The organism is Serratia sp. 22264, from assembly GCF_052045345.1.
In the GTDB taxonomy this organism is placed as follows: domain Bacteria; phylum Pseudomonadota; class Gammaproteobacteria; order Enterobacterales; family Enterobacteriaceae; genus Serratia; species Serratia plymuthica.
In genome coordinates, this window is sequence record NZ_JBQEOY010000002.1 from 281,975 (window position 1) to 512,660 (window position 230,686).

198 protein-coding genes, 3 tRNA genes, 2 pseudogenes, 1 riboswitch and 1 other annotated feature (1 of these 205 only partly in view) are annotated in these 230,686 nt (G+C 57.0%); of the genes and pseudogenes, 134 read left to right on the forward strand and 69 right to left on the reverse strand.

Annotated features, from left to right (window positions below; all coding sequences use genetic code 11):
* A protein-coding gene (locus tag ACTJJ1_RS12270) for a TetR/AcrR family transcriptional regulator (RefSeq protein ID WP_440833869.1) crosses the window boundary here: on the forward strand, nucleotides 1-258 show its final stretch. 354 nt of this gene lie to the left of the window's left edge; the window shows 258 of its 612 coding nt (coding positions 355-612); its start codon lies beyond the left edge, outside the window; its stop codon occupies nucleotides 256-258.
* 50 nt (nucleotides 259-308) lie between these two features.
* Here the strand turns inward: ACTJJ1_RS12270 and ACTJJ1_RS12275 are convergent, their stop codons facing one another.
* Nucleotides 309-1,385: a GGDEF domain-containing protein gene (locus ACTJJ1_RS12275; RefSeq protein WP_004949899.1), complete on the reverse strand. Its 1,077-nt coding sequence runs from the start codon at nucleotides 1,383-1,385 to the stop codon at nucleotides 309-311.
* 262 nt (nucleotides 1,386-1,647) lie between these two features.
* Between ACTJJ1_RS12275 and ACTJJ1_RS12280 the strand changes: the two genes are divergently transcribed.
* Nucleotides 1,648-1,932 (forward strand): DUF1435 domain-containing protein, encoded by a 285-nt coding sequence (locus ACTJJ1_RS12280; RefSeq protein WP_004949902.1) that lies wholly within the window; start codon nucleotides 1,648-1,650, stop codon nucleotides 1,930-1,932.
* An 86-nt stretch (nucleotides 1,933-2,018) separates the two neighbouring features.
* Here ACTJJ1_RS12280 and ACTJJ1_RS12285 read toward each other — a convergent pair.
* From ACTJJ1_RS12285 to ACTJJ1_RS12300, 4 genes are all read right to left on the reverse strand, one after another.
* A tRNA-Leu gene (locus ACTJJ1_RS12285) sits at nucleotides 2,019-2,105 on the reverse strand.
* A 44-nt stretch (nucleotides 2,106-2,149) separates the two neighbouring features.
* Nucleotides 2,150-2,236 (reverse strand) — tRNA-Leu (locus ACTJJ1_RS12290).
* Nucleotides 2,237-2,272: 36 nt separating this feature from the next.
* A tRNA-Leu gene (locus tag ACTJJ1_RS12295) sits at nucleotides 2,273-2,359 on the reverse strand.
* A 72-nt stretch (nucleotides 2,360-2,431) separates the two neighbouring features.
* Nucleotides 2,432-3,376, reverse strand: a complete 945-nt coding sequence (locus tag ACTJJ1_RS12300) for a LysR family transcriptional regulator (protein WP_006323485.1) — start codon at nucleotides 3,374-3,376, stop codon at nucleotides 2,432-2,434.
* 131 nt (nucleotides 3,377-3,507) lie between these two features.
* Here ACTJJ1_RS12300 and ACTJJ1_RS12305 point away from each other — a divergent pair, with 131 nt between their 5' ends.
* Entirely contained in the window at nucleotides 3,508-4,500 is a 993-nt protein-coding gene (locus tag ACTJJ1_RS12305) for an aldo/keto reductase (protein WP_202291179.1), read from the forward strand.
* 57 nt (nucleotides 4,501-4,557) lie between these two features.
* On the opposite strand, the gene rsmC is transcribed toward ACTJJ1_RS12305, so the two are convergent.
* Nucleotides 4,558-5,601, reverse strand: a complete 1,044-nt coding sequence (gene rsmC, locus ACTJJ1_RS12310; RefSeq protein ID WP_004949908.1) for a 16S rRNA (guanine(1207)-N(2))-methyltransferase RsmC — start codon at nucleotides 5,599-5,601, stop codon at nucleotides 4,558-4,560.
* A gap of 156 nt (nucleotides 5,602-5,757) precedes the next feature.
* Here rsmC and ACTJJ1_RS12315 point away from each other — a divergent pair, with 156 nt between their 5' ends.
* The 13 genes from ACTJJ1_RS12315 (at nucleotide 5,758) to deoD (ending at nucleotide 18,039) form a co-directional block, all read left to right on the forward strand.
* Nucleotides 5,758-6,195: a DNA polymerase III subunit psi gene (locus ACTJJ1_RS12315; RefSeq protein ID WP_006323488.1), complete on the forward strand. Its 438-nt coding sequence runs from the start codon at nucleotides 5,758-5,760 to the stop codon at nucleotides 6,193-6,195.
* The gene (gene rimI, locus ACTJJ1_RS12320) at nucleotides 6,140-6,583 is read left to right on the forward strand and encodes a ribosomal protein S18-alanine N-acetyltransferase (RefSeq protein WP_020438415.1); all 444 of its coding nucleotides are present in this window, start codon (nucleotides 6,140-6,142) and stop codon (nucleotides 6,581-6,583) included. Before ACTJJ1_RS12315 ends, rimI begins: the two co-directional genes overlap by 56 nt.
* A 168-nt stretch (nucleotides 6,584-6,751) precedes the next feature.
* The gene (gene prfC / locus ACTJJ1_RS12325; RefSeq protein WP_004949912.1) at nucleotides 6,752-8,341 is read left to right on the forward strand and encodes a peptide chain release factor 3; all 1,590 of its coding nucleotides are present in this window, start codon (nucleotides 6,752-6,754) and stop codon (nucleotides 8,339-8,341) included.
* A 532-nt stretch (nucleotides 8,342-8,873) separates the two neighbouring features.
* Nucleotides 8,874-9,488: a molecular chaperone OsmY gene (osmY, locus tag ACTJJ1_RS12330; protein ID WP_004949915.1), complete on the forward strand. Its 615-nt coding sequence runs from the start codon at nucleotides 8,874-8,876 to the stop codon at nucleotides 9,486-9,488.
* Between the two features lie 113 nt (nucleotides 9,489-9,601).
* Nucleotides 9,602-9,763: a DUF1328 domain-containing protein gene (locus ACTJJ1_RS12335; RefSeq protein ID WP_004949916.1), complete on the forward strand. Its 162-nt coding sequence runs from the start codon at nucleotides 9,602-9,604 to the stop codon at nucleotides 9,761-9,763.
* A gap of 56 nt (nucleotides 9,764-9,819) precedes the next feature.
* Nucleotides 9,820-10,005 (forward strand): CsbD family protein, encoded by a 186-nt coding sequence (locus tag ACTJJ1_RS12340; RefSeq protein WP_020438417.1) that lies wholly within the window; start codon nucleotides 9,820-9,822, stop codon nucleotides 10,003-10,005.
* A gap of 10 nt (nucleotides 10,006-10,015) precedes the next feature.
* On the forward strand, nucleotides 10,016-11,137 hold the full coding sequence (locus ACTJJ1_RS12345) for a patatin-like phospholipase family protein (RefSeq protein ID WP_041416727.1): 1,122 nt from the start codon (nucleotides 10,016-10,018) through the stop codon (nucleotides 11,135-11,137).
* Nucleotides 11,134-11,910 (forward strand): TatD family hydrolase, encoded by a 777-nt coding sequence (locus ACTJJ1_RS12350; RefSeq protein WP_440833876.1) that lies wholly within the window; start codon nucleotides 11,134-11,136, stop codon nucleotides 11,908-11,910. The genes ACTJJ1_RS12345 and ACTJJ1_RS12350 overlap by 4 nt, the downstream gene beginning before the upstream one ends.
* Nucleotides 11,911-12,119: 209 nt before the next feature.
* Entirely contained in the window at nucleotides 12,120-13,385 is a 1,266-nt protein-coding gene (locus tag ACTJJ1_RS12355) for a NupC/NupG family nucleoside CNT transporter (RefSeq protein ID WP_170865754.1), read from the forward strand.
* Between the two features lie 358 nt (nucleotides 13,386-13,743).
* Nucleotides 13,744-14,523 (forward strand): deoxyribose-phosphate aldolase, encoded by a 780-nt coding sequence (gene deoC, locus ACTJJ1_RS12360; RefSeq protein ID WP_004949923.1) that lies wholly within the window; start codon nucleotides 13,744-13,746, stop codon nucleotides 14,521-14,523.
* Between the two features lie 69 nt (nucleotides 14,524-14,592).
* Nucleotides 14,593-15,915: a thymidine phosphorylase gene (deoA, locus tag ACTJJ1_RS12365; protein WP_440833878.1), complete on the forward strand. Its 1,323-nt coding sequence runs from the start codon at nucleotides 14,593-14,595 to the stop codon at nucleotides 15,913-15,915.
* 70 nt (nucleotides 15,916-15,985) lie between these two features.
* Nucleotides 15,986-17,209, forward strand: coding sequence for a phosphopentomutase (gene deoB / locus ACTJJ1_RS12370; protein ID WP_440833880.1), 1,224 nt, complete (start codon nucleotides 15,986-15,988; stop codon nucleotides 17,207-17,209).
* Between the two features lie 98 nt (nucleotides 17,210-17,307).
* Nucleotides 17,308-18,039: a purine-nucleoside phosphorylase gene (gene deoD, locus ACTJJ1_RS12375; protein ID WP_004949927.1), complete on the forward strand. Its 732-nt coding sequence runs from the start codon at nucleotides 17,308-17,310 to the stop codon at nucleotides 18,037-18,039.
* Nucleotides 18,040-18,200: 161 nt separating this feature from the next.
* Here the strand turns inward: deoD and ACTJJ1_RS12380 are convergent, their stop codons facing one another.
* Nucleotides 18,201-18,887 carry a YtjB family periplasmic protein gene (locus ACTJJ1_RS12380; protein ID WP_004949928.1) on the reverse strand — a complete coding sequence of 229 codons (687 nt, stop codon included), beginning with the start codon at nucleotides 18,885-18,887 and terminating at the stop codon, nucleotides 18,201-18,203.
* Between the two features lie 104 nt (nucleotides 18,888-18,991).
* Between ACTJJ1_RS12380 and serB the strand changes: the two genes are divergently transcribed.
* From serB to nadR, 3 genes are read left to right on the forward strand one after another with little or no spacing between them, the layout of a single operon-like run.
* On the forward strand, nucleotides 18,992-19,969 hold the full coding sequence (gene serB / locus ACTJJ1_RS12385) for a phosphoserine phosphatase (protein WP_004949936.1): 978 nt from the start codon (nucleotides 18,992-18,994) through the stop codon (nucleotides 19,967-19,969).
* 23 nt (nucleotides 19,970-19,992) lie between these two features.
* Complete coding sequence (gene radA, locus ACTJJ1_RS12390; protein WP_004949941.1) at nucleotides 19,993-21,378, forward strand: DNA repair protein RadA; 1,386 nt, start codon at nucleotides 19,993-19,995, stop codon at nucleotides 21,376-21,378.
* A gap of 56 nt (nucleotides 21,379-21,434) precedes the next feature.
* A complete protein-coding gene (nadR, locus tag ACTJJ1_RS12395; RefSeq protein ID WP_004949943.1) occupies nucleotides 21,435-22,694 on the forward strand; it encodes a multifunctional transcriptional regulator/nicotinamide-nucleotide adenylyltransferase/ribosylnicotinamide kinase NadR in 1,260 nt (419 codons plus the stop codon).
* 33 nt (nucleotides 22,695-22,727) lie between these two features.
* Here nadR and ACTJJ1_RS12400 read toward each other — a convergent pair whose 3' ends face one another.
* A complete protein-coding gene (locus tag ACTJJ1_RS12400; protein WP_440833883.1) occupies nucleotides 22,728-23,729 on the reverse strand; it encodes a zinc-binding alcohol dehydrogenase family protein in 1,002 nt (333 codons plus the stop codon).
* Between the two features lie 98 nt (nucleotides 23,730-23,827).
* Here ACTJJ1_RS12400 and ACTJJ1_RS12405 point away from each other — a divergent pair, with 98 nt between their 5' ends.
* Entirely contained in the window at nucleotides 23,828-24,739 is a 912-nt protein-coding gene (locus ACTJJ1_RS12405; RefSeq protein WP_409443558.1) for a LysR family transcriptional regulator, read from the forward strand.
* A gap of 50 nt (nucleotides 24,740-24,789) precedes the next feature.
* Here ACTJJ1_RS12405 and ettA read toward each other — a convergent pair whose 3' ends face one another.
* From ettA to ACTJJ1_RS12425, 4 genes are all read right to left on the reverse strand, one after another.
* Nucleotides 24,790-26,457: an energy-dependent translational throttle protein EttA gene (gene ettA / locus ACTJJ1_RS12410; RefSeq protein WP_006323518.1), complete on the reverse strand. Its 1,668-nt coding sequence runs from the start codon at nucleotides 26,455-26,457 to the stop codon at nucleotides 24,790-24,792.
* A gap of 139 nt (nucleotides 26,458-26,596) precedes the next feature.
* Entirely contained in the window at nucleotides 26,597-27,094 is a 498-nt protein-coding gene (locus ACTJJ1_RS12415; RefSeq protein ID WP_004949970.1) for an OmpA family protein, read from the reverse strand.
* Nucleotides 27,095-27,130: 36 nt separating this feature from the next.
* Nucleotides 27,131-28,378: a diguanylate cyclase domain-containing protein gene (locus ACTJJ1_RS12420; protein ID WP_004949971.1), complete on the reverse strand. Its 1,248-nt coding sequence runs from the start codon at nucleotides 28,376-28,378 to the stop codon at nucleotides 27,131-27,133.
* Complete coding sequence (locus ACTJJ1_RS12425; protein WP_004949975.1) at nucleotides 28,375-28,989, reverse strand: YfiR family protein; 615 nt, start codon at nucleotides 28,987-28,989, stop codon at nucleotides 28,375-28,377. Before ACTJJ1_RS12425 ends, ACTJJ1_RS12420 begins: the two co-directional genes overlap by 4 nt.
* A 560-nt stretch (nucleotides 28,990-29,549) precedes the next feature.
* Between ACTJJ1_RS12425 and sltY the strand changes: the two genes are divergently transcribed.
* Together sltY and trpR are read left to right on the forward strand one after the other, a co-directional pair.
* Nucleotides 29,550-31,478: a murein transglycosylase gene (sltY, locus tag ACTJJ1_RS12430; protein WP_440833887.1), complete on the forward strand. Its 1,929-nt coding sequence runs from the start codon at nucleotides 29,550-29,552 to the stop codon at nucleotides 31,476-31,478.
* A gap of 55 nt (nucleotides 31,479-31,533) precedes the next feature.
* Entirely contained in the window at nucleotides 31,534-31,863 is a 330-nt protein-coding gene (gene trpR, locus ACTJJ1_RS12435; RefSeq protein WP_004949979.1) for a trp operon repressor, read from the forward strand.
* Between the two features lie 18 nt (nucleotides 31,864-31,881).
* Here trpR and yjjX read toward each other — a convergent pair whose 3' ends face one another.
* Nucleotides 31,882-32,421, reverse strand: a complete 540-nt coding sequence (yjjX, locus tag ACTJJ1_RS12440) for an inosine/xanthosine triphosphatase (protein ID WP_440833889.1) — start codon at nucleotides 32,419-32,421, stop codon at nucleotides 31,882-31,884.
* Nucleotides 32,422-32,532: 111 nt separating this feature from the next.
* On the opposite strand from yjjX, the gene gpmB reads away from it, so the two are divergent.
* Entirely contained in the window at nucleotides 32,533-33,180 is a 648-nt protein-coding gene (gene gpmB / locus ACTJJ1_RS12445) for a 2,3-diphosphoglycerate-dependent phosphoglycerate mutase GpmB (protein ID WP_004949982.1), read from the forward strand.
* Here the strand turns inward: gpmB and robA are convergent.
* Nucleotides 33,177-34,046 carry an MDR efflux pump AcrAB transcriptional activator RobA gene (gene robA / locus ACTJJ1_RS12450; RefSeq protein WP_004949984.1) on the reverse strand — a complete coding sequence of 290 codons (870 nt, stop codon included), beginning with the start codon at nucleotides 34,044-34,046 and terminating at the stop codon, nucleotides 33,177-33,179. The two genes, gpmB and robA, sit on opposite strands and share 4 nt — an antisense overlap.
* A 344-nt stretch (nucleotides 34,047-34,390) precedes the next feature.
* On the opposite strand from robA, the gene creA reads away from it, so the two are divergent.
* Entirely contained in the window at nucleotides 34,391-34,870 is a 480-nt protein-coding gene (gene creA / locus ACTJJ1_RS12455; RefSeq protein ID WP_004949986.1) for a protein CreA, read from the forward strand.
* 46 nt (nucleotides 34,871-34,916) lie between these two features.
* On the opposite strand, the gene arcA is transcribed toward creA, so the two are convergent.
* Nucleotides 34,917-35,633, reverse strand: a complete 717-nt coding sequence (gene arcA, locus ACTJJ1_RS12460; protein WP_004949989.1) for a two-component system response regulator ArcA — start codon at nucleotides 35,631-35,633, stop codon at nucleotides 34,917-34,919.
* A 631-nt stretch (nucleotides 35,634-36,264) separates the two neighbouring features.
* On the opposite strand from arcA, the gene ACTJJ1_RS12465 reads away from it, so the two are divergent.
* The 5 genes from ACTJJ1_RS12465 (at nucleotide 36,265) to thrC (ending at nucleotide 41,998) form a co-directional block, all read left to right on the forward strand.
* Nucleotides 36,265-36,951 carry a tRNA/rRNA methyltransferase gene (locus tag ACTJJ1_RS12465; protein WP_004949991.1) on the forward strand — a complete coding sequence of 229 codons (687 nt, stop codon included), beginning with the start codon at nucleotides 36,265-36,267 and terminating at the stop codon, nucleotides 36,949-36,951.
* 212 nt (nucleotides 36,952-37,163) lie between these two features.
* Nucleotides 37,164-37,232 carry a thr operon leader peptide gene (gene thrL / locus ACTJJ1_RS12470; RefSeq protein ID WP_100220745.1) on the forward strand — a complete coding sequence of 23 codons (69 nt, stop codon included), beginning with the start codon at nucleotides 37,164-37,166 and terminating at the stop codon, nucleotides 37,230-37,232.
* Nucleotides 37,171-37,289 (forward strand) — a sequence feature (Thr leader region). Its footprint overlaps the gene before it by 62 nt.
* 25 nt (nucleotides 37,290-37,314) lie before the next feature.
* Nucleotides 37,315-39,774 (forward strand): bifunctional aspartate kinase/homoserine dehydrogenase I, encoded by a 2,460-nt coding sequence (gene thrA, locus ACTJJ1_RS12475; protein ID WP_004949994.1) that lies wholly within the window; start codon nucleotides 37,315-37,317, stop codon nucleotides 39,772-39,774.
* Between the two features lies 1 nt (nucleotide 39,775).
* A complete protein-coding gene (thrB, locus tag ACTJJ1_RS12480) occupies nucleotides 39,776-40,705 on the forward strand; it encodes a homoserine kinase (protein WP_004949998.1) in 930 nt (309 codons plus the stop codon).
* A gap of 3 nt (nucleotides 40,706-40,708) precedes the next feature.
* On the forward strand, nucleotides 40,709-41,998 hold the full coding sequence (gene thrC / locus ACTJJ1_RS12485; protein WP_004949999.1) for a threonine synthase: 1,290 nt from the start codon (nucleotides 40,709-40,711) through the stop codon (nucleotides 41,996-41,998).
* Between the two features lie 57 nt (nucleotides 41,999-42,055).
* On the opposite strand, the gene yaaA is transcribed toward thrC, so the two are convergent.
* Both yaaA and ACTJJ1_RS12495 read right to left on the reverse strand, forming a co-directional pair.
* On the reverse strand, nucleotides 42,056-42,829 hold the full coding sequence (gene yaaA / locus ACTJJ1_RS12490) for a peroxide stress protein YaaA (RefSeq protein ID WP_004950002.1): 774 nt from the start codon (nucleotides 42,827-42,829) through the stop codon (nucleotides 42,056-42,058).
* Between the two features lie 93 nt (nucleotides 42,830-42,922).
* Nucleotides 42,923-44,347, reverse strand: coding sequence for an alanine/glycine:cation symporter family protein (locus ACTJJ1_RS12495; protein ID WP_440833895.1), 1,425 nt, complete (start codon nucleotides 44,345-44,347; stop codon nucleotides 42,923-42,925).
* Nucleotides 44,348-44,728: 381 nt separating this feature from the next.
* Between ACTJJ1_RS12495 and tal the strand changes: the two genes are divergently transcribed.
* The 3 genes from tal (at nucleotide 44,729) to ACTJJ1_RS12510 (ending at nucleotide 47,841) form a co-directional block, all read left to right on the forward strand.
* Complete coding sequence (gene tal, locus ACTJJ1_RS12500) at nucleotides 44,729-45,682, forward strand: transaldolase (protein WP_004950006.1); 954 nt, start codon at nucleotides 44,729-44,731, stop codon at nucleotides 45,680-45,682.
* Nucleotides 45,683-45,821: 139 nt separating this feature from the next.
* A complete protein-coding gene (gene mog / locus ACTJJ1_RS12505; protein ID WP_004950007.1) occupies nucleotides 45,822-46,409 on the forward strand; it encodes a molybdopterin adenylyltransferase in 588 nt (195 codons plus the stop codon).
* A 124-nt stretch (nucleotides 46,410-46,533) separates the two neighbouring features.
* Nucleotides 46,534-47,841: an MFS transporter gene (locus tag ACTJJ1_RS12510; protein ID WP_440833898.1), complete on the forward strand. Its 1,308-nt coding sequence runs from the start codon at nucleotides 46,534-46,536 to the stop codon at nucleotides 47,839-47,841.
* Between the two features lie 46 nt (nucleotides 47,842-47,887).
* Here ACTJJ1_RS12510 and satP read toward each other — a convergent pair whose 3' ends face one another.
* Nucleotides 47,888-48,487, reverse strand: coding sequence for an acetate uptake transporter (gene satP, locus ACTJJ1_RS12515; RefSeq protein ID WP_440833900.1), 600 nt, complete (start codon nucleotides 48,485-48,487; stop codon nucleotides 47,888-47,890).
* Between the two features lie 324 nt (nucleotides 48,488-48,811).
* Between satP and dnaK the strand changes: the two genes are divergently transcribed.
* From dnaK to nhaR, 4 genes are all read left to right on the forward strand, one after another.
* Nucleotides 48,812-50,725: a molecular chaperone DnaK gene (gene dnaK / locus ACTJJ1_RS12520; protein ID WP_004950026.1), complete on the forward strand. Its 1,914-nt coding sequence runs from the start codon at nucleotides 48,812-48,814 to the stop codon at nucleotides 50,723-50,725.
* A 106-nt stretch (nucleotides 50,726-50,831) separates the two neighbouring features.
* Entirely contained in the window at nucleotides 50,832-51,962 is a 1,131-nt protein-coding gene (gene dnaJ / locus ACTJJ1_RS12525; protein ID WP_004950028.1) for a molecular chaperone DnaJ, read from the forward strand.
* Between the two features lie 241 nt (nucleotides 51,963-52,203).
* The gene (nhaA, locus tag ACTJJ1_RS12530) at nucleotides 52,204-53,370 is read left to right on the forward strand and encodes a Na+/H+ antiporter NhaA (protein WP_440833903.1); all 1,167 of its coding nucleotides are present in this window, start codon (nucleotides 52,204-52,206) and stop codon (nucleotides 53,368-53,370) included.
* Between the two features lie 194 nt (nucleotides 53,371-53,564).
* Nucleotides 53,565-54,464, forward strand: coding sequence for a transcriptional activator NhaR (gene nhaR, locus ACTJJ1_RS12535; RefSeq protein ID WP_004950031.1), 900 nt, complete (start codon nucleotides 53,565-53,567; stop codon nucleotides 54,462-54,464).
* A gap of 68 nt (nucleotides 54,465-54,532) precedes the next feature.
* Here nhaR and rpsT read toward each other — a convergent pair whose 3' ends face one another.
* On the reverse strand, nucleotides 54,533-54,796 hold the full coding sequence (rpsT, locus tag ACTJJ1_RS12540) for a 30S ribosomal protein S20 (RefSeq protein ID WP_006317535.1): 264 nt from the start codon (nucleotides 54,794-54,796) through the stop codon (nucleotides 54,533-54,535).
* A 390-nt stretch (nucleotides 54,797-55,186) separates the two neighbouring features.
* Between rpsT and ribF the strand changes: the two genes are divergently transcribed.
* The 5 genes from ribF to ispH are packed head-to-tail and all read left to right on the forward strand — an operon-like array spanning nucleotide 55,187 to nucleotide 60,903.
* A complete protein-coding gene (ribF, locus tag ACTJJ1_RS12545; RefSeq protein ID WP_004950032.1) occupies nucleotides 55,187-56,125 on the forward strand; it encodes a bifunctional riboflavin kinase/FAD synthetase in 939 nt (312 codons plus the stop codon).
* Between the two features lie 32 nt (nucleotides 56,126-56,157).
* Nucleotides 56,158-58,974: an isoleucine--tRNA ligase gene (gene ileS, locus ACTJJ1_RS12550; protein WP_006323548.1), complete on the forward strand. Its 2,817-nt coding sequence runs from the start codon at nucleotides 56,158-56,160 to the stop codon at nucleotides 58,972-58,974.
* Nucleotides 58,975-58,987: 13 nt separating this feature from the next.
* A complete protein-coding gene (gene lspA, locus ACTJJ1_RS12555) occupies nucleotides 58,988-59,497 on the forward strand; it encodes a signal peptidase II (RefSeq protein WP_004950035.1) in 510 nt (169 codons plus the stop codon).
* Between the two features lies 1 nt (nucleotide 59,498).
* Entirely contained in the window at nucleotides 59,499-59,969 is a 471-nt protein-coding gene (gene fkpB, locus ACTJJ1_RS12560; protein WP_004950036.1) for an FKBP-type peptidyl-prolyl cis-trans isomerase, read from the forward strand.
* The gene (gene ispH, locus ACTJJ1_RS12565; RefSeq protein WP_006323551.1) at nucleotides 59,950-60,903 is read left to right on the forward strand and encodes a 4-hydroxy-3-methylbut-2-enyl diphosphate reductase; all 954 of its coding nucleotides are present in this window, start codon (nucleotides 59,950-59,952) and stop codon (nucleotides 60,901-60,903) included. Before fkpB ends, ispH begins: the two co-directional genes overlap by 20 nt.
* Before the next feature lie 299 nt (nucleotides 60,904-61,202).
* Here the strand turns inward: ispH and ACTJJ1_RS12570 are convergent, their stop codons facing one another.
* Complete coding sequence (locus ACTJJ1_RS12570) at nucleotides 61,203-62,126, reverse strand: LysR family transcriptional regulator (protein WP_006323552.1); 924 nt, start codon at nucleotides 62,124-62,126, stop codon at nucleotides 61,203-61,205.
* A gap of 190 nt (nucleotides 62,127-62,316) precedes the next feature.
* Between ACTJJ1_RS12570 and pvcA the strand changes: the two genes are divergently transcribed.
* The 8 genes from pvcA (at nucleotide 62,317) to kefC (ending at nucleotide 74,050) form a co-directional block, all read left to right on the forward strand.
* Nucleotides 62,317-63,282: an L-tyrosine isonitrile synthase gene (gene pvcA / locus ACTJJ1_RS12575; protein WP_440833905.1), complete on the forward strand. Its 966-nt coding sequence runs from the start codon at nucleotides 62,317-62,319 to the stop codon at nucleotides 63,280-63,282.
* Nucleotides 63,283-63,372: 90 nt separating this feature from the next.
* The gene (locus ACTJJ1_RS12580; protein WP_440833907.1) at nucleotides 63,373-64,236 is read left to right on the forward strand and encodes a TauD/TfdA dioxygenase family protein; all 864 of its coding nucleotides are present in this window, start codon (nucleotides 63,373-63,375) and stop codon (nucleotides 64,234-64,236) included.
* A 24-nt stretch (nucleotides 64,237-64,260) separates the two neighbouring features.
* Entirely contained in the window at nucleotides 64,261-65,520 is a 1,260-nt protein-coding gene (locus ACTJJ1_RS12585; RefSeq protein ID WP_440833909.1) for a glycosyltransferase, read from the forward strand.
* Between the two features lie 262 nt (nucleotides 65,521-65,782).
* Complete coding sequence (dapB, locus tag ACTJJ1_RS12590) at nucleotides 65,783-66,604, forward strand: 4-hydroxy-tetrahydrodipicolinate reductase (RefSeq protein WP_004950048.1); 822 nt, start codon at nucleotides 65,783-65,785, stop codon at nucleotides 66,602-66,604.
* A 470-nt stretch (nucleotides 66,605-67,074) separates the two neighbouring features.
* The gene (gene carA / locus ACTJJ1_RS12595) at nucleotides 67,075-68,223 is read left to right on the forward strand and encodes a glutamine-hydrolyzing carbamoyl-phosphate synthase small subunit (protein WP_004950050.1); all 1,149 of its coding nucleotides are present in this window, start codon (nucleotides 67,075-67,077) and stop codon (nucleotides 68,221-68,223) included.
* A 17-nt stretch (nucleotides 68,224-68,240) separates the two neighbouring features.
* Nucleotides 68,241-71,465: a carbamoyl-phosphate synthase large subunit gene (carB, locus tag ACTJJ1_RS12600; protein ID WP_004950052.1), complete on the forward strand. Its 3,225-nt coding sequence runs from the start codon at nucleotides 68,241-68,243 to the stop codon at nucleotides 71,463-71,465.
* 181 nt (nucleotides 71,466-71,646) lie between these two features.
* On the forward strand, nucleotides 71,647-72,204 hold the full coding sequence (gene kefF / locus ACTJJ1_RS12605; RefSeq protein ID WP_041416736.1) for a glutathione-regulated potassium-efflux system oxidoreductase KefF: 558 nt from the start codon (nucleotides 71,647-71,649) through the stop codon (nucleotides 72,202-72,204).
* Nucleotides 72,197-74,050 carry a glutathione-regulated potassium-efflux system protein KefC gene (gene kefC, locus ACTJJ1_RS12610; protein WP_440833913.1) on the forward strand — a complete coding sequence of 618 codons (1,854 nt, stop codon included), beginning with the start codon at nucleotides 72,197-72,199 and terminating at the stop codon, nucleotides 74,048-74,050. The genes kefF and kefC overlap by 8 nt, the downstream gene beginning before the upstream one ends.
* A gap of 39 nt (nucleotides 74,051-74,089) precedes the next feature.
* On the opposite strand, the gene ACTJJ1_RS12615 is transcribed toward kefC, so the two are convergent.
* Entirely contained in the window at nucleotides 74,090-74,704 is a 615-nt protein-coding gene (locus ACTJJ1_RS12615) for a LysE family translocator (RefSeq protein WP_006323560.1), read from the reverse strand.
* Between the two features lie 130 nt (nucleotides 74,705-74,834).
* On the opposite strand from ACTJJ1_RS12615, the gene ACTJJ1_RS12620 reads away from it, so the two are divergent.
* The 4 genes from ACTJJ1_RS12620 to ACTJJ1_RS12635 all read left to right on the forward strand — a co-directional run bounded on the left by ACTJJ1_RS12620 (nucleotide 74,835) and on the right by ACTJJ1_RS12635 (nucleotide 78,790).
* Nucleotides 74,835-75,635 carry a threonine/serine ThrE exporter family protein gene (locus ACTJJ1_RS12620; RefSeq protein WP_004950061.1) on the forward strand — a complete coding sequence of 267 codons (801 nt, stop codon included), beginning with the start codon at nucleotides 74,835-74,837 and terminating at the stop codon, nucleotides 75,633-75,635.
* A complete protein-coding gene (locus tag ACTJJ1_RS12625) occupies nucleotides 75,632-76,096 on the forward strand; it encodes a threonine/serine exporter (RefSeq protein ID WP_004950063.1) in 465 nt (154 codons plus the stop codon). The genes ACTJJ1_RS12620 and ACTJJ1_RS12625 overlap by 4 nt, the downstream gene beginning before the upstream one ends.
* Before the next feature lie 142 nt (nucleotides 76,097-76,238).
* Nucleotides 76,239-76,721, forward strand: a complete 483-nt coding sequence (folA, locus tag ACTJJ1_RS12630) for a type 3 dihydrofolate reductase (protein WP_004950065.1) — start codon at nucleotides 76,239-76,241, stop codon at nucleotides 76,719-76,721.
* Nucleotides 76,722-76,900: 179 nt separating this feature from the next.
* Nucleotides 76,901-78,790, forward strand: coding sequence for a PhoX family protein (locus tag ACTJJ1_RS12635; RefSeq protein WP_440833916.1), 1,890 nt, complete (start codon nucleotides 76,901-76,903; stop codon nucleotides 78,788-78,790).
* Between the two features lie 46 nt (nucleotides 78,791-78,836).
* On the opposite strand, the gene apaH is transcribed toward ACTJJ1_RS12635, so the two are convergent.
* The 6 genes from apaH to lptD form a co-directional block, all read right to left on the reverse strand.
* Entirely contained in the window at nucleotides 78,837-79,688 is an 852-nt protein-coding gene (gene apaH / locus ACTJJ1_RS12640; RefSeq protein WP_004950070.1) for a bis(5'-nucleosyl)-tetraphosphatase (symmetrical) ApaH, read from the reverse strand.
* A gap of 2 nt (nucleotides 79,689-79,690) precedes the next feature.
* Complete coding sequence (apaG, locus tag ACTJJ1_RS12645; protein WP_004950071.1) at nucleotides 79,691-80,068, reverse strand: Co2+/Mg2+ efflux protein ApaG; 378 nt, start codon at nucleotides 80,066-80,068, stop codon at nucleotides 79,691-79,693.
* Between the two features lie 12 nt (nucleotides 80,069-80,080).
* Nucleotides 80,081-80,899 carry a 16S rRNA (adenine(1518)-N(6)/adenine(1519)-N(6))-dimethyltransferase RsmA gene (gene rsmA / locus ACTJJ1_RS12650; protein ID WP_004950073.1) on the reverse strand — a complete coding sequence of 273 codons (819 nt, stop codon included), beginning with the start codon at nucleotides 80,897-80,899 and terminating at the stop codon, nucleotides 80,081-80,083.
* Complete coding sequence (gene pdxA, locus ACTJJ1_RS12655; protein ID WP_004950076.1) at nucleotides 80,892-81,884, reverse strand: 4-hydroxythreonine-4-phosphate dehydrogenase PdxA; 993 nt, start codon at nucleotides 81,882-81,884, stop codon at nucleotides 80,892-80,894. The genes rsmA and pdxA overlap by 8 nt, the downstream gene beginning before the upstream one ends.
* Complete coding sequence (surA, locus tag ACTJJ1_RS12660; protein ID WP_004950078.1) at nucleotides 81,871-83,169, reverse strand: peptidylprolyl isomerase SurA; 1,299 nt, start codon at nucleotides 83,167-83,169, stop codon at nucleotides 81,871-81,873. The genes pdxA and surA overlap by 14 nt, the downstream gene beginning before the upstream one ends.
* A gap of 65 nt (nucleotides 83,170-83,234) precedes the next feature.
* Nucleotides 83,235-85,598 carry an LPS assembly protein LptD gene (lptD, locus tag ACTJJ1_RS12665; protein ID WP_004950080.1) on the reverse strand — a complete coding sequence of 788 codons (2,364 nt, stop codon included), beginning with the start codon at nucleotides 85,596-85,598 and terminating at the stop codon, nucleotides 83,235-83,237.
* 228 nt (nucleotides 85,599-85,826) lie between these two features.
* Here lptD and djlA point away from each other — a divergent pair, with 228 nt between their 5' ends.
* The gene (gene djlA / locus ACTJJ1_RS12670) at nucleotides 85,827-86,633 is read left to right on the forward strand and encodes a co-chaperone DjlA (RefSeq protein ID WP_004950081.1); all 807 of its coding nucleotides are present in this window, start codon (nucleotides 85,827-85,829) and stop codon (nucleotides 86,631-86,633) included.
* A gap of 40 nt (nucleotides 86,634-86,673) precedes the next feature.
* Here the strand turns inward: djlA and rluA are convergent, their stop codons facing one another.
* The 3 genes from rluA to ACTJJ1_RS12685 all read right to left on the reverse strand — a co-directional run bounded on the left by rluA (nucleotide 86,674) and on the right by ACTJJ1_RS12685 (nucleotide 92,918).
* Entirely contained in the window at nucleotides 86,674-87,324 is a 651-nt protein-coding gene (gene rluA / locus ACTJJ1_RS12675; protein WP_004950082.1) for a bifunctional tRNA pseudouridine(32) synthase/23S rRNA pseudouridine(746) synthase RluA, read from the reverse strand.
* 54 nt (nucleotides 87,325-87,378) lie between these two features.
* Complete coding sequence (gene rapA, locus ACTJJ1_RS12680; RefSeq protein ID WP_004950083.1) at nucleotides 87,379-90,285, reverse strand: RNA polymerase-associated protein RapA; 2,907 nt, start codon at nucleotides 90,283-90,285, stop codon at nucleotides 87,379-87,381.
* A gap of 269 nt (nucleotides 90,286-90,554) precedes the next feature.
* On the reverse strand, nucleotides 90,555-92,918 hold the full coding sequence (locus tag ACTJJ1_RS12685) for a DNA polymerase II (RefSeq protein ID WP_440833921.1): 2,364 nt from the start codon (nucleotides 92,916-92,918) through the stop codon (nucleotides 90,555-90,557).
* A 183-nt stretch (nucleotides 92,919-93,101) separates the two neighbouring features.
* Here ACTJJ1_RS12685 and ACTJJ1_RS12690 point away from each other — a divergent pair, with 183 nt between their 5' ends.
* Nucleotides 93,102-93,869 (forward strand): DedA family protein, encoded by a 768-nt coding sequence (locus tag ACTJJ1_RS12690; RefSeq protein WP_004950086.1) that lies wholly within the window; start codon nucleotides 93,102-93,104, stop codon nucleotides 93,867-93,869.
* An 82-nt stretch (nucleotides 93,870-93,951) separates the two neighbouring features.
* Here the strand turns inward: ACTJJ1_RS12690 and ilvN (ACTJJ1_RS12695) are convergent, their stop codons facing one another.
* The 7 genes from ilvN (ACTJJ1_RS12695) to sgrR all read right to left on the reverse strand — a co-directional run bounded on the left by ilvN (ACTJJ1_RS12695) (nucleotide 93,952) and on the right by sgrR (nucleotide 101,400).
* Nucleotides 93,952-94,245: an acetolactate synthase small subunit gene (gene ilvN, locus ACTJJ1_RS12695; protein WP_004950087.1), complete on the reverse strand. Its 294-nt coding sequence runs from the start codon at nucleotides 94,243-94,245 to the stop codon at nucleotides 93,952-93,954.
* Between the two features lie 3 nt (nucleotides 94,246-94,248).
* Complete coding sequence (gene ilvB / locus ACTJJ1_RS12700; RefSeq protein WP_440833924.1) at nucleotides 94,249-95,943, reverse strand: acetolactate synthase large subunit; 1,695 nt, start codon at nucleotides 95,941-95,943, stop codon at nucleotides 94,249-94,251.
* 111 nt (nucleotides 95,944-96,054) lie between these two features.
* Complete coding sequence (gene ivbL, locus ACTJJ1_RS12705; RefSeq protein ID WP_208295193.1) at nucleotides 96,055-96,171, reverse strand: ilvB operon leader peptide IvbL; 117 nt, start codon at nucleotides 96,169-96,171, stop codon at nucleotides 96,055-96,057.
* A gap of 88 nt (nucleotides 96,172-96,259) precedes the next feature.
* Nucleotides 96,260-96,964, reverse strand: a complete 705-nt coding sequence (thiQ, locus tag ACTJJ1_RS12710; RefSeq protein WP_440833926.1) for a thiamine ABC transporter ATP-binding protein ThiQ — start codon at nucleotides 96,962-96,964, stop codon at nucleotides 96,260-96,262.
* Nucleotides 96,951-98,558 (reverse strand): thiamine/thiamine pyrophosphate ABC transporter permease ThiP, encoded by a 1,608-nt coding sequence (thiP, locus tag ACTJJ1_RS12715; RefSeq protein WP_440833928.1) that lies wholly within the window; start codon nucleotides 98,556-98,558, stop codon nucleotides 96,951-96,953. The genes thiQ and thiP overlap by 14 nt, the downstream gene beginning before the upstream one ends.
* Nucleotides 98,534-99,520, reverse strand: a complete 987-nt coding sequence (gene thiB / locus ACTJJ1_RS12720) for a thiamine ABC transporter substrate binding subunit (protein WP_440833930.1) — start codon at nucleotides 99,518-99,520, stop codon at nucleotides 98,534-98,536. Before thiB ends, thiP begins: the two co-directional genes overlap by 25 nt.
* A 55-nt stretch (nucleotides 99,521-99,575) precedes the next feature.
* Nucleotides 99,576-99,701: riboswitch (TPP riboswitch) on the reverse strand.
* Between the two features lie 37 nt (nucleotides 99,702-99,738).
* Nucleotides 99,739-101,400, reverse strand: a complete 1,662-nt coding sequence (gene sgrR, locus ACTJJ1_RS12725; protein WP_004950098.1) for an HTH-type transcriptional regulator SgrR — start codon at nucleotides 101,398-101,400, stop codon at nucleotides 99,739-99,741.
* 87 nt (nucleotides 101,401-101,487) lie between these two features.
* Here sgrR and sgrT point away from each other — a divergent pair, with 87 nt between their 5' ends.
* The 3 genes from sgrT (at nucleotide 101,488) to ACTJJ1_RS12740 (ending at nucleotide 104,643) form a co-directional block, all read left to right on the forward strand.
* Nucleotides 101,488-101,664, forward strand: coding sequence for a glucose uptake inhibitor SgrT (gene sgrT / locus ACTJJ1_RS12730; RefSeq protein WP_004950100.1), 177 nt, complete (start codon nucleotides 101,488-101,490; stop codon nucleotides 101,662-101,664).
* A 158-nt stretch (nucleotides 101,665-101,822) separates the two neighbouring features.
* Nucleotides 101,823-103,028, forward strand: a complete 1,206-nt coding sequence (locus ACTJJ1_RS12735; RefSeq protein WP_440833933.1) for an MFS transporter — start codon at nucleotides 101,823-101,825, stop codon at nucleotides 103,026-103,028.
* A gap of 142 nt (nucleotides 103,029-103,170) precedes the next feature.
* Nucleotides 103,171-104,643, forward strand: a complete 1,473-nt coding sequence (locus ACTJJ1_RS12740) for a DASS family sodium-coupled anion symporter (protein ID WP_006323576.1) — start codon at nucleotides 103,171-103,173, stop codon at nucleotides 104,641-104,643.
* A 133-nt stretch (nucleotides 104,644-104,776) separates the two neighbouring features.
* On the opposite strand, the gene leuD is transcribed toward ACTJJ1_RS12740, so the two are convergent.
* From leuD to leuA, 4 genes are read right to left on the reverse strand one after another with little or no spacing between them, the layout of a single operon-like run.
* A complete protein-coding gene (leuD, locus tag ACTJJ1_RS12745) occupies nucleotides 104,777-105,379 on the reverse strand; it encodes a 3-isopropylmalate dehydratase small subunit (protein ID WP_004950106.1) in 603 nt (200 codons plus the stop codon).
* Between the two features lie 11 nt (nucleotides 105,380-105,390).
* Nucleotides 105,391-106,791 (reverse strand): 3-isopropylmalate dehydratase large subunit, encoded by a 1,401-nt coding sequence (gene leuC, locus ACTJJ1_RS12750; RefSeq protein ID WP_004950109.1) that lies wholly within the window; start codon nucleotides 106,789-106,791, stop codon nucleotides 105,391-105,393.
* A gap of 1 nt (nucleotide 106,792) precedes the next feature.
* The gene (gene leuB, locus ACTJJ1_RS12755) at nucleotides 106,793-107,884 is read right to left on the reverse strand and encodes a 3-isopropylmalate dehydrogenase (protein ID WP_440833936.1); all 1,092 of its coding nucleotides are present in this window, start codon (nucleotides 107,882-107,884) and stop codon (nucleotides 106,793-106,795) included.
* Nucleotides 107,885-107,886: 2 nt separating this feature from the next.
* Complete coding sequence (gene leuA, locus ACTJJ1_RS12760) at nucleotides 107,887-109,461, reverse strand: 2-isopropylmalate synthase (protein WP_440833938.1); 1,575 nt, start codon at nucleotides 109,459-109,461, stop codon at nucleotides 107,887-107,889.
* 877 nt (nucleotides 109,462-110,338) lie between these two features.
* Here leuA and leuO point away from each other — a divergent pair.
* The 5 genes from leuO (at nucleotide 110,339) to cra (ending at nucleotide 117,310) form a co-directional block, all read left to right on the forward strand.
* Complete coding sequence (gene leuO / locus ACTJJ1_RS12765; protein ID WP_122289192.1) at nucleotides 110,339-111,286, forward strand: transcriptional regulator LeuO; 948 nt, start codon at nucleotides 110,339-110,341, stop codon at nucleotides 111,284-111,286.
* Between the two features lie 465 nt (nucleotides 111,287-111,751).
* On the forward strand, nucleotides 111,752-113,560 hold the full coding sequence (locus ACTJJ1_RS12770; RefSeq protein ID WP_235196045.1) for an AMP-dependent synthetase/ligase: 1,809 nt from the start codon (nucleotides 111,752-111,754) through the stop codon (nucleotides 113,558-113,560).
* 316 nt (nucleotides 113,561-113,876) lie between these two features.
* Entirely contained in the window at nucleotides 113,877-115,595 is a 1,719-nt protein-coding gene (gene ilvI / locus ACTJJ1_RS12775; RefSeq protein WP_004950120.1) for an acetolactate synthase 3 large subunit, read from the forward strand.
* Nucleotides 115,596-115,597: 2 nt separating this feature from the next.
* Complete coding sequence (ilvN, locus tag ACTJJ1_RS12780; RefSeq protein ID WP_004950121.1) at nucleotides 115,598-116,089, forward strand: acetolactate synthase small subunit; 492 nt, start codon at nucleotides 115,598-115,600, stop codon at nucleotides 116,087-116,089.
* A gap of 216 nt (nucleotides 116,090-116,305) precedes the next feature.
* Nucleotides 116,306-117,310, forward strand: a complete 1,005-nt coding sequence (cra, locus tag ACTJJ1_RS12785; RefSeq protein ID WP_004950124.1) for a catabolite repressor/activator — start codon at nucleotides 116,306-116,308, stop codon at nucleotides 117,308-117,310.
* A 47-nt stretch (nucleotides 117,311-117,357) separates the two neighbouring features.
* Here the strand turns inward: cra and ACTJJ1_RS12790 are convergent, their stop codons facing one another.
* Nucleotides 117,358-117,798 carry an L-alanine exporter AlaE gene (locus tag ACTJJ1_RS12790; RefSeq protein ID WP_122289659.1) on the reverse strand — a complete coding sequence of 147 codons (441 nt, stop codon included), beginning with the start codon at nucleotides 117,796-117,798 and terminating at the stop codon, nucleotides 117,358-117,360.
* Nucleotides 117,799-118,669: 871 nt separating this feature from the next.
* On the opposite strand from ACTJJ1_RS12790, the gene mraZ reads away from it, so the two are divergent.
* The 16 genes from mraZ (at nucleotide 118,670) to lpxC (ending at nucleotide 136,523) form a co-directional block, all read left to right on the forward strand.
* On the forward strand, nucleotides 118,670-119,128 hold the full coding sequence (gene mraZ, locus ACTJJ1_RS12795; protein WP_004950128.1) for a division/cell wall cluster transcriptional repressor MraZ: 459 nt from the start codon (nucleotides 118,670-118,672) through the stop codon (nucleotides 119,126-119,128).
* A gap of 2 nt (nucleotides 119,129-119,130) precedes the next feature.
* Nucleotides 119,131-120,072: a 16S rRNA (cytosine(1402)-N(4))-methyltransferase RsmH gene (gene rsmH / locus ACTJJ1_RS12800; protein WP_004950130.1), complete on the forward strand. Its 942-nt coding sequence runs from the start codon at nucleotides 119,131-119,133 to the stop codon at nucleotides 120,070-120,072.
* Nucleotides 120,069-120,389 (forward strand): cell division protein FtsL, encoded by a 321-nt coding sequence (gene ftsL, locus ACTJJ1_RS12805; RefSeq protein WP_004950132.1) that lies wholly within the window; start codon nucleotides 120,069-120,071, stop codon nucleotides 120,387-120,389. The genes rsmH and ftsL overlap by 4 nt, the downstream gene beginning before the upstream one ends.
* Before the next feature lie 42 nt (nucleotides 120,390-120,431).
* On the forward strand, nucleotides 120,432-122,195 hold the full coding sequence (locus ACTJJ1_RS12810) for a peptidoglycan glycosyltransferase FtsI (RefSeq protein ID WP_004950134.1): 1,764 nt from the start codon (nucleotides 120,432-120,434) through the stop codon (nucleotides 122,193-122,195).
* Complete coding sequence (gene murE, locus ACTJJ1_RS12815; RefSeq protein WP_006323584.1) at nucleotides 122,182-123,669, forward strand: UDP-N-acetylmuramoyl-L-alanyl-D-glutamate--2,6-diaminopimelate ligase; 1,488 nt, start codon at nucleotides 122,182-122,184, stop codon at nucleotides 123,667-123,669. Before ACTJJ1_RS12810 ends, murE begins: the two co-directional genes overlap by 14 nt.
* Nucleotides 123,666-125,027: a UDP-N-acetylmuramoyl-tripeptide--D-alanyl-D-alanine ligase gene (murF, locus tag ACTJJ1_RS12820; protein ID WP_004950136.1), complete on the forward strand. Its 1,362-nt coding sequence runs from the start codon at nucleotides 123,666-123,668 to the stop codon at nucleotides 125,025-125,027. The genes murE and murF overlap by 4 nt, the downstream gene beginning before the upstream one ends.
* A complete protein-coding gene (gene mraY / locus ACTJJ1_RS12825; protein ID WP_004950137.1) occupies nucleotides 125,021-126,103 on the forward strand; it encodes a phospho-N-acetylmuramoyl-pentapeptide-transferase in 1,083 nt (360 codons plus the stop codon). The genes murF and mraY overlap by 7 nt, the downstream gene beginning before the upstream one ends.
* Nucleotides 126,104-126,105: 2 nt before the next feature.
* On the forward strand, nucleotides 126,106-127,425 hold the full coding sequence (gene murD / locus ACTJJ1_RS12830; protein ID WP_440833944.1) for a UDP-N-acetylmuramoyl-L-alanine--D-glutamate ligase: 1,320 nt from the start codon (nucleotides 126,106-126,108) through the stop codon (nucleotides 127,423-127,425).
* Entirely contained in the window at nucleotides 127,422-128,624 is a 1,203-nt protein-coding gene (gene ftsW / locus ACTJJ1_RS12835; RefSeq protein ID WP_004950139.1) for a cell division protein FtsW, read from the forward strand. The genes murD and ftsW overlap by 4 nt, the downstream gene beginning before the upstream one ends.
* A 3-nt stretch (nucleotides 128,625-128,627) precedes the next feature.
* Nucleotides 128,628-129,692 (forward strand): undecaprenyldiphospho-muramoylpentapeptide beta-N-acetylglucosaminyltransferase, encoded by a 1,065-nt coding sequence (gene murG, locus ACTJJ1_RS12840; protein WP_004950140.1) that lies wholly within the window; start codon nucleotides 128,628-128,630, stop codon nucleotides 129,690-129,692.
* Between the two features lie 86 nt (nucleotides 129,693-129,778).
* The gene (murC, locus tag ACTJJ1_RS12845) at nucleotides 129,779-131,254 is read left to right on the forward strand and encodes a UDP-N-acetylmuramate--L-alanine ligase (RefSeq protein ID WP_004950142.1); all 1,476 of its coding nucleotides are present in this window, start codon (nucleotides 129,779-129,781) and stop codon (nucleotides 131,252-131,254) included.
* On the forward strand, nucleotides 131,247-132,167 hold the full coding sequence (locus ACTJJ1_RS12850; RefSeq protein WP_440833947.1) for a D-alanine--D-alanine ligase: 921 nt from the start codon (nucleotides 131,247-131,249) through the stop codon (nucleotides 132,165-132,167). The genes murC and ACTJJ1_RS12850 overlap by 8 nt, the downstream gene beginning before the upstream one ends.
* Before the next feature lies 1 nt (nucleotide 132,168).
* On the forward strand, nucleotides 132,169-133,020 hold the full coding sequence (ftsQ, locus tag ACTJJ1_RS12855) for a cell division protein FtsQ (protein WP_440833949.1): 852 nt from the start codon (nucleotides 132,169-132,171) through the stop codon (nucleotides 133,018-133,020).
* Nucleotides 133,017-134,273 (forward strand): cell division protein FtsA, encoded by a 1,257-nt coding sequence (gene ftsA / locus ACTJJ1_RS12860; protein ID WP_004950148.1) that lies wholly within the window; start codon nucleotides 133,017-133,019, stop codon nucleotides 134,271-134,273. The genes ftsQ and ftsA overlap by 4 nt, the downstream gene beginning before the upstream one ends.
* Before the next feature lie 74 nt (nucleotides 134,274-134,347).
* A complete protein-coding gene (gene ftsZ / locus ACTJJ1_RS12865; RefSeq protein WP_004950150.1) occupies nucleotides 134,348-135,502 on the forward strand; it encodes a cell division protein FtsZ in 1,155 nt (384 codons plus the stop codon).
* 103 nt (nucleotides 135,503-135,605) lie between these two features.
* Nucleotides 135,606-136,523, forward strand: a complete 918-nt coding sequence (gene lpxC, locus ACTJJ1_RS12870; protein ID WP_006317618.1) for a UDP-3-O-acyl-N-acetylglucosamine deacetylase — start codon at nucleotides 135,606-135,608, stop codon at nucleotides 136,521-136,523.
* Nucleotides 136,524-136,537: 14 nt separating this feature from the next.
* Here the strand turns inward: lpxC and ACTJJ1_RS12875 are convergent, their stop codons facing one another.
* Entirely contained in the window at nucleotides 136,538-137,062 is a 525-nt protein-coding gene (locus ACTJJ1_RS12875) for a DUF721 domain-containing protein (RefSeq protein WP_004950153.1), read from the reverse strand.
* Between the two features lie 26 nt (nucleotides 137,063-137,088).
* Here ACTJJ1_RS12875 and secM point away from each other — a divergent pair, with 26 nt between their 5' ends.
* From secM to mutT, 3 genes are all read left to right on the forward strand, one after another.
* On the forward strand, nucleotides 137,089-137,622 hold the full coding sequence (secM, locus tag ACTJJ1_RS12880; protein WP_004950154.1) for a secA translation cis-regulator SecM: 534 nt from the start codon (nucleotides 137,089-137,091) through the stop codon (nucleotides 137,620-137,622).
* 86 nt (nucleotides 137,623-137,708) lie between these two features.
* On the forward strand, nucleotides 137,709-140,420 hold the full coding sequence (gene secA, locus ACTJJ1_RS12885; RefSeq protein ID WP_073439854.1) for a preprotein translocase subunit SecA: 2,712 nt from the start codon (nucleotides 137,709-137,711) through the stop codon (nucleotides 140,418-140,420).
* A 106-nt stretch (nucleotides 140,421-140,526) separates the two neighbouring features.
* Nucleotides 140,527-140,931, forward strand: coding sequence for an 8-oxo-dGTP diphosphatase MutT (gene mutT / locus ACTJJ1_RS12890; protein ID WP_440833953.1), 405 nt, complete (start codon nucleotides 140,527-140,529; stop codon nucleotides 140,929-140,931).
* A 39-nt stretch (nucleotides 140,932-140,970) separates the two neighbouring features.
* Here mutT and yacG read toward each other — a convergent pair whose 3' ends face one another.
* From yacG to coaE, 3 genes are read right to left on the reverse strand one after another with little or no spacing between them, the layout of a single operon-like run.
* Complete coding sequence (gene yacG / locus ACTJJ1_RS12895; protein ID WP_004950159.1) at nucleotides 140,971-141,162, reverse strand: DNA gyrase inhibitor YacG; 192 nt, start codon at nucleotides 141,160-141,162, stop codon at nucleotides 140,971-140,973.
* Nucleotides 141,163-141,212: 50 nt separating this feature from the next.
* The gene (zapD, locus tag ACTJJ1_RS12900) at nucleotides 141,213-141,965 is read right to left on the reverse strand and encodes a cell division protein ZapD (RefSeq protein WP_004950161.1); all 753 of its coding nucleotides are present in this window, start codon (nucleotides 141,963-141,965) and stop codon (nucleotides 141,213-141,215) included.
* 5 nt (nucleotides 141,966-141,970) lie between these two features.
* Nucleotides 141,971-142,585, reverse strand: coding sequence for a dephospho-CoA kinase (gene coaE / locus ACTJJ1_RS12905; protein ID WP_004950163.1), 615 nt, complete (start codon nucleotides 142,583-142,585; stop codon nucleotides 141,971-141,973).
* A 444-nt stretch (nucleotides 142,586-143,029) separates the two neighbouring features.
* Here coaE and ACTJJ1_RS12910 point away from each other — a divergent pair, with 444 nt between their 5' ends.
* Nucleotides 143,030-144,073, forward strand: coding sequence for a GMP reductase (locus tag ACTJJ1_RS12910; protein ID WP_004950166.1), 1,044 nt, complete (start codon nucleotides 143,030-143,032; stop codon nucleotides 144,071-144,073).
* Nucleotides 144,074-144,416: 343 nt separating this feature from the next.
* On the opposite strand, the gene ACTJJ1_RS12915 is transcribed toward ACTJJ1_RS12910, so the two are convergent.
* The 6 genes from ACTJJ1_RS12915 to nadC form a co-directional block, all read right to left on the reverse strand.
* Nucleotides 144,417-144,608 (reverse strand): hypothetical protein, encoded by a 192-nt coding sequence (locus tag ACTJJ1_RS12915; protein ID WP_440833956.1) that lies wholly within the window; start codon nucleotides 144,606-144,608, stop codon nucleotides 144,417-144,419.
* Nucleotides 144,609-145,295: 687 nt separating this feature from the next.
* Complete coding sequence (locus ACTJJ1_RS12920) at nucleotides 145,296-145,535, reverse strand: hypothetical protein (protein ID WP_440833958.1); 240 nt, start codon at nucleotides 145,533-145,535, stop codon at nucleotides 145,296-145,298.
* Nucleotides 145,536-145,784: 249 nt separating this feature from the next.
* Nucleotides 145,785-146,984, reverse strand: coding sequence for a protein transport protein HofC (hofC, locus tag ACTJJ1_RS12925; RefSeq protein ID WP_004950169.1), 1,200 nt, complete (start codon nucleotides 146,982-146,984; stop codon nucleotides 145,785-145,787).
* Entirely contained in the window at nucleotides 146,981-148,429 is a 1,449-nt protein-coding gene (gene gspE / locus ACTJJ1_RS12930; protein WP_004950171.1) for a type II secretion system protein GspE, read from the reverse strand. Before gspE ends, hofC begins: the two co-directional genes overlap by 4 nt.
* A complete protein-coding gene (gene ppdD, locus ACTJJ1_RS12935; protein ID WP_062791305.1) occupies nucleotides 148,426-148,875 on the reverse strand; it encodes a prepilin peptidase-dependent pilin in 450 nt (149 codons plus the stop codon). The genes gspE and ppdD overlap by 4 nt, the downstream gene beginning before the upstream one ends.
* Before the next feature lie 199 nt (nucleotides 148,876-149,074).
* Nucleotides 149,075-149,965, reverse strand: coding sequence for a carboxylating nicotinate-nucleotide diphosphorylase (gene nadC / locus ACTJJ1_RS12940; protein ID WP_440833961.1), 891 nt, complete (start codon nucleotides 149,963-149,965; stop codon nucleotides 149,075-149,077).
* An 85-nt stretch (nucleotides 149,966-150,050) separates the two neighbouring features.
* Between nadC and ampD the strand changes: the two genes are divergently transcribed.
* Entirely contained in the window at nucleotides 150,051-150,647 is a 597-nt protein-coding gene (gene ampD / locus ACTJJ1_RS12945) for a 1,6-anhydro-N-acetylmuramyl-L-alanine amidase AmpD (protein WP_004950176.1), read from the forward strand.
* Complete coding sequence (gene ampE, locus ACTJJ1_RS12950) at nucleotides 150,647-151,501, forward strand: beta-lactamase regulator AmpE (protein ID WP_004950178.1); 855 nt, start codon at nucleotides 150,647-150,649, stop codon at nucleotides 151,499-151,501. Before ampD ends, ampE begins: the two co-directional genes overlap by 1 nt.
* A gap of 59 nt (nucleotides 151,502-151,560) precedes the next feature.
* On the opposite strand, the gene hemL is transcribed toward ampE, so the two are convergent.
* Nucleotides 151,561-152,850: a glutamate-1-semialdehyde 2,1-aminomutase gene (gene hemL, locus ACTJJ1_RS12955; RefSeq protein WP_004950179.1), complete on the reverse strand. Its 1,290-nt coding sequence runs from the start codon at nucleotides 152,848-152,850 to the stop codon at nucleotides 151,561-151,563.
* A 179-nt stretch (nucleotides 152,851-153,029) separates the two neighbouring features.
* Between hemL and clcA the strand changes: the two genes are divergently transcribed.
* The gene (gene clcA / locus ACTJJ1_RS12960; RefSeq protein WP_041416744.1) at nucleotides 153,030-154,469 is read left to right on the forward strand and encodes a H(+)/Cl(-) exchange transporter ClcA; all 1,440 of its coding nucleotides are present in this window, start codon (nucleotides 153,030-153,032) and stop codon (nucleotides 154,467-154,469) included.
* 89 nt (nucleotides 154,470-154,558) lie between these two features.
* A complete protein-coding gene (gene erpA, locus ACTJJ1_RS12965) occupies nucleotides 154,559-154,903 on the forward strand; it encodes an iron-sulfur cluster insertion protein ErpA (RefSeq protein ID WP_004950184.1) in 345 nt (114 codons plus the stop codon).
* A gap of 106 nt (nucleotides 154,904-155,009) precedes the next feature.
* Here the strand turns inward: erpA and ACTJJ1_RS12970 are convergent, their stop codons facing one another.
* The 3 genes from ACTJJ1_RS12970 to mtnN are packed head-to-tail and all read right to left on the reverse strand — an operon-like array spanning nucleotide 155,010 to nucleotide 157,133.
* Nucleotides 155,010-155,624 (reverse strand): TRIC cation channel family protein, encoded by a 615-nt coding sequence (locus ACTJJ1_RS12970; protein WP_004950186.1) that lies wholly within the window; start codon nucleotides 155,622-155,624, stop codon nucleotides 155,010-155,012.
* Entirely contained in the window at nucleotides 155,624-156,430 is an 807-nt protein-coding gene (gene btuF / locus ACTJJ1_RS12975; RefSeq protein ID WP_004950187.1) for a vitamin B12 ABC transporter substrate-binding protein BtuF, read from the reverse strand. Before btuF ends, ACTJJ1_RS12970 begins: the two co-directional genes overlap by 1 nt.
* 1 nt (nucleotide 156,431) lies before the next feature.
* Nucleotides 156,432-157,133, reverse strand: a complete 702-nt coding sequence (gene mtnN / locus ACTJJ1_RS12980; protein WP_006323608.1) for a 5'-methylthioadenosine/S-adenosylhomocysteine nucleosidase — start codon at nucleotides 157,131-157,133, stop codon at nucleotides 156,432-156,434.
* Nucleotides 157,134-157,262: 129 nt separating this feature from the next.
* Here mtnN and dgt point away from each other — a divergent pair, with 129 nt between their 5' ends.
* The 3 genes from dgt (at nucleotide 157,263) to ACTJJ1_RS12995 (ending at nucleotide 161,750) form a co-directional block, all read left to right on the forward strand.
* Entirely contained in the window at nucleotides 157,263-158,780 is a 1,518-nt protein-coding gene (gene dgt / locus ACTJJ1_RS12985; protein WP_006323609.1) for a dGTPase, read from the forward strand.
* Nucleotides 158,781-158,971: 191 nt separating this feature from the next.
* On the forward strand, nucleotides 158,972-160,411 hold the full coding sequence (degP, locus tag ACTJJ1_RS12990) for a serine endoprotease DegP (protein WP_004950196.1): 1,440 nt from the start codon (nucleotides 158,972-158,974) through the stop codon (nucleotides 160,409-160,411).
* Between the two features lie 181 nt (nucleotides 160,412-160,592).
* Complete coding sequence (locus ACTJJ1_RS12995; protein ID WP_006323618.1) at nucleotides 160,593-161,750, forward strand: CdaR family transcriptional regulator; 1,158 nt, start codon at nucleotides 160,593-160,595, stop codon at nucleotides 161,748-161,750.
* A gap of 1 nt (nucleotide 161,751) precedes the next feature.
* On the opposite strand, the gene garD is transcribed toward ACTJJ1_RS12995, so the two are convergent.
* On the reverse strand, nucleotides 161,752-163,308 hold the full coding sequence (garD, locus tag ACTJJ1_RS13000; protein ID WP_440833968.1) for a galactarate dehydratase: 1,557 nt from the start codon (nucleotides 163,306-163,308) through the stop codon (nucleotides 161,752-161,754).
* 596 nt (nucleotides 163,309-163,904) lie between these two features.
* On the opposite strand from garD, the gene ACTJJ1_RS13005 reads away from it, so the two are divergent.
* The 6 genes and pseudogenes from ACTJJ1_RS13005 (at nucleotide 163,905) to ACTJJ1_RS13030 (ending at nucleotide 170,936) form a co-directional block, all read left to right on the forward strand.
* Entirely contained in the window at nucleotides 163,905-165,251 is a 1,347-nt protein-coding gene (locus ACTJJ1_RS13005) for an MFS transporter (RefSeq protein ID WP_006323621.1), read from the forward strand.
* Between the two features lie 10 nt (nucleotides 165,252-165,261).
* The gene (locus tag ACTJJ1_RS13010; protein ID WP_202291662.1) at nucleotides 165,262-166,599 is read left to right on the forward strand and encodes an enolase C-terminal domain-like protein; all 1,338 of its coding nucleotides are present in this window, start codon (nucleotides 165,262-165,264) and stop codon (nucleotides 166,597-166,599) included.
* Nucleotides 166,600-166,620: 21 nt separating this feature from the next.
* Nucleotides 166,621-167,961: a glucarate dehydratase gene (gene gudD / locus ACTJJ1_RS13015; RefSeq protein ID WP_440833970.1), complete on the forward strand. Its 1,341-nt coding sequence runs from the start codon at nucleotides 166,621-166,623 to the stop codon at nucleotides 167,959-167,961.
* A 42-nt stretch (nucleotides 167,962-168,003) separates the two neighbouring features.
* On the forward strand, nucleotides 168,004-168,774 hold the full coding sequence (gene garL / locus ACTJJ1_RS13020; RefSeq protein ID WP_004950204.1) for a 2-dehydro-3-deoxyglucarate aldolase: 771 nt from the start codon (nucleotides 168,004-168,006) through the stop codon (nucleotides 168,772-168,774).
* A 27-nt stretch (nucleotides 168,775-168,801) separates the two neighbouring features.
* Nucleotides 168,802-169,695, forward strand: a pseudogene (gene garR, locus ACTJJ1_RS13025) (2-hydroxy-3-oxopropionate reductase); the annotation flags it as partial.
* A gap of 101 nt (nucleotides 169,696-169,796) precedes the next feature.
* Complete coding sequence (locus ACTJJ1_RS13030; protein WP_004950206.1) at nucleotides 169,797-170,936, forward strand: glycerate kinase; 1,140 nt, start codon at nucleotides 169,797-169,799, stop codon at nucleotides 170,934-170,936.
* A 30-nt stretch (nucleotides 170,937-170,966) separates the two neighbouring features.
* On the opposite strand, the gene barA is transcribed toward ACTJJ1_RS13030, so the two are convergent.
* The gene (gene barA / locus ACTJJ1_RS13035) at nucleotides 170,967-173,693 is read right to left on the reverse strand and encodes a two-component sensor histidine kinase BarA (RefSeq protein ID WP_409443546.1); all 2,727 of its coding nucleotides are present in this window, start codon (nucleotides 173,691-173,693) and stop codon (nucleotides 170,967-170,969) included.
* A gap of 256 nt (nucleotides 173,694-173,949) precedes the next feature.
* Here barA and rumA point away from each other — a divergent pair.
* The 8 genes and pseudogenes from rumA to ACTJJ1_RS13075 form a co-directional block, all read left to right on the forward strand.
* Nucleotides 173,950-174,617: pseudogene (rumA, locus tag ACTJJ1_RS13040) on the forward strand (23S rRNA (uracil(1939)-C(5))-methyltransferase RlmD); the annotation flags it as partial.
* Nucleotides 174,618-174,626: 9 nt separating this feature from the next.
* Nucleotides 174,627-176,858 carry a GTP diphosphokinase gene (relA, locus tag ACTJJ1_RS13045; RefSeq protein WP_004950212.1) on the forward strand — a complete coding sequence of 744 codons (2,232 nt, stop codon included), beginning with the start codon at nucleotides 174,627-174,629 and terminating at the stop codon, nucleotides 176,856-176,858.
* 126 nt (nucleotides 176,859-176,984) lie between these two features.
* Nucleotides 176,985-177,779, forward strand: coding sequence for a nucleoside triphosphate pyrophosphohydrolase (gene mazG / locus ACTJJ1_RS13050; RefSeq protein ID WP_004950214.1), 795 nt, complete (start codon nucleotides 176,985-176,987; stop codon nucleotides 177,777-177,779).
* Nucleotides 177,780-178,171: 392 nt separating this feature from the next.
* On the forward strand, nucleotides 178,172-179,809 hold the full coding sequence (pyrG, locus tag ACTJJ1_RS13055; RefSeq protein WP_004950216.1) for a glutamine hydrolyzing CTP synthase: 1,638 nt from the start codon (nucleotides 178,172-178,174) through the stop codon (nucleotides 179,807-179,809).
* A gap of 81 nt (nucleotides 179,810-179,890) precedes the next feature.
* On the forward strand, nucleotides 179,891-181,186 hold the full coding sequence (gene eno, locus ACTJJ1_RS13060; RefSeq protein WP_004950218.1) for a phosphopyruvate hydratase: 1,296 nt from the start codon (nucleotides 179,891-179,893) through the stop codon (nucleotides 181,184-181,186).
* 307 nt (nucleotides 181,187-181,493) lie between these two features.
* On the forward strand, nucleotides 181,494-182,684 hold the full coding sequence (locus tag ACTJJ1_RS13065; protein WP_440833975.1) for an NAD(P)/FAD-dependent oxidoreductase: 1,191 nt from the start codon (nucleotides 181,494-181,496) through the stop codon (nucleotides 182,682-182,684).
* Between the two features lie 12 nt (nucleotides 182,685-182,696).
* Nucleotides 182,697-183,077 carry a hypothetical protein gene (locus tag ACTJJ1_RS13070; protein WP_004950222.1) on the forward strand — a complete coding sequence of 127 codons (381 nt, stop codon included), beginning with the start codon at nucleotides 182,697-182,699 and terminating at the stop codon, nucleotides 183,075-183,077.
* A gap of 36 nt (nucleotides 183,078-183,113) precedes the next feature.
* Complete coding sequence (locus ACTJJ1_RS13075; RefSeq protein ID WP_004950224.1) at nucleotides 183,114-184,304, forward strand: methionine gamma-lyase; 1,191 nt, start codon at nucleotides 183,114-183,116, stop codon at nucleotides 184,302-184,304.
* A 30-nt stretch (nucleotides 184,305-184,334) separates the two neighbouring features.
* On the opposite strand, the gene ACTJJ1_RS13080 is transcribed toward ACTJJ1_RS13075, so the two are convergent.
* The 4 genes from ACTJJ1_RS13080 to ACTJJ1_RS13095 form a co-directional block, all read right to left on the reverse strand.
* On the reverse strand, nucleotides 184,335-185,726 hold the full coding sequence (locus ACTJJ1_RS13080; RefSeq protein ID WP_004950226.1) for an amino acid permease: 1,392 nt from the start codon (nucleotides 185,724-185,726) through the stop codon (nucleotides 184,335-184,337).
* 161 nt (nucleotides 185,727-185,887) lie between these two features.
* A complete protein-coding gene (gene hutH / locus ACTJJ1_RS13085) occupies nucleotides 185,888-187,423 on the reverse strand; it encodes a histidine ammonia-lyase (RefSeq protein WP_004950229.1) in 1,536 nt (511 codons plus the stop codon).
* Nucleotides 187,420-189,111: a urocanate hydratase gene (gene hutU, locus ACTJJ1_RS13090; RefSeq protein WP_440833978.1), complete on the reverse strand. Its 1,692-nt coding sequence runs from the start codon at nucleotides 189,109-189,111 to the stop codon at nucleotides 187,420-187,422. Before hutU ends, hutH begins: the two co-directional genes overlap by 4 nt.
* Before the next feature lie 445 nt (nucleotides 189,112-189,556).
* Nucleotides 189,557-190,894: an MFS transporter gene (locus tag ACTJJ1_RS13095; protein WP_004950234.1), complete on the reverse strand. Its 1,338-nt coding sequence runs from the start codon at nucleotides 190,892-190,894 to the stop codon at nucleotides 189,557-189,559.
* A gap of 323 nt (nucleotides 190,895-191,217) precedes the next feature.
* Here ACTJJ1_RS13095 and queE point away from each other — a divergent pair, with 323 nt between their 5' ends.
* Genes queE through ACTJJ1_RS13110 form a run of 3 tightly spaced genes read left to right on the forward strand, consistent with a single transcriptional unit; the run spans nucleotide 191,218 to nucleotide 192,606 of the window.
* Nucleotides 191,218-191,889 (forward strand): 7-carboxy-7-deazaguanine synthase QueE, encoded by a 672-nt coding sequence (gene queE / locus ACTJJ1_RS13100; RefSeq protein ID WP_004950237.1) that lies wholly within the window; start codon nucleotides 191,218-191,220, stop codon nucleotides 191,887-191,889.
* A gap of 23 nt (nucleotides 191,890-191,912) precedes the next feature.
* Nucleotides 191,913-192,440: a hypothetical protein gene (locus tag ACTJJ1_RS13105; protein ID WP_171407132.1), complete on the forward strand. Its 528-nt coding sequence runs from the start codon at nucleotides 191,913-191,915 to the stop codon at nucleotides 192,438-192,440.
* Entirely contained in the window at nucleotides 192,415-192,606 is a 192-nt protein-coding gene (locus tag ACTJJ1_RS13110) for a hypothetical protein (RefSeq protein ID WP_440833981.1), read from the forward strand. The genes ACTJJ1_RS13105 and ACTJJ1_RS13110 overlap by 26 nt, the downstream gene beginning before the upstream one ends.
* Nucleotides 192,607-192,648: 42 nt before the next feature.
* On the opposite strand, the gene queD is transcribed toward ACTJJ1_RS13110, so the two are convergent.
* Nucleotides 192,649-193,008, reverse strand: coding sequence for a 6-carboxytetrahydropterin synthase QueD (gene queD / locus ACTJJ1_RS13115; protein WP_004950240.1), 360 nt, complete (start codon nucleotides 193,006-193,008; stop codon nucleotides 192,649-192,651).
* Nucleotides 193,009-193,567: 559 nt separating this feature from the next.
* Here queD and cysJ point away from each other — a divergent pair.
* The 3 genes from cysJ (at nucleotide 193,568) to ACTJJ1_RS13130 (ending at nucleotide 197,886) form a co-directional block, all read left to right on the forward strand.
* Nucleotides 193,568-195,367 carry an NADPH-dependent assimilatory sulfite reductase flavoprotein subunit gene (cysJ, locus tag ACTJJ1_RS13120; protein ID WP_020453694.1) on the forward strand — a complete coding sequence of 600 codons (1,800 nt, stop codon included), beginning with the start codon at nucleotides 193,568-193,570 and terminating at the stop codon, nucleotides 195,365-195,367.
* Complete coding sequence (gene cysI / locus ACTJJ1_RS13125) at nucleotides 195,367-197,082, forward strand: assimilatory sulfite reductase (NADPH) hemoprotein subunit (RefSeq protein ID WP_004950249.1); 1,716 nt, start codon at nucleotides 195,367-195,369, stop codon at nucleotides 197,080-197,082. The genes cysJ and cysI overlap by 1 nt, the downstream gene beginning before the upstream one ends.
* Before the next feature lie 69 nt (nucleotides 197,083-197,151).
* Complete coding sequence (locus ACTJJ1_RS13130; protein ID WP_006323641.1) at nucleotides 197,152-197,886, forward strand: phosphoadenylyl-sulfate reductase; 735 nt, start codon at nucleotides 197,152-197,154, stop codon at nucleotides 197,884-197,886.
* Between the two features lie 63 nt (nucleotides 197,887-197,949).
* Here the strand turns inward: ACTJJ1_RS13130 and ACTJJ1_RS13135 are convergent, their stop codons facing one another.
* Entirely contained in the window at nucleotides 197,950-199,020 is a 1,071-nt protein-coding gene (locus tag ACTJJ1_RS13135) for an aminopeptidase (protein WP_041417299.1), read from the reverse strand.
* Between the two features lie 260 nt (nucleotides 199,021-199,280).
* Between ACTJJ1_RS13135 and cysG the strand changes: the two genes are divergently transcribed.
* From cysG to rpoS, 13 genes are all read left to right on the forward strand, one after another.
* Nucleotides 199,281-200,711: a siroheme synthase CysG gene (gene cysG, locus ACTJJ1_RS13140; RefSeq protein ID WP_041416748.1), complete on the forward strand. Its 1,431-nt coding sequence runs from the start codon at nucleotides 199,281-199,283 to the stop codon at nucleotides 200,709-200,711.
* Between the two features lie 9 nt (nucleotides 200,712-200,720).
* A complete protein-coding gene (gene cysD, locus ACTJJ1_RS13145) occupies nucleotides 200,721-201,629 on the forward strand; it encodes a sulfate adenylyltransferase subunit CysD (protein ID WP_004950261.1) in 909 nt (302 codons plus the stop codon).
* Between the two features lie 11 nt (nucleotides 201,630-201,640).
* On the forward strand, nucleotides 201,641-203,086 hold the full coding sequence (cysN, locus tag ACTJJ1_RS13150; RefSeq protein ID WP_004950264.1) for a sulfate adenylyltransferase subunit CysN: 1,446 nt from the start codon (nucleotides 201,641-201,643) through the stop codon (nucleotides 203,084-203,086).
* Between the two features lies 1 nt (nucleotide 203,087).
* Entirely contained in the window at nucleotides 203,088-203,717 is a 630-nt protein-coding gene (gene cysC, locus ACTJJ1_RS13155) for an adenylyl-sulfate kinase (RefSeq protein WP_004950265.1), read from the forward strand.
* Nucleotides 203,718-203,802: 85 nt separating this feature from the next.
* Entirely contained in the window at nucleotides 203,803-204,120 is a 318-nt protein-coding gene (locus ACTJJ1_RS13160) for a DUF3561 family protein (protein WP_004950268.1), read from the forward strand.
* A 452-nt stretch (nucleotides 204,121-204,572) separates the two neighbouring features.
* On the forward strand, nucleotides 204,573-204,893 hold the full coding sequence (gene ftsB, locus ACTJJ1_RS13165) for a cell division protein FtsB (protein WP_004950270.1): 321 nt from the start codon (nucleotides 204,573-204,575) through the stop codon (nucleotides 204,891-204,893).
* 3 nt (nucleotides 204,894-204,896) lie between these two features.
* The gene (gene ispD / locus ACTJJ1_RS13170) at nucleotides 204,897-205,604 is read left to right on the forward strand and encodes a 2-C-methyl-D-erythritol 4-phosphate cytidylyltransferase (RefSeq protein ID WP_004950273.1); all 708 of its coding nucleotides are present in this window, start codon (nucleotides 204,897-204,899) and stop codon (nucleotides 205,602-205,604) included.
* Between the two features lie 10 nt (nucleotides 205,605-205,614).
* Nucleotides 205,615-206,088, forward strand: coding sequence for a 2-C-methyl-D-erythritol 2,4-cyclodiphosphate synthase (gene ispF, locus ACTJJ1_RS13175; RefSeq protein WP_004950274.1), 474 nt, complete (start codon nucleotides 205,615-205,617; stop codon nucleotides 206,086-206,088).
* A 3-nt stretch (nucleotides 206,089-206,091) separates the two neighbouring features.
* A complete protein-coding gene (gene truD / locus ACTJJ1_RS13180) occupies nucleotides 206,092-207,138 on the forward strand; it encodes a tRNA pseudouridine(13) synthase TruD (RefSeq protein WP_440833987.1) in 1,047 nt (348 codons plus the stop codon).
* 251 nt (nucleotides 207,139-207,389) lie between these two features.
* Nucleotides 207,390-208,151 carry a 5'/3'-nucleotidase SurE gene (gene surE, locus ACTJJ1_RS13185; protein ID WP_006323649.1) on the forward strand — a complete coding sequence of 254 codons (762 nt, stop codon included), beginning with the start codon at nucleotides 207,390-207,392 and terminating at the stop codon, nucleotides 208,149-208,151.
* Nucleotides 208,145-208,771, forward strand: a complete 627-nt coding sequence (locus tag ACTJJ1_RS13190) for a protein-L-isoaspartate(D-aspartate) O-methyltransferase (protein WP_006323650.1) — start codon at nucleotides 208,145-208,147, stop codon at nucleotides 208,769-208,771. The genes surE and ACTJJ1_RS13190 overlap by 7 nt, the downstream gene beginning before the upstream one ends.
* A gap of 325 nt (nucleotides 208,772-209,096) precedes the next feature.
* Nucleotides 209,097-210,083 (forward strand): murein hydrolase activator NlpD, encoded by a 987-nt coding sequence (gene nlpD, locus ACTJJ1_RS13195; RefSeq protein WP_062791335.1) that lies wholly within the window; start codon nucleotides 209,097-209,099, stop codon nucleotides 210,081-210,083.
* A gap of 54 nt (nucleotides 210,084-210,137) precedes the next feature.
* Nucleotides 210,138-211,136 (forward strand): RNA polymerase sigma factor RpoS, encoded by a 999-nt coding sequence (gene rpoS / locus ACTJJ1_RS13200; RefSeq protein WP_004950287.1) that lies wholly within the window; start codon nucleotides 210,138-210,140, stop codon nucleotides 211,134-211,136.
* 80 nt (nucleotides 211,137-211,216) lie between these two features.
* On the opposite strand, the gene mutS is transcribed toward rpoS, so the two are convergent.
* The 4 genes from mutS to ACTJJ1_RS13220 all read right to left on the reverse strand — a co-directional run bounded on the left by mutS (nucleotide 211,217) and on the right by ACTJJ1_RS13220 (nucleotide 216,874).
* Nucleotides 211,217-213,772, reverse strand: a complete 2,556-nt coding sequence (gene mutS / locus ACTJJ1_RS13205; protein WP_409443539.1) for a DNA mismatch repair protein MutS — start codon at nucleotides 213,770-213,772, stop codon at nucleotides 211,217-211,219.
* Nucleotides 213,773-214,076: 304 nt separating this feature from the next.
* Nucleotides 214,077-215,078, reverse strand: a complete 1,002-nt coding sequence (locus ACTJJ1_RS13210; RefSeq protein WP_440833991.1) for a hypothetical protein — start codon at nucleotides 215,076-215,078, stop codon at nucleotides 214,077-214,079.
* A gap of 54 nt (nucleotides 215,079-215,132) precedes the next feature.
* Nucleotides 215,133-216,104 carry an aldo/keto reductase gene (locus ACTJJ1_RS13215; protein WP_004950296.1) on the reverse strand — a complete coding sequence of 324 codons (972 nt, stop codon included), beginning with the start codon at nucleotides 216,102-216,104 and terminating at the stop codon, nucleotides 215,133-215,135.
* A gap of 11 nt (nucleotides 216,105-216,115) precedes the next feature.
* Entirely contained in the window at nucleotides 216,116-216,874 is a 759-nt protein-coding gene (locus ACTJJ1_RS13220) for an SDR family NAD(P)-dependent oxidoreductase (RefSeq protein WP_440833993.1), read from the reverse strand.
* 148 nt (nucleotides 216,875-217,022) lie between these two features.
* Between ACTJJ1_RS13220 and ACTJJ1_RS13225 the strand changes: the two genes are divergently transcribed.
* From ACTJJ1_RS13225 to chbG, 6 genes are all read left to right on the forward strand, one after another.
* Complete coding sequence (locus tag ACTJJ1_RS13225) at nucleotides 217,023-217,916, forward strand: LysR family transcriptional regulator (protein ID WP_004950299.1); 894 nt, start codon at nucleotides 217,023-217,025, stop codon at nucleotides 217,914-217,916.
* Between the two features lie 470 nt (nucleotides 217,917-218,386).
* Nucleotides 218,387-218,704 (forward strand): PTS sugar transporter subunit IIB, encoded by a 318-nt coding sequence (locus tag ACTJJ1_RS13230; RefSeq protein WP_006317708.1) that lies wholly within the window; start codon nucleotides 218,387-218,389, stop codon nucleotides 218,702-218,704.
* Between the two features lie 11 nt (nucleotides 218,705-218,715).
* Nucleotides 218,716-220,077 (forward strand): PTS N,N'-diacetylchitobiose transporter subunit IIC, encoded by a 1,362-nt coding sequence (chbC, locus tag ACTJJ1_RS13235; RefSeq protein WP_004950304.1) that lies wholly within the window; start codon nucleotides 218,716-218,718, stop codon nucleotides 220,075-220,077.
* A gap of 48 nt (nucleotides 220,078-220,125) precedes the next feature.
* Complete coding sequence (locus tag ACTJJ1_RS13240) at nucleotides 220,126-221,511, forward strand: glycoside hydrolase family 1 protein (protein WP_440833996.1); 1,386 nt, start codon at nucleotides 220,126-220,128, stop codon at nucleotides 221,509-221,511.
* The gene (chbR, locus tag ACTJJ1_RS13245) at nucleotides 221,511-222,374 is read left to right on the forward strand and encodes a transcriptional regulator ChbR (protein ID WP_013811543.1); all 864 of its coding nucleotides are present in this window, start codon (nucleotides 221,511-221,513) and stop codon (nucleotides 222,372-222,374) included. Before ACTJJ1_RS13240 ends, chbR begins: the two co-directional genes overlap by 1 nt.
* A gap of 153 nt (nucleotides 222,375-222,527) precedes the next feature.
* On the forward strand, nucleotides 222,528-223,289 hold the full coding sequence (chbG, locus tag ACTJJ1_RS13250) for a chitin disaccharide deacetylase (protein ID WP_440833999.1): 762 nt from the start codon (nucleotides 222,528-222,530) through the stop codon (nucleotides 223,287-223,289).
* 34 nt (nucleotides 223,290-223,323) lie between these two features.
* Here chbG and ACTJJ1_RS13255 read toward each other — a convergent pair whose 3' ends face one another.
* Nucleotides 223,324-224,709, reverse strand: coding sequence for an MFS transporter (locus tag ACTJJ1_RS13255; protein WP_110605910.1), 1,386 nt, complete (start codon nucleotides 224,707-224,709; stop codon nucleotides 223,324-223,326).
* A gap of 250 nt (nucleotides 224,710-224,959) precedes the next feature.
* Here ACTJJ1_RS13255 and pncC point away from each other — a divergent pair, with 250 nt between their 5' ends.
* The 5 genes from pncC to csrA all read left to right on the forward strand — a co-directional run bounded on the left by pncC (nucleotide 224,960) and on the right by csrA (nucleotide 230,394).
* A complete protein-coding gene (gene pncC / locus ACTJJ1_RS13260; RefSeq protein ID WP_004950317.1) occupies nucleotides 224,960-225,448 on the forward strand; it encodes a nicotinamide-nucleotide amidase in 489 nt (162 codons plus the stop codon).
* Between the two features lie 112 nt (nucleotides 225,449-225,560).
* Nucleotides 225,561-226,625, forward strand: coding sequence for a recombinase RecA (gene recA / locus ACTJJ1_RS13265; RefSeq protein WP_004950320.1), 1,065 nt, complete (start codon nucleotides 225,561-225,563; stop codon nucleotides 226,623-226,625).
* Nucleotides 226,626-226,689: 64 nt separating this feature from the next.
* On the forward strand, nucleotides 226,690-227,196 hold the full coding sequence (gene recX / locus ACTJJ1_RS13270; protein WP_440834002.1) for a recombination regulator RecX: 507 nt from the start codon (nucleotides 226,690-226,692) through the stop codon (nucleotides 227,194-227,196).
* A 132-nt stretch (nucleotides 227,197-227,328) separates the two neighbouring features.
* Nucleotides 227,329-229,956, forward strand: a complete 2,628-nt coding sequence (alaS, locus tag ACTJJ1_RS13275; RefSeq protein WP_020438477.1) for an alanine--tRNA ligase — start codon at nucleotides 227,329-227,331, stop codon at nucleotides 229,954-229,956.
* A 252-nt stretch (nucleotides 229,957-230,208) separates the two neighbouring features.
* Entirely contained in the window at nucleotides 230,209-230,394 is a 186-nt protein-coding gene (gene csrA / locus ACTJJ1_RS13280) for a carbon storage regulator CsrA (protein WP_004950328.1), read from the forward strand.
* Nucleotides 230,395-230,686 lie beyond the last annotated feature (292 nt).

The following is a 230,686-nucleotide window of genomic DNA, read 5'->3' on the forward strand; positions in this document are numbered from 1 at the left end:
GCGGAGTATTTGCAGGCCGGCAAGTTGCAATGCGTTGCTTCGATGACACGCATGCTGAAGACGTTGATGGAAGAAAAACATATTGCGCCGACTTTGCCCGAAGTGCTGGCGCATCTGATTAATGGCGGCTTGATGGACGCGGCTTTTTGGATCGCCAATCGCCCTGAGGACAAGCAAGCGCTGGCGCAGGCACTGGATGGGGTGGAACTGCTGCTGAACGGGTTGAAACCTTTGCGCACTCCGACGACGAGCGCATGAGGTTTCTCGCTTCCCCCCGCAAGTGATTACGGGGGGCTGCGGTCAGCTTGTCATGGGGTCACCGCGGTCTGTACGTTTTCCGCCAGTTGGATATTGTTGCGGCCGTTGTTTTTAGCCAGATACAGCGCCGCATCGGCCGCGCGGATCGCCGAGGCCACGTCAAGCTTGTCCAGCATGGCGATACCGGCGCTGAGCGTGACGTTGGTCATCTCTAACTGGTTAAAGCGGTGGGGGATTTTCAATTCCTGCACGCGCCGGCGCACTCTTTCAGCCAGTTGCGCGGCATAATCTTCTCTGACGTTGGTCAGCAGCACCAGAAACTCTTCCCCGCCGTAGCGCACCACAATATCGCGTGAACGCACCGAGTCGCGGATGGCGATAGCCACTTGCACCAGTGCCTGATCGCCCATGGTGTGGCCATAGTTATCGTTATAGGCTTTGAAGTGGTCAATATCGAGCAACAGAACAAAATGGCGACCCGATTGGGACTCCGGCAACATATTGATCTTGTTCTCCAGGCCACGCCGATTATAAAGGCCGGTTAACGGATCTATCATGCTTAAATTACTGAACCTGTCTCGTTCGTTATACAGGTTAGCCACCAGCGTTTGGGTAAAGGCTTCGCTGCGCTTGAGCATAAGGTGATGAATTGAGAAAGCGATAATGGGCAGTACCGTGGTAAAAACTATCCGCACGGTATTGTGCATGCCATCCAGAAATAGAATGACCAGCGCGGACGGGACGGCATGCAGACAAAAAGCGATAAAGTTATCGGTTAAGGCAATGGCGCTGATAAAGAACATACTGAACAGGCTAAGTAATAAGAAGCCTTGGTTATTCGGTGCATAATACTGACTTTTAATGTAAATATGCGCCGCCCACAGCAGGCCAATAACACAGGAAAACAGATTAAGCTTTTTGACGAATTGCTGCATGGATTGCAGGGTAAATAATAATGCAACCAGACAAAATAGCGGTATGGCTAATAAAGGCAGGGTAAATGCGGGTTTACCCTGAAACGGAACCAATATTGTAAATATAGAAGAGGCCGCGTTCATCAACAAAAACAAAAACAATGATAAGCGGTGCTTGCTAGTCAGCAGTTCCTGATAAGAACGCGCGTTCATACGGAGTTCACTCTTTACAATATCGATCTGTCGAAAAATTAAGGTTAGAAATATTCTTTCAGCGTGAATTAAACACCTGTATTACATGGTTTTTAATTGTAATTATTAGCACGCTACGGCGACTAAGAATTTTCTTATCGCAAACTATCATTTTTTCGCCGTTCTGTCATCCGCGTTTGGCCGCAGCGGTGAAAATGATGCGCGTTGAAAAAAAGTGTTATATGATATTGGTTATCATTATCACTTAAAGGGTAGGGTTATCATGATTGCAGCCATGATTACCGCATGTGGTTTGTGGGGCGTTAGCTGGTGCCTGGGCAACCGCCTGGCCAGCGCCTGGGGCGTTCTGCTTCCCTGCGCCTTGATGCCGTTACTGGCGTTGATAGACCTGGATATGATGCAACTGCGCACGCTAATCGTGATCGCCATGTTAGCGACGTTGGTTATGCTGTTTAACAGCCGCTGGCGTCATTATTTGCTGCTGCCTTCCTGCATGGCGCTGGCCGGTGGATTGGCGGCGGTCAGCCTGAATTTCAGCTTCGGTTAGAAGCGCAAAAAGCCGCTTGAGCGGAGAGTCTTTGGTGCTATTTTTTGGGGGACTTCAGAGGAACAGCGGGAGGGGAACTCATCAATTGGTGCGAAGAGAGGGACTTGAACCCTCACGTCCGTAAGGACACTAACACCTGAAGCTAGCGCGTCTACCAATTCCGCCACCTTCGCACAGTCGATGTTGTTACTTTCAGATTTATATTACGTCGCCAGCTTGGTGCGAAGAGAGGGACTTGAACCCTCACGTCCGTAAGAACACTAACACCTGAAGCTAGCGCGTCTACCAATTCCGCCACCTTCGCATTGATGCTGCGTGCAATATAAATCATGTGGTTATTTGGTGCGAAGAGAGGGACTTGAACCCTCACGTCCGTAAGGACACTAACACCTGAAGCTAGCGCGTCTACCAATTCCGCCACCTTCGCATACCAGAAACATTACCGGAGTAACGTTACCACGGAGGCGAATTCTAGAGATTTTGGCGGGTACGTCAATAGTTATTTCCCCTGTTTGCGGGCGTTTGCTGGAAAAACAGCCATATCGCTGCTTTTAGGGTTTTCAAACAGCCCAATCAGCCAGTCAATCAATACTCTGACCCGTGGCGCAAGGAATCGGCCGGGCGGATACATGATGTAAATCGGCATCGGCGGCGGTGGCGTTTCCGCGAGCACTTCCACCAACTCCCCGTTTTCCAGCCACGGCGCCAGCGAATAGTGCGCCGCCTGTATCAACCCCATGCCGGCCCGGCAGCCACTGGTGTAAGCATCGGCACCGCTGACGCTCAGCCTGGCGGGCAGCTCGCGCCGTTCCACTTTCCCGTTGCGGCAAAATTCCAGCGGATAATCACGGTTATTGGCGAGGGAAAAATACCCCACCGCGCGGTGTTGCCGCAGGTCGTCGATGGACTGCGGAACGCCGAACGCCGCCAGGTAACCGGGAGAGGCGCAGGTTAACTGCGGCAGCATGGCGATGCGCCGCGCCACCAGGCTGTCGTCTTCGGTTTCCCAGGCGCGCAGCACGCAGTCCACGCCTTCGCGCAGCAGATCCACGTGAGTGTCATTGGCGCCTAACGCCAGCGTAATGTCCGGATAGCGCCGATAAAAATCGTCCAGCGCCGGGATAACGATTTCACGCGCCAGCGAATGCGGCATATCGATGCGCACCTTGCCGGAAGGTTGCAGCTTATGGCGGCTGAACAGCGTATCCGCTTCTTCCAGCGCGCCCAGCAGCTGTACGCAACGCTGATAATAGAGCGTGCCTTCGCTGGTCACCTGCACCTGACGGGTGGTGCGGATCAGCAGCCGTACGCCGAGACGCTGCTCCAGCCGTTTCAGCACGTTGCTGACCGTGGCGCGCGGTAGTTGCAAACGCTCGGCCGCCCGGCTGAAACTGCCCAGCTCGACGATACGGGTGAAAATACGCATGGCCTGAACCTGATCCATTTTACCGTCCGTGATTGTTGGCGATTTTTGAACAGTGATGAGTGATCTGCATTATTTATCTTTGCAGGGTAAACAACCAGACTTTGTTGCGACACCACTCCGGTTTAAAAAAACAGCAAGAGGGCAGCACAATGCAACAGCGCACATTAGGGTTTAACGGGCCGACCGTTTCCGCTCTGGGTTTGGGATGCATGGGAATGAGTGACTTTTATTCGACTGATTCCGATGAAAAAGAAGCCATTGCCACTTTGCATCGGGCACTGGAGCTGGGGGTCACCCTGCTGGATACCGCCGATATGTACGGGCCGCATACCAATGAGCAACTGATTGGCAAAGCGATCAAGGGCAAACGGGATCAGGTCTTTTTGGCCACCAAGTTCGGCATTCTGCGCGATCCGACCGATCCCAGCGCCCGGGGCGTCAGCAGCCGGCCGGAATATATTCGCCGTTCGGTGGAGGGCAGCCTGCAGCGGCTTGGGGTGGACGTGATCGATCTTTACTACCAGCACCGCGTGGATCCTGAGGTGCCGATTGAAGAAGTGGTGGGCACCATGGCGGACCTGATTAGCGAAGGTAAAATTCGTTATATCGGGATGAGCGAGGCTTCGGTCGCCACGCTGGAGCGTGCGCACAAGGTGCACCCGATTACCGCGTTGCAAACCGAATATTCGCTGTGGACGCGCGATGCCGAGCAGGGAACGTTGGCGGCCTGCTCGCGGCTGGGCATCGGCTTTGTGCCTTATAGCCCGCTGGGACGCGGTTTCCTGACCGGGGCGATCCAGCGGCCGGAGGATCTGGACGCCGACGATTTCCGCCGCAGTAATCCGCGCTTCCAGGGCGAGAACTTTGCCCGCAATCTGGCGCTGGTGGAAAAGGTCGCTGAGCTGGCGAACCGTAAAGGCGTCGCACCGTCACAGCTGGCGCTGGCCTGGGTATTGGCGCAGGGCGAACACATTGTGCCGATCCCGGGCACCAAGCGTCGCCGTTATCTGGAGGAGAATATCGCGGCGGCTGAGCTGACGCTGAGCGAGGCTGAACTGGCGGCGATTGAGGCGGTGTTCCCGTTCCAGGCGGCGGCGGGCCCGCGCTATGGCGCCGAGTCGATGACCTACATCAACGGCTAAAAAAAAGCGCAGCGTGAAAACGCTGCGCTCTTGGTCATGATATTCGGCGGGTAACCGTTACTTCTTTTTCTTCGCATCGCGCGGCGCGCGGGCGACGGTGGCTTGATACACCTTGAAGCGGCCGTTTTGCGCCAGCACTTCGTGGCTGCCGAAGGTGGCGTCCAGAATGTCCGGGTACGGCAGGAAGGCGTTGGCCACGATGCGCAGACGACCGCCTATCGGCAGGTGTTTCAACGCACCGCGGATCAGGGTTTCGGCTGCGGTCAGGCTGGTTTGCAGGCCATCGTGGAACGGCGGGTTGGAGATGATCATGTCGAAACGGCCGGTAATGTCGGAATAGACGTTACTGACGATCACTTCGCCCTCGATACCGTTGGCGGCCAGCGTAGCGCGGCTGGACTCCACCGCGGCGGCGTTGACGTCGCTGAGCGTCAGCTTCACCTTAGGCGACAGCTTAGACAGCACCGAGGCCATGACGCCGGCGCCACAGCCCAGATCCAACACTTTGCCCTTCATGTGTTTTTCCAGCGTCGACAGCAGCAGTGAGCTGCCTACGTCCAACCCATCGCGGCTGAACACGCCCGGCAGGGTTTTCACTTCCAGATCGTGCAGCGGGTAGCTTTCCCACCAGTCGTCCAAATCAAATTCGGTTTGGGTATCCAGGCGACCGTGATACAGGCCACAGCGACGGGCGCTGTCGATTTTTACCAAGGTGGCGTAGTCTTCCATTATCTGTTCCGCACTGCGCACGCCGCTGCGGTTCTCGCCGACCACGAACACTTCTGCGCCTACCGGCAGCAACGCCAGAATGTTGCACAGCTGGAACTGCGCTTCCTGTTTGCTCTTCGGCCAGTAGTAGATCAGCGTATCGCATTCGGCGACAAACTCGGCATCTACGGTCAGACCGAACTGCACGTTGTCACCCATCGCCCGGTTCAGTAACTGCCAGTGATGGTATTGCTGGGTATGGACACGTACATCCGCGGCTTCGAATTGGGCCGGCAGGCTATCCTGCAGGTCACCGGCGAACAGAACGCGGCGTTCAATAAACTCATCACTGTGGCGCAGCATGACTTCACTGGCGGGGGTTAATGCAGACATCGGTTTTTTGCTCCTGGAAATTAAGCTGGGGATTATAGAGCTTTGTGGCGATATGTTCGACGGGTTTGTTGGCGCAGGCCGCGCGGGTTTGTTAGCATAGCGCGGCGCATGGCAGGCATGGCGCACCACAACGGGTAGCTCCTGACAGGAATCGGCATGGCATCAAAACGCGACTGGCTGTTACAACAACTGGGTATTACGCAGTGGACATTGCGCCGCCCGGGCGTGTTGCAGGGCGAAGTAGCGGTCAGCCTGCCGCCCGATGTGCGTTTGCTGGTGGTGGCGCAGCCGCTGCCTGAGCATAACGATCCGCTGTTTTGCGACGTGTTGCGCAGCCTGGGGCTGACCCCGGCGCAAACCTATGGCCTGACGCCGGACCAGGTAGCGATGCTGCCTGAGGATACCGAATGCAACAGTTGGCGGCTGGGCGTCGCGGAGCCGCTCGCGGTGGCCGGCGCACAACTACACAGCCCGGCACTGGCCGAGCTTTCCCTCGACGCGAGTGCCAAGCGCGCACTCTGGCAGCAGATTTGTCATCATGAACAGTATTTCTACCCTGACGGCGGCCGATCTGGCCACGGCATTCAAGATTGAGCAGGCCAGCCACGCCTTTCCCTGGACGCAAGCCACTTTTGCCGGCAATCAGGGCGATCGTTACCTTAACCTGAAACTGAGTGCCGAAGGGCAGATGGCGGGCTTCGCCATTACCCAGATCGTGCTCGACGAAGCGACGTTGTTCAATATTGCGATTCATCCCGACTGGCAGCGTCGCGGTTTCGGCCGTTCACTGCTGGAAGCGCTGATTGCGCAGTTGGAAGCCCGCGGCGTAGTCACGCTGTGGCTTGAAGTGCGCGCCTCTAACCGTGCGGCCATTGCGCTGTACGAAGACCTCGGTTTTAACGAAGTGACTCTCCGCCGTAATTACTACCCGAGCGCCAACGGGCGTGAAGATGCGATAGTGATGGCGTTGCCGCTGGCATAGCGGGTGTACCTAGCCTATCTTTCCCGCCGGGAAAAGCATTGATTGTCACCGGTTGACAAATCAGCGAAAATGCCCGGCTATTATCTTTTATTTACCGCTTTGCCTGGCGCCGTGCGCGGCGCGTTCTGATGATGTCGCAGGGCGGACTAACCGTAGAATCTGAAAAACATGTCTCCTAGTGAATTTGCCCGCGAAGTCTCGAAAAGAAGAACTTTCGCCATCATCTCGCACCCCGATGCCGGTAAAACCACCATTACCGAAAAGGTATTGCTGTTCGGACAGGCTATCCAGACCGCCGGTACGGTAAAAGGCCGCGGCTCGAACCAGCATGCCAAATCCGACTGGATGGAGATGGAAAAGCAGCGCGGTATCTCGATCACCACCTCGGTGATGCAGTTCCCGTACCGCGAATGTCTGGTTAACCTGCTGGACACCCCGGGGCACGAAGACTTCTCCGAAGATACTTACCGTACCCTGACCGCCGTGGACTGCTGTCTGATGGTGATTGACGCCGCGAAAGGCGTTGAGGATCGTACCCGCAAGCTGATGGAAGTTACCCGTCTGCGCGACACGCCGATCCTGACCTTTATGAACAAATTGGACCGTGATATCCGCGATCCGATGGAAGTGATGGATGAGGTTGAGCGTGAGCTGAAAATCGCTTGCTCGCCAATCACCTGGCCTATCGGCTGCGGCAAGCTGTTTAAAGGGGTTTATCATCTGTACAAGGATGAAACCTACCTGTACCAGAGCGGCAAAGGCCACACCATTCAGGAAGTGCGCATCGTCAAAGGGTTGGACAACCCGGAACTGGACGCTGCGGTAGGCGAAGATCTGGCCGCGCAGTTGCGTGAAGAGCTGGAGCTGGTGAAGGGGGCCTCCCACGAGTTCGATCACGAAGCTTTCATGAGCGGTGATTTGACGCCGGTATTCTTCGGTACCGCTTTGGGCAACTTCGGTGTGGACCACATGCTCGACGGCCTGGTGGCCTGGGCTCCTGCGCCGATGTCGCGTAAAAGCAGCACCCGTGAAGTGGTGGCGGCGGAAGATAAATTCACCGGCTTCGTGTTCAAGATCCAGGCCAACATGGACCCTAAACACCGTGACCGCGTGGCCTTTATGCGTGTGGTTTCCGGCCGCTACGAGAAAGGCATGAAGCTGCGTCAGGTGCGCACCGGTAAAGACGTGGTGATCTCCGACGCCCTGACCTTTATGGCGGGTGACCGTTCGCACGTGGAAGAAGCCTATCCGGGCGATATCATTGGTTTGCACAACCACGGCACCATTCAGATCGGCGATACCTTCACTCAGGGTGAAGACATGAAGTTCACCGGTATTCCGAACTTCGCGCCGGAGCTGTTCCGCCGCATTCGTCTGCGCGATCCGCTGAAGCAAAAGCAGCTGTTGAAAGGCCTGGTGCAACTGTCCGAAGAAGGGGCGGTGCAGGTGTTCCGACCGATAGCCAACAACGATCTGATCGTTGGCGCGGTCGGTGTGCTGCAGTTCGAGGTGGTCGTCGCGCGCTTGAAAAGCGAATACAACGTGGAAGCCTTGTACGAGTCGGTCAACGTCTCGACTGCCCGTTGGGTTGAATGCAGTGACGTGAAAAAATTCGAAGAGTTCAAGCGCAAGTGTGAGCTTAACCTGGCGTTGGACGGCGGCGACAATCTGTCGTACATCGCGCCAACCATGGTTAACCTGAATATCACGCAGGAACGCTACCCGGAAGTGGTGTTCCGCAAAACGCGCGAACATTGATAGAACGACAGGGCGCCTTAGGGCGCCCTGTGTTATGTTGCCCGACCCTACTTCTGCTAATTAATAAATCCCCCTAATAATTTCTCTTTCCCCCGCTGCCGCCAGGATTTCATCGGTATTCCCTACGTTTTTCGCCCTATAGTCTATATTTAACAGGGGAGGGCGTATCCAATAAGCGTAATTCACTGCTTTTTACTTTTTAGGTAGAGAGTTATTCGGTGTTGTTGCCAATTGGAGACAGCTCGATCTGTTAAAGATCAGTGAGATAGCTAAAGTGTTGTTTTTACAGGTTGTCATTGTCGCTGATTGGCGACAGATTTTAGGTTAAACAATGAGCTATTTTTTGTTTATAATTGATTTTTAACGATATTTTAAGGTTGGCACAGGTGTTGCAATAATCCTTGTGTAACAGCAATCGTTTTAGCGTGAACGTTTGATCGTATAGAAGTCGTGAAGTATTTACTGAGTGGGCCGCATCATGGCGGCTGAAGGATCCGCAATCATTTGGATCCGCAACCAAAGGAAGAGATCGATGAAAAATACCAAATTTGCACAATCACTGATGGCTGTTGTTTTGGGTTCCGTACTGGTTAGTGGCAGCGCGCTGGCTGAAGATACGCTGCTCAATAAAGCGTCAAGTGCCGCCGACAGCGCGGGTGCCAAAATCGATAGCTCCATGAAAAAAGTCGACGGCTACATGGATGACAGCGCAACAACGGCTAAAGTTAAAAGTGCGCTGGTCGACGATAAAACGATCAAAAGCACTGACATCTCCGTGAAAACGGAAAAAGGCACCGTGACCCTTAGCGGTTTTGTCGGCAGCCAGGCGCAGGCCGAGCACGCGGTTGAAGTGGCCGGCAAAGTAGAAGGCGTCAAATCCGTCAGCGACAAGCTGCACGTGAAAGATGAAGCCAAACAGTCGGTGAAGGCTTACGCCGGTGACACCGCAACTACCAGCGAACTGAAAGCCAAACTGCTGGCTGATGACATCGTGCCTTCGCGCAACGTGAAAGTAGAGACCACCGACGGTGTGGTGCAGCTTTCCGGCGAAGTGAAAACCCAGGCGCAGGCTGAACGCGCAGAAAGTATCGCCAAGGCTATCGACGGCGTGAAAAGCGTCAAGAACGACCTGGTCGTGAAGCCTTAATTGAAGCAACGGTAGAACCAAGCTCTACAGGTAGGGGTTCAGCATGCTGAACCCATTGATTCTTTGGGTCATCACGGGCGCAACCTATTGCGCCCCTACGTAAGGAGAGGCTTATGTTTCGTTGGGGCATTATCTTTTTAGTCATTGCATTGATTGCTGCGGCGTTAGGTTTCGGCACGCTGGCGGGCACCGCCGCGTGGGCTGCAAAAATCGTCTTCGTCGTGGGGATTATCCTGTTCCTGGTCAGCCTGTTTACCGGCCGCCGGCGTCTTTAGTTTTTCTCAAAGTGTAACAAAGCTTCATTCCTTTTCTTGCAGTAGGGAGGTGCGTCATGAACAGCGACATCATCCTCGGACGCTGGAAACAGCTGAAGGGTCAGGTATGTCAGACCGTGGCGGAATGGTCCGGTAGTGACTGCATTTGGCTGATGGGAAGCAATGACTGCCTCTCTGGCGTACTGCAAGAGGATTACGGAAGAGAGCAAGACGAGGTATCCTCGGAAAAAACGTCTCACTGAGGATACAGGGTTGGGATACAGAATACCCATCACGCTCGGCAATATAGAACCGCTGGCGTATAAACCGTACCGGCCAGGTAAAATGGCGTTGGTATGTGAAGGGGGCGGGCAGCGCGGCATCTTTACCGCCGGCGTGCTGGACGAGTTTCAGCGTGCCCGCTTTAACCCTTTTGAGCTGATGATCGGCACTTCTGCCGGCGCGCAGAATCTCTCGGCCTTTATTTGCGGCCAGATGGGTTATGCACGGCGGGTCATCACCCGCTACACCACCACCGCTGACTTCTTTAATCCGCTGCGCTTTGTGCGCGGCGGGCACCTGATTGACCTCGACTGGCTGATCGACACGACTTCGCAGCAATTGCCGCTGGCGATGGACGTGGCGGAAAAGCACCTGGTCGATGGCCGCGAATTCCTGATGTGCGCCTGCCGCAGCGATGACTTCGAACCGACTTACCTGCCGGCGCTGCGCGCCAGTTGGCTGCCGGCGATCAAAGCCTCCAGCGCCATCCCCGGCTTTTACCGCATGGGCGTAGAGTTGGACGGCGTCAGCTATCAGGACGGCGGCATCAGCGACGCTATCCCGGTCGAAGAGGCCTACCGCCGCGGTGCCGATACCATTGTGGTGATCCGCACCGTGCCTTCTCAGATGTATTACACGCCGCAGTGGATGAAGCGCATGGAGCACTGGCTGAGCGAAAGCAGCCTGCAGCAGATGGTGCGCATCCTGCAACACCATGAGCAAAGCTATCACCGCATCCAGCAGTTTATTGAGAAACCGCCGGGCAAGCTGCGCATCTTTGAGATTTTCCCGCCCAAACCGCTGGCCAGCAATGCGTTGGGCAGTCGCTTGACGTCGCTGAATCAGGATTATCATCTGGGCCGCCGCTGCGGGCGCTATTTTCTGGCGACCGTCGGCCATTGGCTGATGCAACAAGAAGAACGGGACGGCGTCAAAGTGAAAAAGGCGCTGTCGCGGCGTCTGCTCCAGCCGGAAAATGTCAGAATGCCATCGCCGATCATTACCGATGTCAATCATCCGCATGACCTTGCCGCGCAACCGGAGGCCAACCTGGCCGCACCGAAAATTATCCTGCCGGGCGACGTGCCGCCAGGTGAAGGAGGCGCGCTGTGAGTCACGATTTTACCGACACCCACTGCCATTTCGATTTTCCGCCCTTCAGCGGCCATGAGAGCGAGAGCCTGGCGCTGGCGGAACAGGCGGGGGTGCAGCGAATTATCGTGCCGACGGTGACCGCCGATCGTTTTGCGCGGGTGTTGAAGCTGGCGCGCGAGCATCAGCCGCTGTATGCCGCGCTGGGGTTGCACCCGCTGTATATTGCCCAGCATCAGGAGCCGCAGCTTGAGCAGTTGGCCGGGTTCCTGGCCAGTCGGCCGCCGAAGCTGGTGGCGGTCGGGGAGATAGGCCTCGATCTGTACATGGAAAATCCGCAGTTTGAGCGGCAGCAGCGGCTGTTGATTGCCCAGTTGAAGCTGGCGAAACAGCATGATCTGCCGGTGATCCTGCATTCCCGCCGGACGCACGATCAACTGGCCGCCGCGCTGCGCCGCGTGCCGTTGCCGCGCTGTGGCGTGGTCCACGGTTTTGCCGGCAGCCTGTCTCAGGCGCAGGCGTTTATTCGTTTGGGCTATTACATTGGCGTCGGTGGCACCATCAGCTATGAGCGAGCGCAGAAAACCCGCAGCGTGATGGCCCAGTTGCCGCTGACCTCCCTGTTGCTGGAAACCGATGCGCCGGATATGCCGCTTTCCGGTTATCAGGGGCAACCTAACCGCCCTGAACGTGCCGCAGAGGTGTTCCGGATATTGTGCCAACTGCGCCCGGAATCCCCCGATGACATTGCTGCCCACCTGCAACACAACACCCGCTCCCTGTTTCGCCTCTGAACGATAAATGAGTTAAAAAACGTGATGCATATCTCGTTATAAGATTTTCATTTGCTTCCTGTTGTATATATTTGTGACATAAATCGGTGCGGGTGCTGCCCCGCTCCGTATAATCGCACCCCGAAATCACTCTTCGGCGGCCCTCTCGTTTCTACCGGGTAGGGATGCATTTCTTTTTCGCAACAGGGATACTTTGCATGCAACTCATCATGAGCCTGGTAGGAATGGCGGCACTGATCGCCATAGCCGTGCTGCTCTCCAGCAACCGTCGCGCCATCAAATTGCGCACCGTTGTCTGGGCATTCATCATTCAGGTGGCCATTGGCGCGTTAGTGCTGTATGTGCCGGTGGGCCGCAGCATTCTCGGCGGCATGTCGGCCGGCGTGGCTAACGTGATCGCCTACGGCAACCAGGGGATATCGTTTATCTTCGGCGGGCTGGTGTCCGACAAGATGTTCGAGGTGTTCGGTGGCGGCGGTTTCGTCTTCGCTCTGCGCGTGCTGCCGGTGATCGTGTTCTTCTCCTCGTTGATTGCCGTACTGTATTACCTGGGCATCATGCAATTGGTGATCCGTATATTGGGCGGCGGTTTGCACAAACTGCTGGGCACCTCACGCACCGAATCGCTGTCGGCGACCGCCAATATTTTCGTCGGCCAGACCGAAGCCCCGCTGGTGGTGCGTCCGTATATCGCCACCATGACCCAATCAGAACTTTTCGCCGTCATGTGCGGTGGCCTGGCCTCGGTGGCCGGTTCGGTGCTGGCCGGCTATGCCCAGATGGGCGTACCGCTGGAATACCTGATTGCCGCGTCCTTTATGGCTGCGCCGGGCGGGTTGCTGTTCGCCAAGCTGATGGTGCCGGAAACCGAACAAACCCACGATAAAGACGATGCGACGAAACTGATCGCCGAAGATGACCGCCCGGCCAACGTGATCGATGCGGCGGCGTCCGGCGCGGCATCCGGCATGCAGTTGGCGTTGAACGTCGGCGCCATGTTGCTGGCGTTTATCGCGCTGATCGCCTTGTTGAACGGCATTCTCGGCGGTATCGGCGGCTGGTTCGACTACCCGCAACTGTCGCTGGAGCTGATGCTCGGTTGGGTCTTCTCGCCGATTGCCTTCCTGATTGGCGTCCCCTGGCATGAGGCGATGACCGCCGGTTCGTTTATCGGCCAGAAGATTATCGTCAACGAATTTGTCGCTTACATGAACTTCGGCGCCTATTTGCGCCCGGACGACGTGGTGGCGGCGGAAGGGTTGCAGGTGCTGTCGACGCATACCAAGGCGATCATCTCCTTTGCGCTGTGCGGCTTTGCCAACCTGTCATCGGTGGCGATCCTGCTCGGCGGGTTGGGCAGCATGGCGCCGAACCGTCGTCACGATATCGCGCGCTTCGGCCTGAAGGCGGTCGCGGCCGGCACGCTTTCCAATCTGATGAGCGCCACCATCGCCGGGTTCTTTTTGGCGCTGTAAGCCAGGCAAGGTTCCGCAATGGTGCGGGACACCGCCTATACTCTAAGACGGGCACGCGATGTCGTGCTCGTCGTCTGCATCCGTTTCTTTAGCGAATTTGTGAACGATATCGCGTTATTTTGTGACGTTCTTCACATATAATTCCGTCCTGTTACAGTGTTATTTCATATAGTGTGACTCTGAGCGCGAATTGCCCCGGGCGATCGTGTTCAAATAGCTATTACTGACCCTGCACGATATGCAGGGCCAAGTGCGGTGAGAAGGATCTCAGTTGCCGCCGTGGGAACCCGTTCCCCAGCGCTATCTTCAAGGAACCAAGTCCGCTCGCCAACATCCAGGTTCGCAGTTGGAGAGTTTTATGACCGAATTAACCGCAGCAGCGCAACGTGCGCTGGCCCTGATGGATTTAACCACGCTGAACGATGACGACACCGATGAGAAAGTGATCGCGCTGTGTCGTCAGGCCAACAGCCCGGCCGGCCATACGGCGGCCATCTGCATTTATCCGCGCTTTATTCCGGTGGCGCGCAAGACTCTGCGTGAGCAAGGGACGCCGGACATCCGCATCGCAACCGTCACCAACTTTCCGCATGGCAACGACGATATCGACATCGCGCTGGCGGAAACCCGTGCGGCTATCGCCTATGGCGCCGATGAAGTTGACGTGGTGTTCCCTTACCGCGCGTTGATCGCCGGTAACGAGCAGGTCGGTTTTGACCTGGTGAAGCAGTGCAAACAAGCCTGCCAGGCGGCCAATGTGCTGCTGAAAGTGATCATTGAAACCGGCGAGTTGAAGCAGGCCCATCTGATCCGCAAGGCATCGGAAATTGCCATCGCCGCCGGTGCCGATTTTATCAAAACCTCTACCGGTAAAGTGCCGGTCAACGCCACGCTGGAAAGCGCAGAGCTGATGATGTCGGCGATCCGCGATCTGGGCGTCGCCAAAACGGTGGGGTTCAAACCGGCCGGCGGCGTGCGCACGGCAGAAGATGCGCTGCATTATCTGCAACTTGCCGATCGTATTCTGGGTGAGGGCTGGGCCGATGCGCGTCATTTCCGTTTCGGCGCTTCCAGCCTGTTAGCCAGCCTGCTGACGACGCTGGGCCACAGCGCCGCAGCGCCTGGCAGCGGTTACTGATCGATAACGTCGGCAAGGCGCGATGCAGCGCCTGCCTGCACCCTACATTCGCTCAATCAGGGGGATGCTTTGTTCCTGGCACAAGAAATTATTCGTAAAAAACGTGACGGTCAGCCGTTGAACGAGGCGGAAATCCGCTTTTTCATCAATGGGATCCGTGACAATGTGGTTTCCGAAGGTCAGATCGCCGCGCTGGCGATGACCATTTATTTCCACGATATGACCATGCCGGAGCGCGTGGCGCTCACCATGGCGATGCGTGATTCCGGCACCGTGCTGGATTGGAAAAGCCTGTCGTTGAACGGGCCCCTGGTCGACAAGCACTCCACCGGCGGCGTGGGCGATGTCACTTCGCTGATGCTCGGCCCGATGGTGGCCGCCTGCGGCGGCTACGTGCCGATGATTTCCGGCCGCGGTCTGGGCCATACCGGCGGAACGCTGGACAAGCTGGAGGCGATCCCGGGTTTTAACATTTTCCCGGACGACAACGCCTTCCGCAAAATTATTCAGGACGTTGGCGTGGCGATTATCGGCCAGACCAGCTCGTTGGCACCGGCGGACAAGCGTTTCTATGCCACCCGCGACATCACCGCCACCGTGGATTCGATCCCGCTGATCACCGCTTCTATTCTGGCGAAGAAGCTGGCGGAAGGGCTGGACGCGCTGGTGATGGACGTTAAAGTCGGCTCCGGCGCCTTTATGCCGACCTATGCGCTGTCGGCCGATCTGGCGCAGGCGATCGTCGGCGTGGCCAACGGTGCAGGATGCAAAACGACTGCGCTGCTGACCGACATGAATCAGGTGCTGGCCTCCAGTGCCGGCAATGCGGTGGAAGTACGCGAAGCGGTGCGTTTCCTGACCGGCGAATACCGCAATCCGCGCCTGCTGGAAGTGACGATGGCGCTGTGCGTGGAAATGCTGCTTTCCGGCGGTCTGGCGAAAGATGACGCCGACGCGCGCACCAAGCTGCAGGCGGTGTTGGACAATGGCAAAGCGGCAGAAGTGTTTGGCCGCATGGTAGCGGCGCAGCAGGGCCCGACCGATTTCGTCGAGCGCTACGACAGCTATCTGCCGGCCGCGACCCTGAGCAAGCCGGTTTACGCCGAAAAACAGGGCATTATCAGCGCGATGGACACCCGTGCGCTGGGCATGGCGGTGGTATCGCTGGGCGGCGGTCGTCGCCGTGCGACCGACAGTATCGATTACAGCGTCGGCCTGACCGGCATGGCGCGCCTGGGGGATAAAGTGGATACCCAGCAGCCGCTGGCGGTGATCCACGCCAACGACGAAGAGAGTTGGCAGCAGGCGGCCGAAGCGGTACGCAGCGCTATGGTGCTGAGCGACAAAGCGCCGGAAGAAACGCCAGTGGTGTATAAGCGCATCACGGAATAATTAACGAATCAGGAGCGGCAGCGGCCTTTTCGCTGTCGCCCACAGCGTGAGAACACGCAGGAGAGCACAGATGAAACGCACATTTATTATGGTTCTAGACTCATTCGGCATTGGCGCAAGCGAAGACGCCGAGCGTTTTGGCGACAAGGGTTCCGATACTCTGGGCCACATTGCCGAGGTTTGCGCGCGCGGTGAAGCCAACGTTGGCCGTCAGGGCCCGCTGACGCTGCCTAACCTGAGCCGTCTGGGGCTGGGGAAAGCGGCGGAAGAATCCACCGGCACCTTCCCGCAGGGGCTGGACGGCAATGCGGATATCATCGGTGCCTACGCGCATGCGAGCGAACTGTCTTCCGGTAAAGATACGCCGTCAGGCCACTGGGAAATCGCCGGCGTGCCGGTTTTGTTCGATTGGGGTTATTTCAGCGACGAACACAACAGCTTCCCGCAGGAACTGCTGGACAAGCTGGTCGAGCGCGCCAATCTGCCAGGTTACCTCGGTAACTGTCACTCCTCCGGCACCGTGATCCTCGATCAACTCGGCGAAGAGCACATGAAAACCGGCAAGCCGATTTTCTATACCTCTGCCGACTCAGTGTTCCAGATTGCCTGTCACGAAGAGACCTTCGGTCTGGACCGTCTGTATGAGCTGTGTGAAATCGCCCGTGAAGAATTGACCGAAGGCGGTTACAACATCGGCCGCGTGATCGCGCGCCCGTTCCTCGGCAACAAGCCGGGTGAGTTCCAGCGTACCGGCAACCGTCACGATTTGGCGGTAGAGCCGCCGGCCCCTACCGTGCTGAAAAAACTGGTGGACGAGAAGGGCGGCGAAGTGGTGTCGATCGGTAAAATCGCCGATATCTACGCTAACGTCGGCATCACCAAAAAGGTGAAAGCCACCGGCATCGACGCGCTGTTTGACGCGACCCTGATCGAAATGGAAAAAGCCGGTGACAACACCATCGTGTTCACCAACTTTGTTGATTTTGACTCCTCTTACGGCCACCGCCGCGACGTAGCGGGTTATGCCGCCGCGCTGGAGCTGTTCGACCGCCGCCTGCCGGAGCTGCTGAAATTGGTGAAAGACGAAGACATCATTATCTTCACCGCCGACCACGGCTGCGACCCGACCTGGCCGGGCACCGACCACACCCGTGAGCACATTCCGGTATTGGTTTACGGCCCGAAAGTGAAACCGGGCTCGCTGGGCCACCGTGAAACCTTTGCCGACATCGGCCAGACCGTTGCCAGCTACTTTGGCCTGTCGCCGATGGATTACGGTAAATCCATGTTCTAAGCCCCGTTTTCAAGCCGCAGCCTTGTTGGCTGCGACTCGACATCCAAAGGCTTATACGTTTAACGTTTTTATTTAATACGATTTGAAGGAAGACAATTATGGCTACGCCGCATATTAATGCTGAAATGGGTGATTTCGCTGACGTAGTACTGATGCCGGGCGATCCGCTGCGTGCAAAATATATCGCGGAAACCTTCCTGGAAGACGCGGTGGAAGTGAACAACGTGCGTGGCATGCTGGGCTTCACCGGGACCTACAAAGGCCGCAAAATCTCCGTAATGGGCCACGGTATGGGTATCCCGTCCTGTTCCATTTACGCGCGTGAACTGATTGCCGAGTTCGGCGTGAAGAAAATCATCCGCGTGGGTTCTTGCGGCGCAGTGCGCGACGATATCAAACTGCGCGACGTAGTGATCGGCATGGGCGCCTGCACCGATTCCAAAGTGAACCGCATGCGTTTTAAAGATCATGACTATGCGGCGATTGCCGACTTTGACATGGTGCGCAACGCGGTAGACGCTGCGGCGGCGCAAGGTATCCCGGCGCGCGTGGGCAACATCTTCTCCGCTGATCTGTTCTATACGCCGGATCCGGACATGTTCCAGGTGATGAAGAAGTACGGCATCCTGGGCGTAGAAATGGAAGCGGCCGGCATCTACGGCGTGGCGGCTGAGCTGTATGAAGAGTTCGGCTGTAAGGCGCTGACCATCTGTACCGTTTCCGACCACATTCTGCGTCACGAAGCCACCACCGCCGCAGAGCGCCAAACCACCTTTAACGAGATGATCGTTATCGCGCTGGAATCCGTGCTGTTGGGCGACAAAGAGTAACAATACTGCGGGCGCAGCATCCTGTTGCGCCCCCTGTGCCAATCTATTCATCCTCCGCAAGGATTCTCTTCGAATGCTTTACCGTACAGGTGGTTGGCACCAGTAATCTCTTCACCGATCTATTCACACATGAATAATGGCGAGCAAGTTATGCGCCTGGCTTAAGGGCGTTTCGTTTCTTCTTTATCCTGTGGCTTGTCGTCATCGTCGTCTTCCACCGTATTGCCTTCTTCCAGCGGCGTATTGGCGGTCAGCAGATACGGCGATTGCTGCCAGCGGCTGCGGCGATGCTGCAGCAGGGTACGCGCCAGAATAATGCCGATGGCCAGCGCCAGCAGGATCATCAGACGCAGCAGGTTGGTGGTGTTATCCACCTGTTTGGATTCGGTCGCCAGCACGTGGGTGTCCAGCGTAATGCGGATAAAACCGATCGGGCCGTCTTTGCCCTGAATGGATTCCACCAACTGGTGATTGAAATAGCTGCCGGCACGTTTGCCGTCAAGCGACAGGCGATCGCGTATACTGATCTGTTCACCGGCGTGGGAAACCAGCGTGCCGTCCAACTGATAGACGCTGGCGTCCAGAATGCGGCTGTGGTCGGTAAGCTGTTTGAGGATGGCGTCTACGCGCTGGTTGTCGACGTCGCTGTCGTCATCGAGCAGCGGCGCCAGGCTGGAGGCCACCTGTTTGGTCAGCGTTTGCGCCAGTTCTTCCACCTGTTCGGATCGCGCCATCTGGTGACTCAGGCTAAAATAGGACGCGCCCTGCATCAATAGCACCAGCAAAGCCAGGCAAATCAGGATAATAGCGGTGCGGTGCAGGCGGAATTTCAGTTTAGCGCGAGCCATTCAGGTTCCTTGGGCATCTTGGACACTTTATGTTGCCAGAACCAATGACGATAGGATAGCTTGATGCGTCGTTTTATCATGCAGCGTTTTTTCAGGAGTTAATGATGTCGAATAGTCTGACCTATTGCGATCTCCCGGCAGAGATCTCTCAATGGCCGGGTTTGCCCCTTTCGCTGAGCGGCGACGAAGTGATGCCGCTGGACTATAGGGCGGGCCATACCGGTTGGCTATTATATGGCAGAGAACTGGATAAAACGCGCATTACCCATTTCCAGCGCAAGCTGGGCGCGGCGATGGTGATCGTCACCGCCTGGTGCGTAGAGGATTATCAGGTCGTGCGTCTGGCGGGCACCCTCACGGCGCGCGCCAAAATACTGGCGGCGGAGAACGGGCTGGACGTAGCGCCACTCGGCAAGATCCCCCATTTGCGCACCCCTGGGCTGCTGGTGATGGACATGGACTCCACCGCGATCGAGATTGAATGCATCGACGAAATCGCCAAGCTGGCGGGCGTGGGTGATGAGGTGGCGGAAGTGACCGAACGCGCAATGCGCGGCGAGCTGGATTTTACCGCCAGCCTGCGTCAGCGCGTCGGAAAGCTGAAAGGCGCCGATGCCAATATCCTCAAACAGGTACGCGATGAACTGCCGCTGATGCCGGGGTTGATCAACCTGGTGCGCAAGCTGCAGGCGATGGACTGGCATGTGGCGATCGCTTCCGGCGGCTTCACTTACTATGCCGAGTACCTGCGCGACAAACTGAAGCTGGTGGCGGTGGCGGCCAACGAGCTGGGGATCCGCGACGGCAAACTGACCGGCGAAGTGCTGGGACCGGTGGTTGACGCACAGTTCAAGGCCGATACGCTGGTCGCGCTGGCGGAAAAGCTGGGCATTCCGCCGCAGCAGACTGTGGCTATCGGCGACGGTGCCAACGATTTGAAAATGATACAGGTGGCCGGGCTGGGCATTGCCTACCACGCCAAACCGAAAGTGTATGACAAGGCGCAGGTGTCCATTCGCCATGCGGACCTGATGGGCGTGCTGTGCGTACTGACCGGCAGCCTGAAACACGAAGTTCGCTAAATATATCGAGTAAGAGGTAATACGTGGCAAAAGCAGCAAAACGGGCGTTTGTATGTAATGAGTGCGGCGCAGATTATCCGCGCTGGCAGGGACAGTGCAGCGCTTGTCACGCCTGGAACAGCATTACAGAAGTTCGTCTGGCTGCGGTGTCCTCTTCTTCTCGCTCCGAGCGTTTAAGCGGCTATGCCGGCGATGCCGGCATCAGCAAAGTGCAAAAACTGTCGGACATCAGCCTGGACGAGTTGCCGCGTTTTTCTACCGGCTTTCTTGAGTTTGACCGCGTACTGGGCGGCGGCGTGGTGCCGGGCAGCGCGATCCTGATCGGCGGCAACCCCGGCGCCGGTAAAAGTACTCTGCTATTGCAGGTGTTGTGCAAGCTGTCCGAACAGATGAAAACCCTGTACGTCACCGGCGAGGAATCGCTGCAACAGGTGGCGATGCGCGCTCACCGCCTCGGGTTGCCGACCGGCAACCTGAACATGCTGTCGGAAACCAGTATCGAGCAGATTTGCCTGATCGCCGAACAAGAGCAGCCGAAGCTGATGGTGATCGACTCGATCCAGGTGATGCACATGGCGGATATCCAGTCTTCGCCGGGCAGCGTGGCGCAGGTGCGGGAAACCGCCGCCTACCTCACGCGCTTCGCCAAAACGCGCGGCGTGGCGATTGTCATGGTCGGCCACGTCACCAAAGACGGCTCGCTGGCCGGGCCGAAGGTGCTGGAACACTGTATCGACTGTTCGGTGCTGCTGGACGGCGATGCCGATTCGCGTTTTCGTACGCTGCGCAGCCACAAAAACCGCTTCGGTGCGGTGAACGAGCTGGGCGTGTTCGCCATGACCGAGCAGGGCCTGAGAGAAGTCAGCAACCCGTCCGCCATCTTTCTCAGCCGTGGCGATGAAGTCACCTCCGGCAGTTCGGTGATGGTGGTTTGGGAAGGAACCCGGCCGCTGCTGGTTGAGATCCAGGCGCTGGTGGATCATTCGATGATGTCTAACCCGCGTCGGGTCGCGGTCGGCCTGGAGCAGAACCGGCTGGCGATCCTGTTGGCGGTGCTGCACCGCCACGGCGGGTTGCAGATGTCGGATCAGGATGTGTTTGTGAACGTAGTCGGCGGGGTGAAAGTCAGCGAAACCAGCGCCGATCTGGCTTTGCTGATGTCGCTGGTGTCGAGCCTGCGCGATCGCCCGCTGCCGAACGATCTTGTGGTGTTCGGTGAAGTGGGGTTGGCGGGGGAGATCCGTCCGGTGCCGAGTGGGCAGGAGCGCATTTCCGAGGCGGCGAAGCACGGCTTCAAGCGCGCTATCGTGCCGCACGCCAACGTACCGAAAAAGCCGCCGGCAAACATGCAGGTGTTCGGCGTGAAGAAGCTGGCGGACGCCCTGGACGTGCTGGAACAATTCTATTAATTGCCATGTGATGCGCAGAATATGCTATTTTGTTTAGCATATTAAACGGAGGGGTTATGCGGCAATTTGATTACCTGAAAGCATCTATCAAGCAGAAGAACTGTACCCTGCAGCAGGTGGCGGATGCCAGCGGCATGACCAAAGGCTACCTTAGCCAGCTGTTGAACGACAAAATCAAAAGCCCGAGCGCCCAAAAACTCGAGGCGTTACACCGTTTTCTTGGCCTGGAGTTCCCGCGCCGCGAGAAAAAAGTCGGTGTGGTGTTTGGTAAATTTTACCCCCTGCACACCGGCCACATTTACCTGATCCAGCGCGCCTGTAGCCAGGTGGATGAGCTGCACGTGATTTTGTGTCACGACGAACCGCGTGACCGGGAACTGTTCGAGAACAGTTCTATGTCGCAACAGCCCACGGTCAGCGACCGTCTACGCTGGCTTCTGCAAACCTTCAAATACCAGAAAAACATTCATATTCATTCGTTCGACGAGCAGGGTATCGAACCCTATCCGCACGGCTGGAACGTTTGGAGCGACGGGATGAAAGCCTTCATGGAACAGAAGGGCATCGTGCCGAGTTTTATCTATTCCAGCGAAACGCAGGACGCCCCGCGTTATCGCGAGCACCTGGCGACGGAAACCATTCTGATCGATCCCGAACGTTCATTCATGAACATCAGCGGCCGCCAAATCCGTCAGGATCCTTTCCGCTATTGGGATTACATTCCGACCGAAGTGAAGCCGTTCTTTGTGCGCACCGTGGCGATCCTCGGCGGCGAGTCGAGCGGTAAATCGACGCTGGTGAACAAGTTGGCGAACATTTTTAACACCACCAGCGCCTGGGAATACGGCCGCGACTATGTGTTCTCGCACCTGGGCGGCGATGAGATGGCGTTGCAGTATTCCGACTACGACAAGATTGCGCTGGGGCAGGCGCAGTACGTTGACTTTGCAGTGAAATATGCCAACAAGGTGGCGTTTATCGATACCGATTTCGTCACTACCCAGGCGTTCTGCAAAAAGTACGAAGGGCGCGAGCACCCCTTCGTGCAGGCGCTGATCGACGAATACCGGTTTGATCTGGTGATCCTGCTGGAAAATAACACCCCGTGGGTGGCGGATGGCCTGCGCAGCCTCGGTGCGCCGACCGATCGCAAGGCATTCCAGCACCTGCTGGAAGAGATGCTGCGCGCCAACAATATCGAGTATGCGCACGTGGAGTCCAGCGACTATGAGGAGCGCTTCCTGCGCTGCGTCGAACTGGTAAAACAGTTGTTGGCGGCCGATGCCAGCCGACTGGTGGGCGCCACGACGGAATAAGCCGGAGGCGCAGCGTGCTGCGCCTCTCTTGCCTCAGTAAACAATCACCAGTTTGCCCTGCATATGCCCGTCGAGCAGCTTTTTATGCGCGGCGGTCAGGGTTTCGACCGTCAGCCCCTGCAGCGTTTCGCTCAGCGTGGTGCTCAACTTTCCTTCGTCCAGCAACTGCGCCACCTGCCTGAGGATTTCACCCTGCTGAGCGATGTCCGGCGTGGTGAACATGCTGCGGGTAAACATCAATTCCCAATGCAGTGCGGCGCTTTTCAGCTTCAACGCGTTCTGATCGAGCGGCTGTTGATTTTCCACGATGGTGCAGATGTGGCCCAGCGGCGCGATCAGATCCGAGATCGCTTTCCAGTGGCCGTCGGTATCGTTCAGGCAAAGAATATAATCGACGTTTTCAATGCCCTGCTGCGCCAGATTCCCTTTAAGGTCACGGTAATCCACCACCAGATCGGTGCCGCGTTCCCGGCACCAGGCCGCCGACTCGGGGCGTGAGGCGGTGGCAATCACCTTCACCTTGCTCAACTGGGCAGCGAACGGGATCGCCAGCGAACCCACGCCACCGGCGCCACCGATAATCAGCAGGGTTTTCCCTTCCGCCGCATCCTGGATTTTCAGGTGTTCGAACAGCGCTTCCCAGGCCGTCAGCGCGGTCAGCGGCATGGCGGCGGATTCCGCCCAGTTCAGGCTGCGCGGTTTATGTGACACGATGCGCGAATCAATCAACTGCTGAGTGCTGTTGCTGCCCGGTCGAGTGATATCACCGGCGTACCAGACTTCATCGCCGGCTTTGAAACCTTTGACGCCGCTGCCTACCTCAAGCACCACGCCGCTGGCGTCCCAGCCGAGGATGCGTGGCTGTTGCAGGCCGCTTTTTTGCAGACCGGCGTGGACTTTGGTATCCACCGGATTGACCGATACCGCTTTGACCTCCACCAGCAAATCGTATTGGCCTGGGGCCGGTTTTTCCGGGCTGATCTCAATGAAACCTGCGGGGTTTTTCGGGTCTACGGCTATGGCTTTAATCGACATGACTGTGCTCCTTTAGAATGAATACCCTCAGTGTAGACCTCTTAGAGGAGAGTGATAAGATGGACAATAGCTAACTAAGTGTTCGTTTGAGGTGAACAATGATGTTTAAACAGCTGCAGGATATGGCGTTGTTCGCGCTGGTGGCCGAGTGCGGCAGCTTTACCGCCGCCGCCAACCGCGCCGGTTTGCCGAAGTCCAGCGTCAGCCAGCGCATCAGCCAACTGGAGCAGACGCTGGGTTTGCGGCTGCTCAACCGCACCACCCGCCAGCTCAATCTGACCTTCGCCGGCGAACGCTATCTGGTGCACTGTCAGGAGATGTTGTCCGCCGCCGAACGGGCCGATCTGGCGCTACAGCGGCTGCGTGACAACCCCAGCGGCCGGTTGCGCATCTCGACGCCCGCCGGGCTGGGGGCGACGCTGGTGGCGCGGCTGGCGGCGGATTTTCAGCGCCAGTACCCGGACGTCACGCTGGAGGTTTCGGTGTCTGATGCGATGGTGGATCTGGTGCAAGAGGGATATGACGCCGCGTTGCGCACCGGTAAACCGCAGGACTCCTCGCTGATTGGCCGCCGCCTGGGGCATGCTCCGCGTTATCTGCTGGCGGCGCCGGCCTATCTGGCGCAGTTTCCGCCGCTCCTGCATCCCCAGCAGTTGCAGCAGCACCGCTGCATTGCGCACCGCGCCTGGCCGGCCTGGAGTCTGCGCCGCGGCGACGAGTATTACCGCTGGCAACTGCCGATGCTGCATATCACTGACAATCTGTTGTACGCGCGTGAATGCGCGATTTCCGGTGCCGGTATCACTCTGCTGCCGGCCTTTCTCAGCCGCGAGGTGGTGGCGCAGAAACAGCTGGTGGAGGTACTGCCGGAATGGCGGGCGGAAGGGAATGAACTGTATTTGGTTTACCCCAGCCGCAAGCTTAACTCACCGGCGCTGGCCTGTTTTATCGATGTGGCGTTGCAGCACCCGGTATTTGTGGACTATGCACAGGCACTGGATTGGGGATAATAAAAAGCCCGCAAGATGCGGGCTTGAGAGCATAGATAGCCAACCTGATGTTACTTGGTGACTTTCTTGTACTTGATACGACGAGGTTCCAGCGCATCGGCACCCAGAGTACGCTTTTTGTACTCTTCGTATTCGGTAAAGTTACCTTCGAAGAACTCCACCTTGCCTTCATCCTGATAGTCCAGAATGTGGGTAGCAATACGGTCAAGGAACCAGCGGTCATGCGAGATCACCATGGCACAGCCAGGGAATTCCAGCAGGGCGTTTTCCAGCGCGCGCAGGGTTTCGATATCCAGGTCGTTGGTCGGTTCATCGAGCAGCAGCACGTTGCCGCCAACCTGCAGCAGCTTGGCCAGATGCAGACGGCCACGCTCACCGCCGGACAGTTCGCCCACGCGTTTGCCCTGATCGACGCCCTTGAAGTTGAAGCGGCCGACATAAGCGCGGCTTGGCATTTCGGTGTTGCCCACGCGCATGATGTCCTGACCGCCGGACACTTCTTCCCACACGGTTTTGGCGTTGTCCATGCTGTCGCGGAACTGATCGACAGAAGCCAGTTTGACGGTATCGCCCAGCGCGATGCTGCCGGAATCAGGCTGTTCCTGACCGGACATCATGCGGAACAGCGTGGATTTACCCGCGCCGTTCGGGCCGATAATGCCGACAATCGCGCCCTTAGGTACGGCGAATGACAGATCGTCAATCAGCAGGCGGTCGCCGTAGGATTTACGCAGGTTGCTGACTTCAACCACTTTATCGCCCAGGCGTGCGCCAGGTGGAATAAACAGTTCGTTGGTTTCGTTACGTTTCTGGTATTCGGTGCTGTTGAGTTCTTCAAAGCGGGCCAGACGGGCCTTGCCTTTAGACTGACGGCCCTTGGCACCCTGGCGTACCCACTCCAGCTCTTTCTCGATCGACTTGCGGCGAGCGGCTTCGGTTGAGGCTTCCTGCGCCAGACGCGCGTCTTTCTGTTCCAGCCAGGAAGAGTAGTTGCCTTCCCACGGAATGCCTTCGCCACGGTCCAGCTCGAGGATCCAGCCGGCCACGTTATCAAGGAAGTAACGGTCGTGGGTGATCGCCACCACGGTGCCTTCGAAGTCGTGCAGGAAGCGTTCCAGCCAGGCCACGGACTCGGCGTCCAGGTGGTTGGTCGGCTCGTCCAGCAACAGCATGTCCGGTTTTTCCAGCAGCAGGCGGCACAGCGCTACGCGGCGGCGCTCACCACCGGAAAGATTGGCGATTTTGGCGTCCCATTCCGGCAGGCGCAGCGCATCGGCGGCGCGCTCCAATTGGGCGTTCAGGTTGTGGCCATCATGGGCCTGAATGATCTCTTCCAGGCGGCCCTGTTCAGCGGCCAGCTTGTCGAAGTCGGCGCCTTCTTCAGCGTACAGCGCGTACACTTCGTCAAGACGTTTCAGAGCCCCGACGACTTCAGCCATCGCTTCTTCAACCGATTCGCGAACGGTGTGTTCCAGGTTGAGTTGCGGTTCCTGCGGCAGGTAGCCGATTTTAATCCCCGGTTGCGGGCGCGCTTCGCCTTCGATATCGGTATCGATACCGGCCATAATGCGCAGCAGGGTGGATTTACCGGAACCGTTCAGGCCCAGTACGCCGATTTTGGCGCCAGGGAAGAAGCTCAGGGAGATATTTTTCAGGATGTGACGCTTCGGCGGAACCACTTTGCCGACGCGATGCATGGTATAGACGTATTGAGCCACGTTGCTCTAGCCTCTCTATATCAGTTTTATAGGATGTCTGGCTGCGGAGTGTAGCCCGTTTCGAACATGGATCCCAGACATCATCAGCAATCGCTAAGTATAACCGTTTATGCGCCTTTAACAGGCGCATCTCGACAGATTAAGGGGTGACGACGATTGCGACGCGGCGGTTTTCCGCACGGCCGCTGGAGGTGCGATTATCGGCGACCGGATCGCGCTTGCCCATGCCGCGAGTTTCGATATTGGCGCGCGGGATGCCTACGCTGGCCAGCAAATCGGCCACTGCGTTGGCGCGGCGCAGCGAAAGCTGGTCGTTATAGCTGTCTTCACCGTAGTTGTCCGTATGACCATCCAGACGGAACTTGGTGATGCCTACGCTCATCAGCGCGCGGCCCATTTTTTGGACGGTTTCGGTGCTTTCCGGATTCAGTTTGCCGATGTTGTTGCCAAACAACACCTTGTCGGAGAGGCCGAATTCCCAGCCGTTATCCGTCAGTTTGAACCCTTGAGACTGCAACAACGCGACCTGCTCGGGCGTCAGCCCCTGCGGTTTGCTCTGGCACCCGGCAAGGGCGAGCAGGGCGACAAACATCATCGCCAGCAGTGAAAAACGGTTTTTTAGTGTTTGCTGTATCATAATCAAATCCCTGGTTTTAATTTTATAGCTGGGGCTTTATTTCTGTATTGCCAGCCGCCAGCCTCCGTTATAACGATGCTTTGCCTGATACATCGCATCGTCAGCTTCGTGCAAAAGACCCTGAGGCGTTACTGCATGTTCAGGGTAAAGTGCAATACCGATACTCAGAGAGGTCGTCACCGCCTCGTCGTTCGGTAAAATTATCGGTTGGGTCATGCAGTCGATAATGTTGTCGGCAATTTGCAGCACATCTTCCGTACTGTGAACCGGCGCCAACAGCACGGCGAACTCATCGCCGCCTAAACGCGCGACCAGGTCACTTTCACGCAGTTGCGCGCGAATGCGCCCGGCAATGGTGGTCAGCACCGCATCACCGGCCGCGTGACCGTAACTGTCATTCACTTCCTTGAAGCGATCGCCGTCGATAAACAACACCGCAAGTTTTTCCGTCGGCTGAATATCGCCCAGCGCGCGGCTCAGCCGGCCTTCAAAAAAGGCGCGGTTCGGTAACCCGGTCAGGCTGTCGTGGGTCGCCCGGTGGGTCAGCGAATCATTTTCCTGCTTCAGGTGCGCCTGCCAGTCTTCCAGCTCATCGAGCAGGCCGTTGAAGTCGTTGCTCAGTTCGTGCAGTTCGGCGATCGGTGCCGACGGCACACGCAGCCCAAAGGTGCGATCGCGGCGCACCGCGTGCGCCACCTTGGCGATGTCGTCCAGCGAACTGACAATGCCGACCAGCATGCGGCGAGAGAGCACCAGCGCACACAGGGTACTGAGTACCAGGCAGGCGATCATGCCCACTATGCCGCGCAGCAGAAAACGCAACAGGCTGCCGCCGTTGCCGCTGAGCCAGACCTTGCCGACCTGCTTGCCCTCATGGGTGATCGGCAAAACCACCGGCTCCGGCAGCGCCCAGCGAGCGACAATCTGTTCCAGACCATGCAGCGGACCGTCTTTGGGATGATGCCAACTGACCAGCACGTTGCCGCCGTTGTCCAGAATTTTGGCTTCCGACACCTCTTCTTTGGAGGCGATCAGCACCATCGCCTCTCGAATGTAGGGGCGATCCCCAAACACCACGGCGGCCTCGACGGTATAGCTGATGGAGCGCGCAATCAGATGCAGGTTGTGGTTGGCGTAGGCGCGCAGCGCAAACAGCGCTACCAACGTCAGGAAAATCCCGGCGGTGCCGACGGCAATCAGCGCCAGCCCAAGATTTGCCCGTTGCAGCACCCTGCCCAACGTGGGCCGCGAATGCCCGGAGCGGTTCTTGCGCAGCCATATCATAGCGGCGGCGCCTGTTTGCGCGCCAACTGCAGCACGTTAGGATGAACGCGTACGCCGCTGCGTGCCAGAGCGTCCAGATTTACTTTGAAACTGGCCTGGTCACCGTCAATCTGCAGGCAAAACGCGCTGCCGGCAGAGCATTCGCCGTCGTTCTCGCTGATACTGAGAATGGAATGCCCCTGGATGCGCTGTATAAAGTTTTGTTTCTGTCCGGCGTTGATATTACCCAAATAAATCACGTCACATCCGGTGTTCAGCAAAGGGCTGTCAAAGGGCACTCGCTCGGTTTTGATCGGCCGGGGAGCGCTCAGCAAAATAGGGTCGAACAGGCCTTCGGCATATTGGGTCGGTGCCGTTACGCACAGACGGATGGGCTTGGGTTCTCTGGGCCAGCGGGCATAGCTGATAATGCCGACCACGACGGTGGTGACGGCATGTGTACGGTTCTGATAGGGACTGCGCGTCTCGGGACGAGCCAGCCCGGGAAACGCCAACAGCAGGACCAGAATGAAGGGTAGCAGGCGGCTGTCGTCAAGACGTGCGCAAATGAAGCTCGTGAATGAGCTTTTTGCGCTGGCTGCTAACATCACGGCATTTTTTGCCATCTTCATCTGCCATTCCTGCCAACGTCCGCAGTACGGTAGCGGTGATCTAACAATGAAAAACCTGACCCGACGGAGGGGATAATCGTAATGCTAAGAACTGTTAATCGCACTGTCTGATGAACACTATCTAACCCATAATTGGCGCGGATTGTATTATAAGATATCTCTGTTGCGCGCTTTATGTGCCGTTTTCTCGGATTTATCCTATCTTTTTTTAACAGTATAAAACGCCTCGGGGAGTTGGCCAGGCGTTTTCGGCAAAGAAAACGGCAGTACGGCGATTTGCGCAGTGCCTGTAGTTAATTTGTCAGCCAGGGTAAACGTTTTTTACCTGACGCCCCTCATGACGATAAACTTCTTCTTCTACAGTAGTGAATGGATAGGCGATTGCGCTGTCTATGATAGATGCCTGAGCTTATCGCTCCGCACACCTTTTTGCTCTGGCGTGTATTCCACTTCAGGGCGCGAAATACTCGAAGAACCGGTTTCTCCGGGCCTTGACCGTTGGCGTAGCGCGGCAAGGGGGAGGGGGTTCTGGCAACACAACCAGCGAGGAAAGAGTAAGTATGGTCAAGGTAGACAAATGGCGGCTGTTGGCCGTGGGAGTGTGCCTGACGGCATTCTCGGGCGCGGCACTGGCGGACTCTCTCGACGCACAGCGTCAGCGTTACCTGCAAGTCAAGCAGGCATGGGACAGCAATCAGATGGATGTCGTGGCGCAACTGATGCCGACGCTGCGTGATTACCCGCTTTACCCTTATCTGGAATACCGCGAACTGACGCAGGATCTCAGCCAGGCCGGCTTCTCCGAGGTGAATGACTTTATCAAGCAGCACCCGACGTTGCCGCCCGCCAAGTCGCTGGCGCCTCGTTTTGTCAATGAATTGGCGCGCCGTGAGGACTGGCGCACTCTGCTGGCTTTCAGCCCGCAGGCCCCCAAACCGATAGCCGCACGCTGTAATTATTACTACGCCAAATGGGCTACCGGCGATCAGCAGGCAGCCTGGAGCGGCGCGGACGATCTCTGGATGAGCGGTAAAACGCTGCCGGGCACCTGCGACAAACTGTTCAACGTCTGGCAGGGGGCCGGCAAGCAAACGCCGCTGAATACCCTGGCGCGCATGAAGCTGGCGTTAAAAGAGGGCAACAGCGGCCTGGTTAACAGCCTTTACCGCCAGTTGCCGTCCGAATATCAGACCATGGGTGACGCGCTGGTACGCCTGCAGAACGATCCCGCCACCGTAGAGGCTTTCGCCCGCAGCGTTGGTCCGACTGACTTTACCCGGGCGGCGACCGGCATCGCTTTCGAGCGGCTGGCTCGTCAGGATGCGGAAAACGCCCGTGCGATGATCCCGAGTATCGCCCGCCTGCAGAAAATGAGCGACAGCGAGCGGTTGGGGCTGGAAGAAGCGGTGGCGTGGCGCCTGATGGGCAGCGATGCGACCTTCGAGCAGACCCAGTGGCGCGATAAGGTGATCCTGCGTAGCCAGTCTCCGACGCTGCTGGAACGCCGTGTGCGCATGGCGCTGGGCAGCGGCGATCGTCAGGGCGTGGCGACCTGGCTTGCGCGCCTGCCGGCAGAATCGCGCAATAAAGACGAATGGCGTTACTGGCGTGCGAGCATCTTGCTGGACGAAGGCAAACGCGGCGAGGGTGAAGAGATCCTGCGCAGCCTGATGAACGAACGTGGCTTCTACCCGATGGTGGCGGCGCAGAAACTGAATACGCCTTATCCGGTTATGGTGGCGGTGGCGGCCAAGCCCCGCGCTTCGCTGGTGGACGGGCCGGAAATCGCCCGTGTACGAGAGTTGATGTACTGGAACATGGATAACCTGGCGCGCAGCGAGTGGAGTTCGTTCGTTGCCAGCCGCAGCCGGCCTGAACAGGAAGCGCTGGCGCGTTTCGCATTCGAGCAGAATTGGGCCGATCTCAGCGTGCAGGCAACCATCGTCGGCAAGTTGTGGGATCACCTCGAGGAGCGCTTCCCGGTGGCCTGGTCGCAAGAGTTCCGCAGCGCTACCGATGACAAGGGGATCACGCCGAGCTACGCCATGGCGATTGCCCGTCAGGAAAGCGCCTGGAACCCGAAAGCGCAGTCACCGGTGGGGGCCAGCGGCCTGATGCAGGTGATGCCGCGGACCGCGCAACATACCGTGCAAATGTACAATATTCCCGGCTACTCAAGCCCGAGCCAGCTGCTTGATCCGAAAACCAACATTACTATCGGTACCAGCTACCTGGAGTACGTTTACCAGCAGTTTGGCCGTAACCGCATCCTGTCGTCGGCGGCTTATAACGCCGGCCCATCGCGGGTGAATACCTGGTTGGGGAACAGCGAAGGGCGCGTCGATGCGGTGGCGTTTGTTGAAAGCATCCCGTTCTCGGAGACCCGTTCCTACGTGAAGAACGTGTTGGCTTACGACGCGTTTTACCGCTATTTGATGCACCGCCCGGCCAAAGTGTTGACCGATGCCGAATGGCAGAGACGTTATTGATTTTGACGGCGCTATGGTATGCTGCTGTACTAGTTAAATAGTATGGTGGCTTGCCATGACGCAATTATCGCTTAACGATCCGGCTCTTTCAGAACAAGGCAATGAGGATTGGCTGCGCTTTGTCGCGCTGCTGCAAAATTCGTTCGCTCAGGAGCTGCACCAGCCCTTGATGCAACTGTTGCTGACGCCGGATGAGCGCACGGCCTTAGGCACGCGGGTTCGGATTATTCAGGAACTGATGCGCGGTGAGATGAGCCAACGGGAACTGAAGAACGAACTGGGGGCGGGAATTGCCACCATCACTCGCGGTTCGAACAGCCTGAAAGCGGCGACGCCGGCGTTGAAACAGTGGCTGGAGCAACAGTTGCTGGGCGATGCGCAGTAGCGCCGCGCCCGGCATGGGTTATTTATTCGGCGTGCCGTTGTGGTTTTGGTAGACAGGATTGCGAAATGGCACCAGCGCCAGCAGCAGGGCCTGATGATAAACGCTGGTGCGGCTCAATCGCCCATCGGTAAAGATGCCGATAGCGCCGCCCTGGCGCTTCACGTCGACATTGCCGGTGATGGCCGCCATCTCCGTGCCCAATTCGCGGCCGGCGCGAATTCCCTGTAAAATTATCTCCGGCAGCATCAGGCTGGCTGAGCGCGATTCGCCGCGAGTATGCGGGCTTTCCACCGTCATCCAGGCGAAGGTCATATTCTCTTCGATGCCTGCTTCCACGCCGACCCAAAAGTCGGCCTCCGGGCGAACCTGACGGGCTTCCATTACGCGCTGGCGTGCGCCGGTGCGGGTCTCGTGATTGCCTATCGGTTGCAGTGAGACACCGCTGGCGACGTCGACAGATTCAATGCGACATTGGCCCGCGCCAAAGGTGTCATCAAAGGCCAACTGAATAGCCTTGATCTTTGCCGGGTTGGTAGTTGCAGCGACAACATGATACATAACGGGTTTAGCATCCTTAAGCTAAGAGCCTATTCACTGCGTCAGAGGCTTGCGTAAGCCGCTTCTGACGAAGATAAACTCAGGTTTCACGCAGTATAACGGAAAAGCAAAATGTTACAGGTATACCTCGTTCGCCACGGCGAAACGGAATGGAATGCGGCTCGCCGTATCCAGGGCCAGTCCGACAGCCCGTTAACCGCCAAGGGTGAACATCAGGCGCATCTGGTTGCCCGGCGTGTCAGCAAAGAGGGCATCACGCACGTTATCACCAGCGATCTGGGGCGTACCCGTCGCACCGCGCAAATCATCGCGGAAGCTTGCGGCTGCGAGGTGATTAACGATCCACGTTTGCGTGAACTGCATATGGGGGTGCTGGAAGAGCGCCTGATCGACAGCCTGACGCCGCAGGAAGAACAGTGGCGCAAACAGATGGTCGATGGCACGGCTGAAGGCCGTATCCCTCAAGGTGAATCCATGAACGAGCTGGGCGAACGGATGCGCGCCTCGCTGGAAAGTTGCCTGATGTTGCCTGAAGGCAGTAAACCGCTGATTGTCAGCCACGGCATTGCCCTGGGCTGCCTGATCAGCACCGTGCTCGGGTTGCCGGCCTATGCCGAGCGCCGCCTGCGTTTGCGTAACTGTTCGTTGTCGCGTGTTGATCATCAACAGAGCCCATGGTTGGCTTCCGGCTGGATCGTGGAAACGGCGGGCGATGTCACGCATCTGGACATGCCCGCGCTGGACGAACTGCAGCGTTAACGGCGGATCGGGATCAGGTAGTCGCAGTTGATCTCGGTCGGCGGTTGGGGTGGCCGACGGTCACCCTTGGGATAAAAGCGCTCGATGTCGTGCCCTTTACGGCGCGTCAGTTTGAGCGCCGGCAGGCAGGTGCCATACAGCGTCAGGATAAAGTCCTGCAAACCGGAAGCCGGCCCTTCATAGCTGAACATCGCATATTCACCGCCCTGCAACACCAGCGGCTGGCCTTCCTGAACTTTATCCGGCACGTGGTGCGGCTCCAGCGCCGTGGTGTACAGCACTTCCTGTTCGTCGTCTTTTTCCTGGCTCGGGCGCGAATGGTGCAACCCGTAGAGTACCGGTGGCAGCGTCTCGGCTTCGCCCAGATATTGGCGCCAGAACTGTGAACGCAGCTCGGTACGGAAGTTGGAGATTTGCTCCAGCGTGCAAGAATAGCTTTGCGTCAGGCCAATCAGGTGCTGTTCCGGCAACGTGACGAATTCAGGCTGAGGCAGGGTGAAGGCACCCAGGCGGATTGGCGGACAGATGCCGAACGCGTTCCAGTCTTCGGCACGGCGATACAACGCCGGCGTTTGCGCAAACTGTTTTTTAAACGCGCGAGTGAAGGTCTGCTGCGAGTCGAAGCGATACTGCAAGGCGATATCCAAAATCGGTCGGCTGGTTAAACGCAGCGCCACCGCAGCTTTAGACAGTCTCCTTGCCCGGATATATGCGCCGATGGCGTTACCGGTAATATCTTTGAACATCCGTTGCAGATGCCATTTAGAGTAGCCCGCTTTTGCCGCCACGTTGTCCAGCGACAAGGGTTGGTCCAAATGGCTTTCCAGCCAGCTAAGCAGATCACGAATGATACCGGCTTGATCCATAGATCTTCCTCGTAGAGCTTTAGGGTAGGAACCCGAACTGTTTATTCATTACGCAGGTGCTTGCGCTATCAGACCAATCCATGAGCCATTTTGCGTAGCACTCTTTGCTTCTTGCAGCACGTTGCGCAAGAGTTGGACAGGGGCACACCTTAAACGGGCGCAAAGAAATAACGACGCCGCATAATAGCAATTTTTTTCCTCCGAGACTCTCAAAGATTTTTTTCACGCTCTGTGCTAGAAAGAGGAGTGCGGACCAGAAAAATCCCGATTCTGTGACCTAAGACATAAACAATATTGATCGCTGAGCCTGTTTTTTCCAGGCGGTAGCTCTTGGAGTTAAGTGAATGAAAAAAGGATGGATATTTTTGTTTGGTTTAGTTTGCGCAACGGTAAACAGCGCGCAGGCTGAACAAGTAGGTTCGGTCGATACGGTATTTAAACTCTTTGGTCCGGACCACAAAATTGTGGTGGAAGCGTTCGACGATCCGGATGTTAAAAATGTAACTTGTTATATCAGTCGGGCAAAAACCGGTGGCATCAAAGGCGGCCTGGGATTAGCGGAAGATACGGCGGATGCGGCTATTTCCTGTCAACAGGTGGGGCCGATTACCCTGAACGATAAAATCAAAAACGGCAAGGCGGAAGGGACTGTGGTGTTCCAGAAAAGGACGTCGCTGGTATTCAAAAAGCTGCAGGTGGTGCGTTTCTACGACGCTACCCGCAATGCGCTGATTTATCTGAGCTATTCAGACCGTGTGGTGGATGGTTCACCGAAAAATGCGCTGAGCGCGGTGCCTATCATCCCTTGGGGTGAGACGAAATAAAATCAGGGGTTCAAATGAACCCCTGATGTTTTTAACGCGGGAAAGATTACTCTTCCAGATCGCCGCAGAAACGGTAGCCTTCACCGTGAATGGTGGCGATGATTTCAGGCGTATCCGGCGTTGATTCGAAGTGCTTGCGAATGCGGCGAATGGTTACGTCTACGGTACGGTCGTGCGGTTTCAGCTCGCGGCCGGTCATTTTCTTCAGCAGCTCGCCACGGGATTGGATCTTGCCCGGGTTTTCGCAGAAGTGCAGCATGGCGCGGAATTCGCTGCGCGGCAGCTTGTACTGTTCGCCCGCCGGGCTGATCAGTGAGCGGCTATTGATGTCCAGCTCCCAACCGTTGAATTTATAGCTTTCTACCAGTCGACGTTCTTCGCCGACGCTGCCCAGGTTCATGGTGCGAGACAGCAGATTGCGTGCGCGAATGGTCAATTCACGCGGATTAAACGGCTTGGTGATGTAGTCATCAGCGCCGATTTCCAATCCGAGGATCTTATCCACTTCGTTATCGCGGCCGGTCAGGAACATCAGCGCGACGCTGGCCTGTTCGCGCAGTTCACGCGCCAGCAGCAGGCCGTTTTTGCCTGGCAGATTGATGTCCATGATAACCAGATTGATATCATTTTCAGACAGGATGTTGTGCATCTCTGCACCATCATTGGCTTCATGAACAACGTAGCCTTCCGCCTCGAAAATGCTCTTCAGGGTGTTACGAGTGACTAACTCGTCTTCGACAATCAGAATGTGCGGGGTCTGCATATTTGCTACCTAAAATTGCCAACAAAATAGAAAATAGGAAGTACAGAAGTCTTTGCTTTCTTAGACGAGGGCAGAGATAGCGCTCACGTTCCCTCTTACCAAATGACTAAAGTACGTAAACTCGTTCTTGATGCACTTTCCATCTAATGTCAACAAGATCGCTAGCTTGGTGGGGCGGTTATTCCTTACACCCCAAAGGTGCCAAAACGGCGGATATCCTAACCCTATTAACAGCAATATAACAGTGCGTGCCGAATTCATCACCCAACAAAACTACGCTTTGTTGACATATATCAAATTCAATTGTAGCACGTTAACAGTTTTGTGAAAAACACTTACAGAACTGCCAGCTTAAGTCACAGAACCACAAATTCTGTGTACGATTCAGCATTGTTGCGCTTAATAGGTTACAATTATGAGCTTATTGATAAGAATGCTATTTTAACGTATTGATTAATAAGAATAGTAAAACATAAGTGGCAATAATATCTATTCCACTCTATTTATCCGTTAAAAAACCTATTTATACATCTCTGTAGCAATTTTTGGGATTTTTGTTGCGCAGTTGTAAATATAATCAGACTATCCCGAACAGTCAAAAACTCGCGATTCCTCTTTCTGTGGAGTATTGATGCAGCTTCATATTGTTTTAGTGGCTCCGGCACGGCCGGAAAACGTCGGCGCCGCAGCGCGGGCAATGAAAACCATGGGATTCACCTCGTTGCGCATCGTCGACAGCGAAGCGCACCTGCAGCCGGCAGCGCGCTGGGTCGCTCATGGGGCGGGGGAGATCCTCGATGGCGTGCAGACTTTCGCCACCTTGTCTCAGGCGTTAGCGGACGTGGACTTCACCGTAGCCACTACGGCCCGCAGCCGTGCGCGTTTCCATTATTACTGTACGCCGCAGCAACTATTGGGGCAATTGGGCGAGCGCAGTCAGTGGGTGAATCAGGCTGCCCTGGTATTTGGCCGCGAAGATTCCGGCCTGACCAATGAAGAGCTGGAATTGGCCGATCTGCTGACCGGCGTACCTATGCAGGCGGACTACCCTTCGCTGAATCTCGGCCAGGCGGTCATGGTGTATTGCTATCAACTGTCGGAACTGATGAACGTCAGTGCGCCGCAGGAGACGATGGCCAATGAAGGGCAGTTGCGGGCATTGCGTCAGCGCGCCGAAGGATTATTGGGCGCGTTGGGGGTCAGCGATGACCAAAAATTGCGCGATTGGCTGCACCAGCGGCTGGGCGTTCTGCCACAACGGGATACGGCGATGTTGCACAGGTTGCTGCATGACATCGAAAAAAAGCTCACAAAGTGATACCTGCAAGCTCTGGTCATTATGCAGTGTGATCCACTGCAAAACTGCCTTCAGGTTGTTTTTTTGTTCTGCCATTTGGCTTTTCTGCTATCGCATTGCTCACTCGCCAAGCGGGGCGGAAAATGGGCAAAAACAAGAAATAATTTGACTTGGGAAAGCGATTGCTTTAACCAATAGAGGGGACAGAGTATTTAATGAGACAGACAGAAAAAATGCGAAACATCAGCCTGAATATCACAATTATTACCACCACCGAAACCACAGGTAACGGGGCGGGCTGACGCGTACAGGAAACAAAAGAAAAAAGCCCGCACCTAAACAGTGCGGGCTTTTTTTTCGGCTTAAATTCGGGAGAGATCAGAAATGCGAGTGCTGAAATTTGGCGGAACTTCGGTAGCGAATGCAGAACGTTTTCTGCGCGTTGCCGACATCATGGAAAGTAACGCACGTCAGGGACAGGTAGCCACGGTATTGTCCGCGCCTGCAAAGATCACCAACCACTTGGTGGCGATGATTGAAAAAACGGTGGCCGGGCAAGACATTCTGCCAAATATGAGCGATGCGGAGCGCATCTTCGCCGACCTGCTGAGCGGCCTGGCGCAGGCTCTGCCAGGTTTCGAATACGATCGCCTGAAGACCCTGGTCGATCAGGAGTTCGCCCAACTGAAGCAGGTGCTGCACGGCGTAGCGCTGCTGGGGCAATGCCCGGACAGCGTGAACGCGGCGATTATCTGCCGTGGCGAGAAGCTCTCCATCGCCATCATGGAAGGCGTATTCCGCGCCAAAGGTTTCCCGGTGACGGTGATCAACCCGGTAGAGAAACTGCTGGCGCAGGGGCATTATCTGGAGTCGACTGTAGATATCGCCGAATCCACGTTGCGCATCGCCGCCTCGGCTATCCCGGCGGATCACATCGTGCTGATGGCCGGTTTTACCGCCGGTAATGACAAGGGCGAGCTGGTGGTGTTGGGCCGTAACGGTTCCGATTACTCTGCCGCCGTACTGGCCGCTTGTCTGCGCGCCGACTGTTGCGAGATCTGGACCGACGTAGACGGCGTTTATACCTGCGACCCGCGCACCGTGCCGGACGCCAGGCTGCTGAAGTCGATGTCGTACCAGGAGGCGATGGAGCTTTCTTATTTCGGCGCCAGCGTGCTTCACCCCCGTACCATCACACCGATTGCCCAGTTCCAAATCCCTTGCCTGATCAAAAACACCTCCAATCCGCAGGCTCCCGGCACGCTGATCGGCGGTGAAAACGTGGATAGCGATACCCCGGTGAAGGGCATCACCAACCTGAACAACATGGCAATGATCAACGTCTCCGGCCCGGGGATGAAGGGCATGGTCGGCATGGCCGCTCGGGTGTTCGCCGTGATGTCGCGCGCCGGTATTTCGGTCGTGCTGATTACCCAATCCTCTTCCGAATACAGCATCAGCTTCTGCGTGCCGCAGAGCGAACTGCAGCGTGCGCGCCGTGCGCTGGAAGACGAATTCTATCTTGAGCTGAAAGACGGCTTGCTCGAGCCGCTGGACGTGATGGAGAAGCTGGCGATTATCTCTGTCGTGGGCGACGGCATGCGCACATTGCGCGGCATCTCGGCCCGCTTCTTCTCCGCGCTGGCGCGCGCCAATATCAACATTGTCGCCATCGCCCAGGGCTCGTCGGAGCGTTCCATCTCGGTGGTGGTCAGCAACGATTCCGCCACCACCGGCGTTCGCGTCTGCCACCAGATGCTGTTCAATACCGATCAGGTGATTGAAGTGTTTGTCATCGGCGTCGGCGGCGTCGGCGGCGCCTTGATCGAGCAGATTTATCGCCAGCAGCCGTGGCTGAAACAAAAGCATATCGATCTGCGCATCTGCGGTATCGCCAATTCCCGAGCCATGCTGACCAATGTGCACGGTATTGCTCTGGAGAGTTGGAAAGAGGAACTGGCCGCGGCTAAAGAACCGTTCAATCTGGGCCGCCTCATCCGTCTGGTGAAGGAGTATCACCTGCTGAACCCGGTGATTGTCGACTGTACCTCCAGCCAGGCGGTCGCCGACCAATACGCGGATTTCCTGGCCGATGGTTTCCACGTGGTGACACCGAACAAGAAGGCCAACACCTCGTCGATGAACTACTATCAACAGCTGCGCACCGCCGCTGCCGGCTCACGCCGCAAGTTCCTGTACGACACCAACGTCGGCGCGGGTTTGCCGGTTATCGAGAACCTGCAAAATCTGCTGAATGCCGGCGACGAACTGACGCGTTTCTCCGGTATCCTGTCCGGTTCGCTGTCGTTTATTTTCGGCAAGCTGGACGAAGGCATGTCGCTGTCGGCGGCGACCCTGGAGGCCAAGGCCAAAGGGTTCACCGAGCCGGATCCGCGTGACGATCTTTCCGGCATGGATGTAGCCCGCAAGCTGCTGATCCTGGCCCGCGAGGCGGGTTACAAGCTGGAACTGGGGGACATTGAGGTCGAGTCGGCGCTGCCGCCGTCCTTTGACGCTTCCGGTGATGTGGAAACCTTCCTGGCGCGCTTGCCGGAGTTGGATAAGGAATACGCGCGCAACGTGGCTAACGCCGCCGAGCAGGGCAAGGTGTTGCGCTATGTCGGCGTGATCGAAGATGGCCGCTGTCAGGTGCGCATTGATGCGGTAGACGGCAACGATCCGTTGTATAAAGTGAAGAACGGTGAGAACGCCCTGGCCTTCTACAGCCGTTACTATCAGCCATTACCTTTGGTGTTGCGCGGCTACGGCGCCGGTAATGATGTGACTGCGGCGGGGGTATTTGCCGACCTGTTGCGCACACTGTCATGGAAGTTGGGAGTTTAATATGGTTAAGGTGTATGCACCGGCCTCAATTGGCAACGTCAGCGTCGGCTTCGACGTTCTGGGTGCAGCGGTGTCTCCGATCGACGGCACCCTGTTGGGCGATTGCGTCAGCGTGGAAGCCGCCGAAACGTTCAGCCTGCAAAACGCCGGCCGCTTCGTCAGCAAACTGCCTGACGATCCGAAAGAAAATATCGTCTACCAGTGCTGGGAGCGTTTCTGCCAGGAGATAGGCCGGCAGATCCCGGTGGCGATGCGGCTGGAGAAAAACATGCCGATCGGTTCCGGGCTGGGCTCCAGCGCCTGTTCGGTGGTCGCCGGATTGATGGCGATGAATGAATTCTGCAATCGTCCGCTGGACAAAATGACGCTGCTTGGCCTGATGGGCGAGCTGGAAGGCCGTATCTCCGGCAGTGTGCATTACGACAACGTGGCGCCATGCTACCTGGGCGGCCTGCAACTGATGTTGGAAGAAGAGGGGTTCATCAGCCAGGAAGTGCCCTGCTTTAAAGACTGGTTGTGGGTGATGGCCTACCCGGGCATCAAGGTGTCCACCGCCGAAGCGCGCGCTATCCTGCCCGCGCAGTACCGCCGTCAGGACTGTATCAGCCATGGTCGCTATCTGGCGGGCTTTATCCATGCCTGCCATACCCAGCAGCCGCGTCTGGCAGCCAAATTGATGCAGGACGTGATTGCCGAGCCGTACCGTACCCGCCTGCTGCCGGGCTTTGCCGACGCGCGCAAGGCCGCGCAGGACATCGGCGCTCTGGCTTGCGGCATCTCCGGCTCCGGCCCGACGCTGTTCGCCGTCTGTGACGATGGCGCCACCGCACAACGCATGGCCGACTGGCTGACCAATCACTATCTGCAAAACGACGAAGGTTTTGTTCATATTTGCCGTCTGGATACCGCAGGCGCACGACTACTGGGATAACGCATGAAACTGTACAACCTTAAGGATCACAACGAGCAGGTCAGCTTTGCACAGGCGATCAAACAGGGCCTGGGCAAACAGCAAGGGCTGTTTTTCCCGCTGGATCTGCCGGAGTTCGAACTGACCGAAATCGATCACCTGCTGGAGCAGGACTTTGTCACCCGCAGCACCCGCATCCTGTCGGCGTTTATCGGCGATGAAGTGTCGGAAGAGGCGTTGCATAAGCGCGTGGCGGCGGCGTTTGAATTCCCGGCGCCGGTTGCGCCAGTAGAAGACGACATTGCCTGCCTGGAGTTGTTCCACGGCCCGACGCTGGCGTTCAAAGACTTCGGTGGCCGCTTTATGGCGCAGATGCTGGCGGAAGTGGCGGGCGATCAGCCGGTGACTATCCTGACGGCGACCTCCGGCGATACCGGCGCTGCCGTGGCGCACGCTTTCTACGGTCTGAAGAACGTACGCGTGGTCATCTTGTATCCGCAGGGCAAAATCAGCCCGCTGCAGGAAAAACTGTTCTGCACCCTGGGCGGCAATATCCACACCGTGGCGATCGACGGTGACTTCGATGCTTGCCAGGCGCTGGTGAAACAGGCCTTTGACGATCAGGAGCTGAAAGAAGCGCTGCACCTGAACTCGGCAAACTCCATCAATATCAGCCGCCTGTTGGCGCAGATTTGCTACTACTTCGAAGCGGTGGCGCAATTGCCGCAGGAAGCGCGCAATCAACTGGTGATCTCGGTGCCAAGCGGCAACTTCGGCGATCTGACCGCCGGTCTGCTGGCCAAATCGCTGGGCCTGCCGGTGAAGCGTTTTATTGCTGCCACCAATGCCAACGACACCGTGCCGCGCTTCCTGACCAACGGTCAGTGGCAGCCGCACGCTACGGTCGCGACGCTGTCGAATGCGATGGACGTCAGCCAGCCGAACAACTGGCCGCGGGTGGAAGAGCTGTTCCGCCGTAAAATCTGGCAGTTGAAAGATCTGGGCCACGCTACGGTGAGCGATGAAACCACCAGGGACACCATGCGGGAACTGGCGCAATTGGGGTATCTCTCAGAACCGCATGCCGCGATCGCTTACCGCGCTCTGCGCGATCAACTGCGGGAAGGGGAGTTTGGTTTGTTCCTCGGCACCGCGCATCCGGCCAAGTTCAAAGAGAGCGTAGAAGAGATCCTCGGCCAGGAGCTGCCGCTGCCGAAGGCGCTGGCGCTGCGTGCCGATTTGCCGCTGCTGTCCCACAGCCTGCCGGCCGGTTTCGCCGAGTTGCGTAAATTCCTGATGGCTCTGCCGGCCTGAAACCGCCCAGCCTAAAAACGAAAGCCGTCATTGCGACGGCTTTTTTTTGCGTTCTTTTTACTGTTCGGGGCGTTTGAACACCAGTTCATTGCCCTGGGAACCGGCTTCGTCAAAGACATAGCCTTCCAGGTTGAAATCCACCAATTGCTCGCGCTGCGTCAGGCGATTTTTGATGATAAAGCGGCTCATCAACCCACGCGCTTTTTTGGCGTAGAAACTGATCACCTTATATTTGCCGTTCTTCTCGTCGAGAAATACCGGTTTGATCAGCGTGCCGTGCAGTTTGGCCGGTTTCACCGACTTGAAGTACTCGTCGGAAGCCAGATTGACCACCACGTCGTCACCCTGTTGTTCCAGCGCCTCGTTCAACTTTTTGGTGATCTGCTCGCCCCAGAAACTGTACAAGTCCTTGCCCTTGGGATTCTCCAGCCTGATGCCCATCTCCAGCCGGTAAGGCATCATCAGATCGAGCGGGCGCAGCACGCCATATAAGCCGGACAGCATCCGCAGGTGCTGCTGGGCGAAATCAAAGTCCTCTTCGTTGAAGTCCTGCGCCTGCAGGCCGGTATACACATCGCCTTTAAAAGCCAATAACGCCTGGCGGGCGGTGTTTGGGGTGAATTTAGGCTGCCAGTCGCTGAAGCGAGCGGCATTCAGGCCGGCCAGTTTATCGCTGATGCCCATCAGGCTGGAGATTTGCGCCGGCGTCAGCTCGCGGCAGATTTTGATCAGTTGCTTCGACTTGTCCAGCAATTCGGGCTGCGTGAAGCGTTCTGTCGCCAGCGGGCTTTCGTAATCAAGGGTTTTTGCAGGTGAAATAATAACGAGCATGGCCAGATCCTGTTTATCCAAGAATGAACACTGTAGCAAAAAGCGCGAGAAAAAGGGGCAATGGGTCTGATAGGCGAAACGCACCCGCAAAAGTTAACCTTTATCCCATACGCCCGGTTCAAGCTGGGATTTCAGCTCGGGGAAACGCTTCACGTCGAAAGTGGGCAATTGCCCCAGCTTGCGCTGGCGGTGGTAGTCGTTGGCCAGCCTCAGCGCCACGCGCGACAGCAGCAGGATCGCCGTCAGGTTGGTGATCGCCATCAGCGCCATCGAGGTGTCGGCCATTTTCCATACCACCGGCAGCTCGGCCAGCGCGCCAAACATCACCATGCCCAGTGCCGCGCAGCGGAAAATCGTCAACCCGGCCGGGTGGTTATGCTCAAGGAACACCAGATTGCTCTCGGCGTAGGCATAGTTGGCAATGATCGAGGTGAAAGCGAAAAAGAAAATGGCGATGGCGACAAACGGGGCTCCCCAACTGCCGACGGCGGAGGACAGCGCCCGTTGGGTCATATCGATGCCGCTGACGCTGGCTACCGGCTGATCCAGCACCCCGGACGAGAGAATTATCGCGGCGGTGGCGCTGCAGATAACGACAGTATCGATGAAGACCCCGAACATCTGCACATAGCCCTGCGAGGCGGGGTGCGGCGGGTAAGGTGACGCGGAGGCCGCCGCATTGGGCGCGGAGCCCATACCGGCCTCATTGGAGAACAGACCGCGCTGAACGCCCTGGGCCATCGCTTGCGAAATGCCATAGCCGACGGCACCGGCCGCCGCTTCCTGCAGCCCGAAGGCACTCTTGATCACCAGCGTTAGGATCGTCGACATCTGCTCAATATTGTGGCCAATGACCCAGAAAGCCAGCAGCAGATAAGCGCCGGCCATCAGCGGCACCACCCGTTCGGCCACGCGCGCGACGGAACGGATGCCACCGAAGATCACGATGCCGCTCAGCAACACCAGGCCGATCCCCACGTGCAGCGGCTTCACGTTGAAAGCGACAGCGGAAGCCCGGGCGATGGAGTTGGCCTGGACGGCATTAAACACCAAGCCGAAGGCGATGATCAGGAAAAGGGAGAACAGCACGCCCATCCAGCGCATGCCCAGGCCCTTTTCCATATAGTAGGCCGGGCCGCCGCGGTAGTTGCCCTGATCGTCTTTGGTTTTGTAGAGCTGGGCGAGACTGCTTTCGACGAACGAGGTGGACATGCCGATAAACGCCACCACCCACATCCAGAAGATCGCCCCCGGGCCGCCGGCAGTGAGGGCTATCGCCACGCCGGTCAGGTTACCGGTTCCGACGCGTGCCGCCAGGGTGGTACACAGCGCCTGAAAAGAGGAGACGCCTGCGCTGTCGCTTTTGTTGCTGTGTTTCAGCACCGAGAACATGTGGCTGAAATGGCGGACCTGAATAAAGCGGGTCCGCAGGGTGAAATAAATGCCCGTACCCAGCAGCAAATAAATCAGTACCGAATCCCACAAAACAGTGTTTATAAAATCTATCAGGTCCGTCACGGATCCCTCCTTGATGAAATTTACCGCACACCGCGCAGCATCCACCGCGGGTGAAAATACATTGAGTCAGTTTTTACAATAGCTTAGCTGAAATCAGCCGGGTTCAGATGAATTGAGATTTGTCTCAAGGCTCAGGATCTCTCGCCTCATTGGGCGCGAATTTAACATAATTCATTTCATCGATAGCACGTTATTGCCTTTTCATTAGCTCGGGAATGACGAAAGATATCTGCGTAAACGGTTGCTCGCCCAAGGAAAAAATCAACGCCGTCTGGCCGCGATTTTCCAGCCTTGCACCGGGCCTTGCGCATGTTATTATCAGGGCAGGGCATGGTTGAACGATGCCAAAAGTTCATGCACAAACGATGAGATAATGCCAACATGACCGATAAATTAACTTCCCTGCGCCAGCTCACTACTGTGGTTGCGGACACGGGCGATATCGCGGCAATGAAGCTGTATCAACCGCAAGACGCCACAACCAATCCTTCGCTGATCCTCAATGCAGCTCAAATTCCTGAATACCGTAAACTGATTGACGAAGCCATTGCCTGGGCGCGCGAGCAGAGCAGCGATCGCGAACAGCAGATCGCCGATGCCGCCGACAAGCTGGCCGTCAACATTGGTCTGGAAATCCTTAAACTGGTTCCGGGCCGCATCTCCACGGAAGTGGACGCACGCCTGTCCTACGACACCGTCGCCAGCGTTGCCAAGGCCAAGCGCCTGATCAAACTGTACAACGATGCCGGCATCAGCAACGATCGCATCCTGATCAAACTGGCTTCTACCTGGCAGGGCATCCGCGCAGCGGAGCAACTGGAAAAAGAAGGCATCAACTGTAACCTGACGCTGCTGTTCTCCTTCGCTCAGGCGCGCGCCTGCGCTGAAGCCGGCGTGTTCCTGATTTCTCCGTTCGTTGGCCGTATCCTCGACTGGTACAAAGCCAATGGCGACAAGAAAGAGTTCGCGCCAAACGAAGATCCGGGCGTGGTTTCCGTTACCGAGATCTACCAGTATTACAAAGAGCACGGCTACAACACCGTGGTGATGGGCGCCAGCTTCCGTAACGTGGGTGAAATCATCGAACTGGCTGGCTGTGACCGTCTGACCATTGCCCCTGCGCTGCTGAAAGAACTGGCAGAGAGCGAAGGCGCACTGGAACGTAAACTGGCTTATACCGGCGAAGTAAAAGCGCGCCCTGCTGCGCTGACCGAGCCTGAGTTCTACTGGCAGCACAACCAGGATCCAATGGCGGTTGAGAAACTGACCGACGGTATCCGCAAGTTTGCCGTAGACCAGGGCAAGCTGGAAAAAATGATCGCCGATCTGCTGTAATTACCGCAATCAGCGCGAAAAAGGTGGCTCAGGCCACCTTTTTTTATGCTCGCCGCGCCCGGCGGTGGGCCAGACACTTTATACTCTCAGGATTAATAACAGGATGGGAAGTGAACCCATCAGGCTGTAGAGGTTACGCATGGATATATTACGTATTGGTTTGGTTTCTGTTTCCGACCGCGCTTCCGGCGGTGTTTACCAGGATAAGGGCATTCCGGCATTGGAAGAGTGGCTGACCGCCGCACTCGTCTCGCCCTTTAAACTGGAAACCCGTCTGATCCCCGATGAGCAGACGCTTATCGAACAGACTCTGTGCGAGCTGGTGGATGAAATGGGCTGCCACCTGGTGCTGACCACCGGCGGTACCGGCCCGGCACGGCGCGATGTGACGCCTGACGCCACCCTGGCGATAGCCGATCGCGTGATGCCCGGCTTCGGCGAGCAAATGCGCCAAATCAGCCTACACTATGTGCCAACGGCAATTCTTTCACGCCAGGTCGGGGCGATCCGCAAACAGGCGTTGATCATCAACCTGCCGGGGCAGCCGAAGTCGATCAAGGAAACGCTGGAAGGGGTGAAGGATGAGCAGGGCAAGACGGTGGTGCACGGCATTTTCGCCAGCGTGCCTTATTGCATCCAATTGCTCGAAGGGCCTTATGTGGAAACGCAGGCGGCGGTGGTAGCAGCATTTCGCCCGAAGAACGCACGCCGCGAGATAAACCTCTAAATTTCAGCGATCTGTGAGATTAGCTTCAGTCCGTCTGGTGTGAAAATAATTTGCCGCTATAGTAAGAATTCGTTTACAGAAAGCCTGCGGCTTTTATTTCTACAGCCTTTTCCGACGGTACCCTATGCCTCACGACAATAATCGCCGGTTAAACCGGCAAGACTACAAAACTCTGACGTTGGCTGCCCTCGGCGGTGCGTTGGAGTTTTATGACTTCATCATTTTCGTCTTCTTTGCCGCGGTGATGGGCGAGCTGTTTTTCCCGGCGGACATGCCGGAATGGCTGCGACAGGTGCAGACCTTCGGTATCTTCGCCGCCGGTTATCTGGCCCGGCCGCTGGGCGGCATCGTGATGGCGCATTTCGGCGATCGGATTGGTCGCAAAAAAATGTTCAGCCTGAGCATTCTGTTGATGGCGTTACCGACGCTGGCGATGGGCCTGTTGCCCACTTACGCCAATATCGGCATTGCCGCACCGTTGTTACTGTTGTTGATGCGCGTGTTGCAAGGGGCGGCGATTGGCGGTGAAGTGCCGGGCGCCTGGGTATTTGTCGCCGAGCATGTGCCGCGCCGCCGTATCGGCTTCGCCTGTGGCACATTGACCGCCGGCCTGACCGTCGGCATCCTTCTGGGGTCGCTGGTCGCGACGGTGATCAACACCACCTTGAGCCAACAGACCATTCTCGACGGCGGCTGGCGTATCCCGTTCTTGCTCGGTGGCATCTTCGGGCTGGTGGCGATGTATTTGCGCCGCTGGCTGCAGGAAACGCCCATCTTCATCGAGATGCAAGCGCGCAAAGCGCTGGCCAAGGAGCTGCCGCTAAAATCCGTGGTGCTGAATCATCGCAAGGAAGTGGCGGTGTCTATGCTGCTCACCTGGTTGCTGTCCGCGGGTATCGTGGTGGTCATTCTGATGACGCCAACCTACCTGCAAAAACAGTTTGGCATCGCCCCGGCGCTGTCGCTGCAGGCCAACAGCATCGCCACCATTATGCTGATTGCCGGCTGCATTGCCGCCGGGCTGTCGGCGGATCGCTTTGGCGCCAGTAAAACCTTTATCGTCGGCAGTTTATTGCTGGCCGGTTGCAGCTGGCTGTTCTATCAGACGGTGGGCGTGCACCCGGAAATGCTGTTTGCTTGCTATGCCCTGGTAGGCTTCAGTGTGGGGGTAGTGGGTGCGGTGCCTTACGTGATGGTGCGGGCTTTTCCGGCAGAAGTACGGTTTACCGGGATTTCGTTCTCATACAATGTCGCATACGCTATTTTTGGTGGTTTAACCCCAATATTTGTCACGCTGATCATGAAGTTAACCCCGTTAGCCCCCGCTTACTACGTGCTGGCGTTGTCCGGTATCGGGCTGCTGCTGGGCATCTATCTGCACCGCGATTTAAACAGCGAAACCAAGGTGCAACGCGCCGGTTCCTACAGCTAAAAAAAAAACCTGCGTCGCAGGGTTTTTTGTTTCAGGCCAAAGGCAATTACGCCATCGCCGGAATAGGCTCCGCACCTTTGGCAGTCACTGCGCCAATCGGCAGCACCGTACGGCCAAACTGCTCGTTGAGCACTTCCGCCATGGCCAGGTAAATGGCGCTGGCGCCGCAGATCACCCCTTCATAACCGGCAAAGGTCAGCAGCGCGTGGTTGCCGGTGATGTTGCCAATCGCCAACATGGCGAACAGCAGCGTCAGGCTGGCAAAGATGAATTGCAACGCACGATTGGCGCACAGCGTGCCGAAGAACATGAACAGGGTGAAAACGCCCCACAGCGCCAGGTAAATGCCCAGCACGGTAGCGTCGGTCGGTTCGGCCAGGCCCAGGCGTGGCAGCAGCAGAATGCCGACCAGGCTCAGCCAGAAGCTGCCGTAAGAGATAAAGGCGGTCATGCCGAAGGTGTTGCCCTTCTTGTATTCCAGCAGGCCGGCCATAATCTGGGCCAGGCCACCGAAGAAAATCCCCATGCTGATGATGACGGAAGTCAGTGGGAAAAAGCCCGCGTTGTGCAGGTTCAGCAAGACGGTGGTCATCCCGAAGCCCATCAGGCCGAGAGGGCCGGGATTTGCCAACTTGTTGGTGTGCATATGTCCTCTGCGATAACAGAAAATTAACGGAAATAGCTAAGTAAATTCATAAATGGTCTGAATGGCCGAAAAAACCGTAACTTCCATCAGAGCGCGCGGCATCATAATGATCCCCTGAGTAGGAAACAATGATCTGAGTGACGATAAAAAAGAAATTTTTTTCACCTTGCCCCTTGATGCTGAGTGGGATGGCCCCATCTTATTTGCAACCGCAGTTGCTGACCGCGGGAAAGACTGAGATAGCGGGCAGTTGAAAAGCAAAAAATCGCCCGCATATAGGTTAGCAACCTGACCGATTATGAATTTATTAGTGGAGACGTTTAGATGGGCAAAATTATTGGTATCGACCTGGGGACTACCAACTCCTGCGTAGCAATTATGGATGGTGGTAAGGCGCGCGTGCTGGAAAACGCCGAGGGCGACCGCACAACTCCTTCTATTATCGCCTACACCCAAGACGGTGAGATTCTGGTTGGTCAGCCGGCTAAGCGTCAGGCTGTGACTAACCCACAAAATACCCTGTTTGCGATCAAGCGCCTGATTGGCCGTCGTTTCCAGGACGAAGAAGCACAGCGTGATAAAGACATCATGCCGTACCAAATCGTGGCCGCAGATAACGGCGACGCCTGGATCGAAGTGAAAGGCCAGAAAATCGCGCCTCCGCAGATTTCTGCTGAAGTGCTGAAGAAAATGAAGAAAACGGCGGAAGATTACCTGGGTGAACCGGTAACTGAAGCGGTTATCACCGTACCTGCCTACTTCAACGACGCACAGCGTCAGGCGACCAAAGACGCCGGCCGTATCGCAGGTCTGGAAGTAAAACGCATCATCAACGAACCGACGGCTGCAGCCCTGGCTTACGGCCTGGACAAAGAAGTCGGCAACCGCACCATCGCGGTTTATGACCTGGGCGGCGGTACTTTCGATATTTCCATTATCGAAATCGACGACGTCGACGGCGAAAAAACCTTCGAAGTTCTGGCAACCAACGGTGATACCCACCTGGGTGGCGAAGACTTCGACAGCCGTCTGATCAACTATCTGGTTGAAGAGTTCAAGAAAGAACAGGGCATGGATCTGCGTAAAGATCCGCTGGCAATGCAGCGTCTGAAAGAAGCCGCAGAGAAAGCGAAGATTGAGCTGTCTTCCGCTCAGCAGACCGACGTCAACCTGCCGTACATCACGGCAGACGCGAGCGGCCCGAAACACATGAACATCAAAGTGACCCGCGCCAAACTCGAGTCGCTGGTTGAAGATCTGGTTGCTCGTTCCATCGAGCCACTGAAAGTTGCGCTGAAAGACGCAGGCCTGTCGGTTTCCGACATTCAGGACGTGATCCTGGTGGGCGGCCAGACCCGTATGCCAATGGTTCAGAAGAAAGTCGCTGATTTCTTCGGTAAAGAACCGCGTAAAGACGTTAACCCGGACGAAGCCGTTGCGGTGGGTGCTGCGGTACAGGGCGGCGTGTTGGCCGGTGATGTGAAGGACGTTCTGCTGCTGGACGTTACCCCGCTGTCGCTGGGTATCGAAACCATGGGCAGTGTGATGACTCCGCTGATCACCAAAAACACCACCATCCCGACCAAGCACAGCCAGGTGTTCTCTACCGCTGAAGACAACCAGTCTGCGGTAACCATCCATGTGCTGCAGGGTGAGCGTAAACGCGCTAACGATAACAAGTCGCTGGGCCAGTTCAACCTGGACGGTATCCAGGCTGCTCCACGCGGTATGGCGCAGATCGAAGTGACCTTCGACATCGACGCCGACGGTATTTTGCACGTGTCTGCCAAAGACAAGAATACCGGCCGTGAGCAGAAAATCACCATCAAGGCTTCTTCCGGTCTGAACGAAGAAGAAATCCAGAAAATGGTGCGTGATGCCGAACTGAACGCCGAAGCTGACCGTAAGTTCGAAGAGCTGGTGCAGACCCGTAACCAGGCCGATCACCTGATCCACGGCACCCGTAAGCAGTTGGAAGAAGCAGGCGACAAACTGCCGGCGGAAGACAAAACGGCTATCGAAGCGGCGCTGAAAGATCTGGAAGTGGCGGTTAAAGGCGAAGACAAAGCCGAGATCGAAGCCAAGACCCAGGCGCTGGTGCAGGTTTCCGGCAAGCTGCTGGAAATGGCTCAGGCGCAGCAGGCTCAGCAAGGTGCTGATGCCGGTGCTGACAACGCGGCGCAGAAAGACGACGACGTGGTTGACGCTGAGTTCGAAGAAGTTAAAGACAAGAAATAATCGCCCTTAAGCGGGCACGTAACGGCCGTCAGGCCGTTACTGGAAACCAGCACGGGCGTCGAGGCAACTCTACGCCCGTGCACGCATGTTAAGGGTAAGAGAAATAATGGCGAAGAAAGACTATTACGAGATTCTCGGCGTCTCCAAGACGGCGGAAGAGCGTGAGATAAAAAAGGCGTACAAGCGCCTGGCGATGAAATACCATCCTGACCGCAACCAGGAGAAAGACGCCGAAGCCCAATTTAAAGAGGTCAAGGAAGCCTACGAGGTCCTGACCGACGAGCAAAAGCGTGCGGCCTACGATCAATACGGCCATGCCGCCTTTGAACAGGGTGGCATGGGCGGTGGTGGCGGGTTTGGCGGCGGCGGCGCCGACTTCAGCGATATCTTTGGCGACGTATTCGGCGACATCTTCGGTGGTGGCCGCCGTCAGCGTGCCAGCCGCGGTTCCGATCTGCGCTACAACATGGAGCTCTCCCTCGAGGAAGCGGTTCGTGGCGTTACCAAAGAGATCCGCATCCCGACGCTGGAAGAGTGTGGTGTTTGTCACGGCAGCGGCGCGAAGCCCGGCAGTTCGCCGGTGACCTGTCCGACCTGTCATGGTCAGGGCCAGGTGCAAATGCGCCAGGGCTTCTTTACCGTGCAGCAGGCCTGTCCGCACTGTCATGGCCGCGGTCAGATCATCAAAGACCCTTGCAACAGCTGCCACGGCCACGGCCGGGTAGAGAAAGCCAAAACGCTGTCGGTGAAAATCCCGGCCGGCGTAGATACCGGCGACCGCATCCGCCTGGCGGGTGAGGGTGAAGCGGGTGAGCATGGTGCACCGGCGGGGGATTTGTACGTTCAGGTTCAGGTGAAAGCGCACCCGATCTTCGAGCGTGAAGGCAATAACCTGTACTGTGAAGTGCCGATTAACTTCGCGATGGCAGCATTGGGCGGCGAGATTGAAGTGCCGACGCTGGATGGCCGCGTGAAGCTGAAGGTACCTGCGGAAACCCAGACCGGCAAACTGTTCCGCATGCGCGGCAAGGGCGTCAAATCCGTGCGTGGCGGCAGCCAGGGCGACCTGCTGTGCCGCGTGGTGGTGGAGACCCCGGTTAACCTTAACGACAAGCAGAAGCAGTTGTTGAAAGAGCTGGAAGAGAGCCTTGGTGGCCCATCCGGCGACAAAAACAGCCCACGTTCGAAGACCTTCTTCGACGGCGTGAAAAAGTTTTTTGACGACCTGACTCGTTAACCTACGGTTTACGTTAGCGTAATGTATAAAACCCCGGCGTCGAATCCGGGGTTTTTTATTGATTTTCGGATCTCAACGTCCCCTCATTAGAATGTGACTTACATCGTTAATTGCTCGGTTTTTACGATGTTAATAGCATTTATAAACGTGTTTTTTCGAGCTTAAACGGCGTCTATACTCACTCCATTACTTTGTCCGCGGGACGTTTTTTCTGCCCCGCAATGCTGTGGAGAGACGTATTGTGACCAACATTATTCGTCAGTTTTTACGTCAGGAAGCCGCGGGCGGCATTATCCTGATTATGGCCGCGATTATCGCGTTGATCATGGCCAACACCCCGGCTCAGGGGATTTATCACGCTTTTCTCGATTTACCTGTCATGGTGAAAATCTCCTCGCTGGAGGTTGGCAAACCCTTGTTGCTGTGGATTAACGACGGCCTGATGGCGATCTTTTTCCTGGTGGTCGGGCTGGAAGTTAAGCGTGAGTTGATGGAAGGCTCATTGGCCGGGCGTGACAAGGCGGTATTTCCGGCGATCGCCGCGTTGGGCGGTATGCTGGCGCCGGCGCTGATTTATTTGATGTTCAACGGCGCGGATGAGGTCACTCGTCAGGGCTGGGCAATCCCGGCGGCTACCGACATTGCGTTCGCCCTTGGGGTTATGGCGCTGTTGGGGAACCGCGTTCCCACCAGCCTGAAGGTGTTCCTGTTGGCGCTGGCGATTATCGACGACCTGGGCGTGATCGTGATTATCGCGCTGTTCTATACCCATGAAGTGTCGATGACGGCGCTGGGCGTGGCTGCGGCTTCCATTGCCGTGCTGGCGTTGATGAACTGGCGTGGCGTGGGAAAAACCTCGCTCTATATGTTTGTCGGCCTGGTGTTGTGGGTGGCGATCCTCAAGTCCGGGGTGCATGCGACGCTGGCTGGGGTGATCGTCGGCTTTATGATACCGCTGCATGTGAAAAAGGGGCCGTCGCCGTCAGAGACGCTGGAGCATGGGCTGCACCCCTGGGTGGCGTTCCTGATACTGCCGCTGTTTGCCTTTGCCAACGCCGGTGTTTCATTGCAGGGCGTGTCGCTGAGCGGGCTGACTTCGCTGTTGCCAATGGGGATTACAGCGGGGCTGTTTATCGGTAAACCTTTGGGTATCTTCACTTTTAGCCTGCTCGCCGTGAAGCTGGGGATTGCCCGTCTGCCTGAAGGAATTGGTTTCAAACAGGTGTTTGCTGTTTCTGTGCTCTGTGGTATTGGTTTCACCATGTCGATCTTCATCGCTTCGCTGGCTTTTGGCGATGCGGATGTTGCATTAAGCACCTACTCGCGGCTGGGTATCCTGATGGGTTCCACCACCGCGGCGGTAGTGGGATACGGTCTGTTGCGTCTGTCGTTACCTCGAGTCAGATAACTCCTTTAGGGGATCCCCTGTTGATGGGGACACACTACAATAGCTGGTCGGAGTTGTTCAGTATAAAATATGTTCAACTTCGACCATTCTGTTTAGGACGAATGCAGCAACAGGTTGTCTGAAACATTACAAGGACATTAATCGCTCATCACGGCAGGCCTTTTGCCGATGCGAAACGTTAAGGAGAGCACCTCGTGAGGATGTCGCATATCAACTTTAATCACCTTTACTACTTCTGGCAGGTCTGCAAAGAAGGTTCGGTGGTCGGTGCCGCCGAAGCGTTGTTTCTGACGCCGCAGACCATTACCGGCCAGATCAAGGCGCTGGAAGAACGTTTGGACGGCAAGCTGTTCAAGCGTCAGGGGCGTGGGCTGGTGCCTTCAGAGCTGGGGCAGCTGGTTTTTCGTTATGCTGACAAGATGTTTATGCTCAGCCAGGAAATGCTGGATATCGTCAACTATCGCAAAGAATCGAATCTGCTGTTCGACGTGGGGGTGGCGGATGCGCTTTCAAAACGTCTGGTGAGTCAGGTTCTGGAAACGGCGGTGGTGGTGGACAACGAGCAAATCCACCTGCGTTGCTTTGAATCAACGCATGAGATGTTATTGGAACAGCTCAGCCAGCACAAACTGGATATGATCCTGTCAGACTGCCCGGTGGATTCCAGCCAGCAGGAAGGGTTGTTTTCGCTCAAGCTGGGCGAGTGCGGCATTAGCTTCTTCTGCCGCCAGCCGGCGCCGGACCTGCCGTTCCCTGCTTGTCTGGAGCAGCGCAAGCTGTTGATCCCCGGCCGCCGTTCGATGCTGGGGCGTAAACTGCTCAACTGGTTTAACACCCAGGGTATCCAGGTGGAGATTCTGGGCGAGTTTGATGATGCTGCACTGATGAAGACATTTGGCATGTACCACAACGCGATCTTCGTTGCGCCGACTCTGTATGCGCAGGACACTTATAACGATGATGACGTGGTGGAGATTGGGCGTATAGATAGCGTGCAGGAGGAGTACTACATCATCTTTGCCGAGCGAATGATCCAGCATCCGGCGGTACAAAGGGTGTGCAACAAGGATTTCTCGGCGCTGTTTGCTTACTAGAACGGGTATTGCGGACGTAAAAAAACCGGCCTGAGCCGGTTTTTTTTATCAAGCAGACAACACGATGCTTATTGCATTGCGTTGATGCGCGCCGACAAGTTTGACTTATGACGTGCTGCTTTATTTTTGTGGATCAGACCTTTAGCAGCCTTGCGGTCCACGATTGGTTGCATTACGTTGAATGCGTTTTGTGCTACTTCTTTGTCGCCAGCTACGATTGCCGCTTCTACTTTCTTGATGTAGGTACGCATCATTGAACGACCACTAGCGTTGTGCTTGCGGCGTTTCTCAGACTGTACGGCGCGTTTCTTAGCTGATTTGATATTAGCCAAGGTCCAACTCCCAAATATATTCTATTGAGGACAATTCGAAGGCCGAGGAATATGCCCTTTTGGCCTGCGTTTGTCAATGAATTTGTGCAAATAAGCGCCGTTTGTACGGGCGGCACTTGCTACGTTGTGATGGCGCAGGATTTTACCAGCTTCGGTCATGGGAATACAGTCTTTCGCGAGAAAATTCGCCAATGATTTGTCGCCTTGGTCGCAAGCCATTGGCTGTAGTCGGTAATCGCGTTTATAGCACCGGATAAACTGCGGTCTGGGCGTTTCACCTGCAGATTATCTCCGGTATGGTATGTCTATTACATAAAGGCACCAATCGCGGGTTAACCTTAACCGCTGTACAAGGTATAATCCGGCGATTTCCACTGTTTTGAGCCAGCTATGCAGCTAATTCGCGGCGTTCACAATATCCGGGCACGTCACCATGGTTGCGTGCTCACCATCGGCAACTTCGACGGCGTACACCGCGGTCACCAGGCGTTGCTGGAGCAGCTGAAGCAAGAAGGGCAGCGTCTGGGGTTGCCCGTGATGGTCATGATCTTTGAGCCACAGCCGCTGGAAATGTTTGCAGCGGACAAGGCGCCGGCCCGGCTCACGCGTTTGCGTGACAAGGCCAAATACCTGGCACAGGCGGGGGTAGATTACCTGCTGTGCGTCAAGTTTGATCCGCGTTTCGCCGCCAATACCGCCCAGGCGTTTGTCGCCGAACTGCTGGTGGAAAAGCTTGGCGTGAAATTCCTGATGGTCGGGGATGATTTTCGCTTTGGCGCAGCCCGTCAGGGCGATTTTCCGTTATTGCAAAAAGCCGGAGAAGAATACGGCTTTGAGGTGATCAGTACGCCGACCTTCCGCGAAGGCGATCAGCGTATCAGCAGCACGGCCATTCGCAATGCGCTGCGCGATGATGACCTGGCGCAGGCGGAAACGCTGCTGGGCCATCCGTACAGCATTTCTGGCCGGGTGGTGCACGGCGATGAATTGGGCCGCACCATTGGCTTCCCAACCGCCAACCTGCCGCTGAAGCGCCTGGTTGCGCCGGTGAAAGGGGTTTATGCGGTGGATGTTTATGGTCTGGGCCCTGAACCGCTCCCCGGCGTGGCCAATATCGGCACGCGCCCGACCGTTGCCGGCGTGCGACAGCAGCTGGAAGTCCATCTGCTGGATGTCACAATGGATCTTTACGGGCGCCATATTGACGTGGTGCTCCGCGCGAAATTGCGCAATGAACAGCGTTTTGCTTCGCTCGATGCGCTGAAGCAGCAAATCGCCAATGATGTGGTGACGGCCCGGAAATTCTTCGGGCTACAGACACCGGTTTAATCTCTATAGCCGAAAACGGAACCGAGAATCTAATGAGTGACTACAAGAATACCCTGAACTTGCCGGAAACAGGGTTCCCGATGCGCGGCGATCTCGCCAAGCGTGAACCTGGCATGCTGCAACGTTGGTATGAACAGGATCTGTACGGGATGATTCGTACTGCCAAAAAGGGCAAAAAATCCTTCATTTTGCATGACGGCCCTCCGTATGCGAACGGCAGCATTCACATCGGTCACTCGGTTAACAAGATTCTCAAAGACATTATTATCAAGTCTAAAGGGATGTCCGGTTTCGACTCGCCTTATATTCCGGGTTGGGACTGCCATGGTCTGCCGATCGAACTGAAAGTAGAGCAGCTGTACGGTAAGCCGGGCGAGAAACTTACGCCGGCGGAATTCCGTCAGAAATGCCGCGAGTACGCCGCTGAGCAGGTTGAAGGCCAGAAGAAAGACTTCATCCGTCTGGGCGTACTGGGCGACTGGGATCACCCGTACCTGACCATGGACTTCAAAACCGAAGCCAACATCATCCGCGCGCTGGGCAAAATCATCAGCAACGGTCACCTGCTGAAAGGCGCCAAGCCGGTGCACTGGTGTACCGACTGCGGCTCTTCGCTGGCGGAAGCGGAAGTTGAGTATTACGACAAAACTTCGCCGTCAATCGATGTGGCTTTCCACGCGGTTGACGCGGCTGCCGTGGCGGCCAAATTTGGCGTGACCCACTTTAACGGCCCGGTTTCTCTGGTGATCTGGACCACGACGCCGTGGACATTGCCGGCTAACCGCGCTATCTCGCTGCACCCGGAGTTTGCTTATCAACTGGTACAGGTTGAAGGCCAGTGCCTGATCCTGGCGGCCGAATTGGTCGAGAGCGTGATGAAACGCGCCGGCATCAGCGCGTGGACCGTGCTGGGCAGCTGTAAGGGCGCCGATCTGGAGCTGTTGCGCTTCGAACACCCGTTCATGGGCTTCGACGTGCCGGCAATCCTCGGCGATCACGTCACGCTGGACGCCGGTACCGGTGCGGTGCATACCGCGCCTGGCCACGGCCCGGACGACTTCGTGATCGGCCAGAAATACGGCCTGGAAGTGGCCAACCCGGTAGGGCCGAACGGCTGCTACCTGACCGGCACCTACCCGCTGCTGGACGGCAAGTTCGTGTTCAAGGCCAACGATCTGATCGTTGAGCTGTTGCGTGAGAAAGGCGCACTGCTGCACGTGGAAAAACTGGTTCACAGCTATCCTTGCTGCTGGCGCCACAAAACGCCGATCATCTTCCGCGCTACCCCGCAATGGTTCATCAGCATGGATCAGAAAGGCCTGCGTCAGCAGTCGCTGGAAGAGATCAAAGGCGTGCAATGGATCCCTGAATGGGGCCAGGCACGTATCGAAACCATGGTCGCCAACCGCCCGGACTGGTGCATTTCGCGTCAGCGTACCTGGGGCGTGCCGATGTCGCTGTTTGTGCACAAAGACACTGAGCAGTTGCACCCGCGCAGCGTAGAGCTGATAGAAGAAGTGGCGAAACGCGTTGAGCAGGACGGCATTCAGGCCTGGTGGGATTTGGACGCGGCCGATATTCTCGGCGCTGACGCTGCCGACTACATGAAAGTGCCCGATACCCTGGACGTGTGGTTCGACTCAGGTTCGACCCACTCTTCGGTCGTGGACGTGCGCCCTGAGTTCAACGGCCACGGCGCCGACATGTATCTGGAAGGTTCCGATCAGCATCGCGGCTGGTTCATGTCATCACTGATGATTTCTACCGCCATGAAGGGCAAAGCGCCTTATAAAGAAGTGCTGACTCACGGTTTCACCGTTGACGGTCAGGGCCGCAAGATGTCCAAGTCGATCGGCAACACCGTCAGTCCACAGGACGTGATGAACAAGCTGGGTGGCGACATTCTGCGTCTGTGGGTGGCGTCTACCGACTACACCGGCGAGATTGCGGTTTCCGATGAAATCCTGAAACGCTCCGCCGATTCTTACCGCCGTATCCGCAATACCGCGCGCTTCCTGCTGGCTAACCTGAACGGGTTCGAGCCGAGCACCGACTGCGTGGCACCGGAAGAAATGGTGGTGCTGGATCGCTGGGCGGTCGGCCGTGCGCTGGCGGCGCAGCAGGATATCGAGCAGGCTTACGCCAACTACGATTTCCATGAAGTGGTGCAGCGTCTGATGCAGTTCTGTTCGGTCGAGATGGGCTCCTTCTATCTGGATATCATCAAGGATCGTCAGTACACCGCGAAGAGCGACAGCATCGCCCGCCGCAGTTGCCAGACCGCGCTGTTCCACATCGCGGAAGCGCTGGTACGCTGGATGGCGCCGATCATGTCGTTCACTGCCGATGAAATCTGGGGCTTCCTGCCGGGCAAGCGCGCGCAGTACGTGTTCACTGAAGAGTGGTACGACGGCCTGTTCGGTCTGGCAGAAGGCGAAAGCATGAACGATGCTTTCTGGGCCGAACTGCTGAAAGTGCGTGGCGAAGTGAACAAGGTGCTGGAACAAGCGCGGGCCGATAAACGCCTTGGCGGTTCTCTGGAAGCGGCGGTCACGCTGTATGCCGACAGCGAGCTGGCTGAGCGTCTCAATAGCCTGCAAGACGAATTGCGCTTCGTGCTGCTCACCTCGGCGGCGCGCGTTGCGCCTCTGGCCGATGCGCCGGCGGATGCGCAGGCGTCGGAACTGGTGAAAGGTCTGAAGATTGCCTTCAGTACTGCAGAAGGCGAGAAGTGCCCGCGCTGCTGGCATTACACCACTGACATCGGCCTGGTGGCGGACCACGCAGACATCTGTGGCCGCTGTGTGATCAACGTAGCCGGCGACGGCGAAAAGCGTAACTACGCCTGAGAACAAGTGCCTGATGAGTAAACCAATCTGTTCGACCGGCCTGCGTTGGCTATGGGTGATGGTAGTGGTGCTGGTGCTGGATTTTGCCAGCAAGCAGTGGATCCTCGGTAACTTCGTGCTGGGCCAGTCCCAGCCGTTGATCCCGTCGTTCAATCTGTTCTATGCGCGCAATTACGGTGCCGCATTCAGCTTCCTCGCCGATCACGGCGGCTGGCAGCGCTGGTTCTTCGCCGGTATCGCTGTCGCCATCGTGGCGGTGCTGCTGGTGATGATGTACCGCAGCCAGGCGCAGCAGAAGCTGAACAATATCGCCTATGCTTTTATCATTGGCGGTGCGCTAGGCAACCTGTTTGATCGTCTTTGGCACGGCTTCGTGGTCGATTTTATCGATTTTTATGTGGGCAACTGGCACTACCCGACCTTCAACCTGGCGGATAGCTTTATCTGCGTGGGGGCGGCGATGATTGTGCTGGAAGGCTTCCTGTCGCCGGCGAGCAAAGGCGCAAAGAGTAAAGGTGAGTAATATGACGGCTCAGGTTAACGGTGGCAGCGCAGTGCTGGTTCACTTCACACTGAAACTGGAAGACGGTTCAACCGCAGAGTCGACCCGCGGTAACGGCAAACCGGCGTTGTTCCGCCTGGGTGACGGCAGCTTGTCGGCGCCGCTGGAAGAGCAACTGCTCGGCCTGCGTGCGGGCGATAAATGCGCCTTTACCCTGCAGCCGGAAGCGGCGTTCGGCGCTGAGAATCCGGATCTGGTCCAGTTCTTCTCACGCCGTGATTTCGCGGAAACCGGGGTGCCGGACGTGGGCACCATCATGCTGTTTACCGCCATCGACGGCAGCGAAATGCCGGGTGTGGTGCGTGAAGTGGCGGAAGAGTCGATTACCGTTGATTTCAACCATCCACTGGCGGGCCATCCTGTGAGCTTCGATATCGAAGTGCTGGAGATTGACCCGCAGCAGGAGGAGACGCATGCAAATATTGCTGGCTAACCCACGCGGCTTTTGCGCCGGGGTTGATCGTGCGATCAGTATCGTTGAGCGCGCGCTGGAGATTTACGGCGCGCCTATCTACGTGCGTCACGAAGTGGTGCATAACCGCTACGTGGTGGACAGCCTGCGCGAGCGCGGGGCCGTGTTCATCGAAGAGATTGCCGAAGTGCCGGACGGGTCGATTCTGATCTTCTCGGCGCACGGGGTTTCCCAGGCGGTGCGGGCAGAAGCCAAAGCCCGTGATCTGACCATGCTGTTTGACGCTACCTGCCCGTTGGTGACCAAGGTGCACATGGAGGTGGCTCGAGCCAGCCGCCGGGGCACCGAGGCAATCCTGATTGGCCATGCCGGCCATCCGGAAGTGGAAGGCACCATGGGCCAGTACAGCAACCCGAAGGGCGGCATGTATCTGGTGGAATCGCCGGAAGACGTGTGGAAACTGCAGGTGAAGGACGAAAGCAACCTGTGCTTTATGACGCAGACCACGCTGTCGGTGGATGACACCTCAGAAGTGATCGACGCCCTGCGCCAGCGTTTCCCGAGCATTATCGGGCCGCGCAAAGACGACATCTGCTACGCCACCACCAACCGGCAGGAAGCGGTGCGCAATCTGGCCGGCGACGCGGACGTGGTGCTGGTGGTCGGGTCGAAAAACTCGTCCAACTCCAACCGTCTGGCCGAGCTGGCTCAGCGCGTTGGCAAGCCGGCGTACCTGATCGACTCTGCGGCGGATATTCAGGAAGCCTGGCTGAAAAACGCCCGCAACATCGGCGTGACCGCCGGAGCGTCGGCGCCGGACGTGTTGGTCCAGGATGTCATCAGCCGCCTGAGAACGATGGGCGGTGTGGATGTGCATGAAGTCAGCGGCCGTGAAGAGAATATCGTATTTGAAGTGCCGAAAGAGCTGCGTGTTGATATCAGACAGGTCGAATAAGCTTTTTGGCAAAAGTGTTACCACGGGGAGCTATGGCTCCCCGTTTTGCATTTTGGGGATAAGTTGCGGGATAAATAGCAAAATTGAGAAGGGCTGATTCAAATTTTCTGTTACTTAAAGTCAAGTTCGTTCTGACTATTTGAATTAACCCTGCAGGAATGATTATATTGGCGAAAATAAAGTTATTAAGGATAATATCATTAGGCTGCAATCTAAAAATAACGCTCTGGTGCTGGTCAGCAATCGGCTGAAAAGTTAAAAAACTAAAGTAATTGGTGTTACAGATACTTCTTATTTAATTAAGTGCGTAACTGGTCTACGGAATTTTGTTCTTTTTCTTTTAAATGGATTTTCATATGTTCCAGTAAACGGCGAACCTTTAATGGTTGGCTGTCACGGCGAGGCATAATCGCATAGCAATTAATCTCCGGCAATCGCCATTCAGGCAACACTTCCACTAAATCACCGCTGCGTAATTCACGTTCAACATTGACGAAGAAATTACGGATAATCCCCTTGCCGGCCAGCGCCAATTCTTTCATCGCCATGCCGTTATTGGTAAATAGACGCCCGGTCATGCGCAACCGGTGCTCATCGCCATTCGCGTGGTTCAGCCGAACAAACTGCGGGTTTCCCAAAGGGGTGAAGGTGACCCATTGATGGCGGGTTAAGGCCTGTGGAGACTCCGGCACGCCGTGGTCGGCAAGGTAGGCCGGGGAGGCGCACAACACTTCGCGAAAGCGCGCCAGGCGGGTGGAGACGTAGCTGGAGTCGGCCAGCACGCCGCCGCGGATCGCCAGATCTATCCGTTGGCCTATCAGGTCGATTTTCTCGTCATGGATTTCCAGCCGCAGCGTGATGCGCGGGTGTTCATCCAGAAAGCTTTGCAACGCCGGCACCAGATAATGGGTGGCGAATTCCGTGGAGGTGGCGACGCGCAGTTCACCGGCCAGTTCGCCGCGCAGCGCGGCAATACGCTGTTGGCCCCGCTCGGCGGCATGGATCATCAGCACGCAATCCTCATAAAAACATTGTCCGGCCTCTGTCAGGCTCAGTGAGCGAGTAGAGCGCAAAAGTAATTGAATGCCCAGTTCGTTTTCCAGCTGGCGGATATGCTGGCTGACGGCCGAGGTGGTAATGCCTAATTCTTTGGCTGCCATGCTGAACGCGCCGCAATCGACAACTTTAGAAAAAATAGCCATGCGTTTTAGAATATTACTCATAGTTTGTTAAGTTCAACTTAACCAAGATTGCAAATTATAAGGGCTAATAATATAGCATTATCTCTTCTATATTGCCTGAAGCAGATAAACGCACGGTGAGACTTATTGCCTGCGCATCATTCCTCTTTTTGATAAGTCTTATTGCGTTTGCGAATAAAATTCTTATGCCACATCTGAACAGGAGTTAATTGTGGATATTGCCTATATTGAAACAGTGTCATTAAAAATTCTCCATGAGTTATTACAATATCGGCGTCGCTTTCCCGGCCTTGAAACCTCAAATACTGAGGAGGAACGGGTCGTTTCTCAGGTGCAATTGCCGCGTATCCGGGCATTCATTGCAAACAATCAGCGCATCGAATTTGTGCTGCCGGCCTTCCCGACAAAATCACCCAATACCAATAAAGTGATCGGCGCGGTGCCCGACATGGCGGAACGGCTATCGTTGATATTCCTAAATTCTCTGTGTCAGCGCATCCAGCTTTATTACCCGCCGGGAGCGCATATCGTGATCTGCTCTGATGGTCATGTGTTCGGTGATTTGATCCGCGTCAGCGACGATGCCATCAACCATTATCAGCGCGAAATTGAAAACCTGTTGCACGAGGTGGGGGCGACGCACCTGAGCGTGTTCAACCTGGGTGACGTCGAAAGGCTGGCGGAACATACCGACGACTACGACCTGCTGCGTCAACTGCTGGTCGACGGCTACGCCGAACCGGAGGAGGCAATCAAGCAGCAACTGATGCAGGACGAGCAGGGATTGCAGCTGTATCGCGCCATTACCCGTTTTCTGTATGAAGACAGCCAGTTGCCGGGTTACAGCGGCTCCAATGCGGCGTTGCAGAAAGACGCCAAACAGCGTGCCTGCGGCGTAATACAGCGCAGCTGGGCATGGGGCAACCTGCTGGCCCAACATTTCCCGGCGGCGATACGCCTGTCTATCCACCCGCAACCCGCTGACAGCCTGAAAATGGGCATCCATATGATGCCGACCAAAGACGACTGGCTGACGCCGTGGCACGGCGTGGCGGCAAACGTCAACGGCCAGTTCGTGCTGATGAAGCGCAAAGACGCGCAGCAGCTGGCGGGTGAACTGGTGGCGATCCGCGGCACGCCAAGCCATTACCTGATCGAACAGCCTCAGGTGGCGTAACACGCCACGTTGCGCCCGCAGCGTTTGCGGGCGTGTTTTGACGGCACGGTTGCCGTGTGAGCAGCAAATTCGCTTCAAGGAGAGTCACCGATGGACAATCAACAACTGAATTGCCGCATTGAGCTTAATACCCCGTTTGGCGCAGTGCTGACCCCGAAATATCCCGGACAGCCAATCAGCGAGCTGCCGGTAGCGGCGCTGCGGGCGCTGGCGCAAAGGCACCATCTGCTGGTGCTGCGCGGTTTCGATTCCGGCTTTACCGATCCTCAGGTGTTGACCCGCTATGCCGGCGGTTGGGGAGAGATCATGATGTGGCCGTTCGGCGCCGTGCTGGACGTGAAGGAGCACCCGGACGCCAAAGATCACATTTTCGACAGCAGCTATGTCCCGCTGCACTGGGATGGCATGTACAAACCGACCATTCCCGAGTTTCAGCTATTCCACTGCGTGGCGGCACCGTCGCAGGATGAGGGCGGGCGCACCACCTTTGTCGATACTACGCGGCTGCTGGCCAATGCCGATGAATCGTTGTTGGCGCAGTGGCTGAAAGTGTCTATTTCTTATCGGATCAAGCAAGTGGTTCACTACGGCGGCGAGGTATGTTCGCCGCTGGTGGTGACGCATCCGAGCGGCAGCGGGGTGATCATGCGTTACAACGAACCGCCGACGGAGGGCAAGAAGTTCCTTAACCAGCATGCGCTTGAATATCATGGCGTGCCGCAAGAAGAGCAGGAGATTTTCCATCAGACTCTGCAACAGCATCTCTACGATCCGCGCCACTATTACGCCCACCAGTGGCAGCAGGGCGATGTGGTGGTAGCGGATAACTTCTCGCTGTTGCACGGACGCGAAGGTTTCACCGCCCGTTCCGCCCGTCATCTGCAGCGCGTGCATATTCAGAGCAACCCGGTGTGCGCCAACCTGGCGCTGAAGCCGGCCAACGCAGAGGCTTAACAGGACATTATGGCAAGGATACTGATGACGGCCGTCGCCACCCCAGGGCACGTTTACCCTATGCTGGGGATTGCCCGCTACCTGATTGCGCAGGGCCACCGGGTGCGGCTGATGACCGGTGCGCTGTTCCGCGAACGCGCCGAAGCGGTGGGCGCGCAGTTTGTGCCTTTCGATGCGCAGGTGGATTTCGATTATCGCTACCTGGAGCAGCATTTTCCCGAACGCGCCGCGCTACCACCGGGCAATGTACAGATGGCGCTGGCGCTGAAAGATTTCTTCGCCGCGCCGATCCCGTTGCTGGATCGGCAACTGAGGGCGGCGATAGCCGCCGAGGCGACCGATCTGCTGATGGTGGAAAACTGCTTCTACGGAGTATTGCCGCTGTTGCAGCTAACCGACCGCCTGCCGGTGATCGGCATTGGCGTGACGCCGTTGTCGTTCTCGTCCGAAGATTCCATCTTTTACGGGCCACGCATTCCCCCGGCGCTGTTGCCGCGCGAACTGCAACGTGAACAATTGGTGGACGAAGCCACGCGTGCCTTGATCGATGAGGTACAGCAGAGCTTCAACGTCGCGATGGCGCAATCCGGCGGCGGGCCGCTGCAACAGCCGTTCACGGATGTGTTGATAGGCGGCTGCGATCGCTTTTTGCAACTGGCTACCCCGGCGCTGGAGTATCCGCGTGACGATCTGCCGGCAGGCGTACGATTTATCGGCCCGTTGCGCGGTGCGGCGGCGGCACCGCAAGGCGAAGGCGAGTGGGATGAAACGGATCTTCGCCCGTTGGTGATCGTGACGCAGGGTACGTTGGCGAATGTCGATCTGCACCAGTTGATTGTTCCGACGCTAAAAGCGCTGGCCGGGTTACCGGTGCGGGTGCTGGCGACCACCGGCGGCCGCCCGGTTGATGGGGTGTTGGCGCAACTGCCGGACAACGCCAGAGTTCGGGAGTTTATCTCTTTCGAGCACTGGCTGCCGCAGGCGGCGCTGTTGATCACCAACGGCGGTTATGGTTCGATCAATTATGCGTTGGATCATGCTGTGCCCTTGATTGTCGCCGGGACCGGCGAGGATAAGCTCGAGGCGGCTTCTCGGGTGGTGGCCGCGGGCTGCGGGATTAACCTGCATACCAGCGAGCCGGATGAGGCGCAACTGCGGCAGGCTGTGCGGCAAATCCTGTCGCAGCCGGTTTATCGGCAACGCGCGGCGCTGGTACAGGCCGACTATGCCCGCCATGATGCCTTGGCGGCGATTGCCGAAGAGGTGGCAGCCTTAACCGGCTGAAAGCCGTAATCGAGTTCCTCAGGGCGCCCTTTGCGGCGCCTTTTTTATGCAGGTTTCTCTCATCAAATTTGCATGATTATGTACAATTGAAAAACGGGTTTTATTTGACCGGTTGTTAACCCATTGACAACATTACTGATGAAAAGCGGGAGATATCATAATTTTCTAATTATGAAATGAATCTTCTGGCGGTGATCCTATGGGGCAGTTACCCTAAACCTATAGCCTATGGAGTAGGCGTCTAATCAAGAAGAGAGCAAGCATGACTGATTCACAAATCCGCATTGCGATTGCGGGTTCCGGCGGCCGCATGGGGCGCCAATTGATCCAGGCGGTACATCAGGCGCAGGGCGTGGTGCTGGGGGCTGCGGTGTCGCGTCCGGGTTCAAGTCTGATCGGCACCGATGCCGGCGAACTGGCGGGCGTGGGCTCGCTGGGTGTGACCGTCAGCGACAGCCTGGAAAAGGTGGTCGATGACTTCGATATTCTGATCGACTTCACCCGCCCGGAAAGCACGCTGGCGTACCTGGCTTTCTGCGTCGAACATCGCAAGGCGATGGTGATCGGCACCACCGGTTTTGACGATGCGGGCAAAGAGGCCATCCGCGCCGCCGCGCAGCAGATTGGCATCGTGTTCGCCGCCAACTTCAGCGTGGGCGTCAACCTGGTGCTGAAACTGTTGGAAAAAGCCGCTCAGGTGATGGGCGACTACACCGACATTGAAATTATTGAAGCGCACCACCGCCATAAAGTGGATGCCCCTTCGGGCACGGCGTTGGCGATGGGCGAGGCGATTGCCGGCGCGCTGGGGCGTGACCTGAAAGAATGCGCCGTCTATGCGCGCGAAGGTTATACCGGCGAACGCGATCCCAAGAGCATAGGCTTCGCCACCATCCGTGCCGGCGATATCGTCGGTGAGCATACCGCCATGTTTGCCGACATCGGCGAGCGGGTGGAAATCACCCATAAAGCCTCCAGCCGCATGACTTTTGCCGCCGGTGCGGTTCGGGCGGCATCTTGGTTGCATAGCCAGGATAAAGGTCTATTTGACATGCGGGACGTGCTCGGATTGGACCAGTTATAATCTATTTGAATACCATCGTGATGTGGTTGTATTGATCATAATGCTATGATTAACGGACAATAATTTTATTGTCCTTTTTTTTAACATTAAAAACTAAGGCTTGATCCGTTTTTTATAACTTAAGTCTTATTTGTTGTTATTTGCTTTCGTTTTTTGGCGAGTAATTTCCCTGATAGATACTTTTCACCCGATAACAGACCTTTGGAAAGGTGATTTTTTGTCATTCTTCCTCGCAACCGTTTACCCACCCGAGTTTAGCTGTGTTTTTATGGCTGCTGACCCTATTAAACGTTGAGAAGTGCAAAAATAAGAGAAAAAATGGCGCTTTGGGTAGACAAGTGGAGCACTCATCATTAAAATGCGCCCAATTTGCCAAAAATTGGCCTTGAGGGCGGTTTTTGCATTGATTTAGATCGCGATATCTGAATTAATATGCAGATATTGTGATTGATTATTCCTCGGAGGGTGTTTTGATTAAGTCAGCGCTATTGGTTCTGGAAGACGGAACCCAATTCCACGGTCGGGCCATCGGGGCAGAGGGTACGGCAGTGGGGGAAGTGGTCTTCAATACGTCGATGACCGGCTATCAAGAAATCCTCACTGATCCTTCCTACTCTCGCCAGATCGTTACTCTTACTTATCCTCATATCGGCAATGTCGGCACCAATGCTTCCGACGAAGAATCCTCCGCGGTACACGCCCAAGGCCTTGTCATTCGTGATCTCCCTTTGATTGCCAGCAACTACCGCAGCGAAGAAGGCCTGTCAGAATACCTGAAGCGTCATAACATCGTGGCGATTGCCGATATCGATACCCGCAAGCTGACCCGCCTGCTGCGCGAAAAAGGCGCACAGAACGGCTGCATCATCGCCGCCGACTCACCGGACGCCGCGCTGGCGCTGGCCAAGGCGCAGGGTTTCCCGGGCTTGAAAGGCATGGACCTGGCGAAAGAAGTGACCACCAAAGAAGCTTACAGCTGGCAGCAGGGTAGCTGGACGCTTGAAGGCGACCTGCCGGAAGCCAAGCCGGCCTCCGAGTTGCCGTTCCACGTGGTGGCTTACGACTACGGCGCCAAGCGCAACATCCTGCGCATGTTGGTGGATCGCGGTTGCCGCCTGACGGTAGTGCCGGCGCAGACCCCGGCAGATGAAGTATTGAAGATGAATCCGGACGGCATTTTCCTGTCCAACGGCCCGGGCGATCCGGAGCCTTGCGATTACGCCATCACCGCCATCAAACAGTTCCTGGAAACCGACATTCCGGTGTTCGGCATCTGCCTCGGCCACCAGTTGCTGGCGTTGGCCAGCGGTGCGAAAACCGTGAAGATGAAGCTGGGCCACCACGGCGGTAACCACCCGGTGAAAGATCTGGATAACGACTGCGTGATGATCACGGCACAGAACCACGGGTTTGCGGTTGACGAAAATAACCTGCCGGCCGAACTGCGCGTAACGCACAAATCACTGTTTGACCACACGGTGCAGGGCATTCACCGCACCGACAAAGCGGCGTTCAGCTTCCAGGGCCACCCGGAAGCCAGCCCAGGCCCGCACGACGCCGCGCCGCTGTTCGACCACTTTATCGAACTGATCGAGACTTACCGTTCTAACGCCAAATAATCAGGAGCAGTAAAAAAATGCCAAAACGTACAGACATAAAAAGCATCCTGATCCTCGGCGCTGGCCCGATTGTCATCGGCCAGGCGTGTGAGTTCGACTATTCGGGTGCCCAGGCGTGTAAAGCGCTGCGCGAAGAGGGTTACCGGGTCATTCTGGTGAACTCCAACCCGGCCACCATCATGACCGACCCGGAAATGGCCGATGCGACCTACATCGAGCCGATCCACTGGGAAGTGGTGCGTAAAATCATCGAAAAAGAGCGCCCGGATGCGGTATTGCCGACCATGGGGGGCCAGACCGCGCTGAACTGTGCGCTGGAGCTGGAGCGTCAGGGCGTGCTGGCCGAGTTCGGCGTGACCATGATTGGCGCCACGGCCGACGCTATCGACAAAGCCGAAGACCGCCGCCGTTTCGACGTGGCGATGAAGAAAATCGGCCTGGATACTGCGCGTTCCGGTATCGCGCATAATATGGAAGAAGCGCTGGCGGTTGCCGCTGACGTTGGCTTCCCGTGCATCATCCGCCCTTCCTTTACCATGGGCGGCACCGGTGGCGGTATCGCATACAACCGCGAAGAGTTCGAAGAGATCTGCGAGCGCGGCCTGGATCTGTCGCCAACCAAAGAGCTGTTGATCGACGAATCGCTGATCGGCTGGAAAGAGTACGAGATGGAGGTGGTGCGCGATAAGAACGATAACTGCATCATCGTCTGCTCTATCGAAAACTTCGACGCCATGGGCATCCATACCGGTGACTCCATCACCGTGGCTCCGGCGCAAACGCTGACCGACAAAGAATACCAAATCATGCGTAACGCCTCGATGGCGGTGCTGCGTGAAATCGGCGTGGAAACCGGCGGTTCCAACGTGCAGTTCTCGGTTAACCCGAAAAACGGTCGCCTGATCGTCATCGAAATGAACCCGCGCGTGTCCCGTTCTTCGGCGCTGGCGTCAAAAGCCACCGGCTTCCCGATTGCCAAAATCGCCGCCAAGCTGGCGGTGGGTTACACCCTCGACGAACTGATGAACGACATCACCGGCGGCCGCACTCCGGCGTCCTTTGAGCCGTCCATCGACTACGTGGTGACCAAAATTCCTCGCTTTAACTTCGAGAAATTTGCCGGCGCTAACGACCGCCTGACCACCCAGATGAAATCCGTCGGCGAAGTGATGGCGATTGGCCGCACTCAACAAGAGTCGCTGCAGAAAGCGCTGCGCGGTCTGGAAGTGGGCGCCACCGGCTTCGACCCGAAAGTGAACCTGGACGATCCGGAAGCGCTGACCAAAATCCGTCGCGAACTGAAAGATGCCGGTTGCGACCGTATCTGGTACATCGCAGACGCGTTCCGTGCAGGCATGTCGGTTGACGGCGTGTTTAACCTGACCAACGTTGACCGCTGGTTCCTGGTGCAGATTGAAGAGCTGGTGCGTCTGGAAGAGCAGGTTGCGGAATCCGGCATCAACGGCCTGACCCAGGAATTCCTGCGTACCCTGAAGCGTAAAGGTTTCGCCGATGCGCGCCTGGCCACGCTGGCCGGCGTAGCCGAGAGCGAAATCCGCAAGCTGCGCCACGGCTATGGCCTGCACCCGGTTTACAAGCGTGTGGATACCTGTGCGGCGGAATTCGCCACCGACACCGCCTACATGTACTCCACTTATGAAGAAGAGTGCGAGTCCAACCCGACCAACGACCGTCCGAAAGTGATGGTGCTGGGCGGCGGTCCGAACCGTATCGGCCAGGGCATCGAGTTCGACTACTGCTGCGTGCACGCCTCGCTGGCGCTGCGCGAAGACGGTTACGAAACCATTATGGTCAACTGTAACCCGGAAACCGTTTCCACCGACTACGACACGTCCGACCGCCTGTATTTCGAGCCGGTTACGCTGGAAGACGTGCTGGAAATCGTGCGCATCGAGAAGCCGAAAGGCGTTATCGTGCAGTACGGCGGCCAGACTCCGCTGAAGCTGGCGCGTGAGCTGGAAGCAGCAGGCGTGCCGATTATCGGTACCAGCCCGGATGCGATTGACCGTGCCGAAGACCGTGAGCGTTTCCAGCAGGCGGTACACCGCCTGGGCCTGAAACAGCCGGCCAATGCCACCGTTGCCACCATCGAACAGGCGGTAGAGAAAGCGGCCGGTATCGGTTACCCGCTGGTGGTGCGTCCTTCCTACGTACTGGGCGGCCGTGCGATGGAGATCGTCTACGACGAAATCGACCTGCGCCGTTACTTCCAGAACGCCGTCAGCGTCTCCAACGACGCGCCAGTGCTGCTGGACCGCTTCCTGGATGATGCGGTAGAAGTGGACGTCGATGCCATTTGCGACGGTGAGCGCGTGCTGATTGGCGGCATCATGGAACATATCGAACAGGCTGGCGTGCACTCCGGTGACTCCGCCTGTTCACTGCCTGCTTACACCCTGAGCAAAGAAATTCAGGATGTGATGCGCCAGCAGGTCGAGAAACTGGCGTTCGAGCTGCAGGTGCGCGGTCTGATGAACGTACAGTTCGCGGTGAAGAACAACGAAGTCTACCTGATTGAAGTCAACCCGCGTGCCGCACGTACCGTGCCGTTCGTTTCCAAAGCCACCGGCGTGCCGCTGGCCAAGGTAGCCGCACGGGTCATGGCGGGCAAGACGCTGGCCGAGCAGGGCGTAACGGAAGAAGTTATCCCGCCTTACTACTCAGTGAAAGAAGTGGTGCTGCCGTTCAACAAGTTCCCTGGCGTCGACCCGATTCTGGGGCCGGAAATGCGTTCTACCGGGGAAGTGATGGGCGTTGGTCGCACCTTCGCGGAAGCCTTCTCCAAGGCGATGCTCGGCAGCCAGTCAGGCATGAAGAAACAAGGCCGTGCGCTGCTGTCGGTGCGTGAAGGCGATAAGGCCCGCGTGGTGGATCTGGCGGCAAGTTTGCTGAAACAGGGCTTCGAGCTGGACGCGACCCACGGCACTGCGGTCGTGCTGGGCGAGGCGGGCATTAACCCGCGTCTGGTCAACAAGGTGCATGAAGGCCGTCCGCACATTCAGGACCGTATCAAGAATGGCGAGTACACCTACATCGTGAATACCACGGCCGGTCGCCAGGCGATTGAGGACTCCAAGCTGATTCGCCGCAGCGCGCTGCAGTACAAGGTGCATTACGACACCACCCTGAACGGCGGCTTTGCCACCGCGATGGCGCTGAAAGCGGATCCGACCGAGCAAGTTACCTCAGTGCAGGAGCTGCATGCTCGCATCACCAAGTAATTCAGTGATGCCGTAATGCCAGAGGGCGCTGCATATGCAGCGCCCTTATTTTTTTATCTTGTTCAGCAAATTTGTTGCCTTGAATTAGAAATTTCCGCTATCAATCATTCAGCAAACTGTCACGCTGTGTGATTGGTATATGCTTGATGTATTGCACGGAACGAAGGAACGACGACCCCCCATGATTCTGATTATTTACGCTCACCCGTATCCCCGGCATTCTCATGCCAATCACCGTCTGCTGCAGGCGGTAAAAGACATTCCTGATGTGGAAGTTCGTTCGCTCTATGAGCTGTATCCTGACTTCAACATCGATATCAACGCCGAGCAGCGTGCGCTGGAGCGCGCCGACATGGTGGTGTTCCAGCATCCCATGCAGTGGTACAGCCTGCCGCCGCTGCTGAAACTGTGGATCGACAAAGTGCTGGAGCACGGTTGGGCTTACGGCCATGACGGCGATGCGCTGGTGGGCAAAGATTGCCTGTGGGCAGTCACCAGCGGCGGGGACGAGCATCATTTCGAACTGGGCGATTACCCAAATTTCGCCGTATTGGGGCAGCCGCTGCAGGCGACCGCGCTCTATTGCGGCATGAACTGGCAACCGTATTTTGCCGTGCATAATACTTTTACCTGTAACGAGCCGGCGCTGATTGCCGCCGGCGAGGCTTACCGCCAGCGTTTGGTTGAGTATTTGATGGAACACAGTGAGCCTGCGGATCAGGGAGTCGGCCATGGATAATCACAAGATGATGATTGAGGGGCTGATCTATCTCGGATCGGCCGCGCTGTTCGTACCTATCGCAGTGCGTCTCGGACTGGGCTCGGTGCTCGGCTACCTGATCGCCGGCTGCATTATCGGCCCCTGGGGGCTGAAGCTGGTCTCCGACGCAGAGTCTATTCTGACTTTCGCCGAGATTGGCGTAGTGCTGATGCTGTTTATCATCGGGCTGGAGCTGGATCCTAAACGCCTGTGGACGCTGCGCGCCTCGGTGTTTGGCGGCGGCAGCATCCAGATGGTGGGGTGTGGGCTGGCGCTGAGCGCCTTCTGTTACTTCCTCGGGCTGGACTGGAAGGTGGCGCTGCTGATTGGCCTGACGCTGGCGCTGTCTTCTACCGCCATCGCCATGCAGGCGATGAGCGAGCGTAACCTGACGCCGGCGCCGATTGGCCGCAGCTCGTTCGCGGCGCTGTTGTTCCAGGATATCGCGGCGATCCCGCTGGTGGCGATGATCCCTTTGCTGGCCAGCAGCGGCGCTACCACCACGTTGGGCGCGTTCGCCCTGTCTGCGGCGAAGGTGGTGGGCGCGCTGGCGATAGTGGTGCTGCTTGGGCGCTATGTCACCCGTCCGTTGCTGCACTTTGTCGCTCGTTCGGGTATGCGTGAAGTGTTCAGCGCCGTGGCGCTGTTCCTGGTGTTCGGTTTTGGCATCCTGCTGGAAATGGCCGGCCTGTCGATGGCGATGGGCGCTTTCCTCGCCGGAGTTCTGCTGGCGAGTTCGGAATATCGTCATGCGCTGGAAAGCGACATTCAACCCTTCAAGGGCCTGTTGCTTGGGTTGTTCTTTATCGGTGTCGGTATGTCGATCGACTTCGGCACCCTGTTCCATCACCCGTTGCTGATTGCCTCGCTATTGCTGGGATTTATGCTGATCAAGGCGGCGTTGCTGTGGCTGATTGGGCCGTGGCTGGGCGTGCCAAAACGCCAGCGCGGCATGTTTGCCATTCTGCTTGGCCAGGGCAGTGAGTTTGCCTTCGTGATCTTCGGTGCTGCGCAGCTGGCCGGCGTGTTACCACCGGACTGGGCCAAATCGCTGACGTTGGCGGTAGCCTTGTCGATGGCGGCGACGCCGCTGTTACTGGTGGTGGCCGCAAGGCTGGAGAAAAATGCGCCGAAGGATGAACGCCCGGCGGATGTGATTGATGAAGAAAACGCCAGCGTGATCATCGCCGGTTTCGGTCGTTTCGGCCAGATTGCCGGCCGTTTGCTGTTGGCCAACGGTGTCCACACTGTGGTGTTGGATCATGATCCTGACCACATTGAAACGCTGCGAAAATTCGGCACTAAAGTGTTTTACGGCGACGCAACCCGTGCCGATCTGCTGGAGGCGGCGGGTGCCGCGCACGCCAAGGTATTGATTAATGCCATCGACGATGTGGAAGCCAACCTGCAACTGACCGAACTGGCCAAGCGACACTTCCCGCACCTGAAAATCGTGGCGCGCGCGCGCGATGTCGATCACTGGTATCAGCTTCGGCAGTTAGGGGTGGAAAGCCCGGAGCGTGAAACCTTCGAAAGTTCGCTGCGCATTGGCCGTGAGGCACTGGAGCTACTGGGGCTGGACGCCTACGAGGCGCGTGAGAAAGCGGATACTTTCCGGCGTTACAACCTAAAGATGCTGGAAAACACGCTGGAGAATTACCAGGATACCGAGTTCCGCATCGCCAGCCTGCAGCGGGCTAAGGAAATGCTCAGCGCGGCCATCGAGCAGGATCAGAATCGGTTGGCGCGGGTGCAGCAAACCGGCTGGCGCGGCAGCATCGACGGCAAGGCACCGGAAGACGACGTGGTGGAAGCCAAAGGCTAACGCTGGGGGCGCAGTTCAGCACTGCGCCCTTTTTTTACATCAGCTCAGAGCAACCTTGATGCCCAGAGCAATCAGCATGCCGCCCAGCAGCTTGTCGACCACCTTCTGCGTTTTTTCCAATCCGCGACGTACCGGCCCGCTTTGGAACAAGAACACCAGTAGCGGCCACCAGACGGCGGACAGGCCCAGGATAATCCCCGCATACCACAGTTTTTCGCTCAACCCGGAGTCGATCTGCAACACCTGAGTGAAGACCGCCAGGAAGAACAACGTGGCTTTGGGATTGAGCAGATTGCACAGATAGCCTTGTACAAAAGCGCTTTTCAGGCTCACCTGCTGCTGCGGCAGGTGGCTGACGTTCATCTTGCTGCCCCCGCGCGACAGCAGCGCCTGGATGCCCACCCAGATCAGGTAGACCGCACCGGCATATTTCAGCACGTTGAACAGCCACGGCGTCGTGGTGATCACCACCGCCAACCCGGCAACGCAGTAAGACATGTGGGTCGCGACGCCGCAGATCACCCCGAGGGCGGTCATCATGGCTGCGGGGCGCGGATAGCGAGCGGCATTCTTGATCACCAGGAAAAAGTCCGGGCCGGGCGACAGCATGCCCAGGGCGACAATACCGGCGACGAACAGCGAAGTTTCAAGCATGGTTTCGAGTCTCTGCACAAAAGGCGTAATTGCGCTGATAATAACGCTGCTTCTCCTGATTAGCATCAACCCATTGGGACCCCGTTAGGCAATATGATGAACTTTTATTCAGCGCACACCACGGGACATTATGAATCAAACCACAACGACCGATATGCCGGAGCCGCACCGGCAACAGCGTGAAATCACCCGCCTGTGCATTCAATGCGCCTTGCTGCTGTTGCAGCATGGCGCTGAAAGCATGGTGGTGGAACAGTTATCGACCCGGCTGGGCATAGCGCTGGGCATGGACAGCGTGGAAAGCTCCATCTCGGCCAACGCGGTGGTGCTGACGACCATCAGCCATGGCGAATGCCTGACCACCACGCGCAAGAACATCGATCGGGGCATCAATATGCAGATGGTGACCGAGGTACAGCATATCGTCATTCTGGCGGAGCACCGGCTGGCGGATGCGCGCGATGTTGCCCGGCGTTTCGAGAAAATTCGCCCGCTGCGCTACCCGCGTTGGCTGGTGGTGGTGATGGTGGGGCTGTCGTGTGGCTGTTTCAGCATGCTCAACGGCGGCGGCGGTGATGCGTTCATGGTCACCTTTATCGCCAGCGGCGTGGCGATGCTGGTACGCCAGATGCTCACTGCCCGCCATATGAATCCGCTGATCAACTTTTGTCTGACGGCGTTTGTCGCTACTTCGGTTTCCGGCCTGTTGCTGCGGTTACCCGTGTTCAGCGACACCTCCAGCGTGGCGATGGCCGCCAGCGTGCTGCTGCTGGTGCCGGGATTCCCGCTGATCAACGCGGTGGCGGACATGTTTAAAGGCCATGTGAATACCGGATTGGCGCGCTGGGCTATGGCCAGTCTGCTGACGTTGGCTACCTGTATCGGCGTGGTGATGGCGATGTCGCTGTGGGATTTGCGGGGGTGGTCATGAGTCTGTTGTGGGCCTTATTGCTGGAAATGCTGCTGGCGGCGGTGCCGGCGCTGGGTTTTGCCATGGTGTTCAACGTGCCGCTGCGCGCGCTGCGCTATTGCGCCCTGCTCGGCGCAGTGGGCCGGGGTTCGCGCATGTTGATGATACACGCCGGCATGAATATCGAGTGGGCGTCGCTGCTGGCGGCGATTTTGATCGGCATCATCGGCATCTATTGGTCGCGCTGGTTGTTGGCGCACCCGAAGGTCTTTACCGTAGCGGCGGTGATCCCGATGTTCCCCGGCATTTCCGCCTATACCGCGATGATCACGGTGGTGGAGATTTCGCATCTGGGCTATAGCGAAGCCTTGATGGAAACCATGGTCACCAATTTTCTCAAGGCCAGTTTCATCGTCGGCGCGCTATCGATAGGGCTGTCATTGCCGGGGTTGTGGCTGTATCGAAAACGTCCAGGGGTATGAAACCCGGCAGCCGTAAACGCTGGTTATTAGATATACTGATAAGAGCTATCTTATATATTCATCTTGCTTGATTAGCCTATCGACGACGGATAGGCCTTTACGTATAGTGTGAGCAATTTTGCTGCCTACACAGGGTTTAACAATGATTATCAGCCTGATCGCTGCCTTGGCGGCGGATCGCGTTATTGGTATGGAAAACGCCATGCCGTGGCATTTGCCGGCGGACTTAGCGTGGTTTAAACGTAACACGCTGAATAAACCGGTCATTATGGGCCGTAAAACGTTCGAGTCCATTGGTCGCCCGCTGCCGGGCCGCCATAACATCGTTTTAAGCAGCCGTCCCGGCAGTGAAACCGGGGTAACCTGGGCTACGTCTCTGGACGAAGCGCTGGCTGCGGCCGGTGATGTGGAAGAAGTCATGGTCATGGGCGGTGGGCATATCTATACCCAGTTCCTGGCGCGTGCTGACCGTATGTATCTGACGCATATCGACGCCGAAGTCGGTGGCGACACCCATTTCCCGGACTACGAGCCGGACGAATGGGAAACTTCGTTCAGCGAATTCCACGATGCTGACGAGCTGAACTCTCACAGCTACTGCTTTGAGATTTTAGAACGCCGTTGATTTTCGTGCGTTAGCCACCTCCTTCCAAAGGGCACAAGAGATTGTGCCCTTTGTCGTTTTTGCGCCGCTCAGTTGTAACATTTTCGTCACACTTCCTGATTAGTATGAAGCTCAACTTCGAGCGCCCGGCAACTCTGGTGAATCTTGATCGCGGCGCCATTTAAAAAGGAAGCAGACACATGACGAGCAAAATTGAGCAACTAGACGCCGACCGCCTGACCGATCCCACCCGTCGCAAACTGCTGCTCGGCAGCGCAGGCGCTGTTGGCCTGGCGGGATTCCTTGGCGGCGGCATCTGGACGGTTTCCGCCGAGGCGCTGGCCGAGGATTTGCCGCCGAACAAGCTGTTGGGCTTTAAAGGCATTGCAGCCTCCACCGCCGACGAAGTGGTGATTGCGCCGGGGTATCGCGCCGAGGTGTTGATCTCCTGGGGGGAGCCGCTGGTGGAGGGCGCCGCCGCTTTTGATGCCCAGGGCAACAACAGCGCCGCCGATCAGGAAAAGCAGTTTGGCGACAACAATGACGGCATGAGCTTCTTCCCGATTGATGACAATCACGGCGTGATGGCCATCAACAACGAATACGTGAATGAGCAGTACCTGTTCGCCCATGGCGGCAGCAAGGCCACCAGCCTGGAGGACGTACGTAAATCCCAGGCGGCGCATGGCGTTTCCATTGTGGCGGTGAAGCGCGCCGGCGATAGCCAACGCTGGGAGGTGGAGCGCCCTTCGCGCTACAACCGCCGTATCACCGCCAACACCGAAATGCAGTTCAGCGGCCCGGCCGCCGGCCATCCGCTGCTGCAAACCGCGGCCGATCCCACCGGGCGCAAAGTATTGGGTACTTTCGGCAACTGCGCTAACGGCAAAACGCCCTGGGGCACCTACCTGACCTGCGAAGAGAATTTCGATACCTATTTCGGCACCCATCAGGCCGAGTATCAAACTACGGCAGAACAGAAGCGCTATACGCTGAAGGTCAGCGAACCTGAGCGCAACTGGCCGGACTATGATGAGCGCTTTGACGTGGCGAAGAACCCGAACGAATTCAACCGCCACGGCTGGATCGTTGAAATCGACCCGATGAACCCTACGTCAACGCCAATCAAACACACTGCGCTGGGCCGCTTCAAGCATGAAAATGCCGCGGTGACCGTCGCTAAAGATGGGCGTCTGGTGGTCTATATGGGTGACGACGAGCGTGGCGAGCATATCTACAAGTACGTCTCTAAAGGCTTGGTAGACATCGCCAATCCGGCCAATAACCGCAGCTTGCTGGATGAAGGCACGCTGTATGTGGCGCAGTTTGACGGTGACGCCGGCGGTACGCCGCTGAAAGGGACTGGGCGCTGGATTGCGCTGGAATTCGGCAAAAATGGCCTGACGCCGGAAAACGGCTTCCGTGATGAGGCGGAAGTGTTGATCTTCGCGCGCAAGGCAGCGGCGCAGGTGGGGGCAACCAAAATGGATCGCCCTGAATGGATCGCCGTGAACCCGCATGACGGGCGCGCTTATTGCACGCTGACCAATAACAGCAAGCGCGGCGAAGAAGGCATGCCGCTGAACGCCGCCAATCCGCGACCGAACAATGTTTACGGCCAGATTATCCGCTGGGATGAGGGCGGCGACGCCACCGCAGCCGCTTTTACCTGGGATATTTATGCGCTGTGCGGCAACCCGATCGCGCATCCGGAAGGGGTCAATCGCGGTACGCCGAACATCACCGCAGATAATACCTTTAACAGCCCGGATGGGCTGGGTTTTGATAAGGCTGGGCGCCTGTGGATCCTCACCGACGGCAAGTACAGCAACAAGGGCGATTATGCCGGGCAGGGGAATAACCAAATGCTGGTGGGGGACCCGCTGAGCGGTGAAATCCGCCGCTTTATGGTTGGGCCGAAATCGTGCGAGCTGACCGGCATCACCTTCACGCCGGATTACAAGACGATGTTCGTCAACGTGCAGCATCCGGGTGAAGAAGGCGACTCTCATTTCCCGAACAACAGCCCGCGTCCGCGTTCGTCAGTCTTGATGATTACGCGTGAGGATGGCGGGGTGATTGGCGCTTAAGCTTAAACGGAAAAGGCCGGGGCGGCGTCGAACCGCCCCGGTTTTATTATGACGCTGCTAGCGTATTCGCGTTGTCGAGTATATCGCGGCGGTTCGAAGGTTGAGTGAAGTACTGTTGGTCTTCCCAGCGCAACATGGTCAGATCGCCTCCCCAGCAACAGCCGGTATCGAGGCCGACAATGCCTTCTGGCGTGCCCTTACCTTCCAGCGATGCCCAATGGCCAAAGATAATGGTGTATTCAGGGTCCACTAAACGCGGCAATTCAAACCAGGGCTTCAGCGGCGCAGGGGCGGTGCCCGGCGCATCTTTGCAGATCATGTCGAGCTGGCCGTTCGGGAAACAGTAGCGCATGCGCGTCAGGGCATTGGTGCTGAAACGCAGGCGCGCCAACCCACTCAGTTCCGGGGCCCAGTTGTTCGGCATATCGCCGTACATGGCATCCAGGAACAACGGATAGCTGTCGCTGCTCAGTACCGCTTCGACTTCGCGGGCGCACAGTTGGGCGGTTTCAATATCCCACTGCGGCGTGATGCCGGCATGCGCCATCACCAGTTTGAGTTCCTCATCCACCTGCAGCACCGGCTGACGGCGCAGCCAGTTGATCAGCTCATCGGCATCCGGAGCTTCCAGCAGCGGGGTAATGCGGTCTTTGGGTTTGTTGCGGCTAATACCGGCATAGACGGCCAGCAGATGCAGATCGTGGTTGCCCAACACCATGCGTACCGCAGGACCAAGCGAACGCACGTAGCGCAACACGTCCAGCGAACCGGGGCCGCGGGCGACAAGATCGCCGGTCAGCCACAGTCGGTCGCTTTGAGGATCGAAAGCCACCTGGGCCAATAGCGATTGAAGTTCATCAAAACAACCATGAACGTCGCCGATAAGATATGTCGACATAGTTAGTGAATCAGCGTTGGGATAGCTAAGCGGAACACGGGAATGGCAGTGCGGAATGGCTGACCCTGATGATCAACCATCTCGTAATGGCCTTCCATGGTACCCAACGGCGTTTCAAGAACCGCACCGCTGGTGTATTGGAATTCACCGCCGGGCTGAATGAGCGGCTGTTCGCCGACCACGCCTTCGCCCTGAACTTCGGTTTGGCGGCCATTGGCGTTGGTGATTAGCCAATAACGCCCCAGCAGTTGCACGTTGAAACGCCCCAGGTTGCGGATGGTGATGGTATAAGCGAAGACGTAACGTTCTTCTTCAGGTATCGACTGTGATTCCACGTAGATACTTTGTACCTGAATACATACACGGGGCGAATCAATCATGACCACTACTCCTTATTGCTGCGGCGTGGGGTTGGCTGAAAGCCAGTTAGCCAGCTTACAGTATTGCGCCACAGAAATATTCTCTGCTCTTAACGTCGGATCGACACCTAATTCCGTCAACTGCTCTGGGGTGAACAGATCGCCCAGGCTGTTGCGAACGGTTTTCCGGCGTTGGTTGAATGCCTGAGTGGTAATGCGGCTAAGCATACGCACATCACCCACCGGGTTTGGGTTCACCTGGTGCGGCACCAGACGTACCACGGCGGAATCCACTTTCGGCGCCGGCGTGAACGAGGTGGGCGGCACTTCCAGCACCGGAATCACGTTGCAGTAATACTGCGCCATCACCGTCAAACGCCCGTAGGCCTTGCTGTTCGGGCCTGCAACCAGGCGGTTGACCACCTCTTTTTGCAACATAAAGTGCATGTCGCGAATGGCCTGAGTATAGCTGAAAAGGTGGAACATCAGCGGCGTCGAAATGTTGTACGGCAGGTTGCCAAACACGCGGAGCGGTTGGCCGGCCTGCTCGGCCATCTCGGCGAAATTCACCGTCATGGCATCTTGCTGGTGAATGGTCAGTTTGTCTTTCAGCTGCGGGTGGTTTGCCAGGCGGGCCGCCAGATCGCGGTCCAGCTCAATCACCGTCATGCGGTCCATGCGTGCGCCTACCGGCTCGGTCAGTGCACCCAGGCCGGGGCCGATTTCAACCACCGCTTCACCCGGCATCGGGTGAATGGCGGAGACAATGCTATCGATGACAAACTGATCGGTTAAAAAGTTCTGTCCAAAGCGTTTGCGGGCAAAGTGCCCTTGGTGGACTTTATTATTCATTACAATTAATTATCATTTTAATGGCGAGATTCAAGGCCGTTTTGAAACTGCCCGCATCGGCGGTGCCGGTGCCTGCAAGTTCTAAAGCGGTACCGTGGTCGACCGAGGTACGGATAAAAGGCAAACCGAGGGTAATATTTACCGCCCGGCCGAACCCTTGGTATTTTAGCACCGGCAGACCCTGATCGTGATACATCGCCAGCACCGCATCGGCATGTTGCAGATACTTGGGCTGGAACAGGGTGTCCGCAGGTAGCGGGCCGATAAGATGAATACCTTCAGTCCGCAGCGCATCGAGCGCCGGGATGATGGTATCAATCTCTTCGCGCCCCATATGGCCGCCTTCCCCGGCGTGCGGGTTCAGCCCGCAGACATAAATCTGCGGCTGGGCGATGCCAAATTTGGTTTTCAGATCCTGGTCGAGAATGCGGATGACTTCGAACAGGCTTTGACGAGTGATGGCACCCGGCACCGCCAATAATGGCAGGTGAGTGGTCGCCAGCGCTACGCGCAGTTCTTCGGTTGCCAGCATCATCACTACGCGTTCGCAACCGCTGCGATCGGCAAAGAATTCGGTATGGCCGATAAAGGGCACGCCGGCGTCGTTGATCACGCCTTTGTTCACCGGGCCGGTAATCAGCGCGGCGAACTCGCCGTTCAGGCAGCCATCGCAGGCGCGTGCCAGGGTGTCCACCACATAGGCGCTGTTGCCCACGTTCAGCTCGCCCGCGACCACCGGCTGGGCGGTTGCTACCGGCAGCACCGTTAACGTACCTGCACGCTGCGGTTGGGCGGGTTGGCCCGCCTGATAGTCGCGAAGCTGCAACGGCAGATTCAACTGCCGGGCGCGCTCAAGCAACAAGGCCGGATCCGCGCACACCACCAGTTCAACAGGCCAATCCTGTTGCGCCAGCGCTGCCACTAAATCCGGCCCAACCCCGGCAGGCTCGCCGGGGGTGATGACTATGCGATTATTGTTGTGCATTACCGTCGAGGATCTTCACGTAAGCCTGTGCACGTTGTTCCTGCATCCAGGTCTGCGCTTCTTCAGCAAACTTGCGGTTGAACAGCATGCGGTAAGCGCGATCTTTCTGCGCGGCGTCGGTTTTGTCCACCTGGCGGGTATCCAGCAACTGAATCAGGTGCCAACCGAAGGAGGAGTGCACAGGTTTGCTGACTTCGCCTTTGTTTAGCTTCATCAACGCATCGCGGAAGGCCGGATCGTAAATGTCCGGAGAAGCCCAGCCCAGATCGCCGCCCTGCAACGCAGAACCCGGATCCTGAGACAGCTGTTTGGCTTCGTCAGCAAACTTGGCGTTACCGCTCTTGATGGCTTCGGCTACTGCCTGAAGCTTGGCGCGAGCCTGATCGTCGGTCAGCACCACGGAAGGTTTCAGCAGAATGTGGCGTGCATGAACCTCGGTGACGGACACGGACTGGTTGGCACCGCGGATATCATTCACTTTCAGAATGTGGAAACCGACACCGGAGCGGATCGGGCCGACCACGTCGCCTTTTTTGGCGCTAGCCAGTCTTTCGGCAAACAGGGTAGGTATTTCCTGCAGCTTGCCCCAGCCCATGTTGCCGCCTTTCAGCGCCTGTGAGTCGGCAGAATAAGAGATCGCCAGTTTGCCGAAATCGGCGCCGCCGTTGATTTCACCCATCAGCTTTTTGGCCAGGGCTTCCGCTTCGTCAACCTGCTGCTGCGACGGGTTTTCCGGCAACGGGATCAGGATATGGCTGATGTTCATCTCGGTATCGCTGCCGTTCTGTGCGCCAACCTGTTTTGCCAGTGCGTCGACTTCCTGAGGCAGGATCGTGACGCGACGGCGCACTTCGTTGTTGCGCACTTCAGAAATCAGCATTTCCTTGCGGATCTGGGAACGATAGGTGTTGTAGTTCAGCCCTTCGTACGCCAGGCGGCTGCGCATCTGGTCGATGCTCATTTTGTTCTGTGCGGCGATATTGCCGATGGCTTTGTCCAGATCGGCATCGGAAACGGCGATCCCCATTTTCTTGGCCATCTGCAACTGGATGTTATCCATAATCAGACGTTCGAGGATCTGGTGACGCAGCGTAGCGTCATCCGGCAATTGCTGGCCGGCCTGTTGCGCGTTGAGCTTCACCGACTGCAACAGACTGTTAACGTCGCTCTCAAGCACTACGCCGTTATCCACGACGGCGGCGACTTTATCCACTTCTTGGGGTGCTGCGAACGCGGTATTGGCGCAAACCACCAATCCGAGAATAAGCGTTCTCCAGTTCTTCATACATTTCCCATTCTGTAATCCGCAAATGCGGGTGAAAGTTGTCGTTTTCAAAGTGTTACAAAGTATCAAAACGCACGCTGGTAAGGCAGAATGCCGGAACGCAGCATTTCCGCGGAGCCCAGGCTGTGATCGCTGCTCAGGCCACGCAGTTCGATATTGAATGAAACTTTGTTGTCATAAACGCTGCTTTGGTTGCTGTTGTTCCAGTCGGTGATCTTGCGTTCATAGCCCAGAGTCACCGCCCAGCAGCAGGTGTTGTACTTCAGACCGAGCAACTGATCGGCGGACTGTTGCGCGCGGGTGTCGTAGTAATAAGCGCCCACGATTGACCAGCGATCGACAATCGGCCAACTGCCGGTTACGCCCACCTGAGAGATCCCGTCCTGATAAGCTGGAACCTGCCTGGTGTTCAGCGCCGTCTGGATATATTCCGGCGTTGCGTAGCGGTAGTTCAACTGCAGAACGCGTTCTGCGTCCTGGCGGTACTCCAGCACGCCGTTGCCCAATGAGATGCTGTTCAGGCGCGTATCATACTGCAGCCCGCCACGGAGTCCCCAACGATCGTCAATCTTCCAATAGGTATCGCCAGCCCAAGCCAGGCTGCCGGTATTATCGTTGTTGTCGTAGTTCGTCGTCTGGTCGCCGGTACGCGAACGGCTGAAGTAGTAGATTTGACCCACGGAAGCGTTAAAACGTTCAACCAGCGCGTCATCATAAATTCGCGTGGTTAAACCGGTGGATACACGGTTCTGCGAGGCGATGCGATCCAGGCCGCTGTATGCGCGGTCGCGGAACAGGCCGGAGTAGTCGGTCTGCAGCAGCGTGGTGTCGTAGGTGTAGATGTTGCTTTGGTCGCGATAAGGCACGTACAGGTACTGGAAGCGCGGTTCGAGGGTCTGGGTAGCGCCTTCTGTCCAGATCATCGGGCGTTCGAACACCAGCTTGCCGTCGACCTTGAACTGCGGTAGCACACGGTTGACCGAGTCTTGCAGGTCTGGCGCGTCGTTGCCGGTACGGCTCTTGTAGTTGTTGGCAAAGCCGTCAGGAATATCCTGCTGATAATGGGTGGCCAGCAGTTTGGCTTCGGTGTTCAGGCTGGCCCAACCGTTGGTCAACGGCAGATTGAGCGTCGGCTCCAGGTGCAAACGGGTCGCATCCGGGCTGTAGGGGTTAACGCTGGTGAACTTGGCCGCCTGGCCGTAAATGCGTAAATCGAACGGACCGAGATCGTTTTTATAGTAGTTCAGGTCCAGCTGCGGCTGAACCTTGTACGAATCCGATTGGCTGCGGTCGGTGTCGTCATAGATCTGGAACTGCTTGGAGCTTAAGGTGGCATCCCAGTTGTCGATGGCATAGCCGACGCTGAATTTCTGCGTTGCGTAACCGTCGGTGGTTGAGCCGTATGTCGAGTCCAGATCGGTAAAGTATTTGGAGTCGCTGACTTTGGTGTAGTCGACGTTGAAACGCCACACCTGATCCATCACGCCGTTGTGTTTCCAGAAGAACAACCAACGGGTGCTGTCGTCAGGGTTATCCTTGCTGTATTCCTTGTCGTCCGGCAACCAGTCGAACTCCATCAGGCCCAGGCCGGGTTGCACCAGATAGCGGAATTCGTTCTGCCATTGCAGGCCACGCTTGGACATGTAGTGCGGTGTGATGGTGGCGTCGAAGTTAGGCGCAATGTTCCAGTAATACGGCAACATGAACTCAAAGCCATTGCTGCTGCCGTATTTTGCATTCGGGATCAGGAAACCGGAACGGCGTTTATCGCCGACCGGCAATTGCAGGTACGGGCTGTAAAACACCGGTACGCCACCGATTTTGAAGCGGGCGTTCCAGACTTCGGCCACCTGCTCTTCGCGGTCGTGGATCACTTCAGAACCGACGACGCTCCAGCTGTTGTCGCCAGGCAAACAAGAGGTAAAGGTACCGTTTTCCAGAATGGTGTAACGGTTGGCGCCGCGCATCTTCATTTTATCGGCGTCGCCACGCCCCTGACGGCCTACCATTTGGTAGTCGCCTTCATAGACGTCGGTATCTTTGTTGTTCAGATTTGACCAGGCTTTCGGGCCTTTCAGTTTGATCTGATTGTCGCTGTAGTGCACGTCGCCGGTCGCAGTCACGGTGCGCACCGGTTCGGCCTGCCCCGGAGTTTGCGTCTGGTTCAGTTCCACTTGCTTGGCGGTCAGGGTGCTGTTGCCTTGTTCAATATTCACGTTGCCGGTGAACAGGGCGCTTTTCGGATAGTCTGCTTTAGAGTCATCCGCATTGATAGTGACAGGCAGGCTGTTCGGATCGCCGCTGACCAGCGGTTTGTCATAAACAGGAACGCCAAGCATGCATTGCTCGGCCAGATCAGCCAGCGCGTGCTGACTGTAGAGTGCCGTCCAAATCATTGTGGCCAGCAGTGTTGGGAAACTTTTTTTCATACGCGGTTTTGGTGTTCCGTCATCAGAGGCGTCATGTCCGGCAAACGGTCAGAGACTATATCACTCATCTGCGTTGCGCTAGTGTTAAATCCTGCCGTTTACTTGCGTCGTCGTTAGGCGCAAAGATAAATGACAGGTATGATAATCCAAATCCTGGGAAAAATCGCCTTAACCCTTATCTAAGACACAAGGGAGACGGCGGCTTTCGGCATGATAATTGAGGAGTATATGCAGTATTGGGGAAAACTGCTCGGGGTCATCGTTGCCATTTGGTCTGGCGCGGGATTCTGGGGTGTAGTTTTGGGGCTGATTGTCGGTCATATGATCGACACTGCGCGCAGCAACAAGCGCAGCCGGGGCTTTTTCGCCGATCAGCAAACGCGGCAAACGCTGTTTTTCCGCACCACTTTTCAGGTGATGGGTCACCTGACCAAATCAAAAGGGCGCGTTACCGAGGCGGATATTCAGATCGCCAGCCTGTTTATGGATCGTCTGCAACTGCACGGGGAAGCCCGTACGGCGGCGCAGCAGGCGTTTCGCGAAGGCAAACAGAGCCAGTTCCCGCTGAGAGAGACGCTGCAGCAGTTCCGCAGTATCTGTTTCGGGCGTTTTGACCTGATTCGGATGTTTCTGGAAATTCAAATCCAGGCGGCGTTTGCCGACGGCTCTCTGCATCCGAACGAACGTCAGGTACTGTATGTGATCGCTGAAGAACTGGGCATTTCACGCGCGCAGTTCGATCAGTTCCTCAGCATGATGGAAGGCGGGCGCCAGTTTGGCGGCGGGCAGCAGGGCGGCTATCAGCAAGCGCAACGCGGACCGACGCTGGAGGATGCCTGCAAAGTGCTGGGCGTCAGCAGCAGTGACGATGCCACCACCATCAAGCGCGCCTACCGCAAGCTGATGAGCGAACACCATCCGGATAAACTGGTAGCGAAAGGTTTACCGCCGGAAATGATGGAAATGGCCAAGCAGAAAGCGCAGGAGATTCAGGCGGCGTATGACCTGATCAAGCGCGAGAAAGGCTTCAAATAAGAAAAAGGGCTCAGCATGCTGGGCCCGTTTTAAATGCGATTCAGAAATCCGGTTCGGCGCGGAAATGCATCGGCGTCAGGAATGCCGGGTGGGTGATGCGCAGTTCCTGCGCATGCAGTTGCAAACGCGGCGCCATTGCCTTGGCTTCGGGATGCGCATAGAACCCATCGCCGAGGATCGGGTGGCCCAGCGCCAGCATATGCACTCGCAACTGGTGAGAGCGGCCGGTGATCGGCGTCAGTTTTACCCGTGTACTGCCATCGGCATCGCGCGACATCACCAGATACTCGGTTTGCGCCGCTTTGCCGGTTTCGAAACACACCTTCTGCAGCGGCCGGTTCGGCCAGTCGCAAATCAGCGGTAAATCCACCAGCCCTTCATCGTGCTCCAGATGGCCCCACACGCGGGCGATATAGGATTTCTTCGGCTCGCGCTCGCGGAACTGACGCTTGAGTTCACGCTCTGCGGCCTTGTTCAGCGCCACCACAATCACTCCGCTGGTCGCCATGTCCAGGCGATGTACCGATTCGGCCGCCGGAAAGTCCGCCTGAATGCGCGTCATCAGGCTGTCTTTGTTTTCCGGCGCGCGGCCGGGCACCGACAGCAGGCCGCTGGCCTTGTTGACCACGATAATGTGCTCATCCTGATACAGAATATGCATCGGGTCCTGAGGGGGATTGTAGGGTTCCATCTTGGCTCCGCTGAAAGTGACCGCACAGGGAACCGGAGTTCCCCGTGCCGCAGGTTACTGGTGAGTGACCACCACCAGACGGATAGCGTCCAGACGCCATCCCGCTTCATTCAGGTTGACCAGTACCTGTTTACGGTTGAACTCCAGCGCTTCCACTTCGTCATCACGGATGTTCGGGTTAACCGCCTTCAGCGCTTCCAGACGCGCCAGTTCGGTGCTCAGCTTGTCGTCCGCTTCCTGCTTCGCCTGTTCAATCAGCGCGCGCGCCTGGTCTTCAACCAGGCTTTCCGCCTGTTGCAGCATGGCGTGTACGTCCTGCTGTACGGCGTTGACCAATTTGCTGGAGGTATGGCGGTTGACCGCGTTCAACTGACGGTTGAAGCTTTCGAATTCGACCTGCGCCGCCAGGTTGGTGCCTTTGCGGTCCATCAGCATGCGGATTGGCGTCGGTGGCAGGAAGCGGGTCAGTTGCAGGTGTTTCGGCGCCTGAGCCTCCACCACGTACACCAGTTCGACCAGCAAGGTGCCGACCGGCAGCGCCTTGTTTTTCAACAGGGACACCGCACAGCTGCCGGTATCGCCGGACAGGATCAGGTCCAGGCCGTTACGGATGATCGGGTGTTCCCAACTGACGAACTGCGCGTCTTCACGCGACAGCGCCTGTTCGCGATCGAAGGTGACGGTGCAGCCGTCTTGCGGCAGGCCAGGGAAGTCCGGTACCAGCATGTGATCGGACGGCGTCAGCACAATCAGGTTGTCGCTGCGATCGTCCTGGTTGATGCCGACGATGTCGAACAGGTTAAGCGCAAAGCCCACCAGATTGACGTCGTTGTCCTGATTGGCGATGGCCTCCGCCAGTGCCTGAGCTTTCTCGCCGCCGTTGGAGTGCATTTCCAGCAGGCGATCGCGGCCCTGCTCCAGTTGCGCTTTGAGGTGATCGTGCTGTTGGCGGCAGGCGTGAATGAATTCGTCCAGCCCTTCATGCTCGGTCGGCGCAGCCAGGAAGCCGATCAACTGCTCGTAGCCGCTGTCATAAATGGTGCGGCCGGTCGGGCAGGTGTGCTCAAAGGCGTCCAGACCTTCATGGAACCAACGTACCAGCACCGCCTGAGCGGTGTTTTCCAGGTACGGCACCATGATTTCAATTTCATGCATCTGGCCGATACGGTCCAGACGGCCGATACGCTGCTCCAGCAGATCCGGGTTGAACGGCAGATCAAACATCACCAGGTGGCTGGCGAACTGGAAGTTGCGGCCTTCGGAACCGATCTCCGAGCACAACAACACCTGAGCGCCGTCTTCTTCTGAGGCGAAGTAGGCGGCGGCGCGGTCACGTTCGATAATCGACAGCCCTTCGTGGAACACCGCAGCGCGGATCGCTTCGCGCTCACGCAGCACCTGTTCCAGTTGCAGCGCGGTGTCGGCCTTGGCGCAGATCACCAGCACTTTCTTATCGCGGTTGGCTACCAGGTAGTCCAGCAGCCACTCCACGCGCGGATCAAAGTTCCACCAGGTGGCGTTCTCGCCTTCGAACTCCTGATAGATTTGCTCCGGGTACAGCATATCGCGCGCGCGCGCTTCAATCGTTTTCTTCGCCCCCATGATGCCGGACACTTTGATTGCGGTCTGGTACTGGGTCGGCAGTTGCAGCTTGATCTGGTGCAGATTGCGGTGCGGGAAGCCTTTGACGCCGTTGCGGGTGTTGCGGAACAGCACGCGGCTGGTGCCGTGGCGGTCCATCAGCATGGTGACCAGCTCCTGGCGCGCCTGCTCGGCGCCCTCGGCGTCGCTATTGGCGGCCTTCAGCAGCGGTTCGATGTCCTGCTCGTCGATCAGTTCGCCCAGCATGTTCAGCTTGTCATCGGCCAAGCGTTCGCCGCTCAGCAGCAGGGTAACGGCATCGGCGACCGGGCGGTATTTTTGCTGTTCGCTGACGAATTCTTGGTAATCGTGGAAACGGCTCGGATCCAGCAGGCGCAGACGGGCGAAGTGGCTTTGCTGGCCAAGCTGCTCCGGGGTTGCGGTCAGCAGCAGTACGCCGGGGATGTGTTCCGCCAACTGTTCGATGACCTGGTATTCGCGGCTTGGCGCTTCTTCGCTCCAGGCCAGGTGGTGGGCTTCATCGACCACCAGCAGATCCCACTGGGCGTCCGCCAGCTCTTCCAGGCGCTGCTTGTTGCGGCGCACGAAGTCCAGCGAGCAGATCACCAGTTGTTCGGTTTCAAACGGATTGCTGCTGTCGAGTTTGGCTTCCGAGTAACGGCTATCGTCGAACAGCGAGAAATACAGGTTGAAGCGGCGCATCATTTCGACCAGCCACTGGTGCTGGAGCGTTTCCGGCACCACGATCAGTACGCGCTCGGCGCGGCCCGCCAGCAGTTGCTGATGGATGATCATCCCGGCTTCGATGGTTTTCCCCAGACCGACTTCATCCGCCAGCAGTACGCGCGGCGCATGGCGCTGTCCGACTTCATAAGCGATGTGCAACTGGTGGGGGATCAGGCTGGCACGCATGCCGCGCAGGCCGGCGAACGGCAGGCGATACTGCTCGCTTTGGTATTTACGCGCGCGATAACGCAGGGCGAAGCGATCCATACGGTCGATCTGGCCGGCAAACAGACGGTCCTGCGGCTTGCTGAAGGTCAGCTTGCTGTCCAACAGCACTTCGCGCATCGCCACTCCGCTTTCCTGGGTGTCCAGGCGGGTACCGATATAGGTCAGCAGGCCGTTATCCTCTTTGACTTCTTCTACCTGCAGCTCCCATCCTTCGTGGTTACTGATGGTGTCGCCCGGATTGAACATCACGCGGGTGATTGGCGAGTCACTTCTGGCATAGAGGCGGTTTTCACCGGTGGCGGGGAAAAGCAGGGTAACCATGCGCACATCCAGCGCCACGACGGTTCCCAGACCTAATTCGCTTTCCGTATCGCTGATCCAGCGTTGACCAAGTGTAAAAGGCATATGTTGTTGGCTCGATTCTTTTTAAGTAAGTCTTGTTACCGGGCGGGAAGGGCCGCGGCACCTGTATCAAACGTTTGCTAATCCCGGTTTATTTTAATTTGACGGGCAATAGCTGTTCACGCCATGCGGGCGTCGCGAGACGGCATGGGCGCAGCGTGGTTCAGAATTTGGGAAGGGCGCTATGGTAATGGAAGGCGGCGCGTTCGTCACCTGCAAAACCCGATGATTTTTCTTAACCCTTCGCCAAAGCCCGCATGGCGGGCGCAATGTCAGAATAGCCCCATCTGCCCGGTGACCAGCGTGGTAAAATCGTCATGCAGAAAAGGGAGTATAGCGTCTGCCACCGGTTGCAACTGGCGGTCCAGATAATGCTGGTAATCTATTGCCGATTGCTGGGTCTCCAGGGGTTCCGGCCCGGCCACGGTCATGACGTAGCTGATCCAACCGCCGCTCTGGTATTGCAGCGGTCGACCCTGTTGACGATTATAGTCGTCGGCGATACGTGCTGCGCGGACGTGCGGCGGCACGTTGCGCTGATACTCGTCGAGTTTCCTGCGCAGGCGCTTGCGGTAGACCAGCCGATCGTCAAAGTCGCCGTTAAGCGTTTTGCTGACGTATTCACGCACAAAATCCTGATACGGCTGCTGTTTGAATATGCGCTGGTACAGCAACTGCTGGAACTGTTGCGCCAGGGGCGTCCAGTCGGTACGCACCGTTTCCAGCCCTTTATAGACCATTTCTTCGCTGCCGTCGGCTTTGGCGATCAACCCGGCATAACGCTTTTTACTGCCTTGCTCTGCGCCGCGGATGGTGGGCATCAGGAAGCGTGAATAATGGGTTTCAAACTCCAGTTCCAGCGCATTCTCCAGCCCGAATTGCTGCTGAAGGTGTTGCTGCCACCATTGGTTAACCTGTTGCACCAACGCCCTGCCAATCTGCGCCGCCTGCTGTTCGCCGTGCGGTTGCCTGAGCCAGACGAAGGTGGAATCGGTGTCGCCGTAGATCACCTGATAGCCCTGTGCCTCGATCAGTTCGCGCGTCTGGCGCATGATCTCATGGCCGCGCAGGGTGATCGACGACGCCAGGCGGGGATCGAAAAAGCGGCAGCCGCTCGATCCCAACACGCCGTACAGCGCGTTCATGATGATTTTTAAGGCCTGGGATAACGGCTTGTTCTGTTGGCGTTTTGCCGCCTCGCGCCCTTGCCAGATCTGTTCGACGATCGCCGGCAGGCAGTGTTTGCCGCGCGAGAAACGCGCGTGGCGAAAACCGGGTACCGAATCGGCATCGCCCGGGTGCTGCATGCCCTCCACCAGCCCGACCGGATCGATCAGGAAGGTGCGGATGATCGACGGGTACAGGCTTTTGTAATCCAGCACCAGCACCGAGTCATACAGGCCGGGTTGGGAATCCATGACAAAGCCGCCGGGGCTGTGTTCCTCCGGCTGCTCGCCGAGGTTGGGCGCCACAAAACCCAGCCGGTGCATGCGCGGCATATACAGGTTACTGAACGCGGCCACCGAACCGCCGCTGCGGTCCGCCGCCAGCCCGGTGACGGTCGCGCGCTCCAGCAAGAAGGTCAACAGCTCGGTTTTGGCGAAAATCTGCGTGACCAACTCGCAGTCCTTCAGGTTGTAGCGCGCCAGCGCCGGTTTGTCTTCGGCGAAGCGCCGATCGATTTCCGCCATCCGCTGGTAGGGGTTATCGATGGATTTGCCTTCTCCCAACAGCGCCTGCGCTACGTATTCCAGGCTGAAAGAAGGGAAGTTCCAGGTGGCGGATTTCAACGCTTCTATGCCGTCGATAATCAACCGCCCGGCGGCAGAGGCGAAAAAGTGATTCTGCTTGAAGCCGTGTTCGCGCCATTCCAGCAGGTTGCCGCCACGGCCCAGCCGCAGAGGGATTTGGTAGCGCTCGGCGTGTTTTTGCAGCACGCGCAAATCGAACTGCACCAGGTTCCAGCCGATGATGGCGTCCGGATCGTGCCGTTCCAGCCACTGATTCAGCCGTTCCAGCATTTGTGGGCGGCTGGTGCAGTATTCCAGCTCGAAATCCAGCGGTTCATTGCCGCCGTTGGCCGGCCCCAGCATGTACACCTGGCGTTGACCGCACCCTTCCAGCGCTATTGAATACAGCTCGCCGTGGGCGGTGGTTTCAATGTCCAGCGAGACCATTTTCAGCGTCGGGCGGTAATCCGGAGCCGGTTTCATCTGGCCGTCGAGCAGTGGGCCGCTGCCATTGGGGCGGCCGCTGAACCACACCGGGGCGGTGATAAAACGTTCCATCAGGTAGCGCTCCGGCGGGCGGATATCGGCTTCGTAGACATTGACGCCGCCGTCTTTCAGCAGCTTTTCCAGTTTGATCAATTGACGGTGCTGGCGGCAATACAACCCCAGCACCGGGCGGTGATGGAAATCGGTCAGCGGCAGGGGTTTCAGCTCCAGTTGCCGCTCTTCACGCAGCAACAGCTCAGCGCGCTGGCGCTGTTCGGCTGGGATAAAGGCTATGGAGGTCTGCGGTGGCAGGCGAAGTTGCTGCGGCCCGTGGTCGGTCGCCAGCCAGAACTCCACCTCGGTACCTGCGGGCGTATCGCGCCAGTGGCGGGTGAGCAGAAAACCCTGTTGGAGTGACATCACGCGGTTCCTGAGAAGCTAAACTGAAAGGCAATAGGCATAAGTTACAGTATGGGTTTTTATACAGTGATTGTCCATTGTCGGGCGGTTTTGCCAAAAACGCATACAATTCATCGGTTGACTCACTTCCGGCCGCACCGGACAATCCCACGCCCACGCGCTTTTGATAACGAGTAGAGGTTTATGGAAGCCTATTTGCAGCATCTGATCACCCAGTCATTGGCTTTCACTCTGATGGTTGTCATGTTTGTCGCGTTTCTGGAATCGCTGGCGCTGGTTGGGTTGTTACTGCCCGGCACGGTAATGATGGCCAGCATCGGCGCGCTGATCGGCAGCGGCCAGGTGGATTTCTATTACGCCTGGGGCGCGGGGATCCTCGGTTGCCTGCTGGGGGACTGGATCTCGTACTTTATCGGCCGTGCCTTCAAGGGGCCGCTGCACCGCTGGTCATTTCTAAAAAAGAACAAGGCGACGCTGGACAAGACCGAGCACGCGCTGCATCAACACAGTATGGCGACCATTCTGATTGGCCGTTTTGTCGGCCCGACGCGTCCACTGGTGCCGATGGTGGCCGGGATGCTCGATCTGCCGCCGTACAAATTCGCCCTGCCTAATATTATCGGTTGCATCACCTGGCCGCCGGTCTATTTCTTCCCGGGTATTTTGGCCGGCGTGGCGATAGACATTCCTGCCAGCGCCAACAGCGCGTTATTCAAATGGTTGCTGTTTGCGGTGGTGGTGCTGATTTGGCTGGCCGCCTGGCTGAGCTGGCGTTGGTGGCGTGAAGGCAAGCGCAGCGCCGATCGGCTGAGCGCCTGGCTGTCGCCGGTGCGGTTGCGGATGGCCTGCGTGCTGAGTTGGGTGCTTGCTTTCGGCGCCTTTTACTCCCTATACCAACAGCCGTTGATGCCGGTGTATCGTCACCTGTTGTGGAAAGTACTGGCCGGTTGATATCCCCGTCGTTTTTCACGCGGCAGCGAACAATGCTGTCGCGTGAAGTTCATCGGGGATAAGGCTTTGGTGCTTGTCCACATTACTGGAAGAACGCTTCCAACTGCTCAAACACCCGCACGTCTTCGCTGTGGCGTTTCACCTGCAGCACATCCTCGAGTTTTTCTACCTGGCTGATCATTTGCACCAGCCGTTGATCGTCTGCCACCAATAGCCAGATGCGGCTCTGTTTGCCGTCTTTCAGCGGCATGCACAGGATGCCTTCCACGTTGAAGGCGCGGCGCGCAAACAGACCGCACACGTGCGACATCACGCCGGGATGGTTGCGGACCGCCAGCTCAAGGATCACCTGTGGATTATTGTGTTGTTCTGACATGGCTTATTCTCCAATCATGTCGATGTTGGCGGCACCCGGCGGCACCATCGGGAAGACTTTTTCATTGATATCGATCAGCGCGTGGATCAGGCACGGACCAGGGCGTTGGATCGCCTCGGCCAGCGCGGCCTGCGGATCTTCTGCGGCGTTCAGATCGCAGGTGTCCAGCCCGAACCCGGCGGCAATCTTGATAAAGTCGGTGCGTTTCGGGTAGGCGGCGGCAAAGATGCGCTGCTGATAGAACAGGGTTTGCTGCTGATGCACCAGCCCCAGCGCCTGATTGTTCATCAGGATAATCTTCACGTCCAAATCGTGCTCGACGGCGGTAGCCATTTCCTGAATGTTCATCATCAGGCTGCCGTCGCCGGAGAAGCACAGCACTTTGCGCTGCGGTTCGGCCAGCGCCGCGCCGATAGCCGCCGGCAGGCCGAAGCCCATGGTGCCCAGACCGCCGGAGGTCAGCCACTGGCGCGGCCGGCTGAGCGGATAGGCTTGCGCCACCCACATCTGATGCTGGCCCACGTCGGTGGTGATGATGGCGCTTTCATTCACGCAGCGTGCGGCGGCCAGCACCAGCCCGTAGTGGCTCAGCGGATCTTCGGCGTTTGGCATGCTGAACGGGAACTCGCGTTTCAGGCCGTTGACGGTGTCCAGCCACTCGCTGCGCGGCTGCGCTTCAATCTGCGGCAACAGCTGTTGCAGCACCTGGCCGACGTCGGCATGAATGGCAATATTCGCCTGCTTTACCTTGCCCAGTTCGGCGCGGTCGATATCCACGTGGATGATGCTGGCGTTAGGGCAGAACTGTTCGGTTTTGCCAATCGCCCGATCGTCAAAGCGTGCGCCCAATACGATCAGCAGATCGGCTTCCTGCAGAATAAAGTTGGTGCTGCGGGCCGCATGCATCCCCAGCATGCCCAGTGACAACGGGTGCTGCACCGGCATGGCGCCCAGCGCCATCAGCGTCATGGTGGTCGGCAGGTTGGCGCGTTCGGCCAGCTCAATCGCTTGTTGGTAAGCGTCGGCGCAGATAATGCCGCCACCCAGATACAGCACCGGGCGCTTGGCCTGGTTGATCATTGCGGCGGCTTGCGCCACTGCTGCGGCTTCGAAGGCCGGCGCTGCGTCAGGCACCGCGACGGGCGGCAGTTCATCCAGACTGATCACCGCCGTTTGTACGTCTTTCGGCACGTCAATCCATACCGGGCCGGGGCGGCCGGATTCGGCGATGCGGAATGCGTCGCAGATCACCTGCGGCAGTTCGCGGATGTCGCGCACCAGGTGGTTGTGCTTGGTGATGGGAATCGAGATGCCGTAGGTATCCACTTCCTGGAAGGCGTCGGTGCCAATCATGGAAGAGGGCACCTGGCCGGTGATGCACACCAGCGGGATGGAATCGAGTTTGGCGTCGGCGATGGCGGTGACCAGGTTGGTCGCCCCCGGCCCGCTGGAGGCGATGCAGACCGCCGCCTTGCCGTTGGCGCGTGCCATGCCCTGCGCCATAAAGCCCGCGCCCTGTTCGTGGCGTGCCAGCACGTGGTGAATGCGAGTGCTTTGGCTCAGCGCGTCATACAGCGGCAGTGCCGCGCCGCCGGGAATGCCGGCTACGGTAGTGATGCCCTGGCGCTCCAGCAAATGAACGATCAGTTCTGCGCCGGTGAAGCGTTGGCCTTGATGTGGCGTGCCCGAAATTGCCATGTTCCTATCCTTTCTCAGGGCCGGTTCGCTTTTCTGGGCAGGGAGCTAAAACAAGAAACCCCGCCCGGTTTGCGCCGGCGGGGTTTGGGAATCGATGCGTTGATTCGGACCCTACGGCGCATTGCCGACGACCACCACCACACGCACGACGACCATCACCGCGGCTGGTAGCGCGGTAACTAGTAGGGTCGAAGTCAGCGAGGATGCGATCACAGGGAACCTTATCATCAGTAATAGAAGTCAGGTTTTTATAAAACCACAGGCGAAAAATTCGCACAACAGGTTTATTTGCCCAGCATAAAAAACGCGCTGCAGATCACGATTTGTGCGAAATGCCCAGCACCCGAGCTTCCGGCGCGCTGCCGTCCAGCAGCGCCTGCGTGGAGCCGTCGTAATAAATACGCCCGTCGACCACCAACAGGGTGCGCGGCGCGATGCGTGCGGCGTCATCCAGGTTGTGCGACACCATCAGCAGCGTCAGGTTGCGTTGGTCGCAAACCTCTTGCAACAGTTGCAGCATCTCATTGCGCAGCGCGGGGTCGAGCGCCGAGAAAGGCTCGTCGAGCAGCAGGATGGGTTGCTGGCGGATCAGGCAGCGAGCCAGGGCTGCGCGCTGGCGTTGGCCGCCGGAAAGCTGCGACGGCAGGCGCTGCAGATGCTCCTCCAGCCCCACCTGGCGGGCAATCTGCGCCAACTGTTGTTGCTGGTCCGCGTTCAGCCTCAGCCCGGGGTCAAGGCCCAATCCGATGTTCTGCGCCACCCTCAGGTGGGCGAACAGGTTGTTTTCCTGAAACAGCATCGAGACCGGCCTTTTGGCCGGCGGCGTGCCGGTGTGGTCGCTGCCGTTCAGCAGCAGCTTGCCGCTGGCGGCCGGCAGGAAACCGGCGATCAGGCTGAGCAAGGTGCTTTTGCCCGCACCGCTGGGGCCGAGCACCGCGACACGTTCGCCCGGCCGGATGCGCAGATCAAAGCGCATCGGCAGGTGTTCATACAGATAAGTCAGTTTTTCAAGCGTCAGCATGGCGCCCCGGTAAGCGTTCGATCAGGGTAAACAGCAGGAAGCACAGCAGCAGAAGCAACAGTGCGGTGACCGCGCCGTCATTGCTGCGATAGGCGCCGATCTGCTGATACAGGTAAAAAGGCAGGGTGCGGAACTGCTCGTTGCCAAACAGGGCAACCACGCCGAAATCGCCGATCGACAGCACGCAGGCGAAAGCCAGCGCCTGCGCCAGCGGGCGGCGCAGCGCTTTCAGCTCGATCCAACGCAGCCGCTGCCAGCCGTGCATACCCAGCGACAGGCACAGCGGGTTGTAACGCTCGGCCAGGTCTCGCATCGGGTTTTCCAACACCTTCAGGGCGTAGGGTACCGCCATCAGCGCATTGGTGAGGATCACCAACGCATAGGGCGATTGCGGCAACCCGACAGTATCGCTCAACAGCAGGAAGAAACCGGTGGCCAGCACGATCCCCGGCATCGCCAGAATCACCATGCCGCTCAGTTCAAGCGTTTGGCCCCAGCGCAGCCGCTGTTGCAGCTTCAGTTCTCGGCTGCTCCACAGCAGCATCATGGTCAACACCACGCACAACGCGCCGGCACCGAGGGCGATACGCAGTGACGTGAACAGCGCTTGCCACAGCACCTGCTGTTGCAGGACGCTGACCATCGTCTGATTGGCGCCATAGGCAATCACCGCCAGCAGCGGGGGCAGCAGCAGCAGCAGGGCGGCGGCGATCAACAGAAAATCGCCGGCGCGACGCCACAGGCTGTCTTCGGGATTGCGCCAGATGTGGGCCTGGGTGCTGCCGACCGGCAGCGCCTGGCTCAGCCGCTGGCTGAACACTACCAGCCCCAGACAGCAGGCCAACTGGATCAGCGCCAGCAGGGCGGCGCGGCTGAGATCGTAGTCATAGCTGAGCACCTGGTAGATCGCCAATTCTATGGTGGTGGCCTGCGGCCCGCCGCCCAGCGACAGCACGGTGGCGAAGCTGGCGAAACAGAGCATGAAGATCAGCGCGCCGCTCGGCAGGATCTGGCGGCGCAATGCCGGCCACTCGACGAAGCGGAACTGTTGCCAGCCGTTCATGCCGAGCTGAGCCGCCAGTTGGCGCTGTTCGACCGGAATGTTTTCCAGCGCCTGCAGCAGCAGGCGGGCGGCCAGCGGCAGATTGAAGAACATATGCGCCAGCAGGATGCCCTGCAGACCATAGGGGGAAAAACTGTAGTTGATGCCGAGCCAGCCGCACAGCAATGCCAGCCAGCCCTGTCGGCCATACACGCTGAGCAGGCCGAATACCGCCACCAATACCGGCAGCACCAGCGTCATGGCGCACAGACGCAGCAGCAACAGCCGGCCGGGAAAGCGGCGGCGGTATAGCGCACGTGCCAGCGCGATGGCGGGCAGCACCGAGATCAGCGCGGACAGCAACGCCTGCCAGAAGGTAAAGCGGACTACGTGCCACAGGTAGCTGTCCTGCCACAGGCCGCGCCAATCGCTTTCCGGCGCGTGTCGCCATAGCGAGCCCATCGCCAGCGCGGCGACGGTCAGGATCAGGCCGGCGGCCAGCAGCCCCGGCCAGAGCCAGTGAGGGATCAGCGGCTGACGGCGGTTTGCCATGCCCGGATCCAGCTACCGCGTTGTTTGGCGACCTCTTCGGCGCTGTATTGCAGCGCGGTCTGGGGGACGGTCATTTGCTCAAAGCCGGCCGGCAGTTGAGTCTTGATCACCGGGTACATCCAGTTACCGGTTGGGATGGTGTTCTGGAACGCCGGGGTCATCATAAACTGCATGAAGCGCTCCGCCAGTTCAGGCTGCTTGCTGGCCTTGAGTTTGCCTGCCACTTCCACCTGCAGATAATGGCCTTCGCTGAAGTTGGCCGCGGCGTAGCTGTCTTTCTTCTCTTCGATCAGATGATAAGCCGGGGAGGTGGTATAGCTGAGCACCAGATCGCCTTCGCCTTTCAGGAACAGGCCGTAGGCTTCACTCCAGCCTTTGGTGACGGTGACGGTTTTCTTCGCCAGTTTCTGCCAGGCTTCCGGCGCGTTATCGCCAAACACTTTCTGCATCCACAGCAGCAGGCCCAGGCCTGGGGTGCTGGTGCGCGGATCTTCGTAGATCACCTTCCAGTTTTGATCGCCGTTGACCAGTTCCTGCAGGCTTTTTGGAGGGTTCTTCAACTTGTCTTTGTTGTAAACGAAGGCAAAGTAGCCATAGTCATAAGGCACGAAGGTTTTATCCTGCCAGCCGCCCGGCACGCTCAGTTTGGCGCCGTCAACGCGGCTTGGCGCGAATAAACCGGTTTGTTGCGCGGCCTGCAGCAGGTTGTTGTCCAGCCCCAGTACCACGTCGGCGGTGCTGTTTTTCCCTTCCATGCGCAGGCGGTTAAGCAGCGAAACGCCGTCTTCCAGCGCGACGAATTTCAGCTCGCAGTTGCAGTCCGCTTCGAACGCTTTTTTCACCGCCGGGCCAGGGCCCCAGTCGGCCGCGAAGGAATCATAGGTGTAGACCGTCAACGTGGGCTTGGCAAACGCCGAAGCGGCACACAACAACAGTAATAAGGGCAGGCTTTTTTTGACCACTTTGCACTCCTGAAAGATAAGGGGGCAAAGGTATCTGAGGGCGAGGTGATTAAACCGGGTCGCTATGCTCAAATCCCTCCGCCGGTATTGACCGGATCAGGTTCGACGGGTTTGTTCTCAGCAAAACCTGCACGCCGCGTTTTCATCGCGCCGCCGCCGTTTCGCACCCCGTTGAGACGGCGCTATTGTAGAGATTAACGGGCGCCGGCGAAAGGCGCTTATGCTTCCGGCGGCGCAAACCAGGCGGATTTAAAATCAAACCAGCCAAGGGTGTTCATTCGCACACCGCGCATGCTGCGCTGGCCGTGCAGTTGCAGCCAATGATGAAACAGCGGGTGTAACTGGTGACCCTTGACCAACCGTTGGCAAAAATCCGCCAGCGGCAGGGCATTGGCGCGCCACAGCGCCGCATCTGCGGCGAGATCCTCATTCATGCAGTGCTGCATCAATGGCAACTCATACAGGGTGGCGAACAGCGAGAACTCCAGCGGCAGGTAGAAGTTGGCGCTACCCAGCCACAGATCGCTGGTGGCTTCCCCTTTATGCCAGGCGTCGTAGCTCACCGTCTGCACGTTAAGTCGCACCCCGTGCAATGCCAGCAGCGGTTCAATTGCCTGTTGAATGGCGTGGAATTCCGAGTGTTCACTGTAGTAGGTCAGCGTCAACTCGGTCAGCCCGGCCGGCTTGGGTTGTTGCGCCAGCGCGCGATTGTGATGCCAGCGCGGCAGGATGCCATAGGCCGGTGACCAATAGCGTTGATAAACCGGTCCGGCGTTGCCCAGCAGCGAGATGGGATTAATCAGCTCGCACAGCCAACTGCGAATGGCCGGATCGGCCGCCAAAGGAGAGCGCTGATCGAACAGCAGGAAATAGCAGCCTTCCTCCAGCCGGCTTTCCAGCTCGTTGTTGCCGGTGTCATCCGCCTGCAACTGCACGCCGGAATGCACCAACTCTTCGGTGAGCTCCGGCAACACCCAGATATTCACCTCATCAATCAGTGCCCGATAGCCGAAATAGTCATCGAAGGCGTGAATTTTCATCTGGCTGCGGTGGTTGCGCACCACGCTGTACGGCCCGGTGCCCACCGGATGGCGCGAGAACTCCGGCATGCTTTGCCACTCGCGCGGCAGGATCATGGCAGGCACGCTGCCCAGCAGCCAGGGCAGCCAGTAATCGGGGCTGTGCAGGTGTACGTCAATCACGAAAGGCGTCGGTGAGGTCACGCTCTCGATATGCGAAAACAGCGGTTGAGGGATCAGACGAGTGAGGGAGCTAATCACATCGTCCATTTCCAGCTCGCGGCCGTGATGAAAATGTATCGCCGGGCGCAGATAAAAACGCCAGTGCAAAGGCGTCAGCGGCTGCCAGTGATGCGACAGGTCCGACTCCAGTTCCCCATTTTCCTCGTTTATCCGCGTCAGGCCGCTGAAAATCTGCCGGGCCAGGTGAATTTCCGAACGGCGCAACGCCGAGCCGGGCAGCAGGTTGTACAGTTGGCGATAGTAGAGCACACGCAGGATATGTTTACCTTGCCGGAAACTGCGACCAAGCTGGGACAGCAGCATTTGCCGTACCACGTTTTTATCGCCGACCAGTTGCACCAGTTGATCGATGCGGTCTTGCTCCAGCAGTTCCTCCGCTCGCTGCTGCTGCAGGGCCAGGCCGGTATAGTGGAAGGTCAGCCGCGAGCGCTTGCCGCGCCCCGATTCCGCCTGCCAGGTCAGCCACCCTTGCTGTTGCATGGCGCCGAGTAATGAACGCACGTGACGGCGCGAGCAAGTGAGCACTTCGGCCAACTCTTGCAGCGTGGTGTCGGTGGTCTCGCCGTGGCAGCGCTGCCACAGGCGAATGAACTGTTGTTGCAAACGTGAGGTAGACATAAAAGAGGAACGCTCCGGCATCAACTCATCAATTTATCTTTCCCCATATTACGCCGATAATTTTCCTCAATGAAAGGGGGAGGGCGAATGATGAAAGCTTTGTTGTCAAAACAGTTCTATCAGCGCTACTTCAGCGCGGTGCGCCGCCAGCACGCCGACTGGCTGGGTCTGGTGCCTGAACAAACCCGGTTGGAGATGCTGGCTCACCTGACCCAGTGGGATATCAAGGATATGACGGACAAGCAATATCGCGAGCACCTCTGAGGTTGCGGTAGCAAAAATGTTTCTGAGTAATGGTGTTGTTCACCAGCCAGTGGGGTCATACCCACTGGTTTTTTTATTATTGGTCGCGGTGATGTTCTTGCAATTTTTTCACCGTAGCCTAAGGTTTTGTCTTCCGCTTTAGGGGCAGGGACGAAGATATGAAACGACTGTACTGGTTGCCGCGCCGCTTTAATCCCATCTTTGCCGCATTCCTGCTGGTTGCTTTTCTTTCCGGGATCGCCGGGGCGCTGATGGCACCGACGCTGAGCCTGTTCCTGACCACCGAAGTCAAGGTACGGCCGCTGTGGGTGGGGTTGTTCTACACCGTTAACGCCATTGCCGGCATCGCCGTCAGTTTTCTGCTGGCCAAGCGTTCGGATACGCGCGGTGACCGGCGCACGTTGATCCTGGTGTGTTGCCTGATGGCGGTAGGCAACAGCCTGTTGTTTGCCTTCAACCGCGATTACCTGACGCTGATCACCGCCGGGGTGCTGATGTCGGCGATTGCCAATACCGCCATGCCGCAGATTTTCGCGCTGGCGCGGGAGTATGCCGACAGCTCGGCGCGCGAAGTGGTGATGTTCAGCTCGGTCATGCGTGCGCAGCTGTCGCTGGCGTGGGTGATAGGTCCACCTCTGGCGTTCACGCTGGCGTTGAACTACGGCTTTACCTGGATGTTTGGGATCGCCGCCGCCACCTTCGCGATCTGTGCCTTGCTGGTGTGGTTTACCTTGCCTTCGGTGCCGCGCGCCCCGCCGGTGGAGCAGGGCGATGCGCTGGACGGTGGGCCTTCGGCCCCGATAGCGTCCGCCAGCGCCTGGCGAAACCGCGATGTGCGGTTGTTGTTCATCGCCTCTATGCTGATGTGGACTTGCAACACCCTGTACATCATCGATATTCCGCTGTACATCACCGCCGATCTGGGCCTGCCGGAGAACCTTGCGGGGTTGTTGATGGGCACGGCAGCCGGGCTGGAGATCCCGGCGATGCTGCTGGCCGGTTATTACGTCAAACGTTTCGGCAAGCGCAATATGATGCTGTTTGCCGTGGCGGCCGGCATCCTGTTTTATGCCGGATTGGCGGTGTTTAAATTCAAGCTGGCGCTGATGGTCTTGCAACTGTTCAACGCCATATTCATCGGCATCATCGCCGGTATCGGCATGCTCTATTTCCAGGATCTGATGCCCGGGCGGCCGGGTGCGGCGACGACCTTGTTTACCAACAGCATTTCCACCGGGGTGATCCTGGCCGGCGTGCTGCAAGGCGCGCTGGTGGAAAATCTGGGGCACTATGCGGTTTACTGGCTGGCGACGGCCTTGGCGGTGGTGGCGCTGTGGATCAGTGTTCGGGTACGAGAAGCGTAAACGCTAACGTCATTAACATTGACGCATGTCATTGAGAACATTACGCCAGAACCCCAAGCTATACGGACCCGGAGCGCGATTGCGGCGCTCTTGCCCATCTTGCTGCTGAGATGCCGATCCGTTTAGACCATTTGGGTATGCCATGGACAAACTAACACCGCTCAAACCCGTCCCCTCTCTGTGTGCCGTTGCCGCCGTTTTGCTTATTTGGTTTGTCATCCCGGTTCCTGAAGGGGTTGCGCCCAACGCCTGGCATCTGCTGGCGCTGTTTATCGGCACCATCATAGCCATCATCGGCAAGGCGATGCCGATCGGTGCCGTTTCGGTGGTGGCCATCGCGCTGGTGGCAATCACCGGGGTGACTAATCCCGGCAAGCCGGGTGCGGCGCTGGAGGATGCGCTCAGCGGCTTCTCCAATCAGCTGATTTGGCTGATTGGCTTCTCGATCATGATCTCCTTTAGTCTCAACAAAACCGGGTTGGGCTCGCGGATCGGTTACTATTTCATTTCCCTGTTCGGTAAAAAGACGCTGGGCATTGCTTATGCGCTGACGCTGGCGGAACTCACTTTGGCACCGGTGACCCCGAGCAATACCGCCCGTGGCGGCGGGATTATTCATCCGATAATGAAGTCGATCGCCGATAGCTTCGGATCCCGGCCGGAACTGAACAGTTCCGGCAAGATTGGCCGTTATCTGGCGCTGGTGAATTACAATATCAACCCGGTGAGTTCGGCGATGTTCATTACCGCCACCGCGTCTAACCCTCTGATCGTCAGCCTGATCGCCAAAGGCACCGGCGGCAGCCTGGAACTGTCATGGTCAATGTGGGCGCTTGCCGCACTGGTGCCGGGGCTCTGTTCGCTGGCGGCGATACCGCTGGTGCTCTATCTGTTGTACCCGCCGGAAATTAAAAGCACCCCGGATGCACCGCGTTTTGCGCGGGAAAAACTCACAGAGTTGGGCCCGGTGACGCTGCCGGAGAAAATCACTTTAGGGGTGTTTGCCCTGCTGCTGGTGCTGTGGGCCGGCATTCCGGCGATGATCTTTGGCCCAGCCTGGCTGGTAAACCCGACCACGGCGGCGCTGATCGGCCTGGCGGTGCTGTTGGCGACCGGCGTGCTGAGCTGGGAGGACGTGCTGAAGCACAAGGGGGCCTGGGATACGGTGGTGTGGTTCTCCGCACTGGTAATGATGGCCAGTTTCCTCGGCAAGCTGGGGCTGATTGACTGGCTGTCGCACTCCGTCGGCAGCGGCATCGACCACATGGGCATGAGCTGGGTGGGCGGTGCCATCTTGCTAACCGCCATCTATCTCTATTCGCATTATTTCTTCGCCAGCGCCACCGCTCACGTTACCGCCATGTTTGCCGCCTTCCTGGCCGCCGGTATGACATTGGGCGCACCGCCGGCGCTGCTGGGGTTGATTCTGGCGTTCGCCTCTTCACTGATGATGTCGCTGACCCATTACGGTACCGGCACCGCGCCTATTGTCTTCGGTTCCGGTTACGTGACGCTGGGAGAATGGTGGAAAACCGGCTTTGTGGTGAGCGTGGTTAACCTGCTGATCTGGATCCTGATCGGCGGAGCGTGGTGGAAGTGGCTGGGTTACTGGTAACCCCATCATACTTGGAGCTGCCGCTGTGTTGACTGAGTAAGCGCACCCCTGTTACTTGGTTAGCCAAGCTCCAGGGGATTTACTCACTTGCCGCCTTGCCGCAGCTCCAATTATTTAGGGTATTGGAAGGTGATCAGTTCAGAAACGCCGGCTGCTGTGCCTCGTAGCGGGAGATGTCCGCTTCATGCTGCAGCGTGAGGCCGATGCTGTCCAACCCGTGGATCATGCAGTGGCGGCGGAAGCTGTCGATCTCGAACGGATAGCTTTTTCCACCGGCATTCACCGTCTGATTTTCCAGATCCACCACAAACTCGGTACCTTCGTTTTCAGCCACCAGCTTGAACAGCGTATCCACGTCCTGTTCGCTCAGTGTCACCGGCAGCAGTTGGTTGTTGAATGAGTTGCCGTAGAAGATATCGGCGAAGCTTGGCGCTATCACCACTTTGAAGCCGTAGTCGGTCAGCGCCCAGGGCGCATGCTCGCGTGAGGAGCCGCAGCCGAAGTTCTCACGCGCCAACAGGATGCTGGCCCCTTTGTAGCGCGGCTTGTTCAGCACAAACTCCGGGTTCGGTTGCTGGCCGGCGTCGTCCAAAAAGCGCCAGTCGTTGAACAGGTGCTGGCCGAAACCCGTGCGGGTGACTTTCTGCAAAAACTGTTTTGGAATAATGGCGTCGGTGTCGACGTTGGCCGCATCCAAAGGCACCACTAAACCGGTATGTTGAGTAAATTTAGCCACGGTAGTGCCCCTTAGTGAATATCACGGATATCGGCGAAATGGCCGGCAACGGCAGCGGCAGCGGCCATTGCCGGGCTGACCAGGTGGGTGCGCCCACCGCGGCCCTGACGCCCTTCGAAGTTACGGTTGCTGGTGGATGCGCAGCGTTCGCCCGGATTCAGGCGGTCGTTGTTCATCGCCAGGCACATGGAGCAACCCGGCAAACGCCATTCAAAACCGGCTTCAATAAAGATCTTGTCCAGACCTTCGGCTTCCGCCTGCGCTTTTACCGGGCCGGAACCCGGCACCACGATGGCCTGAACGCCGTTGGCGACTTTGCGCCCTTTGGCAATCGCCGCCGCCGCGCGCAGATCTTCGATGCGCGAGTTGGTACAGGAGCCGATAAACACTTTGTCGATCGGCACTTCAGTCAGCTTAATGCCCGGCTTCAGATCCATATAGGCCAACGCCTTCTCGGCTGAGGCGCGCTCGACCGGATCGCTAAAGGATTCCGGTGCCGGGATCGCCTGATTGACGGCGATCACTTGCCCAGGGTTGGTGCCCCAGGTCACCTGTGGCGCGATGTCTTCGGCGCGCAGGGTTACTACGGTGTCGAATTTTGCATCGTCGTCGGATTTCAGCGTGCGCCAGTAAGCGACGCCTTGTTCCCAGTTCTCGCCGGTAGGCGCAAACTGGCGGCCTTTCAGATAATCAAAGGTGGTGTCGTCCGGCGCGACCAGGCCCGCTTTGGCGCCCATTTCGATCGCCATGTTGCACAGCGTCATGCGGCCTTCCATGCTCAGCGCTTCAATCGCCTTGCCGCAGAACTCCACCACGTGGCCGGTGCCGCCGGCACTGCCGGTTTTACCGATTACCGCCAGTACGATGTCCTTGGCGGTGATGCCTTCCGCAGCGACGCCGGTCACTTCGATTTTCATGGTCTTGGCGCGGCCCTGCTTCAGGGTCTGGGTCGCCAGCACGTGCTCCACTTCCGAGGTGCCGATCCCAAACGCCAACGAACCGAAGGCGCCGTGGGTGGCGGTATGGGAGTCGCCACAGACGATGGTCATGCCCGGCAGCGTCATGCCCTGCTCTGGGCCGATAACGTGCACGATGCCCTGGAACGGGTGGTTCAGGTCATACAGCGAAACGCCGAACTCAGCGCAGTTCTTGATCAGTTCCTGCATCTGAATGCGGGCCATCTCGCCGCTGGCGTTGATGTCTTTGGTCTGGGTGGACACGTTGTGGTCCATGGTGGCAAAGGTCTTGCCCGGCTGGCGTACTTTGCGGCCCATGGCGCGCAGGCCGTCGAACGCCTGCGGAGAAGTGACTTCGTGCACCAGATGGCGATCGATATACAACAGCGGCGTTTCGTTCGGCGCTTCGTACACCACGTGGGCATCGTATAATTTCTGATATAACGTTTTCGACATGTTATGCCCCCTGAGCTACAAAGCGGGCGATGATGTCACCCATTTCATCGGTGCTGATGGCTTTACCCTCACCGGCCAGATCGGCGGTGCGGTAACCTTGTTCCAGCGCCTGGTTGATGGCGCGCTCAATGGCGTCGGCCACCTCAGAGGCCCCCAGGCTGTAACGCAGCAACAGGGTGGCGGACAGGATCTGGGCGATCGGGTTGGCGATGCCTTTACCCGCGATATCCGGCGCAGAACCGCCCGCAGGCTCATACAGACCAAAGCCCTGTTCGTTCAGGCTGGCGGAAGGCAGCATGCCCATCGAACCGGTGATCATCGCGCATTCGTCGGACAAAATATCGCCGAACAGGTTGGAGCACAGCAACACGTCGAACTGAGACGGGTCTTTAATCAACTGCATGGTGGCGTTGTCGATATACATATGCGACAGCGACACGTCCGGATAGTCTTTGGCAACCTGGTTCACCACTTCACGCCACAGAATGGAGCTTTGCAGCACGTTGGCCTTATCGATAGAGGTCACTTTGTTACGGCGTTTGCGTGCGGACTCAAAGGCGATGCGCGCAATGCGTTCGATCTCGAAGCGGTGATACACCTCGGTATCGAAAGCGCGTTCCTGCATGCCCTGGCCTTCACGGCCTTTCGGTTGGCCGAAGTAGATACCGCCGGTCAACTCACGCACGCACAGGATGTCAAAACCGCGGGCGGCGATGTCGGCGCGCAGCGGACAGAATTCTTCCAACCCTTGGTACAGGCGGGCCGGACGCAGGTTGCTGAACAGTTTGAAGTGCTTGCGTAACGGCAGCAATGCACCGCGCTCAGGCTGTTCTGCCGGCGGCAGGTGTTCCCATTTCGGGCCGCCCACCGAGCCGAACAGGATCGCATCGGCCTGCTCGCACCCGCTGAGGGTGGCCTGCGGCAACGGGCTGCCGTGGCGATCGATGGCAATGCCACCGACGTCGTATTCGCTGGTGGTGATGCGGATATCAAAGCGCTGACGCACGGCGTCCAACACTTTGTGCGCCTGAGCCATTACTTCCGGGCCGATTCCGTCTCCGGGCAAGACGGCAATATGGTAAGTCTTCGTCATGTTCACACCGTTTCCTGATTATTTTGATGTTTGCTTTGCTGCAGACGCTGTTTTTCTTTTTCTACCTGCTGGGAGCGCCAAATATTATTCAATACGTGAACCATCGCCTTGGCGGAGGATTCCACGATGTCGGTCGCCAGACCCACGCCGTGGAAGCGGCGGCCGTTGTAGGACACCACGATATCAACCTGGCCCAGAGCGTCGCGGCCCTGGCCTTTGGCGGTCAGTTGATACTTCACTAATTCGGTCGGGTAGTCGGTAATGCGATTGATGGCCTGATAAACCGCGTCGACCGGGCCGTTGCCGGTTGCCGCTTCGGCTTTTTCTTCATCGCCGCAGATCAGTTTCACCGAGGCGGTGGCCATGATGTTGGTGCCGGACTGCACGCTGAAATAGCCCAGGCTGTAATGCTCCGGCTCTTCCTGCTGCTTGTTAATGAAGGCTAAAGCCTCCAGATCGTAATCGAATACCTGGCCTTTCTTGTCGGCCAGTTTCAGGAACGCCGTGTACAGGGTGTCCAGGTTGTAGTCCTGTTCCTTATAGCCCATCTCTTCCATGCGGTGTTTTACCGCGGCGCGGCCGGAACGGGAGGTCAGGTTCAACTGCACGTCTTTCAGACCTATGGTCTGCGGCGACATGATTTCGTAGTTTTCACGGTTCTTCAGCACGCCGTCCTGATGAATGCCGGAGGAGTGGGCGAAGGCATTGGAACCCACGATCGCTTTGTTGGCCGGAATCGGCATGTTGCACAGCTGGCTGACCAACTGGCTGGTGCGGAAGATTTCCTGGTGATTAATGTTGGTGTGCACGTTCATGATGTCCTGGCGTACTTTGATCGCCATGATCACTTCTTCCAGCGAGGTATTGCCGGCGCGTTCACCGATGCCGTTCAGCGTGCCTTCAACCTGACGAGCGCCCGCCTGCACGGCGGCGATGGAGTTGCCGACCGCCATGCCCAGATCGTCGTGGCAGTGGACCGAAATAATGGCTTTATCAATGTTCGGTACGCGGTCATACAGGGTGGTGATGATGCCGCCGAACTGGTTTGGCGTGGTGTAGCCGACGGTGTCCGGGATATTGATGGTGGTGGCGCCGGCGTTGATGGCGGCTTCCACTACGCGGCACAGATTATCGATTGGCGTCCGGCCTGCGTCTTCGCAAGAGAACTCCACGTCGTCGGTGTAATTGCGGGCGCGCTTCACCGAGCGTACCGCCATTTCCAGCACTTCATCGAAAGAGCGCTTCAACTTGGATTCAATGTGCAGAGTGGATGTAGCCAGGAACACGTGAATACGGAAGGCCTCGGCAACGCGCAGCGCTTCGGCGGCGACGTCGATATCGTTATCCACGCAGCGGGCCAGGCCACATACGCGGCTGTTTTTGATCTGACGGGCGATGGTCTGCACCGATTCAAAATCACCCGGAGAGGAGACCGGGAAACCGACTTCCATTACGTCGACGCCCATTCTCTCCAGCGCCATGGCTATCTGAATCTTCTCTTTTACGCTCAGACTGGCTTGCAGCGCTTGTTCACCATCACGCAGCGTGGTATCGAAAATAATGACTTGTTGGCTCATCAGGGCGTTCCTTATCGTGTTTATTTCACGCTAAGCGGGTAAAAAAAAACCCGCGCAGTAGCGCGGGTTTGTTATGAGTGAGGGACTGAATCAGCTCTGAACTCCGTCCACCAGCATACCGCGCAAAGAAGATGCGTTAAGTAGTAGGCTTAGTAGACGGTGAGTACGGATCATGAGGGTTCAGCTTCTCTTAAAATTGTGTCGTTCCTAATTTGATACGTTATTGGCCTGGCGATGTCAACATCTGATTGAATAGAGGGCGAACCCCTTGTCAGGAAATTGGGTAAAAGTGCTTGCAGAGGATAATTCGGTAAAAATTCGCAGGGTTAGTGGAAAAACGGGGGGTGTTTTGCGCATTGCTTAGCATAAATTAATCGAATGTATGCGGCGGCAATTGCTTCTGTATCTCATTGGGTTAAAATTTGCGTTGAAGCGATAACGATGTCTGACAACCGAAGGACAAAGTACATACCATTTTTTTTGTAAATGGTTTCATTTAAATATATATAGTTTATTTATTGGTAGAAATGACAGATAACAAGATAGTGCATTTTTGCATCGGCTAAACGTATATTCTAGACGTTTGTGATATGTTTTTATCGCTTGGCTTATAATCGAAACTTCGTTGCTAAACAGTATTCATTATTTTATCTACCTATTTATTAGTACTGTGTTGTCGCCGTTCTTCCCCCGTAACGGTGGAAGTCTCTGATACGCACCTTATATGCGGTTTTCGCCACGGCGGTATAGCAAGGGTTTCTGTCGTTTGATTGAAGGAATAACCGATCTTGTCTTGTGGGAATAAAACAATACGGTTTCACATTGTTTGTCTTGCACAGCGATAAGATTATCTACACAGGATTTAGTGGAGTGATATATGGCTGAATATGATTCAGAAATTGCCATGGTTAAAGAGCCTGCGGACATTCATTTGCGCAGCGTCGATCTTAATTTGCTGACTGTTTTTGACGCCGTGATGCAAATGCAGAATATTACGCGAGCCGCTACTTCATTAGGGATGTCGCAGCCGGCGGTGAGCAACGCGGTTGCGCGCCTGAAGGTGATGTTCAATGATGAGCTGTTTGTGCGCAGCGGGCGGGGGATCCAGCCCACGATGCGGGCCAGACAGTTATTCGGGCCGGTACGTCAGGCACTGCAATTGGTGCAAAATGAACTGCCCGGCTCAGAGTTCGAACCCTTTACCAGTATACGGGCTTTCTCGCTATCCCTCTGCAGCCCGCTCGACTTACGGTTGGGAGCCAAGATAATCAACCACGTCAAACAGATAGCTCCGCAGCTTAATTTGCAAGTAAAGTCATACATTAACAATAATATTGAGCATCAATTGCGTTATCAGGATGTTGAGTTCGTTATTGGCTACAGTCGTTTTGAATCGACGGAGTTTCGCAGTTTGGCGCTGTTCGACGATGAACTGGTGCTGGCTGTCGCGCAGGCGCACCCGAGAATGACTGCGAGTCTTACACCGGAGCAAGCTTTATTTGAGCAACATGCCGTGGTCTCGCTGGAAAGCTTTGGATCTTTCAGCAAGCCTTATTATATCGAAGAAGCCATGCAGCGTGCCGTGACTCAGCAGTGCACCGATTTATATAGCGTGTTAAATATGGTCTCCCAGACGGAAATGGTGGCTATCGCACCGGCATGGCTGGTACGGCAACAGGCCACGTCACTGAAGATAAAAGCGGTGCCTTTGTGTGCGGAAGACAATAAAGCGACATGTTATCTTTCCTGGCACGAATCGTCCGAACGCGATAAAGGGCATCAATGGATGAAATCCGTTCTGACTGAGGCGGGCAACCCAGAGTAAATCCATGGAATACTCTCCCTGAAGAAAGATAATATTTATATGAGCAGGTTTTTTGCATGATAAAAAGCTAAGAACTATCTTGGTTTTTATTAAGATGTTTCTGGGTTTTTTGCGATAAAATAACTTTTCTATAGCTGTTATGGTTATTTTATGAAAAATAATAATCATGAATTTATATTCTGATTTTTTAATTTTTATTGGTGTTTTAAACTGATTTGAATGGACGGCCCGCAGGGGCCGCATTTTGTCCCCGACATAAAACCTTTTTAACGCTGCTCTGTCCAACCTGAGGGTGTGGTTAAGCTAGCCTGCCTTTTGGCTCACACTTCTACGCTGAAAACTCTTTTCCCGCTGCCTGAGAGTAGGTAGACTGCGCGAAAAAAAGTAAACACGTGTAAGCTGAGATTCGGGGCCAGAAGCTCTGTTCGAGGTTAACTGTTTGATTCATTTCAGGCTTAGAGCGCTATGATCAATAATCTGCTGCAATACCATCTGACTCATCGTATACAGCACCAAATTTCCCATCGTGCCGATCGCACAGCTTTTCGCCAATGGTCTCCTGATGGCGAGACACAACTGACCTGGGGACAGGCCGACGCCCACATTAACCGCATCGCCAGCGCGCTGCTGGCGTTGGGGTCCGAAGTGCAGGAGCGCATCGCGATTTTTGCCAATAACTGCATGGCTTGGTCGCTGGCGGATTTGGCTATCCTGCAACTTCGGGCGGTGAGCGTACCCTTGTATGCCACCAACACGCCTGCCCAGGCAGCATTTATTATCAATGATGCGGATATTCGCATCCTGTTCGTCGGCGAGCAGGCACAGTTGGATGCAGCCATTGCGCTGCGCGGTGTGTGCCCGCAGTTGAATCATATCATCGTGTTCGATGACGCAGCCGATCTGCGCGGGTGCGATATTGCCCGGCATCTGAGCGCCTTTGAACGCGGGGTCGATGTCGATGCCTTTGAATCTCAACGGCAGGAGCGTATTGCAGATTGCGATCTGCGGGATCTGTTCACTCTGATCTACACCTCCGGCACCACCGGCGAGCCAAAAGGGGTGATGCTGGATTACCGTAATCTGGCCGCGCAGCTCTATCTGCACGACGAGCGGCTAACGGTGAACGAAGAGGATGTCTCCCTCAGTTTCCTGCCGATATCGCATGTATTTGAGCGCATCTGGAGCTTCTTCATCATGCACTCGGGCGCGCAGAACGTGTATCTGCCGAATACTGACTGGGTGCGTGAAGCCATGACGGCGGTACGCCCGACGTTGATGTGCGCGGTACCTCGTTTCTACGAAAAAATCTTTAGCGCGGTGCATGAAAAGGTAGCGCGTGCGCCCTGGCTGCGTCGTGCATTGTTCCATTGGGCGATCGTCTGTGGTGAACGCAAGTTCCTGCAGGAGCGCGCCGGTAAGCCGCTGGGCAAGTTGTTCAACCTTTCCCACCGCTGGGCCGACAAGCTGGTCCTGAGCAAGCTGCGCGGCATCCTCGGCGGGAAGGTGCGTTTCTTGCCGGCGGCGGGCGCCAAACTTGACGACAATGTCATCCTGTTTTTCCAGGCGATGGGCGTCAATATCAAATATGGTTATGGTATGACCGAGACCTGCGCCACCGTCTCCTGCTGGGAAGAGGGTAATTTCCGCTTTGGCTCTATCGGCAAACCCTTGCCGGGGGTTGAGGTGCGTATTGGCGAGGAAAATGAGATTCAGGTACGCGGCCCCATCGTGATGCGCGGCTATTTCAATAAGCCGCTGGAAACCACCGCTTCTTTTACCGGGGACGGCTGGCTGAAAACCGGTGACGCCGGCGCGATTGACGAGGCGGGTAACCTGTTCATTACCGAGCGACTGAAGGATTTGATGAAAACCTCCGGCGGCAAATATATCGCCCCGCAGATGCTTGAAGGCACGTTGGCTCAGGATCGTTTTATCGAGCAGGTGGCGATCATCGCCGATGCGCGTAAATTCGTTTCGGCCCTGATCGTACCCAGCTTTGAGTCGCTGGAAGAGTATGCGAAATCCATTAACCTGAAATACCAGGATCGGCTTGAGCTGCTGCGTAATAGCCACATTATAGAAATGTTCGAGAGCCGTCTGCGCGACATGCAAAAAGAGCTGGCGCGCTTTGAGCAGGTGAAAAAGTTTACTCTGCTACCGGCGGCCTTTTCGATGGAGTTGGGTGAACTCACCCCCACGCTGAAGCTGCGCCGGAAGGTGATTCTACAGCGCTACCAGCATGAAATTGACTCGATGTACCAGGATCAGGCATAAGGATGCTGCCGGGCAGTATACCCGGCTAAAAAAACAGCATAATTCTTGCCTGATATAGTTCTGTAATTCCCTGTCTGCCCGAAACAATGCCTAGCCTGATCCGCCAGCGGCTAGTGCATTGTTTTTGTAAACCCCCGATCCTCAGTCGCATGGCAATAACCACTCTATTTCTGAGTCTTTTTGTCGTTTGCCTGCTCAATACTCTGACGTTATGTTAGCCAGTTAGAATCAATACACAAAAATTTTGGGGCATTGCCCCACAGCAGGCGCTACGTTCCGGCGCCAGACAAGAATAAGTAAGCCTGGAGGCAAACCCATGGAGATGTTGTCAGGAGCCGAGATGGTCGTTCGATCGTTGATCGATCAGGGCGTTAAGCACGTATTCGGATATCCGGGCGGGGCGGTACTCGATATCTACGACGCCCTGCATACGGTCGGAGGAATCGATCACATATTGGTTCGTCATGAGCAGGGTGCGGTGCATATGGCGGATGGCTATGCGCGCGCTACCGGTGAGGTAGGCGTGGTGCTGGTGACTTCCGGCCCCGGCGCGACCAATGCGATTACCGGCATTGCGACCGCCTATATGGACTCCATCCCGATGGTGGTGCTCTCCGGCCAGGTTCCAAGCTCGCTGATTGGTTATGACGCCTTCCAGGAGTGCGACATGGTCGGGATTTCTCGCCCGGTGGTGAAGCACAGTTTCTTGGTGAAGCGCACTGAGGATATCCCCGGCATCCTGAAAAAAGCCTTTTATCTGGCCTCGACCGGCCGTCCTGGCCCGGTCGTGATCGACCTGCCGAAAGATATCGTTGGCCCGGCGGTCAGAATGCCTTACGCCTATCCGCAGGAAGTGAGCATGCGCTCCTATAACCCAACGGTGCAGGGCCACCGCGGGCAGATAAAACGCGCGCTGCAAACCATTTTGGCGGCTAAAAAACCGGTTATGTACGTTGGCGGCGGAGCGATCAACTCGGCTTGCGATGCAGAACTGCTGGAATTGGCGGAAAAGCTGAATCTGCCGGTGACCTGCACCCTGATGGGGCTGGGGGCCTTCCCCGGTACGCACCGCCAGAGCGTCGGCATGCTCGGCATGCACGGCACTTACGAAGCCAATAAAACCATGCACCATTCCGACGTGATTTTCGCCGTCGGCGTGCGTTTTGACGATCGCACGACCAACAACCTGGCAAAATACTGCCCGGATGCCACCGTACTGCATATCGATATTGATCCTACCTCGATCTCCAAGACGGTCGATGCCGATATTCCGATCGTGGGCGATGCCAAACAGGTGCTGACCCAGATGCTGGAACTGTTGGCGCAGGACGATAAGGCGCAGGACTTCGATGCGTTGCGCGACTGGTGGCAGTCTATTGAGCAGTGGCGCGCGCGCGACTGTCTGGGCTATGACAAAAACAGCGGTACCATCAAACCACAGGCAGTGATCGAAACCCTGCATCGTTTGACCAAGGGGGATGCTTACGTCACCTCCGATGTGGGCCAGCACCAGATGTTCGCCGCGCTCTACTATCCGTTCGACAAGCCGCGCCGCTGGATCAACTCCGGTGGGCTGGGCACCATGGGCTTCGGCCTGCCGGCTGCGCTGGGCGTGAAGCTGGCGTTGCCTGATGAGACCGTGGTGTGCGTAACCGGCGATGGCAGTATCCAGATGAACATTCAGGAGCTTTCCACCGCGTTGCAATACAACCTGCCGGTGATAGTGGTGAATCTCAACAACCGCTATCTGGGCATGGTGAAGCAGTGGCAGGACATGATCTACTCAGGTCGCCATTCGCAGTCTTATATGGATTCCCTGCCTGATTTCGTCAAACTGGCGGAAGCTTACGGTCACGTAGGCATCGCCATTCGCACGCCGGATGAACTGGAAAGCAAACTGGCGCAGGCGTTGGCCGAGAAAGAACGACTGGTGTTTGTCGATGTCACCGTCGATGAGACCGAACATGTTTACCCCATGCAGATCCGCGGCGGAAGCATGGACGAAATGTGGTTAAGCAAAACGGAGAGGACCTGATCATGCGACGTATTTTATCTGTATTGCTGGAAAACGAATCCGGCGCGTTGTCGCGTGTGGTGGGGTTGTTCTCCCAGCGTGGTTACAACATTGAAAGCCTGACGGTAGCGCCGACCGACGATCCTACGTTGTCGCGTATGACCATCCAAACCGTCGGCGATGAGAAAGTGCTGGAGCAGATCGAAAAGCAGCTGCATAAGCTGGTGGATGTGCTGCGCGTCAGCGAGCTGGTGCAGGGCGCGCATGTTGAGCGCGAGATCATGCTGGTGAAGCTGCAGGCCAGCGGTTATGGCCGTGAAGAGGTGAAACGCTGCGCCGATATTTTCCGTGGGCAGATTGTCGATGTCACGGCGACGCTTTACACCGTTCAGCTGGCCGGCACCAGCGACAAGCTGGATGCGTTTCTTAATGCAGTGCGCGAAGTGGCTGAAATTGTCGAAGTGGCGCGTTCCGGCGTCGTCGGCGTGTCGCGCGGCGATAAAATCATGCGCTGAAACGTGATATTGGCATAATCTGAGGGCGCGGCATGGCTGCGCCTTTTGTTTTTCAGTGTTTTTTGCCTGTTTGCTGGCACCTTTCGGCAAAAGCGGTTGCTCGGCAGTGTTTTCTGCTGTTAGATCGCAGAGGCTGGATTGAATAACCGCACGGGATGCGATGGTTAATCCGAGCATAGCTTTCACTTCTATTTTCAGCGTCATTAAGGGGTTAACGTGAAACTGGATGAAATCGCGCGTCTCGCTGGCGTTTCGCGCACCACGGCCAGTTATGTCATCAACGGCAAAGCGAAGCAGTATCGTGTCAGCGATAAAACCGTCGAAAAAGTGATGGCCGTGGTCAGGGAGCATAACTATCACCCGAATGCCGTCGCGGCAGGATTGCGCGCCGGACGAACTCGCTCTATCGGCCTGGTGATACCGGATCTGGAAAACACCAGCTATACCCGTATCGCCAACTACCTGGAGCGCCAGGCGCGCCAGCGCGGTTATCAGCTATTGATTGCCTGTTCGGAAGATCAGCCGGATAACGAAATGCGCTGTATCGAACACCTGCTGCAACGCCAGGTCGACGCCATTATCGTTTCCACCGCTTTGCCGCCGGAGCACCCGTTCTATCAGCGCTGGGCCAAAGATCCATTACCGATCATCGCTCTGGACCGGGCACTGGATCGCGAGCATTTCATCAGCGTGGTGGGAGCCGACCAAGAGGATTCCTTCGCGCTGGCGCAGGAGCTTCGCACTTTTCCGGCGGAGTCGGTGCTGTATCTGGGCGCATTGCCTGAGCTGTCCGTCAGTTTCCTGCGTGAGCAAGGATTCCGCCAGGCGTGGGAGGGCGACGAACGGCCTGTCGATTATCTGTATGCCAACAGCTATGAACGCGAGGCTGCCGGCGTACTGTTTGCAGAATGGTTGAAAACGCATCCGATGCCGCAGGCGTTGTTCACCACTTCGTTCTCTCTGTTGCAGGGGGTGATGGATGTGACGTTGAAACAGCGGGGTCGCTTGCCGACCGATCTGGCGATCGCCACTTTCGGCGATCACGAGCTGCTGGACTTTCTTGAGTGCCCGGTGCTGGCGGTAGCGCAGCGCCACCGTGATGTGGCTGAACGGGTACTGGAACTGGTGTTGGCCAGCCTGGATGAACCGCGTAAACCTAAACCGGGCCTGACGCGTATTCGCCGCAATCTGTTCCGTCGCGGTAGTCTGAGCCGGAAATAAATAATACAGGCGGGGCGGCGTCGCTGTTTCCTGCCTGTCTCCCCGCTTTACACATAGCCGGTTACCCGGAACAGCTTTCTGCAGTATTCAAGAAAGTAGCCATATATCACGCCCATCGCCATCGAGACCACGGCATTTCCGGCCACCGCGGTCATAATTTGCTGCCCGTCTGCACCTACGCTCCACAATATGGCGGCGTACACCGGCGATTGAAAACTGACATACGCCAGCAAGTCGGCGAGGTTACGCAGAAACCATTGCCCGTGATGAGAGCGCTTCGCAAGGCGAATAAACAGGTCGCGGTAGCGTCCATAGGGCCAGGCGATCAGGATATTCACCGGGATCGACACCAGGCGGGAGGAGAGCGATTGCTGAAAATTCATGCCGGAAACCAAAATTTCTATCGCCATTCCGGCGATGAAACAGTACACCACCAGTGCAAAAGTATCGGCGGCGGCGCTGCGCCAATAAGCGACAGGCGAAAGCATGGTGCAATCTCCTTAAGTGTTGGTTAATATTCTGTTAAAATTGATGATTGTGGTTGTTGATTCTTGTTTATTGCGTTTTTTATAGTTTACTCCTCTATCTTGTTTTTATTGGGTAGCTGAATATTTTTATTTATTGCTCTTGGCTGATTTTTATCCTGAGGAAGAGCGGTAGAATCTGGCGCGAAGGGATTAAAACGGGAGGGTTTTTACTTTTTTGATTTAAAACATATGGTTACGAATTTTTTCATTATAAAGTGCATTTTCACAGCAAAAATTGTGGGAATAAATGATGTAAGGAAATGAAACCATAATTGTAAACAGGTATTTTGAGAATAATCTTACCAAGCTGATTTAAATCGAAAATAACTCGACTCGTAATATCCGAGTAATTTATTTTTTCATCTGGCTTATCACTGACGCTTTAATTGAAGTAAAATAGCGCCCGACCTGAAGTGCAATAACCGTTGAGCGTTATTAACTCAATGGCTTATACCGTATTTCGCCAATGGCCGGAGTTAACGGCGAGCCTTGGCCGGTGCGGGTTACGGCGGGTTACAGGGTTGTGATTGCCGAGCTAAAAAATGAGACATCGATTGCAGAAGGAAGTAATGAGTTAATTAATCGCCAATTTGTCAGGTTTTTAATCACCCTCTTTCCGCTCAGAAAATTATCCCCGTTTATCATGATGTTAATTTTAACTCATCGAATAAATAGCGTTCCTTTCGCGAGTCAGCTCCCAAAATGACGGGAGAAATATTGCCAAAGCGCCGCCGCTCTGGCTTGACAAGGTTTTCATACCCTCCGTAAACTCCCTTATGTGGGAATTTGTGGTGTAAAGTGGTGAAAACGGTCATGAAGGGGTAGCTCAGGAATGTTCCGTGGGGCAACGATGGTCAATCTCGACAGCAAAGGGCGGCTTGCCGTACCCACCCGTTATCGGGATTTGCTGAACGAGCAATCGCAAGGCCAAATGGTCTGTACCATTGACCTCCATCAGTCCTGCCTGCTGCTTTACCCATTGCCCGAATGGGAAATTATTGAACAAAAATTATCCCGTCTGTCGAGTATGAATCCCGCAGAGCGCCGCGTTCAGCGCTTATTGTTGGGGCATGCCAGTGAGTGTCAGATGGACAGCGCCGGTCGGTTGTTGCTAGCTACTACGCTGCGTCAACACGCCGGGCTTACAAAAGAAGTGATGCTGGTCGGGCAGTTCAACAAGTTTGAACTGTGGGATGAACAGACCTGGTATCAACAAGTCAAGGATGATATTGACGCAGAACAGTCGACTCAGGAACCGTTGTCTGAGCGGCTACAGGACTTGTCGCTATAAGCATGTTGGAAAACTATAAACACACCACCGTACTGTTGGATGAGGCGGTCAATGGCCTCAATATTCGCAGTAACGGCATATATATCGACGGTACTTTTGGTCGCGGTGGCCATTCTCGTCTGATTCTGTCCCAACTGGGGCCGGAAGGACGTTTGCTGGCAATTGACCGTGATCCACAGGCGATTGCAGCCGCCAAATCTATTGAAGATCCTCGTTTTACCATCGTACACGGCCCATTTTCTGATTTGTCACACTACGTGCGGGAACGCGAATTGGTGGGGCAGATTGATGGCGTCTTACTCGATTTGGGCGTTTCTTCGCCGCAGTTGGATGACGCAGAGCGCGGTTTCTCCTTCATGCGTGACGGCCCACTGGATATGCGTATGGACCCATCAAGCGGCCAGTCCGCCTCTGAATGGTTGTTGAAAGCGGAAGCGGACGATATTGCCTGGGTGCTGAAAACCTTCGGTGAGGAGCGTTTCGCCAAGCGCATTGCCCGCGCCATCGTGGAAAGAAACCGTGTCGAACCGATGACGCGCACCAAAGAGCTGGCTGACCTGATCGCCAATGCCAGCCCGTTCCGGGAAAAACACAAGCATCCGGCAACGCGCAGTTTCCAGGCCATTCGTATCTACATCAACAGTGAACTGGAAGAGATTGAGCGTGCGCTGGACGGCGCGCTGGAAGTGCTGGCCCCGCAGGGTCGCCTGTCGATCATCAGTTTCCACTCGTTGGAAGATCGTATCGTTAAACGCTTTATGCGCCACCATAGCCGCGGTGCTCAGGTACCGGCAGGTCTGCCGCTGACTGAAGAGCAACTGCGCGGCATGGGCGGGCGCACGCTGAAAGCCTTGGGCAAGATGATGCCTTCGCAAGATGAAGTGGCGGAAAACCCACGCGCGCGCAGTTCAGTGCTGCGCATTGCCGAGAGGATGCCCGCGTGATTGGTAATGAACGCCACGGTTTGGTGGGGGTGATTGGCGGCGATCTGCTGCGTAACGCCAAGATCCCATTGATTTTACTGGTCGCTTCACTGATTTCTGCGATTTTTGTGGTGACTACCGCACACCGTACCCGCCTGCTGACCGCTGAGCGCGAGCAGTTGGTGCTTGAGCGGGATGCTCTGGATATTGAATGGCGCAACCTGATTTTGGAGGAGAACGCCCTCGGCGACCACAGCCGGGTCGAGCGTATCGCCACCGAAAAACTGCAGATGCAACATGTTGATCCATCGCAGGAAAATATCATCGTTAAACAATGAACAGTTTAACTGAAATCATGACACGGAGAAGAAAGGGAACGCATGAAAGCAGCACGCCCCGGTAAGTTGAAACGCCCGGAAAATCAGGCCAGCTTTGTAAGCTGGCGTTTTGCGTTGCTGTGCGGCTGTATTTTGCTGGCGCTGGTGGGATTGATGCTGCGCGTGGCCTATCTGCAGGTCATCAATCCGGACCGCCTGGTGAAAGAAGGCGACATGCGTTCGCTGCGTGTGCAGGAGGTACCGACCTCACGCGGCATGATCAGCGATCGCGCCGGCCGACCATTGGCGGTGAGCGTACCGGTCAACGCCATTTGGGCGGATCCTAAAGAGCTGAACGAGCGTGGCGGCATTACGCTGGATAGCCGTTGGAAGGCGTTGTCCGACGCGCTGAATATCCCTCTGGATCAGCTTTCTACCCGTGTTAACGCCAACCCGAAAGGGCGCTTTGTTTACCTGGCTCGCCAGGTGAACCCGGCGGTAGGCGATTACATTCGCAAGCTGAAGTTACCGGGGATTTACCTGCGTCAGGAATCGCGCCGTTACTACCCGGCCGGCCAGGTCACCTCGCACATTATCGGCGTGACCAATATTGACGGCCAGGGCATCGAAGGCGTCGAGAAGAGCTTTGACCGCTGGTTGACCGGGCAACCGGGTGAACGAACCGTGCGTAAAGACCGCTATGGCCGGGTGATCGAGGATATCTCCTCGGTCGACAGCCAGGCGGCGCATAACCTGGTATTGAGCGTCGATGAGCGCCTGCAGGCGCTGGTGTATCGCGAACTGAACAACGCGGTGGCGTTCAACAAGGCTGAATCCGGCACGGCGGTGCTGATCGACGTGAACACCGGCGAAGTGCTGGCGATGGCCAACAGCCCGTCTTACAACCCGAATAATATGGCCGGTACGCCGAAAGACACCATGCGTAACCGCGCTATTACCGATATTTTTGAGCCTGGCTCCACCGTGAAACCTATGGTGGTGATGACAGCGTTACATAACGGTGTGGTGAAAGAAAACAGCGTGCTGAACACCATTCCTTTCCGTATTCAGGGCCACGAGATTAAAGACGTGGCGCGTTATGCGGAGCTGTCGGTAACCGGGATCTTGCAGAAGTCGAGTAACGTTGGCGTTACCAAGCTGGCGTTAGCGATGCCGTCCTCGGCGTTAGTAGATACTTACTCTCGTTTTGGACTGGGAAAAGCGACCAATTTGGGGCTGGTCGGAGAAAGCAGTGGCATATACCCAAAAAAACAACGGTGGTCTGACATAGAGAGGGCCACCTTCTCTTTCGGCTACGGGCTAATGGTAACTCCGTTACAGTTGGCGCGAGTCTACGCAACGATCGGCAGCCTGGGCGTGTATCGCCCATTGTCGATCACCAAGGTTGACCCTCCGGTTGCCGGCGAACGCATTTTCCCTGAACCTCTGGTGCGCACCGTGGTGCACATGATGGAAAGCGTGGCCTTGCCGGGCGGCGGCGGCGTGAAAGCCGCCATCAAGGGTTACCGCATCGCTATTAAAACCGGTACCGCCAAAAAGGTCGGCCCGGATGGCAAATACGTCAACCGATATCTCGCTTATACCGCCGGCGTCGCGCCGGCCAGTAATCCCCGTTTTGCTCTGGTGGTGGTGATCAACGATCCTCAGGGTGGGAAGTACTATGGCGGTGCAATTTCCGCACCGGTGTTCGGCGCCATCATGGGCGGCGTATTGCGCACCATGAACGTCGAACCGGACGCGTTGCCCACCGCTGATAAAAGCGAATTAGTGATTAATAAAAAAGAGGGTTCAGGTGGCAGATCGTAATTTGCGCGATTTACTCGCTCCATGGGTGCCGACGGCGCCCGGGCGCGCGCTGCGGGAAATGACATTAGACAGCCGTATCGCGGCTGCCGGGGATCTGTTTGTCGCCGTTGTTGGCCATCAGACAGATGGACGTCGCTATATTCCGCAGGCCATTGCGCAGGGTGTTGCAGCCGTGATTGCCGAAGCTGAAGGTCAGGCCGAAGACGGCGCAATCACGGAAATGCACGGTGTGCCGGTGATTTATCTGAGCCAGCTTAACCAGCGCCTTTCCGCATTGGCCGGGCGTTTTTACCATCAACCGGCAGAGCGCCTGCGTCTGGTTGGCGTGACCGGCACCAACGGTAAAACCACCACCACGCAATTGCTGGCGCAGTGGAGCCAACTGTTGGGTGAAACCGGCGCGGTGATGGGCACCGTCGGTAACGGTCTGCTGGGCCAGGTGTGCCCGACTGAGAATACCACCGGTTCTGCGGTGGATGTTCAACACGTATTAAACGAGTTGGTCGATCGGGGCGCAACCTTCGCCGCGATGGAAGTCTCTTCTCACGGGTTGGTGCAAAACCGCGTGGCGGCGCTGCCGTTTGCCGCCGCAGTGTTCACCAACCTGAGCCGCGATCACCTGGATTACCACGGTGATATGGCCAATTACGAAGCGGCCAAATGGTCGTTGTTTGCCGGCCACGAAGTGGGGCAGGCGATCATCAACGCCGATGACGAAGTGGGTCAGCGCTGGCTGAGCAAATTGCCGGATGCGGTGGCGGTCACCATGCAGGATAACCTGCAGCTGGGTTGTCATGGCCGCTGGCTGAAAACCACTGCGGTCAGTTATCACGATAATGGCGCCACTGTCCGCTTCAGCTCAAGCTGGGGCGACGGCGAAATTGAGAGCCGCCTGATGGGCGCTTTCAACGTCAGCAACCTGTTGCTGGCACTGGCGACACTGCTGTCACTGGGCTATCCGCTGGACAAACTGGTGGAAACCGGCAATCAGCTGCAGCCGGTATGCGGCCGCATGGAAGTTTTCAACGCGCCAGGCAAACCGACGGTCGTGGTGGATTACGCCCACACCCCGGACGCGCTGGAGAAGGCGCTGGAAGCTGCGCGCCTGCACTGCCAGGGGCAGCTGTGGTGCGTGTTCGGTTGCGGCGGCGATCGTGACAAGGGCAAGCGCCCGCTGATGGGTGGCATCGCCGAGCAGTTCGCCGATCGCGTAGTGGTGACTGATGATAACCCGCGTACCGAAGAACCGCAGGCGATCATTGCCGATATCCTTACCGGTCTGCTGGATGCCGGGCGTGCTCTGGTGATCCACGGCCGTGCCGAAGCGGTAACCAGCGCGATTATGCAAGCCAAAGAACAAGATGTGGTGCTGGTGGCGGGTAAAGGCCATGAGGACTATCAACTGGTGGGGAACCGCCGTCTGGATTACTCCGATCGCACCACCGTTGCGCGTCTGCTGGGGGTAATAGCATGATTCCTGTCTCCCTTCAGGCACTGGCCGATGTATTGAGCGCTGAGTTGATCGGCGCCGATTGCCAAATCATTGAGGTGACGACAGATACCCGCCAGGTAACCGCAGGTTGCCTGTTTGTGGCGCTGAAGGGCGAGCGTTTTGATGCGCATGCCTTCGCTGCCGATGCTGTAGCCGCAGGCGCTGGGGCGCTGCTGGTGAGTAAGCGCTTATTGGTGGACGTACCGCAACTGGTGGTGAAAGACACGCGTTTGGCGCTGGGGCAACTGGCTGCCTGGGTGCGCCAGCAAGTGCCGGCCCGCGTTGTGGCGTTAACCGGTTCATCGGGCAAGACCTCGGTGAAGGAAATGGCCGCCGCTATTTTGCGTGAATGCGGTGAAGTGCTGTATACCGCCGGTAACTTCAACAACGATATCGGCGTGCCGCTGACGCTGCTGCGTTTGCAACCGCAGCATGATTTTGCCGTGATTGAGCTGGGTGCCAACCATATTGGCGAGATTGCCTATACCACCGCATTAACGCGGCCACAGACCGCCCTGGTGAATAACCTGGCGGCGGCTCACCTGGAAGGTTTTGGCTCTTTGGCCGGCGTCGCCCAGGCGAAAGGTGAAATTTTTACCGGCTTGCCGGCTGACGGCGTGGCGATCATCAACGCCGACAATAACGACTGGCCGCATTGGCAGAGCATGCTGAACGATAAAACCGTCTGGCGCTTCTCGCCGCAGGCGGCGGAAGGCGTGGATTTCTTCGCCAGCGACGTGCTGGTGAACGCCAAAGGCACGCAATTTACGTTGCACAGCCCGTTCGGCACCGCGACGATAGCGCTGCCGTTACCGGGCCGCCATAACGTGGCCAATGCGCTGGCCGCAGCGGCGCTGGCCATGTCGGTCGGTGCGTCGCTCGAAGCCGTGCGCCAGGGGTTGAAACAGTTGCAGGGGGTGCCGGGGCGTTTGTTCCCGATTGCGCTTACCGAAAACAAGCTGCTGCTCGATGACAGCTATAACGCCAACGTCGGCTCGATGACCGCCGCAGCGCAGGTATTGGCAGAGATGCCGGGCTACCGCGTAATGGTGGTTGGCGATATGGCCGAGCTGGGGGCGGATGCCGAAGAGTGTCACCGCCAGGTGGGTGAAGCGGCCCGGCTGGCCGGCATCGATAAAGTGATAGGTATCGGTCCGTTAAGCCAGGCGCTGTGCGCGGCTTCCGGCAGCGGCGAACATTTTCAGGACAAGGCAGCAGTGATCGCGCGCGTGGCGGAGTTACTGTCGGAACATGCGGTAATTACCGTGTTAATCAAGGGTTCACGTAGTGCCGCAATGGAGCAGGTAGTACGCGCGTTACAGGAGAAAGCACCATGTTAGTTTGGCTGGCCGAGCATTTGGTCAAATATTATTCCGGCTTCAACGTCTTCTCCTATCTGACGTTCAGGGCCATTGTCAGCCTGCTCACCGCGCTGTTTCTCTCCTTATGGATGGGCCCGCGGGTGATTAAACGCCTGCAGGAGATGTCCTTCGGTCAGGTTGTGCGTAACGATGGCCCGGAGTCGCATTTCAGCAAACGCGGCACGCCGACCATGGGCGGCATCATGATCCTGACCTCCATCACCATTTCGGTGCTGATGTGGGCTTACCCGTCCAACCCTTACGTTTGGGGCGTGTTGTTCGTGCTGGTGGGTTACGGCATCGTCGGCTTCGTCGATGACTACCGCAAAGTGGTGCGTAAAGACACCAAGGGGCTGATCGCCCGTTGGAAATACTTCTGGCAGTCGGTGATTGCGTTGATTTTCGCCTTCGCCATGTATGCCGTAGGAAAAGACACGCCAGCCACCGAGCTGGTTGTGCCGTTCTTTAAGGACATCATGCCGCAGCTCGGTCTGTTGTACGTGCTGTTGGCGTACTTCGTGGTGGTCGGCACCAGCAACGCGGTCAACCTGACCGATGGGCTGGATGGCCTGGCGATCATGCCAACGGTGTTCGTGGCGGCGGGCTTTGCGCTGGTGGCTTGGGCGACCGGCAACATGAATTTCGCCAACTACCTGCACATTCCTTATCTGCGTCATGCGGGTGAGCTGGTGATCGTCTGTACTGCCATCGTTGGCGCCGGCCTGGGCTTTTTATGGTTCAACACCTACCCGGCACAGGTCTTTATGGGTGACGTCGGCTCACTGGCACTGGGTGGTGCGCTGGGCACCATCGCGGTACTGCTGCGCCAAGAGTTCCTGTTATTGATTATGGGCGGCGTGTTCGTGGTTGAAACGCTGTCGGTGATCCTGCAGGTGGGATCGTTCAAGCTGCGCGGGCAACGTATTTTCCGCATGGCGCCGATCCACCACCATTATGAATTGAAGGGCTGGCCGGAACCGCGCGTGATCGTGCGCTTCTGGATTATTTCGCTGATGCTGGTGCTGATTGGCCTGGCGACGCTGAAGGTACGGTAATTATGGCGGATTATCAGGGTAAAAAAGTGGTCATCATCGGGTTAGGCCTCACCGGCCTGTCCTGCGTTGATTTCTTTATGGCGCGTGGCGTAACGCCGCGCGTTATGGATACCCGTATTTCGCCGCCGGGGCTGGACAAGCTGCCTGAAAGCGTTGAACGGCATTTGGGTGACCTGAATCTGGACTGGTTGCTGGCGGCGGATTTGATCGTTGCCAGCCCGGGCATGGCGCTGGCTCACCCGGCGTTGAGCGCTGCGGCGGATGCGGGGGTGGAGATTATCGGCGACGTCGAACTGTTCTGCCGCGAAGCCCAGGCGCCGATCGTAGCGATCACCGGTTCCAACGGTAAAAGCACCGTCACCACTCTGGTGGGCGAGATGGCGAAAGCTGCCGGCTGGGCGGTGGGTGTGGGCGGTAATATTGGCCTGCCTGCGCTGAGCCTGCTGCGTCAGGAATGCCAACTGTACGTGCTGGAGCTGTCAAGTTTCCAACTGGAAACCACCTTCAGCCTGAAAGCGGCGGCGGCGACCATCCTGAACGTGACAGAAGATCATATGGACCGTTACCCGTTTGGCCTGCAGCAGTATCGCGCCGCCAAACTGCGCGTCTATGAAAATGCCGCCCTGTGCGTGGTTAACGCAGATGACGCGCTGACCATGCCGGTACGCGGCGCAGACCAGCGCTGCATCAGTTTCGGGGCCGACGTGGGCGACTACCACCTCAACCGCCAGCAGGGCGAAACCTGGTTGCGCGTGCGCGGTGAGAAAATCCTGAATACCCGCGAGATGAAGTTGACTGGCCGCCACAACTATACCAATGCGCTGGCTGCGTTGGCGCTGGCCGATGCGGTGAATATCCCGCGCGCCTCCAGCCTGAAGGCGCTAACTACCTTTACCGGGTTGGCGCACCGTTTCCAACTGGCGTGGGAACACAACGGCGTACGTTGGATTAACGATTCGAAAGCCACCAACGTCGGCAGCACCGAAGCGGCGTTGAATGGCCTGCAAGTGGACGGCACTTTGCATCTGCTGCTGGGCGGCGACGGCAAGTCTGCCGATTTCTCCCCGCTGGGGCGCTATCTGCAGGGCGATAACGTCCGCCTGTATTGCTTCGGCCGCGATGGCGAACAATTGGCGGAGCTGCGGCTGGAAGTTGCCACGCTGACCGACACGATGGAACAGGCGATGCAAGCGATCGCGGGCCGGGTACAACCTGGCGATATGGTGCTGCTGTCACCGGCGTGCGCCAGCCTGGATCAGTTCCGTAACTTTGAAGTGCGTGGCGACGAGTTTGCCCGTCTGGCACAGGAGCTTGGCGGATGAAATTACGGGTGCCGACGTTCGGGTTGACCGAAAGACTGAAAGACTGGGTGATGGGATCGCGCGAGAGCGATTCGGTCAATATGGTGCTGTACGACCGTACCCTGCTGTGGCTGACCTTCGGGTTGGCCATTATCGGTTTTGTCATGGTGACTTCGGCGTCAATGCCGATCGGCCAGCGCCTGGCGGACGATCCTTTCCTGTTTGCCAAGCGTGACGCGCTGTACCTCGGGCTGGCCTTTGGCTTGTCGATGGTAACGCTGCGCATCCCGATGGAAGTCTGGCAGCGCTACAGCAATGTGATGCTGCTGCTGTCGATTGTGATGCTGCTGATCGTACTGGTGGTCGGCAGCTCGGTAAACGGCGCATCGCGCTGGATCGCGCTGGGCCCGTTGCGTATTCAGCCGGCGGAGCTGTCCAAGCTGTCGCTGTTTTGCTATCTGGCGAGCTATCTGGTGCGCAAGGTTGAAGAAGTGCGTACCAACTTTTGGGGCTTCTGCAAGCCGATGGGCGTAATGGTAGTGCTGGCGGTACTGCTGCTGGCGCAACCGGACCTCGGTACCGTGGTGGTGTTGTTTATCACGACGCTGGCGATGTTGTTCCTGGCCGGCGCCAAAATGTGGCAGTTCCTGGCGATTATCGGCTCCGGTGCCTTTGCGGTGGTGCTGTTGATCATTGCCGAACCTTACCGTATGCGCCGCGTGACGTCGTTCTGGAACCCGTGGGCCGATCCGTTCGGCAGTGGCTACCAGTTGACCCAGTCGCTGATGGCGTTTGGCCGCGGTGAATTTTGGGGGCAGGGGCTGGGGAACTCGGTACAGAAACTCGAGTATTTGCCTGAAGCGCACACCGACTTTATCTTCTCGATTTTGGGCGAAGAACTGGGCTATATCGGTGTGGTTTTAGCATTGTTAATGGTATTCTTCGTCGCTTTTCGCGCTATGTCGATTGGCCGCCGCGCGCTGGAGATCGATCAGCGCTTTTCCGGCTTTCTGGCCTGCTCGATCGGCGTCTGGTTCAGCTTCCAGGCACTGGTCAACGTCGGCGCCGCAGCCGGCATGCTGCCAACCAAAGGGCTGACGCTGCCGTTGATAAGTTACGGCGGTTCGAGCCTGTTGATTATGTCGACGGCGATCGTGCTGTTGCTGCGTATTGATTATGAAACGCGTCTGGCCAAAGCCCAGGCGTTTGTGAAGAGGTAAGGGATGAGCGGGAAACCTAAGCGTTTAATGGTGATGGCAGGCGGTACCGGCGGACACGTGTTCCCGGGGCTGGCGGTCGCGCATCATCTGATGGCGCAGGGCTGGCAGGTGCGCTGGCTCGGAACCGCAGACCGAATGGAAGCCGATCTGGTGCCAAAGCACGGGATCGAGATTGATTTCATCCGTATTTCCGGCCTGCGCGGTAAAGGGCTGAAGGCCCAACTGAGCGCGCCGCTGCGTATCTGGCATGCGGTACGCCAGGCGAAGGCGATTATGCGCAGCTACCAGCCGGACGTGGTGCTGGGCATGGGCGGTTACGTTTCCGGTCCCGGCGGTTTGGCTGCGTGGTTGTGCGGCATCCCGGTGGTACTGCATGAACAAAACGGCATTGCCGGGCTGACCAACCGTTGGCTGGCCCGTATCGCCAAAAAAGTATTGCAGGCATTCCCCGGCGCGTTTCCGAATGCGGACGTCGTGGGCAACCCGGTACGTACCGACGTACTGGCGCTGCCGCTGCCGGCGGAGCGACTGACCGGGCGTGAAGGCCCCATCCGCGTGCTGGTGATTGGCGGAAGTCAGGGCGCGCGGGTGCTGAATCAGACAGTTCCTGAAGTCGCGGCGAGATTGGGCGATAGAATTACGCTCTGGCATCAGGTAGGTAAAGGTGCGCTGGAAAACGTGTTGCGCGACTACGAGAGGGTAGGGCAGACGCAGCATAAGGTGACCGAGTTTATCGATGACATGGCCGCCGCTTACGCCTGGGCCGACGTTGTCGTGTGCCGCTCCGGCGCGCTGACCGTCAGCGAGATCGCCGCGGCGGGCCTGCCGGCGATATTTGTACCGTTTCAGCATAAAGATCGGCAGCAGTACTGGAATGCCCGCCCGCTGGAAGAAGCCGGCGCGGCGAAGATTATCGAACAGCCGCAGTTCAACGCCGATACCGTGGCGGATCTGTTGGCAAGTTGGGATCGCCCGCAGTTGCTGGCGATGGCCGAAAAAGCGCGGGCAGTGGCTATTCCCGACGCCACCGAGCGTGTGGCGGCAGAGTTGGTGCGGGTTGCCAAATAAATAATGCAGGGGTTCGGTGCGCCGAGCCTGAATCAAAGAAATGTCATGTAGGGGCCCGGCACGCCGGACCCGGATTAGAGAGAGTGATGAATACACAACAACTGGCGAAACTACGTACTATCGTGCCCGAGATGCGACGCGTCCGGCACATTCACTTTGTCGGCATCGGTGGCGCCGGCATGGGTGGTATCGCCGAAGTGTTGGCTAACGAAGGTTATCAGATCAGCGGCTCCGACCTGGCGCCTAACCCGGTAACCCAACAGTTGAGCGCGCTCGGGGCGACGATTTATTTCCATCACCGCCCGGAAAACGTGCTGGATGCGAGCGTAGTGGTGGTATCCACCGCGATTTCCGCCGACAACCCGGAGATCGTCGCCGCCCGTGAAGCGCGTATCCCGGTTATCCGCCGCGCGGAGATGCTGGCCGAACTGATGCGTTTCCGTCACGGCATTGCCGTCGCCGGTACGCACGGCAAGACCACGACGACGGCAATGGTGTCGAGCATTTACGCCGAAGCCGGCCTGGACCCGACCTTTGTCAACGGCGGGCTGGTGAAAGCGGCCGGTACCCATGCGCGTCTGGGTTCCAGTCGTTACCTGATCGCGGAAGCGGATGAGAGCGATGCGTCGTTCCTGCATTTGCAACCGATGGTGGCGATTGTCACCAATATCGAAGCCGACCATATGGATACCTACCAGGGCGACTTCGAGAACCTGAAGCAGACGTTTATCAATTTTTTGCACAACCTGCCGTTCTACGGCCGTGCAGTGATGTGTGTTGATGATCCGGTGGTGCGCGAACTGCTGCCACGCGTGGGCCGCCATATCACTACCTACGGTTTCAGCGAAGATGCCGATGTGCGCATTGAGAGCTATCGCCAGGTTGGGCCGCAGGGCCACTTTACCTTGAGCCGCCAGGATAAACCCTTGATGACGGTGACCCTGAACGCTCCGGGCCGTCACAACGCATTGAACGCGGCGGCGGCAGTGGCGGTGGCGACGGAAGAAGGCATTGACGACGAGGATATCCTGCGCGCGCTGGCGGGCTTCCAGGGCACCGGTCGCCGCTTTGATTTTCTGGGCGAGTTCCCGCTGGAGCCGGTGAACGGCAAAAGCGGTACCGCGATGCTGGTCGATGACTATGGCCACCATCCGACCGAAGTCGACGTCACGCTGAAAGCTGCACGCGCCGGCTGGCCGGATAAGCGCCTGGTGATGATTTTCCAGCCGCACCGTTACACACGTACCCGCGATCTCTACGACGACTTCGCCAACGTGCTGTCACAGGTTGATGTGCTGCTGATGCTCGATGTGTACGCCGCGGGCGAAACGGCGATCCCGGGGGCGGATAGCCGCTCGCTGTGCCGTACCATCCGTAGCCGCGGCAAGCTGGATCCGATCCTGGTTTCCGATGCGGACATCGTGCCGGAAACCTTGGCGCAACTGCTGCAGGCAGAGGATCTGGTGCTGGTGCAAGGTGCCGGCAACGTGGGTAAAATCGCCCGCAAACTGGCTGAGCTGAAGCTGCAGCCACAGAAAAAAGAGGAGGAACATCATGGCTGATAAAGTTGCCGTACTGCTGGGTGGCACCTCCGCCGAACGTGAAGTGTCATTGCAATCCGGTGCTGCCGTGTTGGCAGGGCTGCGGGAAGCCGGTATCGACGCCCATGGCATCGATATCCGCGATTTCCCGGTAACCCAGCTTAAAGAGCATGGGTTTACCAAAGTGTTTATCGCGCTGCACGGGCGCGGCGGCGAGGATGGCACCCTGCAGGGGATGCTGGAATTCCTTGAGCTGCCTTATACCGGCAGCGGCGTGATGGCGTCGGCGCTGACCATGGACAAGTGGCGCACCAAGATGGTGTGGCAGTCGATGGGGCTGCCGGTCGCGCCTTATGTGGCGCTTAACCGTCTGCAGTATGCCGGCGCAGAGAAACAGAGCCTGATTGCTCGCGTGGAGGCCCTGGGCCTGCCGCTGATCGTCAAGCCGAGCCGCGAAGGCTCCAGCGTCGGCATGAGCAAGGTAACCGAACGCGATGCCCTTGAAGCAGCACTGGAAGAAGGTTTCCGCCATGACGACGACGTGCTGGTGGAGAAATGGCTGAGTGGCCCTGAATATACCGTAGCGATGCTGGGCGACCAGGTGTTGCCTTCGATCCGCATTCAGCCGGCCGGCGTGTTTTACGACTATCAGGCCAAGTACATTTCGGACGATACCCAGTATTTCTGTCCAAGTGGCCTGGGCGTGGAACAAGAGGCCGAAATGGCCGCATTGGCGTTACGCGCCTACCGTGGACTGGACTGCAGCGGCTGGGGCCGCGTGGATGTGATGCAGGATAGCGATGGCAGCTTCTATCTGCTTGAGGTGAATACCTCGCCGGGCATGACCAGTCATAGCCTGGTGCCGATGGCAGCGCGCCAGTCTGGTTTAAGTTTCTCGCAGCTGGTAGCGAGAATTTTGGAGTTGGCCGACTGATATGTCGCAAGCTGCCCTGAATGCGCGTGAACGCGAGGTGGATAACAGCCCGCGCCGCAGCAATGGAACTCAATTGGCGGGAATGGTTTTCCTGCTGATGGTGCTGGGAACGGTGCTGTGGAGTGGCTGGATGGTGATTGGCTGGATGAAAGACGCCAGTCGGCTGCCGCTCTCAAGGTTGGTGGTCACCGGTGAACGCCACTACACCACCAACGATGATATTCGCCAGGCGATTTTGGCGCTGGGTGCGCCGGGCACGTTCATGACGCAGGATGTTGATGTCATCCAGCAGCAGATTGAACGCCTGCCGTGGATCAAGCAGGCCAGCGTGCGCAAGCAGTGGCCGGATGAGCTGAAGATCCACCTGGTCGAGTATGTCCCGATTGCGCGTTGGAATGATTTACACATGGTGGACGCCGAAGGCAAATCCTTCAGCGTGCCGGCAGAACGAATTGGCAAACAAAAATTGCCGCTGCTCTATGGCCCGGAAGGGAGCGAACAGGATGTTCTGGAAGGTTATCAGGCCATGAGCAACATGTTAGCGGCCAGCAAATTTACGCTGAAAATGGCGGCCATGAGCGCTCGCCATTCCTGGCAGCTGGCTTTGGATAATGATGTTCGGCTGGAGCTGGGACGTGACGATCGTACCGGACGCCTGCAGCGGTTTATCGAGCTCTATCCGGTATTGCTGCAACAAGGGCAGGCGGAAAGCAAGCGCGTCAACTATGTCGATTTGCGCTATGAGTCCGGCGCCTCGGTAGGTTGGACACCGATATTGATCGACCCGCAGGCGATAGGCGGTCAGCAGAACAGTAATCAGCAACAGAATCAGGCACAGGCAAAACAACAATGATCAAGTCGACGGACAGAAAACTGGTAGTTGGACTGGAGATCGGTACTGCAAAAGTCTCCGCATTGGTAGGGGAAGTTCTGCCCGATGGCATGGTCAACATTATCGGGGTGGGCAGTTGCCCGTCTCGCGGTATGGATAAGGGTGGCGTTAACGACCTGGAGTCGGTAGTCAAATGCGTACAACGCGCTATCGATCAGGCCGAGCTGATGGCGGATTGCCAGATTTCTTCGGTTTACCTCGCATTGTCGGGTAAACACATCAGCTGTCAGAACGAAATAGGGATGGTTCCTATTTCCGAAGAGGAAGTGACGCAGGAAGATGTGGAGAACGTGGTGCATACCGCCAAATCGGTACGCGTACGTGACGAACACCGCATCCTGCACGTTATCCCTCAGGAATACGCCATCGACTATCAGGAAGGCATCAAGAACCCGGTTGGGTTGTCCGGCGTGCGTATGCAGGCCAAGGTGCACTTGATTACCTGCCATAACGATATGGCAAAGAACATTGTTAAAGCGGTAGAACGCTGTGGTCTGAAAGTTGACCAACTTATTTTCGCCGGTCTGGCCGCCAGCTATGCGGTTCTGACCGAAGATGAGCGCGAACTTGGCGTTTGTGTGGTGGATATCGGCGGCGGCACCATGGATATGGCGGTGTACACCGGCGGTGCTCTGCGCCACACCAAAGTGATCCCTTACGCCGGGAACGTGGTCACCAGCGATATCGCTTACGCCTTCGGCACGCCGCCGACAGACGCGGAAGCGATCAAAGTTCGACACGGCTGTGCGCTTGGGTCGATTGTTAGCAAGGATGAAAGTGTAGAGGTGCCAAGCGTTGGGGGACGTCCCCCTCGTAGTCTGCAAAGACAGACACTGGCTGAAGTTATTGAGCCACGCTACACCGAACTGTTGAATCTGGTTAACGATGAAATTTTGCAATTGCAGGAGCAACTGCGTCAGCAAGGGGTGAAGCATCATCTGGCAGCGGGTATTGTGCTGACCGGTGGCGCCGCCCAAATTGATGGCCTGGCAGCCTGTGCGCAACGGGTGTTCCACACCCAGGTACGCATCGGCCAACCCTTGAACATCACGGGTCTGACGGATTATGCGCAGGAGCCTTACTACTCAACTGCGGTAGGTCTGCTGCACTATGGAAAAGAGTCTCACCTGAGCGGTGAGGCAGAAGTAGAAAAACGCGCCTCGGTGGGCAATTGGTTTAAACGCATCAATAGCTGGCTGAGAAAAGAGTTTTAATGTTTCAACAAAGAGATCATGCTGAGTAATCTTTTTATGATCTCGCAGCGACAGGCACAAAACGGAGAGAAACTATGTTTGAACCAATGGAACTAACCAATGACGCGGTGATTAAAGTCATCGGCGTCGGCGGTGGCGGTGGCAACGCCGTTGAACACATGGTGCGCGAGCGCATCGAAGGTGTTGAATTCTTCGCCGTTAATACAGACGCTCAGGCGCTTCGTAAAACGGCAGTTGGCCAAACCATCCAGATCGGTAGCGGTATTACCAAAGGTCTGGGTGCAGGCGCGAACCCTGAAGTGGGTCGCAATTCAGCGGAAGAAGACCGTGAAGCCCTGCGTGCCGCACTTGATGGCGCAGACATGGTCTTCATTGCAGCCGGCATGGGCGGCGGTACCGGTACCGGTGCAGCACCTGTTGTGGCTGAAGTTGCTAAAGATCTGGGTATTCTGACAGTGGCCGTGGTTACCAAGCCTTTCAATTTTGAAGGCAAGAAACGCATGGCGTTCGCTGAGCAGGGTATCGCAGAGCTGTCCAAACATGTGGATTCACTGATCACTATCCCGAACGACAAGCTGTTGAAAGTTCTGGGTCGCGGCATTTCTCTGCTGGACGCGTTCGGCGCGGCTAACGACGTGCTGAAAGGCGCGGTGCAGGGTATCGCCGAGCTGATCACCCGTCCGGGCCTGATGAACGTCGACTTCGCCGACGTGCGCACCGTGATGTCCGAAATGGGCTACGCGATGATGGGTTCCGGCGTTGCCTGTGGTGAAGACCGCGCTGAAGAAGCGGCGGAAATGGCGATCTCCAGCCCACTGCTGGAAGACATCGACCTGTCCGGCGCTCGCGGCGTTCTGGTCAACATCACCGCAGGCTTCGACCTGCGTCTGGATGAGTTCGAAACCGTGGGTAACACCATTCGTGCTTTCGCTTCCGACAACGCCACCGTGGTCATCGGTACCTCGCTGGATCCGGAAATGAACGACGAACTGCGCGTGACCGTGGTTGCGACCGGTATCGGCATGGACAAACGTCCTGAAATCACTCTGGTGACCAATAAACAGGCTAGCCAGCCAGTGATGGATCATCGCTACCAGCAGCACGGCATGTCGCCGTTGCCGCAGGAAGTGAAACCGGCCGCCAAGGTGGTCAACGATCCGACTGCGCAGCCTAATAAAGAGCCCGACTATCTTGATATTCCTGCCTTCCTGCGCAAGCAGGCAGACTAAGAATATCCTGAGAATTTGGAATCTCCGCTCTTTGTGCTAAACTGTCCCGCCGGCCATGCTGTATGCTTGGTCGGTAGGATGGATAACATTGCGAGATAAAACGATGATCAAACAAAGGACATTAAAACGTATTGTTCAGGCGACTGGAGTCGGTTTGCATACCGGCAAAAAGGTCACGCTGACAATGCGCCCAGCGTCGGCTAATACCGGGGTCATCTATCGTCGCACTGACTTGAATCCACCGGTTGATTTTCCGGCTGATGCAAAATCCGTGCGTGATACCATGCTCTGTACTTGCCTGGTCAATGAGCATGACGTGCGTATTTCTACCGTTGAGCATCTGAATGCTGCGCTGGCTGGGCTAGGTATCGACAACATCATTATTGAAGTTGACGCCGCCGAGATCCCAATCATGGACGGTAGTGCCAGTCCGTTCGTCTACCTGTTGCTGGATGCCGGCATCGAAGAACTGAACTCAGCGAAGAAATTCCTGCGTCTGAAAGACACCGTACGTGTTGAAGATGGCGATAAATGGGCAGAGCTGTCCCCGCATAACGGGTTCCGTCTGGACTTTACCATCGACTTCAACCACCCGGCGATCGACGCCAGTACGCAACGCTATCGTCTGGATTTCTCCGCCGACTCGTTCGTGCGTCAAATCAGCCGTGCGCGTACCTTCGGTTTTATGCGTGACATCGAGTATTTGCAGTCACGTGGTTTGGCCCTGGGCGGCAGCTTTGACTGCGCTATCGTGGTAGATGACTACCGCGTTCTGAACGAAGACGGCCTGCGCTTTGAAGACGAATTCGTACGCCACAAAATGCTGGACGCCATCGGCGACCTGTTCATGTGCGGCCATAACATCATTGGCGCGTTTACCGCGTACAAATCAGGCCATGCGCTGAACAACAAACTGTTGCAAGCCGTTCTGGCGAAACAGGAAGCGTGGGAATATGTCACCTTCCAGGACGAAGCCGAAATGCCGTTGGCATTCAAAGCCCCGTCCACCGTATTGGCATAAGTCGATACTGCTGATTACTTCTTACGACTGGTAGCGTTGGCACTCTCTCCGGCCAGCGACGCCAGTCGTTCCAATACCTTGCGCAGTTTTTCCGGACTGCGGCTCGCCAAACCTCTTAATTCCTCAGCACTTTCCTGACTCAGATGCCGCATCGGCACGTTTGTCTGCGCATTCCCCAAGGTTTTTGCGGCGTCCTGCACAAGGTTGCTCCCTTTTGCCATCAAGGCCGGATTAATCCTGATGTCGATCGACGACAATGATGGTAGAATTTGCGCTCGTAGTGCAGATAATAAAGCCGGTTGTTCGTAGCGCAGGCGCATCAGCCAGCTGGCATTGGCCGTTTCTAGCACTAAAATACCCTGTCGGAAATTCGCGACGCGGCACCAGGGATGCAGTTGAACGGGCAGGACGCCTTTCACTGCACGGTTAAGCTTAAGCAGCGCCACAGCGCGTTGTTGGACGTTATGCAGCGGCCCTTTGTCTTCTGCAGACGCGTCGTCGAACAGGACATCTAATAATTGTGGACGGCTATCGCGCATAATGGGCTCCGGCGGATTATAAACTCGTGATCGGTATTCTAAATCGTTGGCGACAATTTGGCAGACGTTATTTCTGGCCCCATCTCCTGTTAGGGATGGTCGCGGCCACGCTTGGCGTACCTTCAAATCTGTCGGGCAGCTCCGATCAAGCCGCTCTGCCGAGCACCTCGTCCAGCCTGAACCGGCAAAATTCCGCCAGCGGCGCCTTTAATAGCCTGGCGTTGCTGCAGGAAGCGCACCGCCGCCCGACCTTCAGCGTCGATTACTGGCACCAGCATGCGCTTCGTACCGTCATTCGTCACCTTTCTTTTGCGCTTGCGCCGCAGGCAGTCTACGCGCGGGTGCAGGAAAGCGAGGCGGAAGTCGCACAACCCCCGTTGCAGGTGGCGCAACTTGCGCTGCTTTCCACACTCAACGCGCTGCTGACGCATGAGCCGAAGCCGCCGACCATCATTCGCGATACCCACCATGCCGTACTGCCTGCCTTTGCGCAGCACCAGACCGGCTTGTGGCTCGCGCAGGTGCAGGGCATCCGCGCCGGGCCAGTAGCGTTAAGCTGATTCATTGCCCTTTGGGCGACAAAAACCTAAAAATAACAGCAAGTTGACTGCCCGTGTTGGCCGTCATGACAGAGATATTAAACATCATGTTAGTGAAATTATTGACCAAAGTTTTTGGTAGCCGTAACGATCGTACACTGCGCCGCATGCGTAAGTCGGTTGAACTGATCAACCGCATGGAACCGGACATGGAAAAGCTGTCCGATGACGAGCTGAAAGCCAAGACCAACGAGTTCCGAGCGCGCCTGGAAAAGGGCGAAGTGCTGGAAAATCTGCTGCCGGAAGCTTTCGCCGTGGTACGTGAAGCGAGCAAGCGCGTATTCGGCATGCGCCATTTCGACGTGCAGCTGCTGGGCGGTATGGTACTGAACGATCGCTGTATCGCAGAAATGCGTACCGGTGAAGGTAAGACTCTGACCGCAACCCTGCCCGCCTACCTGAATGCCTTAAGCGGCCGCGGCGTACACGTGGTGACCGTCAACGACTATCTGGCACAGCGTGACGCCGAAAACAACCGCCCGCTGTTCGAGTTCCTTGGCCTGAGCATCGGCATCAACTTGCCGGGCATGCCTGCACCGGCCAAGCGCGAAGCCTATGCCGCCGATATTACCTACGGCACCAATAACGAATACGGTTTCGACTATCTGCGCGACAACATGGCGTTCAGCCCGGAAGAGCGCGTTCAGCGCAAGCTGCACTATGCGCTGGTGGATGAGGTTGACTCCATTCTGATCGATGAAGCCCGTACTCCGCTGATCATCTCCGGCCCGGCCGAAGACAGCTCAGAAATGTACATTAAGGTCAACAAGCTGATTCCAAAGCTTATCCGTCAGGAAAAAGAGGATTCAGACTCCTTCCAGGGCGAAGGCCACTTCTCGGTAGACGAGAAAGCGCGCCAGGTGCACCTGACCGAACGCGGCCTGATCCTGATCGAAGAAATGCTGGTGGAAGCCGGCATTATGGAAGAAGGGGAGTCACTGTACTCACCGACCAACATCATGTTGATGCACCATGTGACCGCCGCTCTGCGCGCGCACGTGTTGTTCACCCGCGACGTTGACTACATAGTGAAAGACGGTGAAGTGATCATCGTTGACGAACATACCGGCCGTACCATGCAGGGCCGTCGTTGGTCCGATGGTCTGCATCAGGCGGTGGAAGCCAAAGAAGGCGTGGAAATCCAGAACGAGAACCAGACACTGGCATCCATCACTTTCCAGAACTACTTCCGCCTGTACGAGAAGCTGGCCGGTATGACCGGTACCGCCGACACCGAAGCGTTTGAATTCAGCTCCATCTACAAGCTGGATACCATCGTGGTGCCGACCAACCGCCCAATGTTGCGTAAAGACATGCCGGATCTGGTCTATATGACCGAACTGGAGAAGATTGGCGCCATCATTGAAGATATCCGCGAGCGCACCGCCAACGGCCAGCCGGTGCTGGTGGGGACGATCTCGATCGAGAAATCCGAAGTCGTTTCCCGCGAGTTGACGAAGGCCGGTATTGACCACAAAGTGCTGAACGCCAAATTCCACGCCATGGAAGCGGACATTGTGGCGCAGGCCGGCCAGACAGGTGCTGTGACTATCGCCACCAACATGGCGGGGCGTGGTACCGATATCGTGTTGGGTGGCAGCTGGCAGGCGGAAATTGCCCAGTTGGAAGACCCAACCGAAGAGCAAATTGCGGCGATTAAAGAAGACTGGAAAATCCGCCATGAAGCGGTATTGAAGGCGGGTGGCTTGCACATCATTGGTACCGAGCGCCATGAATCACGCCGTATCGATAACCAGCTGCGCGGCCGTTCCGGTCGTCAGGGTGACGCCGGTTCATCCCGCTTCTACCTGTCGATGGAAGATGCCTTGATGCGTATTTTCGCCTCGGATCGCGTTTCCGGCATGATGCGTAAACTGGGTATGAAAGAGGGTGAGGCCATTGAACACCCATGGGTCACCAAGGCGATTGCCAACGCACAGCGCAAAGTGGAAAGCCGCAACTTCGATATTCGTAAGCAACTGCTGGAATACGATGATGTGGCCAGCGATCAGCGTCGCGCTATCTATAGCCAGCGTAATGAACTGCTGGACGTGTCCGACGTGAGCGAAACCATCGCCAGCATCCGTGAGGACGTCTTCAAAACCACCATTGACAGCTACATCACGCCGCAGTCTCTGGAAGAAGAGTGGGATATTCAGGGCCTGGAAGAGCGCCTGAAAAACGACTTCGATCTGGATATGCCAATCGCCGAATGGCTGGATAAAGAGCCGGATCTGCACGAAGAAACGCTGCGTGAGCGTATTCTGGAAAAGGCCAAGGAAGACTACCTGCGCAAAGAAGAAGTGGTTGGCACGGATATGATGCGCAACTTCGAGAAGGGTGTGATGCTGCAAACGCTGGACTCCCTGTGGAAGGAGCATCTGGCGGCAATGGACTACCTGCGCCAGGGCATCCATCTGCGTGGCTACGCGCAGAAAGATCCTAAGCAAGAGTACAAGCGTGAATCCTTCAATATGTTTGCGACCATGCTGGAATCGCTGAAATACGAAGTGATCAGCGTGCTGAGTAAAGTGCAGGTGCGGATGCCGGAAGAGGTTGAAGCGATGGAGCTGCAGCGTCGCGAAGAAGCGGAGCGCCTGGCAGCACAGCAACAGCTGAGCCACTACGAAGAAAATGCGTTGGTTACCGAAGAGCCTAATGCTCCTGCAAGCGCGGAGCGCAAGGTGGGCCGCAACGATCTTTGCCCATGTGGATCCGGTAAAAAATACAAACAGTGCCACGGCCGTCTGCAGAAATAAGTAAGCCCGGCAGCGTTTAACGAGTCAAACCCAGGGGGTCAGCATGCTGATCCCCTGTTTTTTAGGGCCAGAGTCCTCGCCCTTATGAATTAATCAGGAGGATGCGATGAAACATCTGAACATCGCCGTCGGTATCATTCGCAATGCCCAGCAGGAAATTTTTATTACCCGTCGCGCCGCAGATTCACATATGGCCGGTTTCTGGGAGTTTCCCGGCGGTAAAATTGAGCAAGGGGAAACCCCGGAGCAGGCGCTCAATCGTGAACTGCTGGAGGAAACCGGGATTGAAACTGAACGGGCTGAGCTGTTGGAGGTGCTGGAACACCGTTTTAGCGATCGTATCGTGACGCTGAATTTTTATCTGGTGGAAGATTGGGCGGGGGAACCCTTCGGTCGTGAAGGGCAGCCTATGCGTTGGGTGAAGCAGGCCGAACTGCGGGAGGACGAATTTCCCGAGGCGAATATCAGTATTATCAAACTGTTGGTGGCGCAGGCTAACACTGCGCAATAAGGCGGGCCGGCCTGGCTGGCGCCAGGCCGGTAGGGACGATCAGAGATCGTCCTTTTCACTCCATTCTTCGCTTTCCGACAGATCGCTGTTGCTGGGAATGCGTTTTTCTTCATCGGCCCATTCGCCGAGATCGATTAACTGGCAGCGTTTGCTGCAAAATGGGCGGAACGGGCTCACTTCACCCCACACCACGCCTTTGCCACAGGTTGGGCATTTCACTACGGTAGTCATCTCTTTTCCTTACTTCCTTCCAACGCGTGAAAGGTCTTTATGTCATTGGGTTAGCAACAGGCTAACTCAAAGGTTAACCGTTCCGGCACCACGCCAAGCTCGCTGTCCAGAGGCAGGAAACGGATCGCATAACGCGTCTTATGGCCGGAAATCTGCGGATAAAGCTGATGTGTCAGGCTAATGCGCAAACGCAACAGGTCTGCACCTTCCGCGTTATCCTGGAAGAAGCCGTTTAAACTGATCTGGTTGCGGAATGTGCCGGCCTGACGAATCAGATCCAGCACCATAGTCAGCGCCAGATTCAACGGCTCCAGTGCCTGCAGCCAGTCAGTGACGTCGGCATCCCGTTCTTGCTGCGGTGCATGCATCCACATATGCAATGTGGGCAAGTCAAAGCTGCAACAGCCGCCGGGAATGCTCAGACGTTGGCGCACCAGGCTTATCAGCCGATCTTCACGCAGCGCCTGCCCCAGACGCGGAGCGGACATCAGCACCGTTGCGCGCTCCTTCAGTTGGCCGCGTAGCTGGTTCATCAGAGACATATCGACGCCCGGTACATCGGTCCATGCCAACAGCTTTTGTTGCTGGCGCTCCAACTCTTTCAGCAGTTCGGTGCGTACTTCGCCGCGTTCCAATACGTCCAGCAGGTCCGCAACAGTGCGGAAGAAGGTCAGTGCAATGGCGGTTTCGCTCAGTGCCCGCTGGCCATGCAATTGTTGCAGTAAAAACTCGATACGCAGCCAGGTGCGCATTTTTTCATTCAACGGATGTTCAAAAAGAACGCTTGGGGAAACATCACTCATTCAGTTTAATCCTGTCGGGTCGCTGATGCCGCCAGTTCAAGGTAGCGGCGATGCAGTGCGGCAACAAATGGCTCTATCCCCTGAGCGGCACCGCTATTATCGATTATGTCGTCTGCAGCGGCCAGACGCTGCTCACGCGTGGCCTGTGCGGACACTATGTTCTGTGCCTGTTGGCGGCTGATCCCGTCGCGGGTAATGGTTCTCGCCAACTGTGTTTCGCTGTCGACGTCGACCACCAGCACGCGATCTGCGCGCGCTTGCAGGTTGTTTTCCACCAGCAGTGGCACAACCCACAACGCATAGGGGCTGGCGACCTGCGCCAACTGGCGTTGGGTTTCCTGATGAATCAGCGGGTGCAGCAATTGATTCAGCCAGCGCTTTTCATCCGGGGTGCTGAATATACGCTGTCGCAGTGCCGTGCGGTTAAGCGTGCCGTCAGCCAGCAACATTTCATTACCAAAACGTTCGGCGATAGCGGCTAAAGCAGGGGTGCCGGGTTCGACAACCTGCCGTGCAATGACGTCAGCGTCGACAATCGCCACGCCGTGGCGGGCAAAGGCTTCTGCTACGGTGGACTTGCCGCTGCCGATACCCCCTGTCAACGCTACAATGTAGGCCATGGTATAAAATGCACTCGATATTCATAAAAAAATAATAGACGAATCATAAAGCGATCGTGCAGAAGTGCAAGTCAGTAGGGAGCGCTAGCCCGGCAGGTTGCGTTGTACGGCGATAAAAAGCGCGACAGGGAAAGGAAAATGAGCGATGAATCACGCCGCGCGTGCGTAGGTAAATTTGTCGGATTGTAGCGTAAACAAAGGCGAATTCGCAGTCTTGTCCTGCGATTATTAGCGCGTATGATAGCGTCACTGGAACTGGCACTACTCTACCCGTCGGCTTTCAAGCCGTAGCGTTGTTGACTGCGTCCGCCCACTCTAGCCACTTACTGATGTAAGCTCCTGGGGATGAGCGATCTGGTCGCCTGGCTGCAACTTGAAATTCATAGGGTATAGGCTCGAATATTCTCCTGCGATCCGTCGCCAAAAACCAGGAAATCATAAGTCATGCGTATTGAAGAAGATTTGAAGTTAGGCTTTAAAGATGTGTTGATTCGCCCAAAGCGCTCCACGTTGAAAAGCCGGTCTGAGGTTGAACTGGAGCGTCAGTTTACCTTCAAACATTCTGGCTGGAACTGGTCCGGTGTGCCGATTATTGCCGCCAACATGGACACGGTCGGCACCTTCAGCATGGCAGAGGCTCTGGCTTCCTTCGACGTTCTCACCGCCGTACACAAACACTACACCGTTGAACAATGGGCCGCATTCGTGCAGCGCGTACCGGAATCGGTACTGCGCCACGTTATGGTTTCAACCGGCACCTCTGAGGCTGACTTTGTGAAGATGAAGCAGATTCTGGCGCTGTCTCCGGGGCTTAAGTTTATCTGCATCGACGTGGCCAACGGTTACTCGGAGCATTTTGTCGCCTTCTTGCAGAAAGCGCGCGAAGCTTGCCCGAACCATGTGATCTGCGCCGGTAACGTGGTTACTGGCGAAATGGTGGAAGAATTGATCCTGTCTGGCGCCGATATCGTAAAAGTCGGCATTGGCCCGGGGTCGGTTTGCACCACTCGGGTAAAAACCGGTGTCGGTTACCCGCAGTTGTCTGCGGTGATTGAGTGCGCCGATGCGGCACACGGTCTCGGCGGCCAAATCGTCAGCGATGGCGGCTGTTCTGTGCCGGGCGACGTGGCCAAAGCTTTTGGCGGCGGCGCTGATTTTGTCATGCTGGGCGGTATGTTGGCCGGTCATGACGAGTGTGAAGGCACCGTAGTGGAAGAGAACGGCGAAAAATTCATGCTGTTCTACGGCATGAGCTCAGAGTCGGCGATGAAGCGCCATGTGGGCGGTGTTGCCGAATACCGTGCCGCTGAGGGCAAAACCGTGAAGCTGCCTCTGCGCGGCGAGGTTGAGTTCACCGTCCGCGATATTCTCGGGGGGTTGCGCTCAGCCTGCACCTATGTCGGCGCAGAACGCCTGAAAGAGTTGACCAAACGCACCACCTTTATCCGCGTTGCGGAGCAGGAAAACCGCGTATTCGGTGCTAAGTAATTCGCATGCAGTACCAAGATAAAGGGCGAAGCAGGCTTCGTCCGTTATCTTGGTATGTTGAAACAAGCAATAAGTCGGGTAAATTTACTTGGCTTTTTGGTCTGATGTTAAAGCCAGCCCGAAATCCAGGATTAATAACAGGCCGGGGGGAACGCAGTTGCGTGGTATCAGCGTTCGGTATTAACCTGAACAACTGCTTGGGCGACGAGACGAGCCCGTATTTACAAAGCAGGGAATTGTGAAACTGACTGAGTTCCCAAGAACGTGGTCAACCCAGTACAGCGGCAAATGAAGGCAGCCAACAGCCTGCAGTTTGCAGGGCGATAGGTCTGAAATGCATCTGTCACGCGCTGATGGTTTTCTGTGGCTCTACCAGAATGCCATCTTGCGGGATCTGGTCATAACCGTACTGTTTAGTAAGGTCTGAATGGACATTGCACCAGTCGGTGTATGCTAGGAACATCTGGCAAAATATTTTCTCATTGGCTGTGTGTTCGGCCATGCCTCTATTTCCAGCGATGGTAGTCTTTCCCATAGAAAGAGTTTCCGGATCTTGCTTTCTCAAGGAGATGATATCGCTGTGTCCAGGCATGTTATTTGGCGTGATCTGGTGGTGATGAATAGTCCCTTTTGCCAACGCGGTTATAGTGGCATGCCATTTTCATCGACCAATTGCAGAACCACGGGTTTGCCGTGCCTGATACCGGATGTTCAGGAGTCAAATAATGGGAGCGACCCTGTTCTTTAATCCGCGTCTTCAGCGACAGTACCGTTCTGTACTTCGGCCTTCTGAGGGGAGAGTCGAGCCTCCTGACAGCGTGATTACCAATACGACTGTCGCAAGAGCTTCTTGAATTGCTATGGTATGAGATAAGAAGCGAGTCGTTGCATCTTTCCAAATTCCCTGTAAAAAACCAAGAATACCCTTTTCCTGACAATATCCGTGGTCAGGAGGATCCCTTAGCCACAGGCTTCTCATCGTGATTAAATCACCATTCAATTCCAAATTTCTTGAAATTTCACAGTGCAGATATTAACTTTCGCACCGTAGTTATGGCAGATAAGGAATAACTAAAGTGAATATATTAGCGCTCTAATTATAAATCGGAAAGGATTCTGATTATCTTAAAATAAGCCGATCATTTATAATGAGCGGCTTTTATGTGAAAATTATTTAATCTGTGAATGTATTAGGGATGGATAAATGGTTTTACTATTGAACTCATTTGCAATAGAAAACCTTTACCCATGCTCCACTAGTCTTGCGCAGAAACTTCTGCTCGGCTTGCTTGGCTGCATCCGTTGCATTATTGGCGATAAATACCCAATCCCACAGTCCGGTATCTTGAGTGTCCCCAAAACTGCCGCTGCACTGGAATTGTTTTTGACCTGCCTGGGAGGGTAGTGATGTCAATGCTGTCAATATACATACTACTGAAAATAACTTATTACGATAATTCATTTTATCCTCCTGATAAACTGTTCCATTCAAAAAACGATTAAGAAATTTCACTCCAACTACGGGATAAATAATAAACAAACTTCCTGTTTATACTATATGCTATATACTATTTTTTATGAGTGTTTTTAAAAATTGTGACATTGTTCAATGATTGAAGGATATCCTTCACTAAGAGCATTTTGCTGCAAGAGAACGGTTAAAGTAATGCCTGTATTGGCCACCATCATTATAGGTAGTGAGTACAACGGCTTACCCCAACACGTTCCCCAATTGAAATATCGGCAGATACATGGCGATCACCAGCGTCCCGACTATTCCTCCCACCACCAGCATCAATATCGGTTCCAGCGTTTGCGCCAGCGTATCGGCCAGTTCAAAGGTTTGCTGCTCATGCCACAGCGCCAGCTTGCCCAGCAAGGTGTCCAGCGAGCCGGACTCTTCGCCCACCCGCACCAACTGTTGGCATAATGGGGGGAACAGGGCCTGTTGACCCAGGGCGCTGTAGAAAGTATGTCCCTGTGCAATCTGTTGCCGAACCGTCTCAATCGCCTGACGGTAAAACAGGCTGTCCACCGACAGCGCCGCGGCGTTCAGGCCTTCAACCAGAGTGAGGCCTGCCTGCTGAGTCATGGCCAGAATACGGAATATTTGGCTCAGGCTACCGCCTTTGATCAGTTGCGCGATCAGCGGCAAGCGCAATAGCGTCGCCTGTTCGCGCCTGCGCCACTGCGGTTTTGGGTGCAGCCAGCGGAAATAGGAAAACACCGCTCCGGCCATTATCAACACCAGCCAGGGACCGCTGTGGACCAAGATCGCGGACAGGTTCAACAGCCCTTGGGTAAACCAGGGCAATGGCGCATCGAACGACTGGTAGACGCCGGCAAACTCCGGAAGCACCATCACCAGCATCAGAATGCTTACCAACAGTGCTACTGCGCAGATAAACAGCGGGTAACGCAGTGCCTTGATCACTTTTTTTTGCAGTTTTTGTTGCGCCTCCTGCTGTTGAGCCAGTTGCAGGCAGCAAGCGTCAAGATTGCCGGTCAGTTCCCCGATAGCGATTAATTGACGGTAGATGAGCGGAAAGATGGCGCGTTGCCCGGCGATAACGTCGGAGAAGGGCTGGCCCTGCCGTACCTGTTCGGTTATCTCGCGCAGCAGGCAGCGCCAGGCGGCAGACGGGTGCTCTTCCGCCAACAGTTGCAATCCGTTGACCAGCGGTAACCCGGCTTGCAGTAGGGTGGCGAGCTGGCGGGTGAATTGGATCATGGGTTCGCCCCGCCACTGAGCGGGGGCAATGCGTTTCCCACCATTAATCTGGCAGGGTTGCAACCCCTGCTCAATGAGCCATTGGCTGACCAGGTGTTTTTCGTTGCTCATCCGCTCCCCCTGGCGTAACTGGCCGTGAGGATCGACTGCTTGCCACAGGAAAAGACGCTGTGCTTTCACGGCGTCGCTCCGCTTTCGGCGGTGATACCGACAATGCGATATACCTCTTCCAACGAGGTGAGGCCTTGAGAAACCAGCGTTAGTCCGGCTTGCAGCAGCGTTATCTGTCCTTGTTGTCGGGCGATATCGGCCAACTGGCCGGGGGCTGCGCCTTGCAGCAGACCGGCTTGCACCTCTGGAGTGATCATCAGCAGCTCATAAACCCCTGTGCGGCCGTAATAACCGCTAAAGCAGTGTTCGCAGCCGTCAGCCTGCCAGGGCAACAGAGGGGTGGCCCAAATGGCGGTGGGAAAGTGAACGGGCAGGTTCTGTTGATAGCGACAGTGACTGCACAGCTTGCGCACCAGCCGCTGGGCGATGACCAGCTTCAGACAGGCGGCGATCAGATAACCCGGAATACCCATATGGGTCAGACGCGTCAGGGTTTCGCTGGTGGAGTTGGTGTGCAGCGTCGAGAGGACCAGATGACCGGTTTGAGCCGCTTTCACTGCGATTTCCGCCGTTTCCCGGTCGCGGATCTCACCGATCATGATGACGTCCGGATCCTGGCGCAACAAGGCGCGCAGCACGCGAGAGAAATCCAGCTCGGTTTTGGGGTTTATCTGGGTCTGGTTGACGCCGAACAGAGGAATTTCAATCGGGTCCTCGACGCTGCACAAATTGCTTTGCGCGTCATTCAATTGTCGCAGGCCGCTGTACAGCGTGACGGTTTTACCGCTGCCGGTCGGGCCTGTGACCAGGATCATGCCCTGGGGGCAGGACAGTGCTTCAGCATACTGCGCCAGCGCCGTTTGGCTCATGCCTAACCGATCCAACGGCAGCTCCTGGCGTTCGGTTTGTAGGATCCTCAGCACCACTTTTTCACCGTGCAGTGTCGGTAAGGTAGCGATGCGCATTGAATAACTGGCGTTATCCAGTTGTACGCTGAGCTGCCCATCCTGCGGCAGACGGCGCTCGGCGATATCCAACTGCCCCATGATCTTCAGTCGGGCGATAAGACGTGCGGCCAGGGGGAAAGGCGGTGAAGCTACGGCCTGCAACACGCCGTCGATGCGCAGCCGGATACGCAGTGTCTGCAGATAAGGTTCGAAATGAATGTCCGACGCGCGTCGTTGTATGGCGATGCGCAGCGTTTGGTTGATAAACTGCACCACGGGTGCGTCGCTGTCGTCATTTAATGAGGAGGCGTCCGGCTCGGCTTCCGGCGCGCTTTGTCCAAGCCTGTCACCCTGCATTTGCCGGCGGTTCAGTTCCAGTTCCAGTCGGGCCGCAGGCCACTGCTCCAGATGAATACGTTTGCCGGTGGCGAAACGCAGGGCCGGCAGCAGCTCCTGCGGTACTTCAGCGTTCAGGGCAACGGTCAGGCTGTCGTCGTCTTCGCTGAGCGCCAGCGCCTGGTAGCGCTGGCACAGGGCGTGAATTTCATCGCTGATGCCTATGCTCATTGAGATGCCCCCTTCGCCGTATCGTCAAAGCGGAAGACTTCCTGGCAGGTCTCCTGCAGATTGACGTTGTCGCTGGTGCACTGACGTGTCCAACGCGTCAGGCCGCTGGCGTTCTGGGTGGGCGTCAGCGCTACGGTCAGACCTTGCAGCGTTTGCGTGCCGGTCAGCGTGATCACGCCCTGGCTGACCTTAATGGCGCTGACGTAACGTGAGGTGCCGCCGGTAGGAATGCCTTTACTGCCGGCATTACAACCTGCCGGTGCGCCGCCATCGAGCACGCACAGCTCCACGGCCAGCTTGTAAGGGGTCATGACTTGCAGCATGTCAGTCATCGCCGCTTTCTGAATATACCGTTGGTAGGCGGGTACGCCTATGGCGCTCAATATTGCGATAATGGCGATCACCACCATCAGTTCGATCAGAGTAAAACCGCGCTGTGTTTCCATTTGTTATTGCCTCCCTGTGAATGTGGAGGTAACGGTAACGGCTCGTACAACGGGCTTCTAGCGGGGAGTCAGTGTTCTGCGGCGCGCTTCCACGGCAAGTTGTTCTGCTTGCAGCGGCATGAAAATAGTTGCGGCGGGATTCGCAGTTTTGACGAAAAAGCACCGCCCTGGCTGGCCAGGACGGTGTGAAAGGCAGAGATTATTTAAAGCGCATTGAGAGATCGAGTGCGGTCACATGTTTGGTCAGTGCGCCAACGGAGATGTAGTCCACGCCGGTTTCGGCGAAGGTGCGCAGCGTTTCGCTGGTCACGTTGCCGGAGACTTCCAACTGTGCGCGGCCTTGGGTCTGCGATACCGCGGCACGCATCATCTCGACGCTGAAGTTATCCAGCATGACGATGTCGGCGCCGGCATCCAGCGCCTGTTGCAGTTCATCGAGGGATTCTACTTCCACTTCGACCGGCACGTCGGCATGCAGCCAAAAAGCCTTCTCGACCGCATTTTTGATCGAGCCGGAGGCGATGATGTGGTTTTCCTTGATCAGGAAGGCATCGGATAATCCCAACCGGTGATTGCTGCCGCCACCGCACAGCACCGCATATTTCAGTGCGGTGCGCAGTCCCGGCAGGGTTTTTCGCGTATCCAGCAGGCGGGTTTGCGTCCCTTGCAGCAGTGCCACATAACGGCTGACTTCGGTCGCTACGCCGGAAAGCGTCTGCACAAAGTTCAGCGCGGTGCGCTCGCCGGTCAGCAGTATCCGCGCCGGCCCGCTCAGTTTGCACAGCGGTTGGTCAGGCACCAGGCGATCGCCATCCGCCACCAGCCATTCCACCTTCACCTGGTTGCCCAACTGGATGAAGACCTCACTCAGCCAGCGCCGGCCGCAAAACACGCCGGGTTCACGGGTGATAATGGTGGCTTCTGCCTGCTTGTCGGCCGGTAACAATTGCGCGGTAATATCGTGTTCGGCATTGACTTCACCCCCCAGGTCTTCGCGCAGCGCCTGGGCAACGGCATAGGGGATATCGCTTTCAATTCGTTCAAGAAGCTCGGTGCGGCGACTGTCGGCATCGTAGCGGCGTGTCGGCATAGAAAACTCCGAAATGGACGGTAAGATCGTAGGGGGAACATGCTACTCTGTTGCCGTGATAAGTACCACCGCAGAGAGGTGTCTGATGCAGTTAGAGCATGGCTGGATTGTCGGGGTGAAACGGGTCGTTTCGCCGCATTGCGATCTTCGCCCGAATGATGAAGCCCCTTCGCTGCTGGTGATCCACAATATCAGCCTGCCGCCCGGCGAGTTTGGCGGCCCCTATATCGATCGGCTGTTTACCGGCACCCTCGATCCCGCAGATCACCCCTATTTTTCCGGCATCCATCAGCTTAGGGTCTCGGCGCATTGTCTGATCCGCCGCGAGGGTGAAATCATTCAGTATGTGCCGTTCGACAAGCGCGCCTGGCACGCCGGCGTTTCCGAGTATCAGGGGCGCGAACGCTGCAACGATTTTTCGATCGGCATTGAACTGGAAGGTACCGATCAACTGCCGTTCACGCCGCAGCAATATCAGAGCCTGAAAGCGGTGACCGCGCTGTTAATCAGGTATTATCCGATGTCGGCGGCAAGCATTACCGGGCACAGTAATATCGCCCCTGGCCGCAAAACCGATCCAGGCCCGGCGTTTGACTGGGACTTTTATCTGGCATCTCTGGAACAACCCTGCGAGCCCGATGGCGCTATGCTTGGGAAAATGGAAAGGGAGAGGAGTCGCTAATGACGCTGTTTACGCTGTTACTGGTTCTGGCGTGGGAACGTTTGTTCAAGCTGGGGGAGCACTGGCAACTGGATCATCGCCTGGAAGTGGTGTTCCATCGGCTGCATAGATTTTCGCTGGCGCAGACGCTGCTGCTGACCGTCGCCTGGATGGTGGTGGTGTGGGGCATTTTGTGGTTGGCTCACGGGCTTTTGTTCGGCGTGGTGACGCTGCTGCTGTGGATTATTATCGATTTGCTGTGTGTGGGCGCCGGCATCAAGCGCAAACACTATCGTGCCTATCTTAAGGCGGCGCGGCAGGGGGATGCCCATGCCAGCGACCAAATGGCGGAGGAACTGGCGCTGATCCACGGCTTGCCGGCGAATTGCAGCGAAGAGCTGCGCCTGCGCGAACTGCAAAATGCGCTGCTGTGGACTAACTTCCGTTATTATCTGGCACCGCTGTTTTGGTTTGTGGTCTGCGGGCCATACGGGCCAATCGCATTGGCGGGTTATGCTTTCCTGCGTGCTTATCAAACCTGGCTGGCGCGTCACAATACTCCGCTGGAGCGTTCTCAATCCGGCATCGATCATCTGTTGCACTGGCTGGACTGGATCCCGGTACGCCTGGCAGGCGTGGCTTATGCGCTGCTGGGGCACGGTGAAAAAGCCTTGCCGGCATGGTTTGCGTCGCTGGGCGATCGTCATACCTCGCAATATCAGGTACTGACTCGCCTGGCGCAGTTTTCTCTGGCGCGCGATCCGCATAGGGATCCGGTACAAACCCCGCGTGCGGCGGTCACTCTGGCGCGTAAGGTGACGATGGTTATCGTGGTGGTAGTGGCGCTGCTGACGATTTACGGTACCTTGCTCTAACAAAATAAAAACGGGCGCTCAGTTCACACTGGCGCCCGTTTTTGTTTGACCGCGAAATATTACAGCTTGGCGAAGCAGCGGCGTGCGGCATCGATGGTGCGCTGAATGTCTTCCTTGCTGTGCGCAATGGACATAAAGCCGGCTTCAAAGGCGGAAGGCGCCAGATAAACGCCCTCATCCAGCATCAGATGGAAGAAGCGCTTAAAGCGTTCCACATCGCACTGCATCACGTCCTGGTAGCAGGTCACCGCCGGGGCATCGGTAAAGAACAGGCCGAACATGCCACCGACGTGGTTGACGACCAGCGCGACGTTTTCTTCTTTGGCCGCATCCCGCAGGCCTGCCGCCAGCATATCGGTCAATTCGGTCAGCGTCTGGTGGACACCGACCTGCGAAACCTCGGTCAGGCAGGCATAACCGGCCGCCATCGCAATCGGGTTACCGGACAGCGTTCCTGCCTGATAGACCGGGCCGGTTGGCGCCAGCGCCGCCATCACGTCGCGACGGCCACCGAACGCACCCACAGGCATACCGCCGCCGATGATTTTACCCAGACAGGTAAGGTCCGGCTCCACATCGTAATAGGCCTGCGCCCCAGCCAGCGCTACGCGAAAGCCGGTCATCACTTCATCGATAATCAGCAATGCGCCGTAGGTGTCGCACAGTGCCCGCAGGCCCGGCAGGAATTCCGGCAGCGGCGGCACGCAGTTCATGTTGCCGGCGACCGGCTCGACGATGATGCAGGCGATCTCGGCAGGATACTGTTCGAACGCGGCGCGGACCGAATCCAGATCGTTGTAGGTGCAGGTCAGCGTGTGCTTGGCGAAATCGGCAGGCACGCCCGGCGAGTTCGGTTGGCCCAGAGTCAGCGCGCCGGAACCGGCTTTTACCAGCAGGCAGTCGGCGTGGCCATGGTAGCAGCCCTCGAACTTGATGATTTTATCGCGATTGGTGTAGCCGCGCGCCAGACGAATAGCGCTCATGGTGGCCTCGGTACCCGAGTTTACCATCCGCACCATATCCATGGTCGGCACCAGTTCGGTGACCAACTCCGCCATTTTGACTTCCATCTCGGTGGGAGCGCCAAAACTCAGGCCGCGCTGCGCCGCTTCGATGACCGCGTTGCGGATCGCCGGGTGGTTGTGCCCCAGCACCATGGGGCCCCAGGAACCGACGTAGTCGATATAGGCTTTGCCGTCGACGTCGAACAGGTAAGCCCCGTCCGCCCGCTCGATAAACAGCGGCACACCGCCAACGCCGGTGAATGCACGCACCGGAGAGTTAACCCCACCTGGGATCACCTGTTGCGCTTGGGCATACAGACTTTCGGACTTGCTGTGTAAGCTCATAAATCGGCTCCTGGATTCTCTTTCGAATGATTTAATCGCGCTATTCTAGAGAAGTGTTCGTCGATATGAAACGATCACAGTCAGATACCTATTTTGGGGGGCGGTCGCTCAGTGGGTGCGTTAGAATAATTGGCTTCCCTATTTGTATTACATTTAATTCCGTTAATGAATACCCCATTATGACTGAATTGCAGCAACAGCCGCCGATGGCGCGGGCTCCACGCTTGAAACGCAGTGACGCGGTGCGTCAGTTTATCCGCCGAGACAAAACGCCGGTGGCCATCCTGTTTATGGCTGCGGTGGTGGGCACCCTGGCGGGATTGCTCGGCGTAGCCTTTGATAAGGCGGTGGACTGGGTGCAGCAGCAGCGGTTATCCGCGCTGGCGCAGGTCGCCGATTCCTGGATCCTGGTTTGGCCGCTGGCTTTCATTCTTTCTGCTGCGTTGGCGGTGCTGGGGTATTACCTGGTGCGCCGCTTTGCGCCGGAAGCGGGCGGCTCAGGCATACCGGAGATCGAAGGGGCGCTGGAAGAGTTGCGTCCGGTACGTTGGTGGCGGGTGATCCCGGTGAAGTTTATCGGTGGCATGGGCACGCTGGGGGCGGGCATGGTACTCGGCCGTGAAGGGCCCACGGTGCAGATGGGGGGCAACGTCGGGCGTATGGTATTGGATATCTTCCGCATGCGCGGCGCCGAAGCGCGTCATTCGTTGCTGGCCACCGGCGCGGCCGCCGGGCTGTCCGCCGCCTTCAATGCGCCGCTGGCGGGCATTCTGTTTATCATTGAGGAAATGCGTCCGCAGTTCCGCTATAACCTGATCTCGATTAAAGCGGTGTTTATCGGCGTGATCATGTCGAGCGTGGTGTTTCAGTTGTTCAATGGTGAGCACTCGGTGATTGAGGTAGGCAAGCTTTCCTCCGCGCCGATCAACACGCTGTGGCTGTATTTGGTGCTGGGTGCGGTGTTCGGCGCCGTTGGGGTGATGTTTAACGCCCTGATTTTTCGCACTCAAGATATGTTTGCCCGTTTCCATGGCGGGAAAATGCGTAACATCCTGATGATTGGTGGGCTGATCGGCGGTACGTGCGGCATTCTTGGGCTAATCCAGCCGCAAGCGGCGGGTGGCGGTTTTGGTTTGATCCCGATTGCTGCTGCCGGCAATTACAGCGTCGGTATGCTGCTGTTTATTTTCATCGCACGGGTGATCACCACACTGCTGTGCTTTGGCTCAGGCGCGCCGGGCGGGATCTTTGCGCCAATGCTGGCGCTGGGCACGCTGTTTGGCACCGCTTTTGGCCTGGCCGGTGCGCACCTGTTTCCACAGTACGGCATTGAGGCCGGTACTTTCGCCATTGCCGGAATGGGCGCGTTGTTTGCCGCCACGGTGCGCGCACCCTTGACCGGGATCGTGCTGGTGTTGGAGATGACCGATAATTATCAGCTCATACTGCCAATGATCATTACCTGCCTTGGTGCTACGCTGGTGGCACAGTTCCTCGGGGGTAAGCCGTTGTATTCGTCGATATTGGCCCGTACGTTGCAACGGCAGGAAGCGCTGCAGGCGCGTGAGGCGGCAGATAAAACAGGTAAAGAAAATACAACAAATGCGGTGAATACTTGAACGCAGCACTCAGGTATTGGATAATCAAAAACATTAATCAGACTGCCATTGTAGCGGCCTGATGCAGAACAATGTTGGGAGTAAAGAGTATGAGTGATGAAACAGCACTGCCCCTGCAATTTACCGAGGCAGCAGCAAGCAAGGTTAAAGTCCTGATTGCTGATGAAGAAAATCCGAATCTGAAGTTGCGGGTTTACATTACCGGTGGCGGCTGCAGCGGATTCCAGTACGGTTTCACTTTTGACGACAAGGTCAACGATGGCGATATGACCATCGAGAAGCAGGGCGTTGCGCTGGTGGTTGACCCAATGAGCCTGCAATATCTGGTGGGCGGTTCGGTCGATTATACCGAAGGGCTGGAAGGTTCACGTTTCGTGGTAACCAACCCTAACGCCAAAACCACCTGCGGCTGCGGTTCTTCGTTCAGCGTCTGATCCCGCCTGCAGCAGCATAAAACCCGCCAACCTCACCGGTTTGCGGGTTTTTTTATGGTCGCCATTTCATGCTGATCCGAACCGGGTTTGCTTCGGCGGGCAGTCGTTATCGTTCGAGGATAAACGCGGGCAGTTTCAGATGCCAGCGGATGGCCGCCAGCCGGATCGCCAGCGTGATGCCCATGCCAAGCATCATCGCCTGCTGCAGCGGCATACCGAAGGTGGCGAAAGCGGTAACGTGGACGATACCGCCGACAATACAGGCGGTGGCATAAACTTCGGTTCGCAGGATCATCGGAATTTCCCGCGCCAGGACGTCCCGGATAATACCGCCGCCAACCCCGGTAATGACCCCCATGCACACCGCCACCAGCGGGCCGGTATCGGCGGCGAAGGCTTTATTGACGCCGATGCCGACGAACACCGCCAGCCCGACGGCATCCAGCACCGGCAGGATCCATTTCGGCAGGCGTCGCGGCTGGCGTACCAGCAACAGCGTCAGCACGCAGGTTATCATCGCCACCACCAGATCGGTTGGATCTTTCACCCAAAATACCGGGCCATTGGCCAGCGCCATATCGCGGATGGTGCCGCCGCCGACCGCCGTGACCACGCCGAGCACCAACACGCCGAACGGATCCATGCGCAACTTGCCGGCCAACAATACGCCGGAGATGGCGAAAACCGCGGTACCCAGAATATCCAGCCAAAACACCAGCATCAGGGGAGCTCCGCCAGTTGGCTGCACAGTTGCTGTGCGGCCAGCATGATGCGCGGGCCGGCGCGGTTGAACCAGTCGCCGTTCAGTGCAATCACCGGCACTTGCAGCTGTGGTGCCCAAAAGGCTTTCACGCTGGCAATCTCTTTTGCGTCGCCGGTAATCACTACGGCCTGAGGGTGGCGGGCCAACACTTGCTCGCGGCTGATTTGCGGCCACGGCATGCGGCTGTCGGCAAAGATATTCTCCGCTCCGCACAGCGACAGCACCTGGCTTTGCAGAGTGGCGCCGGAGCTGGTGAACAGCGGCTGGGTGCCAAACTGCAACAAGACCCGATGCGGCTGGTTGTGCGGATATTTTGCTTTCAGTGCGGCGATCTGTTGGCGCATGGTGCCCGCAGCCTGGTGCGCCTGCTCCGGATGCGGGCTGTATTTGGCCAGGTCATCCAGCGACTGGGCGATGTCATCGAGCGTGGTGGCATCCGCATAAAAAATCGGGATACCGAAGGCGGCGAGCTGATCCAGCACCCGTTGCGGATTGCCGCCGCGCCAGGCGAGGATCAGATCCGGCTTCAGCGCCAGTACCCGCTCAAGGTTGATCCCTTGCCAGGACGCCACCTGTTCCAGCTTCTTGGCCGCCGGTGGGTAATCGGAGAAGGCGCTCACCGCCAGCAGGGTATCGCCCATGCCGGCGGCGTAGGCAAGCTCGGTGGCATTGGGCGCCAGGCTGATCACGCGTTGAGCGGCGCCGGCAGGCAGTGCTGCCCAGAGCACGAGCAGCCACAACAGAGCTGAAAAGCGTGGCTTCACATCAACCGCGCTTGGCCAGGGTTTGCAGCATTGCGTTGACCATCAACGTTGATTGCTGGGCGGCCACGACAAGGAACTCGTCAAAGCTCATGTGCGATTCACTGTCGGCGACGTCAGAGATGGCACGCACCACCACAAACGGCGTGCCGAACAGGTGGCAAACGTGGCCGACGGCGGCGGCTTCCATTTCTACCGCGGCAACGGTTGGGAAGGTGGTGCGGATGCGCTCCAACGGTTCTGCGCCGTTAATGAAGGCGTCGCCGCTGCAGATCAGGCCGCGCACCGCGTTAAGATCCAACTGCTTGATGCAGCTTTCCGCCAGCGCAATCAGCGCTTCGTCCGCCACGAAGGCCGCCGGGCAACCGGCCATCTGGCCTGGTTCGTAACCAAAGGCGGTAACATCGGCGTCGTGATAGCGCACTTCTTCGGAAACCACGATATCGCCCACTTTCAGCGTAGCGGCCAGGCCACCGGCGGAACCGGTATTGATCACCAGATCCGGCTTGCAGTGTTCCAGCAGCAGAGTGGTGCCCATTGCCGCAGAAACTTTACCGATACCGGATTTCAGCAGTGCCACGTCAACGCCGCCGATCTGGCCGGTATAGATTTCACAACCCGCGCGTTGAATGGTCTGACGGTTTTCAATTTGTTCGCGCAGCAGGGTAACTTCCTGTTCCATGGCGCCGATGATGCCTACTTTCATAAATAACACTCGCTGATTGGGTGTGGGAATTGCGCCATAGTCTATCATGGCTCTCATAGAGAGATAATCCGTTGCATATGCCGTCGGGAATTGTTATCACGGAGGCTGGGCGCAACGGAGGAGAAACAGATGTCCGGGATCGACTTTAAGCAAAAAATCAGCTTCCAGCGGCCTTTCAGTAAGCCTATCGAGGCTGAGGAAGAATATGACATCGTGCGGCAGTTTGAGAGCGATCGCGGGCGTATCGTCAATTCAGCCGCCATTCGCCGTCTGCAGCAAAAAACCCAGGTGTTCCCTCTGGAGCGCAACGCCGCGGTGCGTAGCCGTCTGACGCACTCGATGGAAGTGCAGCAGGTCGGGCGGCACATTGCAAAAGAGATCCTCAACCGTTTCAAACAGGAACGGCGGATCGACGCGCTCGGCCTGACCAAACTGCTCGATCCTTTTGAAAGCATAGTTGAGATGTCCTGCCTGATGCACGACATCGGCAACCCGCCGTTTGGGCATTTCGGCGAGTCGGCGATTAACGACTGGTTTTCCCAGCGGCTCGATCCCGCCAGTTGCGGGAGCGAGCCCGCCAGCAACGATCGTTGCCAGATCGGCGTGCTGCGCCTGCACGAAGGCGAAGGCGATCTCAACCGCCTGCGCAGCCGCATCCGCCACGATCTCAGCCATTTCGAGGGCAATGCCCAGGCGATTCGGCTGGTGCATACGTTACTGAAGCTCAACCTGACCTATGCGCAGGTGGGCTGCATTCTGAAATATACCCGTCCGGCGTACTGGGCGAGCGAGATCCCCGCCAGCCACAGCTACCTGATGAAAAAACCGGGCTTTTATCTGGCGGAAGAGGCGTTTGTCGATCGTTTGCGGCGCGAGCTGAATATGGGCGAGTTCGATCGCTTCCCGCTGACTTATATCATGGAGGCGGCGGACGATATTTCTTACTGCGTCGCCGATCTGGAAGACGCGGTGGAAAAAAACATTTTCACCGTTGAACAACTTTATCAGCATTTAACTCAGGAATGGGGCGAGGTATCGCCGGGCGACTTGTTTGATAAAACCGTGGCCAGCGCTTTTCGCAAGATCGATCGCGGCGGCGCGCGGCGCAGCAGTGAAGATCAGTTCTTCATGTATTTGCGGGTGTTCACCGTGGCGCGGCTGGTGCCGCATGCGGCGCAGCGTTTTATTGATAATCTGGATGCGGTTTATCGGGGTAACTTTAATCAGGCGTTGCTGGAAGACTCCAGCCCGGCGTACCAACTGCTGAAGATCTTCAAAAATGTGGCCTTCAAGCACGTGTTCAACCACCCCGAAGTGGAGCAGCTTGAGCTGCAGGGCTACCGGGTGATCAGCGGCTTGCTGGACATCTACAGCCCCTTGCTGGCGATGTCGCTGGCGGATTTTACCCGCTTGGTGCAGGAAGACAGCCATCGCGCTTATCCGATAGAAACGCGCCTGTTCCACAAACTTTCCACCAAACATCGGTTGGCGTATGTCGAAGCGGTTGAAGGGTTGCAACACCTGTCGCCCGAGCAATTGGCGATCCGGGAATATTATTTCCGCGCGCGTTTGCTGCAAGATTATATCAGCGGCATGACCGATCTTTATGCCTACGACGAATATAGAAAACTAATGGCAGCTGAATAATTCATTCAGTTAATAAATATTATTTGAACGCATGCGTTGCAGATCGCAGTGAGTATTTCGAGTTTTGTAAAGACGGACAATATTTGTTTACTATTACCAATAACCTGCGCCGGAACTTCGGGCTATTAATAAGCTCTGACTATGCACAAAGAACGCAATACTTTCTGAACGACTTTATAAGAGACACACAGATGAAAAAAACCGCATTAGTTTTTAGCGCCCTGGCTTTCAGTATTGGTATGGCACTGGGCCCGATGACGGCCGGCGCCGCAGAAACCGCTTCTTCAAGCACCCAGCAACTGCCTAGCCTGGCGCCGATGCTGGAAAAAGTGATGCCTTCCGTAGTGAGTATTAACGTTGAAGGCAGTACCACCGTCAACGCGCAGAAGATGCCGCCGCAGTTCCAGCAGTTCTTTGGCGAAGATTCGCCTTTCTGCCAGGACGGTTCGCCGTTCCAGGCTTCGCCAATGTGCCAGGGCGGCACTGATGGCGGGCAGGGCGCACCGGGTCAGGGCACCCAGGAAAAATTCCAGGCGCTGGGCGCCGGGGTGGTGATTGACGCGGCCAAAGGCTACGTGGTGACCAACAATCACGTGGTGGATAACGCCAATAAAATTCAGGTGCAACTGAGCGACGGCCGCAAGTTTGACGCCAAGGTGATAGGTAAGGATCCGCGTTCCGATATCGCGTTGATCCAACTGAAAGACTTTAAAAACCTGACGGCAATCAAAATGGCGGATTCCGAGCAACTGCGCGTCGGCGATTATACCGTGGCGATCGGCAACCCTTACGGATTAGGCGAAACCGCGACTTCCGGCATCGTTTCCGCGTTGGGCCGCAGCGGATTGAATATCGAAAACTACGAAAACTTTATCCAGACCGATGCGGCGATTAACCGCGGTAACTCCGGTGGCGCGTTGGTTAACCTGAACGGCGAACTGATCGGTATTAACACCGCGATCCTGGCGCCGGACGGTGGCAACATCGGTATTGGTTTCGCCATCCCGAGCAACATGGTGAAAAACCTGACGGCGCAAATGGTTGAGTTCGGCCAGGTGAAACGCGGCGAACTGGGCATTATGGGCACCGAGTTGAATTCCGAACTGGCGAAAGCGATGAAGGTGGACGCACAACGCGGGGCCTTTGTCAGCCAGGTGATGCCGAAATCCTCCGCCGCCAAGGCGGGCATCAAGGCCGGTGACGTTATCGTCACCATGAACGGTAAAGCCATCTCCAGCTTTGCCTCGTTCCGTGCGGAAATCGGCACGCTGCCGGTCGGCAGCAAAATGTCGCTGGGCATCATCCGCGACGGCAAGCCGGTCACCGTGGACGTCACGCTGGAGCAAAGCGCTCAGACTCAGGTGGAGTCCGGCAATATCTACACCGGCATCGAAGGGGCCGAGCTGAGCAATGCCCAGGCCGGCAGCCAGAAAGGCGTGAAGGTGGATAACGTCAAAGCCGGCAGTGCCGCTGCGCGCATCGGCCTGAAAAAAGGCGATATTATCCTCGGGGTTAACCAGCAGCCTATTCAGAACCTGGGCGAACTGCGCAAAATTCTCGACAGCAAGCCGTCGGTGCTGGCGTTGAACATCCAACGCGGCGATACCCAGCTGTATCTGTTGATGCAGTAAGTTCTTAACGGTCTACCGCTCTCAAGGCACGCTACGGCGTGCCTTTTTTACGTCGTGAAAACTGTGAGCCTCGCCGCAACTTCAGCAATGGTCACCAAGCTTTGTGCAACTGCACAATGTGCCTGAGGATCGCCGTCGGTATGCTGAAGAATTGGCACCTTTCCGGGCAGGAGAACACGGCATGTCGGAATACCATCTCGATGGCAAGCTGGCGCAAGAGATCGTTGCGCGCACCATGCAAATCATCGACAGCAATGTCAATGTGATGGATGCGCGCGGCAAGATTATCGGCAGCGGCGATCGTGAGCGGGTGGGTGAACTGCACGAAGGCGCGCTGCTGGTGCTGTCACAGGCGCGGGTGGTGGATATTGACGAAGCGGTGGCGCGTCACCTGCATGGCGTGCGCCCCGGCGTTAACCTGCCGCTGCGCATTGACGGGCGCATCGTCGGGGTCATCGGCCTGACCGGCAACCCTGGCCAGCTGCGGCAGTATGGCGAGCTGGTCTGCATGACCGCCGAAATGATGCTGGAGCAAGCTCGGCTGTTGCATATGCTGGCGCAGGACAGCCGGCTGCGGGAAGAATTGGTGCTGAACCTGATCCGTACCGATGAACTCACTCCGGCGCTGATGGAGTGGGCGCAGCGGCTGGGGATCGATCCTAACCAGCCACGGGTCGCGGCGGTGGTGGAAGTGGACAGCGGCCAGCTTGGCGTAGACAGTGCGATGGCTGAACTGCAGCAATTGCAGACGTTGTTGACCATGCCGGAGCGCGACAACTTGATCGCCATCGTTTCATTGAGCGAAATGGTGGTGTTGAAACCTGCGCTCAATGGCCATGGGCGCTGGGATGCGGAAGATCACCGGCGACGGGTGGATAACCTGTTGTCGAGGATGAATGAGAGCAGTCGACTGCGGGTGCGCATCGCACTCGGCAATTATTTCACCGGACCGGGCAGCATCGCCCGTTCCTATCGCACCGCGCGCACCACCATGGTGGTCGGCAAGCAGCGGATGGGGGAGCAACGCACCTATTACTATCAGGATCTGATGTTGCCGGTATTGCTGGATAGCCTGCGCGGCGGCTGGCAGGCGGATGAGCTGGCCCGCCCTCTGGCGAAGCTAAAGGCGATGGACGGCAACGGCCTGCTGCGCCGTACGCTGGCTGCCTGGTTTTTGCATAACGTACAACCGACCGTCACCGCCAAGGCGCTGTATATTCATCGTAATACGCTGGAATACCGGCTCAACCGCATTGCAGAACTGACCGGGCTGAACCTCGCCAGTTTTGACGATCGCCTGCTGCTGTATATCGGGCTGCAACTGGATGCCGACGCCTGATCTAGGTCACCGGCGCCGGATTAAATACCGCCAGCGCGTTATGCAGCCCCCATTGATCCGACCAGGTTTTCTTGTGCCCGCTGGCGATATCCAGAATCAGTTCAAACAGCTGCCAGCCCACCTGTTCGATAGTGGCTTCGCCGGTGGCGATAGTGCCGGCGTTGATGTCCATTAAATCGTACCAGCGATCCGCCAGCGCGCTGCGGGTCGCCATTTTAATCACCGGCACCGCCGTCAGGCCGTAAGGCGTACCGCGTCCGGTGGTGAATACCTGGATAGTGATGCCGGAGGCCAGCTGCTGGGTGCCGCAGACAAAGTCGCTGGCGGGCGTGGCTGCGTAGATCAGGCCGCGTTTTGTGGGGCGCTGGCCGGGAGACAGTACCTCTACAATAGCGCTGGTGCCTGATTTGGCGATTGATCCCAATGCTTTTTCCACCACGTTGGCCAACCCGCCTTTTTTATTGCCCGGGGACGGATTGGCGCTGCGATCGCTTTGGCCGGCTTCGAGATAGGCATCGTACCAGGCCATCTCCTCCAGCAAGCGTTTGCCAACCTGTTCATCTGCCACTCTCGGTGTCAGCAGATGTACCGCATCGCGCACTTCAGTGACTTCAGAGAACATCACCGTCGCGCCGCAGCGCACCAGCAGATCGGAGGCGAAACCCACCGCCGGATTGGCCGTCACGCCGGAAAACGCATCGCTGCCGCCGCACTGCATGCCGACCACCAATTCTGAGGCTGCGCAGCTTTCGCGCTGGCGACGGTTCAGGTGTTGGAGGTGGCGCTCGGCGAGCGTCAGAATATCGTCAACCATCGATCTGAAACCCCGATGTTTCTCGTCTTGCAAACGGACAATGTGGCTCTCGTCGAGCGAGATCGCCTGCACGTCCGGAGTGCCTTGCAACAGGCGTTCCGGCTGCAGCTTTTCACAACCCAGGCCGACCACCATCACCTCGCCGCCAAAATTGGGATTCAGCGCCAGATTGTGAATGGTGCGGATCGGCACCACCGCCGCCGGCGCGTTGATCGCTACTCCGCAACCGTAAAGATGGTTGAGGCCGACCACGCCATCCACATTGGGGTAACGCGGCAGCAGATCGCGTTCAATGATTTTCACCACGTAATCAACCACGCCGGCGACACACTGCACGCTGGTGGTAATGCCGAGCAAGTTCTTGGTGCCGACGCTGCCGTCGGCATTGCGGTAGCCCTCGAAGCGATAACCCTCGAGTGGCGGCAGCGGGGCGGGAACCTTATTGGCCAGTGGCAGACGCTGCAGCTCGGGGGCCTCCGGCAGTGAGACCAGCGATTCATCGATCCAACTGCCGCGCAAAATGGCACGCTGCGCATGACCGATGATCTCGCCGTAGCGGACAATCTCGCCGCCGGCGGCAATATTTTCCAGCGCGACCTTGTGCCCCTGCGGTACATGTTCCAGTAATTGTAGCCCGCAGGAAAATAATGCGCCTTTCGGCAGGCCGCGATCGTTTACCACGATAGCGACATTATCCGCGTCGTGAACCTTAATATAAAGCGGCGTCTCGTTTATATCGGACATGCTTATTATCCTGAGTAGATTTATTTTGGGTACGCTGAGGGTAATAACCGGCACGGTTGCTCATTAAGCAGTATAAGTGCGATACAGCCGAGGGACATTATGCAAATGACCGGGATTAACGGGTATTCGGCATGGATTATTTGGCATCGGACCAGTCTGTTGTGAGGCGGCTCACGGATACCCCTTCATTTTCAAGCTGTGGCCCGGTTGCAGATTTAAAGCCAGAGGGCGGGAAAGGCTCGTGGGCGACGTTTCGTGAGCCAGTCGCCACTGCATTGGGCATATGCCATAAATTACCCGCGATATCCCCGTAATCCTTGTTGTATTGCCTGATGAGATATGAATTTACGGCGCATATACTTTTCTGCGTAGTGAAATTCATTGGATTTAAATATTGCCGCTGGCGTATTAACCGCACTGCTCATTGTTGGCGCAATCTAATTTAATCGATTTCGTTCTGAGATATTTACATGCCCGTTGTATTTCAATTGCATGGAATGTGCGAATTGGCCGATTGGCGGCCACTTGAAATCCATAGGGGATATATCTGTGGTTCAGGATGAATATAGCAAGCCGCTATCATTCAGGAGAACACAATGTCTACCATCAGCTCCGCAACGAGTTCGATTAAAAGAACCCATGCGCGTTACTGGATCGTGGTGATGCTGTTTATCGTTACCTCGTTCAACTACGGCGATCGCGCCACCCTGTCGATCGCCGGCTCGTCGATGGCCAAGGATATCGGTCTGGATCCCATTGGGATGGGCTATATCTTCTCGGCTTTCTCATGGGCTTACGTAATCGGCCAGATCCCCGGCGGTTGGTTGCTCGACCGCTTCGGATCGAAGCGCGTCTATTTCTGGAGCATCTTTATTTGGTCGCTGTTCACCCTGTTGCAGGGGTTCGTGGATATCTTCAGCGGCTTTGGCATCGTCGTGGCGCTGTTCGCCCTGCGTTTCCTGGTGGGGTTGGCGGAAGCGCCGTCCTTCCCCGGCAACAGCCGCATTGTCGCCGCCTGGTTTCCGGCACACGAGCGCGGCACGGCGGTGTCGATCTTTAACTCGGCGCAATACTTCGCCACGGTGATCTTCGCGCCGATCATGGGCTGGCTGACTCACGCGGTAGGTTGGTCGCACGTGTTCTTCTTTATGGGCGGGCTTGGCATCGTGCTCAGCTTCATCTGGCTGAAAGTGCTGCACAACCCCAAGGAGCATCCCGGCGTAAACCAGGCCGAGCTGGACTATATCGAGGCCGGCGGCGCGTTGATCAACATGGATCAACCGCGGTCGCAGCAGGTGAAGGTGAAAGGCGAGAAGTGGCACCAGATCAAACAGCTGTTGCAGTCGCGCATGATGGTCGGGGTGTATATCGGCCAATACTGCATTAACGCACTGACCTATTTTTTCATCACCTGGTTCCCGGTCTATCTGGTGCAGGCGCGCGGCATGTCGATCCTTAAGGCCGGGATGGTGGCTTCGGTGCCGGCCATTTGCGGTTTTGTCGGCGGGGTGCTCGGCGGCGTGATCTCCGACTACCTGATGCGTCGCACGCAGTCGCTGACCTTCGCCCGCAAGGCGCCGATTGTGCTGGGCATGCTGCTGTCGATGACGATGGTGTTCTGCAACTACGTCGACACCGAATGGATGGTGGTCGGCATCATGGCGCTGGCGTTCTTCGGCAAAGGGGTGGGGGCGCTCGGCTGGGCGGTCATGGCGGATACCGCGCCAAAAGAGATCAGTGGCCTGAGCGGCGGGCTGTTCAATATGTTCGGCAACGTCTCCGGCATCGTCACGCCGATCGCTATCGGCTACATCATCGGCACCACGGGATCCTTTAACGGCGCGCTGGTGTATGTCGGCATCCACGCCTTGCTGGCGGTGGCGAGCTACCTGTTCATTGTCGGCGAAATCAAACGCATCGAATTGAAACCCTTGCACAGGTGAGGAAATTAGCATGAGCAACACGCAAAGCACGCCGGTGATCACCGAAATGCGCGTTATCCCGGTGGCCGGGTACGACAGCATGCTGCTGAATATCGGCGGCGCGCACGGGGCCTGTTTCACCCGCAACGTTGTGGTGCTGACCGACAGCGCAGGGCATACCGGCGTTGGGGAGGCGCCGGGCGGCGAAGTGATTTATCGCACGCTGATGGCGGTTATTCCCCGGGTCATCGGTCAGCAGGTTGCGCACATGAACCGGTTGGTGCACGACATTCACAGCGGCAATCAGGAGGCCGATTTTAACGCCTTCGGTCAGGGGGCCTGGACCTTTGAGCTGCGGGTGAACGCGGTGGCGGCTTTGGAGGCCGCGCTGCTCGATCTGCTCGGCCAGTTCCTCGGCGTGCCGGTGGTGGAGCTGCTTGGCCCCGGCAAGCAGCGTGACGAGGTGGCGGTGCTTGGCTACCTGTTTTATATCGGCGACGCCGGGAAAACGGATTTACCCTATCAACCCGCTCAACGCGGCCGGCACCCTTGGTACCAGCTGCGACATCAGCAGGCAATGGACACGCCGGCGATCGTCGAACTGGCCGCGGCAGCCAGGGATCGTTACGGCTTCCGGGATTTCAAGCTGAAAGGCGGTGTGTTGCCGGGCGAACAGGAAATTGACGCGGTGCGTGCGCTGGCTAAGCATTTCCCGGATGCCCGCATTACCGTCGATCCCAATGGCGCCTGGCTGCTCGACGAGGCTATTGCCTTGTGCAAGGGCATGCGGGGCATTCTGAGCTATGCCGAGGATCCTTGCGGTGCCGAACAGGGATTCTCCGGCCGTGAAGTGATGGCGGAGTTCCGCCGCGCCACCGGCTTGCCGGTCGCCACTAACATGATCGCCACCAACTGGCGCGAGATGTGCCATGCGGTAATGCTGCAAGCGGTGGATATCCCCTTGGCGGATCCGCATTTCTGGACCCTGCGCGGCGCAGTGCGGGTAGCCCAGCTGTGCAACGACTGGGGGCTGACCTGGGGTTGCCATTCCAATAATCACTTCGATATTTCACTGGCGATGTTTACCCATGTCGGCGCCGCCGCGCCCGGTAATCCCACCGCCATCGACACCCATTGGATCTGGCAGGAGGGCCAGCACCTGACGAAAAACCCGCTGCAAATCGTCGACGGCCGCATTGCCGTGCCGGATCGACCGGGGCTGGGCGTTGATCTGGATTGGGCCGCATTGGAACAGGCGCATCGGTTGCACCAGCGGCTTCCGTCGGGCGCTCGCAACGACGCGGTTGCCATGCAATACCTGGTTCCCGGCTGGCAGTTCGATGCCAAACGCCCGGCCTTTGGTCGCTGATTTTTCTTAAAGGATAACCTTATGACTTCACTTAGTGCCGCAGCCAAAATAACCGCCATGCAGATCGTGCCGGTCGCCGGCCATGACAGCATGCTGCTAAACCTGAGCGGTGCTCATGCGCCGTTTTTTACGCGTAACATCGTGATCCTGCAGGATAATGCAGGCCACACCGGCGTGGGCGAAGTGCCGGGCGGCGAGAAAATCCGCCAGACGCTGGAAGAGGCCCAGTCGTTGGTGGTGGGCAAAACCCTGGGAGAATACAAAAACGTGATGGCGGCGGTACGTAACCGTTTTGCCGAGCGTGATGCCGGGGGGCGCGGCCTGCAAACCTTCGATCTGCGTACCACCATTCACGTGGTGACCGGCATTGAGGCGGCGATGCTGGATTTGCTCGGACAGTTTCTCGACGTGCCGGTGGCGGCGCTGCTCGGGGACGGCAAACAGCGTGATTCGGTGGAAATGCTCGGCTATCTGTTCTACCTCGGTGACCGTAACAAGACGCCGCTGGCGTATCGCAGCCAACCGGATGAGCGCTGTGACTGGTACCGACTGCGGCATGAAGAGGCGCTGACGCCGGCGAGTGTGGTGCGGCTGGCGGAGGCGGCCTATGAAAAATACGGTTTCAACGATTTCAAGCTCAAGGGCGGGGTGCTGGCCGGGGAAGAGGAAGCTGAGGCGGTGACCGCGCTGGCCGAGCGTTTTCCGCAGGCGCGCATTACCCTTGATCCCAACGGTGCCTGGTCTCTGAACGAAGCGGTTTCCCTTGGCAGGCAACTGCGCAACGTGCTGGCTTATGCGGAAGATCCCTGTGGCGCCGAGCAAGGGTTTTCCGGCCGCGAGGTGATGGCGGAGTTTCGCCGCGCCACCGGTCTGCCGACCGCCACCAACATGATCGCTACCGACTGGCGGCAGATGGGCCATACGCTGCAATTGCAGTCGGTGGACATTCCGCTGGCGGACCCGCATTTCTGGACAATGCAAGGCTCGGTGCGGGTGGCGCAAATGTGCCACGAGTTTGGGCTGACCTGGGGTTCTCACTCCAATAATCACTTTGATATTTCGCTGGCGATGTTTACCCATGTCGCCGCCGCTGCACCGGGAAAAATCACCGCTATCGATACCCATTGGATCTGGCAGGAGGGCGATCAGCGCCTGACCCGCGAACCCTTGCAGATTGTCGGCGGCCGCATTGAGGTGCCGAAGAAGCCGGGGCTGGGCATAGAGCTGGATCGCGATCGGTTGATGAAGGCCCATGAGTTGTACAAGGCCAACGGACTGGGTGCCCGAGACGATGCTCAGGGCATGCAGTATCTGGTGCCGGACTGGGTTTTTGATCCCAAGCGCCCATGCCTGGTGCGTTAACACCCGGTGCATAACATTTCAATCTTAACCCAAGGAAACGCCATGAAGACTAGCCTTCTCCCCAACCGCTTCCGCCAGGCCCTGTTGCAGGGCGAAACCCTGATTGGCTGCTGGTCGGCGCTGGGCAACCCGATATCTACCGAGGTGCTGGGGCTGGCCGGTTTCGACTGGCTGGTGCTGGACGGCGAGCACGCGCCTAACGACATCACCACTTTCGTGCCGCAACTGATGGCGCTGAAAGACAGCGACAGCGCAGCGGTGGTGCGGCCGCCGTGCAACGAACCGGTGATTATCAAGCGCCTGCTGGATATCGGCTTTTACAACTTCCTGATCCCCTTTGTGGAAAACGCGGAACAGGCACGGCTGGCGGTAGCTTCCACCCGTTATCCGCCGGCGGGCATTCGCGGCGTGTCGGTCTCTCATCGCAGCAACGGTTACGGCACGGTGGCGGATTATTTCACCACCATCAACGACAACATCAGCGTACTGGTCCAGATAGAAAACCAGGCCGGGGTGGATAACCTGAATGAGATTGCCGCCGTGGACGGCGTTGACGGCATCTTTGTCGGCCCAAGCGATTTATCGGCGGCGCTCGGCTACCTCGGCCAGCCCAATCATCCGCAGGTACAGGCGGCGATCCGCCATATCTTTGAATGCGCCAAGGCGCACGGCAAACCGAGCGGCATACTGGCGCCGGCTGAGGCCGATGCGCGCCGCTACCTGGAATGGGGGGCCACGTTTGTCGCGGTTGGGAGCGATCTTGGGGTGTTCCGCGCAGCCACCCAGGCGCTGTGCGACAGGTTTAAAAAATAACGTTCTGCTTTCCACTTTGCAAAAGAGGTTAACCTTATGAAAATTGGATTTATTGGCCTGGGTATCATGGGCAAACCCATGAGTAAAAATCTGCTGAAAGCCGGTTATTCGCTGGTGGTGCTCAATCATCATCCTCAGACCACCGCCGAGCTGGTTGCGTTGGGCGCCACTGCCGCCGAGACGCCGAAAGCGGTGGCTGAGCAAAGCGATATTCTGATCACCATGCTGCCGAATTCGCCGCAGGTGCAAGAGGTTGCATTGGGCAAGGACGGCATTATCGAAGGCGCCAGGCCGGGCAGCGTGCTTGTCGACATGAGCTCGATTGCGCCGCTTGCCAGCCGTGAAATCAGCGCTGCGCTGGCGGAAAAACAGATTGCCATGCTGGATGCGCCGGTGAGCGGCGGTGAGCCGAAGGCCATCGATGCGACCTTGTCGGTCATGGTTGGCGGCGACAAGGCGGTATTCGAGCGCTGTCTGCCGGTCATGAAAGCGATGGCCGGTTCGGTCGTACACACCGGGGAGATCGGGGCCGGCAATGTCACCAAGCTGGCGAATCAGGTGATTGTGGCGCTGAATATCGCCGCGATGTCCGAAGCGCTGGTGCTGGCGACCAAGGCGGGTGTCAACCCGGATCTGGTCTATCAGGCCATTCGCGGCGGGCTGGCCGGCAGCACGGTGCTGGACGCCAAAGCGCCGATGGTGATGGATCGTAATTTTAAGCCGGGCTTTCGCATTGAACTGCATATCAAGGATTTGGCCAACGCGCTGGATACCTCGCACGGCGTCGGCGCACAGCTGCCGCTCACCGCCGCAGTAATGGAAATGATGCAGGCGCTGCGGGCCGATGGACTGGGGGCGTCGGATCACAGTGCGCTGGCCTGCTATTATGAGAAATTAGCCAAGGCGGAAGTGAGCCGATAGGGGGCGACCTGGTCAGGTGAGCAGGCTCTGCCTCTGCCGAGGGCGCCAACGCGCCGGTTGGCGAATCAAAGGACGAGAGCAGTCGAGGAAACGGACCGTATATGAAAATAGTGATCGCGCCGGACTCATACAAAGAAAGTCTGTCGGCACTGGAAGTGGCGACCCAGATTGAAGCGGGTTTTCGCGAGATATTTCCTGATGCCGAGTACATCAAACTGCCGGTAGCCGACGGCGGGGAAGGTACGGTGGAGGCGATGGTGGCCGCCACCGGCGGGCGTAAAGTGGATGTCGAAGTCACCGGGCCGTTGGGCGCAAAGGTGCGGGCCTTTTTCGGCCTGTCCGGCGATGAGCAGAGCGCCTTTATCGAGATGGCCGCCGCCAGCGGGTTGGAACTGGTGCCGGGGCGGCAGCGCAACCCGCTGAACACCACCTCTTATGGCACCGGCGAACTGATCCGTTCTGCGCTGGATCACGGCGTAAAACATTGCATTATCGGCATCGGCGGCAGCGCCACCAACGACGGCGGCGCCGGCATGGTGCAGGCGCTGGGGGCGAGGCTGCTGGATAAAAACGGCGACGACATTGGCTTTGGCGGTGCGCAGTTGGAACGCCTCGTCGCGATCGACGTCAGCGGGCTGGATGCGCGCATTGCCCAGTGCAAATTCGAGGTCGCTTGTGACGTCACTAACCCGTTAACCGGCAAAGAAGGCGCTTCGGCGATTTTCGGCCCGCAGAAAGGGGCTACGCCACAGATGGTGGCGCAGCTTGATCGCTGCCTGCTGCACTATGCGCAGGTGATCGCGCAGGATATGGCGATTGAGGTGGGCGGAGTACCCGGTGCGGGGGCGGCCGGCGGTATGGGGGCCGCGCTGTTGGCGTTCTGCCATGCCGATCTGCGTCAGGGGATTGAGATCGTCACCGAAGCGCTGGGGCTGGACGCGTTGGTGCGCGACGCGACGCTGGTGATCACCGGGGAAGGACGCATCGACAGTCAGAGTATCAACGGCAAGGTGCCTATCGGCGTGGCGCGCGTCGCCAAGCGCTACAACAAGCCGGTGATCGGCATCGCCGGCAGCCTGACGGCCGACGTCGGCGTGGTGCATCAGCACGGGCTGGATGCGGTGTTCAGCGTGCTGTACAGCATCTGCACGCTCGAGGAAGCGCTGGAGAATGCCGCCGACAACGTGCGCATGACCGCACGCAATATTGCGGCGACCATAAGGCTGTCGCAGCAGATATAGGTTCCGCTAATCATGCTGAGGGGGCAACCCTCAGCTTGTCGCTGGGCGATCGCTCTCCAGATGGCTGCGGGCTGCCTGGCTCACCAGTTCGATCTCATCCAGCAGTTCCAGCCATTCCGGCTCCAGTTCGTCGTTGCCGACGCCCTTGCGCAACTGCTGTTCAAGGTAGAAGCACAGTTGCTTCATGCGCGGCACGCCACTGTAGCTGCAACTGCCGTGCAATTTATGGATCAAATCGAGAATGCTGTCGTCTGGGGTGCCGTCCAGCACCGCCTGCACCCGTTCGCTGACTTGCGGCAGGAAGTCGAGCAGCATCTGCAGCAGATCGCGCGCCAAATCCTGTTTGTTCGCCGCCTGGCGCAACGCCAGCGGCCAGTCTAACGACAGCAATGGCTCGGCGGCCGGTTCGCCGCTGTAATAACGGGCCAGCACGCGGGTCAGCATAGCTTCATCAATCGGTTTGGCCAGATAGTCATCCATTCCCGCTTGCAGCAAATGCTCGCGCTCACCGCTCACCGCATGGGCGGTAACCGCGACGATAGGCGTAGAGTTGTGGTGCGGCAGTTGGCGGATCAGTTCGCTGGTGCGGATGCCGTCGATATTCGGCATTTGGATATCCATCAGGATCAGATCCAGCACGTTATCGCGCGCCAGCGCCAGCGCCTCTTCCCCGCTTTCGCACAGCAGGGTCTTTTCCACTTGTTCAGCCAGCAGCGTGCCAATCAGTTTCAGGTTGGCCGGGTTATCGTCAACCGCCATCACCGTCAATGGCAGGCGTTTGGGTTCCGGCGCGGCGATGAGGCGCTGCGGCGTTTCCATGCGCAGCAGCGGGAACAGGCGGTTGCCGGTGATGGGTTTGATCAGGCAGCCGATAGCGCCCTGCTGTTTAAGCTGCTCGGCGTTGATCTGCGATTGGCTGGGGAGCGCCAGAATCACCCGGTCGGCGATCTTCAGCGCCGCCATCAGTTTGCCTTCGTGCTGCGCCAGGTTGTCGCGGAACGGGATCGGCACCCCCACCAGCAAGAAGTCGTAATCTTTTTTCGGCAGTTGAGCCAGCGTAGGCGAATGGGTGATCACCAGCGGGGTGACGCTCAGCATGTTGAGCGTGGCTTCCGCCGCCATCGGGTTGGCTTCGATATACCCCAACGTCTTGCCGCGCAGGTCCGGCAGGCTCGGCGGCAACGACAACATGCCCTCGTGCAGCTCGAGGGTGATGTGGAACCAGAAGGTTGAACCTCGGTTCAGTTGGCTGTGGAAGCAGATATCGCCGCCCATCTCTTTTACCAGCTTCTGGGTGATCACCAGCCCCAGACCGGTGCCGCCGTGGCGGCGCGAAATGCTGGCATCCGCCTGGCGGAACGCCTGGAACAACTGCGACTGCTGCCGTTCTGATATACCGATGCCGGTGTCATGGATTTGCACTTCAAGTTCGACCTGACGTTCCTGCAGGCCACGCAGCTCTACGCGGATATCGATGTTGCCGGTTTCGGTAAATTTGATCGCGTTGCCCAGCAGGTTGGTAATGATCTGCTGCAACCGCAACGAATCGCCGATTACCTGCTCCGGCACGTCATTATGCACATCCAGCGTCAATTCCAGCCCTTTCTCGTGCGCGCTGGGTGCCAGCAACACAATCACTTCGTCCAACGTTTCACGCAGCGAGAACGGAATGTGCTCCAGCACCAGTTTGCCGGCTTCCAGCTTGGAGAAGTCCAGCACGTCGTTGATGATGGTCAGCAGGTTGTTGGCCGAGCGCTCGATGGTTTGCAGATAGTCGGTTTGGGTGACGCTCATCTCGGTTTTCAGCATCTGGCGGGTAAAGCCGATCACGCCGTTGAGCGGGGTGCGCAGCTCGTGCGACATGTTCGCCAGAAACTCGGATTTGATACGCGCCGCTTCCTGAGCGCGTTTTTTCGCCAGATCCAGCTCGACGTTCTGGATCTCCATCTGCTCCAGCGTCTCGCGCAGGTCCGAAGTCGCCTGGTCGATATTCTGCTGCATCTCTTCGTGATAGGCGGTCAGCGACATCGCCATCGAGTTGATGCCGTTCTTCAGCATATGCAGCTCGCCGAGCATAAAGCCTTCAACGCGGCTGTCGAGCTGGCCACGGCGGATGCGGTCAACGGTGTTCACCATATTGCGGATCGGGCCGGTCACGTCGCGCATCAGACGGTATGCAAACAGGATGGCAATGCACATGCACAGCAGCAACAGCAGGGTTGAAACAAACACCTCTTTATACTGTTGCAACCGCACCGATTGAAGATCAAGTTCGATCGCCACATAGCCCAGGTTGTTGTCCTGCGGAACCGGGTCGGTGGCGTTTTGATCCGGGTACTGGCTCTCCGAAAGGATCGGCGTGCGCAGGATCAGTGAGTTGCCGCGCCGCGTCAGCATCAGATCTGTGGGCATTGGCACACCTTTCGGCAACTGCAATTGGGCGAAATTGTGATGATAATTGGAGGTGACAAACAGATTATTCTGCGCATCGAACACCGTAATTGAACGCACAATATCCGAATGACGGCGGTGCAGCAGGCTGACCAACTGCCTGACCGACTCGCGGCTGCGGAATGTCATGCCGTACTCGCTGGCCACCGCCAAGGGTTCGATAATGCTGGCACCGGCGTCAACCAGCTGTTCTTGCAGCTCATTGTAACGGTGCACCACGAAGAAGGTGCTGAGCAGCAGACCAATCAACAGCGTTGGGGCCAGAATCAGGATCATCATGCGCGCACGCAAGCTGTATTTGGTCATGGGATTCCAATGTGGGAGAATTGCCGAACTCACTCTACTTTAATGAGCCGGCACGCAATCGGCAAATATGGTGCAATTCTACTCTCCCAAACGCTGCGTGACGACCCGGCAAAGTCTGCAAATGTTAACTGCAAGAGTGAGCGACCTCGATCCCTTTGGGCCGGCGTGGCACGCCACAACGGCAAAGACGTGTTTGTACGGGGAGTCTTGCCGGGCTGGCAGGCGGAAGTCCAGCTGACGGAAGAAAAAAGATGAGGATCGCCAGGCGTTACCGGCCTTTGCGCAGCCAAAAAACGTAACCGTTTATTGGGTGCCCGACAGCGACAGGGGCGAAAAACCGTGTGGCGAAACGCCGTATTATCAGGTCGGCGGGCTACGCTTAGACATCAGTCCGCGTGACTTTATTGGGATAAATGACACAGTAAATCAGCAAATGGCAGCGCAGGCCCTTGAATGGCTCGACATTCAGCCCAATGATCGGGTATTGGACCTGTTCTGCGGCATGGGCCAACTTTACCCTGCCGCCGCGGTGTTGGGGATAGAAGGTATTGCCACGCTGGTAGCGAATGGGCAATATAATGCACATAAGAATAAACTGAATAATGCCCCCTTCTTTCCTTCCATGAAAATCTGGAAGAGGACGTTGAGCGGCAACCTTGGGCAGCACAAGGATTTGATAAAGTGATGCTGGACCTTGCCCGTGCGGGTGCGGTCGGCGCGATGTCACATAGTGTAAAACTGGCGCCAGAACGGGGGGGATGTTTCTTGTAACCCACCAGGCTGGCACGCGGCAGCAAAATATTGCTGGACGCCGGTTATCGTCTTGCACGTGTGCGGATGTTGGATAGGTTTCCGCATACGGGGCATCTTGAGTCAATGGCGCTGTTTATTAACGACAACACGCCTGGGGTCGCTGCAAAGTAGGGAGAGGGTATGGTTGCGGTAAGAAGTGCACATCTGAACACGGCTGGTGAATTTGCTCTCGACGAGTGGATTGCCAGCTTGGGGCTACCTAACCCGCAGTCATGTGAGCGATTAGCCGCAACCTGGCGCTACTGTGAGCAACAGACCCAGAACCATCCCGATGCACCGCTGTTGTTGTGGCGCGGGCTGGAAATGGTGGAAATCCTCTCCACGCTGAGCATGGACAACGACAGCATGCGCGCTGCGCTGCTGTTCCCGCTGGTGGACGCCGGCATCGTGCCGGAAGAAACCCTGACCGAAGAATTTGGCAAGGGCATCACCTACCTGGTGCATGGCGTGCGCGATATGGACGCCATCCGCCAACTGAAAGCCACCCAGAACGACTCCATGGCCTCCGAACAGGTCGACAACGTGCGCCGCATGCTGTTGGCTATGGTGGAGGATTTCCGCTGCGTGGTGATCAAGCTGGCGGAGCGTATCGCCCACCTGCGTGAAGTGAAGGATGCACCGGAAGACGAGCGCGTGCTGGCGGCGAAAGAGTGTTCGAATATCTATGCGCCGCTGGCCAACCGCCTCGGCATCGGGCAACTGAAATGGGAGCTGGAAGATTTCTGCTTCCGTTACCTGCACCCGGATGAATACAAGCGCATCGCCAAACTGCTGCACGAACGTCGCATCGATCGCGAACAGTTTATCGATGACTTCGTCGCCTCGCTGCGAAATGCGATGGGCGACGAAGGCATCAAAGCGGATATTTACGGCCGCCCGAAACATATCTACAGCATCTGGCGCAAAATGCAGAAGAAGGCGCTGGCCTTCGACGAGCTGTTTGACGTACGCGCGGTGCGCGTGGTGGTCGAGCGTTTGCAGGACTGCTATGCAGCGCTGGGGATTGTGCATACCCACTTCCGCCATCTGCCGGATGAGTTCGACGACTATGTCGCCAACCCGAAACCCAACGGCTATCAGTCTATCCACACCGTGGTGTTGGGCCCGCGCGGCAAAACGCTCGAAATCCAGATCCGTACCCGGCAGATGCATGAAGATGCCGAACTGGGCGTGGCCGCGCACTGGAAATACAAAGAAGGCGCGGTAGCGACGGTTCGCTCCGGCTATGAAGAACGCATCGCCTGGCTGCGCAAGCTGATCGCCTGGCAGGAAGAGATGGCGGACTCCGGCGAGATGCTCGACGAGGTTCGCAGCCAGGTGTTCGACGATCGCGTCTATGTGTTTACCCCGAAAGGCGATGTGGTGGATCTGCCGGCCGGCTCCACGCCGCTCGACTTTGCTTATCATATTCACAGCGACGTCGGCCACCGTTGCATCGGCGCCAAGATTGGCGGGCGCATAGTGCCGTTTACCTACCAGTTGCGGATGGGCGATCAGATTGAAATCATCACCCAGAAGCAGCCGAACCCGAGCCGCGACTGGCTGAATCCTAACCTGGGCTATGTCACCACCAGCCGTGGGCGCTCCAAAATCCATAACTGGTTCCGCAAGCAGGATCGCGACAAGAACATCCTCGCCGGCCGCCAGATGCTGGACAGCGAGCTGGAGCACCTTGGCATCAGCCTGAAAGAGGCCGAGAAGCTGCTGATCCCGCGTTACAACATGAACTCGCTGGATGAAATACTGGCGGCGATTGGCGGCGGGGATATCCGCCTGAATCAGATGGTGAACTTCCTGCAAGGCAAGTTCAACAAACCGAGCGCCGAGGAGCAGGATCGCGAAGCGTTGCGCCAATTGGTGCAGCATAAAGCGCCGCCGGCGACCCGCAGCAAGGACAACGGTCGGGTAGTGGTGGAAGGGGTGGGCAACCTGATGCACCACATCGCCCGTTGCTGCCAGCCGATCCCGGGCGACGATATTGTCGGCTTTATCACCCAGGGGCGCGGTATCTCCATCCACCGTGCGGACTGCGATCAGTTGGTGGATTTGCAGTCGCACGCTCCGGAACGCATCGTTGACGCCGTGTGGGGCGAAAGCTATTCCAGCGGTTATTCGCTGGTGGTGCGTGTGATGGCCAACGATCGCAGCGGCCTGCTGCGCGACATCACCACCATTTTGGCCAATGAAAAGGTCAACGTGCTGGGCGTGGCCAGCCGGAGCGACACCAAAAAGCAGCTGGCGACCATCGACATGGACATTGAAATCTACAACCAGCAGGTGCTGGGCCGGGTGCTGGCCAAGCTGAATCAGTTGCCGGACGTGATTGACGCCAAGCGCCTGCACGGCAGCTAAATCCCCTGCGTCTTTCGAGCCGTATCGTTGTTGGCTGCAAGCGAACACCGATACGGCCCGAAATCCATTGGCGACTAATCCGGCGGACGCACAAATGCGCTCCCATTCTTTCTCAGAGATCTTTTTATGACCCAATCCACCCCGCTGCAGCGCCTGCTGAACATCATGAAAACGCTGCGCGACCCGCAGAACGGTTGCCCATGGGACCGCAAGCAGACCTTCGCCACCATCGCGCCTTACACGCTGGAAGAAACCTACGAAGTGCTGGACGCCATTGAGCGCCAGGATTACGCCGATCTGCGCGATGAGTTGGGCGATCTGCTGTTCCAGGTGGTGTTTTACGCCCAGATGGGCCAGGAGCAGGGGCTGTTTGACTTCGATGAAGTGTGCAACGCCATCAGCGACAAACTGGAACGCCGCCATCCGCACATCTTCGGCGATGCCGATGCGGCGGATAGCGAAGCGGTAGCGGCCCGCTGGGAGCAGTTAAAGGCGGGCGAACGCGCCGAGAAGGCGCTGCATTCCGCGCTGGACGATATCCCGCAGGCGTTGCCGGCGCTGATGAAGGCGCACAAAATCCAGAAGCGTTGCGCCTCGGTCGGTTTCGACTGGCATACCCTGGGGCCGGTATTGGACAAGGTGTACGAGGAGATCGACGAAGTGATGCATGAAGCCAAGCAAGCGGTGGTTGATGAACAGAAGCTGGAAGAGGAAATCGGCGATCTGCTGTTCGCTACGGTGAATTTATCGCGCCATCTCGGGCACAAGGCGGAAAACGCGCTGCAGGCGGCCAACCGCAAGTTCGAACGTCGTTTCCGGCAGGTGGAAGAGATTGTCAAACAGCGCGGGCTGCAGATGGAAGAGGCTACGCTGGAGCAGATGGAAGAGGCGTGGCAACAGGTTAAACGTCAGGAAAACTAATCCCGTTCGGCGTTGTCCTTTCGGCGTTGTCCTAAAGTTGTTCGGCCAGGGGCGTAATGTTGATCGGCGACAAGGTTCGCTCAAGCTGAAACGGTTAAGCTCAGAGCCCTGGTTTGCTGAACGACGAGAGAACGGCAAGAAAATGCCAACAAACTGAAATTTAAGGTGTTTTAGTGCCATGAAACGGCGGTAAAAGAAAATTTTCCATGCTAACTCATTGTTTTAAAAAGACAGTAAGCAAGGTGCCCGCGGATTAAACCCTGATGAACTCCCGGTGGTGACAGAGATGATGGACAGTAAAACGATCGTTTGTAGGTCTGGAGAGGTTCGGGTATACTACTTTCCCGTCTTGGTACTTCCATCGTCTTTAAACCTAAACTCTCAGGTTCAGCATGACAACTAATTATATTTTTGTGACCGGCGGGGTCGTATCCTCTCTGGGTAAAGGCATTGCCGCAGCCTCTCTGGCGGCTATTCTCGAAGCCCGTGGCCTCAACGTTACCATCATGAAACTGGACCCGTACATCAACGTGGATCCGGGCACCATGAGCCCGATTCAGCATGGGGAAGTTTTCGTCACCGAAGACGGGGCAGAAACCGATCTGGATTTGGGTCACTACGAGCGCTTCATCCGCACCAAAATGTCGCGCCGCAACAACTTCACCACGGGTCGCATTTATTCCGACGTTCTGCGTAAAGAACGCCGTGGCGACTACCTGGGCGCCACCGTACAGGTTATCCCGCACATCACTAACGCGATCAAAGAACGCATTCTCGAAGGTGGCGAAGGCCACGACGTGGTGTTGGTTGAAGTGGGCGGTACCGTCGGCGATATCGAATCGCTGCCGTTCCTGGAAGCTATCCGCCAGATGGCGGTAGAAGTGGGCCGCGAGCACACTCTGTACATGCATCTGACGCTGGTGCCGTACCTGGCTGCCGCCGGTGAAGTGAAAACCAAACCTACTCAGCATTCCGTTAAAGAGCTGCTTTCCATCGGTATTCAGCCTGATGTGCTGATTTGCCGTTCCGATCGCACAGTTCCTGCTAACGAACGCGCGAAAATCGCACTTTTCTGCAACGTGCCGGAAAAAGCGGTTATCTCCCTGAAAGACGTTGATTCTATTTATAAAATCCCGGGCCTCTTGAAATCTCAGGGCTTGGATGATTATATTTGTAAACGATTCAGCCTCAACGCACCGGAAGCGAACCTGGCCGAATGGGAACAGGTGATCTCTGAAGAAGCCAATCCGGGCGGCGAAGTGACCATCGGCATGGTCGGCAAATATGTCGAACTGCCGGATGCATATAAGTCGGTGATTGAAGCCTTGAAACACGGCGGTCTGAAAAATCGTCTGACCGTGAACATCAAGCTGATCGACTCGCAGGATGTCGAAACCCGCGGTGTGGAAGTGCTGAAAGGTCTGGATGCGATTCTGATCCCAGGCGGCTTTGGCTACCGTGGCGTAGAAGGCAAGGTGATGACCGCGCGTTATGCGCGTGAAAACAACATCCCTTATCTGGGCATCTGCCTGGGTATGCAGGTGGCGCTGATGGAGTTCGCCCGCAACGTAGCGGGTATGGAGAACGCCAACTCAACCGAGTTTGTGCCAGACTGCAAGTACCCGGTGGTGGCGTTGATCACCGAATGGCGTGACGAAGACGGCAACGTCGAAGTGCGCACTGAAGAAAGCGATTTGGGTGGCACGATGCGTGTCGGTGGCCAGCAATGCCACCTGACAGACAATAGCCTGGTGCGCAAGATGTACGGCGAACCGACCATTGTTGAACGTCATCGTCACCGTTATGAAGTCAACAACATGCTGTTGAAGCAGATCGAAGCCGCCGGGCTGCTCGTTGCCGGCCGTTCTGCAGACAACAAGCTGGTTGAGATTATTGAACTGCCGAATCACCCGTGGTTTGTCGCTTGTCAGTTCCACCCGGAATTTACTTCAACGCCGCGTGATGGTCATCCGTTGTTCGCCGGCTTTGTGAAGGCCGCTGGTGAGCACCAGAAGCGCCAGGTGAAATAAAATATTTGGTAAGCGGCGCGCGGTGAGAACCGCGCGTTGTTTGTCTGGAGTTTTAGTTTAACTTGTACTGAGGAAAACCTAATGTCCAAAATCGTTAAAGTCATCGGTCGTGAAATCATCGACTCCCGCGGTAACCCGACTGTTGAAGCCGAAGTGCATCTGGAAGGCGGTTTCGTAGGTCTGGCTGCTGCGCCGTCAGGTGCTTCTACCGGTTCCCGTGAAGCACTGGAACTGCGTGACGGTGACAAGTCTCGTTTCCTGGGTAAAGGCGTACTGAAAGCCGTTGCTGCAGTAAACGGCCCGATTGCTCAGGCAGTACTGGGTAAAGATGCCAAAGACCAGGCTAACATCGACAAGATCATGATCGACCTGGACGGCACTGAAAACAAATCCCAATTCGGTGCAAACGCCATTCTGGCAGTTTCCTTGGCTGCTGCCAAAGCGGCTGCTGCTTCCAAAGGCATGCCGCTGTATGAGCACATCGCTGAACTGAACGGCACCCCAGGCAAATTCTCTATGCCACTGCCTATGATGAACATCATCAACGGCGGCGAGCACGCTGACAACAACGTCGACATTCAGGAATTCATGATTCAGCCGGTTGGCGCGAAGACCCTGAAAGAAGCCGTTCGCATCGGTTCTGAAGTGTTCCATCACCTGGCTAAAGTGCTGAAGGCCAAAGGCCTGAACACCGCTGTAGGCGACGAAGGCGGCTACGCGCCAAACCTGGGTTCCAACGCCGAAGCGCTGGCTGTTATCGCTGAAGCGGTAAAAGCGGCAGGTTACGAGCTGGGCAAAGACGTGACCCTGGCGATGGACTGTGCAGCTTCCGAGTTCTACAAAGACGGTAAATACGTTCTGGCCGGCGAAGGCAACAAAGCCTTCACTTCCGAAGAGTTCACTCACTTCCTGGAAGACCTGACCAAACAATACCCAATCGTGTCTATCGAAGATGGTCTGGACGAATCTGACTGGGCTGGTTTCGCATACCAGACCAAAGTGCTGGGCGACAAAATCCAGCTGGTGGGCGACGACCTGTTCGTTACCAACACCAAGATCCTGAAAGAAGGCATCGATAAAGGCATCGCTAACTCCATCCTGATCAAATTCAACCAGATCGGTTCTCTGACCGAAACTCTGGCTGCTATCAAGATGGCGAAAGACGCAGGTTACACCGCGGTGATCTCTCACCGTTCAGGTGAAACCGAAGACGCAACCATCGCCGACCTGGCGGTAGGTACTGCGGCTGGCCAGATCAAAACCGGTTCCATGAGCCGTTCTGACCGCGTTGCTAAATACAACCAACTGATCCGTATCGAAGAAGCGCTGGGCGACCGCGCACCGTTCAACGGCCTGAAAGAAGTTAAAGGTCAGTAATAACGGCTTGGTTCGTTGTTGAATAAAAACCCGCTGCGGCGGGTTTTTTTATCGCCATTTTTCAGCATTCATTATTTACGTGAGTAATAGTGTGTTATTTATTGATATTTGATTAATATTTGAATAGTGGTTTTTAACTCTATAATTTAATTGTAATAATAAAATTCCCATTTATATATTCAGATTTCAATTGCTTTATATTTTTTAGTTACTAGACTGCCTGCAAGGCAGAGCTATTATCCGTTTTCCTGCCTCCGTGATTTTCCTAACAGAATTGCTGCCCTATGGGCGGCTGGGCGAGGGCTTGATGCGGAACAGGATTGTGATTGTCGGCGGTGGAACCGGTGGGACGATATTGGCCAATTTACTGGCCACTAAATTACACCGGGAGATATTGAATAATAAGGTCGAGTTATTAATGATTTCGGATTCTCCGATTCATTATTATAAACCGGCATTTATGTATGTGGCATTTAACGCCTTTTTTAAACAGGAGTTAATGCGTCCGCAACAAAGTTTGCTGAGCCCGGAAATTAAGTTTGTTGTGGATAAAGCGGAGCGGTTCGATTTATCTCGGCGGGTGATCCATACCCGTAGCGGCAAACAATATGCGTACGATTTTCTGGTGTTTGCTACCGGTTGCGTGCCTTGGCCTGAGCGTATCGAGGGGTTGGCGCAGGCGGGGGATCACTTCTATCAGTATCAGGCGGCCCGGCAGTTGGCACAAAAGCTGGCGACGATCGAAAAAGGCCGCATTTTTATTACCGTCTCCTTTCCTGAAACGCCCAACGTGCCACACCAATGTGGCATCGCGCCGATTGAGACCACGCTGATGCTTGATGATTACCTGCGCCGGCGCGGCGTGCGTAAGGCGATTGAGATTGTTTATACCTATCCCAGCGTTTCACAGTTGCTGCGTAATTGCCTGTTTCTGCAGCGCCCTACCGCCGAAGCCTTACCCGCGATTTTCGCGGCGCGAGATATTGGCCATCAACGTGGTTTTACCCTCAACCGGGTGGATACGCAGCGACAGGTGGCTTACTCCGCCGAAGGCGAAGAGCAGCCGTTCGACATACTGATGGCCACACCGCCGATCCGTGCGGTCGAAGCGGTACGCAATACCGGGCTGAGCGATATTAAAAATGGAGAAGGCTGGCTGCCGACCGATCACCAGACATTGCAGGTCTACGGGCAGCAGGGGGTTTATGTCATCGGCGATACGGTGGATCTGCCCGTCAGCAAAGCCGGCGGCTCCTGCCACAATCAGGCGCCGGTGATCGCCGATAACATTGTGGCTGAACTGAGGCTGGGCCAGACCGTAAGCCACTACGATGGCAAGGTGCAGGCAATTGCCCAGATGGGGCTGCACGCCGGTATGCCGTTGGTTTATGACTATCGGCATGATGTGTTGCCGACGCCGCCGACCAAGATGGGCGGAATGCTGCGCAACGTGTTTAACCGCGGCCTCTACTGGGCGACGGTACGCGGGCTGATATAACGAGGGGCACTGATGAACGCATCTGAAAATGAACCCCTGACGGCACTGCTGGAGAAGCTGGCACCGCTGCTGGCCGGTGGGCGGCTCGATAACGTGGTCGATCTGCTGTCGTTGCTGTCAGATGGGGTGGATATCGCGGATAACGCGCTGGTGGAAAAGCTGGCTGGCCTATTTGAAGGCGTAGTAGCCGCAGGATGGGAAGGTGGCATGGCGCTGCGGATGGCGCACACGGAAATGCAGCTGGATCCGCCGCCTGCCAATTTTCGTTCGCTGTATGCCTTATTGCGCCAGCCGGATACCTTGTTGGGCCTGATGTTGGTGCTGCGTACCTTGCAAATCATCGGTGGGCGTATGCGCATGAGCACGCTGCCGCCTGACGCCACTGCGGAATAACGGGAGTTGTTTTACTCAATCAGGTAAGGAGTTGTTATGTCTGACACTATCCGACACGCCTTTGCCACACGTGCGATCCACCACGGCTACGATCCTCAGCAATATCTGGGGGCGCTTTGCCCACCGGTCTTTATGAGCTCGACCTTTGCTTTTCCCACGGCAGAATACGGCGGCGCCTGCTTTGCCGGCAGTGAGCCGGGTTATTTTTATTCCCGCATCGCCAACCCGACGCTAAATCTGCTGGAACAGCGGATAGCCAACCTGGAGGGCGGGGAGGCGGCGGTGGCGTTTTCTTCCGGCATGGGGGCGATAACCGCTTGTTGCTGGACGCTGCTGGCGCCGGGAGATGAGCTGATCGTCGATGAAACCATTTATGGCTGCACTTTCAGCTATTTTCATCAGGGGCTGGCGCGGTTTGGCGTCAAGGTTACGCACGTCGATCTGACGCAGCCGGAAAAACTGGCCGCAGCCATGGGGCCACGTACCCGCCTGGTGTACTGCGAAACGCCGGCCAACCCCAATATGCGGTTGATCGATATCGCCGCAGTGGCGGAGATTACCCACCGGCAGCAGGCGCTGCTGCTGGTGGATAACACGTATTGCACTCCTTATTTGCAACGGCCGCTGGCGCTTGGTGCGGATATCGTGGTGCATTCCGCCACCAAATATATCGGTGGCCACGGGGATTTGCTGGCCGGGTTGGCGATCACCCGCGAGGCGCTGGCGCAAGATATTCGCCTGGTCGGTCTGAAGGACATGAACGGGGCGGTGCTGTCGGCGCAGGATGCGGCGTTGCTGTTGCGCGGTTTGAAGACCTTGCCGTTGCGCATGGAGCGCCACTGCGGTAACGCTCAACGGCTGGCGGAAATGCTGGCTCAGCATCCTGCGGTAGAGCAGGTGTATTATCCGGGGCTGGAGACTTTCCCGCAGTACCCTTTGGCTCAGCGGCAGATGACGCGTCCTGGCGGCATGATCGCTTTTGAACTCAAGGGCGGTATGGCGGCGGGCATTCGTTTCCTCAATGCCTTGCAGTTAATCTTGCGTGCCGTCAGCCTGGGGGATTGCGAAACTCTGGCGCAGCATCCGGCGAGCATGACCCACTCGGCCTACAGCGCGGAAGAGCGTCAGCGCCATCATATCAGCGATGGATTGATTCGCTTGTCGGCGGGCCTGGAGGACATAGAGGATTTGCGCGGCGATATCGAACAGGCGCTGGCGCAGGTGTGATAAAAAACCCGCCTGCGGCGGGTTTGAGCGTTAATACTGAGGCGAGCTTGTGACGGGGGAACCCCCGCCTTTTTTACGCACCCACAACCAGTATGCCAGGGTAAGGAAAGCCACCCACACCAGCCCGACGTACAGGGCGATTCGGCTATCCTCGAAGTAACCGAGCAGGCCGATGACGAACAGCATAAATACCGTCGCCAGCGCCGGTGCTATCGGCCACCACGGAACCGGGAAACTCAGTTTGCTGACCTCCTGCGGCGTCAGCGTACGGCGCATGGCTGCCTGCGACAGCAGGATCATCAGCCACACCCAGACGGTCGCGAAGGTGGCGATGGAGGCGATGATCATAAAGACCTGTTTGGGTATCAGGTAGTTAAGCACCACACCCAACAGCAGGGCGACAGACATCACCAGCACCGTCATCCAGGGCACGCCGTTGGCGGTCAGTTTGGAGAAGCTTTTCGGTGCCTGACCATCCTGCGCCATGCCGTACATCATGCGGCCTGCGCCGAAGATGTCGCTGTTGATGGCGGAAATGGCGGCGGTGATCACCACCACGTTCAACACGTTGGCGGCGGAGCTGATGCCCAGATTGCTGAAGATCTCCACAAACGGGCTGCCGTTCTGGCCGATGCTGTTCCACGGATAGATGGCCATCAACACCAGCAGCGTCAGCACATAGAACAGCAGGATACGCACCGGCACCGCATTGATCGCTTTCGGCAGCACCTTCGCCGGGTCTTTCGCCTCGCTGGCGGTGATACCGATGATCTCGATGCCACCGAAGGCGAACATCACTACCGCCAACGAAGCGATCACGCCGCCGATGCCGTTAGGCATAAAGCCGCCGTGCTGCCACAGATTGCTAAAGCCGGTGGCGTGCTGGGTCTGGCCGAAACCAAACAGCATCACCGCCGCGCCGCCGACGATCATCGCCACGATAGCCGCGACCTTGATCAGCGACAGCCAGAACTCCATTTCGCCGAACACTTTCACGCTGCACAGGTTGAGCGCGCCGATAAACATGATAATGCTGAGCACCCACACCCACTGGGCGACGTCCGGGAACCACAGCCCCATATAGATGCCGAAGGCGGTGACGTCCGCCAGGGCGACGATCACCATTTCGAAGGTATAGGTCCAGCCGGTGAGGAAACCGGCCAGCGGGCCAAGATAGTGGCTGGCGTAGTGGCCGAACGAACCGGATACCGGTTGATGCACCGCCATTTCACCCAGCGCGCGCATGACCATAAACACCGCCGCGCCGCCGACCAGATAAGCCAGCAGCACGGCTGGGCCGGCCAGTTGGATCGCCCCGGCGGAGCCGTAGAACAAGCCGGTGCCGATGGCAGAACCGAGCGCCATAAAGCGGATATGCCGCGCGTTTAATCCGCGTCTGAGTTGTGTTGTTTCATTACGCATGTTGCTTCCCGTTGAGTTTTTATTGCCGAACAGGCACGCGCTATCCGCACCGGGTGGAACGCACCCGGCGGGACAGAACAAACTGCGTGGTATAACCCTTATTTACTCGAAGTCGCCGCGTTGTTAGCGGCAACGCCAACTACTTTGGGTAGAGGTTTTATTTATGCCTGGCTAGGCAGCAGCGCTGCTGGCATCAGCGATGTCAGGTGACCGGCCGCCAACAGCAGGCTGGCGGCTTCAATGTCGGGGGCGAAGAAACGATCCTTGTCGTAGTAGCTGACGTGTTCACGCAGCGTGCGGCGCGCCTGCTCCAGGGCTTCCGACGTTTTCAGGCCCTTGCGCAGATCCAGCCCCTGACAGGCGGCCAGCCACTCGACGGCTAAAATGCCGCGCACGTTATCCGCCATTTCCCACAGGCGGCGGCCTGCGGCCGGTGCCATGGAGACATGGTCTTCCTGGTTGGCGGAGGTCGGGATACTGTCGACGCTGGCCGGGTGGGCCAGAGCCTTGTTCTCGCTGGTCAGCGCCGCGGCGGTCACCTGGGCGATCATAAAGCCCGAGTTCACCCCGCCGTTGTCCACCAGGAATGGCGGCAACTGCGACATGTGTTTATCCATCATCAGCGAGATGCGGCGTTCGGACAGCGAGCCTATTTCGGCAAACGCCAGCGCCAGATTATCGGCGGCCATGGCGACCGGTTCGGCGTGGAAGTTGCCCCCGGACAGCACGTCACCCTCTTCGGCGAACACCAGCGGGTTGTCGGATACGGCGTTGGCTTCGATCTCCAGTACTTCGCTGGCCTGGCGGATCTGCGTCAGGCAGGCGCCCATGACTTGCGGCTGGCAGCGCAGGGAGTAAGGATCCTGCACTTTCTCGCAGTTGCGATGCGAATCGGACACTTCGCTGCGTTCGCCGAGCAAGTGGCGGTAGGCGGCAGCGGCGTCGATCTGGCCACGCTGGCCGCGCACCGCATGGATACGCGGGTCAAACGGGCTGCGTGAACCCAGAGCGGCTTCCACCGTCAGGCTACCGGTGACCGTCGCCGCAGCGTACAGGTCTTCCGCGTCAAACAGACCGCGCAGGGCAAAGGCGGCGGAAACCTGCGTACCGTTCAGCAGCGCCAGGCCTTCTTTGGCGGCCAGCGTCAGCGGTTTCAGGCCCGCTTTGGCCAGCGCCTCGGTGGCAGGCAGCCATTCGCCCTGATAGCGGGCCTTGCCTTCACCCAGCAGCACCAGGCTCATGTGCGCCAGCGGCGCCAGGTCACCGGAGGCGCCAACGGAGCCTTTCAGTGGAATGTGCGGATAAACTTCTGCATTCACCAGTGCCATCAGCGCCTGGATCACTTCCAGACGGATGCCGGAAAAGCCGCGCGACAGGCTGTTGATTTTCAGCACCATAATCAGGCGCACCAGGCTGTCGTCGGTCGGGGCGCCAACGCCGGCGGCATGGGACAGCACGATCGAACGCTGCAGGTTTTCCAGATCTTCACGGGCGATGCGGGTGGAGGCCAGCAGGCCAAAACCGGTGTTGATGCCATAGGTAGTGCGGTTTTCTTCAACGATGCGCTCTACGCAGGCAACGCTTTGCTGAATGGCGGCATAGGCGCTGTCATCCAGCGTCAGGTTGACCGGGTGCTGATAAACCTCACGCAGTTGCGCCAGCGTCAGTTGGCCAGGGCGAATAGTCAGCGCTTTCATGCTTTGTCTCCTTGAGTGGCGGCGACCATCGGCAGGTTCAGACCTTGCTCGCGGGCGCATTCGATGGCGATGTCGTAACCGGCATCGGCATGACGCATGACGCCGGTGGCTGGATCGTTGTGCAAGACGCGGGCGATGCGCTCGGCGGCTTCATCGGTACCGTCGCAAACGATGACCATGCCTGAATGTTGCGAGAAGCCCATGCCGACGCCACCACCGTGGTGCAGCGAAACCCAGGTCGCGCCGCTGGCGGTATTCAGCAGTGCGTTGAGCAGCGGCCAGTCGGATACGGCGTCTGAACCGTCTTTCATCGATTCGGTTTCGCGGTTCGGGCTGGATACCGAGCCGGAGTCCAGGTGGTCGCGGCCAATCACGATCGGTGCGGATAGCTCGCCGCTGCGTACCATCTCGTTGAACGCCAGACCCAGCTTGGCGCGTTGGCCCAGACCGACCCAGCAGATGCGCGCCGGCAGCCCCTGGAAGCTGATGCGTTCGCGCGCCATATCCAGCCAGTGGTGCAGGTGCTCGTCGTCCGGGATCAGCTCTTTAACTTTAGCGTCGGTTTTGTAGATGTCCTGCGGATCGCCGGACAGCACAGCCCAGCGGAACGGGCCGACGCCGCGGCAGAACAGCGGGCGAATATAGGCCGGTACGAAGCCCGGGAAGTCGAAGGCGTTGCTGACGCCCATTTCTTTCGCCATTTGGCGGATGTTGTTGCCGTAGTCGAAGGTGGGCACGCCCATCTTCTGGAAGGCCAGCATGGCTTCTACGTGTTCGGCCATTGACTGCTTGGCGGCGATGACCACCTGAGCGGGTTCGGTCTGCGCACGCTGGCGGTATTCTTCCCAGCTCCAGCCCTTCGGCAGGTAGCCGTTCAGCGGGTCATGGGCGCTGGTCTGGTCGGTGACCATGTCAGGACGTACGCCGCGGCGTACCAGTTCCGGCAGGATATCCGCCGCGTTGCCGCACAGGGCGATAGAGATGGCTTTGCCTTCGGCGGTGTATTTCTTGAGGCGCGCCAGCGCGTCGTCCAGATCGGTCGCCTGTTCATCGACGTAGCGGGTTTTCAGCCGGAAATCGATGCGGCTCTGCTGGCATTCGATGTTCAGCGAGCTGGCACCGGCCAACGTGGCGGCCAAGGGTTGTGCGCCACCCATGCCACCCAGACCGGCGGTCAGCACCCAGCGGCCTTTCAGGCTGCCGTCGTAATGCTGACGGCCAGCTTCCACGAAGGTCTCGTAAGTGCCCTGGACGATGCCTTGGCTGCCGATGTAGATCCAACTGCCGGCGGTCATTTGGCCGTACATGGCCAGGCCTTTGGCATCCAGTTCGTTAAAGTGTTCCCAGGTAGCCCAGTGTGGCACCAGGTTGGAGTTGGCGATCAGCACGCGCGGCGCGTTGCTGTGGGTTTTGAATACGCCGACCGGCTTGCCGGATTGCACCAGCAGCGTTTCGTCGTCTTCCAGCGTTTTCAGGGTGGCGACAATTTTGTCGTAGCAGTCCCAGTCACGCGCGGCGCGGCCAATACCGCCGTACACCACCAGTTCGTGTGGGTTTTCCGCTACTTCAGGATCGAGGTTGTTCATCAGCATGCGCAGCGGCGCTTCGGTCAGCCAGCTTTTTGCATTTAATTGTGTGCCGCGTGGTGCGCGTACATCGACATGGCGAACTTTGTTATTTGCAGTCACAGCATTTTCCTCAAACAGTATCGGTGCAGATTCCATGGCGCGGTGGGGTTAATCATCACGCCATAACAATGCGTAGGGTTTATTAACATATACTTGTATGTACAAGCATATGCAACACTGACCAGTGGATGCCGTAAATGGCATAAGAGAAAGTTATTTTTGTTTATTATCAATAATATGATGTTGTTTGTGGGGCTGAGATCATTAGGTTGGGGCAGAAGAATAGTGAGCTATTCAACAAAAATGAATTAAAAATGGGTCATTTTTGAGCGTTAAATCACAATAATTTTACATACCCATTACAAGTTAGCGGTGGCGATAAAAAAATCATATCGCCGACAGCAAAACGCCCGCCGACCCATTTGCCAGGAGCAAGCTGGAACGACGTCCAGTCGGCCCAAAGGGGTGGGCACATCCATGTGTCCCATCATGGCGGGGAGTTGCCTTATGCCGTCGGTTGCAGCGCCGCTCTTCGTGTCATTTTGAATACCGTAGCGATGGCGGCGATCAGCGCCGGCACGCACAGGAACATCAGGATGCTTTGCACTTCCCAGTGCATGGCCAGCAGTTGTGCGCCCATCATGGTGCCCGCCACGCCGCCAAAGCGGCCGATGCCCTGCATCCAGGCGATACCGGTGGCGCGGCTGTGGGTGGGGTAAAAGGTGGCGGCCAGCGTTTGCAGGCCCGACTGCGCGCCGTTCATGGTGATGCCCATCAGGAAGATAAAGGTGCCCAGCAACACGATGTGGCTGTCCTCGGTCGCCATCGCCACAATCAGCAGGGCGGTGATCACAAAGCCGCTTGATACCACCTTATGGGCGTTCCAGCGGTCCATCAGCCAGCCGGCCACCAGAATGCCGAGGGTGCCGCCGAAGGTGAACAACGAGGTCAGAATGGCCGACTGTTCAAGCTGATAACCCAGCCCCTGCATCAGGATCGGCATCCAGCTAAGCAGCACGTAATAAATCACCAGCCCCATGAAGTAGGTTAGCCACAGCATCAACGTGCCGGCCAGATAAGGACGGGTAAACAGCAGGCCGACGCTGGTTTTTGATTGCGCCAACTTCTCTTCATACAGATAGAAACGCGTGACGTTATCAATATTCTGGCTGACGAAGCGCTGGGCTATGCGTCTGATTTTCATCGCGTCCTTGCCGCGGTTCACCATGTATTTCACCGATTCCGGCAGGAACAGGATCAACAATACCGTCAGGATCAACGGGGCAAGCGCCCCCAACAGCAGCACGCTGTGCCAGCCGTAGGCCGGGATCAGCCACGATGAGATAGCGCCGCCACCGGCCGCACCCAGCGGGAACCCGCAGTACATGGTGTTAATCGCCATCGAACGGCAGCGCTGCGGCGCATATTCGGAAATCAGCGTGATGGCGTTCGGCATCGCCGCGCCCAACCCCAGCCCGGTCAGAAAGCGCCACAGCGTCAGGCTGTTGAGCGAACCGGCATAGGCGGTGGCTAGGCTGGACAGGCCGAAGAACAGGCACGAAAACACCAGCACCCGCTTGCGGCCGATGCGATCGGAGATCGGCCCGGCCACCAGCGCACCGAGTGATAACCCCAGCAGTGCGGCGCTCAGTACCGGGCCGAGATCCTGTTTCACAATTCCCCAATCTTTGGCGACCGAAGGGGCGATATAGCCCATTGCCGCAGTGTCAAAGCCATCAATGGCAAGGATCAGAAATCCCAAAATGATCAAAGTCCAATGGAACAGCGAGAATTTGCTGTCGTCGATGGCCTGCTGAATATTCAACTCGGTGGAATGAGCCATGGCACCCTCTAAACGCAGATGTGATGTTGGTGGATACACTGCCGGAACTGATGCCCGACTTGTGCTTGCCTGTATATACATCTGCGTCGCAACGGTTTATGTCAAATATATTTGTCCGATTTGTTATCTGGATGTTGTTTTTACGCCGCAGGATGCATCGCCAATGCGGCGGTTGACGCAGATAAACGTAATAAATGAAGCAGATAGACGGTGGGATAGGCTGGGCCATGGCCAGAAGATAAAATTTAATACAATTTAGCCGGTTTGGTTGCCGGGCCGTAATCTGAGATAATCGCTTTTTCCCTATCCTGATTGAGAAACCGATGCAGTACCCGATTAATGAAATGTTCCAAACCTTGCAGGGCGAAGGCTTTTTTACCGGCGTTCCGGCCATTTTTATCCGCCTGCAGGGCTGCCCGGTAGGATGCAGCTGGTGCGATACCAAACATACCTGGGAAAAGGAAGCCAATCGGGAAGTGGATATGCAGCGGATCCTGGTAAAAACCGAAGAGAGCGATGCCTGGGGCAGCGCCAGCGCGGAGCAACTGCTGGCCGTCATGCGCCAGCAGGGCTATACCGCACGTCACGTGGTGATCACTGGCGGCGAACCGTGCATTTATGATCTGACTCCGCTGACCCAATTGCTGGAAGAAAATGGCTATGGTTGCCAGATTGAAACCAGCGGTACCCATGAGATCCAGTGCTCGGCGACAACCTGGGTGACGGTTTCCCCCAAGGTGAATATGCGCGGCGGCATGAAGGTGTTGGATCAGGCCTTGCAACGTGCGGACGAGGTGAAGCATCCGGTTGGACGCGAGCGTGATATTGAAGCGCTGGATGCGCTGCTGGCGACGCTGCACGATGAAAAACCGCGGATTATCGCGTTGCAGCCAATCAGTCAAAAGGAAGAGGCGACTCGCCTGTGCATTGAAACCTGCATTGCGCGCAACTGGCGCTTGTCGATGCAGACGCATAAGTATTTGAATATTGCATAAAAATTAACCAAGGACGGTTGATATTGAACAGACAAATTGCTTGGGAAGAGCCTTTTAATGACAGTTATGGACCGGGATTCATTACCAGAATGTTTGTCGTTTCCGGTAGGGTCTATGCGGTGGGTTTTGAGGCGATTTACAACGATCAACAGTTGATAAATAAAGGCATTCGCATCAACGCAGATATACCTGATTTCCGCTTCCCTGATACGGGAATGTGGGCAGTGGCATTTGATCGGGTTGAAACCGTCGAAGAATGGGGCGGCTATAACCATGTTAGTTTACCCGGACTATCGGCAGGTAAGGTACTGCTTAATGTTGCCAGGTCAATTATTGAGCATTACTATGTATCAAATGCAGGCGCTTATATATTCACGGCAGCAGTAGACAGAGAGCATGAGAGAGAAGTGGATCTCGTCAATATTTATAATGGTTTCTTAGGGTTAGGGTATAAACGAACGAAACCATTAATCGCGCTGCCTAACATGAAATGCTATGGCAACCTGGGTGAAGGAGGGAGAGGATATGTCGTCACTACAGAAAGTTACTGATGTTCATACCATGGAGCGGCTGTCTTTAGACTTAGGTTCCAAACTTCACGCCGCAGCCAGTGACATTATGAAGAAGAAACTGCAGACGGGTGAATACCAAGTGGTTAATGGTCGAATTGTTCAAGTTGGCCGGAAGACTAGCAAAAAACTCGTTGCTAAGGTTTGAACCAGTACATTTTGTAGAAGGGCGCTATAAAGCGCCCTTTCTTCAACCTTTATAGACGCATCCCGCGCTGCAGGTTTCTTTCACCATTACCGCACTCAGTTCCGGCAACTGGGGTTTAAGCTGTTGCCAGATCCAGGCGGCAAGCACTTCGCTGGTGGGATTTTCCAATCCTGGAATATCGTTCAGATAATGGTGATCCAGGCGCTCCCAAATCGGGGAGAACACGGCTTTAAGCTCGGCGAAATCCATCACCCATCCGGTGTGTGCATCCACTTCACCGGTCACTTCCAGACGCACCATAAACGAATGCCCATGCAGACGGCCACATTTATGGCCCTCCGGCACATGCGGCAAACGGTGTGCGGCTTCAAACTGAAAATCTTTAAACAGCGTGGTTGCCATTATTACGGCCTCATTGACTCAAAAACCGCCGCATAGTACCGGAAAGCTCGCCTGCTTGCCATTTATACTGCTTTAGTCTGGCCGCGCGCCGTTAAACCGGCGTTAACACTTTTTTTGTTTGGTCCGCGCCGCACCTATCGGATGGGGTAATCAGCGGTAAATGCGATTCATTCAAAAATCGCCAAAAAAACCGGTTTATTTTCAAAAGGATAAAAAATGCTCTTTAGCGTTTTAACCACTATCCCTTACCAGAAAAACCGCTTAGTCATTTTGGTTATTATTTATTGCTATCCCTTATTTAATCGTTGCTATTGTGCTCGGTAACCTTACAAACTCTCCTGATCTTTTCAGGACCCCAGACTGAACGAAAAGACAGCGACTGACATTGGCGAGCGCCTAGCTGGATAGGTGCCATACCCGTTGCCTTTCAAACTGCAGCGTTGTTACCTGCACTCGCTCACCCCAGAGGCTTACCTAAGTAAGCGCCTGAGGTGAGCGAGTTGGCCGCCCGGCTGCAGCTTGAAATTCATAGGCTATAAGTAAGGAAATAAGTACTGCGATGACGACTCAGGCTCCTCCAACATCTTTGCTCCCGCTGACGCCCGAACAGCTGGCGCGCCTGCAAGCGGCGATTGGTGAATATTCACCGACGCAACTGGCGTGGCTGTCAGGCTATTTCTGGGGAATGGTTAACCAACAACCTGGAGCCGTAGCCATTGCGCCGGCTGCATCCGCTGCCGCCAACATCACGATAATTTCTGCCTCCCAGACCGGCAATGCGCGCCGCCTGGCGGAGCAGCTGCGTGACGATCTGCTGGCCGCCAAGCTGAGCGTCACTCTGGTGAACGCCGGCGACTACAAGTTCAAGCAGATTGCCCAGGAACGTTTGCTGGTGATCGTCGCCTCCACGCAGGGGGAGGGCGAGCCGGCGGAAGAGGCGGTTGCGCTGCATAAATTCCTGTTCTCGAAGAAAGCACCCAAACTCAACGAGACCGCATTTGCGGTATTCGGGCTGGGGGACACTTCCTACGAGAATTTCTGTCAGTCCGGTAAAGACTTCGACGGCAAGCTGGCCGAGTTGGGTGCCGAGCGCCTGGTAGAACGCATTGACGCCGATGTGGAGTATCAGGAGCTGGCCACGGCCTGGCGCAAGCAGGTAGTGGATGTGCTGAAAGCGCGTGCGCCGGCGGAAAACGCCGCACCGGGCGTGCTGGCTAGTGGCGCGGTTGACCTGCTCGACAGCAGCCCGTACAGCAAAGAACAGCCACTGACTGCACAACTGGCAGTGAAGCAAAAAATTACCGGCCGCGGCTCCGATAAAGACGTGCGCCACATCGAGATCGATCTCGGCGACTCCGGCCTGCGCTACAAACCGGGCGATGCACTGGGCGTATGGTTCGATAACGATCCTGCGTTGGTGGACGAACTGGTTCAGTTGCTGTGGCTGAAGGGTGATGAGCCGGTGGAAGTGGAGGGCAAGACCCTGCCGCTGGCTGAAGCGTTGCGCAGCCACTTCGAGCTGACGCAAAATACCACGCCGATTGTCGATAAATATGCCGCGCTGTCGCGTGACGAGAAATTGATTGGCCTGTTGGCGGATAAAGCCGCGTTGCAGCACTACGCGCACAATACGCCGATCGTCGACATGGTGCGCCAGGCCCCGGCGGATCTCAGCGCCGAGCAGTTGATTGGCCTGCTGCGCCCACTGACGCCGCGTCTGTATTCCATCGCCTCCTCGCAGGCTGAGACCGAAAACGAAGTGCACGTCACCGTTGGTGTCGTACGTTACGACATCGACGGCCGCGCCCGCGCCGGCGGCGCTTCCAGCTTCCTGGCCGATCGCCTGGAAGAGGACGGCGACGTACGGGTTTTCATTGAGCATAACGACAACTTCCGCCTGCCGGCCAACCCGGAAACTCCGGTGATCATGATCGGTCCCGGCACCGGCATTGCCCCATTCCGCGCCTTCATGCAACAGCGTGACGTTGAGGGTGCAAGCGGCAAGAACTGGTTGTTCTTCGGCAATCCGCATTTTACCGAAGATTTCCTGTATCAGGTTGAATGGCAACGCTATGTCAAAGACGGCCTGTTGACTCGCATTGATTTGGCCTGGTCGCGCGACCAGCAACATAAAGTTTACGTGCAAGACAAACTGCGCGAACAGGGCGCTGAAGTGTGGCGCTGGATTCAGGAAGGCGCGCACATTTACGTCTGTGGCGATGCGAACCGCATGGCGAAAGACGTGGAAAACACATTACTGGAACTGGTGGCCGAGCACGGTGGCATGGATACCGAGCTGGCGGATGAATTTTTAAGTGAGCTGCGCCTTGAGCGCCGTTATCAGCGAGATGTTTACTGATGAGTGATAAACACCCGGGGCCTCTGGTGGTTGAAGGCAAACTGGCCGATGCCGAGCGTTTGAAGAAAGAAAGCAACTTCCTGCGCGGCACTATCGCCGAAGATTTGAAGGACGGCCTGACCGGCGGTTTCAACGGCGATAACTTCTTGCTGATCCGTTTCCACGGCATGTACCAGCAGGACGACCGCGATATTCGCGCCGAGCGCGCCGAGCAGAAGCTGGAGCCGCGTCATGCGATGATGCTGCGCTGCCGTCTGCCGGGGGGCATTATTTCCCCGCAGCAATGGCTGGGCATCGATAAGTTCGCGCAGGAAAGCACGCTGTACGGCAGCATTCGCATCACCAACCGTCAGACTTTCCAGTTCCACGGCATTGTGAAGGGCAACGTCAAGCCGGTGCACCAATTACTGAACCGTCTGGGGTTGGACGCGCTGGCTACCGCCAACGACGTGAACCGCAACGTGCTCTGCACCTCGAACCCGGTGGAGTCCGAGCTGCATCAGGAAGCCTACGAGTGGGCGAAGAAGATCTCCGAGCATCTGCTGCCGCGTACCCGCGCTTATGCGGAAGTGTGGTTGGATCAGGAAAAAGTGGCGACCACCGACGAAGAGCCGATCCTCGGCGCCACCTATCTGCCGCGTAAATTCAAAACTACGGTGGTGATCCCGCCGCAGAATGACGTCGATCTGCACGCCAATGACATGAACTTTGTGGCGATCGCCAAGAACGGCAAACTGGTGGGCTTTAACCTGCTGGTGGGCGGCGGTTTGTCGATTGAACACGGCAACAAAAAGACCTATGCGCGTCAGGCCAGCGAATTCGGTTACATTCCGCTGGAACACACGCTGGCGGTAGCCGAAGCGGTGGTGACCACTCAGCGCGACTGGGGTAATCGTACCGATCGCAAGAACGCCAAAACCAAATACACGCTGGAACGCGTCGGTGTGGATACCTTCCGCGCCGAAGTGGAAAAACGCGCCGGCATTACCTTTGAACCGATCCGCCCGTACGAATTCACCGGGCGCGGCGATCGTATCGGTTGGGTAAAAGGCATTGATAATCAATGGCACCTGACGCTGTTTATTGAAAACGGCCGCCTGCTGGACTATCCGGGCCGCCCTTTGAAAACCGGTATCGCCGAGATCGCCCGCATCCACAAGGGGGATTTCCGCCTGACCGCCAATCAGAACCTGATCGTCGCCGGCGTGCCGGAAAGCGAGAAGGCGAAGATCGAGGCCCTGGCGCGCGATCATGGTCTGATCGACGACGGGATCAGCGAGCAGCGTAAAAACTCGATGGCCTGCGTGTCTTATCCTACCTGCCCGCTGGCGATGGCGGAGGCCGAGCGCTTCCTGCCGGAGTTCGTCACCAAGGTGGAAGGGATCATGCACCAGCATGGCGTGGGTGATGAGCACATCGTGTTGCGTATCACCGGCTGCCCGAACGGCTGCGGCCGTGCGTTGCTGGCGGAACTGGGCCTGGTGGGCAAGGCGGTGGGTCGCTATAACCTGCATTTGGGCGGTAACCGTGAAGGCACGCGCATTCCACGCATGTACCGTGAAAATATTAACGAAGAAGAAATTCTCAAGGAGATCGACCAACTGGTTGGCCGCTGGGCGAAAGAACGCACTGTGGGCGAAGGTTTTGGCGATTTCACCATCCGCGCGGGCATTGTCAGGCCGGTTGTGGATCCGGCGCAGGATTTCTGGGACTGACGCCGTTTGGCCCCTATTTGGAAGGGCCAAGTGAGCGCGGTAGAGTTCAAGAATCAGGAGGCAGGCAATATGGCTGAATTCGATCTGGCGGCGCTGAATGCGTTGCCCAAGTCCGGACAGGCGTTGAAGCTGGGGGCCGTCAACGGTCAACTGGAAACCCTTTCCGCCGAGCAACGCGTGGAATGGGCGTTGGAACATCTGCCCGGCGAGTTTGTGCTTTCTTCAAGCTTTGGCATTCAGGCGGCGGTGTGTCTGCATCTGGTCACCCGGATCAAGCCGGATATCCCGGTGATCCTCACCGACACCGGTTATCTGTTCCCTGAAACCTATCAGTTTATCGATCAACTGGTCGACAAGCTGAAGCTGAATCTGCAGGTGTTCCGTGCCGAGCAGTCGCCTGCCTGGCAGGAGGCGCGCTATGGCAAATTGTGGGAGCAGGGCGTAGAAGGTATCGAGAAATACAACCAGATCAACAAGGTTGAACCGATGAATCGCGCACTGGAGACCCTGGGCGGGCAGACCTGGTTCGCTGGCCTGCGCCGCGAGCAATCCGGCAGCCGCGCCAACTTGCCGGTGCTGGCGGTGCAGCGTGGCGTATTCAAAATTCTGCCGATTATCGATTGGGATAACCGCAAGATTTATCAGTACCTCACCGATCACGGCCTGAGTTACCACCCGTTATGGGAGCAAGGCTATCTGTCGGTCGGGGATACCCATACCACGCAGAAATGGGAGCCGGGCATGAGTGAAGAAGAAACCCGCTTCTTCGGCCTCAAGCGTGAGTGCGGCCTGCACGAAGGCTAAGTTTGCAGTTAACCCGCTCAAGGCCCGGCAATGTTTGTCGGGCCTTGTTATTTCTGCGGGACATTACTTTTTCTGCGCTTTCACCGGATGCGCCTGCGCCAGTTCCTTGATTAGCGGCAGCAGGATCTGCACGCTCTCGCGGCTGCGCTTGTCGATCCTGCCCGGCAGATAACGTTCCAGATACTGCAGGTTGTCGTACTGCGGGCGATGCCAGGTTATGCCTTGCGGGAAATGGGGACTGACGGCGCGCTGCTGGTAGCCGTCTTTATCACCCAGAGACCAGTTGGTGGCTTCGACCGAAAGCACCGGTATACCTGCGTTATCAAACACCTCTTGATCGGAACAACAACCGGTGCCTTTCGGCCGTTGTTTGCTGCCAGGGTTAATGGCGGCGGCGATGCCGTAACGGTGGGCGATATCCAGGGCGCGATCGCGGCTCCGCTTGGCCATCTTCGGCGGCGTATTGCGACCGGCGTTGAAGTACAGACGATCGCCGGTTACCAGGCTGTCGAGGTTAATCACCAGTACGGTGTTGCGTTTTTCTTCCGCGCTCATGCGTTGCAGGTAGTTCTGTGCGCCCAGCGAACCGATCTCCTCGGCGCTGGTGGCAACAAAGCGCAGGCCGTAAGCGGTGGGGATATTCTTCAGGCGTTCCGCCAACTCCAGCATTACGCCGACGCCTGAGGCGTTGTCATCGACGCCCTGCAGCGTCAACCCGCCAAGGTTATTGTCCAGATCGGTATCGCTTTGCGGGGTGTAAGTATCAAAATGCGCCACGATCAGGATCTGCTGCGGACTGCTGCCATTTTTGGCGGCGATCACCGAGCTGGCGGTGACGTTATTCCAGTTCTTTTTACCGTCTTTGCTGGTGTAGAGATAGCGGGTGTTGAAGCTGCGGATATCGCTCTGATAGCCCATCTTGCCGAATTGTTGTTTGAGGTAGTCTGCCGTGAGCAATTCTGCCGGGCTGCCCGCCATGCGGCCGGGGAAATAGGTGGCGATATGGCGAATCTGGTCGGCGGCGAATTTCCCCATGGGGGCTTCTTTCACTGCCGGGAGAGCGGCCGAAACGCTGAAAACGCCGCTGAGCGCTGCTGCCAGCAGGCCGGTCTTCAGGTAAACGCGGGAGAACATACCGAAAAATCCTTCTTTGATATCGGCGATACCGATGATTTTTTGCGGTGTCCAGTATGAGACGACGCGCGGCATTACACAATTTCTTCGGCTCCTAATTTTGGTGTCGGCGCGCAAACTTTCCACCCGCTTATCACCGCCTGAGCCATGCAATGCGGCCTATATTCCATAAAGGAACTATTAATTCCTTTTCGTCATTTCAGAGGCTAAATCTCAGCCCGTATAGTCACACTATCTTCCCGCATTACGAAAAGGCTGTTGTGGACTATCTACCTATATTTGCCGACCTGAAACAACGCCCGGTGTTGGTCGTTGGCGGCGGCGAAGTGGCTGCGCGCAAAGTTGATCTTCTCCTGCGCGCCGGGGCTGAAATACGGATAGTTGCGCAGTCGCTCTCACCGGAACTTGAACATCAGCGTCAGCAGGGGCATATCCGCTGGCTGGGGCAGGCGTTCGCCCCGCAACAGCTGGATGACGTTTTCCTGGTGATTGCCGCAACCGACGACAGCGTGCTGAATGCCCAGGTGTTTAGCGAGGCGGATAAACGCCGGGTGCTGGCTAATGTGGTCGACGATCAGCCGCGCTGCTCGTTTATCTTCCCGTCGATTATCGATCGCTCACCGTTGGTGGTGGCCGTTTCTTCCAGCGGCCAGGCGCCGGTATTGGCGCGCATGCTGCGCGAAAAGCTCGAAGCGCTGCTGCCTGCCAGTCTGGGGCAGATGGCGGAAGTGGCCGGGCGCTGGCGCGGCCAGGTGAAGCAACGGCTGAGTTCGATCGGCGAACGTCGTCGCTTTTGGGAGAAAACCTTCGGCGGCCGCTTCTCCACGCTGGTGGCCAATGGCCAGCAGGCGCAGGCGGAGCAGCAGTTGGAGCAGGATTTGCAGCAGTTTGCGCTGGGGCGCGAAGGCACCCAGGGTGAAATTGCGCTGGTGGGCGCAGGCCCCGGCGACGTGGGGTTGCTGACCCTGCGCGGGCTGCAGGTGATGCAGCAGGCCGATGTGGTGCTGTATGACCATTTGGTTAGCGATGAAATCCTGGATTTGGTGCGTCGCGACGCCGAACGCATCTGCGTGGGCAAACGTGCCGGCGCACACTCGGTGATTCAGGAAGAAACCAACCGTCTGCTGGTGGAACTGGCGCAACAGGGCAAACGCGTGGTGCGGTTGAAGGGGGGCGATCCCTTTATCTTTGGCCGCGGTGGCGAAGAGCTGCAAGTGGCTGCAGCCGCAGGCATTCCATTCCAGGTTGTGCCAGGCGTAACCGCAGCGGCCGGGGCGACGGCTTATGCCGGCATCCCGCTGACGCACCGTGACCATGCGCAGAGCGTGACCTTTATTACCGGCCACTGTCGTCCCGACGGCGATGGGCTGGATTGGGCCGATCTGGCGCGTGCGCGACAGACTCTGGCTATCTACATGGGCACCATGAAGGCGGCGGATATCAGCCAGCGCCTGATTGCCCACGGCCGTGAGGCCAGCACGCCGGTCGCGGTGATCAGCCGTGGCACGCGTGCGGACCAACAGGTGCAGATCGGTACCTTGCAACAACTCGAACAATTGGCTCAACAGGCACCGTTACCGGCGCTGCTGGTGATCGGCGAAGTGGTGGAACTGCATCACCAAATCGCCTGGTTTGGGCATCAACCGCAGACGGAAGGGGTATCACGCCCAGCCGTCGTGAATTTGGCTTAAGGATCTGTTATGGACGAAAAACGACTCACTCATTTGCGGCAATTGGAGGCGGAGAGTATCCATATCATCCGTGAAGTCGCCGCTGAATTCGGCAATCCGGTGATGCTCTATTCCATCGGCAAAGACTCTTCCGTGATGCTGCACCTGGCGCGTAAGGCGTTCTACCCAGGCACGTTGCCTTTCCCGCTGCTGCATGTGGATACCGGCTGGAAATTCCGCGAAATGTACGAATTCCGCGATCGCACCGCGAAAGAATACGGCTTTGAACTGCTGATACACAAAAACCCGGAAGGCGTGGCGATGGGCATCAACCCGTTCGTGCACGGCAGCGCCAAGCACACCGATATCATGAAAACCGAAGGTCTGAAGCAGGCGCTTAACAAGTACGGCTTCGACGCCGCCTTTGGTGGGGCGCGCCGTGACGAAGAGAAATCGCGCGCCAAAGAGCGCATCTATTCCTTCCGCGACCGCTTCCACCGCTGGGATCCGAAAAACCAGCGACCGGAGCTGTGGCACAACTATAACGGCCAGATCAACAAGGGTGAGAGCATTCGCGTGTTCCCGCTGTCGAACTGGACTGAGCTGGATATCTGGCAATACATCTTCCTGGAAAAAATCGACATCGTGCCGCTGTATTTGGCGGCACCGCGTCCGGTGGTAGAGCGTGACGGCATGTTGCTGATGGTGGACGACGATCGTATCGATCTGCAGCCGGGCGAAGAGATCAGCCAACGCATGGTGCGCTTCCGCACGCTGGGCTGCTGGCCGCTGACCGGCGCGGTGGAATCGGAGGCGGAAACGCTGCCGGAGATCATCGAAGAGATGTTGGTATCTACCACCAGTGAGCGCCAGGGACGGATGATCGACCGCGATCAGTCCGGCTCGATGGAGCTGAAGAAGCGTCAAGGGTATTTCTAAGGAGCCGCCGGATGAAGACTATAGTTTCGCAAAACCAGGCAATTGCCCAGCAAATCGCTGACCAGGGCGGAGTAGAAGCCTATCTGCACGCGCAGCAACATAAAAGCCTGTTACGGTTCCTGACCTGCGGCAGCGTCGACGACGGTAAAAGCACCCTGATCGGGCGCTTGCTGCACGATACACGCCAGATCTACGAAGATCAGTTGTCAACGCTGCACAGTGACAGCAAGCGCATCGGCACTCAGGGCGAGAAACTCGATCTGGCGCTGCTGGTGGACGGCCTGCAGGCCGAGCGCGAGCAAGGCATCACCATCGACGTGGCTTATCGCTATTTCTCGACCGAAAAACGCAAATTTATCATCGCCGATACCCCAGGACATGAGCAGTACACCCGCAATATGGCGACCGGCGCTTCGACCTGCGATCTGGCGATCCTGCTGATCGACGCCCGCAAAGGGGTGTTGGATCAAACCCGCAGACACAGCTTTATCGCTACGCTGTTGGGGATTCGTCATCTGGTGGTGGCGGTCAACAAAATGGATCTGGTGGACTATAAAGAGTCGGTGTTCGAGCAGTTCAAGCAGGACTATCTGACCTTTGCGCAGCAGTTGCCGAACGATCTGGACATCAAGTTCGTGCCGCTGTCGGCGCTCGACGGCGACAACGTCGCGACCGAAAGCGTGCATATGCCTTGGTACAGCGGCCCTACGCTGCTGCAGGTATTGGAAACCGTGGATGTGATCAGCGAGCGTGAAGCGCAGCCGCTGCGCTTCCCGGTGCAATACGTCAACCGACCGAATCTGGATTTCCGCGGCTACGCGGGCACGCTGTCGGCCGGTGTGGTGCGCGTGGGCCAACGTGTGAAGGTACTGCCTTCCGGCGTGGAATCCACCGTGGCGCGCATCGTCACCTTTGATGGCGACTTGCAGGAGGCGGTGCCGGGCGAAGCCATTACGCTGGTGCTGAAAGATGAAGTGGACATCAGCCGCGGCGATCTGCTGGTCGATGCCGGAGAAACCCTGCAGGCGGCGCAAAGCGCACTGGTCGATGTGGTGTGGATGGCTGAGAAGCCGCTGCTGCCGGGCCAGAGCTATGACATCAAAATCGCGGGTAAAAAGACCCGAGCGCGTGTGGAAGGCATTCGCCACCAGGTAGAAATCAACTCGCTGGCGCAGCATCAGGCGGATACCCTGCCGTTGAACGGCATCGGTTTGGTGGAACTGACCTTTGACGAGCCGCTGGTGCTGGACAGCTATCAGCGCAACCATGATACCGGCGGGCTGATCTTTATCGATCGTTTGAGCAACGTTACGGTCGGCGCCGGATTGATCCGCGAAACCTTGCAAGGTGCGCAAGCGCTGGCGGGAGACCATAGCGCGTTCGAGCTGGAACTGAACGCCCTGGTACGCAAGCACTTCCCGCATTGGGGTGCGCGTGACCTGCTTGGGGGCAAATAACGTGACCGAGGATCAACAACGGCCCACCGGGCCGGATGATGACAACGTGGTCTGGCATCCGCATGCGGTAACGCGTGCGGATCGCGAAGCCCGCAACGGCCATAAGGGTGTGGTGCTGTGGTTTACCGGGCTGTCCGGCTCGGGAAAATCTACCGTTGCCGGCGCGCTGGAACAGGCTCTGCATGCGCTTGGCGTCAGCACCTATCTGCTGGACGGCGATAACGTGCGTCACGGCTTGTGCCGCGATCTGGGTTTCTCCGATGACGATCGGCGTGAGAATATTCGCCGCGTGGGTGAAGTGGCGAAGCTGATGGTGGATGCCGGGTTGGTGGTGCTGACCGCGTTTATTTCACCGCATCGCGCCGAACGGCAAATGGTGCGTGAACTGCTCGATAGCGATCGTTTTATCGAGGTGTTTGTCGATACCCCGTTGGCGATTTGCGAAGCGCGCGATCCCAAGGGATTGTACAAAAAAGCACGTGCCGGCGAGCTGCGTAATTTCACCGGGATCGACTCGGTTTACGAGGCGCCGCAGCAGCCTGATATTCACCTTGATGGCCAACAATTGGTAACAAATTTGATTGCGCAATTGTTAGACGTGTTGCGTGGCCGGGCTATTATCAAACCCTGAATTCAAAAAAGCGTGTGGCGTTTTTGCGCCATACGCTTTTTACGCTAAGCTCGCCGCAGAGCGCGCCGAATAACCAGGGATTACTATGCAAAATGTCTCGCCTGTCTTGATCGACTCTACGCTTGAAAAAGAGGAACCCTCGTATTCTTTCCTGGGCGGCGTCTGCGGCTTTGTTTTCTACTGGTTGGCGTTCGCGGTGCCGTTTCTGGTTTACGGTTCCAACACCCTGTTCTTTCTGCTCTACACCTGGCCGTTCTTCCTGGCTCTGATGCCGGTTTCGGTGCTGATTGGCATCACGCTCAGCATGTTGCTGCGCGGCAGGCTGCTGCTGACGTTGCTGCTGACCGGCGTGATCGTGCTGTGCCTGTTCTGGCTGGTATTCAGTTTCCTGACCGGCTGGTGAGCTGCCGGGCGCCAAACCACCGTGCCCGAAGCATTGCAAAGCGGTGCTGAAGGTTACAAAACTTTGCTTTACACGCCTGAATGTGCGCTTGGGGCGGGTGGGTGAACATCTGCTGCGGCAACCTTTCCTCTTACTCACGCCCCGAACGGTGAATTTAGCCCCATCGGCGCTAAAATGCTGTTTTCCGGCATTGCCACCGGCGTAAACAGAGTAAAACTGCCACCTCATTTTTCTTGCTGCACACTTCCAAAAGCATAACAGGAGAAAAAACCGTGCGGTCGGCAGGTTTTTTCTGACATGAAATGGGCTTTTTTTACCGCTTTCAGCGCGAATTTAGGTTATAAACTCAGTAAATTCTCATCCTTACTCTGAATTTGGCGGTGAATGCCGCTCTCAGTGTGGAGTCCAACGAAAAGTTGTGGGATGATTGGTCGGTTTTTCAGGGGGCGGAGATGGGAAAACTTACGCTGCTATTGCTGGCATTGCTCGGATGGTTACAGTATTCACTGTGGCTGGGTAAAAATGGTGTTCACGATTACGTGCGGGTCAATGAAGATGTTGCGCTCCAACAGGGCAGCAATGCTAAATTGAAAGCGCGTAACGATCAGTTGTTTGCCGAAATCGACGATTTGAACGGTGGTCAGGAAGCGATCGAAGAGCGTGCGCGCAATGAACTGAGCATGATTAAGCCCGGTGAAACCTTCTATCGTCTGGTTCCTGATCAATCAAGACGCAACGCGGCGTCCTCCTCGCAAAATAACGTACAAAAGTAACGAATGAATCACTCTGCAGGCACCTTTCCCTCGGTGATTGCCGTCCTGCCCGCTGCCGGTATCGGCAGCCGCATGCAGGCGGATTGCCCGAAACAGTATTTGACCATCGGTAAGCAAACCATTCTCGAACATGCGATCCACGCGCTGCTGCGTCATCCGCGCATTCCGCAGGTGATTGTGGCGATCGGTCCTGAGGATCGGCAGTTTGGCCAGTTACCTATTGCCCAGGATCCCCGAGTACGGGTGACCGTTGGCGGCCGGCAGCGCGCCGATTCGGTGATGGCCGGGTTGCAACTGGCGGGCGAGGCCGATTGGGTGCTGGTGCATGACGCCGCACGCCCCTGCTTGCATGCAGAAGATCTCGATCGTCTGCTGGCGATCACCGAACACAGCAACGTTGGCGGCATTCTGGCGGCAATGGTGCGCGACACCATGAAGCGGGCGGAGCCCGGCCACGCAGCTATCTCTCATACCGTTGAACGTCAGGACCTGTGGCATGCGCTGACGCCGCAACTCTTCCCGCTGCAATTGCTCAAGCTTTGTTTGCAGCGCGCGCTGGACGACGGGGCTACGGTCACCGATGAAGCCTCTGCGCTGGAGCATTGCGGTTATCACCCGCTGCTGATTGCCGGGCGCTCGGACAATATTAAAGTGACGCGGCCGGAGGATTTGGCGCTGGCGGCGTTCTATTTAACCCAGTTAGACGATTAAGGAGCGCATCATGCGTATCGGTCACGGTTTTGACGTACATAAATTTGGTGGCGAAGGGCCGCTGGTGATCGGTGGTGTTCGCATCCCTTATGAAAAAGGGTTGCTGGCCCATTCGGACGGAGACGTGGCCCTGCATGCGGCGACGGATGCCCTGCTGGGAGCGGCGGCGCTTGGGGATATCGGTAAACTGTTTCCGGACACCGATCCGGCCTTCAAAGGCGCCGACAGCCGCGAGCTGCTGCGTGAAGCCTGGAAACGCATCCGCGCCAAAGGTTATCGCCTGGGGAACCTGGATATCACTATTATTGCCCAGGCGCCCAAAATGGCGCCGCATATTCCGCAGATGCGCATTTTCCTGGCGGAAGATCTGCAGTGCCATATGGACGACGTTAACGTGAAAGCCACAACCACCGAACAGCTTGGTTTTACCGGGCGTGGCGAGGGCATTGCCTGCGAAGCGGTTGCCTTGTTGATCAAGGAATAACGCATGGATATGGCTAATTTGACCTGGCTGCACGGCCAGCCGCGAAGCACAGGCGTGCTGAAAGCCAGCCCGGAAGATTTCGTGGTGGTGGAAGATCTGGGCTTTGAGCCGGACGGAGAAGGCGAACATGTACTGGTGAACATCCGCAAGAACGGATGTAACACCCAGTTTGTCGCCGATTATCTGGCGCGTTTCGCCGGCATTCACGCCCGTTCGGTCAGCTACGCCGGCCTGAAAGATCGCCATGCGGTGACCGAACAATGGTTCTGCCTGCATCTGCCGGGCAAAGAAACGCCTGATTTCAGCCAGTTCTCGCTGGAGGGCTGCGAAGTGCTGGCCAGTGCCCGCCATCTGCGAAAAATGCGCATCGGTACGCTGAAAGGCAATGCTTTTACTCTGGTGCTGCGTCAGATCTCCGATCGACAGGATGTGGAACAGCGCCTGCAGGTCATTGCGGCGGGTGGCGTGCCGAACTATTTCGGCAGCCAGCGTTTTGGTCGCGGTGGCAATAACCTGGTCATGGCGCGTCGCTGGGCGAATGATGAGATCCGGGTTAAAGAACGCAGCAAGCGCAGTTTTTATCTTTCCGCCAGCCGCAGCGCGCTGTATAACCTGATCGCCAGCCGACGCTTGGCCAATCAACAGCACCGCACGGTGCTGGAAGGGGATGCGCTGCAACTTACCGGCCGCGGCAGTTGGTTTGTCGCCAAACCGGACGAACTGGCTGAGTTGCAGCAGCGGCTGGATGCCGGTGAGCTGTTGATTACCGCACCGTTGCCGGGCGACGGCGAACCGGGCACCGCCGGGGAAGCGCTGAACGTTGAACAACAATGTTTGGCGGAACAGCCGGAGCTGATGGCGTTGTTAAAGCGGGAACGCGTTGATCCGGCTCGTCGCGCATTGTTGCTGCAGCCGCAAAAGATGCAGTGGAATTGGTGGGACGATGCCACCGTTGAATTGCGTTTTTGGCTGCCGGCCGGCAGTTTTGCCACCAGCGTGGTGCGCGAAATCATGCGGCAAGAGAGCAATGACGCGGACATTAGCGAGTAATAAAGAAAACCTGCAGACGCAGGTTTTTTTTCGTCTGGCGAATGGTGACCGTGAAACTTGGGGGGTTTTTGACCTGCCAGTGGCTGGACGGTCAAAATTCGTCTTTCCCCTTGGTTACTGGACACGCCGGGGGGAGTAAACATAATATCTGCTGGTTAAGTACCGCCTTTTGGGCGGCTATTGCGAGTATTTAAATGCCAGGCTGCGTGAAACGCTGCGTGGGTGAGAGAGATAAAAGAAGACAACCACTTATGCGGATATTGCTGAGTAATGACGACGGTGTTACCGCCCCTGGTATCCAGGTGCTGGCGGCGGCGCTACGGGAATTCGCTGAGGTGCAGGTTGTGGCGCCCGATCGTAATCGCAGCGGCTCTTCGAATGCGCTGACGCTGGAATCACCGCTGCGTACCCTGACGTTGCCCAATGGTGACATTGCAGTGCAGCAGGGAACGCCGACAGACTGCGTGTATCTGGGCGTGAATGCCCTGATGCAGCCTGCGCCGGACATCGTGGTTTCCGGCATCAACGCCGGCCCCAATCTTGGCGATGACGTTATTTATTCCGGCACCGTAGCGGCCGCCATGGAAGGGCGCCATTTGGGCTTGCCCGCGTTGGCCGTGTCGTTGAATGGTCATCAGCATTACGCTACGGCAGCTGCGATCACCTGCCGCGTGCTGCGCGCTTTACAGCGTGAACCGTTGCGAACGGGAAAAATTCTGAATATTAACGTACCGGATTTACCGCTGGACCAGATCAAAGGCATTCGCGTGACCCGCTGCGGCAGCCGTCACCCGGCCGACAAAGTGTTCTGCCAGCAAGATCCGCGTGGGCAAAACCTCTATTGGATTGGGCCGCCGGGTGATAAGTTTGATGCTGGGCCAGACACGGATTTCGCCGCGGTGGAGCAAGGGTATGTGGCGATTACGCCATTGCAGGTGGATTTAACCGCCTATGCGGCCCAGGACGTGGTAAAAACGTGGTTAACCAAAGCAGGGGTTGGCGGGGAATGGTGAACAAGCGTATGCAAACATTGCTGACGCAACTGCGTCAACAGGGGATCCAGGAAGAACGGTTGCTGCAAGCGATAGAGGCGGTACCGCGTGAACGCTTTGTTGACGAAGCGCTTGAACACAAAGCCTATGAAAATACTGCGCTGCCTATCGGCTCAGGCCAAACCATTTCCCAACCTTATATGGTTGCGCGAATGACCGAATTGTTGAATCTGACGCCAACGTCGAGAGTCCTGGAGATCGGTACAGGCTCCGGCTATCAAACCGCTATTCTGGCGCATCTGGTGCAACATGTCTGTTCCGTCGAACGTATCAAAGGGCTGCAATGGCAGGCCAAGCGTCGCTTGAAACAGCTCGATCTTCACAACGTGTCCACGCGTCATGGCGACGGCTGGCAGGGGTGGGCATCGCGCGGCCCGTTTGATGCCATTATCGTGACTGCAGCGCCGCCGGAGATCCCACCGGCGCTGATGGAGCAACTGGACGACGGCGGCATTCTGGTATTGCCGGTGGGCGAACAGACCCAAACTCTCAAGCGTATTCAACGTCAGGGTAATGATTTTGTCATCGATACCGTCGAAGCGGTGCGTTTTGTGCCGCTGGTGAAGGGTGAGCTGGCCTAAGGATTGTCTGAATTTTAGGCGTAAAACGAAATCTGTTGCACTTTCATCACGCCTGGTTAAGGTTTTAACGTTTCAATAAAGTTAATTTTCAATACAATTGCCTTTCTGCGTAGTTGTCTTATGGTGCGGCATCGCTAATGTGGTTAGCATTGGCGCGCTGTTTTGAGGCTCCGGCAGGAGATTTCCTGGCATTCAGGGATCGGCCGCGGGCACCTTTCATCGCAGAAACTGAGAGAGTGGTAAAAGCTCAGCTACGATGTAAAGGGTATTTTGGATATATCGCTGATATTGCTGTCATGGGGGAAGCATGAGCACGGGAAGCCCAATGATTACTTTACGCCGGGTTGCGGTGTGTACGATGGTGAGTTTGTGGTTGGCGGGTTGTACGAATGATGCATCGACATCAGCCCCTATCAGTAGTGTGGGCGGTGGCGGAGCCGCTGCATCCGGCAACGCCGGAGCAAACGCCAGCCCTGAAGGGCGTATCGTTTACAACCGCAGTTACAATTCAATCCCCAAAGGGAGCTACAGCGGTAATACCTACACGGTAAAACGAGGCGATACGCTATTTTACATCGCGTGGATCACCGGGAACGATTTCCGTGACCTGGCGCAACGTAATAATATTCCTGAGCCATACAGTTTGAATGTGGGTCAAAGCATTCAGCTTGGTAATGGTTCTGCGAACGGAAACGGTGGCATGCTGGCGGCGACAGACGCAACCCGCGGCGGTGTTCCGAAGCCGCCTTCCACTACGCAGATACAAACTGCAACGGTTGATTCTCCATCAACTAACGCGTATTCTGATAATTCGGGTAAACAGAATGTAGGTAAAATGTTACCTGCAGCGGGTGCAGTAGCGGCAACCACCGCAGCAGCACCTGTTACCGCACCGGTCGTTGCTCCACCAGTGAGCAGCACCGTCAGTAACAGCTCGCCAGTGAGTAGCTGGAGATGGCCAACTGACGGTAAGATTATTGATAACTTTTCCTCATCAGAAGGTGGGAATAAAGGTGTCGATATCGCCGGTTCCCGTGGGCAGCCTATCTTCGCTACCGCCGATGGTCGCGTAGTGTACGCAGGCAACGCTTTACGGGGTTACGGTAATCTGATCATCATCAAACACAATGATGATTACCTGAGCGCCTACGCTCACAACGACACAATGCTGGTCCGGGAACAACAAGAAGTGAAGGCGGGTCAAAAAATAGCCACCATGGGTAGCACCGGAACCAGTTCAGTACGTTTGCATTTTGAAATTCGTTACAAGGGGAAATCCGTAAACCCGCTGCGTTTTCTTCCGCAGCGATAGATTGGGCAGAATACGCTGATATTCTGCTCGCGGTATCACGGGTAGGAGCAGCATATGAACCAAAATACGCTGAAAGTTAACGAGTTACAGGATGATGCGGATTTCGACGAGAACGCAACGGAAGCGGAGTCATTCGACGAAAAAGCACTGGTCGAAGAAGAGGCCAGTGAGAGTGATTTAGCGGAAGAAGAGTTGCTGTCTCAAGGCGTTACCCAACGTGTATTGGATGCGACGCAGCTCTATCTGGGTGAAATCGGTTATTCTCCGCTGCTTACCGCAGAGGAAGAGGTTTATTTTGCGCGGCGTGCACTGCGCGGTGACGTGCCGTCCCGCCGCCGAATGATCGAAAGCAACCTGCGGCTGGTGGTGAAAATTGCCCGTCGCTACAGTAATCGCGGCCTGGCGCTGCTGGATCTGATTGAAGAGGGCAACCTCGGCCTGATCCGTGCAGTGGAAAAGTTTGACCCGGAACGCGGTTTCCGTTTCTCAACTTACGCAACCTGGTGGATCCGTCAGACGATTGAACGGGCGATAATGAACCAAACCCGAACCATTCGTTTGCCTATCCATATCGTTAAAGAACTGAATGTCTATCTGCGCACGGCGCGCGAGCTTTCTCATAAACTGGATCATGAACCGAGCGCTGAAGAGATTGCCGAGCAACTCGACAAGCCGGTCGATGACGTCAGCCGTATGCTGCGTCTGAACGAACGTATCACTTCCGTCGATACGCCGTTGGGCGGTGATTCAGAGAAAGCGCTGCTGGACATTCTGGCTGACGAGAAAGATAACGGTCCGGAAGACACCACGCAAGACGATGACATGAAACAGAGCATCGTTAAGTGGCTGTTCGAACTGAACGCCAAACAGCGTGAAGTGCTGGCTCGTCGTTTCGGCCTGTTGGGTTACGAAGCGGCGACGCTCGAAGATGTGGGCCGTGAAATTGGCCTGACTCGCGAACGTGTACGTCAGATCCAGGTTGAAGGTTTGCGTCGCCTGCGTGAAATTCTGCAGTTGCAGGGCCTGAGTATTGAGGCGCTGTTCCGCGAATAACGTCGGCAGTTGAATCGCATCAAAATAAAAACGGTGAGCATAATGCTCACCGTTTTTTTATGCCCGTAGCGCTGGCGGATTTACACCATCTTCTTCAGGCGGTAAAGCCACTCCAGCGCCTGGCGCGGCGACAGAGAGTCCGGGTCCAGTGCCTCGAGCGCTTCTACCGCCGGTGAGGTTTCTTCATTCAGCAGCGTCATCTGTGTGGCGTCAACGGTTCCGGAGGCGGTATGGCTGGAGATGGCCTCCAGCTCACGCAGCTTCTGGCGTGCGCGTTTGATCACCTCGCGCGGCACACCGGCCAGCGCCGCAACCGCCAGACCATAGCTTTTACTTGCCGCGCCGTCCTGCACGCTATGCATGAAGGCGATGGTGTCGCCATGTTCCAGCGCATCAAGGTGAACGTTAACCACGCCTTCCATTTTCTCCGGCAGGGTCGTCAGTTCGAAGTAATGGGTGGCGAACAGCGTCATGGCCTTAATGCGGCTGGCCAGGTTTTCTGCGCAAGCCCAGGCCAGGGAGAGGCCGTCGTAAGTCGACGTGCCGCGACCGATTTCATCCATCAATACCAGGCTGTGCTCGGTGGCGTTATGCAGAATATTGGCGGTCTCGGTCATCTCCACCATAAAGGTAGAGCGGCCGGAGGCCAGATCGTCCGCTGCGCCAACGCGGGTAAAGATACGATCCACCGGGCCGATAACGGCTTTGGCAGCCGGCACGTAGCTGCCGATGTGCGCCATCAGAACGATCAGCGCCGTTTGACGCATATAGGTGCTCTTACCGCCCATGTTGGGGCCGGTAATGATCAGCATTCGACGCTGAGGCGACAGCGACAGCGGGTTGGCGATAAACGGCTCGCTCAGCACCTGCTCCACCACCGGGTGTCGGCCTTCGGTAATGCGCACGCCCGGCTGCTCGCTCATGGTCGGGCAGGTATAGTTCAGCGTTTCCGCACGCTCCGTCAGGTTAGCCAGCACGTCCAGTTCAGCCAGCGCAGCGGCACTTTGCTGCAATTCCCCGAGGTGGGGCAGCAACAAATCGAACAGTTCGTCATACAGACCTTTCTCGATCGCCAGCGCTTTGCCTTTGGAGGTCAGGACCTTGTCTTCATACTCTTTCAGTTCAGGAATAATATAGCGTTCGGCGTTTTTCAGCGTCTGGCGGCGCACGTAGTGGATAGGTACCAGGTGGCTTTGTCCGCGGCTGACCTGGATGTAATAGCCGTGCACGCCGTTGAACCCCACCTTCAGCGTGTCCAGCCCCAGCTTTTCGCGTTCGCGGATCTCCAGCCGGTCGAGATAGTCGCTGGCGCCGTCGGCCAATGCGCGCCACTCATCCAGCTCGCTGTTGTAACCGGAGGCGATGACGCCGCCGTCGCGCACCAGCACAGGCGGGGCTTCAACCACCGCTCGTTCCAGCAGATCCTGCAGTTCATTAAACTGGCCGACTTGCGACAACAGATGTTGCACATGCGGAGTTTCCACACCCTGGAGCAGGGCGTGAATATCCGGCAATTGCTGGAATGCATGGCGCATGCGTGCCAAATCGCGCGGACGGGCAGTACGCAAAGCCAGACGCGCCAGTATGCGTTCCAGATCGCCCACCTGCCGCAGTGAAGGCTGCAGATCGGCATACAGATCCTGCAGCGCGCCAATCGCCTGCTGGCGGTTGTTCAGCACCTTGATGTCGCGGGTCGGCATATGCAGCCAACGTTTGAGCATACGGCTGCCCATCGCCGTTACGGATCGATCGAGAATGGCCGCCAACGTATTGTCGCTGCCGCCAGACAGGCTCTGGGTCAGTTCAAGGTTACGACGCGTTGCGGCATCCATGATGATGCCGTCTTGCTGACGCTCCATGGTGATGCCACGGATATGCGGCAATGCCGTGCGCTGAGTATCTTTGACGTACTGCAACAGACAGCCGGCGGCGCGCAATGCCTGATGGGCCTGTTCCACGCCAAAACCTGTGAGATCGCGGGTACCAAATTGCAGGTTAAGCTGCTGGCGTGCGGTTTCGGGTTCAAACTCCCACAATGGACGACGGCGCAGGCCGTGGCGCTTCTCGATAAGCGCCATGTGTTCAAAGGTTTCCGGATAAAGCAGCTCGGCAGGATTGGTGCGCTGCAACTCGGCCGCCATGGTTTCAATGTCTTCCGGTTCGGCGACGCGAAAACGGCCGGAGCTGATGTCCAGCGTGGCGTAGCCAAAGCCTCTTGCGTCCTGCCAGATCGCCGCCAACAGGTTATCCTGGCGCTCCTGCAGCAGCGCCTCGTCGGTAATGGTGCCGGGCGTGACGATACGCACGACTTTGCGCTCGACCGGGCCTTTGCTGGTCGCCGGATCGCCGATTTGTTCGCAAATGGCGACGGACTCGCCGAGCTGAACCAGCTTGGCAAGGTAGTTTTCGATCGCGTGGTGCGGCACGCCGGCCATTGGGATTGGCTCACCTGCCGAAGCGCCGCGTTTGGTCAGCGAAATATCCAGCAGTTGAGAAGCGCGTTTGGCGTCATCGTAAAACAACTCATAGAAATCGCCCATGCGGTAGAACAGCAGAATTTCGGGGTGCTGCGCTTTAAGGCGCAGGTACTGCTGCATCATCGGCGTATGCGAATCGAGCTTGTCGGTGCTATTCATAAGATTACTGTTTCCAATCCATTGAATTTAAATTTAATTGTGATTTCGATTGTCGTCATTCGTTATCGCATCGCCTCACAAAATATCACAGGATTGGCGATTGCCGGGCAACGCCGATCCATTAATCAAAGGGCCAAACGGCGCAGTGTTACACCCAGACCTTTTACTGACGCTTATACTAGCCCAGCGAGCAATCGGCTGTCACAGGTAAAAATTGGAAGCTTTGCGCAAAGCGGGTTTGCAACGCGGGGAAGAGGTTGCAGCCGTCAAATCGTGCAAACTGCCGCCGGGGGCGGCAGCGGCGTCAGCGAGCGGTGGATAAGGGCAGGGGAAGTTGGTAGACGCGGAAGTTGTCGGGCACTTCGGTTTCATGCCCGGGCAGCAGGCGGTGACGAATGCGTGATTCGGTGACCAAGGCGCAGCCCTGCGGCGTGATGTCCAAATTAACCGGCGACTCCATGCCTTCGCGAACGATCTCGATCTTGTGCATGCCAGCCGCGCCCGGCGCGGCAATGCGCAGGATCCTGCCCTGGCCGCTGCTGATGCCATTTTCGAGCACGATCAGCGCGCCGTCCGGCGCCAGCCCCATGCCGTCCGGGTTTTCGATGGTGCGTGGCAACAGTATCTCAGACAGCGCCGGCTGGGCATCGCCGTAGCTGAGAGTATAGAGCTTGCCGGTGCCGAAATTGGCGATCGCCATCCGTTTGTCATCGAGGATCACGATACCGGCGGCGCCGAGGCCGCTGGGGGCCGTCAATCTGCTGTCGCGATACAGCGTCTGGAATGCCGGTTCGTCCGGCCGCAGCCGCAGGATGCCGCCGCCTTTGGTTTCCGTCAGGTAGACTGTGCCGTCTGCGCCGAGCACGATATCGTTGCCCATTTCGCCTTCCGGCAGCGGCAGGCTGCGGTTGAGTGTGGCATTCGCGACATTCAGGGCGTAAACGCGGTTTGCGCGGGTTTTCCCCGCGGACAGGAAGTCCGGCGAGTTTCCCCACAGCAGCCCGCGCCGTTCGTCCAGTCTCAGGGCGTTTGAAGCGAACACCGTATCGGTGCCGGGAAAGAAGGTTTGCCAATCTTGGTTTGGGCGTTTGCGCAGCACGCGGCCACTGGTAATCAGCCCCACATACAGGGTACCGTCGGATGCGCGGGCGATGCCGTTAGGGTAGAGCGCTCCCGGCGGCAATGTCATGCTGGTGGCGACGCAGGGGGCTTCGTTGGCCGGCGCGGAAATGGCCGGGGCCGCGATGGCCAGCAGCAAGACCAACAGGGACGCCCGTGCCGGGGAAGGTTTTATCGCGTATAGCATCCAGTCTCTCCTGTGATGAGGGGTCGTTGCGAGTGCTTTTCCACCGGGCGGAAATTACCAACGGCGAGTAGGCAGGTGTTGTTGCATTGGCGCTTCGAGCGACGCCATTTCTTCATCCGACAGGTTGAGGGAAAGCGCCTCGACAGCATCCTGCAGATGATGCGGTCGCGACATGCCGACCAATGCTGAAGCCACGCTTTTTCTGGCCAGCAGCCAGGCGAGCGCGATTTGCGCCGGCGCTACGCAGCGGGCTGCGGCCAACGCCTCGACCGCTGCGATGGATTGTTCCACTTCACTGCGCCCGCCATACCATAGCGGGGCCTGCTCGTCTGTCTGAGCGCGCAGCGTGGCAGATTTTTTCGCGCCCGCCAGCAGGCCGCGCGCCAGGGGGGACCAAGGCGTCAGGCCAATGCCTTCCTCCTGGCACAGCAGGATTAACTCGTCTTCATCTTCACGCGTCACCAGGTTGTATTGGCTTTGCATCGAAATAAACGCCGCCAATCGGTTATGGCGCTGAAAATCCAGCATTTTCATAAAGCGCCAGGCGTGCATGGAGGAGGCGCCGAGGTAACGGATCTTGCCCGCACGCACCAGAGTGTCGAGCGTTTCGGCCGTCTCTTCGATCGGCGTTTCGCTATCGAAGCGGTGCAGTACGAACAGGTCGATATAGTCCGTCCCCAATCGTTGCAGCGAAGCTTCTACGCTATGAATGAGATGTTTGCGCGACAGGCCCCGGCCGTTGGGGGATTCGTCCATCGGAAAGAACGCCTTGGTGGCGATCACCATGTCTTCGCGGCGGGCAAAATCGCGCAATGCGCGGCCGACAATGCGTTCGCTTTCGCCCGCCGAGTAGATATTGGCGGTATCGAAAAAGTTAATGCCGGCTTCCAGCGCCTGCTGGATGAAAGGGCGAGCCTGCTCTTCTTTCAGCACCCAGGGGCGCCAGGCGGGATCGCCGTAGGTCATGCAGCCCAAGCAGAGCCGGGAAACCTTCAGGCCGCTGTGGCCGAGGCGGACATAGTTCATTATGCGGTTCCTCAGCGGATGCCGGCGATGGTGTAGCCGCCATCCACCAGCAGGCTTTGGCCGGTGACAAAACGGGCTTCGTCCGTTGCAAGCCAGACCGCCACATCGCCGATGTCTTCCGGTTGTCCCATGCGCCCGATGGGGGTGTGTTCGATAAAAGGCGCGAAAGCGCTGGCATCGGCGACGCTGCCGTGCGCCATCGGTGTTTCGATGATACCGGGATTAATGTTATTGATGCGGATGCCCTGGCGTCCGTATTCAAGTGCCACTGCGGGGATTAACGCGTCAATCGCCCCTTTGCTGGCGGAGTAGCTCGACGAGCCGGCGAGCGCCCCGTGGGTGAGCCAGGAAGAGGTGTTGATGATGACGCCGGCAGAATTTTGCGCCAGGAAAGTCTCTATCTCGTATTTGATCGCCAGCCACACTCCTCTGAGATTGACGGCGATCACCTGGTCGAAATCCGCACTGCTTTGTTGAGTGATGGGCGAAAAATTCCCAAGTATGCCGGCGTTGTTGAAGGCGATGTCGAGCCATCCGTAACGGGCGATTACTGCAGCGATCAGCCGACGGATATCCTCTTCAAGCGAAACATCGGCCACCACAGGCAGGGCTTCTCCGCCCGCGGCGATGATTTCGCCGGCAGTGGCTTCGATCTCTGCCGAACGACGCCCCGCCAACGCCACTTTAGCGCCTTCGCGGGCATAGGCCAGCGCTGCGGCGCGTCCGATACCTGTGCCGCCACCGGTCACCAGGACAACCTTTCCTTCCAAACGTTTTTGCAGGATGTGAGCTGAATCAGTATGCGTAGTCATGATATGGACTCTGGGTTATTGATCACACCTCCATGCTATGTTGTTGCCAAAAAGATAACTATCCGTTAAAAATTCATTTCACTATTAAATTATTTATATCAATCCGATGAAGAAACTCGAATTGTCCGGCCTGGCGGCTTTCGTAGCGATCGCCAATGAACGCAGCTTCAGGCGCGCCGCCGCCCGGCTTGGCGTTACCCCGCCAACTCTCAGTCACACTATGCGTGAGCTGGAAGAGCAGGTCGGCCTGCGGTTACTGAATCGAACCACGCGCAACGTTTCGCCGACCGAAGCTGGCGAGCATCTGTTGGCCAGACTGGCACCTGCGTTTACCGATATCGACGCTGCGCTGGAAAGCCTGAACACCTTTCGCGATCAGCCGCGCGGGCTGGTGCGGATCAATGCTTCCCGTTCGGCGATCGAGCTGGTTTTGTTGCCACATTTGGGGCGATTGGCTCGCGATTGTCCCGGAATTACTCTGGAGGTTGTGGCGCAGGAGGGGTTCGCCAACATCGTCGAACTGGGATTTGACGCCGGCATCCGGCTTGGAGAAGACCTGCACAACGACATGCGGGCTGTACGAGTGTCGCCGGATCTACGGCTGGCCATTGTCGCGACCCCGGAATACTTCCAATGTCATGGGAAGCCAGATACGCCCAGCGACCTGTTAAATCATCGCTGCATCGGATGGCGCAAGATCTCTTCCGGCGAACTCTATAAATGGGAGTTTCGCCAGGGGGACAAGGTACTTTCCGTCGCGGTAAATAGCCCGTTGATACTCGATGACGGCAGGCTGATGCTGCAGGCGGCGTTAGAGAATGTCGGTATTGCCTTCGCCATCGAGAATGAGGCGGCGGAGCATCTTGCCACCGGACGCCTGGAACGGGTGTTGGCGGACTGGTGCCCGTCATTCCCGGGTTTCTATCTGTATTATCCCAACCGCAGAAACCATCCGGTCGCTTTAACGACGGTAATAGATATGCTGCGTTTCCCTGGCTGAAATCGCTGCATTGCAGCCGGGCGCTTTCCCCTCTTGTCCCTTTCTCCGTCGGCGGAATTTGCTCCCCTCCTGTACCTCGCTCTAATCAAGGGTGCACTATTTTTCCTTCATCCGTCTGTTGCCGGCCCTGCTACGCCAAAAGTTATCCATAAATACCCTGTGTGTTTTTAACTTATTGTTTATAATTGTTATTTATTGATTGTTGACGACTTGAACGAGTTTTAAAGGGTTATTTGAGAGGTCGGTCACACTATTTTTTTATGTGAAATGTGAAGAGGGTCAAGCCGGCAGGTCAAGGATAGACGATTCTATTGGCCAGTGGCTTATCGGTCCGCTTCACCGTCTCCGTATACTGTCGGCAACCAGGGCAACGTAACGGAAACTTCATAAGGAATGTGCGTGAGGCAATCTTGATTGCATCTGGCATACAAATGACACGGGGTTTTTTTGATTATCTTGAGGTGCTTGGTATGGAAAAGAAAAAAATCTATCTGTTTTGTTCTGCCGGTATGTCCACTTCTCTGCTGGTTTCAAAAATGAAAGCGCAAGCGGAGAAGTACGAGGTGCCGGTGATCATTGCCGCTTATCCCGAAGCTCTGGCTGCGGAGAAAGGCGCTGAGGCAGATGTGATCCTGCTGGGGCCACAGATTGCCTACACGCTTGCCGAAGTGCAGAAACAGTTGCCGCATAAGCCGGTCGAAGTGATCGACTCCGTTTTGTACGGCAAACTCGATGGCCTTGGGGTGCTGAAGGCGGCGGTTGCCACAATAAAAAAAGCTAACCAATAAGGGGCGTTGCCGTGAATACGTTAATTGCCTCGTTGGAAAAGGTCATTCTGCCCTTTGCCGTGAAAATTGGTAAGCAACCCCATGTTAATGCCATCAAAAACGGGTTTATCCGGTTAATGCCGCTGACGCTGACCGGGGCGATGTTCGTTCTGATCAACAACGTGTTTCTCAGCTTCGGTGAGGGATCGTTCTTCTTCTCCCTGGGAGTGCGGCTTGATGCATCCACCATTGAAACGCTGAATGGCCTGAAAAGCATCGGTGGCAGCGTGTATAACGGCACCCTGGGGATCATGTCCCTGATGACGCCCTTTTTTATCAGTATGGCGTTAGCTGAGGAAAGAAAGGTTGATCCGCTGGCAGCCGCTTTGCTGGCCGTTGCGGCCTTCATGACGTTAACGCCGTTCAGCGTGGGTGAAGCCTACGCCGTGGGGGCGAACTGGCTGGGGGGCGCCAACATCATTTCCGGTATGGTGATCGGCCTGGTGGTGGCGGAGATGTTTGCCTTTGTGGTGCGCCGCAATTGGGTGATCAGCCTGCCGGACAGTGTACCTTCTTCGGTATCGCGCTCTTTCTCCGCGTTGATCCCCGGCTTTATTATCCTGTCGATTATGGGCGTGCTGGCTTATTGCCTGACGCTGTGGGGCACCAACTTCCACCAAATCATTATGGACAGCATCTCGGCTCCGCTGGCGAAAATGGGCAGCGTGGTGGGGTGGGTGTATGTGATGTTCTCCTCGCTGCTGTGGTTCTTTGGGGTGCATGGCTCAATGGCGCTGGCGGCGTTGGACAGCGGCATCATGACGCCATTCGCGCTGGAGAACGTGGAGCTTTACAACAAGTACGGTTCCGTCGAGGCGGCGGTTGCTGCGGGCAAAGAGTTCCACATGTGGGCGAAGCCGTTCGTCGACTCTTACATTTACCTTGGCGGGACCGGCTCGACGCTGGGGCTGATTATCGCCATCTTTATCGCCTCACGCCGCGAAGACTATCGTCAGGTTGCCAAGCTGGCTACCCCGTCGGGCATCTTCCAGATCAATGAGCCTATCCTGTTTGGCCTGCCGGTGATTATGAACCCGGTGATGTTTATTCCGTTCATCCTGGTTCAACCGGTATTGACGATTATCACCACGGTGGCCTATTACACCGGGATGATCCCGCCTATCACCAACATTGCGCCCTGGACCATGCCGGTCGGGCTGGGGGCGTTCTTCAACACCAACGGCAGCATCGTCGCCATGTTGCTGAGTTTCTTCAACCTGGGCGTTGCGACCTTGATTTACCTGCCGTTCGTAATGATTTCCAACAAGGCGCAAAGCCAGATCGATCAGGCGACCGAGAGCGAAGAAGATATCGCCAAGGCGCTGAAATTCTAACTGTCGGAACGGGGCAGCATCTGCTGCCCCGGTTTTAGGGGCGTTTGAATGAAATATCACTTTGCTGACGATTTCTGGTGGGGAAGCGCCACGTCTGCGCCGCAGTCGGAAGGGGACTCTGCACGGGATGGCAAGAGCCGGAACATCTTCGATTACTGGCATGAAACCGCCCCCGAACGTTTTCATCATCAGGTTGGTCCCTCCGAGGCGTCCACGTTTTATGACAATTTTCGCGACGATATCCTGCTGTTAAAAACGCTTGGGCATAACACCTTCAGAACGTCCATCTCCTGGTCCCGGCTGATCCCGGAGGGCGATGGCGAAGTGAACCCTAAAGCGGTCGCCTTCTACAATGCGTTGATTGATAGCCTGTTAGCGCAGGGCATCACGCCATTTATCAATCTCTACCATTTCGATATGCCGCTGTGCATGCAGCAGAAAGGCGGCTGGGAAAGCCGGGCTGTGGTCGAAGCCTATGCTCGCTACGCCAAGACTTGCTTCACCCTGTTCGGCGACAGAGTCACCCACTGGTTCACGTTCAATGAGCCGATTGTGCCGGTTGAGGCGGGCTATCTGAACGACCTGCATTATCCGTGCGTGGTCGATTTCAAAAGGGCCGTCGTGGTGGCTTACCACAGCGTTCTGGCGCACGCCAAAGCGGTGAGGCATTTCAGGGCGCTGGGTAACGAGGGCACGATAGGCATTATTTTGAACCTGAGCCCGACCTATCCCCGCTCGACCCGCCAGGAAGACCTCTTGGCGGCCAACTATGCGGATCTGTTGCTGAACAAGAGCTTCCTCGATCCAGTAACAAAAGGGCGTTATCCGCAAGAATTGGTGGATTTGCTGAAAGCCAACGGGCTGCAACCACAGACCGAGCCTGAGGATGCACAGCTGATTGCTGACGGGGTTGTCGATATCCTGGGCGTCAATTATTACCAGCCTCGCAGGGTTAAAGCGAAAGAAGGTTTTCGGACCACCGATAGGGTGACGATGCCGGAAGATCTGTTCAGCTACTATGAGATGCCGGGCCGGAAGATTAACCCGCACCGGGGCTGGGAGATCTACGAAAAAGGGCTGTATGACATTCTGATGGACCTGAAAGAAAACTACGGCAATATTCCCTGCTATATTTCAGAAAATGGCATGGGCGTAGAGGGGGAGGAAGCCTTTATCGGCGCTTCCGGCCGGGTGGAGGATGACTATCGCATCGACTTTATCCGCGAACATCTGAAATGGCTGCATCAGGCGTTGGCGGAGGGTTCCAACTGTAAAGGTTATCATTTGTGGACCTTTATTGACTGTTGGTCCTGGCTCAATGCCTATAAGAATCGCTACGGGCTAGTCAGACTGGATCGGCAAAGCCAACGGCGCACGCTTAAAAAGAGCGGCTACTGGTTTGCCGAAACGGCCAGACAAAACGGTTTCGACTAATGGGAGCGTATGCGGTGACTGATAATCAGGTTTCGCTGAATGCGAACGACGTTAAGCTGATTCGGGAGCAGGATTTTTTTAACTGCAAAGACTTTCATCTGTTTATTTATAACAAGGTGGAGAGCGCGACCGGGCTGCATCAGCATGACTACTATGAGTTCACCATTGTCCTGAGCGGTAAATGCTATCAGGAGATCAACGGCAAGCGGGTGCTGCTGGAACGGGGAGACTTTGTTTTTATCCCTATCGGCTCACGTCACCAAAGCTTTTACGAGTTTGGCGCCGCGAAAATTTTCAACGTGGCGGTCGGCAAGGTCTTCTTTGAGGAGCATTACCTGCAGCTTTTACCGCGCTGTTTTGTCGCCTCGCAGGCTTACAGCCTCAAGAACGAGTTTTTGGCCTATATCGAGTCGGTGGTCGGCTCACCGCAGTTTCGCGAAGATGACTTTGCCGAGTTCCTGGAAACGCTGACTTTTTATATCGTCAGCCGCATCCGGCATTACAAGGAAGAGTGCGGCGAAGGCGATGACATTCCCCAATGGCTGAAGAACACGCTGGCGGGCATGCATGATAAAGCGATGTTTGGTGAAAAGGCGCTGCTGAATATGGTTGAGCTGTCGGGGAAAACGCAGGAATACCTGACCCGGGCGATGCGGCGCTACTACCATAAAACGCCGATGCAGGTGATTAATGAAATCCGCATCAATTTCGCCAAAACGCAGTTGGAGGTGACGAATTATTCCGTGTCGGATATTGCCTTCGATTCAGGTTACGGTGACGTGAGCCTGTTTATCAAAAACTTTAAAAGACTCACCGAAGTCACCCCGGGTAATTACCGAAAAAAGTTCTACGGCCCTATTTAGGGCCGCTCCCGATAAGCATTAACGCCGATATTCCGAATACCTTTCAGGCCACTCATAGCCTGATGAAATAAGTTTCTTTGTAGACGTGAAGGGGACCTGCCGTACCAGACGGGCGGCTTCCCCTTGCCAAAAATTTGTTAAATGGATGCCAAAATGGAAAAGTTACTGATAGTGAACGCCGACGATTTTGGCCTGAGCAAGGGCCAGAACTACGGCATTATCGAGGCGTTTCACTACGGGGTAGTCTCTTCAACTACCGCCATGGTGAATGGCGAGGATGTGCACCACGCGGCGCAGTTAAACAGGATTTTTCCTGGGCTGCAGGTGGGGCTGCACTTTGTGTTGACTCATGGGCGCCCCTTGACCGCCATGCCGTCATTGGTCAATGAGCGGGGGGAATTGGGTAAGTGGCTGTGGGAAAGGGCCGAGTCTGCGATGTTGGATTTGGACGAAATCTACAATGAGCTGGTGGGGCAGTACGACAAGTTTACGGCCGTTTTCGGTAAAGCGCCGACTCATATCGACAGCCACCATCATGCGCACATGCTGCCGCAGATCTATCCGTTGGTGGAGGCCTTCGCTCAGTCCAAATCCATTCCGCTGCGTATTGACCGCCAGGCAGTGGAGCGACAAGGCATTCCGTTGCGTTGTGATCGCAGCACCGAGTGGTTTGATTCGGGTTTTTATGGCGAGGCTATATCCGAAGCCCTGTTTTTGCAGGTGCTTGACCGGGCCGACGAACGCGGCGTCGGCTCAGTAGAGTTGATGTGCCACCCGGCATTCCTGGATAAGACCCTATTGGAGAGCAAATACTGCTATCCGCGGCTGGCGGAGGTGGAGGTATTGACCGCGTCAGGCATTAAAAACGCGATTGCGGAGCGCGGTTACCGCCTGGGATCCTTCCTGGATCTGTGATACGCGGATACCGACTCCAAGAAGGGGCCGATGATTAAAGCATCGAATGGGCCTTTTTCAACCCCGTATCTTCATCGGGGTCTGCGCCCTGCGGGATGGGCTCCTCCGCTGCCGGCGTTTCGCTGGGTTGATCATCTACCGGATCCGGTGCGGCCTCCGGAGGCGGCATGGTATCGTGGATGATCTGCTCATCGAAGGTTGGGTTCAGTGCCGGGGAAAGCGGCGAACTGGTCAGACTGTCCGGCAGGGGAATATGCGGTAACGGCGCATCCTGCACAAACTGCGATTCGTCTTCTTTTACCGTACGGCTGAAGGCCACCAGCAGCACGCCGCAAAGCGAGAAGAACGCATACAGAATGTTGCCGCCCAGGGGCTGAATCAGCGCACCGACCGCCAGCGGACCGATACTGGCGCCGACGCCGAATGCCATCAGCAAACAGGCTGCCAACGATACGCGCCGCTCAGGCTCGATCAGATCGTTCGCCAATGCCACGACCAGTGGATACAGCGTGAATTGCAGCATGCTGACGATAAACCCCACCACCAGCAGCACCGGAAAATCAATGTGTGGTACCAGAGCCAGCGGCAGCGCCGCCACGATCAGTAAAATGGCATTGATGCGCATCAACAGCGTACGATTATAGCGGTCTGACAGCCAACTGAGCGGGAACTGCGCCACCAGCCCGGCAAAGATGGAGATCGCCATAAACAGGCCGGTTTGTTGGGTAGTGAGTGCCTGCATGCTGGCGTAGACCGGCGCCAGCCCATAGAAAGAGCCTACTACCATGCCGATCACCAGCGTGGTCGCCAGTACCTTGGGAATGGCGCCGATAAAATAGCGCAGTTCCATCGGCGCCGGTGACATATGACGCGCATTGGTACGAGTGGTGAGGGCGATAGGTACCAGGCAGAGTGCAAAACACAGCGCGATCAACAGCAACGTGGTGATGCCGAGACTGGTCTGCAGCATCAGCACCACCTGGCCCAGCGACATGCCCAGGTAGGTGGCCGCCATATAGAAACCGAAAACTATGCCGCGCTGATTGGATTCCGCCTGGTCGTTCAGCCAACTCTCCAGCACCATAAACTGGCACATCATGCACAGGCCGATAATCAGGCGCAGCACCACCCAGACAGGAATGTACTCCGTCAGGCCGTGCCCCAGCACCGCAGCGGTAATGATGCCGGCACAGGAGACGTAAGCGCGGATATGGCCGACGCGGGCAATCAGGAAATGACCGACTTTACCGCCGATCACCAGGCCGATGTAGTTGGCGGCGATAATCGCACCGATCAGCGCACCTGTCACATGGATTGAGGTTAAACGCAGGGAGATGTAAGTGGTGAGCAACCCTGAACCCAGCAACATCAGCAGGGTGGTGGTATACAACGGAAAGAAGACGCCTAACGTTTTTTTCACTCTATCATCCTAATCTTTTGTCCTGGTTTGCCTGGGCCAGCCATGCCGGCAGCACAGACGGCCCTGTGAGATCCCTCATCCTGAAACGCCATTCGTTAACCCGGGCGTTACATTTGATACTAGCAGTTTGACCCGCGGCTTAACACCGCCTGTCCTGCGAGGCGCTGCGCATTTATGTCAACGCGCCGTCGGCCAGGCATTGATAAGTGCTACTATCGGGCGCATATACCTGATTCGCTATGGAGGGGTTATGAGTGAAAATCAGCTGCGGGAACTCAGCATTGCCGTAGGGGAAAAACTGAAGGCCAAAGGTCTGTGGATCACCTGTGCGGAATCCTGCACCGGCGGCGGCATCGCCAAAGCCATTACTGACATTGCCGGCAGCTCCGCCTACTTCGATCGTGGGTTCGTCACCTACAGCAATGCGGCGAAACACGAGTTGTTGGGCGTGGCGGAAGCGACTCTTGCCGCCCACGGTGCCGTGAGCGAGGAAGTGGTTCGCGAGATGGCGCAGGGGGCATTACATGCGGCGAAGGCCAGCCTGGCGCTGTCGGTCAGCGGTATTGCCGGCCCGGACGGCGGCAGTGCGGAAAAACCGGTGGGTACCGTATGGTTTGGTTTCGCCGAACGCTCTGGGCAGGTGCTGGCGCACAAGATGCAATTTGCCGGCGATCGTGATGCAGTGCGGCTTCAGGCGACGATCTTCGCGCTGCAAACCGCACTTGACGAATTTTTGTAAAATTAGGCTTGATACTGTATGACCATACAGTATAATTAGCGACATTTCCTGCACAACATACATTCCGTGGCAGTGTGGGGTAACACCGGCATTGCGAAACGAAGGAGCAAAAATGGCTATTGATGAGAACAAGCAAAAGGCGTTAGCTGCGGCACTGGGCCAGATTGAGAAACAGTTCGGCAAAGGCTCCATCATGCGTCTGGGTGAAGACCGTTCTATGGATGTAGAAACGATCTCTACCGGCTCACTGTCACTCGATATCGCACTGGGTGCGGGCGGCCTGCCAATGGGCCGTATCGTTGAAATTTATGGCCCGGAATCCTCCGGTAAAACCACTCTGACGCTGCAGGTTATCGCTGCCGCACAGCGCGAAGGCAAAACTTGCGCATTTATCGATGCCGAGCACGCGCTGGACCCGATTTATGCCAAAAAACTGGGCGTCGATATCGACAACCTGCTGTGTTCCCAGCCGGACACCGGTGAGCAGGCTCTGGAAATTTGTGATGCCTTGACCCGTTCTGGTGCGGTTGACGTGATCATCGTTGACTCCGTAGCGGCGTTGACGCCAAAAGCGGAAATTGAAGGTGAAATCGGTGACTCACACATGGGCCTTGCGGCACGTATGATGAGCCAGGCGATGCGTAAGCTGGCCGGTAACCTGAAAAACGCCAACACGCTGCTGATCTTCATCAACCAGATCCGTATGAAAATCGGTGTCATGTTCGGTAACCCGGAAACCACCACCGGCGGTAACGCACTGAAATTCTATGCTTCTGTTCGTCTGGATATCCGCCGTATCGGTGCGGTTAAAGAAGGCGATGAAGTGGTGGGCAGTGAAACCCGCGTTAAAGTGGTGAAAAACAAAATCGCTGCGCCATTCAAGCAGGCTGAGTTCCAAATTCTGTACGGTGAAGGCATCAACAGCCGCGGTGAACTGGTCGATCTGGGCGTTAAGCACAAGATGATCGAGAAAGCCGGCGCCTGGTACAGTTACAACGGCGATAAAATCGGTCAGGGCAAGGCGAATGCCTGCAACTTCCTGAAAGAAAACCCGGCTGTTGCCGCTGAGTTGGACAAAAAACTGCGCGATCTGCTGCTGCACAGCAACGGTGAACTGGTTACTGCTACCAATGAAAGCTTCGATGATGGCGAAGCTGAAACCAGCGAAGAGTTTTAATCGCTGTTGAGGTTGGTGCGTGCCGTTTAGGCCGCACCAGCGTCGATTAAATCAGGCTTGAATAATGAATGATTTGCTGAGCCGCGCAATGCGCCTGCTGTCGCAACGCGATCATAGTGAAGCTGAACTGCGCCGCAAACTTGCGGCGCAGCCATTTATGGCGAAAGCCAGATTCGGCTCCAAGACCCCCAGCCCCTCTGCGCCTCCTCCTGAAGAACCCGTAGATCCCGCCGTTATCGAACAGGTTATTGCCTATTGTTACCAGCACAACTGGCTGGACGATCAACGCTTTGCCCGCAGTTATATCGGCAGTCGCAGCCGTAAAGGCTACGGCGCGCAGCGCATTCGCTCGGAACTGATGCAAAAGGGCGTGGATAAAGAGTTGGCTCAGACGGCGCTGGCAGACTGTGATATCGACTGGTGTGAACAAGCCAAACTGGTGGCGCAGCGTAAATTTGGCGACGAGCTGCCAACGGACTGGAAAGAGAAAGCCAAAGTGCAGCGTTATCTGCTCTATCGGGGCTTCTTTCAGGAAGAAATTCAGTCAATTTACCGTGATTTTGCGCAATGAGCGCACACGGGGTTTTACTTCCCTCTGAAGAAAATTTATCTTATCCCCACTTTTTGTTCGTGAGCTAGATGCCATCGTCAGGATGTCGCGCTCTTGCTCACGTGTCGTTATTCTAGCCTTTCCGGGAAAATTATGAGCAAGAGCACCGCTGAGATCCGTCAAGCGTTTCTCGATTTCTTTCATAGTAAAGGCCACCAGGTTGTAGCAAGCAGCTCCCTGGTACCTAACAATGATCCGACATTGTTGTTTACCAATGCCGGCATGAACCAATTTAAAGATGTTTTCCTGGGGCTGGACAAGCGTGCCTATTCCCGCGCCACTACCTCACAGCGTTGCGTGCGTGCGGGCGGTAAGCATAACGATCTGGAGAACGTCGGTTATACCGCGCGTCACCATACGTTCTTTGAAATGCTGGGCAACTTCAGCTTCGGCGACTATTTCAAACACGATGCCATCAGTTACGCATGGGAACTGTTGACCGGCGAAAACTGGTTTAACCTGCCGAAAGAAAGGCTGTGGGTGACCGTCTATGAAACCGATGACGAAGCTTTCGACATCTGGCAGAAGCAGATTGGCGTACCGGCGGAACGCATTATCCGTATCGGCGACAACAAGGGTGCGGCCTTCGCGTCCGACAACTTCTGGCAAATGGGCGATACCGGCCCATGCGGTCCGTGCACCGAGATCTTCTACGATCACGGCGATCACATCTGGGGTGGCCCGCCAGGCAGCGCGGAAGAGGATGGCGATCGTTACATCGAGATCTGGAACATCGTTTTCATGCAGTTCAACCGCCAATCTGACGGCACTATGTTGCCTCTGCCAAAACCTTCGGTAGATACCGGTATGGGCCTGGAACGCATTGCCGCGGTGCTGCAGCATGTGAACTCCAACTATGAAATCGATCTGTTCAGCAAGCTGATTACCGCAGTGGCGAAAGTGACCGGCGCGGTTGATTTGGATAACAAATCCCTGCGTGTTATCGCCGACCATATCCGTTCCTGCGCCTTCCTGGTGTCAGACGGCGTAATGCCGTCAAGCGAAGGCCGCGGCTACGTGCTGCGCCGCATCATCCGTCGTGCTATCCGCCATGGCAACATGCTGGGCGCGAAAGAGAGCTTCTTCTATAAACTGGTTGCGCCGCTGATCGAAGTCATGGGCCCGGCAGCCGACGAATTGAAGCGTCAGCAATCGCTGGTTGAGAAAGTGTTGAAAACCGAAGAAGACCAGTTTGCCCGTACGTTGGAGCGTGGTCTGGCGTTGTTGGATGAAGAGCTGGCCAATCTGCAGGGCGACACCCTGGATGGAGAGGCTGCCTTCCGCCTGTATGACACTTACGGTTTCCCGGTCGATTTAACCGCAGACGTGTGCCGTGAGCGCGGTTTGAAAGTGGATGAAGCCGGCTTCGAACAAGCTATGGAAGCGCAGCGCCGCCGTGCGCGCGAGTCCAGCGGCTTTGGTGCCGACTACAACAGCATGATCCGCGTTGATGGCGCCAGCCAGTTCAGCGGGTATGACCACGAAGAACAGCAGGCTACAGTGACGGCGTTGTTCCGCGACGGCCAGCCGGTGGATGAGATCCACGTGGGTGAAGAAGCTGTGGTGGTACTGGATGAAACGCCATTCTACGGTGAGTCCGGTGGTCAGGTTGGTGACAAAGGCGTGCTGAAAACCGCAGGCGCGGACTTTGTGGTTAGCGATACGCAGAAATACGGCCAGGCTATCGGGCATCAGGGCAAGTTGTCCCATGGCGTGCTGAAGGTGAAGGATCGCGTCGATGCGCAGATTGATATCGCCCGCCGTAACCGTATTCGTTTGAACCACTCAGCTACCCACCTGCTGCATGCCGCATTGCGTCAGACGTTGGGCGAGCACGTGGCGCAGAAAGGCTCGCTGGTTAACGATAAATATCTGCGTTTCGATTTCTCGCATTTTGAAGCGATGAAACCGGAACAAATCCGCGTTGTGGAAGATTTGGTTAACCAGCAGGTGCGTCGTAACCTGCCGGTGCAAACCGAAGTGATGGCGCTGGACGATGCCAAAGAGAAGGGCGCGATGGCGCTGTTTGGCGAGAAGTACGACGACAGCGTACGTGTACTGACCATGGGTGACTTCTCTACCGAACTGTGTGGCGGTACTCACGCCAGCCGTACCGGTGATATCGGCCTGTTCCGCATTCTGACCGAATCAGGTACCGCAGCGGGTATTCGCCGTATTGAAGCCGTAACCGGCGAGGGCGCGATTGCGACCCTTCATCAGCAAAACGATCTGTTACAGGACGTTGCGCAGTTGGTGAAAGGTGACAATAGCAACCTGACGGACAAGGTGCGTGCGGTGCTGGATCGTACTCGCGCACTGGAGAAAGAGCTGCAGCAGTTGAAAGATCAGCAAGCTGCGCAGGAAAGCGCTTCGTTGTCCAGCCAGGCGAAAAAGGTCAATGGCGTGCAGCTGTTGGTCAGCCAGCTTGATAACGTTGAGGCGAAAATGCTGCGGACCATGGTTGACGATCTTAAAAATCAGCTGGGTTCCGCAATTATCGTGCTGGCCACTACGGCTGACGATAAGGTTAGCCTGATTGCCGGCGTGACCAAAGATTTGACCGACCGGGTGAAAGCCGGCGAGTTGATCGGCCACGTAGCGCAGCAGGTTGGCGGCAAAGGGGGTGGGCGCCCCGACATGGCGCAGGCCGGGGGGACCGATGTCAGTGCCCTGCCTGCGGCCTTAAACAGCGTAGAGGCCTGGGTGGCTTCGAAACTGTGAATATAAATAAATAGCACTTATAAACGCCATAACTCATTGCTGATTATGGCGTTTTTAGCCTGTGCTAACACAATTTAGTTACAATTCCGGGAACAAAGTTTTTCAGGTCGGCTAAACTTATTATTATCTGAGGTGAGACCAAGCCTGCTTACACTTATTGTGGGTTAGATGGCTTACGTTTTCGCAGCATATGATGGATAATGACGGGGAAACTGAGAGACCCGACTCTTTTAATCTTTCAAGGAGCAAAGAATGTTAATTCTGACTCGTCGAGTTGGTGAAACCCTCATGATTGGCGATGAGGTCACTGTCACAGTGTTAGGGGTCAAGGGCAACCAGGTTCGTATTGGTGTGAATGCCCCTAAAGAGGTGTCAGTGCACCGCGAAGAAATCTATCAGCGCATTCAGGCAGAGAAGTCTCAACAGACGACCTTCTGATTTCGAAGCAGCGTCTCGTTGCTTGGCGAGACGCTACTGTGCTTTTTTGTGCCCATCATTAATCCTTTCCCGCTTTCATCTTCTTATTTCCCGATTGCAGCCATTCGCTTTGTTTGCGGTTTCACCCTGGCGGCCTGTTGATAAAACACTCTTTTTGCCTTGAAATCGCCCATGTTGAGTGTGAATTGCGCAAACGCACGTGAGTTGGGAAAAATTGTTTGACTTAAAAGTCGGAGAAAGTAATATGTGCGCCACGCAGTGCCGATGAGCTTCTCTAAAGCAAGTTAGGCAC

Coding starts and splice junctions, on each gene's coding strand:
- ACTJJ1_RS12770 (WP_235196045.1), top strand. CDS start 111,752: ATGATCAATAATCTGCTGCAATACCATCTGACTCATCGTATACAGCAC.
- ACTJJ1_RS12910 (WP_004950166.1), top strand. CDS start 143,030: ATGCGTATTGAAGAAGATTTGAAGTTAGGCTTTAAAGATGTGTTGATT.
- mutT (WP_440833953.1), top strand. CDS start 140,527: ATGAAACATCTGAACATCGCCGTCGGTATCATTCGCAATGCCCAGCAG.
- mog (WP_004950007.1), top strand. CDS start 45,822: ATGGATATATTACGTATTGGTTTGGTTTCTGTTTCCGACCGCGCTTCC.
- ACTJJ1_RS13135 (WP_041417299.1), bottom strand. CDS start 199,020: ATGTTCTCCCGCGTTTACCTGAAGACCGGCCTGCTGGCAGCAGCGCTC.
- rsmA (WP_004950073.1), bottom strand. CDS start 80,899: ATGAATAATAAAGTCCACCAAGGGCACTTTGCCCGCAAACGCTTTGGA.
- ACTJJ1_RS13065 (WP_440833975.1), top strand. CDS start 181,494: ATGCGGAACAGGATTGTGATTGTCGGCGGTGGAACCGGTGGGACGATA.
- ACTJJ1_RS13095 (WP_004950234.1), bottom strand. CDS start 190,894: ATGGCTCATTCCACCGAGTTGAATATTCAGCAGGCCATCGACGACAGC.
- dapB (WP_004950048.1), top strand. CDS start 65,783: ATGACTGATTCACAAATCCGCATTGCGATTGCGGGTTCCGGCGGCCGC.
- lpxC (WP_006317618.1), top strand. CDS start 135,606: ATGATCAAACAAAGGACATTAAAACGTATTGTTCAGGCGACTGGAGTC.
- ampD (WP_004950176.1), top strand. CDS start 150,051: ATGCAGTTAGAGCATGGCTGGATTGTCGGGGTGAAACGGGTCGTTTCG.
- nlpD (WP_062791335.1), top strand. CDS start 209,097: ATGATTACTTTACGCCGGGTTGCGGTGTGTACGATGGTGAGTTTGTGG.
- thiP (WP_440833928.1), bottom strand. CDS start 98,558: ATGGCAAACCGCCGTCAGCCGCTGATCCCTCACTGGCTCTGGCCGGGG.
- deoB (WP_440833880.1), top strand. CDS start 15,986: ATGAAACGCACATTTATTATGGTTCTAGACTCATTCGGCATTGGCGCA.
- hutH (WP_004950229.1), bottom strand. CDS start 187,423: ATGAAAGCGCTGACTATTCGCCCTGGCCAACTGACGCTGGCGCAACTG.
- ftsW (WP_004950139.1), top strand. CDS start 127,422: ATGAAATTACGGGTGCCGACGTTCGGGTTGACCGAAAGACTGAAAGAC.
- apaH (WP_004950070.1), bottom strand. CDS start 79,688: ATGTCGACATATCTTATCGGCGACGTTCATGGTTGTTTTGATGAACTT.
- rsmH (WP_004950130.1), top strand. CDS start 119,131: ATGTTGGAAAACTATAAACACACCACCGTACTGTTGGATGAGGCGGTC.
- ACTJJ1_RS12635 (WP_440833916.1), top strand. CDS start 76,901: ATGACGAGCAAAATTGAGCAACTAGACGCCGACCGCCTGACCGATCCC.
- leuA (WP_440833938.1), bottom strand. CDS start 109,461: ATGAGCCAACAAGTCATTATTTTCGATACCACGCTGCGTGATGGTGAA.
- deoC (WP_004949923.1), top strand. CDS start 13,744: ATGACCGAATTAACCGCAGCAGCGCAACGTGCGCTGGCCCTGATGGAT.
- ACTJJ1_RS13010 (WP_202291662.1), top strand. CDS start 165,262: ATGAGCAACACGCAAAGCACGCCGGTGATCACCGAAATGCGCGTTATC.
- ilvN (WP_004950087.1), bottom strand. CDS start 94,245: ATGTCAGAACAACACAATAATCCACAGGTGATCCTTGAGCTGGCGGTC.
- djlA (WP_004950081.1), top strand. CDS start 85,827: ATGCAGTATTGGGGAAAACTGCTCGGGGTCATCGTTGCCATTTGGTCT.
- ftsB (WP_004950270.1), top strand. CDS start 204,573: ATGGGAAAACTTACGCTGCTATTGCTGGCATTGCTCGGATGGTTACAG.
- ACTJJ1_RS12735 (WP_440833933.1), top strand. CDS start 101,823: ATGAAACGACTGTACTGGTTGCCGCGCCGCTTTAATCCCATCTTTGCC.
- leuB (WP_440833936.1), bottom strand. CDS start 107,884: ATGACGAAGACTTACCATATTGCCGTCTTGCCCGGAGACGGAATCGGC.
- ACTJJ1_RS12995 (WP_006323618.1), top strand. CDS start 160,593: ATGTCGGAATACCATCTCGATGGCAAGCTGGCGCAAGAGATCGTTGCG.
- ACTJJ1_RS13190 (WP_006323650.1), top strand. CDS start 208,145: ATGGTGAACAAGCGTATGCAAACATTGCTGACGCAACTGCGTCAACAG.
- ilvN (WP_004950121.1), top strand. CDS start 115,598: ATGCGACGTATTTTATCTGTATTGCTGGAAAACGAATCCGGCGCGTTG.
- ACTJJ1_RS13005 (WP_006323621.1), top strand. CDS start 163,905: ATGTCTACCATCAGCTCCGCAACGAGTTCGATTAAAAGAACCCATGCG.
- murF (WP_004950136.1), top strand. CDS start 123,666: ATGATTCCTGTCTCCCTTCAGGCACTGGCCGATGTATTGAGCGCTGAG.
- csrA (WP_004950328.1), top strand. CDS start 230,209: ATGTTAATTCTGACTCGTCGAGTTGGTGAAACCCTCATGATTGGCGAT.
- leuC (WP_004950109.1), bottom strand. CDS start 106,791: ATGTCGAAAACGTTATATCAGAAATTATACGATGCCCACGTGGTGTAC.
- rpoS (WP_004950287.1), top strand. CDS start 210,138: ATGAACCAAAATACGCTGAAAGTTAACGAGTTACAGGATGATGCGGAT.
- cysJ (WP_020453694.1), top strand. CDS start 193,568: ATGACGACTCAGGCTCCTCCAACATCTTTGCTCCCGCTGACGCCCGAA.
- rluA (WP_004950082.1), bottom strand. CDS start 87,324: ATGGAACCCTACAATCCCCCTCAGGACCCGATGCATATTCTGTATCAG.
- ACTJJ1_RS12875 (WP_004950153.1), bottom strand. CDS start 137,062: ATGCGCGATAGCCGTCCACAATTATTAGATGTCCTGTTCGACGACGCG.
- erpA (WP_004950184.1), top strand. CDS start 154,559: ATGAGTGATGAAACAGCACTGCCCCTGCAATTTACCGAGGCAGCAGCA.
- pyrG (WP_004950216.1), top strand. CDS start 178,172: ATGACAACTAATTATATTTTTGTGACCGGCGGGGTCGTATCCTCTCTG.
- kefC (WP_440833913.1), top strand. CDS start 72,197: ATGGATAATCACAAGATGATGATTGAGGGGCTGATCTATCTCGGATCG.
- tal (WP_004950006.1), top strand. CDS start 44,729: ATGACCGATAAATTAACTTCCCTGCGCCAGCTCACTACTGTGGTTGCG.
- creA (WP_004949986.1), top strand. CDS start 34,391: ATGAAAAAAGGATGGATATTTTTGTTTGGTTTAGTTTGCGCAACGGTA.
- ACTJJ1_RS12690 (WP_004950086.1), top strand. CDS start 93,102: ATGGAAGCCTATTTGCAGCATCTGATCACCCAGTCATTGGCTTTCACT.
- garD (WP_440833968.1), bottom strand. CDS start 163,308: ATGTCCGATATAAACGAGACGCCGCTTTATATTAAGGTTCACGACGCG.
- ivbL (WP_208295193.1), bottom strand. CDS start 96,171: ATGATAAGGTTCCCTGTGATCGCATCCTCGCTGACTTCGACCCTACTA.
- chbR (WP_013811543.1), top strand. CDS start 221,511: ATGGGAGCGTATGCGGTGACTGATAATCAGGTTTCGCTGAATGCGAAC.
- ftsZ (WP_004950150.1), top strand. CDS start 134,348: ATGTTTGAACCAATGGAACTAACCAATGACGCGGTGATTAAAGTCATC.
- ACTJJ1_RS13160 (WP_004950268.1), top strand. CDS start 203,803: ATGCAAAATGTCTCGCCTGTCTTGATCGACTCTACGCTTGAAAAAGAG.
- apaG (WP_004950071.1), bottom strand. CDS start 80,068: ATGATTGATTCGCCCCGTGTATGTATTCAGGTACAAAGTATCTACGTG.
- ACTJJ1_RS12275 (WP_004949899.1), bottom strand. CDS start 1,385: ATGAACGCGCGTTCTTATCAGGAACTGCTGACTAGCAAGCACCGCTTA.
- ACTJJ1_RS13210 (WP_440833991.1), bottom strand. CDS start 215,078: ATGCTATACGCGATAAAACCTTCCCCGGCACGGGCGTCCCTGTTGGTC.
- ACTJJ1_RS13030 (WP_004950206.1), top strand. CDS start 169,797: ATGAAAATAGTGATCGCGCCGGACTCATACAAAGAAAGTCTGTCGGCA.
- cysD (WP_004950261.1), top strand. CDS start 200,721: ATGGACGAAAAACGACTCACTCATTTGCGGCAATTGGAGGCGGAGAGT.
- ACTJJ1_RS13215 (WP_004950296.1), bottom strand. CDS start 216,104: ATGAACTATGTCCGCCTCGGCCACAGCGGCCTGAAGGTTTCCCGGCTC.
- sgrR (WP_004950098.1), bottom strand. CDS start 101,400: ATGTCTACCTCACGTTTGCAACAACAGTTCATTCGCCTGTGGCAGCGC.
- dgt (WP_006323609.1), top strand. CDS start 157,263: ATGTCCGGGATCGACTTTAAGCAAAAAATCAGCTTCCAGCGGCCTTTC.
- yacG (WP_004950159.1), bottom strand. CDS start 141,162: ATGACTACCGTAGTGAAATGCCCAACCTGTGGCAAAGGCGTGGTGTGG.
- thrC (WP_004949999.1), top strand. CDS start 40,709: ATGAAACTGTACAACCTTAAGGATCACAACGAGCAGGTCAGCTTTGCA.
- robA (WP_004949984.1), bottom strand. CDS start 34,046: ATGGATCAAGCCGGTATCATTCGTGATCTGCTTAGCTGGCTGGAAAGC.
- surE (WP_006323649.1), top strand. CDS start 207,390: ATGCGGATATTGCTGAGTAATGACGACGGTGTTACCGCCCCTGGTATC.
- ACTJJ1_RS12415 (WP_004949970.1), bottom strand. CDS start 27,094: ATGATACAGCAAACACTAAAAAACCGTTTTTCACTGCTGGCGATGATG.
- ACTJJ1_RS13130 (WP_006323641.1), top strand. CDS start 197,152: ATGGCTGAATTCGATCTGGCGGCGCTGAATGCGTTGCCCAAGTCCGGA.
- ACTJJ1_RS13230 (WP_006317708.1), top strand. CDS start 218,387: ATGGAAAAGAAAAAAATCTATCTGTTTTGTTCTGCCGGTATGTCCACT.
- coaE (WP_004950163.1), bottom strand. CDS start 142,585: ATGGCCTACATTGTAGCGTTGACAGGGGGTATCGGCAGCGGCAAGTCC.
- ACTJJ1_RS12620 (WP_004950061.1), top strand. CDS start 74,835: ATGAATCAAACCACAACGACCGATATGCCGGAGCCGCACCGGCAACAG.
- alaS (WP_020438477.1), top strand. CDS start 227,329: ATGAGCAAGAGCACCGCTGAGATCCGTCAAGCGTTTCTCGATTTCTTT.
- folA (WP_004950065.1), top strand. CDS start 76,239: ATGATTATCAGCCTGATCGCTGCCTTGGCGGCGGATCGCGTTATTGGT.
- gspE (WP_004950171.1), bottom strand. CDS start 148,429: ATGAGCATAGGCATCAGCGATGAAATTCACGCCCTGTGCCAGCGCTAC.
- ACTJJ1_RS12335 (WP_004949916.1), top strand. CDS start 9,602: ATGTTTCGTTGGGGCATTATCTTTTTAGTCATTGCATTGATTGCTGCG.
- murD (WP_440833944.1), top strand. CDS start 126,106: ATGGCGGATTATCAGGGTAAAAAAGTGGTCATCATCGGGTTAGGCCTC.
- thiQ (WP_440833926.1), bottom strand. CDS start 96,964: ATGCTGACGCTTGAAAAACTGACTTATCTGTATGAACACCTGCCGATG.
- garL (WP_004950204.1), top strand. CDS start 168,004: ATGAAGACTAGCCTTCTCCCCAACCGCTTCCGCCAGGCCCTGTTGCAG.
- ACTJJ1_RS12685 (WP_440833921.1), bottom strand. CDS start 92,918: ATGTCACTCCAACAGGGTTTTCTGCTCACCCGCCACTGGCGCGATACG.
- ppdD (WP_062791305.1), bottom strand. CDS start 148,875: ATGGAAACACAGCGCGGTTTTACTCTGATCGAACTGATGGTGGTGATC.
- ACTJJ1_RS12625 (WP_004950063.1), top strand. CDS start 75,632: ATGAGTCTGTTGTGGGCCTTATTGCTGGAAATGCTGCTGGCGGCGGTG.
- mtnN (WP_006323608.1), bottom strand. CDS start 157,133: ATGAAAGTAGGCATCATCGGCGCCATGGAACAGGAAGTTACCCTGCTG.
- queD (WP_004950240.1), bottom strand. CDS start 193,008: ATGGCAACCACGCTGTTTAAAGATTTTCAGTTTGAAGCCGCACACCGT.
- murC (WP_004950142.1), top strand. CDS start 129,779: ATGAATACACAACAACTGGCGAAACTACGTACTATCGTGCCCGAGATG.
- ACTJJ1_RS12970 (WP_004950186.1), bottom strand. CDS start 155,624: ATGCTGGTGTTTTGGCTGGATATTCTGGGTACCGCGGTTTTCGCCATC.
- ispD (WP_004950273.1), top strand. CDS start 204,897: ATGAATCACTCTGCAGGCACCTTTCCCTCGGTGATTGCCGTCCTGCCC.
- lspA (WP_004950035.1), top strand. CDS start 58,988: ATGAGTAAACCAATCTGTTCGACCGGCCTGCGTTGGCTATGGGTGATG.
- ACTJJ1_RS12420 (WP_004949971.1), bottom strand. CDS start 28,378: ATGATATGGCTGCGCAAGAACCGCTCCGGGCATTCGCGGCCCACGTTG.
- ftsA (WP_004950148.1), top strand. CDS start 133,017: ATGATCAAGTCGACGGACAGAAAACTGGTAGTTGGACTGGAGATCGGT.
- ACTJJ1_RS12280 (WP_004949902.1), top strand. CDS start 1,648: ATGATTGCAGCCATGATTACCGCATGTGGTTTGTGGGGCGTTAGCTGG.
- mraZ (WP_004950128.1), top strand. CDS start 118,670: ATGTTCCGTGGGGCAACGATGGTCAATCTCGACAGCAAAGGGCGGCTT.
- secA (WP_073439854.1), top strand. CDS start 137,709: ATGTTAGTGAAATTATTGACCAAAGTTTTTGGTAGCCGTAACGATCGT.
- deoD (WP_004949927.1), top strand. CDS start 17,308: ATGGCTACGCCGCATATTAATGCTGAAATGGGTGATTTCGCTGACGTA.
- hemL (WP_004950179.1), bottom strand. CDS start 152,850: ATGAGCTTACACAGCAAGTCCGAAAGTCTGTATGCCCAAGCGCAACAG.
- ampE (WP_004950178.1), top strand. CDS start 150,647: ATGACGCTGTTTACGCTGTTACTGGTTCTGGCGTGGGAACGTTTGTTC.
- ACTJJ1_RS12570 (WP_006323552.1), bottom strand. CDS start 62,126: ATGAGTAATATTCTAAAACGCATGGCTATTTTTTCTAAAGTTGTCGAT.
- satP (WP_440833900.1), bottom strand. CDS start 48,487: ATGCACACCAACAAGTTGGCAAATCCCGGCCCTCTCGGCCTGATGGGC.
- prfC (WP_004949912.1), top strand. CDS start 6,752: ATGTCTCCTAGTGAATTTGCCCGCGAAGTCTCGAAAAGAAGAACTTTC.
- degP (WP_004950196.1), top strand. CDS start 158,972: ATGAAAAAAACCGCATTAGTTTTTAGCGCCCTGGCTTTCAGTATTGGT.
- ACTJJ1_RS12585 (WP_440833909.1), top strand. CDS start 64,261: ATGACGGCCGTCGCCACCCCAGGGCACGTTTACCCTATGCTGGGGATT.
- pncC (WP_004950317.1), top strand. CDS start 224,960: ATGAGTGAAAATCAGCTGCGGGAACTCAGCATTGCCGTAGGGGAAAAA.
- recX (WP_440834002.1), top strand. CDS start 226,690: ATGAATGATTTGCTGAGCCGCGCAATGCGCCTGCTGTCGCAACGCGAT.
- zapD (WP_004950161.1), bottom strand. CDS start 141,965: ATGAGTGATGTTTCCCCAAGCGTTCTTTTTGAACATCCGTTGAATGAA.
- ACTJJ1_RS12580 (WP_440833907.1), top strand. CDS start 63,373: ATGGACAATCAACAACTGAATTGCCGCATTGAGCTTAATACCCCGTTT.
- ispH (WP_006323551.1), top strand. CDS start 59,950: ATGCAAATATTGCTGGCTAACCCACGCGGCTTTTGCGCCGGGGTTGAT.
- ilvB (WP_440833924.1), bottom strand. CDS start 95,943: ATGGCAATTTCGGGCACGCCACATCAAGGCCAACGCTTCACCGGCGCA.
- ACTJJ1_RS12790 (WP_122289659.1), bottom strand. CDS start 117,798: ATGCTTTCGCCTGTCGCTTATTGGCGCAGCGCCGCCGCCGATACTTTT.
- yaaA (WP_004950002.1), bottom strand. CDS start 42,829: ATGCTCGTTATTATTTCACCTGCAAAAACCCTTGATTACGAAAGCCCG.
- ACTJJ1_RS13080 (WP_004950226.1), bottom strand. CDS start 185,726: ATGCGTAATGAAACAACACAACTCAGACGCGGATTAAACGCGCGGCAT.
- ilvI (WP_004950120.1), top strand. CDS start 113,877: ATGGAGATGTTGTCAGGAGCCGAGATGGTCGTTCGATCGTTGATCGAT.
- ACTJJ1_RS12315 (WP_006323488.1), top strand. CDS start 5,758: ATGGCATCAAAACGCGACTGGCTGTTACAACAACTGGGTATTACGCAG.
- surA (WP_004950078.1), bottom strand. CDS start 83,169: ATGAAGAACTGGAGAACGCTTATTCTCGGATTGGTGGTTTGCGCCAAT.
- kefF (WP_041416736.1), top strand. CDS start 71,647: ATGATTCTGATTATTTACGCTCACCCGTATCCCCGGCATTCTCATGCC.
- nadC (WP_440833961.1), bottom strand. CDS start 149,965: ATGCCGACACGCCGCTACGATGCCGACAGTCGCCGCACCGAGCTTCTT.
- thrB (WP_004949998.1), top strand. CDS start 39,776: ATGGTTAAGGTGTATGCACCGGCCTCAATTGGCAACGTCAGCGTCGGC.
- chbG (WP_440833999.1), top strand. CDS start 222,528: ATGGAAAAGTTACTGATAGTGAACGCCGACGATTTTGGCCTGAGCAAG.
- mutS (WP_409443539.1), bottom strand. CDS start 213,772: ATGAATAGCACCGACAAGCTCGATTCGCATACGCCGATGATGCAGCAG.
- fkpB (WP_004950036.1), top strand. CDS start 59,499: ATGACGGCTCAGGTTAACGGTGGCAGCGCAGTGCTGGTTCACTTCACA.
- yjjX (WP_440833889.1), bottom strand. CDS start 32,421: ATGTATCATGTTGTCGCTGCAACTACCAACCCGGCAAAGATCAAGGCT.
- ACTJJ1_RS12810 (WP_004950134.1), top strand. CDS start 120,432: ATGAAAGCAGCACGCCCCGGTAAGTTGAAACGCCCGGAAAATCAGGCC.
- dnaJ (WP_004950028.1), top strand. CDS start 50,832: ATGGCGAAGAAAGACTATTACGAGATTCTCGGCGTCTCCAAGACGGCG.
- ACTJJ1_RS12425 (WP_004949975.1), bottom strand. CDS start 28,989: ATGAAGATGGCAAAAAATGCCGTGATGTTAGCAGCCAGCGCAAAAAGC.
- gudD (WP_440833970.1), top strand. CDS start 166,621: ATGACTTCACTTAGTGCCGCAGCCAAAATAACCGCCATGCAGATCGTG.
- lptD (WP_004950080.1), bottom strand. CDS start 85,598: ATGAAAAAAAGTTTCCCAACACTGCTGGCCACAATGATTTGGACGGCA.
- recA (WP_004950320.1), top strand. CDS start 225,561: ATGGCTATTGATGAGAACAAGCAAAAGGCGTTAGCTGCGGCACTGGGC.
- sltY (WP_440833887.1), top strand. CDS start 29,550: ATGGTCAAGGTAGACAAATGGCGGCTGTTGGCCGTGGGAGTGTGCCTG.
- ACTJJ1_RS12510 (WP_440833898.1), top strand. CDS start 46,534: ATGCCTCACGACAATAATCGCCGGTTAAACCGGCAAGACTACAAAACT.
- eno (WP_004950218.1), top strand. CDS start 179,891: ATGTCCAAAATCGTTAAAGTCATCGGTCGTGAAATCATCGACTCCCGC.
- trpR (WP_004949979.1), top strand. CDS start 31,534: ATGACGCAATTATCGCTTAACGATCCGGCTCTTTCAGAACAAGGCAAT.
- ACTJJ1_RS12850 (WP_440833947.1), top strand. CDS start 131,247: ATGGCTGATAAAGTTGCCGTACTGCTGGGTGGCACCTCCGCCGAACGT.
- ACTJJ1_RS12465 (WP_004949991.1), top strand. CDS start 36,265: ATGCAGCTTCATATTGTTTTAGTGGCTCCGGCACGGCCGGAAAACGTC.
- cysN (WP_004950264.1), top strand. CDS start 201,641: ATGAAGACTATAGTTTCGCAAAACCAGGCAATTGCCCAGCAAATCGCT.
- ACTJJ1_RS13225 (WP_004950299.1), top strand. CDS start 217,023: ATGAAGAAACTCGAATTGTCCGGCCTGGCGGCTTTCGTAGCGATCGCC.
- ACTJJ1_RS12615 (WP_006323560.1), bottom strand. CDS start 74,704: ATGCTTGAAACTTCGCTGTTCGTCGCCGGTATTGTCGCCCTGGGCATG.
- rapA (WP_004950083.1), bottom strand. CDS start 90,285: ATGCCTTTTACACTTGGTCAACGCTGGATCAGCGATACGGAAAGCGAA.
- carB (WP_004950052.1), top strand. CDS start 68,241: ATGCCAAAACGTACAGACATAAAAAGCATCCTGATCCTCGGCGCTGGC.
- arcA (WP_004949989.1), bottom strand. CDS start 35,633: ATGCAGACCCCGCACATTCTGATTGTCGAAGACGAGTTAGTCACTCGT.
- leuO (WP_122289192.1), top strand. CDS start 110,339: ATGGCTGAATATGATTCAGAAATTGCCATGGTTAAAGAGCCTGCGGAC.
- ACTJJ1_RS12340 (WP_020438417.1), top strand. CDS start 9,820: ATGAACAGCGACATCATCCTCGGACGCTGGAAACAGCTGAAGGGTCAG.
- ACTJJ1_RS12400 (WP_440833883.1), bottom strand. CDS start 23,729: ATGTCGATTAAAGCCATAGCCGTAGACCCGAAAAACCCCGCAGGTTTC.
- rsmC (WP_004949908.1), bottom strand. CDS start 5,601: ATGTCTGCATTAACCCCCGCCAGTGAAGTCATGCTGCGCCACAGTGAT.
- ACTJJ1_RS13110 (WP_440833981.1), top strand. CDS start 192,415: ATGTCGTCACTACAGAAAGTTACTGATGTTCATACCATGGAGCGGCTG.
- pdxA (WP_004950076.1), bottom strand. CDS start 81,884: ATGCACAACAATAATCGCATAGTCATCACCCCCGGCGAGCCTGCCGGG.
- ACTJJ1_RS13240 (WP_440833996.1), top strand. CDS start 220,126: ATGAAATATCACTTTGCTGACGATTTCTGGTGGGGAAGCGCCACGTCT.
- ispF (WP_004950274.1), top strand. CDS start 205,615: ATGCGTATCGGTCACGGTTTTGACGTACATAAATTTGGTGGCGAAGGG.
- ribF (WP_004950032.1), top strand. CDS start 55,187: ATGCAGCTAATTCGCGGCGTTCACAATATCCGGGCACGTCACCATGGT.
- murG (WP_004950140.1), top strand. CDS start 128,628: ATGAGCGGGAAACCTAAGCGTTTAATGGTGATGGCAGGCGGTACCGGC.
- gpmB (WP_004949982.1), top strand. CDS start 32,533: ATGTTACAGGTATACCTCGTTCGCCACGGCGAAACGGAATGGAATGCG.
- truD (WP_440833987.1), top strand. CDS start 206,092: ATGGATATGGCTAATTTGACCTGGCTGCACGGCCAGCCGCGAAGCACA.
- ftsQ (WP_440833949.1), top strand. CDS start 132,169: ATGTCGCAAGCTGCCCTGAATGCGCGTGAACGCGAGGTGGATAACAGC.
- relA (WP_004950212.1), top strand. CDS start 174,627: ATGGTTGCGGTAAGAAGTGCACATCTGAACACGGCTGGTGAATTTGCT.
- ACTJJ1_RS12380 (WP_004949928.1), bottom strand. CDS start 18,887: ATGGCTCGCGCTAAACTGAAATTCCGCCTGCACCGCACCGCTATTATC.
- ACTJJ1_RS12355 (WP_170865754.1), top strand. CDS start 12,120: ATGAGCCTGGTAGGAATGGCGGCACTGATCGCCATAGCCGTGCTGCTC.
- cysI (WP_004950249.1), top strand. CDS start 195,367: ATGAGTGATAAACACCCGGGGCCTCTGGTGGTTGAAGGCAAACTGGCC.
- nadR (WP_004949943.1), top strand. CDS start 21,435: ATGCGGCAATTTGATTACCTGAAAGCATCTATCAAGCAGAAGAACTGT.
- mraY (WP_004950137.1), top strand. CDS start 125,021: ATGTTAGTTTGGCTGGCCGAGCATTTGGTCAAATATTATTCCGGCTTC.
- ACTJJ1_RS12740 (WP_006323576.1), top strand. CDS start 103,171: ATGGACAAACTAACACCGCTCAAACCCGTCCCCTCTCTGTGTGCCGTT.
- ACTJJ1_RS12305 (WP_202291179.1), top strand. CDS start 3,508: ATGCAACAGCGCACATTAGGGTTTAACGGGCCGACCGTTTCCGCTCTG.
- osmY (WP_004949915.1), top strand. CDS start 8,874: ATGAAAAATACCAAATTTGCACAATCACTGATGGCTGTTGTTTTGGGT.
- mazG (WP_004950214.1), top strand. CDS start 176,985: ATGACCCAATCCACCCCGCTGCAGCGCCTGCTGAACATCATGAAAACG.
- ACTJJ1_RS12915 (WP_440833956.1), bottom strand. CDS start 144,608: ATGGGAAAGACTACCATCGCTGGAAATAGAGGCATGGCCGAACACACA.
- ACTJJ1_RS13075 (WP_004950224.1), top strand. CDS start 183,114: ATGTCTGACACTATCCGACACGCCTTTGCCACACGTGCGATCCACCAC.
- ACTJJ1_RS12920 (WP_440833958.1), bottom strand. CDS start 145,535: ATGAATTATCGTAATAAGTTATTTTCAGTAGTATGTATATTGACAGCA.
- sgrT (WP_004950100.1), top strand. CDS start 101,488: ATGATGAAAGCTTTGTTGTCAAAACAGTTCTATCAGCGCTACTTCAGC.
- ileS (WP_006323548.1), top strand. CDS start 56,158: ATGAGTGACTACAAGAATACCCTGAACTTGCCGGAAACAGGGTTCCCG.
- clcA (WP_041416744.1), top strand. CDS start 153,030: ATGACTGAATTGCAGCAACAGCCGCCGATGGCGCGGGCTCCACGCTTG.
- thrA (WP_004949994.1), top strand. CDS start 37,315: ATGCGAGTGCTGAAATTTGGCGGAACTTCGGTAGCGAATGCAGAACGT.
- ACTJJ1_RS13070 (WP_004950222.1), top strand. CDS start 182,697: ATGAACGCATCTGAAAATGAACCCCTGACGGCACTGCTGGAGAAGCTG.
- rimI (WP_020438415.1), top strand. CDS start 6,140: ATGAACAGTATTTCTACCCTGACGGCGGCCGATCTGGCCACGGCATTC.
- ACTJJ1_RS12300 (WP_006323485.1), bottom strand. CDS start 3,376: ATGGATCAGGTTCAGGCCATGCGTATTTTCACCCGTATCGTCGAGCTG.
- ACTJJ1_RS12405 (WP_409443558.1), top strand. CDS start 23,828: ATGATGTTTAAACAGCTGCAGGATATGGCGTTGTTCGCGCTGGTGGCC.
- barA (WP_409443546.1), bottom strand. CDS start 173,693: ATGACCAAATACAGCTTGCGTGCGCGCATGATGATCCTGATTCTGGCC.
- dnaK (WP_004950026.1), top strand. CDS start 48,812: ATGGGCAAAATTATTGGTATCGACCTGGGGACTACCAACTCCTGCGTA.
- queE (WP_004950237.1), top strand. CDS start 191,218: ATGCAGTACCCGATTAATGAAATGTTCCAAACCTTGCAGGGCGAAGGC.
- serB (WP_004949936.1), top strand. CDS start 18,992: ATGTCGAATAGTCTGACCTATTGCGATCTCCCGGCAGAGATCTCTCAA.